At 65.4% G+C, this 228,464-nt stretch carries 192 protein-coding genes, 3 tRNA genes, 1 pseudogene and 2 riboswitches (2 of these 198 cut by a window edge); of the genes and pseudogenes, 92 read left to right on the forward strand and 104 right to left on the reverse strand.

Annotated elements, in window-relative coordinates:
- A protein-coding gene (locus tag C7R54_RS12815) for a 3-oxoacid CoA-transferase subunit A (protein WP_129150813.1) crosses the window boundary here: on the reverse strand, positions 1–146 show its beginning. The gene continues 544 nt to the left of window position 1, outside the view; the window shows 146 of its 690 coding nt (coding positions 1–146); its start codon is at positions 144–146; its stop codon lies off the left edge, out of view.
- Positions 147–383: 237 nt separating this feature from the next.
- Here C7R54_RS12815 and C7R54_RS12820 point away from each other — a divergent pair, with 237 nt between their 5' ends.
- Both C7R54_RS12820 and queC read left to right on the forward strand, forming a co-directional pair.
- On the forward strand, positions 384–1,169 hold the full coding sequence (locus C7R54_RS12820; protein ID WP_192903658.1) for an IclR family transcriptional regulator: 786 nt from the start codon (positions 384–386) through the stop codon (positions 1,167–1,169).
- 89 nt (positions 1,170–1,258) lie between these two features.
- The gene (queC, locus tag C7R54_RS12825; RefSeq protein WP_129150815.1) at positions 1,259–1,987 is read left to right on the forward strand and encodes a 7-cyano-7-deazaguanine synthase QueC; all 729 of its coding nucleotides are present in this window, start codon (positions 1,259–1,261) and stop codon (positions 1,985–1,987) included.
- Between the two features lie 82 nt (positions 1,988–2,069).
- On the opposite strand, the gene C7R54_RS12830 is transcribed toward queC, so the two are convergent.
- Positions 2,070–2,642, reverse strand: a complete 573-nt coding sequence (locus C7R54_RS12830; protein ID WP_129150816.1) for a GNAT family N-acetyltransferase — start codon at positions 2,640–2,642, stop codon at positions 2,070–2,072.
- 376 nt (positions 2,643–3,018) lie between these two features.
- Between C7R54_RS12830 and ilvD the strand changes: the two genes are divergently transcribed.
- Positions 3,019–4,881 (forward strand): dihydroxy-acid dehydratase, encoded by a 1,863-nt coding sequence (gene ilvD / locus C7R54_RS12835; protein ID WP_129150817.1) that lies wholly within the window; start codon positions 3,019–3,021, stop codon positions 4,879–4,881.
- A 118-nt stretch (positions 4,882–4,999) separates the two neighbouring features.
- On the opposite strand, the gene C7R54_RS12840 is transcribed toward ilvD, so the two are convergent.
- The 9 genes from C7R54_RS12840 to C7R54_RS12880 form a co-directional block, all read right to left on the reverse strand.
- Positions 5,000–7,402 carry a TonB-dependent siderophore receptor gene (locus C7R54_RS12840; protein WP_204524329.1) on the reverse strand — a complete coding sequence of 801 codons (2,403 nt, stop codon included), beginning with the start codon at positions 7,400–7,402 and terminating at the stop codon, positions 5,000–5,002.
- Between the two features lie 210 nt (positions 7,403–7,612).
- The gene (locus tag C7R54_RS12845) at positions 7,613–8,614 is read right to left on the reverse strand and encodes a FecR family protein (protein ID WP_240039501.1); all 1,002 of its coding nucleotides are present in this window, start codon (positions 8,612–8,614) and stop codon (positions 7,613–7,615) included.
- A 16-nt stretch (positions 8,615–8,630) separates the two neighbouring features.
- The gene (locus C7R54_RS12850; RefSeq protein ID WP_129151060.1) at positions 8,631–9,170 is read right to left on the reverse strand and encodes a sigma-70 family RNA polymerase sigma factor; all 540 of its coding nucleotides are present in this window, start codon (positions 9,168–9,170) and stop codon (positions 8,631–8,633) included.
- A 125-nt stretch (positions 9,171–9,295) separates the two neighbouring features.
- A complete protein-coding gene (locus C7R54_RS12855) occupies positions 9,296–10,633 on the reverse strand; it encodes an NAD(P)H-dependent oxidoreductase (RefSeq protein ID WP_129150819.1) in 1,338 nt (445 codons plus the stop codon).
- A 107-nt stretch (positions 10,634–10,740) separates the two neighbouring features.
- Positions 10,741–11,301 (reverse strand): 5'-3'-deoxyribonucleotidase, encoded by a 561-nt coding sequence (locus C7R54_RS12860; protein ID WP_129150820.1) that lies wholly within the window; start codon positions 11,299–11,301, stop codon positions 10,741–10,743.
- A gap of 74 nt (positions 11,302–11,375) precedes the next feature.
- Positions 11,376–12,002 (reverse strand): RNA 2',3'-cyclic phosphodiesterase, encoded by a 627-nt coding sequence (gene thpR / locus C7R54_RS12865; RefSeq protein WP_129150821.1) that lies wholly within the window; start codon positions 12,000–12,002, stop codon positions 11,376–11,378.
- 216 nt (positions 12,003–12,218) lie between these two features.
- A complete protein-coding gene (locus tag C7R54_RS12870; protein WP_129150822.1) occupies positions 12,219–13,772 on the reverse strand; it encodes an efflux transporter outer membrane subunit in 1,554 nt (517 codons plus the stop codon).
- Between the two features lie 17 nt (positions 13,773–13,789).
- Entirely contained in the window at positions 13,790–17,032 is a 3,243-nt protein-coding gene (locus tag C7R54_RS12875; protein ID WP_129150823.1) for an efflux RND transporter permease subunit, read from the reverse strand.
- Between the two features lie 182 nt (positions 17,033–17,214).
- Entirely contained in the window at positions 17,215–18,528 is a 1,314-nt protein-coding gene (locus C7R54_RS12880; protein WP_129150824.1) for an efflux RND transporter periplasmic adaptor subunit, read from the reverse strand.
- Between the two features lie 407 nt (positions 18,529–18,935).
- Between C7R54_RS12880 and C7R54_RS12885 the strand changes: the two genes are divergently transcribed.
- From C7R54_RS12885 to C7R54_RS12905, 5 genes are all read left to right on the forward strand, one after another.
- Positions 18,936–20,015: a LysR family transcriptional regulator gene (locus C7R54_RS12885; protein ID WP_129150825.1), complete on the forward strand. Its 1,080-nt coding sequence runs from the start codon at positions 18,936–18,938 to the stop codon at positions 20,013–20,015.
- 66 nt (positions 20,016–20,081) lie between these two features.
- The gene (locus tag C7R54_RS12890; protein WP_129150826.1) at positions 20,082–20,999 is read left to right on the forward strand and encodes a LysR substrate-binding domain-containing protein; all 918 of its coding nucleotides are present in this window, start codon (positions 20,082–20,084) and stop codon (positions 20,997–20,999) included.
- A 209-nt stretch (positions 21,000–21,208) separates the two neighbouring features.
- Positions 21,209–22,201 (forward strand): tripartite tricarboxylate transporter substrate binding protein, encoded by a 993-nt coding sequence (locus C7R54_RS12895; protein WP_129150827.1) that lies wholly within the window; start codon positions 21,209–21,211, stop codon positions 22,199–22,201.
- 101 nt (positions 22,202–22,302) lie between these two features.
- The gene (locus tag C7R54_RS12900) at positions 22,303–23,601 is read left to right on the forward strand and encodes a M28 family peptidase (RefSeq protein ID WP_192903646.1); all 1,299 of its coding nucleotides are present in this window, start codon (positions 22,303–22,305) and stop codon (positions 23,599–23,601) included.
- Positions 23,602–23,863: 262 nt separating this feature from the next.
- Positions 23,864–24,214 carry a hypothetical protein gene (locus C7R54_RS12905; RefSeq protein ID WP_129150829.1) on the forward strand — a complete coding sequence of 117 codons (351 nt, stop codon included), beginning with the start codon at positions 23,864–23,866 and terminating at the stop codon, positions 24,212–24,214.
- 116 nt (positions 24,215–24,330) lie between these two features.
- Here C7R54_RS12905 and C7R54_RS12910 read toward each other — a convergent pair whose 3' ends face one another.
- On the reverse strand, positions 24,331–24,906 hold the full coding sequence (locus C7R54_RS12910; RefSeq protein WP_275669691.1) for a BPSL1445 family SYLF domain-containing lipoprotein: 576 nt from the start codon (positions 24,904–24,906) through the stop codon (positions 24,331–24,333).
- Positions 24,907–25,073: 167 nt separating this feature from the next.
- Positions 25,074–27,584, reverse strand: coding sequence for a glycogen/starch/alpha-glucan phosphorylase (locus C7R54_RS12915; protein ID WP_377814558.1), 2,511 nt, complete (start codon positions 27,582–27,584; stop codon positions 25,074–25,076).
- Positions 27,585–28,021: 437 nt separating this feature from the next.
- Between C7R54_RS12915 and C7R54_RS12920 the strand changes: the two genes are divergently transcribed.
- From C7R54_RS12920 to C7R54_RS12930, 3 genes are all read left to right on the forward strand, one after another.
- On the forward strand, positions 28,022–28,942 hold the full coding sequence (locus C7R54_RS12920) for a hypothetical protein (protein ID WP_129150831.1): 921 nt from the start codon (positions 28,022–28,024) through the stop codon (positions 28,940–28,942).
- A gap of 39 nt (positions 28,943–28,981) precedes the next feature.
- A complete protein-coding gene (locus tag C7R54_RS12925) occupies positions 28,982–30,130 on the forward strand; it encodes a hypothetical protein (protein WP_129150832.1) in 1,149 nt (382 codons plus the stop codon).
- A gap of 137 nt (positions 30,131–30,267) precedes the next feature.
- Positions 30,268–32,031, forward strand: a complete 1,764-nt coding sequence (locus C7R54_RS12930) for a hypothetical protein (RefSeq protein WP_129150833.1) — start codon at positions 30,268–30,270, stop codon at positions 32,029–32,031.
- Between the two features lie 2 nt (positions 32,032–32,033).
- On the opposite strand, the gene C7R54_RS12935 is transcribed toward C7R54_RS12930, so the two are convergent.
- Positions 32,034–33,104 carry a DUF481 domain-containing protein gene (locus C7R54_RS12935; RefSeq protein WP_129150834.1) on the reverse strand — a complete coding sequence of 357 codons (1,071 nt, stop codon included), beginning with the start codon at positions 33,102–33,104 and terminating at the stop codon, positions 32,034–32,036.
- Positions 33,105–33,371: 267 nt separating this feature from the next.
- On the opposite strand from C7R54_RS12935, the gene C7R54_RS12940 reads away from it, so the two are divergent.
- Complete coding sequence (locus C7R54_RS12940) at positions 33,372–34,580, forward strand: metallophosphoesterase family protein (protein ID WP_129150835.1); 1,209 nt, start codon at positions 33,372–33,374, stop codon at positions 34,578–34,580.
- Positions 34,577–37,246, forward strand: a complete 2,670-nt coding sequence (locus C7R54_RS12945) for an AAA family ATPase (RefSeq protein ID WP_129150836.1) — start codon at positions 34,577–34,579, stop codon at positions 37,244–37,246. Before C7R54_RS12940 ends, C7R54_RS12945 begins: the two co-directional genes overlap by 4 nt.
- A 7-nt stretch (positions 37,247–37,253) precedes the next feature.
- Here C7R54_RS12945 and C7R54_RS12950 read toward each other — a convergent pair whose 3' ends face one another.
- Complete coding sequence (locus tag C7R54_RS12950; protein ID WP_129150837.1) at positions 37,254–39,527, reverse strand: 3'-5' exonuclease; 2,274 nt, start codon at positions 39,525–39,527, stop codon at positions 37,254–37,256.
- Positions 39,528–39,573: 46 nt separating this feature from the next.
- Positions 39,574–40,401, reverse strand: coding sequence for a S24 family peptidase (locus C7R54_RS29225; protein WP_240039502.1), 828 nt, complete (start codon positions 40,399–40,401; stop codon positions 39,574–39,576).
- 177 nt (positions 40,402–40,578) lie between these two features.
- On the opposite strand from C7R54_RS29225, the gene C7R54_RS12960 reads away from it, so the two are divergent.
- Complete coding sequence (locus C7R54_RS12960) at positions 40,579–40,950, forward strand: hypothetical protein (RefSeq protein WP_129150838.1); 372 nt, start codon at positions 40,579–40,581, stop codon at positions 40,948–40,950.
- Between the two features lie 24 nt (positions 40,951–40,974).
- On the opposite strand, the gene C7R54_RS12965 is transcribed toward C7R54_RS12960, so the two are convergent.
- On the reverse strand, positions 40,975–41,256 hold the full coding sequence (locus tag C7R54_RS12965; RefSeq protein ID WP_129150839.1) for a peptidylprolyl isomerase: 282 nt from the start codon (positions 41,254–41,256) through the stop codon (positions 40,975–40,977).
- A 225-nt stretch (positions 41,257–41,481) separates the two neighbouring features.
- Between C7R54_RS12965 and C7R54_RS29230 the strand changes: the two genes are divergently transcribed.
- Together C7R54_RS29230 and C7R54_RS12975 are read left to right on the forward strand one after the other, a co-directional pair.
- The gene (locus C7R54_RS29230) at positions 41,482–44,370 is read left to right on the forward strand and encodes an RHS repeat-associated core domain-containing protein (RefSeq protein ID WP_129150840.1); all 2,889 of its coding nucleotides are present in this window, start codon (positions 41,482–41,484) and stop codon (positions 44,368–44,370) included.
- Between the two features lie 73 nt (positions 44,371–44,443).
- Complete coding sequence (locus C7R54_RS12975; RefSeq protein ID WP_129150841.1) at positions 44,444–45,802, forward strand: deoxyguanosinetriphosphate triphosphohydrolase; 1,359 nt, start codon at positions 44,444–44,446, stop codon at positions 45,800–45,802.
- A 40-nt stretch (positions 45,803–45,842) separates the two neighbouring features.
- Here C7R54_RS12975 and C7R54_RS12980 read toward each other — a convergent pair whose 3' ends face one another.
- From C7R54_RS12980 to C7R54_RS12995, 4 genes are all read right to left on the reverse strand, one after another.
- On the reverse strand, positions 45,843–48,266 hold the full coding sequence (locus C7R54_RS12980; protein WP_129150842.1) for a TonB-dependent siderophore receptor: 2,424 nt from the start codon (positions 48,264–48,266) through the stop codon (positions 45,843–45,845).
- Between the two features lie 289 nt (positions 48,267–48,555).
- Positions 48,556–49,602 carry a FecR domain-containing protein gene (locus tag C7R54_RS12985; protein ID WP_129150843.1) on the reverse strand — a complete coding sequence of 349 codons (1,047 nt, stop codon included), beginning with the start codon at positions 49,600–49,602 and terminating at the stop codon, positions 48,556–48,558.
- 14 nt (positions 49,603–49,616) lie between these two features.
- Positions 49,617–50,129, reverse strand: coding sequence for a sigma-70 family RNA polymerase sigma factor (locus C7R54_RS12990; protein ID WP_129150844.1), 513 nt, complete (start codon positions 50,127–50,129; stop codon positions 49,617–49,619).
- A complete protein-coding gene (locus C7R54_RS12995; RefSeq protein WP_192903647.1) occupies positions 50,029–51,117 on the reverse strand; it encodes a hypothetical protein in 1,089 nt (362 codons plus the stop codon). The genes C7R54_RS12990 and C7R54_RS12995 overlap by 101 nt, the downstream gene beginning before the upstream one ends.
- Positions 51,118–51,219: 102 nt before the next feature.
- Between C7R54_RS12995 and C7R54_RS13000 the strand changes: the two genes are divergently transcribed.
- The 5 genes from C7R54_RS13000 to C7R54_RS13020 all read left to right on the forward strand — a co-directional run bounded on the left by C7R54_RS13000 (position 51,220) and on the right by C7R54_RS13020 (position 59,124).
- The gene (locus tag C7R54_RS13000; protein ID WP_129150846.1) at positions 51,220–52,488 is read left to right on the forward strand and encodes a carboxylesterase/lipase family protein; all 1,269 of its coding nucleotides are present in this window, start codon (positions 51,220–51,222) and stop codon (positions 52,486–52,488) included.
- Between the two features lie 72 nt (positions 52,489–52,560).
- Complete coding sequence (locus C7R54_RS13005; protein ID WP_240039503.1) at positions 52,561–53,556, forward strand: Bug family tripartite tricarboxylate transporter substrate binding protein; 996 nt, start codon at positions 52,561–52,563, stop codon at positions 53,554–53,556.
- A gap of 234 nt (positions 53,557–53,790) precedes the next feature.
- Positions 53,791–55,902 (forward strand): hydantoinase/oxoprolinase family protein, encoded by a 2,112-nt coding sequence (locus C7R54_RS13010; RefSeq protein ID WP_129150847.1) that lies wholly within the window; start codon positions 53,791–53,793, stop codon positions 55,900–55,902.
- Positions 55,902–57,572 carry a hydantoinase B/oxoprolinase family protein gene (locus C7R54_RS13015; RefSeq protein WP_129150848.1) on the forward strand — a complete coding sequence of 557 codons (1,671 nt, stop codon included), beginning with the start codon at positions 55,902–55,904 and terminating at the stop codon, positions 57,570–57,572. Before C7R54_RS13010 ends, C7R54_RS13015 begins: the two co-directional genes overlap by 1 nt.
- Positions 57,573–57,735: 163 nt before the next feature.
- Complete coding sequence (locus tag C7R54_RS13020) at positions 57,736–59,124, forward strand: MFS transporter (protein ID WP_158021198.1); 1,389 nt, start codon at positions 57,736–57,738, stop codon at positions 59,122–59,124.
- A gap of 3 nt (positions 59,125–59,127) precedes the next feature.
- On the opposite strand, the gene C7R54_RS13025 is transcribed toward C7R54_RS13020, so the two are convergent.
- Positions 59,128–60,084: a LysR substrate-binding domain-containing protein gene (locus C7R54_RS13025; protein WP_129150850.1), complete on the reverse strand. Its 957-nt coding sequence runs from the start codon at positions 60,082–60,084 to the stop codon at positions 59,128–59,130.
- A 248-nt stretch (positions 60,085–60,332) separates the two neighbouring features.
- On the opposite strand from C7R54_RS13025, the gene C7R54_RS13030 reads away from it, so the two are divergent.
- Entirely contained in the window at positions 60,333–60,833 is a 501-nt protein-coding gene (locus C7R54_RS13030; RefSeq protein WP_129150851.1) for a hypothetical protein, read from the forward strand.
- A gap of 55 nt (positions 60,834–60,888) precedes the next feature.
- On the opposite strand, the gene C7R54_RS13035 is transcribed toward C7R54_RS13030, so the two are convergent.
- The 5 genes from C7R54_RS13035 to C7R54_RS13055 form a co-directional block, all read right to left on the reverse strand.
- The gene (locus tag C7R54_RS13035) at positions 60,889–61,704 is read right to left on the reverse strand and encodes a transporter substrate-binding domain-containing protein (RefSeq protein WP_158021199.1); all 816 of its coding nucleotides are present in this window, start codon (positions 61,702–61,704) and stop codon (positions 60,889–60,891) included.
- A gap of 232 nt (positions 61,705–61,936) precedes the next feature.
- Positions 61,937–62,923, reverse strand: a complete 987-nt coding sequence (locus C7R54_RS13040) for a Bug family tripartite tricarboxylate transporter substrate binding protein (protein WP_240039504.1) — start codon at positions 62,921–62,923, stop codon at positions 61,937–61,939.
- Between the two features lie 25 nt (positions 62,924–62,948).
- On the reverse strand, positions 62,949–64,052 hold the full coding sequence (locus C7R54_RS13045) for an amidohydrolase family protein (RefSeq protein ID WP_129150853.1): 1,104 nt from the start codon (positions 64,050–64,052) through the stop codon (positions 62,949–62,951).
- Positions 64,053–64,203: 151 nt separating this feature from the next.
- The gene (locus C7R54_RS13050; protein ID WP_129150854.1) at positions 64,204–65,289 is read right to left on the reverse strand and encodes an Ldh family oxidoreductase; all 1,086 of its coding nucleotides are present in this window, start codon (positions 65,287–65,289) and stop codon (positions 64,204–64,206) included.
- Between the two features lie 247 nt (positions 65,290–65,536).
- Complete coding sequence (locus C7R54_RS13055; RefSeq protein WP_192903648.1) at positions 65,537–66,463, reverse strand: LysR family transcriptional regulator; 927 nt, start codon at positions 66,461–66,463, stop codon at positions 65,537–65,539.
- 216 nt (positions 66,464–66,679) lie between these two features.
- On the opposite strand from C7R54_RS13055, the gene C7R54_RS13060 reads away from it, so the two are divergent.
- Positions 66,680–67,120 (forward strand): cupin domain-containing protein, encoded by a 441-nt coding sequence (locus C7R54_RS13060; protein WP_129150856.1) that lies wholly within the window; start codon positions 66,680–66,682, stop codon positions 67,118–67,120.
- A 58-nt stretch (positions 67,121–67,178) separates the two neighbouring features.
- Here C7R54_RS13060 and C7R54_RS13065 read toward each other — a convergent pair whose 3' ends face one another.
- Positions 67,179–67,505 carry a hypothetical protein gene (locus C7R54_RS13065; protein WP_129150857.1) on the reverse strand — a complete coding sequence of 109 codons (327 nt, stop codon included), beginning with the start codon at positions 67,503–67,505 and terminating at the stop codon, positions 67,179–67,181.
- 255 nt (positions 67,506–67,760) lie between these two features.
- Here C7R54_RS13065 and C7R54_RS13070 point away from each other — a divergent pair, with 255 nt between their 5' ends.
- Both C7R54_RS13070 and C7R54_RS13075 read left to right on the forward strand, forming a co-directional pair.
- Entirely contained in the window at positions 67,761–68,123 is a 363-nt protein-coding gene (locus C7R54_RS13070; RefSeq protein ID WP_129150858.1) for a hypothetical protein, read from the forward strand.
- Positions 68,124–68,407: 284 nt separating this feature from the next.
- Positions 68,408–68,896, forward strand: coding sequence for a CinA family protein (locus tag C7R54_RS13075; RefSeq protein WP_129151065.1), 489 nt, complete (start codon positions 68,408–68,410; stop codon positions 68,894–68,896).
- 38 nt (positions 68,897–68,934) lie between these two features.
- On the opposite strand, the gene hmuQ is transcribed toward C7R54_RS13075, so the two are convergent.
- The gene (hmuQ, locus tag C7R54_RS13080) at positions 68,935–69,249 is read right to left on the reverse strand and encodes a heme-degrading protein HmuQ (protein WP_129150859.1); all 315 of its coding nucleotides are present in this window, start codon (positions 69,247–69,249) and stop codon (positions 68,935–68,937) included.
- 199 nt (positions 69,250–69,448) lie between these two features.
- On the opposite strand from hmuQ, the gene C7R54_RS13085 reads away from it, so the two are divergent.
- Positions 69,449–70,468: a Bug family tripartite tricarboxylate transporter substrate binding protein gene (locus tag C7R54_RS13085; protein ID WP_129150860.1), complete on the forward strand. Its 1,020-nt coding sequence runs from the start codon at positions 69,449–69,451 to the stop codon at positions 70,466–70,468.
- A gap of 453 nt (positions 70,469–70,921) precedes the next feature.
- Here the strand turns inward: C7R54_RS13085 and C7R54_RS13090 are convergent, their stop codons facing one another.
- From C7R54_RS13090 to C7R54_RS13155, 14 genes are all read right to left on the reverse strand, one after another.
- Positions 70,922–71,593 (reverse strand): hypothetical protein, encoded by a 672-nt coding sequence (locus C7R54_RS13090; protein WP_129150861.1) that lies wholly within the window; start codon positions 71,591–71,593, stop codon positions 70,922–70,924.
- Between the two features lie 41 nt (positions 71,594–71,634).
- Complete coding sequence (locus C7R54_RS13095) at positions 71,635–72,864, reverse strand: hypothetical protein (RefSeq protein ID WP_129150862.1); 1,230 nt, start codon at positions 72,862–72,864, stop codon at positions 71,635–71,637.
- Positions 72,818–74,746: a hypothetical protein gene (locus C7R54_RS13100; protein WP_129150863.1), complete on the reverse strand. Its 1,929-nt coding sequence runs from the start codon at positions 74,744–74,746 to the stop codon at positions 72,818–72,820. Before C7R54_RS13100 ends, C7R54_RS13095 begins: the two co-directional genes overlap by 47 nt.
- Complete coding sequence (locus tag C7R54_RS13105; RefSeq protein WP_129150864.1) at positions 74,743–75,396, reverse strand: hypothetical protein; 654 nt, start codon at positions 75,394–75,396, stop codon at positions 74,743–74,745. The genes C7R54_RS13100 and C7R54_RS13105 overlap by 4 nt, the downstream gene beginning before the upstream one ends.
- 132 nt (positions 75,397–75,528) lie before the next feature.
- A complete protein-coding gene (locus C7R54_RS13110) occupies positions 75,529–75,762 on the reverse strand; it encodes an antitoxin VbhA family protein (RefSeq protein ID WP_129150865.1) in 234 nt (77 codons plus the stop codon).
- 660 nt (positions 75,763–76,422) lie between these two features.
- Positions 76,423–77,475 (reverse strand): TrbL/VirB6 family protein, encoded by a 1,053-nt coding sequence (locus C7R54_RS13115; RefSeq protein ID WP_129150866.1) that lies wholly within the window; start codon positions 77,473–77,475, stop codon positions 76,423–76,425.
- Between the two features lies 1 nt (position 77,476).
- Positions 77,477–77,737, reverse strand: a complete 261-nt coding sequence (locus C7R54_RS13120) for an EexN family lipoprotein (RefSeq protein ID WP_006385711.1) — start codon at positions 77,735–77,737, stop codon at positions 77,477–77,479.
- Complete coding sequence (locus C7R54_RS13125) at positions 77,734–78,180, reverse strand: hypothetical protein (RefSeq protein ID WP_129150867.1); 447 nt, start codon at positions 78,178–78,180, stop codon at positions 77,734–77,736. Before C7R54_RS13125 ends, C7R54_RS13120 begins: the two co-directional genes overlap by 4 nt.
- 10 nt (positions 78,181–78,190) lie before the next feature.
- Positions 78,191–78,916, reverse strand: a complete 726-nt coding sequence (virB5, locus tag C7R54_RS13130) for a P-type DNA transfer protein VirB5 (protein ID WP_129150868.1) — start codon at positions 78,914–78,916, stop codon at positions 78,191–78,193.
- A 257-nt stretch (positions 78,917–79,173) separates the two neighbouring features.
- Entirely contained in the window at positions 79,174–79,431 is a 258-nt protein-coding gene (locus C7R54_RS13135) for a hypothetical protein (RefSeq protein WP_240039505.1), read from the reverse strand.
- 25 nt (positions 79,432–79,456) lie between these two features.
- A complete protein-coding gene (locus C7R54_RS13140; RefSeq protein WP_129150870.1) occupies positions 79,457–80,452 on the reverse strand; it encodes a relaxase/mobilization nuclease domain-containing protein in 996 nt (331 codons plus the stop codon).
- Entirely contained in the window at positions 80,449–80,988 is a 540-nt protein-coding gene (locus tag C7R54_RS13145) for a plasmid mobilization protein (RefSeq protein ID WP_129150871.1), read from the reverse strand. The genes C7R54_RS13140 and C7R54_RS13145 overlap by 4 nt, the downstream gene beginning before the upstream one ends.
- Positions 80,985–81,995, reverse strand: coding sequence for a hypothetical protein (locus C7R54_RS13150; RefSeq protein WP_129150872.1), 1,011 nt, complete (start codon positions 81,993–81,995; stop codon positions 80,985–80,987). The genes C7R54_RS13145 and C7R54_RS13150 overlap by 4 nt, the downstream gene beginning before the upstream one ends.
- Entirely contained in the window at positions 81,992–82,261 is a 270-nt protein-coding gene (locus C7R54_RS13155) for a hypothetical protein (protein WP_054439150.1), read from the reverse strand. Before C7R54_RS13155 ends, C7R54_RS13150 begins: the two co-directional genes overlap by 4 nt.
- Positions 82,262–82,672: 411 nt before the next feature.
- On the opposite strand from C7R54_RS13155, the gene C7R54_RS13160 reads away from it, so the two are divergent.
- Positions 82,673–83,362, forward strand: a complete 690-nt coding sequence (locus tag C7R54_RS13160; protein WP_129150873.1) for a metallophosphoesterase — start codon at positions 82,673–82,675, stop codon at positions 83,360–83,362.
- 382 nt (positions 83,363–83,744) lie between these two features.
- Here the strand turns inward: C7R54_RS13160 and C7R54_RS13165 are convergent, their stop codons facing one another.
- Positions 83,745–84,191, reverse strand: a complete 447-nt coding sequence (locus C7R54_RS13165) for a carboxymuconolactone decarboxylase family protein (protein ID WP_029580638.1) — start codon at positions 84,189–84,191, stop codon at positions 83,745–83,747.
- A gap of 156 nt (positions 84,192–84,347) precedes the next feature.
- Between C7R54_RS13165 and pdxR (C7R54_RS13170) the strand changes: the two genes are divergently transcribed.
- Positions 84,348–85,766 (forward strand): MocR-like pyridoxine biosynthesis transcription factor PdxR, encoded by a 1,419-nt coding sequence (pdxR, locus tag C7R54_RS13170; RefSeq protein WP_129150874.1) that lies wholly within the window; start codon positions 84,348–84,350, stop codon positions 85,764–85,766.
- A 639-nt stretch (positions 85,767–86,405) separates the two neighbouring features.
- Here pdxR (C7R54_RS13170) and C7R54_RS13175 read toward each other — a convergent pair.
- The 6 genes from C7R54_RS13175 to C7R54_RS13200 all read right to left on the reverse strand — a co-directional run bounded on the left by C7R54_RS13175 (position 86,406) and on the right by C7R54_RS13200 (position 93,162).
- Entirely contained in the window at positions 86,406–88,154 is a 1,749-nt protein-coding gene (locus tag C7R54_RS13175; protein WP_129150875.1) for a hypothetical protein, read from the reverse strand.
- 32 nt (positions 88,155–88,186) lie between these two features.
- Positions 88,187–89,812 (reverse strand): hypothetical protein, encoded by a 1,626-nt coding sequence (locus tag C7R54_RS13180; RefSeq protein WP_210815900.1) that lies wholly within the window; start codon positions 89,810–89,812, stop codon positions 88,187–88,189.
- 543 nt (positions 89,813–90,355) lie between these two features.
- The gene (locus C7R54_RS28960; RefSeq protein ID WP_192903649.1) at positions 90,356–90,982 is read right to left on the reverse strand and encodes a hypothetical protein; all 627 of its coding nucleotides are present in this window, start codon (positions 90,980–90,982) and stop codon (positions 90,356–90,358) included.
- Positions 90,983–91,043: 61 nt separating this feature from the next.
- On the reverse strand, positions 91,044–92,171 hold the full coding sequence (locus tag C7R54_RS13190) for a site-specific integrase (protein ID WP_129150877.1): 1,128 nt from the start codon (positions 92,169–92,171) through the stop codon (positions 91,044–91,046).
- A gap of 135 nt (positions 92,172–92,306) precedes the next feature.
- A tRNA-Leu gene (locus C7R54_RS13195) sits at positions 92,307–92,391 on the reverse strand.
- Between the two features lie 234 nt (positions 92,392–92,625).
- Entirely contained in the window at positions 92,626–93,162 is a 537-nt protein-coding gene (locus C7R54_RS13200) for a GNAT family N-acetyltransferase (protein WP_129150878.1), read from the reverse strand.
- 280 nt (positions 93,163–93,442) lie between these two features.
- On the opposite strand from C7R54_RS13200, the gene htpG reads away from it, so the two are divergent.
- The 3 genes from htpG to C7R54_RS13215 all read left to right on the forward strand — a co-directional run bounded on the left by htpG (position 93,443) and on the right by C7R54_RS13215 (position 97,195).
- Entirely contained in the window at positions 93,443–95,353 is a 1,911-nt protein-coding gene (htpG, locus tag C7R54_RS13205) for a molecular chaperone HtpG (protein ID WP_129150879.1), read from the forward strand.
- Between the two features lie 224 nt (positions 95,354–95,577).
- On the forward strand, positions 95,578–96,207 hold the full coding sequence (locus C7R54_RS13210; RefSeq protein ID WP_129150880.1) for a DUF6088 family protein: 630 nt from the start codon (positions 95,578–95,580) through the stop codon (positions 96,205–96,207).
- Positions 96,161–97,195: a nucleotidyl transferase AbiEii/AbiGii toxin family protein gene (locus C7R54_RS13215; protein ID WP_129150881.1), complete on the forward strand. Its 1,035-nt coding sequence runs from the start codon at positions 96,161–96,163 to the stop codon at positions 97,193–97,195. The genes C7R54_RS13210 and C7R54_RS13215 overlap by 47 nt, the downstream gene beginning before the upstream one ends.
- Positions 97,196–97,219: 24 nt before the next feature.
- On the opposite strand, the gene ampD is transcribed toward C7R54_RS13215, so the two are convergent.
- The 3 genes from ampD to C7R54_RS13230 all read right to left on the reverse strand — a co-directional run bounded on the left by ampD (position 97,220) and on the right by C7R54_RS13230 (position 99,112).
- A complete protein-coding gene (gene ampD, locus C7R54_RS13220; RefSeq protein WP_129150882.1) occupies positions 97,220–97,798 on the reverse strand; it encodes a 1,6-anhydro-N-acetylmuramyl-L-alanine amidase AmpD in 579 nt (192 codons plus the stop codon).
- 107 nt (positions 97,799–97,905) lie between these two features.
- Entirely contained in the window at positions 97,906–98,268 is a 363-nt protein-coding gene (locus C7R54_RS13225; protein ID WP_129150883.1) for a PP0621 family protein, read from the reverse strand.
- Between the two features lies 1 nt (position 98,269).
- Positions 98,270–99,112, reverse strand: coding sequence for a cytochrome C assembly family protein (locus tag C7R54_RS13230; RefSeq protein WP_129150884.1), 843 nt, complete (start codon positions 99,110–99,112; stop codon positions 98,270–98,272).
- A gap of 107 nt (positions 99,113–99,219) precedes the next feature.
- On the opposite strand from C7R54_RS13230, the gene ffh reads away from it, so the two are divergent.
- Positions 99,220–100,629, forward strand: coding sequence for a signal recognition particle protein (gene ffh, locus C7R54_RS13235; protein ID WP_129150885.1), 1,410 nt, complete (start codon positions 99,220–99,222; stop codon positions 100,627–100,629).
- 345 nt (positions 100,630–100,974) lie between these two features.
- Here the strand turns inward: ffh and thiS are convergent, their stop codons facing one another.
- The 5 genes from thiS to C7R54_RS13260 form a co-directional block, all read right to left on the reverse strand.
- Entirely contained in the window at positions 100,975–101,175 is a 201-nt protein-coding gene (thiS, locus tag C7R54_RS13240; protein WP_129151066.1) for a sulfur carrier protein ThiS, read from the reverse strand.
- A 74-nt stretch (positions 101,176–101,249) separates the two neighbouring features.
- Positions 101,250–102,188 (reverse strand): prolyl aminopeptidase, encoded by a 939-nt coding sequence (gene pip, locus C7R54_RS13245; protein WP_129150886.1) that lies wholly within the window; start codon positions 102,186–102,188, stop codon positions 101,250–101,252.
- On the reverse strand, positions 102,189–102,968 hold the full coding sequence (gene trmB, locus C7R54_RS13250) for a tRNA (guanosine(46)-N7)-methyltransferase TrmB (protein WP_129150887.1): 780 nt from the start codon (positions 102,966–102,968) through the stop codon (positions 102,189–102,191). It abuts the gene before it with no gap.
- A gap of 96 nt (positions 102,969–103,064) precedes the next feature.
- Positions 103,065–103,469: a RidA family protein gene (locus C7R54_RS13255; RefSeq protein ID WP_129150888.1), complete on the reverse strand. Its 405-nt coding sequence runs from the start codon at positions 103,467–103,469 to the stop codon at positions 103,065–103,067.
- 15 nt (positions 103,470–103,484) lie between these two features.
- Complete coding sequence (locus C7R54_RS13260; RefSeq protein WP_129150889.1) at positions 103,485–104,711, reverse strand: pyridoxal phosphate-dependent aminotransferase; 1,227 nt, start codon at positions 104,709–104,711, stop codon at positions 103,485–103,487.
- Between the two features lie 164 nt (positions 104,712–104,875).
- On the opposite strand from C7R54_RS13260, the gene C7R54_RS13265 reads away from it, so the two are divergent.
- Positions 104,876–105,766 (forward strand): LysR family transcriptional regulator, encoded by an 891-nt coding sequence (locus tag C7R54_RS13265; protein WP_129150890.1) that lies wholly within the window; start codon positions 104,876–104,878, stop codon positions 105,764–105,766.
- Positions 105,767–105,860: 94 nt separating this feature from the next.
- Here C7R54_RS13265 and C7R54_RS13270 read toward each other — a convergent pair whose 3' ends face one another.
- Both C7R54_RS13270 and C7R54_RS13275 read right to left on the reverse strand, forming a co-directional pair.
- Positions 105,861–107,372, reverse strand: coding sequence for a hypothetical protein (locus tag C7R54_RS13270; protein ID WP_129150891.1), 1,512 nt, complete (start codon positions 107,370–107,372; stop codon positions 105,861–105,863).
- 583 nt (positions 107,373–107,955) lie between these two features.
- Positions 107,956–108,672 carry a hypothetical protein gene (locus tag C7R54_RS13275; RefSeq protein WP_192903650.1) on the reverse strand — a complete coding sequence of 239 codons (717 nt, stop codon included), beginning with the start codon at positions 108,670–108,672 and terminating at the stop codon, positions 107,956–107,958.
- A gap of 233 nt (positions 108,673–108,905) precedes the next feature.
- On the opposite strand from C7R54_RS13275, the gene C7R54_RS13280 reads away from it, so the two are divergent.
- Positions 108,906–108,979: transfer RNA gene (locus C7R54_RS13280), tRNA-Gly, on the forward strand.
- 451 nt (positions 108,980–109,430) lie between these two features.
- Here C7R54_RS13280 and C7R54_RS13285 read toward each other — a convergent pair.
- From C7R54_RS13285 to C7R54_RS13295, 3 genes are all read right to left on the reverse strand, one after another.
- Positions 109,431–109,901 (reverse strand): type II toxin-antitoxin system YhaV family toxin, encoded by a 471-nt coding sequence (locus C7R54_RS13285; RefSeq protein ID WP_129150892.1) that lies wholly within the window; start codon positions 109,899–109,901, stop codon positions 109,431–109,433.
- Positions 109,898–110,230, reverse strand: coding sequence for a type II toxin-antitoxin system PrlF family antitoxin (locus tag C7R54_RS13290; protein WP_129150893.1), 333 nt, complete (start codon positions 110,228–110,230; stop codon positions 109,898–109,900). Before C7R54_RS13290 ends, C7R54_RS13285 begins: the two co-directional genes overlap by 4 nt.
- Before the next feature lie 87 nt (positions 110,231–110,317).
- The gene (locus C7R54_RS13295) at positions 110,318–110,533 is read right to left on the reverse strand and encodes a DNA-binding protein (RefSeq protein ID WP_338026163.1); all 216 of its coding nucleotides are present in this window, start codon (positions 110,531–110,533) and stop codon (positions 110,318–110,320) included.
- A gap of 315 nt (positions 110,534–110,848) precedes the next feature.
- Between C7R54_RS13295 and C7R54_RS13300 the strand changes: the two genes are divergently transcribed.
- Together C7R54_RS13300 and C7R54_RS13305 are read left to right on the forward strand one after the other, a co-directional pair.
- Positions 110,849–111,904 (forward strand): DUF72 domain-containing protein, encoded by a 1,056-nt coding sequence (locus C7R54_RS13300; RefSeq protein ID WP_377814523.1) that lies wholly within the window; start codon positions 110,849–110,851, stop codon positions 111,902–111,904.
- Positions 111,905–112,077: 173 nt separating this feature from the next.
- Positions 112,078–112,746, forward strand: a complete 669-nt coding sequence (locus C7R54_RS13305) for a TetR/AcrR family transcriptional regulator (RefSeq protein ID WP_129150895.1) — start codon at positions 112,078–112,080, stop codon at positions 112,744–112,746.
- Between the two features lie 42 nt (positions 112,747–112,788).
- Here C7R54_RS13305 and C7R54_RS13310 read toward each other — a convergent pair whose 3' ends face one another.
- From C7R54_RS13310 to C7R54_RS13360, 11 genes are all read right to left on the reverse strand, one after another.
- Entirely contained in the window at positions 112,789–113,406 is a 618-nt protein-coding gene (locus tag C7R54_RS13310) for an isochorismatase family protein (RefSeq protein ID WP_129150896.1), read from the reverse strand.
- Positions 113,399–114,493, reverse strand: a complete 1,095-nt coding sequence (locus tag C7R54_RS13315; RefSeq protein WP_129150897.1) for a 2,5-dihydroxypyridine 5,6-dioxygenase NicX family protein — start codon at positions 114,491–114,493, stop codon at positions 113,399–113,401. Before C7R54_RS13315 ends, C7R54_RS13310 begins: the two co-directional genes overlap by 8 nt.
- Before the next feature lie 39 nt (positions 114,494–114,532).
- A complete protein-coding gene (locus tag C7R54_RS13320; protein WP_129150898.1) occupies positions 114,533–115,372 on the reverse strand; it encodes an alpha/beta fold hydrolase in 840 nt (279 codons plus the stop codon).
- Positions 115,369–116,157: a maleate cis-trans isomerase family protein gene (locus C7R54_RS13325; RefSeq protein WP_129150899.1), complete on the reverse strand. Its 789-nt coding sequence runs from the start codon at positions 116,155–116,157 to the stop codon at positions 115,369–115,371. The genes C7R54_RS13320 and C7R54_RS13325 overlap by 4 nt, the downstream gene beginning before the upstream one ends.
- Before the next feature lie 14 nt (positions 116,158–116,171).
- The gene (locus C7R54_RS13330) at positions 116,172–117,404 is read right to left on the reverse strand and encodes an FAD-dependent monooxygenase (protein ID WP_129150900.1); all 1,233 of its coding nucleotides are present in this window, start codon (positions 117,402–117,404) and stop codon (positions 116,172–116,174) included.
- A gap of 131 nt (positions 117,405–117,535) precedes the next feature.
- Positions 117,536–118,273, reverse strand: a complete 738-nt coding sequence (locus tag C7R54_RS13335) for an ABC transporter ATP-binding protein (protein WP_192903661.1) — start codon at positions 118,271–118,273, stop codon at positions 117,536–117,538.
- A 26-nt stretch (positions 118,274–118,299) separates the two neighbouring features.
- Positions 118,300–119,097: an ABC transporter ATP-binding protein gene (locus C7R54_RS13340; RefSeq protein WP_129150902.1), complete on the reverse strand. Its 798-nt coding sequence runs from the start codon at positions 119,095–119,097 to the stop codon at positions 118,300–118,302.
- Entirely contained in the window at positions 119,094–120,080 is a 987-nt protein-coding gene (locus C7R54_RS13345) for a branched-chain amino acid ABC transporter permease (protein ID WP_129150903.1), read from the reverse strand. Before C7R54_RS13345 ends, C7R54_RS13340 begins: the two co-directional genes overlap by 4 nt.
- Positions 120,077–120,949, reverse strand: a complete 873-nt coding sequence (locus C7R54_RS13350; protein ID WP_129150904.1) for a branched-chain amino acid ABC transporter permease — start codon at positions 120,947–120,949, stop codon at positions 120,077–120,079. The genes C7R54_RS13345 and C7R54_RS13350 overlap by 4 nt, the downstream gene beginning before the upstream one ends.
- A gap of 19 nt (positions 120,950–120,968) precedes the next feature.
- Positions 120,969–122,057: an ABC transporter substrate-binding protein gene (locus C7R54_RS13355; RefSeq protein ID WP_240039506.1), complete on the reverse strand. Its 1,089-nt coding sequence runs from the start codon at positions 122,055–122,057 to the stop codon at positions 120,969–120,971.
- 228 nt (positions 122,058–122,285) lie between these two features.
- Positions 122,286–122,642, reverse strand: a complete 357-nt coding sequence (locus tag C7R54_RS13360) for a hypothetical protein (protein WP_129150906.1) — start codon at positions 122,640–122,642, stop codon at positions 122,286–122,288.
- A gap of 777 nt (positions 122,643–123,419) precedes the next feature.
- On the opposite strand from C7R54_RS13360, the gene C7R54_RS13370 reads away from it, so the two are divergent.
- The 4 genes from C7R54_RS13370 (at position 123,420) to yghU (ending at position 127,773) form a co-directional block, all read left to right on the forward strand.
- A complete protein-coding gene (locus tag C7R54_RS13370) occupies positions 123,420–123,770 on the forward strand; it encodes a nucleotide pyrophosphohydrolase (RefSeq protein WP_129150908.1) in 351 nt (116 codons plus the stop codon).
- Positions 123,771–123,795: 25 nt separating this feature from the next.
- Entirely contained in the window at positions 123,796–125,709 is a 1,914-nt protein-coding gene (locus C7R54_RS13375; RefSeq protein WP_129150909.1) for a DUF2075 domain-containing protein, read from the forward strand.
- A 103-nt stretch (positions 125,710–125,812) separates the two neighbouring features.
- A complete protein-coding gene (locus C7R54_RS13380; protein ID WP_129151068.1) occupies positions 125,813–126,691 on the forward strand; it encodes an EamA family transporter in 879 nt (292 codons plus the stop codon).
- Positions 126,692–126,885: 194 nt separating this feature from the next.
- Positions 126,886–127,773: a glutathione-dependent disulfide-bond oxidoreductase gene (yghU, locus tag C7R54_RS13385; RefSeq protein ID WP_129150910.1), complete on the forward strand. Its 888-nt coding sequence runs from the start codon at positions 126,886–126,888 to the stop codon at positions 127,771–127,773.
- Positions 127,774–127,865: 92 nt separating this feature from the next.
- Here the strand turns inward: yghU and C7R54_RS13390 are convergent, their stop codons facing one another.
- Positions 127,866–129,128 (reverse strand): citrate/2-methylcitrate synthase, encoded by a 1,263-nt coding sequence (locus C7R54_RS13390; RefSeq protein ID WP_129150911.1) that lies wholly within the window; start codon positions 129,126–129,128, stop codon positions 127,866–127,868.
- Between the two features lie 197 nt (positions 129,129–129,325).
- Between C7R54_RS13390 and C7R54_RS13395 the strand changes: the two genes are divergently transcribed.
- From C7R54_RS13395 to C7R54_RS13410, 4 genes are all read left to right on the forward strand, one after another.
- Positions 129,326–130,279, forward strand: a complete 954-nt coding sequence (locus C7R54_RS13395) for a 2-hydroxyacid dehydrogenase (protein ID WP_129150912.1) — start codon at positions 129,326–129,328, stop codon at positions 130,277–130,279.
- Positions 130,280–130,321: 42 nt separating this feature from the next.
- Positions 130,322–131,086 (forward strand): SDR family oxidoreductase, encoded by a 765-nt coding sequence (locus C7R54_RS13400; RefSeq protein WP_129150913.1) that lies wholly within the window; start codon positions 130,322–130,324, stop codon positions 131,084–131,086.
- A gap of 84 nt (positions 131,087–131,170) precedes the next feature.
- Complete coding sequence (locus C7R54_RS13405) at positions 131,171–132,214, forward strand: Bug family tripartite tricarboxylate transporter substrate binding protein (protein ID WP_129150914.1); 1,044 nt, start codon at positions 131,171–131,173, stop codon at positions 132,212–132,214.
- A 342-nt stretch (positions 132,215–132,556) separates the two neighbouring features.
- Positions 132,557–132,994, forward strand: a complete 438-nt coding sequence (locus tag C7R54_RS13410) for an ATP-binding protein (RefSeq protein ID WP_129150915.1) — start codon at positions 132,557–132,559, stop codon at positions 132,992–132,994.
- A 54-nt stretch (positions 132,995–133,048) separates the two neighbouring features.
- On the opposite strand, the gene C7R54_RS13415 is transcribed toward C7R54_RS13410, so the two are convergent.
- Positions 133,049–134,500 carry a glutamate-cysteine ligase family protein gene (locus C7R54_RS13415; RefSeq protein WP_240039524.1) on the reverse strand — a complete coding sequence of 484 codons (1,452 nt, stop codon included), beginning with the start codon at positions 134,498–134,500 and terminating at the stop codon, positions 133,049–133,051.
- A gap of 280 nt (positions 134,501–134,780) precedes the next feature.
- Here C7R54_RS13415 and mnmH point away from each other — a divergent pair, with 280 nt between their 5' ends.
- Together mnmH and C7R54_RS13425 are read left to right on the forward strand one after the other, a co-directional pair.
- Entirely contained in the window at positions 134,781–135,911 is a 1,131-nt protein-coding gene (gene mnmH, locus C7R54_RS13420; protein ID WP_129151069.1) for a tRNA 2-selenouridine(34) synthase MnmH, read from the forward strand.
- Between the two features lie 136 nt (positions 135,912–136,047).
- Positions 136,048–136,659, forward strand: a complete 612-nt coding sequence (locus tag C7R54_RS13425) for an NAD(P)-dependent oxidoreductase (RefSeq protein ID WP_129150917.1) — start codon at positions 136,048–136,050, stop codon at positions 136,657–136,659.
- 78 nt (positions 136,660–136,737) lie between these two features.
- On the opposite strand, the gene C7R54_RS13430 is transcribed toward C7R54_RS13425, so the two are convergent.
- On the reverse strand, positions 136,738–137,223 hold the full coding sequence (locus C7R54_RS13430) for a GlcG/HbpS family heme-binding protein (RefSeq protein WP_129150918.1): 486 nt from the start codon (positions 137,221–137,223) through the stop codon (positions 136,738–136,740).
- 101 nt (positions 137,224–137,324) lie between these two features.
- On the opposite strand from C7R54_RS13430, the gene C7R54_RS13435 reads away from it, so the two are divergent.
- Positions 137,325–138,212 (forward strand): LysR substrate-binding domain-containing protein, encoded by an 888-nt coding sequence (locus C7R54_RS13435; RefSeq protein ID WP_129150919.1) that lies wholly within the window; start codon positions 137,325–137,327, stop codon positions 138,210–138,212.
- A gap of 117 nt (positions 138,213–138,329) precedes the next feature.
- On the opposite strand, the gene C7R54_RS13440 is transcribed toward C7R54_RS13435, so the two are convergent.
- The 8 genes from C7R54_RS13440 to C7R54_RS13475 form a co-directional block, all read right to left on the reverse strand.
- Positions 138,330–138,890, reverse strand: a complete 561-nt coding sequence (locus tag C7R54_RS13440) for a hypothetical protein (protein ID WP_129150920.1) — start codon at positions 138,888–138,890, stop codon at positions 138,330–138,332.
- Between the two features lie 135 nt (positions 138,891–139,025).
- Positions 139,026–140,471 (reverse strand): MmgE/PrpD family protein, encoded by a 1,446-nt coding sequence (locus tag C7R54_RS13445; protein WP_129150921.1) that lies wholly within the window; start codon positions 140,469–140,471, stop codon positions 139,026–139,028.
- A gap of 48 nt (positions 140,472–140,519) precedes the next feature.
- On the reverse strand, positions 140,520–141,608 hold the full coding sequence (locus tag C7R54_RS13450) for a tripartite tricarboxylate transporter substrate binding protein (protein WP_129150922.1): 1,089 nt from the start codon (positions 141,606–141,608) through the stop codon (positions 140,520–140,522).
- 49 nt (positions 141,609–141,657) lie between these two features.
- Positions 141,658–143,073, reverse strand: coding sequence for an MmgE/PrpD family protein (locus C7R54_RS13455; protein ID WP_129150923.1), 1,416 nt, complete (start codon positions 143,071–143,073; stop codon positions 141,658–141,660).
- A 260-nt stretch (positions 143,074–143,333) separates the two neighbouring features.
- Positions 143,334–144,797, reverse strand: coding sequence for an efflux transporter outer membrane subunit (locus tag C7R54_RS13460; RefSeq protein ID WP_129150924.1), 1,464 nt, complete (start codon positions 144,795–144,797; stop codon positions 143,334–143,336).
- A 26-nt stretch (positions 144,798–144,823) separates the two neighbouring features.
- Positions 144,824–148,135: an efflux RND transporter permease subunit gene (locus C7R54_RS13465; protein WP_129150925.1), complete on the reverse strand. Its 3,312-nt coding sequence runs from the start codon at positions 148,133–148,135 to the stop codon at positions 144,824–144,826.
- A complete protein-coding gene (locus C7R54_RS13470; protein WP_129150926.1) occupies positions 148,132–151,290 on the reverse strand; it encodes an efflux RND transporter permease subunit in 3,159 nt (1,052 codons plus the stop codon). The genes C7R54_RS13465 and C7R54_RS13470 overlap by 4 nt, the downstream gene beginning before the upstream one ends.
- Positions 151,287–152,588, reverse strand: coding sequence for an MdtA/MuxA family multidrug efflux RND transporter periplasmic adaptor subunit (locus C7R54_RS13475; RefSeq protein WP_129150927.1), 1,302 nt, complete (start codon positions 152,586–152,588; stop codon positions 151,287–151,289). Before C7R54_RS13475 ends, C7R54_RS13470 begins: the two co-directional genes overlap by 4 nt.
- Positions 152,589–152,863: 275 nt before the next feature.
- Between C7R54_RS13475 and C7R54_RS13480 the strand changes: the two genes are divergently transcribed.
- From C7R54_RS13480 to C7R54_RS13500, 5 genes are all read left to right on the forward strand, one after another.
- On the forward strand, positions 152,864–153,604 hold the full coding sequence (locus C7R54_RS13480; protein WP_129150928.1) for a response regulator transcription factor: 741 nt from the start codon (positions 152,864–152,866) through the stop codon (positions 153,602–153,604).
- Between the two features lie 16 nt (positions 153,605–153,620).
- Entirely contained in the window at positions 153,621–154,955 is a 1,335-nt protein-coding gene (locus C7R54_RS13485; RefSeq protein ID WP_129150929.1) for an ATP-binding protein, read from the forward strand.
- A 112-nt stretch (positions 154,956–155,067) separates the two neighbouring features.
- Positions 155,068–156,366 (forward strand): ArgE/DapE family deacylase, encoded by a 1,299-nt coding sequence (locus tag C7R54_RS13490; protein ID WP_129150930.1) that lies wholly within the window; start codon positions 155,068–155,070, stop codon positions 156,364–156,366.
- The gene (locus tag C7R54_RS13495; RefSeq protein WP_129150931.1) at positions 156,363–157,481 is read left to right on the forward strand and encodes a phosphotransferase; all 1,119 of its coding nucleotides are present in this window, start codon (positions 156,363–156,365) and stop codon (positions 157,479–157,481) included. Before C7R54_RS13490 ends, C7R54_RS13495 begins: the two co-directional genes overlap by 4 nt.
- 102 nt (positions 157,482–157,583) lie before the next feature.
- Positions 157,584–158,912 (forward strand): aspartate aminotransferase family protein, encoded by a 1,329-nt coding sequence (locus tag C7R54_RS13500; RefSeq protein WP_129150932.1) that lies wholly within the window; start codon positions 157,584–157,586, stop codon positions 158,910–158,912.
- A 4-nt stretch (positions 158,913–158,916) separates the two neighbouring features.
- On the opposite strand, the gene pdxR (C7R54_RS13505) is transcribed toward C7R54_RS13500, so the two are convergent.
- Positions 158,917–160,416 (reverse strand): MocR-like pyridoxine biosynthesis transcription factor PdxR, encoded by a 1,500-nt coding sequence (gene pdxR, locus C7R54_RS13505; protein WP_129150933.1) that lies wholly within the window; start codon positions 160,414–160,416, stop codon positions 158,917–158,919.
- A gap of 163 nt (positions 160,417–160,579) precedes the next feature.
- Here pdxR (C7R54_RS13505) and C7R54_RS13510 point away from each other — a divergent pair, with 163 nt between their 5' ends.
- A complete protein-coding gene (locus tag C7R54_RS13510) occupies positions 160,580–161,932 on the forward strand; it encodes an MFS transporter (protein WP_129150934.1) in 1,353 nt (450 codons plus the stop codon).
- 86 nt (positions 161,933–162,018) lie between these two features.
- On the opposite strand, the gene C7R54_RS13515 is transcribed toward C7R54_RS13510, so the two are convergent.
- Positions 162,019–162,816, reverse strand: a complete 798-nt coding sequence (locus C7R54_RS13515) for a hypothetical protein (RefSeq protein ID WP_129150935.1) — start codon at positions 162,814–162,816, stop codon at positions 162,019–162,021.
- Positions 162,817–163,050: 234 nt separating this feature from the next.
- On the opposite strand from C7R54_RS13515, the gene C7R54_RS13520 reads away from it, so the two are divergent.
- Positions 163,051–163,545 carry a GNAT family N-acetyltransferase gene (locus tag C7R54_RS13520; RefSeq protein WP_129150936.1) on the forward strand — a complete coding sequence of 165 codons (495 nt, stop codon included), beginning with the start codon at positions 163,051–163,053 and terminating at the stop codon, positions 163,543–163,545.
- Between the two features lie 111 nt (positions 163,546–163,656).
- On the opposite strand, the gene C7R54_RS13525 is transcribed toward C7R54_RS13520, so the two are convergent.
- Positions 163,657–163,953, reverse strand: coding sequence for an antibiotic biosynthesis monooxygenase family protein (locus C7R54_RS13525; RefSeq protein WP_129150937.1), 297 nt, complete (start codon positions 163,951–163,953; stop codon positions 163,657–163,659).
- Positions 163,954–164,339: 386 nt separating this feature from the next.
- On the opposite strand from C7R54_RS13525, the gene C7R54_RS13530 reads away from it, so the two are divergent.
- The 4 genes from C7R54_RS13530 (at position 164,340) to C7R54_RS13545 (ending at position 167,409) form a co-directional block, all read left to right on the forward strand.
- Entirely contained in the window at positions 164,340–164,879 is a 540-nt protein-coding gene (locus C7R54_RS13530; protein WP_129150938.1) for an META domain-containing protein, read from the forward strand.
- Between the two features lie 171 nt (positions 164,880–165,050).
- Positions 165,051–165,860, forward strand: a complete 810-nt coding sequence (locus C7R54_RS13535; protein ID WP_129150939.1) for an META and DUF4377 domain-containing protein — start codon at positions 165,051–165,053, stop codon at positions 165,858–165,860.
- A 17-nt stretch (positions 165,861–165,877) separates the two neighbouring features.
- Complete coding sequence (locus C7R54_RS13540) at positions 165,878–166,651, forward strand: sulfurtransferase (protein WP_451988835.1); 774 nt, start codon at positions 165,878–165,880, stop codon at positions 166,649–166,651.
- Positions 166,648–167,409 (forward strand): 5'-methylthioadenosine/adenosylhomocysteine nucleosidase, encoded by a 762-nt coding sequence (locus tag C7R54_RS13545; protein ID WP_129150941.1) that lies wholly within the window; start codon positions 166,648–166,650, stop codon positions 167,407–167,409. Before C7R54_RS13540 ends, C7R54_RS13545 begins: the two co-directional genes overlap by 4 nt.
- Positions 167,410–167,412: 3 nt before the next feature.
- On the opposite strand, the gene metG is transcribed toward C7R54_RS13545, so the two are convergent.
- Both metG and C7R54_RS13555 read right to left on the reverse strand, forming a co-directional pair.
- Entirely contained in the window at positions 167,413–169,479 is a 2,067-nt protein-coding gene (gene metG, locus C7R54_RS13550) for a methionine--tRNA ligase (RefSeq protein ID WP_129150942.1), read from the reverse strand.
- Positions 169,480–169,850: 371 nt separating this feature from the next.
- A complete protein-coding gene (locus C7R54_RS13555) occupies positions 169,851–170,117 on the reverse strand; it encodes a hypothetical protein (RefSeq protein WP_129150943.1) in 267 nt (88 codons plus the stop codon).
- A gap of 171 nt (positions 170,118–170,288) precedes the next feature.
- On the opposite strand from C7R54_RS13555, the gene apbC reads away from it, so the two are divergent.
- From apbC to dcd, 4 genes are read left to right on the forward strand one after another with little or no spacing between them, the layout of a single operon-like run.
- On the forward strand, positions 170,289–171,374 hold the full coding sequence (gene apbC / locus C7R54_RS13560) for an iron-sulfur cluster carrier protein ApbC (RefSeq protein WP_129150944.1): 1,086 nt from the start codon (positions 170,289–170,291) through the stop codon (positions 171,372–171,374).
- A gap of 3 nt (positions 171,375–171,377) precedes the next feature.
- A complete protein-coding gene (locus C7R54_RS13565) occupies positions 171,378–173,255 on the forward strand; it encodes an autotransporter assembly complex protein TamA (protein ID WP_129150945.1) in 1,878 nt (625 codons plus the stop codon).
- On the forward strand, positions 173,252–177,055 hold the full coding sequence (locus tag C7R54_RS13570) for a translocation/assembly module TamB domain-containing protein (RefSeq protein ID WP_129150946.1): 3,804 nt from the start codon (positions 173,252–173,254) through the stop codon (positions 177,053–177,055). The genes C7R54_RS13565 and C7R54_RS13570 overlap by 4 nt, the downstream gene beginning before the upstream one ends.
- A gap of 48 nt (positions 177,056–177,103) precedes the next feature.
- Positions 177,104–177,667, forward strand: a complete 564-nt coding sequence (gene dcd / locus C7R54_RS13575; RefSeq protein ID WP_094851384.1) for a dCTP deaminase — start codon at positions 177,104–177,106, stop codon at positions 177,665–177,667.
- Between the two features lie 30 nt (positions 177,668–177,697).
- Here dcd and C7R54_RS13580 read toward each other — a convergent pair whose 3' ends face one another.
- Both C7R54_RS13580 and C7R54_RS13585 read right to left on the reverse strand, forming a co-directional pair.
- Entirely contained in the window at positions 177,698–178,180 is a 483-nt protein-coding gene (locus tag C7R54_RS13580; protein WP_129150947.1) for a GNAT family N-acetyltransferase, read from the reverse strand.
- Between the two features lie 34 nt (positions 178,181–178,214).
- On the reverse strand, positions 178,215–179,222 hold the full coding sequence (locus C7R54_RS13585; RefSeq protein ID WP_377814494.1) for a TRAP transporter substrate-binding protein: 1,008 nt from the start codon (positions 179,220–179,222) through the stop codon (positions 178,215–178,217).
- 275 nt (positions 179,223–179,497) lie between these two features.
- Here C7R54_RS13585 and C7R54_RS13590 point away from each other — a divergent pair, with 275 nt between their 5' ends.
- The 6 genes from C7R54_RS13590 to gcvP all read left to right on the forward strand — a co-directional run bounded on the left by C7R54_RS13590 (position 179,498) and on the right by gcvP (position 190,596).
- On the forward strand, positions 179,498–181,774 hold the full coding sequence (locus tag C7R54_RS13590; RefSeq protein WP_129150948.1) for a cysteine peptidase family C39 domain-containing protein: 2,277 nt from the start codon (positions 179,498–179,500) through the stop codon (positions 181,772–181,774).
- A 263-nt stretch (positions 181,775–182,037) separates the two neighbouring features.
- Positions 182,038–184,299, forward strand: coding sequence for an arginine/lysine/ornithine decarboxylase (locus tag C7R54_RS13595; RefSeq protein ID WP_129150949.1), 2,262 nt, complete (start codon positions 182,038–182,040; stop codon positions 184,297–184,299).
- Between the two features lie 49 nt (positions 184,300–184,348).
- Positions 184,349–185,578 (forward strand): BaiN/RdsA family NAD(P)/FAD-dependent oxidoreductase, encoded by a 1,230-nt coding sequence (locus tag C7R54_RS13600; RefSeq protein WP_129150950.1) that lies wholly within the window; start codon positions 184,349–184,351, stop codon positions 185,576–185,578.
- A 107-nt stretch (positions 185,579–185,685) separates the two neighbouring features.
- Positions 185,686–185,793, forward strand: a riboswitch (glycine riboswitch).
- 28 nt (positions 185,794–185,821) lie between these two features.
- Positions 185,822–185,953, forward strand: a riboswitch (glycine riboswitch).
- 95 nt (positions 185,954–186,048) lie between these two features.
- The gene (gene gcvT, locus C7R54_RS13605; RefSeq protein ID WP_129150951.1) at positions 186,049–187,149 is read left to right on the forward strand and encodes a glycine cleavage system aminomethyltransferase GcvT; all 1,101 of its coding nucleotides are present in this window, start codon (positions 186,049–186,051) and stop codon (positions 187,147–187,149) included.
- A 98-nt stretch (positions 187,150–187,247) separates the two neighbouring features.
- Positions 187,248–187,616 carry a glycine cleavage system protein GcvH gene (gene gcvH, locus C7R54_RS13610; RefSeq protein WP_129150952.1) on the forward strand — a complete coding sequence of 123 codons (369 nt, stop codon included), beginning with the start codon at positions 187,248–187,250 and terminating at the stop codon, positions 187,614–187,616.
- A 106-nt stretch (positions 187,617–187,722) separates the two neighbouring features.
- On the forward strand, positions 187,723–190,596 hold the full coding sequence (gcvP, locus tag C7R54_RS13615; protein ID WP_129150953.1) for an aminomethyl-transferring glycine dehydrogenase: 2,874 nt from the start codon (positions 187,723–187,725) through the stop codon (positions 190,594–190,596).
- Between the two features lie 27 nt (positions 190,597–190,623).
- On the opposite strand, the gene C7R54_RS13620 is transcribed toward gcvP, so the two are convergent.
- Both C7R54_RS13620 and aptA read right to left on the reverse strand, forming a co-directional pair.
- Positions 190,624–192,099: a CoA-acylating methylmalonate-semialdehyde dehydrogenase gene (locus tag C7R54_RS13620; RefSeq protein WP_129151071.1), complete on the reverse strand. Its 1,476-nt coding sequence runs from the start codon at positions 192,097–192,099 to the stop codon at positions 190,624–190,626.
- Positions 192,100–192,439: 340 nt separating this feature from the next.
- The gene (aptA, locus tag C7R54_RS13625) at positions 192,440–193,762 is read right to left on the reverse strand and encodes an omega-aminotransferase AptA (RefSeq protein WP_192903651.1); all 1,323 of its coding nucleotides are present in this window, start codon (positions 193,760–193,762) and stop codon (positions 192,440–192,442) included.
- 158 nt (positions 193,763–193,920) lie between these two features.
- On the opposite strand from aptA, the gene C7R54_RS13630 reads away from it, so the two are divergent.
- Positions 193,921–195,363, forward strand: a complete 1,443-nt coding sequence (locus C7R54_RS13630) for an aminotransferase-like domain-containing protein (protein ID WP_240039509.1) — start codon at positions 193,921–193,923, stop codon at positions 195,361–195,363.
- Between the two features lie 18 nt (positions 195,364–195,381).
- On the opposite strand, the gene C7R54_RS13635 is transcribed toward C7R54_RS13630, so the two are convergent.
- The 3 genes from C7R54_RS13635 to C7R54_RS13645 are packed head-to-tail and all read right to left on the reverse strand — an operon-like array spanning position 195,382 to position 197,176.
- The gene (locus C7R54_RS13635) at positions 195,382–195,933 is read right to left on the reverse strand and encodes a dihydrofolate reductase (RefSeq protein WP_129150954.1); all 552 of its coding nucleotides are present in this window, start codon (positions 195,931–195,933) and stop codon (positions 195,382–195,384) included.
- Positions 195,930–196,724 (reverse strand): thymidylate synthase, encoded by a 795-nt coding sequence (locus tag C7R54_RS13640; RefSeq protein ID WP_129150955.1) that lies wholly within the window; start codon positions 196,722–196,724, stop codon positions 195,930–195,932. Before C7R54_RS13640 ends, C7R54_RS13635 begins: the two co-directional genes overlap by 4 nt.
- Positions 196,725–196,729: 5 nt before the next feature.
- On the reverse strand, positions 196,730–197,176 hold the full coding sequence (locus tag C7R54_RS13645; RefSeq protein WP_129150956.1) for an OsmC family protein: 447 nt from the start codon (positions 197,174–197,176) through the stop codon (positions 196,730–196,732).
- A gap of 190 nt (positions 197,177–197,366) precedes the next feature.
- Between C7R54_RS13645 and coq7 the strand changes: the two genes are divergently transcribed.
- From coq7 to C7R54_RS13660, 3 genes are all read left to right on the forward strand, one after another.
- Positions 197,367–198,062, forward strand: coding sequence for a 2-polyprenyl-3-methyl-6-methoxy-1,4-benzoquinone monooxygenase (coq7, locus tag C7R54_RS13650; protein WP_129150957.1), 696 nt, complete (start codon positions 197,367–197,369; stop codon positions 198,060–198,062).
- Between the two features lie 906 nt (positions 198,063–198,968).
- The gene (gene tviB / locus C7R54_RS13655) at positions 198,969–200,246 is read left to right on the forward strand and encodes a Vi polysaccharide biosynthesis UDP-N-acetylglucosamine C-6 dehydrogenase TviB (protein ID WP_129150958.1); all 1,278 of its coding nucleotides are present in this window, start codon (positions 198,969–198,971) and stop codon (positions 200,244–200,246) included.
- Between the two features lie 31 nt (positions 200,247–200,277).
- Positions 200,278–201,303 (forward strand): SDR family oxidoreductase, encoded by a 1,026-nt coding sequence (locus C7R54_RS13660; protein WP_129150959.1) that lies wholly within the window; start codon positions 200,278–200,280, stop codon positions 201,301–201,303.
- Between the two features lie 129 nt (positions 201,304–201,432).
- Here C7R54_RS13660 and C7R54_RS13665 read toward each other — a convergent pair whose 3' ends face one another.
- Positions 201,433–202,830: a phosphomannomutase/phosphoglucomutase gene (locus C7R54_RS13665; RefSeq protein WP_192903652.1), complete on the reverse strand. Its 1,398-nt coding sequence runs from the start codon at positions 202,828–202,830 to the stop codon at positions 201,433–201,435.
- Positions 202,831–203,203: 373 nt separating this feature from the next.
- On the opposite strand from C7R54_RS13665, the gene C7R54_RS13670 reads away from it, so the two are divergent.
- The 4 genes from C7R54_RS13670 (at position 203,204) to C7R54_RS13685 (ending at position 207,585) form a co-directional block, all read left to right on the forward strand.
- Positions 203,204–204,619 carry an FAD-binding oxidoreductase gene (locus C7R54_RS13670; RefSeq protein WP_129150960.1) on the forward strand — a complete coding sequence of 472 codons (1,416 nt, stop codon included), beginning with the start codon at positions 203,204–203,206 and terminating at the stop codon, positions 204,617–204,619.
- A 99-nt stretch (positions 204,620–204,718) separates the two neighbouring features.
- Positions 204,719–205,420, forward strand: coding sequence for a response regulator transcription factor (locus C7R54_RS13675; protein WP_377814705.1), 702 nt, complete (start codon positions 204,719–204,721; stop codon positions 205,418–205,420).
- Positions 205,417–206,727 carry a sensor histidine kinase gene (locus C7R54_RS13680; RefSeq protein ID WP_129150962.1) on the forward strand — a complete coding sequence of 437 codons (1,311 nt, stop codon included), beginning with the start codon at positions 205,417–205,419 and terminating at the stop codon, positions 206,725–206,727. Before C7R54_RS13675 ends, C7R54_RS13680 begins: the two co-directional genes overlap by 4 nt.
- 69 nt (positions 206,728–206,796) lie before the next feature.
- Positions 206,797–207,585 carry a phosphatase PAP2 family protein gene (locus tag C7R54_RS13685; RefSeq protein ID WP_129150963.1) on the forward strand — a complete coding sequence of 263 codons (789 nt, stop codon included), beginning with the start codon at positions 206,797–206,799 and terminating at the stop codon, positions 207,583–207,585.
- 8 nt (positions 207,586–207,593) lie between these two features.
- Here the strand turns inward: C7R54_RS13685 and C7R54_RS13690 are convergent, their stop codons facing one another.
- Positions 207,594–208,445, reverse strand: a complete 852-nt coding sequence (locus C7R54_RS13690) for an NAD-dependent epimerase/dehydratase family protein (RefSeq protein WP_377814704.1) — start codon at positions 208,443–208,445, stop codon at positions 207,594–207,596.
- A 166-nt stretch (positions 208,446–208,611) separates the two neighbouring features.
- Between C7R54_RS13690 and C7R54_RS13695 the strand changes: the two genes are divergently transcribed.
- Positions 208,612–209,346 (forward strand): FadR/GntR family transcriptional regulator, encoded by a 735-nt coding sequence (locus C7R54_RS13695; RefSeq protein WP_129150964.1) that lies wholly within the window; start codon positions 208,612–208,614, stop codon positions 209,344–209,346.
- Positions 209,347–209,382: 36 nt separating this feature from the next.
- Here C7R54_RS13695 and fahA read toward each other — a convergent pair whose 3' ends face one another.
- The 3 genes from fahA to mutM form a co-directional block, all read right to left on the reverse strand.
- The gene (gene fahA / locus C7R54_RS13700; RefSeq protein WP_129150965.1) at positions 209,383–210,717 is read right to left on the reverse strand and encodes a fumarylacetoacetase; all 1,335 of its coding nucleotides are present in this window, start codon (positions 210,715–210,717) and stop codon (positions 209,383–209,385) included.
- 66 nt (positions 210,718–210,783) lie between these two features.
- Complete coding sequence (gene hmgA, locus C7R54_RS13705) at positions 210,784–212,082, reverse strand: homogentisate 1,2-dioxygenase (protein WP_129150966.1); 1,299 nt, start codon at positions 212,080–212,082, stop codon at positions 210,784–210,786.
- Positions 212,083–212,154: 72 nt separating this feature from the next.
- Entirely contained in the window at positions 212,155–212,982 is an 828-nt protein-coding gene (gene mutM / locus C7R54_RS13710) for a bifunctional DNA-formamidopyrimidine glycosylase/DNA-(apurinic or apyrimidinic site) lyase (protein ID WP_129150967.1), read from the reverse strand.
- 40 nt (positions 212,983–213,022) lie between these two features.
- On the opposite strand from mutM, the pseudogene C7R54_RS13715 reads away from it, so the two are divergent.
- The 12 genes and pseudogenes from C7R54_RS13715 to C7R54_RS13770 all read left to right on the forward strand — a co-directional run bounded on the left by C7R54_RS13715 (position 213,023) and on the right by C7R54_RS13770 (position 224,719).
- A pseudogene (locus C7R54_RS13715) lies at positions 213,023–214,892 on the forward strand (tetratricopeptide repeat protein).
- A 14-nt stretch (positions 214,893–214,906) separates the two neighbouring features.
- Complete coding sequence (lolB, locus tag C7R54_RS13720) at positions 214,907–215,521, forward strand: lipoprotein insertase outer membrane protein LolB (protein WP_377814483.1); 615 nt, start codon at positions 214,907–214,909, stop codon at positions 215,519–215,521.
- Between the two features lie 31 nt (positions 215,522–215,552).
- The gene (gene ispE / locus C7R54_RS13725; RefSeq protein WP_129150969.1) at positions 215,553–216,524 is read left to right on the forward strand and encodes a 4-(cytidine 5'-diphospho)-2-C-methyl-D-erythritol kinase; all 972 of its coding nucleotides are present in this window, start codon (positions 215,553–215,555) and stop codon (positions 216,522–216,524) included.
- Positions 216,525–216,598: transfer RNA gene (locus C7R54_RS13730), tRNA-Gln, on the forward strand.
- A gap of 117 nt (positions 216,599–216,715) precedes the next feature.
- A complete protein-coding gene (locus tag C7R54_RS13735) occupies positions 216,716–217,666 on the forward strand; it encodes a ribose-phosphate pyrophosphokinase (protein ID WP_192903653.1) in 951 nt (316 codons plus the stop codon).
- A gap of 161 nt (positions 217,667–217,827) precedes the next feature.
- Positions 217,828–218,451 (forward strand): 50S ribosomal protein L25/general stress protein Ctc, encoded by a 624-nt coding sequence (locus C7R54_RS13740; protein ID WP_129150970.1) that lies wholly within the window; start codon positions 217,828–217,830, stop codon positions 218,449–218,451.
- 170 nt (positions 218,452–218,621) lie between these two features.
- On the forward strand, positions 218,622–219,218 hold the full coding sequence (gene pth, locus C7R54_RS13745; RefSeq protein ID WP_129150971.1) for an aminoacyl-tRNA hydrolase: 597 nt from the start codon (positions 218,622–218,624) through the stop codon (positions 219,216–219,218).
- A 113-nt stretch (positions 219,219–219,331) separates the two neighbouring features.
- Positions 219,332–220,075, forward strand: coding sequence for a CPBP family glutamic-type intramembrane protease (locus tag C7R54_RS13750; RefSeq protein WP_129151078.1), 744 nt, complete (start codon positions 219,332–219,334; stop codon positions 220,073–220,075).
- A gap of 114 nt (positions 220,076–220,189) precedes the next feature.
- On the forward strand, positions 220,190–221,446 hold the full coding sequence (locus C7R54_RS13755) for an AAA family ATPase (RefSeq protein WP_240039511.1): 1,257 nt from the start codon (positions 220,190–220,192) through the stop codon (positions 221,444–221,446).
- Positions 221,427–222,041, forward strand: a complete 615-nt coding sequence (locus C7R54_RS13760) for a DUF4276 family protein (protein WP_204524330.1) — start codon at positions 221,427–221,429, stop codon at positions 222,039–222,041. The genes C7R54_RS13755 and C7R54_RS13760 overlap by 20 nt, the downstream gene beginning before the upstream one ends.
- Positions 222,042–222,224: 183 nt before the next feature.
- Positions 222,225–223,424: an ammonium transporter gene (locus C7R54_RS13765; RefSeq protein WP_129150973.1), complete on the forward strand. Its 1,200-nt coding sequence runs from the start codon at positions 222,225–222,227 to the stop codon at positions 223,422–223,424.
- Positions 223,425–223,627: 203 nt separating this feature from the next.
- Positions 223,628–224,719: a peptidyl-alpha-hydroxyglycine alpha-amidating lyase family protein gene (locus C7R54_RS13770; protein WP_129150974.1), complete on the forward strand. Its 1,092-nt coding sequence runs from the start codon at positions 223,628–223,630 to the stop codon at positions 224,717–224,719.
- Between the two features lie 117 nt (positions 224,720–224,836).
- On the opposite strand, the gene C7R54_RS13775 is transcribed toward C7R54_RS13770, so the two are convergent.
- Positions 224,837–225,289, reverse strand: coding sequence for a hypothetical protein (locus C7R54_RS13775; RefSeq protein WP_129150975.1), 453 nt, complete (start codon positions 225,287–225,289; stop codon positions 224,837–224,839).
- 261 nt (positions 225,290–225,550) lie between these two features.
- Here C7R54_RS13775 and ychF point away from each other — a divergent pair, with 261 nt between their 5' ends.
- The 3 genes from ychF to C7R54_RS13790 all read left to right on the forward strand — a co-directional run bounded on the left by ychF (position 225,551) and on the right by C7R54_RS13790 (position 227,963).
- A complete protein-coding gene (gene ychF, locus C7R54_RS13780; protein WP_129150976.1) occupies positions 225,551–226,642 on the forward strand; it encodes a redox-regulated ATPase YchF in 1,092 nt (363 codons plus the stop codon).
- A 145-nt stretch (positions 226,643–226,787) separates the two neighbouring features.
- The gene (locus C7R54_RS29490) at positions 226,788–227,039 is read left to right on the forward strand and encodes a DUF1016 N-terminal domain-containing protein (protein WP_377814477.1); all 252 of its coding nucleotides are present in this window, start codon (positions 226,788–226,790) and stop codon (positions 227,037–227,039) included.
- Between the two features lie 129 nt (positions 227,040–227,168).
- A complete protein-coding gene (locus tag C7R54_RS13790) occupies positions 227,169–227,963 on the forward strand; it encodes an intradiol ring-cleavage dioxygenase (RefSeq protein WP_275669692.1) in 795 nt (264 codons plus the stop codon).
- Positions 227,964–228,042: 79 nt separating this feature from the next.
- Here C7R54_RS13790 and C7R54_RS13795 read toward each other — a convergent pair whose 3' ends face one another.
- Positions 228,043–228,464, reverse strand: partial view of a pyridoxamine 5'-phosphate oxidase family protein gene (locus tag C7R54_RS13795; protein ID WP_129150978.1) — the 3' portion only. Its footprint extends 22 nt past the window's final position; 422 of the gene's 444 nt are visible here — the last part of the coding sequence; the start codon falls outside the window, past its right edge; it ends in the stop codon at positions 228,043–228,045.

The following is a 228,464-nucleotide window of genomic DNA, read 5'->3' on the forward strand; positions in this document are numbered from 1 at the left end:
ACGAGGTCCTTGGCGCCTTGCGCCAGGAGGGCATCGATCAGTTCCATGGGCTGGCCGGCCGGCCCGAAGCCGCCGATCATGATGGTCGCGCCGTCCGGCACGTCGGCCACGGCGGCTGCCGCGCTATCAACGATTTTCGAGATCATCGCTATCCTGCTTGTCCAAGAGGAGAAATAAAGCTGTCGATCCGCAAGCCGCCATCAGCGCGCCCGGCCCGCGCAATGACGTCGGCCAGGCAGGAGAGGGATGTCTCCATTTATTTGTTCTAATAGCGAACTTTGGTTCTATAATCGAACATATTCCATGACTGTCCACCCTGTGTCAAGGTCGAGTGTCCTCAGGGTGAACACATGGCGCTTCTCCTCCCCCTCCCGCCATCGTCCATGACCGAGCCCGACGTCCCCCAGCAGCCCAGCGATTCCTACGTGCAGTCCTTTGCCCGCGGGTTGGCCGTCATACGCGCGTTCGGACCTGAAACGCCGCAAATGACCCTGAGCGAAGTGGCGGCCCGCACCGGGCTGACGCGGGCGGGCGCGCGGCGCATCCTGCTGACGCTGGAGCACCTGGGCTACGTGCGGGCGGACGACCGCCGTTTCGCATTGACGCCGCGCATCCTGGACCTGGGCTATGCCTATCTGTCGGCCACGCCGCTGTGGAATCTTGCGTTGCCCTATATGGAGACCGTGGCGCAAAGCACGCGCGAATCCTGTTCGGTGGCGGTGCTCGACGGCGCGGATATCGTCTATATCCTGCGGCTGGCGGCGCACAAGGTGATGAGCATCAACCTATCGGTGGGCAGCCGGCTGCCGGCATGGGTGACCTCCATGGGGCGGGTGCTCCTGGCAGGCCTTGATGACGAGACGCTGGACCACTTGCTGGCGAACACGCCGCGCGCGGCGTATACCAGTGAAACCATCACGGATGGCGCCGCGCTCAAGCGCGTGATCGCCCAGGTGCGCGAGCAGGGCTACGCCTGTGTCGAGCGCGAACTTGAGCCTGGTCTGCAATCGGTGGCCGTGCCCGTGATCGATCGTTCCGGCAAGGTCATCGCCGCGATGAACGTCAGCGGCCATGCCAGCCGCTACACGCGGGACGAGATGCTGGCAGCCTTCTTGCCGCCGCTGCGCGCGGCCGCCGACCAGATCAACCAGGCGCTGCGACGGCGCTGAGGCGCAGTCGGGAACGCGCGCGCCCTGGCGCCGATCCGTGCCCAGGCGGTAAAGTGCCTGCTTGTCCCGTATTTCATGGCCGTATTCCCATGCTCAACCACCAACGTCGCGCCCTCGTCCTTTTCTCCGGCGGCCAGGATTCCACCACCTGCCTGGCCTGGGCCCTGGACCGTTATGCGCATGTGGAGACGGTGGCTTTCGACTACGGCCAACGCCATCGCATCGAACTGGACGCGCGCCTGCGGGTGCTGGAGGAATTCCGCGCCCGCTTGCCCGGGCCGGCCGCACGCCTGGGCGAGGATCACCTGCTGGACCTGTCCGTATTGGGCCAGGTGGCCGATACCGCGCTGACCAGCGACCGTGCCATAGAGATGCAGGCCAATGGCCTGCCCAACACCTTTGTTCCGGGCCGCAACCTGCTGTTCCTGACCCTGGCGGCGGCGCTGGGCTATCGGCGCGAACTGGATGTCCTGGTGGGCGGGATGTGCGAGACCGACTTCTCCGGCTATCCCGATTGCCGCGACGACACCATCAAGGCGCAGCAGGTCGCCTTGGGCCTGGGGCTGGGCAGCCGCCTCACCATCGAAACCCCCTTGATGTGGCTGGACAAGGCGCAGACCTGGGAGCTGGCGCAACGCCTGGGCGGCGATGACCTGGTCGACATCATCGTGGAGCAGAGCCACACCTGCTACCTGGGCGAGCGCGGCGCGCGCCATGGCTGGGGCTACGGTTGCGGGAAATGCCCGGCCTGCGTGCTGCGCAAGGCCGGCTGGGAACGCTGGCAAGCGGGCCTGGCTGCCGCGGACAAGAGCGCGTAGTGACAGCTGACCAAGCCTGGCCGGCGCCTGGTCAGGCCGGCTCGGGAGGCCTGGTCCGCTGGCGCGGCCGCGATTCCGGCGATCAGGCCGGCTTCCTGGGCGCCGGCTCCTCCGTATCGCCCGGCCCCAACGCCCGCTGCATCAATACCGTATCGCGCCACTGGCCCAGCTTGTAGCCCACCGACCGCAGCGTGCCCACCGGATGGAAGCCGCAACGCGCATGCAGGGCCAGCGATGCGGCATTGGCGCTGTCGCCGACCACCGCCAGCATCTGGCGCCACCCTTGTTCGGTGCAGCGCTTGATCAGTGTTTTGAGCAATGTCGCGCCGATGCCGCGCCCGGCCATGCCAGGCTTCACATAGACCGAATCTTCGCAAGTATTGCCGTAGGCGGGGCGAGGCCGGTACAGCGTGGCATACGCATATCCGACCACCACGCCATCGAGCTCCGCCACCAGGTAGGGCAGGCCGGCGGCCAATACCCCGGCGTGGCGCTGCAGAAGCTCATCCACCGTGGGCGCCGTCAGCTCGAAGGAAGCCGTGCCGTGCAGCACGTGGTGTTCGTAGATGGCCTGGATGGCGATGAAGTCGGCGCGAACCGCGTCGCGGACGGCAAGCGAGGACGAAGGGGCGGAGGCTGAAGGGGCGGAGGACATGATGCGGCGGCTCGGGAGGCAAAGGGCCGTACACGGATTTCGACGGCCTCGGTAACGGTAGCGGCCGCTAGTGTGCACCGAGCACGCACGGCTGACCAGCGCAGCCATGGCGCCGATCCGGGCGTGTCCCGGTCCTGGCAAAACGTGTTCCAATACCCCGCGCTGGATGAAGCATAGGGGCAGCCCGGGGTAATAACCGGCCAGCTTCTAGGATTCAAAGGCTCGTCACGCAGGTAGCGTAGTTAGAATTGTTAACGTCGCGTTGTTGGCAATTTCATAACAAAATGTAAATATCGCCCGGACGGCGATGGCGAGGAGACCTCGGCCTAGCCGTTATCATGTAGACATTTCCCCCCTGGCAAGACCGAGAAAAATCATGCCGCACTATCGTTCCCGCACTTCCACCCACGGCCGTAACATGGCCGGCGCGCGCGCCTTGTGGCGCGCCACCGGCATGAAGGACGGCGATTTTGGTAAACCCATCGTCGCGGTGGTCAATTCCTTTACCCAGTTCGTACCCGGCCACGTGCACCTGCGCGACCTGGGCGCGCTGGTGGCGCGCCAGATCGAGGAATCCGGCGCGGTCGCCAAGGAGTTCAACACCATCGCCGTCGACGACGGCATCGCCATGGGGCATGGCGGCATGCTGTATTCGCTGCCGTCGCGCGAACTGATCGCCGACTCGGTCGAATACATGGTCAATGCGCACTGCGCCGACGCCATGGTCTGCATCTCGAATTGCGACAAGATCACGCCGGGGATGCTGATGGCCGCCATGCGGTTGAACATTCCCGTGGTGTTCGTTTCGGGCGGTCCGATGGAAGCGGGCAAGGTGAAGGCCCCGACCCAGGCCAAGATCGCCGCCAAGATCGACCTGATCGACGCCATGATCAAGGCCGCCGACCCCACGGTGTCGGACGCCGACGTGGCCGAGGTCGAGCGTAGCGCCTGCCCGACGTGCGGCTCCTGTTCCGGCATGTTCACCGCCAATTCGATGAACTGCCTGACCGAAGCCCTGGGTCTGGCCCTGCCGGGCAACGGCACCATCGTGGCCACGCACGCCTGGCGCAAGGGCCTGTTCGAAGAAGCGGGCCGCCTGGTGGTCGACCTGTGCCGCCGCTACTACGAACAGGACGACGCGTCGGTCCTGCCGCGCAACATCGCCACCCGCGCCGCCTTCGAGAACGCCATGACGCTGGACGTCGCCATGGGCGGTTCGACCAATACCGTGCTGCACCTGCTGGCGGCCGTGCAGGAGGCCGGCGTCGATTTCACGATGGCCGACATCGACCGCATTTCGCGCAAGGCGCCGTGCCTGTGCAAGGCGGCGCCGGCGACGGACAAGTACCACATCGAGGACATCCATCGCGCCGGCGGCGTGATCGGCATCCTGGCCGAACTGGGGCGCGGCGGCCTGCTCGACCTGTCGGCGGGCAACGTGCACAGCGGCACGCTGGGCAATGCCATCGCCAAGTGGGACATTCAGGTCGAAGGCAACGAGGAAGCCAGGAAGTTCTTCCGCGCAGCCCCCGGCGGCGTGCCCACGCAAGTGGCCTTCAGCCAGGACGCGACGTACCTGACGCTGGACACCGACCGCAAGACCGGCGGCATCCGCGACATCGAGCACGCCTACTCCAAGGACGGCGGCCTGGCCGTGCTGTATGGCAACCTGGCCGAAAAGGGTTGCATCGTGAAGACCGCCGGCGTCGATGAAAGCCAGCTGGTGTTCAACGGCCGCGCCCGCGTGTTCCAGAGCCAGGACGAAGCCGTCGACGGCATCCTGGGCGACAAGGTGCAGCCGGGCGACGTGGTGGTGATCCGCTACGAAGGGCCCAAGGGCGGTCCCGGCATGCAGGAAATGCTGTATCCCACGTCCTACCTGAAGTCCAAGGGCCTGGGCAAGGTGTGCGCGTTGTTCACCGACGGCCGCTTCTCCGGCGGCTCATCGGGCCTGGTGATCGGCCACGCTTCTCCCGAAGCGGCCGAGGGCGGCAACATCGCCCTGGTCAAGGATGGCGATCCGATCAATATCGACATCCCGAAGCGCCTGATCCACCTGGACATCAGCGACGCCGAACTGGCCAAGCGCCGCGCCGAAATGGAAGCCCTGGGCCACGACGCCTGGCAGCCGCTGGGCCGCGAGCGCGAGGTGTCGCAGGCCTTGCAGGCCTACGCCGCCCTGGCGACGTCGGCCGACCGCGGCGCCGTGCGCGACGTCAGCCAGCTGCGCCGCAAGTAACCGTGGGTGCGGCGCTTGGCGCCGCATCCATAGGCGCAATGAAAAACCACGTCCTTCAGGGCGTGGTTTTTTCTTTACCGTGGTCGCGGGCTGATGTGCCCGCACCCGCTCCATGCGGCTACATGCGATAGCGCAGGGTCGCGTAAACGGCGCGCGGATCGCCGTAGTAGCAACTCACCGTATCGCAGGACGCCTTGTATTTCCGGTCGAAGAGGTTGGTCGCGTTGATCTGCAGGCTGATACGCTTGTTGATGTCGTACTTCGCCGACGCATCGAAGACGGCATGGCCGCCCACCGAGACTTCGTTGGCGCTGTCGCCGAACGTCTGCCCGACATAGCGCACGCCGGCGCCGACGGTCAGGTTGCCGCGCCAGCCGTCGCCGGGAATGGTGTAGTCCAGCCACGCTGACGCCAGATGGTTGGGCACATGGTCGGGACGATTGCCGGTATTGCCCTCGATGCCGTCGCTGAGAATGCGGCCGTGCCAGTACGAATAGGCCAGCGACGCGTTCAGGCGCTCGGCCAGCGCGAACTTGCCTTCCAATTCGAGCCCGCGCACGCCTACCTTGCCGATCTGGCGCTGCTCGGTTTCGGAAATGGCGTCCGGGACATTCGTCTGCTTCAGGTCGAACACGGACGCGGTGAACAGCGCATCCGTGCCGGCCGGCCGGTACTTGATCCCCGCCTCGTACTGCGTCCCGTCCTGCGGCTTGAGCGAACCGCCCACCGTGTAGCCGTTGGCGGTGGGCGCCACCAGGGGCTGGAACGATTCCGAGTAGTTCACATAGGTCGCCAGCCCCTCCGTCCACTTGTAGGTCAGACCGATGCGTTTGGTGAAGGCGGACGCCGTGTCGTTGTCCTGTGTTCCGGTGTCGTAGTAGATGGCCTTGGTGTTCACATGGTCCTGGCGCACGCCCAGCGTGAGTATCCAGGGGCCGTATGTCAGCTGCTCCTGGCCATAGAGGCCCAGGGCCTGCTGCTTGACGCGCCAGTTCACATAGGGGTCGAGGCTGATGCTCGAACGGCCGGTGTAGACGGGATGGTAGATGTCTATTCCCGGCGCGCTTCCCAGCAGGATATTCTCGTGCGTGTTGTCGTCGGTGTAGTCGAAGCCGGCCAGCGTCTTGCTCTCGATCGACTTCCACCGCGCGTCGTACTGGACCTGGTTGTCGATCGTGTAGCGGTCGCTCTTGCCCGCCACCGAAAACGCCGTGCGGTCCACGGTCGGATCTATCGTCGCGCCGTAGACATCCGCATAGTCCAGGTCGATGTGCGTATAGCGCGCGTTGGACCGGACCGTCCACCCGTTGCCGAACTTGTGTTCGAACAGCCAGCCAACGTCACTCTGGCGCGTATTGAAATGGTGAAAGCTGGGTTCGCCCAGGAATTTGTTCAGGCTGAGGTCCACGTCGGCCGGAAAAGACCGTGCCGTCGAGCTTTCCCGCTTGCTGTAGTCGGCCAGCAGCGTCAACGTGGTGTTGGCGTCAGGGCTGTAGGTCAGCGCGGGCGCGATGTACAGGCGGTTGTCCTTGGTGTAGTCGTAGCCGTAGTCGGCGTTCTGCCACATGCCGGTGAGACGGTATTTCCACTTGCCTGCCTCATCGACCGGGCCGCCCACATCGAAGCCGGCTTCATGGTGGCCCGCGCCCTGCGTGGTGTATAGCTCGGCCAGGGGTTCGTCCGTGGGCCGCTTGGTGATGGCGTTGACCAGCCCGCCGGGGGCGTTCAGGCCGAACAGGCTGGACGTCGAACCCTTCAGCACGTCCACGCGCTCCAGCCCGTAGGGTTCGACGCGGCTGGCGGTAAACCATGCCGGAACGCGCGCAGGCAGGCCGTCCCGATAGGTTCCCAGGGTGGTTTCGTCAAAACCGCGGATGCGGAAGTAGTCGTAGCGATCATCGGCGCCATATTCATCGACGGCGACGCTGGACGTGTACGCGATGGCCTGTTGAAGGTTCTGCACGCCGCGGGTGTCCATTTCCTGGCGCGTCACCACCGACACGGCGGCAGGGATGTCGACGATGGGCGTATCGGTCTTGGTGCCCACCGCGGTGTCCGTCGCCACGAAGCCCGCGGTGTCGGCGGCGCTGCCGGTGACCGACACGGTCGGCAGCGTGGTCTCGCCCGCGACGGGTGGCCGCGGGGCGGCACGCAGTACATAGCCGCCGCCCGCCTGCGGCGCGGCTTCGACGCCGCTGCCCATCAGCAGGCGGTCCAGGCCATTCGCCGCGGAATACCTGCCTTGCAGCCCTTGCGTCGTTGCGGCCTTGACCAGGGCGGCGTCATAGGAAAGATTGAGCCGCGCAATGCCGGCATATTGGGTCAGCGCGGTGTCCAATGGTCCCGCCGGGATATCGAAAGACAGCAGCGCGGCGGAAGGAGCAGCCTGGGCATGAACGGCCGGCATGGCGGCGACGGTGGCCAGCGCCAGGCTAGCCGTCCGCAGTGCGAAGGCGAGGGGCAGGCGGCCAGGCCGGGCCGGGCCGCGGACGGCGCGGGGCGATGGAACGGTAAGGGTCATGGTTCTCTTCTCGGGGGCATGGAGTCCAAGGAGTGGGAGAGCGTCGAAAGCAGCGCTCTTTCCTCCTATGCCGGACGAGTATCGGGATCCCCTCATTTTTTTATTCGGTGCTGCGCCGGGCCCAAGGACGTGGGGTTGCCCTGCGAGGGCGGCGGCAGTCGCGCCGAGCCGCGGGTTTCTTGCCGTGGCGGCGGCGCTGCCGGCCTTGCGTCATGCCGTGGACGGCTCCACGCTCACCCAGAAGCGGGTCCGGCTGACCACCCGCAAGGCATGCGTCCGCGCCAGGAAACGCAGGGCTTCGTCGGTGTCGCGCACCTGGTAGATGCCCGACACCCGGGTGGCGGCGATGCGCGGGTCGCAGGCGATGCGGCCCGCGCGGTAGCGGGCCAGTTCGGCCAGCAGGTCGTCCAGGCGCGCGTCCTCGGCGACGATGACGCCCTGCGCCCAGCTGTCTTCGCGCAGGCCGGTGGCCATGGCGGGCAAGGCGCGCGCACGGTCGAACCACCAGCGCTGCCCGGCCTGCGCGAGCAGGCCGTCGCCATTCGCCAGATGCAGCCGAACCGCGCCTTCCTGGACGCTCAGCCGTGCGCCTCCATGCGCCAGCCGCACGTCGAAGCGCGTCCCGAATGCCTGGAGGGACCCATAGGGTGTCCGCACCCAGAACGGGCGGTGAGCGGGGCTGTCCTGTCCGGTCGTGACCAGGATCTCGCCTCGCCGCAATATCAGCTGGCGCCGATCGCGTTCGAACTCGGCACTGATGGCGCTATCGGTGTTGAGGGCGACGCTCGTGCCGTCGTCCAGGGTCCATGCCCGCTGGTCGCCGATGCCGGTGCTGTAGTCGGCGAACAGGCGCTGCCACGGGGCCCTGTCATAGGTGGCCTTGCCGGCCAGCGCGCTGGCGCCGCCCACGGCCAGCCATGCCAGCACGCGGCGCCGGCCGGAGGCCCTGGCCGCCGCGGCGGCGTCGGCGCGACGCAAGGTGTCGGCCACGAGCGCGGCGGGACCGTGGCCTCCGTCTGTCGACAGCGATTGCACGCGCAGCCAGGCGGCGGCATGCGCGGGCGCGGCCTGGCGCCAGGCCTCGAATGCGCGCCGCGTCTCTTCGCCGGGCGCATTGAAGTGCAGCTTGACCGCCCAGCGGATCGCCGCGTCGATGGCGCTTTCAGGGATGCCGGAGTCAGCGCGGCCGGGTCCGCTTGCAGCCGGATTCACGCTCGTGCATGCCCGCTCATGACTCGTACCGCGCCGCATAGCACAGCCGCAGCGCGGCCGCGAGGTCTCGCTCCACGGTCGCCAGCGATACGCCCAGGCGCGCGCCGATGGCCGGGCAGGATATTCCTTCCAACCGGGCCCACATAAAGACCTGGCGCGCGCGACGCGGCAACCGGGCGAGCGCGTAGTCGATCGCCGCCAGGGTCTGGAACAGGCCCAGCCGCTCTTCCGGCGACGGCGCCACGGGCTCGGGCAGGCTGGCCAGGGCCTCGACCCAGGCGCGTTCCAGTTCGCGGCGGCGCCACAGGTCGACCAGCAGCCCTTTCGCGATGGTGGTCAGGAAGGCGCGCGGCTGGCGCATGGATACCGGTTCCGACTTGGCCAGCAAGCGGACGAAGGTGTCCTGCGCAAGATCGGCGGCGTCGCAAGCGTTGTTATCCAGCCGCCGCTGCAGCCAGCCTTGCAGCCAGCCGTGATGCTGGCGATATAGCGTCTGCAAGGCATGCTGCACCCGCAGCTCGGTGGCGGAAAGGGCACCGGGCCCGGCCTCTCGCATGGACATGGAAACAGCGCATATATAAATAGGAACGATTCCCATTTATATATCAATCTGTCCCTATCCTGCAATGCCGCGCGGCCTGGGAGGCTAATTTCTCCTTATTTCCGGCGAAGCAGCGGGCATCAGCGATGCCCGCCTTCCATTTCCCGGCGGAACTGCACCACCGGGGAGTCGGCGTCGTATTCCACGTCGGACCAGCGCAGGGCCTGGGTGGCGCGGACGTTGGTCTTCAGCTTGACGTTGTGCGCCAGGCCCAGGGGCAGGTAGCCGCCCTCGACGGAGTCGCGCGCCGGCATCAGGCGGCCGTAGACCGTATAGCCGCCTTCGCCATCGAGCACCGTGCCGGCCGCGAGCTCGCGCTTGGCGGTGGCGACGACATCGCCGTGCCAGCCGGCCGGCGCGCCGGTGGGTTCGCGCCGCAGGGCGGCGCTGGCCACGCTGATGCCCAGTTCCATGCCCATCAGGTGGTAGGGCTTGTACATGGCGGAGTAGTTGCCGCTGGGATCGGTGACCACCCCGTATTCCCGGAAGCAGCGGCGGACGTAGTCGCTGTCGGCCGCCAGGGTGATATAGACGCCCCAGCGCAGGTCGCGATAGACGGGCCGGCCGTCGCGTTCCAGCGAGGAGACCGTTTCCACCTGTCCGCGATGGTGCAGCATGCCGCCGTCCTCGCGCGGCCGCAGGACACGCGCCAGGTCGTCGACGCCGCAGGGCGGGAAGTGCAGGCCGGACGGCGCCGGCAGCAGGCCCGTCGCATTGGATACGGCGGCCATCTCGATGGCGCTCTTGGTGCCGTCGAGGAAGCTGTTGAACATCTGCGCGTTGAAATCGCCAGCCGCCACCATTTCCGGCGTGAAGCCGTAATAGGGCCAGACAGTGTCGGGGGTGGAGGTATGGAAAGCCGGCAGGTACTTGGTGCCCTTGCCGGCGGCGATGACCTCGAAGCCGCTGGCGCGCGCCCAGTCGACCATTTCACAGATCAGGGCTGGCTGGTCGCCGTAGGCGAGGGAGTAGACGATGCCGGCTTCGCGGGCCTTGCGAGCCAGCAAGGGTCCCGCCAGCGCGTCGGCTTCGACATTCACCATGATGATGTGCTTGCCATGCTCGCAGCACGCCAGCACGTGGCGGATGCCGGCGGCGGCGTTGCCGGTGGCGTCGATCACCACGTCCACGTCGCCATGGGCGATCACGCGGTCGGTCTCGTCGGTACAGAAGACGCCGCCCCCGCGTCGCGCGTCGCCAATGGACTTGGCCTGCAAGGCGGCCGCTGGCCAGCCTACCTTGGTCAGTGCCGCGCGGGCGGCATCGGGCCTGAGGTCCGCCACCGCCACCAGGCGCATGCCCGGCGTGCGATGCGCCTGGCTGAGAAACATGGAACCGAACTTGCCCGCCCCGATCAGGGCCACCCCGACCGGTTTTTCTTCCGACTCGCGCTGCTTGAGCATGCGATAAAGGTTCATGATCTTTGTCTTCCCCCTGCGGATGGCGCGGCCGGCTCCGGACCGGCGCCAGCACGCTTGCCATGAAAGGATAGCCCTTCTGGCTTGTCGTTCATATGGCAATAACGCTACCGGTCCGAACGGTAAAGTTCGCCGCCCAGGACATTGCGCCAGTTGGCCCACGTCATGCGCGGCTGGTCCGTTACCTGACGGTTGTACGGCGCGTCATAGATGATGTGGCGCCAGTGGGGGCGGACGGCGCCGGCAATGGCGGCCCGGTCATCGACCAGGATATCGCCGTGCACCAGGGTCTTGTCCCGCGTAAGGATGAGGCGCTCGGTCCAGGGCCGCCCCAGATGGCGCTCGACCCAGTGGTATTTCTCCGCCACGTTGTTCTCGTACTGGCGCAGCGGGGAACTGCAGATGCGCACGTCCAGGCCCAGCTCCAGCAGCTCCCGGGCCGCCTCGACTGCCCCGGGCACCGGCGGCAGGTTGCGGATGAACCCCGGCTCCGTATAGATGGCCTCGGCGCGGTCGCGCAGCTCCGGCGGATAGTCCTCCAGGATATGGAAGGACTTGCGATCGTCGTATTCGACGGGCGGAATGTCCGGATGACGCTGGCGCCAGGCGTCCAGGAACGCATGTTCGAAATCGGCCAGCACGCCGTCTTGGTCGAGCAGGATCAACATACTATGCAGGGCGTTCCGGGGAAGTCGGCCGGCCGGGGATACGGGACGGCGGGAATGGGATGATAACCCTGCCGTCACCGGCTGGCGGCCTTGACGATATAGCGCGACTGGCCGTCCTGCGCCGACTGCACCAGCACGCAGCGCTCATAGTGCCAGTCCAGCGCTGGCGGGGAAGGGGGCGGCGGCGCCGCCGTGTCCGCATTGCGGAGCAGGGTGACATGCGGACGAAAAGGATGATCGGGCCGCAGGTCGCCCAGTGCGCCGAGGTCCCGCCACAGGGCTGCCACTTCGGCGGCGAGCGCCGGCGCGCCATCGCCGGGCCCGGCCCAGACGATGCGCTGGCGGGGAAAGACGCCGTAGCGGTCCAGGCGCAGGGTGCCGGGCGCGAAGGGCCGTTGCAGCGTTAGCCGTATCAGCGGCTCGACCAGTTCTGCCGGCACCTGGCCGAGGAAGGCCAGGGTGAGGTGCAAGGTCTCGGCCCGCATTGCGCGGCCGCCGCAGGTCGCCTGTGCCTGCGCGGACCATGCCGCCAGCGCGCGCACCGTGGCGGCGTCCGGCCACAATGCGAAGAACAGGCGCACCGGCCTCGCCGCGGCTGCCGTGTCCGACGCTGCCGATGCGGCTGTTGCACCTGAAGCGCCGCGCGCCGTGTCCGGGACGACGGGCGCCGCCGGCGTGTCATCGCGGGGGGCATTGTTCATGGCTGTGTTCCTTTCAGGAAACGAGGCGCCATGGCGGTGCCTTTCCTGGGGCGTGGCGATGGCGCCTCATATGATGCCCGAAACCGAGACCCCAAAGCCGAAACCCGAGACCCACTGCCCGGAAACACCTGTGCCGCATCCCATGGCCTGAAACACGCCGCAGGCCCAGGGGAATGCCGGGGCCCAGCTGCGGCCCCGGGGCGACGCCGCAGCCGATCAGCGCGCGGCCACCGGGACGGCCGGCGCCGTGCCAGCCTGCCCGGCCGGAGCAGCCGTCGCCTTGGCGGACGGCTGCTCGATCTTGCCGGTGTCGCCGACCTGCGGCGTGGGCAGGCTCCAGCCGCCGCCCAGCGCGCGGATCAGGTTGACCGTGGACAGCGCCCGCGCGCCATCCAGCTGCACGGAGATGCGCTGCTGCGCCAGCACCGTCCGGTCGGAGTCGATCACGTCCAGATAGCTGATCGATCCTTCCTTGTACTGCGTGTGCGACAGCTGGGCGGCCCGCGACGACGCCTGCACCGCGCGATCCTGCGCGCCGATCTGGTCGTCCAGGATGCGCAGGCTGGCCAGGTTGTCCTCCACTTCGCGGAAGGCGCCCAGCACGCTCTGGCGATAGTTGGCGACGTCCTCTTCGTAGACCGCGCGGGCGCGGTCCAGGCCGGCCTGCCGGCGTCCCGCGTCGAAGATCGGCAGGCTGAGCATCGCACCCGTCAGCGGACCCAGCAGGAAAGTGCGGCTGGACCATTGGAACAGGTGTCCCAGTTCCGACGATTCGTAGCCGGCATAGCCGGTGATGTTCAGTTGCGGGAAGAAGGCCGCGCGCGCCGCGCCGATACGGTCGTTGGCGGCGGCCATCGCGCGTTCGGCGGCCGCGATGTCCGGACGGCGTTCGAGCAGGCCCGACGGCAGCCCGGCGGGAACGCGCAGGTCGATGCGCGCCAGCGGCGTGGCCGGCAGCGAGAATTCCGACGGCGCCAGGCCCAGCAGCACGGCCAGCGCGTGTTCGGCGGCGGCCCGGTTGCGGTCGATGCCCAAGGCTTCGGATTGCGCGGATGCCAGTTCGGAACGGGCTCGCGCCACGTCCAGCTCGCTGATGTCGCCTTCCTTGTAGCGGCGCTCGACCAGCTTCAGGGTCTGCTCGCGCAGGTCCAGCGTCTGCACGTAGACCTGGCGTTCGGCGTCGAGCTGCCGCACCTGGAAGTAGTTCTGCGCCACATCGGCCTGCAAGGCCAGCTGTACCGAACGCAGCAGGGCTTCGCTCTGTTGCGCGTCGGCGGTGGCGGCGTCGACGGTGGACGATACGCGGCCGAACAGGTCCGCCTCGTACGAGACACCCGCCTGCGCACGCCACAGCGTGCTGGACGTGGCCGGACCGTCGTCGGCCAGGCCTTGCGAGGCCGGCGAAGCACGTTGGCGCGTCGGCCCGAAGTTGGCGGTGACTTCCGGGAACAGGCTGGAGCGGGCCTGCCGTTGCAGGGCGCGCGCCTGCGCCAGGCGCGCGGCCGCCGCCTTGAGGCTCTGGTTGGCGGCCTGCGCCTGGACTTCCAGGCGGTTCAGTTGTTCGTCCTTGAACAATTCCCACCAGGCGCCGCGCAATTGGTCTTCGGCGGGTTGGGCGGTCTTCCACTGCCCGGCCTGGTCGGCCGGCAGGGCTTCCTTGAAGGCCGCCGAGGCGGGGGCGGCTGGACGCTCATAGGTGGGCGTTACCGAGCAGCCCGCCAGGACCAGCGTCGTCAGCAAGGACATGGAAAAGCGTTGCAGGTGCTTCATGTCGATTCATCCAGATATCAATGTTCGGCGGCGATGGCCGGCGTGGCGGACGTGGCAGGCGCGTGCGCCTTCCCGCTGTCGTCTTCGCCGTGCCCCGTCACCGGCGCCTCGTGCTTGGCGGCCGAATGCAGCGGACGTGGGTTGATGCTGCGCAGGACCACGTAGAACACCGGCGTCAGGAACAACCCGAACAGCGTTACGCCCAGCATGCCGAAGAACACCGCCACGCCCATCGCATGACGCATTTCCGAACCGGCGCCCGACGAGAACACCAGCGGCACCACGCCCATGATGAAGGCGATGGACGTCATCAGGATGGGGCGCAGGCGCAGGCGGCTGGCCTCGATCGCGGCTTGCAGCGGCTTGTGGCCTTGCAGTTCGAGTTCGCGGGCGAACTCCACGATCAGGATGGCGTTCTTCGCCGACAGCCCCACCAGCACCATCAGGCCGATCTGCGTGAAGATGTTGTTGTCGCCCTGGGTCAGGTAGACGCCGGTCAGGGCCGCCAGGATGCTCATGGGCACGATCAGGATCACCGCCAGGGGCAGGGTGAGGCTCTCGTACATGGCGGCCAGCACCAGGAACACCAGCAGCACGCTGATCGGGAAGACCCAGATGCCGGCGTTGCCCGCCAGGATCTGCTGGTACGTCAGGTCGGTCCACTCGAACTTGATGCCGCGCGGCAGCGTGGCCGCGGCGACGCGCTCGGCTGCCTCCTTGGCCTGGTCGGACGAGTAGCCCGGGGCCGGGCCGCCGTTGATGTCGGCGGCGGTATAGCCGTTGTAGCGCACCACCATTTCCGGTCCGTAGGTCTCCGACACGCGCACCAGCGAGGACAGCGGCACCATCTCGCCGGCGGCGTTGCGCGTCTTCAGCAGGCCGATGTCCTCGGCGTGGGCGCGGAAGGGCGCGTCAGCCTGGGCCCGGACCTGGAAGACGCGGCCGAAGCGGTTGAAGTCGTTCACGTAGAGCGAGCCCAGGTAGACCTGCATGGTGTCGAAAACGTCGGTCACCTGCACGCCCAGCTGCTTGGCCTTGACGCGGTCCAGCTTGACGTCCAGCTGCGGCACGTTGATCTGGTAGTTCGAGAAGGAACGTCCCAGTTCGGGTTGCTTGGCTGCCTCTGCCGTGAACGCCTGGACGGCGCGGTCCAGGGCTTCGTAGCCCAGCGCGGCGCGATCCTCGATTTGCAGCTTGAAACCGCCCAGCGTGCCCAGGCCCATCACGGGTGGCGGCGGGAACACGGCGATGAAGGCATCCTTCAGGCCGCCGAATTTCTGGTTCAGCGACGCCGCGATCTTGTCCGCGCTCAGGCCTTCGCGGTTGCGTTCCTCGAAGGACTTCAACGTGACGAACACGATGCCGGCGCTGGAGCTGTTGGTGAAGCCGTTGATCGACAGGCCGGGGAAGGACACCGCGTGATCGACGCCGGGTTCCTTCAGGGCGATGTCGCCCATGCGCCGTATGACGTCCTCGGTGCGGTCCAGCGCGGCGCCGTTGGGCAGTTGCGCGAAGCCCACCAGGTACTGCTTGTCCTGGGCCGGCACGAAGCCGCCGGGAACCAGGTAGGAAATTCCCACCGTGCCGCCCAGCAGCAGGGCATAGACCAGCAGGCTGGCCGACTTGCGCTTGATCACGCCGCCCACGCCCACCGAATAGCGGTCCGAGGCTCGGTTGAAGACATGGTTGAAGCGGCGGAAGAAACCGCCCAGCACCTTGTTCATGGCGCGCGTCAACGCATCCGGCTTGGCGTGGTGGTCCTTCAGCAGCAGCGCGGACAGGGCCGGCGACAGGGTCAGCGAGTTGAAGGCCGAGATCACGGTGGAGATCGTGATCGTCATGGCGAACTGCTTGTAGAACTGGCCGGTCAGGCCGGTCATGAAGGCCAGCGGCACGAACACGGCGGCCAGGGTCAGCGCGATGGCGATGATGGGACCGCTCACTTCCCGCATGGCGCGGTAGGTGGCCTCGCGCGGCGACAGCCCCGCGGAGATGTTCCGCTCGACGTTCTCCACCACCACGATGGCGTCGTCCACCACGATGCCGATGGCCAGCACCATGCCGAACAGCGACAGCGCGTTGATCGAGTAGCCGAACAGCAGCAGCAGGGAGAAGGTGCCTATGATGGACACCGGCACCGCCAGCAGGGGGATCAGCGAGGCGCGCCAGGTCTGCAGGAAGACGATCACCACGATCACCACCAGCGCGATCGCCTCCAGCAGGGTGTGGATCACCGCCTCGATACTGGCGCGGACGAACTGGGTGGGGTCATAGACCACGTCGAACTTCACCGAGGGCGGGAAGTCCTTGGACAGGTCGGCCATGGCTTCGCGCACCTGCTTGGACACGTCCAGCGCGTTGGCGCCCGGTGCCTGCATGATGCCCAGCGCCACGGCCGGCTTGTTGTCCAGCAGCGACCGCAGGCCATACTCGGCGGCGTCCAGTTCCACGCGGGCGACGTCGCCCAGGCGGGTCACGCCGCCATTGGGCGAGGTCTTCAGCACGATGTCGCGGAATTCGTCCTCGCTTTGCAGGCGGCCCTGGGTATTGACGTTCAACTGCAGCGGCACGTCGGGCAGGGACGGCGACGAACCGATCACGCCGGCGGCCACCTGGACGTTCTGTTCACGGATCGCGCGCACCACGTCGGTGGCGGTCATGCCGTGCTCGGCCACTTTCTGCGGATCCAGCCAGATGCGCATCGAGTAGTCGCCCGAGCCCCACAGCTGCACGTCGCCCACGCCGTTGATGCGCGACAGCCTGTCCTTGACGTTGAGCACCGCGTAATTGCGCAGGTAGGTCATGTCATAGCGGTTGTCCGGCGAAATCAGGTGCACCACCAGGGTCAGGGTGGGCGAGCTCTTGGCGGTCGTCACGCCCAGGCGCTGCACGTCGTCGGGCAGGCGCGGCAGCGCCTGCGAGACACGGTTCTGCACCAGCTGCTGGGCCTTGTCCGGATCCACGCCCAGGCGGAAATAGACCGTCAGGGTCATGTTGCCGTCGCTATTGGCCTGGGCCTGCATGTACAGCATGTTCTCGACGCCGTTGATCTGCTCTTCCAGTGGCGCGGCCACGGTTTCGGCGATCACCTTGGGGTTGGCGCCCGGATACTGCGCGTGCACCACCACCGACGGCGGCACCACTTCCGGGTATTCCGAGATCGGCAGCTGGAACATGGCCAGCAGGCCGCCCAGCAGGATGAGCACCGACAGCACGCCCGCGAAGATCGGGCGGTCGATGAAGAATTTGGAGATATTCATGATTCGGCTCTTGGTTCGATTCGACGCTATCGGCGCGCGGCGTCCGCCCCCCGGCTGGCCGGAGCGCTGTACGCGCGGTCGATTCGAAGCGCTGCTTGAACGGGTCTTGGAGACGCGGCTCCGTCGCTTATCCGTTGGCGGCGGGGGTGGCTCTCATGGGCGAAGGTGGCATCGGCGGGGCTTCATGCGGGATTGACGGCGGCGGCCCGGCTATTAGCCTGGGCATTCGGCTGGCTATTAGCGTGGCTATTGGCCTGGCTATTGGCTCGGGTATTGGCCTTGATGTCGGCCTTCGCCTCCGCCGCATTCCCTTCAGGCGCCTGGCGCTGCCCCACGGTGGGCCAGTTCCCCGCCATCTGCACGACATGCGGATCGACCTGGTCGCCCGGCCGGATGCGTTGCAAGCCATTGACGACGATGCGCTCGCCGGCCTTCAACCCGCTGTCCACCACGCGCAGCCCGCCCTGGTTGGCGCCCAGGCGCACCTCGCGGTACTGGGCATGGTTGCTGTCGTCCAGCACCATCACGAAGCGCTTGTTCTGGTCCGTGCCCAGTGCCTTTTCGTCGATCAGCAAGGCCTCGCGCGGCACGCCCCCGCCCAGGCGGATGCGGGCGTACAGCCCCGGCACCAGGCTGCCGTCGCGGTTATCGAAGGTGGCGCGCACGCGTATCGTGCCGGACGTCGTGTCCAGGCGGTTGTCGACGTACTGCACCGTGCCCTGGCGCGAGTAGCCGTCTTCATTGGCCAGGCCCAGGTCCACCGGCACCGGCGCGCCCTTGCCGGTGCGCGCGGGATTCACGTACTTCAGGAAAGTCTGTTCATCCACGTCGAAGGATGCGTACATGCGGTCGACCGAGACCAATGTGGTCAGCGGCACGGACCCCGCGCCGGCTGCCACCAGGTTGCCCTCGGTCACCTCGGCCTTGGACACCTGGCCGGACACCGGCGCCAGGATGTGGGTGTAGCCCAGGTTCAGGCGGGCGATTTCCAGGGCCGCCTGGGCCGCCTTCAGGTTGGCGGCGGCTTCGCGGGCGTCGTTCTGCTTCTGTTCGAGGTCGCGGCGGGCGATGGCGTTGTCCGCGATCAGGCGGTTGGCGCGCGCCAGGTCGGACGTCGTGTAGGCCACGCGCGCCTGCGCGCCGGCCAGGTTGGCTTCGGCGCGCGCGACTTCGGCCTGGTAGGGCAGGGGGTCGATGGTGAAAAGTTCATCACCCTTGCGCACCAGCGCGCCGTCCTTGAAGCGCACGGCGACCAGGGTGCCGGAGACGCGCGGGCGGATTTCCACGCGGTCGACGGCCTCCAGGCGTCCCGAATAGCTTTGCCAGTCGGTGATCTGGCGCTGCACCACCACGGCGACGTCGACGGGGGTGGCTTGCGGGGCGGCCGCGGCCGTTGCGGGGGTGCCGCCGTGGCCGCGCAGCACGGCGACGCCGCCGGCCACGAGGATGATGGCCAGCGTGCCGGCCAGGGCAAAGCGATTGCGCGATTTGGTCATTACGGTTCCTTGAGCGGAATGCGTACGGCTACCGACCAGTCTTTCCGCTGGGGCGCGAGTGGCGCCGGATCACGTGCGACGGACGCGGAGCGGCATCCGGGCCGGGCTGAGAGCCTGGCCTGCGCGGGGTTATTGTGTTTCTGTCCACGCCGGGGCATGGCGGCCGGCGGGCCGGTCCTTGACGAAAACCGGCGTCGCGCGGGGGTGATTCGTGATCGAGATGTGAGCGGAGCGGCTCGCCGTGGCTGCGGGGGCCGCCTGGTCCGTAACCGTTCGGTTGTCGGAATGGCGGCATTCTGGCTGTTTTGTTCCCCTGAATAAATATCTCTGCACAAACAACACTATTCGATGCGGGCGAACAATAATTTGTTCATAATCTCGACACACCCCCCAACCCGAGGTACGCCATGGACCGCTTCCAGGCCATGCAGGTGTTCACCAGGGTCGTCGACGCCAACAGCTTCACCCGGGCCGCCGACCATCTGGGCCTGCCCCGAACCACCGTCACCACCATTATCCAGAACCTGGAGAAGCTGCTCAACGTGCGGCTGCTCAACCGTACCACGCGGCGCCTGAGCCTGACGCCGGACGGCGCGGCTTACTACGAGCGGTGCATACGCATCCTCGCCGACGTGGACGAGGCCGAGGCGGCATTCCAGGATGCCTCGCGCCGGCCGCGCGGCAAATTGCGCATCGACACGCCCGCCGCCATTGGGCGTTTGATACTGATACCGTCGTTGTGCGAATTTCACGACAAATACCCGGACATCGAACTGTACATCGGCATGGGTGACCGCCCGGTCGACCTGGTGCAGGAGGCGGTCGACTGTGTCATCCGTGTCGGCGAACTGCAGGATTCCAGCCTGGTCGCGCGCCGCATCGGCATGTTCGAGGGCATCAGCTGCGCCGCGCCCAGCTACATCGAGCGTCACGGCGCGCCCACCACGCTGGAAGAGCTGGCCGACCACAAGGCGGTCAATTATTTCTCCAGCCGCACCGGCCGTCCCTTCGATTGGGACTTCATGGTCGATGGCGCCACCGTGGAAGTGAAGATGAACGGCGTCGTGTCGGTCAACGATGCCGATGCCTACATGGCGTGCGGATTGCAGGGCTTCGGCCTGATCCAGCCGCCGCGCTACATGGCCTTGCCTTATCTGCAAAGCGGCGAACTGGTGGAAATCCTGTCCGACTGGAAGCCCAAGTCCATGCCGATTTCGGTGGTCTATCCCCACAACCGGCATTTGTCGCCCAAGGTGCGGGCGTTCACCGATTGGGCGGCGGAGATCTTCAGCCGCTGCCCCTTGCTGAGCGGGCGCGGCGACGCCGTGGACAGCGTCTGCACGTGGGCCGGCGAGCAATTGCACCGTGGCGGCGCGGCGAAGGTCGCCGAGAAGGTCGCGGCCAAGGCGCAGGCCAACGCCGGCGTCCTGTCGCTGGCGGCGCACCTGGGCGACGTGGGCGACCGCGTAGAGACCGCCCGCATCTGATGGGGCGCCCCGATGAACGCGACCCCGCGGCCGGCGGCATGAAGTCGGCATGAAAGTGAAGTTGGCATGAAGGGCTCGCGCCAGTCGCTCACGTCGCTGCGCATTTTCCTTGCGTCGGCCCGGCACCTGAATTTCAGCCGGGCCGCCGAAGAGCTCAGCCTGACCCAGAGCGCCGTCAGCAAGCATATCCAGGCGCTGGAGTCGCGCCTGGGCGTGAGCCTGTTCAAACGCCTGCCGGCGGGGTTGCGACTGACCTATGCGGGTGCGCTCTATCTGGAGCGCGTCGGCGCCGCCATGCGCCTGCTCGACGAAGCCGATGCCCTGGTGGCGCGGCCGGACGCCCGCGTGGCGCTGAATATCGCGGTGTCGCCTTCCTTTGCCCAGTTCTGCCTGATACCGGGCTTGCGCGAATTCTTCGACGCGCATCCCGACATCCGCATCAACGTGCGGCCGCGCCTGGTGCATGGGCGCGACAGGACCGAGCGCTTCGATGCGGAGATCCAGCTGCATACCGGCCATATGTCGGGCATGTCCGCGCAGTACCTGTGCGGCCGGGAAATGGCCCTGGTGGGCGCCGCGTCCCTGTTCGCGCGCAACCCGGTCCGGGACATCGCGGACCTGGCGGCCGTGCCGCTGCTCAAGCGCGCCCAGCGCGGCTATGGCTGGGACGAATGGAAAAGCCAGGTCGCGCCCATGTGGCCCGGGCCGGCCGCCAGCGCGCCCGAATACGAAGGCTTTTCCGTGCTGATGCCGGCGGTGCTCAACGGCCTGGGCGTGGCCATCGCGCCTTTGTGCATGGTCCTGGATCCCTTGTGCGCAGGCCTGCTGGAGCGTCCGTTGGGCGAGACGGTGGACGGCCGCTACGGCTATTACCTGATGCGTCCGCGCCCGGATGTGGGCGGCCCTTACCTGGACGCGTTCTGCGACTGGATCCTGGCGCGCGCCGCCAGTCTCAACCAAGCGGTCGAAGCCCTGCGCGGTTGAGGCGCGCGCGTCGCGCCACGAACCGGCCCGATGGACGCCGGCCGACCCGCCGGCCCTCTCGCAGCCGCTGGACCATGGTCAATTATTGCATCGTTATTCCAATATGGAATACCGCATGCCGATATATCGCTTCCGACGCCCTCGCCGTGGGAGCAGAATGCAAGACTGTTTCCATTAGTTTCTGAGTCTTGCTCTCCACGCCTCCTGCCATGCTTATCCTTCAGCCTCTCAAGTCCATCAAGGCCCTCCTTGCCACCGCCTCGGTCGCGCTGGCCTGCGCCGCGCCCGCGGCCATGGCGGCCTATCCTGAACAGCCTGTCCGCATCATCGTGCCGTACACCGCCGGCGGCAGCTCGGACGTGATCGCCCGTGCCATCAGCGACGAATTGACCGCCGAACTGGGCCAATCGGTGATCGTGGAAAACCGGGCGGGCGCCGGTTCCATGATCGGCACCGCCTACGTGGCGTCGGAGAAGCCGGACGGCTATACGCTGTTGTTGGCGGACGTGCCTTTCACCATCGTCCCGGCGCTCTATGGCGACCGCGTCAAGTACGACGCCGCCAAGGATTTCGCGCCGGTCTCCCTGCTGGGCCTGTCGCCCATGTACCTGTTCGTCACGCCCAGCTTCAAGGCGCAGTCGGTGGCGGAAATGATAGAGATGGCGAAGGCCAAGCCGGGCACGATATCGATAGGCTCGGGCGGCAATGGGTCGCTGACGCACCTGATGGCGGAACTGCTGATGCTGAACACCGGCGCCAAGCTGGTCCACATCCCCTACAAGGGAGCATCGGCGGCAGCCAACGACCTGGCCGGCGGCCAGATCGAAACCAGCTTCACCACCATGCCCACGGCCAGCGCCTTGTACCAGGGCGGCAAGATCCGCCCCCTGGCCGTGTCCAGCCCGCGGCGCCAACCCGACACGCCCAACGTGCCTACTTTCGATGAAGCGGGCGTGCCCAATATGACGGTGCAAAGCTGGTGGGGCCTGGTGGCCCCCGCCAAGACGCCCGCCCCCGTGCTGGCGCGCCTGAATGCCGCCATGGAAAAGGTCATGCAGTCGCCCAAGATCAAGAGCCGCTTGAACAGCGTGGGCGTCAACCTGCCGGCCGACACCAGCGCCCAGGCCTTGCAGACCCTGCTGACCGCGGACTTCGCCCGCTGGCAGGACGTCGTCAAGCGCGCCGACGTCAAGTTCGAATAGGACCAGGACGAAGCCGCAAGGCGAAGCACAAGACGCGTGCGCACGACTGCGCACGCATATGCACGCATATGCGACCCCGCATAAGAAGAGAGGAGATCAGGATGGACGCCTGGTTGTCGACGGCCGGCGCCGATGTGGCGCTGATGGATGATTTCAACGCGATTTGCGCCTTTGGCGGCCGCCTGTCCGGTTCCGGCCAGGACACGGCGGCGATCGCCTGGGCCCTGGAGCGGATGCGTGCCACCGGCGGGACGGTGCGCAAGGTGCAAGTGCCTTACGACGGCTGGCGCGCCGGCCGCGCCGCCTTGCACCTGCTGTGCGGCGAACCGCGCGCCTTGGCCTGTCGCGCGCTGTTGCGGTCGGCCTCGACGCCGGCCGACGGGCTGGTGGGCGAGGTCCTGGACCTGGGCCAGGGACGGGTGGAGGACTTCGAGCGCGCCGGCGACGCGGTGCGCGGCAAGATCGTCCTTGTTCGCCATGAATATCCCTTCTCGCCGACGCACCTGCACCGGCGTCGCAAGTACGACCAGGCGGTGGCGCGCGGCGCGATCGGTTTCCTGATCGCCAATCCCTTGCCCGGCCGCGGCGTGCTTTCGGGCTCGTCGGGGCGCCCGCGCGGCGCCGCCGGCATCCCGGCCGCCTATATCGACTTCGAGGCCGGCCAGGCCCTGGCGGCGGCCGCCGCTTCGGGTCGCTGCGAAGTGCGCTTGCTGCTCACCGGCGAGGAACTGGAGAACTCCCTGGCCGACCTGGCGATACTCGATATCCCGGGCGGCACGGACAGCCGCATCGTCATCAGCGCCCATATGGATGGTCACGACCTGGGCACCAGCGCGCTGGACAATGCCACGGGTGTTGCCGTCGCCCTTGCCGCCGCGCGCGCGCTTGCGCCCCGCATTTCCGCGCGGACGCATGGCTTGCGCGTGTGCTTCTTCACGGCGGAGGAATGGGCCCTGGCCGGCTCGGCCCGTTATCTGGACGATATGGATCCCGCCGAGCGAGCCACGCTGAAGCTGAATATCAACCTGGACACGGTGGCCGGCGACAGCGTCCTGACCGCCCTGATCAGCGAGTATCCCGCGCTGGCGCCTTTCGTCTCGGCGGCCGCCGTGGACGCGGAGATGTCCGTCGGTACGTACTTGCCGTTCATGTCCAATTCGGACCACGCCAATTTCGCGCGCCACGGTATTCCGGCGTTGCGGCTGACGGCAGGCTTCGACCGCCCGGATTCCAACGTGAACAACATCCTGGCAGCCGGCGATGTGCCCGGCGTCATCGACGCCGCGGACTTGCGCAATGCCCTGCGCGCCACGTGCGCCATGGCCTGGCGCGGCCTGACCTTGCCGCAAGGGGAACTGGACGCGCTGGCGGCCGGCAGCAGGTGGACCACGTCGGCGTGAATCCCGCCGGGGGACCGCGGGATCAACCACACGCGGGGGGGATGGTTAGCAAGCTCGCGCAATATCCGGTCATTTTCAGAACTTTCCGACAGTGGAAGTAATGAAAAAGATCGTTCCGGTGGAAATGATTCGAGCTAGAATTTTTTACTTCCCTTCCCCCCAAGGCTCCACATTTCCACCGGCATCGTCATCGCATCGGCACGATAGCCGTGCGGGTCGTGGGCGTGTGCGCGCCGTAACGGCTACGCGCCAAGAGTTCCTCATGATCCATATTTCATATTCCGAAGGTTGCCGTCCCAGCCTGGGTTGCAGCGACGACGATATGGATGATGGCGAGCATGGAGAAGATCCCGGACGCGGGAAGCGTTCGGATTCCTCCGCGCTGACGACGCTGGCATCGTGCCGCGCCGGCTTGCATCCCTACGATCCCGGAGGCAGGTCATCCGATGTCGCGGGCTGCGTTTCCGACATCGATCGCGCCCTGGGCAGGGGGCAAGTCGCGGAGGCCGGGGGGCGGGTTTCCGTGCGCGCTGCCGTGCGGCTGTCCGTGCGAGCGTCCGTGCGCACCACGTCCGTGCAGGCCGGCCGGTCGCATGGCGTCTCGTACGCCTGAACTCCTGTCCGGGCACGGCAGCCAGAAAAATGCCCGCACGGCAATGCCGGCGGGCGTTTTTCAATGCGCTGTGGCAGGAGGCGGGAGGGTGTCCCGCGACGGCGCCACGGGCGGGATCAAAGATCCAGCTTGCTGATCTTCGTGCCTTCGATGGACAGGTTGGCCATCAGACCGGCGTTGGTCAACACGAAAGCCACCACCGCCTGGCGCGCCGTCGTGGTGTCGACCGCACCGTTCGCGCCGATCTTGGCCAGGGCCACGGAAGCGTCCGCGCCGGCCGTCCAGCCGTTGCTGTTGCGGAATTTATCCAGTTCCGGCTGGGTCATGAACATGATAATGACCGCCTTGGACTGGGCACCGGCCTGCAAGCCGAACGAGCCTGTCGTGGTGCTGTAGTAGCCGGAGGGGGCGCCTCCTACCTTGAGCACGCCTTGGCCGTATTCGGCACCGAACAGGAAGCCTGCAGCCAGCACGTTCGGGAAGACCAGGATGCCCTTGGCCTTGTTGCCCATTTCACGCGAACCCGGCACGGAGCTATAGAGACGGTTCAAGGTGGCATCCGCACCGCTGTTCAATTCCTGGCGTTTGTTGGCGCTGGTTCCACCGGAATTACTGCCTGTGGTGGTGCAGGCGGCCAGGGCGGCGGACATGAGCAGGGCTGCGGGCAGGGTGACGAATTTGCGGCGGTTGATCATTGTTATCTCCGGCTGGGTGGAAGGCGACGGCTGTCGCCCTGTTGAGACATTATTCGCTGTTCAAGGGTTTAGATAGCGACATTGCTCTACGAGATGCAACTACCGTGCCCGAGCTTCGCCGGATCGTCTTGCGCCTGCGAAAACCTGCCAGGCTGCCGGGCTTTTCAGCGTTTTTCCACGGGCACCGCACGCGCTTTCCAGATACGGTCGCAGTACTCCCCGATGGCGCGATCCGACGAAAACTTTCCCGATCGCGCCGTATTCAGGATCGACATGCGGGTCCAGGCCTGCGTATCCCGATAAGCCTGGTCCACCCTGCTGTGGCAAGCGGCATAAGAATCATAGTCCGCCAACAGCATATAGGGGTCATGATTTAGCAGGTCGTCGATCAGCGGAGCGAACAGTGCGCTGTCGCCGCGCGAGAAGAAGCCCGACCGGATCAACTCGATCACGGCATGCAGTTCACCGTCGCGCCGCAGGAAGTCCATTGGGCGGTAGCCTTCCCGCCGCAGCGCATAGACTTCCTCCGCGGTCAGGCCGAACAGGAAGAACACATCCTCGCCGACCTCGTCGCGGATTTCGATATTCGCGCCGTCCATGGTGCCTATGGTCAAGGCGCCGTTCATGGCGAATTTCATGTTTCCCGTGCCCGAGGCCTCCTTGCCGGCCAGGGAAATCTGCTCCGACAACTCGGCCGCCGGATAGACGCATTGGCCCACCGTCACGCTGAAGTTGGGAATGAAAACTACTTTGATCCGGTCGCGCACGTCCGGATCATGGTTGATGACGTCGCCGATGGCGGTGATCAGCTTGATCATCAGCTTGGCGCGCATATAGCCGGGCGCGGCCTTGCCGCCGAAGATGAACGTGCGCGGCGTGATATCCAGATTGCGCTGCGACTTCACGCGATGATAAAGGGCCGCGATGTGCAGCGCCGACAAGTGCTGGCGCTTGTACTCGTGGATGCGCTTGACCTGGACATCGAACATCGAATCCGGATCGACCTTGATGCCGGTCTTGCGCAGCAGCAGCGAGGCCAGGTCTATCTTGTTGGCGCGCTTGATCGCGCGCCATTCCGCCGCGAAGGCGGCATCGTCGGCATAGGGTTCTATTTCACGTATGCGAGACCAGTCCTTGATCCAGCCGTCGCCGATGCACCGGGTGACCAGCTTGCCCATGCGCGGATTGCTGAGGGCGACCCAGCGGCGCGGGGTGACGCCATTGGTCATGCTGGTGAACTTGTCCGGCCACATGGCGTAGAAGTCCTTCAGCAAGTCGCGCTTGAGCAATTCGGAATGGAGGTCCGCCACGCCGTTGATGGCATGGCTGCCGACGCAGGCGAGATGCGCCATGCGCACATAGCGTTCGCCGGACTCGTCGATCAGGGACAGGCGCGCAATGCGGGTTTCGTCGCCAAAGAAGTGGATGCGGGCTTCGTTGAGGAAGCGGGCGTTGATTTCGAAGATGATTTCCAGGTGCCGTGGCAGCACGCGGCGGAATAACTCCAGGGGCCAGCGCTCCAGCGCTTCCGGCAGCAGGGTGTGATTGGTATAGGAGAAGGTCTGGCGGGTAATGTCCCAGGCGCGATCCCAGGGCACCAGGTGCTCGTCGATCAGCAGGCGCATCAGCTCGGCCACGCCGATGGAGGGATGCGTGTCATTGAGCTGGATGGCGAAGGATTTATGAAAGGAAGTGACCGGCTGTCCCCGGTGCTGCTGCAGGCGCAGCATGTCCTGCAGGGAGCAGGAGACGAAGAAGTACTGCTGCTCCAGCCGCAGTTCCTTGCCCTGCACACTTTCGTCATTGGGATACAGCACCTTGGTGAGGTTTTCCGAGGTCACCTTCTTGTTGACCGCGCCCAGGTAGTCGCCACGGTTGAAGGTATGGAAATCGAAAGCCTCCGTCGCTTCGGCCCGCCATAGCCGCAGGGTATTGGTGGTGTCTACGCGGTAGCCGGGTATGGGCGAATCGAAAGGCACGCCCGCCACCGTCTTCTCCGGCACCCAGCGCACGCGGAAGCGGCCGCTGTCGTCGGTATATTGCTCGGTGTGGCCGCCCAGCTTGACCTGCACCGCCCATTCGGCGTGCTGAATCTCCCAGGGATTGCCATAGCGCAGCCAGGCGTCGGTATTCTCCACCTGCCAGCCATCCATGATGGTCTGGTAGAAGATGCCGTATTCGTAGCGGATGCCATAACCGATGGCGGGGACCTCCAGCGTCGCCAGCGAGTCGATGAAGCAGGCGGCCAGCCGGCCCAGGCCGCCGTTGCCCAGGCCCGGCTCCTCCTCCTGGCGCAGCAATTCATCCAGGTCCAGGCCCAGCTCGCTCATGGCCAGGCGGATTTCATGGGAGATTCCCAGGCTTAGCAGGTTGTTGCCCAGGTAGGGACCCATCAGGAATTCGGCCGACAGGTAGGCCACCGTGCGGGCGTTGCGCTTCTGGTGGGTGGCGGACGTGTCGAACCAGGACCGCACCAGCCGGTCGCGCACGGTATGGGCGAGCGACTGGTACAAGTCGTTTTTCGAGGCGATTTCCAGCGATTTCCCCTGCGTATACAGCAGATGGTCGAGGAAAGCCCGTTTCAGCGACTCGCGGGAGAGCGAGGATCGATCATGTTCGGGATGCGCCACGGAGGAATCGGCGGCGGACACGGCAGCGTTTGCAGGATCGTTCAAGACTAGTCCTCATGCTTAGGCGGCTGTCCCTCAAAGTGGGCGCTTATAGCTTGGGGCGGCCCGTTGGCAGAAGTATGCCCCACCCCGCGCGGCTATCGTCGCTTGCTGCTCCTGCTCCCATCGGGAGCTTTTTACCTTGGGAACGGCCCGTAAAAAAAATCCTAATCCAAAAGAGTGGCCGTTTGAAGGCACGGCGTCAACCAAAGCGCAACAAAGATGCGCGCCGCTCGATGCCAAGGCTCGCGGGCCGCCACCGGGTCATTCGGCGGGCGAGGGCGTTAACCGGACCGCATGAGGCGGGGGCCTGCGCGGGGATCGATCGCTGGAGCCCGGTTACTGACCAGGACCGGAACGGCGCCTGTTCCCTGCGCGGGGGGGGCGTTTTTCCATATGTATGCATCTGTAATGCAATTGCGTTGTTTTCGCGAGTCTGAACCATGGCCATCGACCCCGTCTCTCCCGTAAGTGCTCCGCTCGCGCCGGTGAATGTCGACCGGTCGCGTGACGCGGGCGCCCGTGCCGACGCCTATGTGGCGTCACCCGCCGACCGCCGTGCGACCCTGTTCAAGGGCACGAAGTTGTGGCGTTCGTACGCCAAGGGCGCCAAGAAGCGATACGTCCAGCCGCAACGGAAGAAAACCGCCAGGGAGGAGGTGGACGCGCTTCTTCATAACGCCAATGGCGTGCAGCTCATCGCCGATTCGAAGATCAACGACGCGCGGTCGCGCGAGCGCAAGGAGCGCCGCGAGCGCGTGGAAGCGGCGGCAGGCGCGCCCGGCGCCCCGCGCCTGGTCGACATACGGGAGAACCCGGCCAGGAAGGCCGATGAACATCGCCTGAGGCTGGAGCGCAAGGGCGATGTCGCGACCCGCCACGAAAACCGCCGATCCGCGGCCCTCCGCGCGGCGGGCGCACGGGACGTGGCGGACCACCGCGCCAAGCTGGCCGAGGCTCGCGTGTCCATCGAGGATGCGTCCATCGCGGTGCTGAAGCAGGCGGCGAATTCGCCGCTGGGCCGCATGTCGGAAATTACCGGCATCCACGGCCTACCGGCCGAGGATATCTACCTCCTGTGCGCCAGCGTGCTGGAAGCGCAACGCGGGGCCCCGCTGGGCATGGCGTATGCCATCGCCCGGCCGCACCCGGACCAGCGTGATGTCCATGGGGCGTTCGAGAACCTCGTCGGCTATGCCGTCCGCCAGAATGACCGCGGCGTGCAGCCCCGGGAAGCGATCGCCATCGGCATGGAACGGGCGGACACGCGCACGGTGATCGCAACGGCCATCGGTCTCGTAACGCCGTGGTCCGGGCAAGGCCGTGGCGGGGCGTCGCCTGCCGCGTTGTTGCCTGCCTTTTGATTGACGTCCCGATCGACATTCCGATCGACGCCCTGATCGATGACCACGTTCCGTGCCCTCGTCTGCGACATTCCCGGTTCCGACGCCAAGCGTACCGCCTATCGTGTGGTGCACGATGCATTTTGCGCCGAAGTGCTGCGGGAACTTGGGCAGCGCCTGGAAGGCTGGCCGCCGGCCAGCGCAAGCCGGCTACTGGCTGCGGAGCCGTCGGCGCAGGCCGCGCACTTGCCGGCCTGGCTGAATGACCTGCCCGCGGCCTGGCGCCACGCGCGTGGACAGCTATGCCAGCTAGCCACGAATGCGCCGCGGGCTCGCCGGCATGCCGGCCACCTGGCCTGGGTGCTGTGCGCTACCGTTTTCGACAGCCTGAGCCCGCCGGTCTTGCAGGCCGCGCTGCGCGAGATGCCGGAGGTGCGCCTGGCGGCGCTTTTCGCGTATGGCACGTCCCATCTGCCACTGTTCCAGTACGTCGCCAACCACGAACTGCAACGCCGCCTGGCGAGTGCCAACGCCGAGTCGCAGGCCGTGACCGGCGAAATCCAGGCCTGCGCGGAAGTGGGGCGGTTGCCGGATGCGGAGACGCTAAGGGATTTGTCCATGAGCTTGCGCCGCCGCGCGGTCTTGACCCAGGCGCTGGACGGCGGTTCGAGCACGGCGCTCGCTGCCGCCGCCGCGGCGGTGATATCGACGGCGCAGGACGGCACCGGGCTGGCGCCGGAGCTTCAGGTCCTGCTCGATACCCTGCTCTCGCATGCCGGTGGGCAGGGGGACAACCAGAACGATGGCGATGAAGATACGACGTCGATGGCGTCCATCCTGACGCTGGCTGACAACCATGTGGCCGTGCATGCGTCCGCATGCCTGCAGGCCGTGCGGGCCGTACATCGATTCGTCGCCTTTGCGCGCAGGGGGATGGCGCCCGTCTTCTTCGGCGTCGATGGCAGGCCCTTGCGCCTGGCTCGGCTGCTGGCCGTGCGTGCGGCGCTGGTCGATGACGGTGGCGACAGGCCGGCGCCGCGGATGCAGCTGGTGGCGTCGATAGGCGTGCGGGGCAATCATCCGCCGGTCACGTTGATCATCGTCGCGCACGTGGGCGCTGCCGGCACGGTCACCGGACTGGCGGATTATGCGCAACTGCGCAACGCCAGGCCCGAGAGGAATTCAGGAAAATTCGCGGCTGTCGTGTAATGACCGCCGATTACGGCGGTACCGCAAGCGCTCTAGGATGTCGCTACGGATGGTCGCGTCGGACGTGAGTGGACGGCGTCGCCGCCCCGTTCCTATGCAACGGCCCATCCAGTCGAAATCTGCCATGGAGAGCAAAGATGTTCGGTCCTTCCGCTGTGGGTTCTTCGCTTGCGCTAAACGTGCCAAAGGTGCCGGATCTCCGTTCTGCCGCCATGCCTGATCAACCGGGCTTGCTGCGTCATTGCACGGGGACCAGGCGTCCCGGCTTGGTGATGCAACTCAGGTTCAGGATGGGGTTGGTGTCGGCGGACCAGAGAAGGGCCTATAACCGCGCGAGACTGGCGCGCAACGAGTGCAAGCTGCAACGGGACGCCAGCCGCATCATCAAGGTGACCAAGCAAGCCTTGGAAGGCCGCGCGAGCGGAAAAGGGATGGTCAGGGCCGTGGCGCCCGCGATCGGCAAGTTCGGTCGTCGCGTGGAGAAACTCCAGCGGTTCGCCGATTCGTCGGTGGCGGATGGCATGGCGGGCGTCGTGGTCGAGAAATATGGCAGGACGGGCATATCCGTCGAGCCGATCGTCTATCAGGCGATATTCGACAGCTTGCGCGGACACGATGAAGCGACCAGGAACCGCGTCGTGGACTATATGGCTGGGGCCAGCGGCAATGCCGCGGATCAGGTCAAGGCCCGGTTTCGCGCAAACAACCTCGTGGCGTTCAGTGCCGGAGCCGGAAATCTGGACCGCCAGGCGATTTCCCAGGCGGTGGTTGATGCGTTCGCGGGCGTGCGGGAGGCCGAGGCGCTGCGGCAAGCGCTGACGGGTGGATACCTGGATGTGAAAAAACTGGTATTGGTGGGTGAACACATCAGCGCGGATATTTGCGACGCCGCTCGCTTGAGCGACAAACTCGCGCTGGCGGAGGCGCCCGGCCCGAAAGGTCCGGATGCTGATATCGTGGGCACGCCCGCGTCCCGCACGGCAACGGTACGCGCAATCGAGCGAGTCGTGGACCGGCTGCCGGCCCGTCGGCGCAGCCAGCTTGTCCGCGATGTCGAGGCGCACGAGGACGATGTTGCCGCATTGATGCGGGCGCGGAATCTGCAAGGGGCCTTGCACGCGGCTATGGCCGTGGAGAGCATCCATGGCGCGCTGTCGGCGCGGCGGTCGGACGCGCTGGCTGCTCTGGACCGGTACACGGCAAGGCAGCTGGACGCGGACTGCAAGCGCCTGGAGGCCACCTTCGGAAAGAAAATGCCGTTCATCACACGCTCCTTCGGCCGCGGCTTCGGCGGCAGCAAGGCTAACGTCGAGCGCGCGTGGACGAAGGATGTCGGGAAAGTAGCGCGGGGTTGCCTCGCGGCGTGTGGCTACTATCATGACGAAACCCGCGCGGGCCGGGTGGATGACTTGGGCCGGCGGGAGACGGGCCGGCAGGATTATTACCTCGTCCTCGCCAAGCACGTCGCCGTCAGTTACCAGGCCGCTGTGAACCGGCGCGTGCGCTTGGCGGACCGCTTCGATATCCAGCAACAGGTGTATGAGCAGTTGCTGGCGGCCGATGCGGCGTTGGCACCCGATAAGACGCAGCCGCCCGTCGGGGCGGCCGGGGGGCGCGAGCGCGGCTCGACGGTTGCGTCGGCTGCGCCGCTGGCGCTACCGGCGACGGCCGTTCCCCATATCTACGACAGAGTCGCTCCCACCATTGCCGACGTCGTGCACGACGAAGCCCTCTATGACGTGCCGAGCGGAATTCGGATCGATGAGAACACCGCCAGCAACAGCGTCAGGAACGAAATCGTCAGGAACGGCTCCGATAGCGGTCATGACTCAGGCCTGGATGGCGACGACGAGCACCATGCGCCTGCTATCCTGGGCGCGGGCTACGGCAAGGACCGCTGACGTCACCACGACAGGCCTATGCCCGTGCTGTAGATCGATTCGTTCATGGTCTGGCGCGTGCCGCTGACCTGGTCCCGCGCATATTTGACGTAGAGCGACAGGAAGTTATTGATGTTGTAGCGCAGCCCCGCCTCGCCGTTGATGCTGAATTGCGCGTTGGCGTCGAAGGGGCGCAGCAGTTCGCCCTTGGTGTAGATTTCGAACTTCTTGCCGCTCAGGTAGCGCGAATAGTCCCACCGCAGCGCGCCCGCGTAGGAGGACTCGCCCGTGCCGTCGTCGTAACGGTAATTGACCCGGCCAACGAGCGCCGACATGGAGAACGCGCCCAGTTCATTGTCCCAGAACTGATAGCCCGGGCCCGTGCCGTAGGCGATCTGGCGTCGCACCTCCTCCACCGTGTCGCCGCGGTAAAGGCCGCGAAATTGCCAGAAGGCCTTGTCAGTGAAGAAGCGGTCCAGCGTGTAGTTGCCGCCGTAATTGTTGACGCTGAGGGTATGGTCGTCCTTGTCGCGGTTGTAGTTGAAACTCAGGCGATTTCGCCACAGGCCCTGGCGCGCCTCGGCGTTTAGCGCCACCGCGTAGACCTGGCTGGTGGTGGCGGACTGCGTCTGTACGACGGAGGCGTCCAGCCGGCCCTTGAAGGAGGTGTCGCCGAATGGCGTGTTTTGACGGTTGATGCTGTCCAGCGTATTCAGCGGTACGCTGGCCTGGACAGCGCGCGCGTCATCGGCCTCGATGATCGTGCCGGCCAGGGTGACCTTGCCGGGATCGCCGCGCACCAGCTTGGCCTTGTATTCACGCGCCTCGTCCTTGTCGCGGATGGTCAATGGGCCAGCGCTCTGCAACGTGGTGACATGCTTGAAGTCGATACGCACGTCGCCGGCGTAGGGGGTGGAAACCAGGAGAAACCCGCCGTCCAGGGATTTGATCGTGCCGGTCAGATGGTCGCCATTGTCCATCCAGACCGTGTCGGCCAGCGCCGCGGCGGTCCGCAGCATGGCCATGAAAAAGACGAGTAGCAGCAGGAGTTTGTCGTGACGTTTTGCTCGTTGCGCCATGGCGAGGGCCGGCATGTCGGGTTCCTTGTTCAACGTTGTATCGCGTAACACTTACCGGCGTATCGCGCGCGCCGTGCGCGCGGGACACCAGGAGGGAGCGTTTCGGACGTCCGCGTATCGGCTTGCCGATGCCCCCGGGCTGCGGCAAGGCAATGCCGACACGCTGGCGTGCGTTACCGCACCAGCCGCTGCGGGCCGCCCCGGGGCCGCTGCTACACTCGCAGGCAAACCACGGCACGCGATAGCGCGCGCCGGCTTGCGGACTGCCTGTGGGGCTTCCCTGTGCTAAAGATATTGCATACCTCCGATTGGCAAATCGGTAAGCTTTTTGGTCAATTCGATTCCGATGATGCCGCGCTGTTGGCCGATGCGCGCTTCCTCGCGGTCGAAGCATTGGCGCAGCTTGCCCAGATGGAGCAGGTCGACGCCGTTCTCGTCGCCGGCGACGTTTTCGATGCGCAGACCGTGGCGGACAAGACCATCCACCGGTTGTTCAAGGCCTTGGGCGGCTATGCCGGCCCATGGATCATGATTCCCGGCAATCACGATGCGGGCCTGGTCGAGTCGGTATGGACGCGGGCGCGGCGCTTGGGGGCGGTGCCGGAAAATGTCACGATCTGCCTGCGGCCCGAACCCTTGATACTGGCCCGGCCCGCCGTGGCCATTCTGCCGGCGCCGATGACCCAGCGCAATACTTACGCCGACTTGACCGAATGGTTCGCCGGCGCCGAGACGCCGGCCGGCTTGCCGCGTATCGGCATGGCCCATGGCAGCGTGCAGGGCATCCTGGCCGAGGCGATCGATTCCACCAACCCCATCGCCGCCGGACGCGCCGCGCAGGCACGCCTGGATTATCTGGCCCTGGGCGATTGGCATGGGGCACGCCAGATCGATGATCGCACCTGGTATAGCGGCACGCCGGAGACCGATCGTTTTCGCGCGAATGCGTCGGGCTGCGCGCTATTGGTCACGCTGGATTCCGGCGGTCCGCCACGCGTGGATGTCCGGCCCACCGGCCGCTACCGCTGGCAAAGCACGGCGGCGACGCTGCGCGTGCCCGGCGATGCCGACGGCGTCATCGCCACGCTGGCCGGGCTGGCCGCGCACGATGTGGTGCAGCTGGACATCGACGGCCAAATCGACCTGGACGGCCATCGCCGCCTGCTGGCCGCGATCGAGCAGGCGCGCGGCACGGCGCGTGGCGTGTTGGCGGACCTTGGCGGCCTGCGCCTGGCGCCGACCCAGGAGGATATCGATGCCTTGCAGGCCGACGGCTATGTAGGCGAAGTCATCGCCGAGCTGCGCGCCGCGCAGGAGGATCCCGCCAGCGGCGAGCAAGATGCGCGCATCGCCCGGGATGCGCTGGCGCTGCTTGCGGGCATGCTGGATACCCGTGCGGGGAGCGGCCTTGAGCCCCCACAGCCCCCACAGCCCCCACAGCCCCCACAGTCTTCACCGTCGCAACCACCGGGACAGGGCCAGCCGGCATGAAGCTCACCCATATTCGCATCGCGCAGTTTCGCCAGTTCCGCGAGGCCATCGACATCGACGGCCTGGCACCCGGCCTGAACCTGTTCACCGGACCCAACGAAACCGGCAAGAGCACGATAGTGGCCGCGATACGCGCCGCCTTCTTCGAACGTTACCGGTCCAACAGCGCCGAGGATTTCCGGCCGTGGGGCGACGGATCGGCGGCGCCGTCGGTCATGCTGGATTTCGAGCACGACGGCGAGCAGTACCAGTTGTTGAAAAGCTTTCTAGGCAAGAAACGCTGTGAACTGCGGATCGGCGCGCGGCGGCTCGACGGCGCCGAAGCGGAGGATCATCTTGCCGTCCTGCTGGGTTTCCAGCACGCCAACAAGGGCGCCAGCAAGGCCGAGCACTGGGGCATCCCGGGCTTGTTGTGGATGGCGCAAGGCACGGCGCAGGAAGTACGTGAGCCCTTGGCGCACGCCACGGGGCATCTGCGCTCCGTCCTGAACAGCGCGGTGAGCGAAGTGGCCAGCAGCCATGGCGACGAGGTCATCGCCCGTGTCGAGAGCGCGCGCAACGAATTGCTGACCGCGCGTACCGGCAAGCCTACGGGAACCTACCTGGACGCGCTGCAAAAGCGCGATACGCTGGAGGCATCGGCGGCCCAGGTCGCCGCCGAGATCGAGGAGTACCGCCACAAGGTGGACGCGCTGTCGCGTTTGCGCCTGGCGCACGAGGCCGACGAAGCGCAGCCGCCTTGGCTGGAGGCGCGTGAGCAGGAGCGGTTGGCGGCGCGGCGCCTGGAGGAGATCCAGGGGATAGAGCAGGCCCTGGGCGAACAGCGCATCCGCGTGACGCAGGTCGAGGAGCGCGCGGCCCTGTTGCGCGCACGGCTGGATGCCTACGCCGGCGAGGCGCGCACGGCCGATGCCCGCCGGACGGCGTTGGCGCAGGCGCGCCAGGCGCATGAGGCCGCCGCCGCATCGGTGGCGCCATGGCGCGCGCGCCTGGATGACGCGACGCGCCAGCATGAGGCCGCCCGCCTCGATGCACAGGGCGCGCGCTTGCGGGAACGGCGTGCCGCGCTGGACCGCGAGCACGCTGCCCTGCAGGCGGGCGTGCATGCGGCCACGCAGGCCCTGGCGTCCGCGCAGGCTGAACAGGCGCGCCAGCAGGAGCACGCGCGCCGCGCCGCCGCCTTGCGCATCACCGATCGGGACCTGACTGCCTTGCGCGAGCAGACGCGGCAGCAACGCGAACTGCAATTGCGGCTATCGGCGGTGGCTACCCGGCTTGAGTTTGCCTTGGAGGCCGGCCAGGCCATCGAGATCGACGGGCAGGCGGTCCAGGGCAGTGGCGAACGCCAGCTCTCGACAGCAACCGCCTTGACGCTGCCGGGGGTGGGGCGCCTGACGATTACGCCCGGCGGGTCCGATCTGGCGGCTTTGCGGCGCCAGGCCGGCGAAGCCGCCGAGCGTCTCGCTTCCATGCTGCAGGGCCTGGACCTGGCCTCGATGGACGCCGCCGAAACGCGCGCGCGAGAGTACGACGCGGCCTTGAAACAGGCCGACGTCGCGGCCGCCACGCTCAAGGGGCTGGCGCCCCACGGCATCGATGCCTTGCGCGCGCAATTGGCCAACGACGAAGCGCGCTTGCGCGAGGTGGAGCAGGCGCTGGCGCAAGTGGAGCGGGAGGGGCAGCAAAACGGCAGCGCGGCGGACGCTCCTCGTGTTTCCGTGCAGGAGGCCGAAAGCCGACTGGTCGCGCTGGAGCGCTCGCTCAAGCAGATCGGCGCGGACCTGCACAAGGCCCAGCTGGCCGAAAGCGACAGCCAGGCGCGGGTCGATGCGGCACGGCGGGAGCATGACGCCGCCATGGCCTTGCTGTCCGTCCCGGGCCGCGCGGACAAGGAGGCGGCCGCGCAACGCGCCCTGGACGAGGCGATGGCCGAGGCGGCCTCCGCGCGTGCGCGCGTGGAGGCGCTGCTGGCCCAGGTGGAGCAGGCACGGCCCGACATTCTCAAGCAGGATCTGGAACGCTATCGCCGTAGCGCCGAACAGCTGGAGCAGGCGTTTCATCAGCGCCGCGATGCCTTGATGCGCCTGGACGTGGAATTGCAGGCCGCGGGCGCGCGCGGCCTGGAAGAGCGGCAGGCGGAGATCGCGCGCGACCTGGCGCAGGCACGACGGCATGCGCTGGAGTTGACGCATCGCGCGGAGGCGCTGGATCGCCTGTTGGCCTTGCTGCGCGACAAGCGGGCGACATTGACGGCGCAGTTGCAGGCGCCGCTCAGGCTGCATCTGCAACGCTATGTGCAATTGCTGTTTCCGCAAGGCGATGTGGGCCTGGATGCCGACCTGATGCCGGGCACCCTGGCACGCGCCGGCGCGACGGGCCTGGAGTCGGCGGCGTTCCACGAACTGAGTTTCGGAGCGCGCGAGCAACTGGGCGTGATCAGCCGCCTTGCCTATGCCGACCTGTTGCTGGAGGCGGGGCGGCCGACGCTGGTCATCCTGGATGACGCCCTGGTGCATAGCGATGCGCAGCGCCTGGCGCAGATGAAGCGCATCCTGTTCGACGCGGCGACGCGCCACCAGGTATTGCTGTTCACCTGCCATCCCGCGAATTGGCGCGACATGGGCGTGGCGCCGCGCGCGCTGGAAGGATTGCGGCTGCACGGCTAGCGCCGGCTCAGTCCCGCCCCGTGGGCAGCCACGGGCGCAGCGGCTCGATATCCACGCCATCGGGCGCGTACCAGACCTTGCGCGTGGGATCCCAGCGCGCGCCCAGTTTCTTGACGTGCTCCTTGTCGGCGTAGGAAACCTTGAGTTCACGCCTGCCGGCTTGGGGCGCGCCATGGGCCGCACGCGCGGCGCCCGTTCCCGCGCCTGTCATGCTGCTGGCCGCTGCCTGCGCTTGGCGTACTGCCTGGTTGGTCTGCACCGCCGCGTCGGAGCGGGCCCGCGTCGCGGCGATATCCATGCGCGCGATATAGGGGCTGCGCCAGTGCTCGTCGGCGGGCGTGATCAGGGTCAGCCGCAGGCGCGCGCGCGTCGCCGCCACGTAGAACAGGTTTTCCTCTTCCCGCGCGGCACGCAAGGGATGCGGGAATTCGCCGGCGGAGAGGAAGGGCAGGACGACATGGTCGAACTCCTTGCCCTTGGCTGATTCCACGCATTCGAGCAGCACCAGGTTCTTGCCGCGGCGCGCGGCGACGAAGGCGTCGGCGGCGCCGATCCAGGCGGCGAAGTCCCTTAGCGAGCGGCCGGAAACCCGTGCGGCTTCGACGAAACCCTGGACCGAGCGCGTGACCACTTCGGTGTCGTAGGGATGGACATACAGCCGCTGGGCCAGGCTTTCCACCGCCACGTCGGCGCAAATGCGCAATAGCGCTTCGTGCGCGGGCGCATCGTCGGGCAGGCCGCGCACATGCTCGATCGCGGCGGCCATGCGGCGGCGCGCGGCCTCGGCGCCGACCCGTTGGACCTGGTATTGGAAAAACATCTTCAGCAGTTCAGGCTGCCGGGCGATGTCGCGCTGGGCCTGGGCCAATTCCTCGGGCGTCATCGGCACTTCGCCAAACAGCGCCAGCGCGGCGACGATGGCCTCGCGCACCGGCATGGCCTCGACCGTGTGCAGATTGTCCAGCGCGACCGCCAGCATGCCGCGCAGGAAAAGGATTTCCTCGCGCCGCAGGTAGCTGGACATTGTCTGCGTGCGATAGCCGATGTCGGCCTGCATCAAGGCGTTTTCGACGGCGATGGACTGATGGCGGTCGCGCAGCAGGATGGCGCAGCCATCGAGCGGATGCTTGTCCGCCTTCCAGCGGCGCAGCGCCGCCACGACCTGCTGGGCGCAGGCGTCGGCGCCAGCTTCTTCCCGTGGGCTGTCCCGCCTTTCGTCCTGTGTTCCCGCCCGCGGGGCGACATAGGGATAGGGCATCACGTGCAGGTCGGTCTTGACCGGAAGCCCCGAGCGCACGGGCTTGCGCTTGAAGGCTTCCATGGCATGGGCCAGGTGGGGGCCATGGCGCCATGTCACCGTCAGGGGGTAGTTGACCGTGGCCGGGAAGCGGGCGGCGAAGCGGTGGTCCAGGTATTGCTCGTCCGCGCCCAGGCGCGAATGGATCACCTGGTCGCGGTCGCCCGCGCCGACGAAGTACACCCCGTCGCGCGCCAGCAGTGTTTCCAGCACGGTGTAGGCGGCCTCGTTCAGGTCGTGCAGTTCGTCGGCCACCACCAGGCGGCACGCGGGCAGGGCGTCGGCGGACTCGGGAAAATCGCGCAGCAAACGGGCGAGGTCGTACGTGGCGTCCCACGGACCGCGAAACTGCGGCGTCTCGCCGCCGCCCAGGCGCAATCTTTCGAATTCCTGTGCCCATAGCAGGTCGGTCAGCGAGATGCCCAGGTCTTCCGCCACGTGCGACAACGGCTGTTCCTCGTCCTGTTCGCCGATGTCCAGCGCCAGGCGGGCCTTCAGGTTCAGCAGGCTGTCCAGGAACTGGCTGATCGCGCTGTCGTGGGTCCGTATCTCCAGTTGGTCGGCATAGGCCGGGTATGCATCGGCCAGGCCTTCCAGGGCATCGAGCGCCGGCGCCTTGAGTTCGCGCGCCGACAGCAGCGGCAGCGGCGCATCGTCTTCCAGGCGGGCCAGCACCCGTTGCGCGAGCTCGTCCAGGGTCAGCACCGGCAATTGCGCCACCGTCGCGGCAGGCAGGCCCACTTCCTGCAAACGCGCGCGCATTACCTGGCGTGCCTCGGGCGTGAAGGTCAGGGCCAGGACGGCTTGTGGCGCCAGGCCGCGCGCCAGGGCTTCGCCCACCCGCAGCGCCAGGGTGGTGGTCTTGGCGGCGCCGGCGTTCGCGTGGACCAGGCAGACGCGTTGGCGCGCCAACTGGATATCGCGTTGCTCGGGCGTGGGGACCAGGCCGGCGGGGATGAATTGAGGGCTGGGGCTGTCGGTCATCGGATCATGGGGAAATACGGGTGGGGACGGCGGGGCCTGGCAGGGGTCAGCATTCCACGAACTTGCCGATGACCACGCCGCATATGGTGGCCGACGCATCGATTTCGATCAGGCGGGGACCGGGCCAGTCCGGGTTGAGCGCGCGCAGGTACTGGTGGCCGCCCTCGATGAGCAATTGCTTGAACGTCGCTTCCTTGGAGTCCTCGAAGCGGACCACGACATTGCGGCCGTGTTCCGCGGCGACGTCGGGATCGACGAAGATGATGTCGCCGTCCTGGAACTTGGGTTCCATGCTGATCCCGCGCACGCGCAACGCGAAGGTGTGTGGACCGTGACGACGCGGGCAGGCGTGCCAGGCGTCGCCGTCGCCGGGCGCGAAGTTGTCGATGACTTCCGTCAACGCGCCGGCCTGGACCCAGGAAATCAAGGGCACCTGGCCCTGCATCGGGCGCGCCCGGCCGAGATCGTAGGGAGACGCGGCGGGTTCGACGCTGGCCGATTCTTCGGTGGCCGATTCAGCAGCGGTGTTCGAGGGCATGGCGGCGTGCACGGCCGGCCCGGCAGCGCCGGAGCGCGACGCTACGGCGGCCACGGCAGGGGTTGCGGTCGGCTTCGCGCGCGGCCTGGCCGGCGCGGCTACGGTGGACCGTTGGCCGGCATGATCCGTGTCCAGCCAGTACAGGCCCAGGCCGAAGGCCTGTTCCACCTTGCGGGCCGTGCCGTCGCCAATGTCCTTGGCGCCTGACGTGTAGCGGCTTACCAGCGAGGGCGTGGAGTAGCCGAGCGCGTCGGCGGCTTTCGTCTGGCTGCCGCCGCACAGGCGCGCGACGACATCGACGAAGTTAAGGCGGCGGATTTCTTTGGCGGATCGCATTGCGCGATTTGACCTCAAATTACCGAAAAGGTAAATAACCACACGGGTAATTTTTCAGCAATTTTTAGCTTGTTTTATGACCATTTAGGTAATAGCATTTTTCCCTTGCCGTCGATGAGGGATGTGCCTCGCGGGCGGAGGAGCGGACAAGGACTGAATGGACAAAAGGGGTCGGCGATGGATGGATCACTCAACGACGGCGTGCAGGTCGCTGTCTGGGTCAAATGGGTTTTCGGTAGCGGGGCGACGGGGGCGCTGGTCTCGGGCTTCGTCCTGCTGGCCCGGCGCCTGTGGCGCAGTGACCGGATCGCCGCGGTGGATACCCTGGAGAGCACGCGCTCGACCAAGGCGCTGGGCGATCTGACCGTCTCGCTCTTCGAGGAAAACCGCAAGCTGCGCGCGGAGCTGGATCACAAGAATGCGATGCTGATCGCCGCGTACCGGGATTTGCTGGGACAGGAGCATGCAGCCGCGCCGGCGGCAGCGGGGGCACTCGACGCGGCGGATGCGGCGGGCAGCGAGACCGGGGCGCGTCATGCGCACCCGTGACGCGAGCGCTGCCCGCACGGGCGGTCAGTCCTGGCGGCTGGTGACTTCGACCAGGTGATAGCCGAACTGGGTCTTCACGGGGCCCTGGACCTCGTTGACGGGGGCGCTGAACACGACCTGGTCGAATTCCGGGACCATTTGGCCGCGGCCGAACGTACCCAGGTTGCCGCCGTCGCGCTTGGACGGGCAGCTGGAGTGTTCCTTCGCGAGCTGGGCGAAATCGGCGCCGTTTTCGATGGCGGTCTTCAGTTCCTTGGCTTTTTCCTCGGTCGAGACGAGGATGTGGCGGGCAGAGGCGAAAGGCATGGTGTACTCCTTCAATATGGAACCTGGGAGAGTAACAAAAATGGTGGGGGGAAAGGCACAGCATAGGTCGCCGCGCCCTTTGGCATGTGGAGCCAGGTATCGCTCAGTGAGTGGTTGCGTACACGAAATCAAAATCGATCTGGAAAAACGCAAAGGTTGTGCGCAAATCATGGACGTATGATCCGCATTATCAATGCCTCGCTTCCGAGCTGGTGATGGTGACAGATGACAAAGCTGTGTGCCGGTACACCCAAGATCACTGTTCGCGATAACCGCGGCCTGACGGTTCGCACGCTGCGCTATAACCGCGGCCAGGTCAGTGACGTGACGACGCAGTACGTGGACGTACAGGTTTACAACGCTCTTGGTCAGGTCACATCCGGCCAGGACCCGCGCTTCTTCGGCACTGCCACCAAGAACTTCGAGTACACCCCGGCACTGTCCGGCCAGGTGATACAGACGGTCAGCGCCGACGCAGGCACGACCAAGTCGTTCACTAATATCGAGGGGCACCCGGTATGGGAGCAAAGCCGGGGACGCGATTGCCTGAATCAGGCGGATGACCAGTTCACCACGACGCGAGAATACGACGCGCTGGGTCGACCCACCGTACGTTGGGTCAATATCTGTCCCCTGGAGGGTGGGCTTGCGTCTGCTCACCGGACCGACGTCTGGGTGTATGGTGAATCGCGGGCGTTACCGACAGGTGTCTACGACTCGGCGAGCACGGCCGACCCGCGCAATCTGAACCAGCGCGGACGGTTGTTAAAGCACTACGACACGGGTGGTGTGCTGGACAGGAGCGCCCGAGGCTATCACGTAGCGGGCAAAGTACTGCGGCAGGATCGCCAGTTACTCAGTCTGGATGGTGGGGCATTCAATGGCGTGACTCACGGTTGGAATGGGACTTTGCCCGACGTCGATACTGCCGGGCTCGATCCCCACGCTTACGGCACGACCTGGACCTACAACGCGATGGCGCAGGTGCTCACACAGACGGACGCAAAGGGCCATCAACAGCAGACAACATACGATATGGTCGGACGCAGGGCTGCCAACGCCGTGACGCCCAACGGGGGCAAGAGTATGCCCATCACTGCCGCAGTGTCCTACACGGCAGGCGGCCAGATCGAGACCCAGATCGACGCCAACGGCGTACAGACGGTCTACACCTACGAGCCACAGACCACGCAACGTGTGCTGACCATCACGATCACGCGTAGTTCCGCCAGTGCCAGCGCGGCTAAGAGGCGCCGGTCCACGGAGAAGGGAGGTGGCTCCGGACGGGAAGGCACGCTACAGGACCTGGCCTACACCTATGACGGCGTAGGCAACGTCATTGCCTTGAACGATGCGAGTACGCCGGTGACGTATTTCCACAATGGGACGGTAGACGGTAGCCGGAGCTACAGCTACGACGCGTTATATCAGCTCGTCTCGGCGACGGGACGCGAGAACTCGGTGAGCAGTACGCCGCGGGGCACCGACTCACCCGACGCCTTTTCGCCGTTGGATCAGGCCAATTACCGTAGCTATCGCCGCAACTACCGTTATGACTTCGGGGGAAATCTCTGCCAGGTTGCGGCAAGCAACGCATCGGGCACGGGAGCAGCCGTCCCCACGCGCAACGTGATTGTGGCGGCTGACAGCAATCGGGCCCTGAGCAATGTCAACCACCCGGGGCTGACTCCCACAGACCTTTCGTCCTTCTTCGACAGTGCGGGCCAGAGTACGTGTCTGGACGGTAATGCGAACCAGCCGATGTATTGGACGCCGTACAAGCAACTCTACTGCCTGGTCACCTTGTACCGCGAAGATACGCCACGGCAGTCCAGCCTGCACGGAGACTGGTACGCCAGCGATTGTGAGTTGTACGCCTACGGCGGCGATGGGCAGCGCGTACGCAAGGTAGCGCAGACAAACTCGGCAGGAACCGTTTGGACCCATGATGCGATCTATTTGCCTGGACTGGAGTTGCGCCAAAACCACCAGACCGGTGAACAACTGGAAGTGATCGTGCTCGATGGTGGTGCACGGCTGCTGAACTGGATAAGCACGCCTCCCGAAGGCATCGCGCAACAGCAGATTCGCTATCGGTACAGCGATCGGCAGAACTCTTGCCAGATCGAGACCGACGAGAACGCCCGGATCATTACGCAGGAGGAGTACTACCCTTACGGGGGCACGGCGGTGTGGGCTGCTGCCTCAACGGGCGAAGCGAAGTGCAAGACCATTCACTACTCGGCTAAAGAGCGCGATTCGACTGGGCTGTACTACTACGGTTTCCGGTATTACCAGCCCTGGATCGCGAGGTGGGTCAACCCAGATCCGGCGGGGACCTTGGACGGAAGGAACCGCTATTGCATGGTGGGCAACAACCCCGCGACGTTCGCCGATCCGACAGGGCTATGGAGGGAAGGCGACGAAGAAGGAAGGCCGAGACAAGTAGCGAAGTTGCCTGAAATCGATGTGGAAGAGTGGATAGAGGGCGCGGAAGGACTGGAAGCAGTGGAAGGGCTGGATGTGGTGGAGGGGATCGAGGAAGGAGTCGAGATGCTGGCGGAGGTCCCGATCGAGATACCGGCTGATGTCGCGGCCGGACTCAGTGCAAAGGAAAGGCCATACCCATATGGGCACGAGCTGTTCGGCTTCCAGAGAAAAGATACGCACAAATGGCTACGCTATGACCCGATTCCGCTGGAAATGAGGGGGGAAAGACAGGTTGCCCTGGATGTCGGGGACCTGCATGTCATCAACAGAGCCTCGTCAGGTGAGTATTTTCTGAGTGGCGTCGATGACAAAAATGAGGTAATTAATGAAACCCGTATTCCGATTGCCTCTTCAACATATGATTTCGTAATTACCGTAGAACAATCGGATCGAGTGCTAGCCAGGGAATCCGACTTTTCAGGCAAGGGGCACTCAAGCCTTGCAGCAGAGAAGGACGTGCTTTATGCCGGAGAAATAGGCTTTGACGAGGACGGCAAGCTCATGTATTGGAGCAACGCTAGCGGGCATTATCGGCCCGATCCGAATAGGCATAGAACAAACATCCCCCCGCGACTTCGAGGAATGTTTGAAATAGAGAAGTTCGAGTTTCATCAGCACTCATGATGATTATTACTGTGATGGCTCCTGGTAAACGCCTCATCACAGGTTCGCGTGGGCGCGGCGTTGGAGGGTAGTCATGCAGTGGGAGCGTCTATTAACGCCGCAGCGACTGGGCAAACGGGCTGCGCCGGAGGAAACGGATCCGCGCAGCGAGTTCACTCGCGATAACGATCGCATCGTGTTTTCATCGGCCTTTCGCCGCATGCAGGACAAGACGCAGGTCTTCCCCCTCGCCAAGAGCGACTATGTGCGTACGCGGCTGACCCACAGCCTGGAAGTGGCGTCGGTGGGCCGGTCGCTGGGCATGCGCGCGGCCGAGCGCATTCGCCGCGTCTGCCCGGAAGCCGCCGCGGTGGCGCAGCCGGACGAGGTGGGCATGATCGTCGCCAGCGCCTGCCTGGCGCACGATATCGGCAACCCGCCGTTCGGCCACGCGGGCGAGTCGGCGATCCAGGAATGGTTCAGCCGCTCCCCCGAAGGCCGCGAGTTCCTGTCTTGCAGCGGGATGAGCGCGGCCGAACGGGCCGATTTGCAGGCGTTCGAGGGCAACGCCCAGGGCTTTCGCATCCTTACCCGCCTGCAGTATCCACAGCAGCGCGGCGGCATGCACCTGACGGCGGCGATGCTGGCCACATTCGCCAAGTACCCCGGTGCGTCGACCGCCGCCGATCCGGCGAGCGGGGCCACCAGCCGCCACAAGTTCGGCTACATGCAGTCCGAGGCCGACCTGTTCGAGGAAGTGGCGTCGATGACGGGCCTGTCGCGCCGGTCCGGCCGCGGCGCCGGCGCGGCCTGGTACCGGCATCCGCTGGCCTTCCTGGTCGAGGCGGCCGACGACATCTGCTACCACGTCATGGACATCGAGGATGGCTACAAGGCCGGCGTGGTGAGCCATGAGCAGTTGCTGGACCTGCACCAGCCCTGGCGCAGCGCGCATATCGACAGCCGTGCGCGCGAGATGGGCACGGATGCGCAAAAGGCGGAGTTCTACCGCGCCAAGACCATAGGCAAGCTGATCGACGATGTCGTGGATCAGTTCGAAGCGTGCCTGCCCGGCATGCTCGACGGCAGCTTCGATCGCGAGTTGACCGTCGGCATTCCCCGGTCCACCGAATTCAAGCGCTTCAAGGAAGTCGCGCGTGACCGCGTCTATCGCCACCAGGCCGTGCTGGAGATCGAGGCCTGCGGCTTCGAGGTCATCAGCGGCCTGCTGTCGGCCTTTCTCGGCGCGGTGGAGGACAACGCGGCGCGCGGCGAGCAGGGCCAGAGCGTGCGGACCCGCACGCTGCTGCACCTGATGCCGGGCGCCCACCGCGAATTCGCGGCGTTCTCGCCCTACCAGCGCGCCCTGTGCGTGACCGACTTCGTATCAGGCATGACGGACACGTACGCGGTCGAGTTCTACCAGCGCATCCGGGGAATATCCCTGCCGTGAGGCACGCCGCCGGCGGCGCCTGACGGTCCCTACCCGGCCCCTACCAGCGATACGTGGCGTTGGCCATCACCGTGCGGCGGGTGCCGTAGGCGCATTGCGTGGCCGTCACGCAGACCGCGTAGATCTTGTCGAACAGGTTGTTGGCGTTGAGCGCGAAGCGCCAGTGCTTGTCCAGTTCGTAACGCACCCCCAGGTCGACTAGGGTGCGCGGCGGCGTCTTGCCCAGGGTGTTGTCGGCATCGATGAAGGTCGTGCCCACGTAGCGCACACCCGCACCCGCGCCCAGGCCGCGCAGCGGTCCGCCCTTGATGGCGTAGTCCAGCCACAGGCTGGCCATGTGGGCCGGCTGCTGGGTGGGATGCTTGCCCTCGGTGCCGTCGTTGGCCTTGGTGATCTTGGCGTCGACGTAGGAGTAGGACCCCAGTACGCGCCACGCATCGGACAATACCGCCGTGCCCTCCAGCTCCACGCCGCGCGAACGCTGCTCGCCGGCCGCCGTGCTGTAGGTGCTGTCCACCGGGTCCGTGGTCAGCACATTGGTCATGCGCAGGTCGAACAGCGATAGCGTGACGAAGCTTTCCGCCTGCCTGGGCTGGAACTTCAGCCCGACCTCGTATTGCTTGCCGCGGCTGGGGTCGAACTGGTTGCCGTTGCGGTCGCTGCCGATATTCGGCTGGAAGGACTCCGAATAGCTGAAGTAGGGCGCAAGGCCCAGATCGGAGCGGTACATCAGTGCGCCGCGGAAGCTGTTGGCCGCGTCGCCCTGGTCGGTGCGGGCCGAGGTCAGCTGGTTCTTGACCTTTTGCGTGGCCCAGTCCCGGCGCGCGCCCAGCGTCATGATCCAGTGGTCGCGCCAGGTGATCTGGTCCTGTACGTAGGTCCCGGTCTGGCGCATGTGCGTGCGTTGTTGCGAGGCGATTCGGGTGATGGCCGCCGAACCGTCATAGTCGGGCTGGTAGAGATCCAGCACGCTGTTCGTGCCCCGTCCCTGGGTGCGCAGTTGGTTGTAGTCGTAGTAGTCCAGGCCGGCGAGCACGTCGTGCTTGAAATCCCCCAGCGTCCAGCGGCCTTCGACCTGGTTGTCGAGACCGAAGACGTCGACGTTGCGGTAGTCGCTGAAGGGCAGGCGGTTCAGGTACCGGTAGTTCGCGGCGGCGTCGGAATCGGTCTTGTCGACCGTGGCATAACCCAGGCCGTATCCCGCCGTGTTGACCCGGTAGCTCATGTGCGCGTAGCGGAAGTTCTGGCGGAATTGCAGGTGCGAGTTGAAGTCGTGCGACAGCTGGTAGCCGAACATGGTTTGCTCGCGCTTGATGCTGTCCACGTCCGGGTCGCCGACGAAGCGGCGCACGGGGATCTTGCCGTTGGGATTGTCCAGGACGGTGCCGTAGGCGGGCAGGAACTGGCCGAAGCCCACGTTGTCCTTTTGATAGCTGGCCAGCAGTGTCAGCGAGGTGTCGTCGCCGGGACGCAGCGTGACGCTGGGCGCGATATAGGTACGGTCATCGGGCGTGTACTGGACCTGCGTGTCGCTGTTGCGCACCAGCCCGGTAAGCCGGTAGAGCACCTTGTTGTTGCCGTCGACCGGGCCGCTGAAGTCGAAGCTTGCCTGGCGATTGTTGAAGGAACCGTAGGACAGCGTGATCTCGTGCAGGGGATCGTCGGTAGGCCGCTTTGTGACCATGTTGATCAGGCCGCCGGGCGCGTTCTGCCCGTATAGCACCGAGGACGGGCCGCGCAGTACGTCAAGTTGCTGCAAGCCGTAGGGCTCGATGCGGAATTCGGTGTTCGATTGCAGCCGCAGGCCGTCCAGGTACAGGCCCAGGGTCGACTCGCTGACGCCCCGGATATTGATCCAGTCATAGCGGGTTTCGGCGCCGGCATTGTCCGGCAGCACGCCCGCGCTGTAGCGCAGCGCCTGGCTGACCGACTGCGCGCCCAGGTTGTCCATGGCGGCTCGCGTGACGACGGACACCGATTGCGGCGTTTCCAGCAGCGGGGTCAGCGTCTTGGTGGCGGTGACGGTCTGTGTCGCCACGTAGCCGGGGTTTTGCATGGCGTCGGCGCTGGCGGTGACGGAGACCGTGGGAAGTTGCGTGGCGGCGTTGTTCGGCATGGGGGGCGCCGGCCGCAGCACATACGTGCCGGCGGCCGTGCCCGGCACGGCCTGCAGGCCATGTTGCGCCAGCAGAGCGCGGAAGCCGCCATCGATGTCGTAGGTGCCGTGCAGGCCGTCGCTATGGCGGCCGGCCGTCAGGTTGCCGTCGGCGGACAGGACGACCCCTGACTGGCGGGCATAGGCATTGAGTGCCTGGTCCAGGCTGCCGGACGCGACGTCATAACGGATGGCGGGTGGCGCGCTGGCGGGCGCGGCACCCGCGTCGGTGGCCGGGATCCCCAGGCCCAGGCAGGCCGCCAGCAAGGCGCAGCGGATCCGGCCGATGGGGAGTGAACGGGAGGGCATGTCGGTTCCTTGTACGGGATGAAGGGGCTGTCCTTATCTATCCCGGACGAGATCGGGAAATCGACAATGGGTGTGGCTGGTGCCCCCACGCCGCGCGGCTGCGCCGCTTGCTGCCCCCCGAGGGGGCCCTCTCGCCTTGGGGCGGCCCGGCGGCGAGAGGTGCCCCCACGCCGCGCGGCTGCGCCGCTTGCTGCCCCCCGAGGGGGCCCTCTCGCCTTGGGGCGGCCCGGCGGCGAGAGGTGCCCCCACGCCGCGCGGCTGCCGCCGCTTGCCGCCCCCACGCCGAGGGCTATCGCCGCATGCCTTCCACGGGGCCTCTTTTGCCTTGGGCCGGCCCATCGGCAAGGCGCACGATGGTCCAGTAGCGGGTGTAGCGCTGGATGCGCAGCGGCAAGGCTTCGGCCAGCGCATGCAGGGTCAGGTCGGTGTCGCGCAGCGAGTACACGCCGCTTACCGGCAACTGGGCGATGGCGCCGTCGTAGCGAAGCACGCCCGGACGGTAGCGGGCCAATTCGTCGAGGAAGCGCCCCAGCGGCATGCCCTCGACGGCGATCAGGCCTTCGGCCCAGGCCGGCGCGGCGGGCGGGTTGGGGCCGGGCGGACCGGCGCGGTAGGCGTCGTAGTGTGCCTGTTGTCCGGCACGGATCCACTGGCGCTCGCCGCTGTCGGCCGGCCGCAACTCCACCACGCCTTCCAGGACCTGGACGTCGGTGCCGGTGTCGGCCAGCGCCACGGTATAGCGGGTGCCGTGCGCCACCGCCGCGCCGTCGCGGGTAGCCACCCGGAAGGGGCGCGCCGGGCTGGCGGGGTCCGGGTGCGTCTGGACCAGGACGCGGCCTTGCACGAGTTCGATGACGCGCTGGCGGTCCGTATAAGCCACGTTGATCGCCGTGTCGGTATCGAGCAGGATGCGAACGCCATCGGCCAGTGTCACGCTGCGGATTTCACCCACGCCGGTGCGATGGTCTGCACGCGCCAACCGCCAGGCCGACCGCGGCCGGCTCTGCCAGACGCCCAGGCTCGCGACGGCGAAGGCGCCCGCGCCCAGCAGCAGGCCGCGCCGGCGCGATGAATGCGCGCCGTGGCGCTTGAGGACCGGTCGGGACAGGGCCGAAGGCACGGCCTGGAAGCGTGCGGCCAGGCCGCTGATGCGCTGCCAGGCCAGTTCATGCTCGGGCCGCTGCGCGCGCCAGGCGCTGCAGGCCTGCAGGTCGGCCGGGGTGGCATCGCCCGACCACACCCGCACGCTCCAGGCCGCGGCCTGGCGGACGATGGCGGGATCGATCGGGTGATCGTCGTTCAACGGGGGCGGGGCGTCGTCGCCGGGGCGGGCCATGTGGGGTGCGCGGCTCAATACGCCTGGCCGTACTCGGCCGCGTAGCAGATGCCGATCGCCGTCAACATGTATTTCTGCACGGAACTCACGGTGACGCCGAGTTGCCGCGCGATTTCCTTGTAGCCCAGCCCGTCCAGCCGCGACAGCAGGAAGGCATGCCTGACCCTGGCCGGCATGCGGTCCAGCATCGCATCGAGCGCTTGCAGGGTCTCCAGGATCAACAAGCGCCGCTCGGGCGAGGGGGCATGGTCCGGCGGCATGGCGGCCAGCGCGTCCAGATACGCCTGCTCGATGGTCTTGCGCCGGTGCAGGTCAATGACCAAGCCCTTGGCGACCTGCGCCAGGAAGGCGCGCGATTGTTCCGGCAGGGGCAGGCGGCCGGATTTCAGGACGCGCAAGTAGGTGTCATGCGCCAAGTCCGCGGCGTCACCGTGGTTGTTCAACCGGCGCAGCAGCCAGGTATGCAGCCAGCGGTGATGCTGGGAATAGAGCAGACCGAAATCGGCCGATAGCGCTTCTGCCGTCATGACCCGTCGAGTATTGATCGAAATGGGAATGATTATCGATCAAAGAGACGCGCGCTGGCAACCGCGCTGCGCGGTAGGCCCCGTACTGGTCCAGGGCCACCAGCACGACCAGGCCCGAGGCCCAGGCCGCGAGGACGCCGCGCGGGGGCAGCCGGCCGGGCAGCCGGGGCGGCCCGCCGGCGCCTGGGGGCGGGTCGCCGCCGTCGGGTCTTGTGGACGGCAGGCCCCGCAGGTAGGCGCGATAGGCCGTGCGCTGCCACAGCCAGATGACTTGCGGGATGACGAAAAGGAAGTTCAGGGCGTTGAGCGGCATGCCCATCGCGCCGGCAAACAGGACGACGAGCATGGTTTGGGGCAGGTTGGCGGCGTCCTGCCACGAGCCGGCGATCGTCATGCCCGCGGTCACCAGCAGACCGATGGCGATGCAGAACGCGAAATAGCCCACCAGGCCTTGCCATACGGCGACGGGATAGATGAAGTCGTCCAGCGCGGCTATCTGGTCCGCGTTGGCCTGTCGTGGCAGGCGGCGCAACCGGCGGCGCCATGAGCGCCGCCACACCAGGCCAGCGCCCAGCAGGCCGCCCAGGCTCAGGAGCATCGTCAGGATGTGGGGCCCCAGGTTCTCGGCCGTCGCCGGCGATCGCAGGCTCTCCACCAGCCCGCCCAGCGGCCGGCCGTCCCAGGCATTCAGCAACACGCCGAAGGCCAGCGCGACCGCGCAGGCGCCCAGCAGCCAGATCAGGGCCAGCTTCGGCAGCAGCCGGCTGCGGGCCGGCGCGGGGGAGGGGATCGACATGGGACCGTACTTTACCTCGGGGGGCAGCAAGCGGCGCAGCCGCGCGGCGTGGGGGTCTATTTTTGCCGCCGGGCCGCCCCAAGGCAAAAAAGCCCCCTCGGGGGGCAGCAAGCGGCGCAGCCGCGCGGCGTGGGGGTCTATTTTTGCCGCCGGGCCGCCCCAAGGCAAAAAAGCCCCCTTGGGGGGCAGCAAGCGGCGTAGCCGCGCGGCGTGGGGGTCTATTTTTGTCTACGATATGCCGCTTGAACAAAATTACTGCGCCCATCGCGGGCAGGCCTAAGGAGCAGGAGCGACATGAAGGACATCGTCCAGGCCAGCTTGCCGCAAGGCACGTTGAGCGGAATACGCGACCAGGGCGTCTGCCGCTTTTCCGCCATCCCCTACGCCGAAGCGCCCGTCGGCCCGCTGCGTTTCGCGCCGCCGCGTCCGGCGCAATGGCGCGGCGAGCGGGACGCCACGCAACCCGGCCCGGTCTGCCCGCAACTGACGTCGCGCCTCGCGCGCGTGATGGGCGACTTCGAGGCGCCGCAGTCCGAGGACTGCCTGCACCTCACTGTCTGGACGCCCGGCGTCGACGCACAACGCCGCCCCGTGGTCGTGTGGCTGCATGGCGGCGCCTGGCAAAGCGGCGCCGGCGCGCTGGATTGGTATGACGGCGCACGCCTGGCCCGGCGTGGCGATATCGTGGTGGTCGCTGTCAATTACCGGTTGGCCGGGCTGGGTTGGCTCTGCCTGCCCGGCGAAACCGCCAACGTCGGCCTGCTCGACGAGGAGGCGGCCATCGCCTGGGTGCACGCGCACGTGGAAGCCTTCGGCGGCGATCCGCAACGCATCACGGTGATGGGGCAATCCGCCGGCGCCTCCAACATCGCGCTGATGCTGACCCGCAAGCCCTTGTTCCAGCGTGCCATCATGCAGAGCGCCGGACTGGGCCGGGGTTTCCGCGACGCCGAGCAGGCTGCGCACCTGAGCCGCGTGTTCCTGCGCGCGGCGGGCGCGGACAGCCTGGCGGCGGCGCGCGAGCTGCCTGTGCAAGCCTTGCTGGACGCCCAGCTTGCTCCGGACGTGGTCGCGGCCCTGCAAGCCGAGGGCGCGAACCGCAGCCTGTTCTATCCCGCGATCGATGGCGACGTGGTGACGCGGGATATCGACGCCGCCATGACCGCGGCCGCGGGCCGCGCCGATGTCATGATCGGCTATACCCGCGACGAGTTCGCGGCGTTTCCGGGCGGCGGCCTGGATGAGGATAGCCGGCGCAAGGGCGACCGCACCTTCGCGCTGCGTTCGCGGCAATGGGCGCGCGATGCCGTGGACCGCGGCCGACAGGCCTGGGAGTATCGCTTCGACGCCGGCTATAGCCGCGAGTTCGGCGCCTGCCACTGCGTCGATCTGCCCTTTGTCTTCGATACCTTTGATGCTTTCCAGGGCGCCCCGATGCTGGAGGGGCTGGCGCCCGCGCAGGCGCGGCGGATCTCGGGCGACGTGCAAACCGCATGGATAGCGTTCATCCGGGGCGGGTCTCCGGGCTGGGACGTGGCGCCGGCGCAGCATCTTTTCGCGTGAGGCGCGCGCCGCCCTCGCATCTCGACCATGCATGCCAACCGGCGCCCGGCAACCGACGCATGCCAAGCAGGCATGGCGACCGCACATACCAACATCATCAAGGGGAATTTCGTGATCCATCTCAAGCGCCTTGCGCTAATGCTGGCCCTGTGCCTGCCCTGCGTGGTCCAGGCGGCCTTTCCGGACAGGCCTTTCCGCATCATCGTGTCGAACCCGCCTGGCGGGCCCGTGGACGTCATGCTGCGCGTCCTCGCCAACAAGCTTGCCGAGGCATGGAACCAACCGGTGGTGGTGGAAAACCGGCCGGGGGCTTCCGGCATCATCAGCACGGGGGCGCTCGTCAAGTCGCCCGCCGACGGCTATAACCTGGGCATGGTGGTGGCATCCGCGCTGACCATCGTGCCCTTTGCCGTCGATCACCTGCCCTATGACCCGCGCAAGGACCTGCAGCCGGTGTCGCTGGTGGCGCGCACGCCTTTCCTGTTCATCGTGCGCAGCGACAGTCCCTTCAAGACCTGGGACGATTTCGTGCAGGCCAGCAAGCAGCGCGAACTGGCCGTGGGTTCGTTCACGCGCGGCACGGCCTTCCACCTGATCTGGGAGCAGACCGCGCGCCGCGCCGGCATCAAGGCCCTGTACGTGCCATCTTCGTCTTCGGGCAAGACCCAGAACGACCTCATCGGAGGACAACTGGATATTGCGCTGGACGCGCCATCCAGTTCGCAGGCATTGATCCAGGCCGGTCGCCTGCGCCCCTTGGCGATTACCAGTCCGGCGCGCTTTGCCGGGCTGCCAGACACGCCCACGCTGGAGGAATCCGGCATGGCGGGCTACGCGCCCCAGCCCTGGATCGGCCTTATGGCGCCGGCCGGCGTGCCGGCGGACCGTATCGCCTTCATCCAGCAATCTGTCGCCAAGATCCTGCAAGATCCCGCGATGAAGGCGCAAATGGCCGCCCTGGGGATGATCCCCATAGGCGGCACGCCGGGCGAATTGGACGCCACCATCGAGCATGATCGCGCCGAGATGGAGCCCTTGATCAAGGAGCTGGGCATCCGCCTGGAATAGGCGCCATCGCCGAAGCGCCTAGGCTCCCGGGCGGTCTCGCCGGCGCTTGGGTTAACCCTATAAGGGTATTTGCTGGCACAGCCAGACTTGTTCTTGCCGCACTAATTACTTGTTTGCCAAGCCTGCGCCGCCGGGCCGATGATGATTCGGTACGGCGGCGCATTTATTTCCCGGTCCAGCGGATGACGTCCCTGGGCAGGCCGCCGGTTCCACGTCTTCAAAACACGGCAGAACATGGCAAACACGCAGGCAGCATGCAGGGCGGGCGTAGACATCGGTGGCACGTTCACCGACGTCGCGTTGGAATACGAAGGGCGACTGTCCACCGCCAAGGTCCTCACGGACTACGAGAAACCGGAAAGGGCCATCGTCCAGGGCCTGAAACTGGCCGCCCAGGAAGCCGGCATTTCCCCATCGCTGATCCGTTCCATCGTGCACGGCACCACGCTGGCGACCAATGCGCTGATCGAGCGCCGCGGCGCCCGCACGGCCTTCATCACCAGCGACGGCTTCCGCGATGTCATTGAAATGCGTAACGAGGGCCGTTTCGAGCAATACGACCTGGCCATTCAACTGCCTGCCCCGCTGATCCCGCGCCGCGATCGCTACGCGCTCAAGGGCCGCCTGGATGCCAGCGGCCGCGAGCTGGTGCCGCTTGACCTCGACGGCCTGGACCGCATCATCGACGAGATCCGCGCCGGCGGCTTCACCAGCGTGGCCGTGGGCCTGATGCACAGCTATCGCAATAGCGCGCACGAACGCAAGGTGCGCGAACACCTGTTGCGCGCGCTGCCCGGCGTGGCCGTCTCGATCTCCAGCGAAGTGTCGCCGCAGATACGCGAGTTCGAGCGCTTCAATACCGTTTGCGCCAACGCTTACGTCAAGCCACTGATGTCCTCCTACCTGAACCGACTGGCCAGCGCGCTGGCGGCGGAGGACATGCGCTGCCCGCTGTATCTCATTCACTCCGGCGGCGGCCTGATGTCGCTGGCCAGCGCCGCGGAGTTTCCCGTGCGCCTGCTCGAATCCGGGCCGGCCGGCGGCGCCATCTATGCCAGCCACGTCGCCGCGCGCTATGGGCTCGACCGCGTGCTGTCCTTCGACATGGGCGGCACCACGGCGAAGATCTGCCTGATCGAGGACCTGAGCCCCAAGACGGCCCGCACGTTCGAAGTTGCCCGTACCTATCGCTACAAGAAAGGCAGCGGCATGCCCATCTCCATCCCGGTCATCGAGATGGTGGAAATCGGCGCCGGCGGCGGTTCGATCGCGCACGTCGACGACCTGAAGCAGGTCCGCGTGGGCCCGGAAAGCGCCGGCTCCGAGCCGGGACCCGCCTGCTATGGGCGCGGCGGCGAGCGGCCCACCGTCACCGACGCCGACCTGGTGCTGGCCAAGCTGGACGCCAAGCGATTCGCCGGCGGCTCGATCACCCTGGACATCGACGCCTCGCGCAAGGCGATCGACGCGCACGTGGCCCGGCCCTTGAATGGAGAGACCGTGCAGGCCGCGTACGCCGTGGCCGAAATGGTGGACGAGAACATGTCCAACGCCGCGCGCATGCACGCCGTCGAAAGCGGCCGCGATCTCAGCGAGTACGCCATGATCGCGTATGGCGGCGCGGCGCCGCTGCACGCCGCCCGCCTGTGCGAAAAGCTGGGCATGGACCGCCTGCTGGTGCCGCCCGGCGCCGGGGTGGGGTCGGCCATCGGCTTCCTGCGTGCGCCGTTCGGCTACGAGTCGCTGCGCAGCGCCGTGATGCGCCTGAGCCGCTTCGACACCGGCGTGGTCAACGGCATGATCGAGGAAATGAATGAAGAGGTCTCCAGCTTCCTGCGCGAGACCGGACATGCGGGCGCCACGGTGCGCGAGTTGCGCGCCTATATGCGCTACGCGGGCCAGGGTTGGGAAATTCCGGTGGCCGCGCCCATGACGACGGTCGACAAGGCGGGGCTGGAGGTCTTGCGCGCCAACTTCGTGCAGGCCTATACCCAGTTGTTCGGACACGAGGTCGACGGCCTGGACGTGGAGGTGGTGAGCTGGTCGCTGTCCCTGCGCAGCGAAGTGCCGCCCCCCGAGCGCGTCAAGGCCAGCATGGGCGAGGCAGCGGCCTCGCGCAAGGAATATCCGCCGATCGACAGCCGTCCCGTCTTCGACGCCAAGACCGGCGAATTCCTGGATTGCGCCATCTACGACCGCGCCAGCCTGCCCGTCGGCCTGCGCCTGGATGGCCCGCTGATCGTCACGGAGAAGGAAACCTCGTCGTATGTCAGCCCGGGCTATGGCCTGATCCTTCAAGAGGATGGTTGCCTGCTGATTCAACGTGTACAGAAGGAAGCAGCATAATGAGCGCGAGCAAAAAAGGCGCAACCATACGCGTGCGCGAACAAATCATGTGGAACCGGCTGATCGCGGTCGTCGAGGAGCAGGCGGTCACGCTGGTGCGCACCGCTTTCTGCACCAGCGTGCGAGAGGCGGGTGACCTGTCGGCGGGCGTCTTCGACGCACAAGGCCGCATGATCGCCCAGGCCGTTACCGGCACGCCGGGCCACGTCAACTCCATGGCGGAGTCGGTGGGGCACTTCGTCGCCAAGTTCGGCGGCAAGCTGGTGCCCGGCGATGTGCTGGTGACCAACGACCCCTGGATGGGAACGGGCCACCTGCACGACATCACGATGGTCACGCCGGTGTTCCGCGGCGCCACGCCGCGCCTGATCGGCTTCTTCGCGTCGACGGCGCACGTCGTGGACATCGGCGGGCGCGGCTTCGGTCCGGATGCCGGCGAAGTCTACGAAGAAGGCCTGTGCGTGCCGTTGATGAAGTTCCACAAGGGCGGCGAGCTGAATGAAGACCTGATCGAGATCCTGCGCAGCAATGTGCGCGAACGCGACCAGGTCATCGGCGACTTCCATTCGCTGGTGGCGTGCAACGACACCGGGCGTCGCCGCCTGGAGGCCATGATGGACGAATTCGGCCTGGACGACCTGCAGGAACTGGCCGACTTCATCTTCGAGCATAGCGAACGCGCCACGCGCGAGCGTCTGGCGGCCTTGCCGGCCGGCAAGCATGCGTACGAGATGCGCGTGGACGGCTATGAGCAGCCGATCGACCTGCGCGTCAGCGTGCACGCGGAGGATGGCGCCATGTATGCCGACTTCACCGGCACGTCCGGCCCCAGCCGTTATGGCATCAACGTGCCGCTGACCTATACCAAGGCCTATGCCTGCTACGCCTTGAAGTGCGCGCTGGCGCCGGACATTCCCAACAACTGGGCGTCGCTCAAGCCGTTCGAGATCTCCGCCCCGGAAGGATGCATCCTCAATGCGCCGCGGCCCGCGCCGGTGGCCGTGCGCCACGTGCTCGGCCACCTGATTCCCGACGTGGTGCTGGGCGCGCTGCAGTCCTATCGTCCCGACCTCATCCCGGCCGAGGGCGCCAGCGCCTTGTGGAACCTGCAGATGCGCTTCACGGGCGTGCGGGCCGACAACAGCCAGTCGCGCCATGAAATGCTCATCTTCAATACGGGTGGCACGGGCGCGCGTCCCGCCAGCGATGGCCTGAGCGCGACGGCTTTCCCCAGCGGCGTGCATACCATGTCGTCCGAGGTCACGGAAAGCATCGGCCCCATCGTCGTCTGGCGCAAGGAGTTGCGCCCCGATTCGGGCGGCGCCGGCACGTGGCGCGGCGGCCTGGGACAACGCATAGAGATCGGCGCGCACGACGGCTATCACTTCACGTTGAACGCCATGTTCGATCGCGTGGCGTATCCGGCGCGCGGGCACGAAGGCGGCGGCAAGGGCGCCGCCGGCAAGGTGGGCATGGACGACGGCACCGTCATGCAGGCCAAGGGTACGCAGCTGATTCCGGAAGGCCGGCGCCTGGTGCTGGACCTGCCCGGCGGCGGCGGCTACGGCCCGCCGACCGCGCGTCCGGCCGCGCTGGTGCAGCGCGATATCCGCGATGGCTATATCAGCGAAGCGCAGGCGCGGCGGGATTATCCGCATGCGTTCGAGTGAGCCGACTCGTTGAGGACTAGGAACTCGGGCCAAGGACCGGCCCGTTCATATGAATGCGGGCCAAAGACCGGCCCGCGTGATGAGCGCGGGCCGGCAGGCCCGCTTGGTGTGTATTGCGTCCAGGATCCCGGCACGGAAGGTGCCGGACCATAAGGGGAATACGATGGCTATCAATGCAGCGCAGGCATCCAACGATCTGCGGTTGAATGGCGGGCGGGGCGACTCGGGCTTGGATGCCCGCCCCGCCGCGCCACGCAAGGTCGGCAAGAGTGAACTGAACCGCGTCGTCCTTGCGTCGGTGGTGGGCAGCTTCGTCGAGTGGTTCGAGTTCTCGGTCTATGGCTACCTGGCGAGCGTGCTGGGCAAGGTCTTCTTTCCCGCCAGCGCGCCGGGCACGCAGTTGATCGCCTCGCTGGCGGCCTTCGCCATCGCGTTTTTCGCGCGGCCATTCGGCGGCATCATCTTCGGTCCCATCGGCGATCGCCTGGGCCGCAAGCAGGTACTCACCGTCACCATCCTGATGATGGCGGTGGCCACTTTCGCCATCGGCCTGATTCCGTCGCATGACGCGATAGGCATGGCCGCGCCCGTGCTGCTGGTGCTGCTGCGCCTGCTGCAAGGCATATCGGCCGGCGGCGAAGGTAGCGGCGCGGCCATCTACGTGGCGGAGTACTGCTCCGACAAGCGCCGCACCGCCATCACCAGCTGGATCGAGGTCGGCTGCATCAGCGGCTTCGCGTTCGGCGCGACCATCACCACCGTCCTCACGGCCTTCTTCAGCGCGGAACAGATCTACGCCTGGGCCTGGCGCGTGCCCTTCCTGCTGGCCCTGCCGCTGGGCGGCATCGGCTTGTACATCCGCAAGCGCCTGGAGGAATCGCCCGCCTTCGAAGCGGTGAGCCAGAACAAGAAAGCCCATGCCAACGCCGGCTGGAACTACCTGTTTTCCCAGTGCATGCGCCTGGTGCTGATCTCTTGCGGCATCATCATCGTGACCAATGTCACGTTGTACACGGTGACGACCTATATCCCGACCTACCTGATCAGCACGCTGACGATAGACGCGAAGTCCGGCTTCCTGATGTCGCTGGGCCCGCAGTTGTTCCTGATCGCCATGATTCCCGTCATGGGCGCGCTGGCGGACCGCGTCACCCGCAAGCGCATGATGCTGGTGGGCAGTTTCGGCGTCCTGGTGCTGGCCATCCCTTGCTTCAACATGCTGGTCTCGGGAGACACCGCCATCAAGGTGGTGGCCCTGCTGATCCTCAACCTGTGCCTGGCGTCGCTGCTGGGGTGCATCTACTCGATCATCCCGGCGCTCTTCCCCACGCAAGTGCGCTTCACGGGGATGGCTGTCAGCTACAACGTGGCGGTGGCCCTGTTCGCCGGTACCGCGCCCATGCTGAACGCCTGGCTGATCCAGCAGACCGGGAACAAGATGATGCCCGCCTACTACCTGATGTTCGGCGCGGTGCTGGGCATAGTCGCCCTCGTCTGCAGCCGCGACAACACCGGCCATCCCATGCCCGGTGACGAGCCACGGCCGGAATAGGCGTCAGGCGTCGGCGTACTGGTCGGGGCGGCATTTCGACGCGTAGCCGGCCACGCCTTCGGTGCAGACCTCGTCCAGCAGCCAGCGGGTGAACTGCATGAGAATGGGGGAATGGCGGCGGTCCGGCCGCACGAGCAGGCTGAAGCGCGGGATGCGGCCGGCAGGCAGTTGCTTCAAGAGGTCCATGCCGAAGGGCGCCACCAGGCGCCCGGCATCGACGCCGCGCACGGCGTCCGCATAGGAAATGAAACCCACGCCCAGGTCGGCGAGCACCGCTTCCATCATCGCGGCGTGGGTATGCAGCATCATGATGGGTTGGGAAGCGCGCTGCGTCACCCCCAGCAGCTTGAGCGTGTCTTCCCACAGCGAATTGGCCACCAGCGGCACGACCACCGAGTGCTTGAGCAGGTCCTCGGGAGTCTGCACCGGCAGGCGCTCCAGCAGGCGGGGCGTGGCCACCAGCACTTTCAGGTCGTCGACCAGGGGCGTCTCCACGAAGTCCGGCGTGGCGCCGTAGCTCCAGTGGATGGCGGCTTCCAGGCCCTTGTGGTTGAACTCGTCCAGCTCCACGCCGATGGCCATGCGCACGTCGATGTCCGGCACGGACGACGTGAAGCGCCCCAGGCGCGGCACCAGGAATTCGGTGGCGAAATAGGGGCTGACGTAAAGATAAAGTCGCTGCTTGGCGGGCGCCGGCTGGATGGCATCCACGCCGTCCGCGAAACGATCCAGGCCATCGCGCACATGCTTGTAGAACTGGGTGGCGGCGGCGGTCGGCGTCAGGCTGCGAGCGGTGCGCTGGAATAGCTGCTGGTCGAGGTGCGATTCCAGCTGCTTGAGCTGCAGGCTGACTGCCTGCGGCGTCAAGCAGAGCTCCCCAGCTGCCTGGCGTATCGAGCCGTGGCGCATCACCGCTTCGAAAATACGCAGGGTGTTCAGGGGAGGCAGTCGGTAACGCATGGTGGCAGGTGAACCTCGCCCGGCGGGCGGTGGTGCTGGGACGGAAATCACGGATTACGGTTTTCGATCATAGTCGGAAAATGTCACGGGTCGCGGCGGAATAATCGCGCCGATTGTCAGTGCGCGGGTGGGAGATTTCTCCTTCCGGGCGGATACGCAAGGAACAGGGCGCCGGGTAAATTGCATGATCCAGGGGCTTGTTGAGGGGACCTATCTTGAATGCGATCGGTGGTTTTCGAGCGGCAGGGATGGCCCTGGATGCAACCGGCGCCGGCGGTCTCGTGGAGACGACGTCCGCCGCGGGTGCGCCGGCGCCCAGGCTGGCGCGTGCCCAGCCCAGTCGCCTGGGGCGCGCCTGCCTCAAGCTCGCGGGTGCTACCGGCTGCCGTGGCCTGGCGTCGGGCCGGCTGGTCTTCAGCGTGGCCGAGGGCAAGGGGCGCTCGCGCGGCGAGGACCGGGACATATCCGACCGCCTGAGGCAGGACGCCCGGGAGGTGCTGTGGGATCTCAGCACCGAGGCCTTCGATTGCGTGCTCAAGGCCTTGGAGATGGGAGCCAGCGGCGCGCGGCCGGCGGACAGGGCCACGCTGCTGGCCGCGCTGGATATCTGGTGCGAATTGAATCCCTTGCCAGCGTATCGCCAGGAAGCCGATCACACCGGCACGCGCGTCAAGCGCCACGCGATGCGGGCGAGGTTGCAGGCGCCGCGAGCGCCCTGGCCGGCGCCGCGACCGGACCGGCTGTCCTGACCCGGTCGGGGCGCCTGCTACTACTATTGCTACTGCTCGCTGTTGCTACGTCTTGTTACTGCGCGGCGACCGTCCCGCGCAAGTTGGCGCGCTCCACCGCCTTCTGCACCGTGCCATTGGCGACGGAAGCCTGGACGAAATCCTTCACGAATTCCTGGCCGGCTTCGCGTCCCTTGGGCACGCCGATCGCGAAATGTTCCATGCCCCAGTGGTCGGGCAGAACGCGCGAACCGGGCAGCTTGTCGCTCAGCTCGTACAGGATGGCGTTATTGGTGGCGAAGGCGTCGATCTTGCGTTGGCGCAGCATCTGCACGGCCTGTGCCAGCGTCGGCACCGGCACCAGCCTGGCCTTGGGATAGAGCGGCTTGAGCTCCTCGCCGGTCGAACTGCCCTTGCTGACACCGATGCGCAGGCCGCGGCGGTTCAGGTCATCCAGCTTCTTCAGCCGCGAATTCTTCACCACCAGCGCGCTCTTCTCCACGTCCAGCACCGTAGGCGAAAAGTCCATGACCTTCGCGCGTTCCTCGGTGGCGTTGGTGAAAGTGAAATCGGCGTCGCCGTTGGCCACGGCCTTCAGCGCTTCGGCGTTGTTCGGGAAGACCTTGGGCTCGAAGGGCACGCCAAGCTTTTGCGCGAAGGCCTGGCCTACGTCATAGCCGACGCCACGCGGATCATCGCCGTCCTTGCCGGCCACATAGGACGTCGGGCTGCCCTGGTACATCGCTACCCGCAGGGAGCCGGTGGGGGCCAGCGCGTGCTGGACGACGGCCAGGTTTTGCTTGGCGGTGTCTTCCGGCGTCGTGTGGGCGCAGCCTTGCAGCAGCGCGGTCAAGGTCAGGGCAATGGCGGCCAGGGCATTTCTTTTAAACATGGTTTCTCCTAACGGCGTAAGCAGCATTCATCGATGGCGCTTCGGGCTGTCCGGCGTGCCTGGAAGGAGGCTTGCAGACCGGTCGGCGCCGGCGCGGGTGACGCGCCGGGCGGGATGATACTGTTGTCTTGAAACAAGTTGCTTATTTCAGCTTGTCCAAGAATAACGGCATGGATACTAGTTGTATCCATGCCGTAGATGGCCCTGGCCGCGATTCCCCTGGTACGCCGGGTCAGTCGACCTTGATGTGGTTGTCGTCGATCAGCTTCTTGTAGACCTGGAGTTGCGACTTCGTGAGATCACCCAGTTCCTTGGGCGAGGAACCGCGCGGCACCGCGCCCTGGGCGGCCAGCTTCTGCCGCACGTCGGGGTTGGCGAGCGCCTTCTTGATGGAGGCGTTCAAGCGGTCGACGATGGCCGCGGGGGTTTTCTTGGGCGCCACCACCACGAACCACGATTCGAAGGTGAAGGGCACCGAGCCGGATGCTGATATGGTCTTCACGCCGGGCAACTGCGCCAGCTCTTTCTCCGAACAGACGCCGACCAGGTCCAGCTTCTTGCCGTCGACCAGGCTCTTGACGGTGGGGATGGCCTCGAAGGCGGCCTGCACCTCACCCGCCGCCACGCCCACCGCTGCTTGCGACGCGCCCTTGTACGGCACGTGCACGACGTCCAGGCCGTTGCGCGCGGCGAACAGGGCCATGGCGATGTGCTGTGGGCTGCCGATCCCGCCGGTGCCATAGTGCAGCTTGCCCGGCGCCGCCTTGGCCGCGGCGATGAAGTCCCCGGCGCTCTTGTAGTTCAGGCTGGGCGTCGTCACCAGCCCCCATTCGAAGGTCGTCGCCAGCGACACGGGCGTGAAGTCGCGCACGGGGTCCCATGGCATGTTGGCTTGCATATTGGGCACCATGGTCAGGATGCTGTCGTTGTAGCCCCCCAGGGTGTAGCCGTCCGGCGCCGCCTTGGAAACGCGATCCGCGCCGATGATGCCCGCGGCGCCCGGCTGGTTCTCGACGACCACCGCCACGCCCAGGTCCTTGGACATTTCCTGCGCCACGAGCCGCGCGGCGTTGTCCACCGCGCTGCCGGCCGCGAGCGGCACGATCATGGTGATGGCATGGTCGGGGTAGGCGGCCTGGGCGCCGGCCGCATAACCGCCGGCCAGCGCGCAGGCGGCGAGCAGGGCGGCGCGCAGCGAGCCCGTCATGGCGTTTTTCATGTTGTGTCTCCTCATGTTGTCTCCCCTAGAGCTTGATATTGAGTAGTTTCCTGGCATTGCCGCTGAGGATCGCGGCGCGATGCTCGTTCGACATGGGCGTCGCCAATACCTGGTCGACGGGATGTTGTTCCCAGGGAATGGGATGGTCGGTGCCGACCACCACCTGGCCGATTCCCACTTGCGAGATCAGGAAGTTCAAGGCCTCGGGCGTGAACACCATGGCGTCGACGTGGATCTGGCGGACGTATTCCGACGGCTTTTTCTTCAGGACGATGGCGGGATCGCAGTTCGACGGCGAGACGTAGCAGGAACGGTCCGATCGCGCGGCATACGATCCCAGGTAGCCGCCGCCGTGCGCGGCGAGTATCTTCAACCGGGGGAACCTGTCGAGCGTGCCTTCGAAGATCAGATGCTCCAGCGCGATCGTGGTGTCCAGCGGATTGCCGATCACGTTGGACAGCCAGCCGTTGCCCTGGAAGCGCTTGGCCAGTTCCGGCGTGCTTTGCGGATGGATGAAGAGCGTGGCGTCCAGTTCCTGGGCCTTGGCCCATACCGGATGAAAACGGGGATCGGAGAACGAGACGCCGCCCACGCTGCCGCCGATGGCGGCGCCGCGCAAGCCCAGGTCCTTGATGGCGTGTTCCAGCTGCTGGACCGCCAGGTCGGGAAACTGCAAGGACAGCGACGCGAAGGCGGCGAAGCGTTCGGGATAGGCGCGGGCCAGCTCGGCGAACCGCTCGTTGTGGATCTTGCAGATCGCATCGGACGTATCCCGGTCCTTGCCATACCAGAAGGGATTGATGGACAGGACTTCCATGTCCACGCCCATCGCGTCCATCGCCGCCAGGCGGTTGGCGACGGCCGTCTTGTCGTCGGCGGGGATGAAGTGCTCCTGCACGCCGCGCACCGGCGGCAGTACCTTCTTGGCGTCATCGCCCATCAGGGCGATCGCGTCGTGGAAGTAGCAGTGCGCGTGGGTGTCGATGACCTTTACCCGCTTGCCGTTCATTACCAAAGCGGGCGGCTTCCCAGCCGGCTTGGCGGCGCGGGCGGCATCCAGCATGCCGCACCCGCAAAACATGATTCCGGCGCCCGTGGCGCCTGCCAGGAATCCTCTGCGCGTCACCATCGCTGTCTCCTTTTCTTGTTCAATCCGTCGCCGGTCTGTGCGCCGGCGTTTCGGGGGGCGTTTCGGGGGGCGTTTCCTTCGGTGCTTCGGTACAGCGACCAGCGGGACGCGACGTCGCGCCGGCCATCGATGGACGGGCGCGCCGCCGGCGTTACAGCAGCGCGTGGACGCCGACGTCAAGCGCCAGCGCGTCCAGCGCCGCGATCAACTCGGGATGCAGGGGCACGCCGTTGGCGACACGGTCCTCGTACGTAATGGCGGATTGCTCTCCAGGCAGGCGTATTTCCTCTACGCCGGGCAACAGCTCCGAGGATTTCATCTGCGTCCAGATATCGTCGATGCAGGCTTCGAACTGCGCCATCGGCATGAAGGCGGTGACGTCGATGGCGGCCACGGCCTGGCCCGTATTGGTCACGCTCTTGTAGTCCTTGTTGAAATCGACCACGTCGCGGCCGAAGGCGGCGCCGTTCAGCGCGCCGGCCAGGATGCCGAACATCAGGGCCAGGCCGTAGCCCTTGGGACCGCCGATGGGCAGCAGAAAACCCTCGTCCGAGCGCTTGGGGTCCAGCAGGGGCTTGCCATCGCGGCCGACCATCCAGCCCTCGGGCATGGCCTGGCCGCGCTGGGCCAGTGCCTTGACCTTGCCATAGGCGGCGGTGGTGGTGGCCATGTCCAGCACGATGGGGGGCCGGTTGGCCGCCGGCACGGCGATGGCGATGGGATTGGTCGACAACAGCATGTCGATGCCGCCCCAGGGGGGCATGTGGTTGGCGCTGCCGACCGCCATGTAGATGCCGATCATGCCGTGTTCCAGCGGCATGCGGGCGTACAGGCCGGCCGGGCCCGCGTGATTGCTGTGACGGGTGCCGACCCACCCTATGCCCGCGCGGCGCGCCTTGCCGATGGCGAGATCGGCGGCCCGCTTCATGACCAGGTGGCCCATGGCGTTGTCGCCGTCGAGCAGGGCGGTCGCCGCGCGTTCCTCGACGAGGCGCATGTCGGGATGCAGGTTGATGCCGCCGGCGCGTATGCGCTTCACATACGCCGGCAGCCGGAACACCCCATGGGCGTCGGCCCCGCGGGCATCGGCCTGCGCCATGATGCCGCCGACGGTCGCGGCATCCTCGCCGGGCATGCCGACGGCGGTCAGGACACGTGAAATGAAGCGCTGGAGATCGGCGATGGGTACGGAAGGCTTGCTGTCGGCGTGCGGGCGTGCGGTGTTCGGCGTGGTCATCTTTGTAGCGTTTTCTTTGTAGCGTGTTCGTGGCGGCGGGGCGCGCGCCCTTGCGCCGCGCGGCATTCCGCCTCACGGCGGCGGGCGCGATCGCATCCCGGGCGGGACCGTCCGGGCGTGCGGTGGGGGGGCGAGCAGATGCGCGGACAGTATAGGAATGGCGGGCGCGGAGAACTAATACCGTTTCCAGGCGGAGCCATATCATTTTGATCTGGCTACTTGATGGCCGCGCTGATGGCCGCGCGGTCTATCGCTTGACGGGTTTCTTGCCGAAATTGAAGACGCGGAGGCGGTTGAGCCGGGCCAGTTCGGCCAGCACGATCTCTCGCAGCGCCGCCACGGCAGTGCTGGGGACTGCCTCGATGCGGGTCGCCATCATCAGTTGGCGGTTCAGCTGGACGCCGGACACTTCGGTCAGCGTGATGCCGGCGTCGCTGCGCGCCTCCTTGAAAACGGACACCGGCATCAGCGTGCACCAGTCGCCGTCATGCACCAGTTCCCGGATGGCGTCGACGGAGTCGATTTCGGAATGGATGTTCAGGTGCACGCCCATCGGTCGCAATTGGCGTTCGACCACGGTGCGGTGCAGCGTGGTCATCAGCAGCGGGATGCGCGACAGCGCCGCCAGGGAAATGATGGGATCCATTTTCATGGACCTGGGCGTCGCCAGTGCGAAGGGTTCGCCCACCAGCGGATGCAGGGCAAGGGGTCGGTCGGCGCTGGCGCCCATGCTGGTAATGATGGCCATGTCCACCATGCCTTTTTCCAGCATGTCCAGCAGCTCGGGCGTGAAGGCCTCGCGCACGGTCAGCCGCATCTGGTCCATCGTGCGGTGGCAGCGTTCGAACAGGCCGGGAACCAGCACGCGCGACAGGGTGGGCGAAACGCCCAGCACCACGCGGCTTTCGCCGGCTTCCGACGGGCCGGCCAGTTGGCGTTTCACGCGCTGGGCCTCGTCCAGCATCCTCTGGGCGGCTTCATAGAGCGTCACGCCGGCCTGCGTCAGGCGCACTCCGCGGGCGGTGCGTTGCAGCAGGGGCACGCCCATCTCTTCCTCCAGGGCGTGCATCTGCCGGCTGAGCGCGGGCTGCGCGATCGCGATGGCCTCGGCGGCCGCCGTCAGGCTGCCGGCGTCGGCGATCGCCACGAAGTATTTCAAGGTACGGAGATTCACGGCCGGTCGCCCTTCACGCCCTTCACGCTCTTTAGGTCCATCGCAGAATGATATACCTGCTTGCCTATTTGGCATTGGACGCCGGGACGTGGGTGTATCTAGACTTTCGTGCTTTGTCTTTGTATTTTTTGCCCTTCACGTCTTGCGGCCGGTGCCGGTGCGCGAATATGCCTTTTCCAGGCCGCATATGGTGAAGATCGTCCAGGAGCGTAGCGCATGACCACCACCGAGCAGACCGAGGCCCCGGAACAGGCTGGCCTCAAACCCCTGATCTTTCATCCGGACGAGATGAAGGCCTACGAGCGCGGCGGCGGCGCCCGCACCATTCCCCTAGCCACGGCGGCCAAGGGCGCGACGGCCTTTATCAACGGCATCACTGAATTCGGGCCCGGCGCGAAGATTCCCTTCCATTTTCATAACTGTGAAGAGAGCGTGATGTTGCTGGAAGGCGATGCCATGTTCGACATCGACGGACAGGAATTCCGCCTCAAGCCCATGGATACGACATGGATTCCGGCGGGCATTCCTCATCGCTTCCGCAACCTGTCGGAGACCGAGGGGATGAAGATACTGTGGATATACGGCAGGCTCAACGCCAGCCGCACGCTGGTGGAGACGGGGGAAACCCGGGAGATTTCGGCGGAGCACAAGGGGTAGGGCGGAGCACGAGGGGTAGTTATTCCCCAGCTCCACGTTCCTGCTTACCGCCGCTGGCTTACTTGTTGCCGCGGTTCGGATACGGCGCGCCGCCGCCTTGGGTCGGCGTAACGTTGGTATTGCCCGGGTCGGACGGCTTGCGCGGCATGCCGTTCTCGTTCTTCAAGTCGCTGTTCGACGTATCCCGATTCACCGGTTGAGTAATGGTGGGCGCGCCCGAGTTAGGAGCCGGAGCGGGCGTACCCTCTGGCACCTTGGTATTGTTGGGCGGGGTGGCCGTCGAGTCGTTCGGCGTGGTCGACGGCGTGGTGGGCTGAGCCATGGCGGCACCCGAAGCGCAGGCGGTGGCCAGGAGCAAAACGGCATAGAGACGGCTCGATTTCATGGTGACTCTCCTAGTGGGTTGACCTGAAAGAAATGGTTGGTCCGTCTGGGTCCGAACGCATGGCCGCATGGACATTTCCGGAGGGCCGGACGAACCGGGGCAGCAAGTACTTGATGAGCGATTCATCAGGTACAGGCCCTACAGCAAAGTGCGTACCCGCCATTTCCGTGCCTCGGTTGCCATCGCAATCGGGCATGGAGGTTGCTATGCGTTCGCACCGTGATCCGCCACGGCATAGGAAAAGGAGAAAAAGCCATGAAAATCACCGTGTCCACGCTCGCCGGCGCGCTGCTCGGCCTGTCGACGCTCTCGTTTGCCGTGCACGCGCAAACCGTGTTGACGCCGAAGGAAATCGACGCGCAATACCAGTCCGACCAGAAGCGCTGCGACGCGCTCAAGGGCAACGACAGGGACGTGTGCCAGAAGGAAGCCAAGGCGCGGCGGGACAACGCCAAGGTCGACGCCAAGCAGGCCAAGGAGCAAGCCGAGTCGCGCCACGATGCGACCAAGGAAAAACGCGCTAACGACTACGCCGTCGCGAAAGAAAAATGCGACGCGATGTCGGGCAATGCCAAGGATGCCTGTATCGCCGACGCCAAGACGCGCTACGGCAAGTAGTTTCCATGGGTTGCGGCGTACTTTCCCTTACCCGGCTCCCATACGGAAGGCTGAGCAGTTAAAAAGCTACGCGGGCAAGGCCTGGGTCCAATTCCGCAGTGGACTCAGGCCTTGAGCCGAGACCGTATCTGGACTGGCGCTGGGTGCATCCCCGGCTGGTCCTAGCAAATCCGCATCCGACCTTGTGCGTGGGGTGGGCACTGGAACGTCGCTTTGCCGTAGCGACGATTCTTCTGCAATGGGTTTACAGTATGTCCACCTCCAACGGACAGAACGGGACCCTGATGAAACAGCTGCAATCGCACGCGCAGGCTATTGCCGGCAAACTCAAGCAGCGTGGACATACGCTGGGTACGGTCGAAAGTTCGGCGGGCGGTCTGATCGCGGCCAGCCTGCTGTCCGTGCCGGGCGCTTCGGCTTACTTCATTGGTGGCGCCGTCGTCTATACGGCCCAGTCGCGGAATGCGCTGCTCGATCTGCCCTTGGTGTTGCCCGACGGTATGCGATCGGCGACAGAAGACTACGCCGCCTTATTGGCCGATGCGCTGCAAAGAAAACTGAAAACGACCTGGGTGCTGGCCGAAACCGGCGCCAGCGGACCGAGCGGGAATCGTTATGGCGATGCCGCCGGGCACGCCTGCCTGGCGGTGCGAGGGCCGCATGGCGCAACGATCACCGTTGAAACCGATGACGCGGATCGCGGACGCAATATGCAGGCGTTCGCCGCCGCGGCTTTGGATCTGCTGGATCAAATGCTTGATCGTGAAGCTTAGGCGGCATCGGTCGTCGGGAATTGGCTTTCCGGCCTTCCTTATTTGACGGTCTGTATGACCTCGAAGCCCTCGAACTCGGGGTGCCCGAGGTACAGCGACCGCGTGCCGCCGCCGGCGTTGCGGTGCGCGGCCCGAAAGGCTTCGGACCGTGTCCAGCCTTCGAACGACGCATGGTCGGCCCAGATCGTATGACTCGAATAAAGCACGTGACCGTCTTTCTTCGGCCCGCGCAGCAAATGGAACTCGACAAACCCGGGAACGTCCTTCAAATGGGTGTCCCGACTGGTCCACAACCGTTCGAACTCGGCTTCGGATCCGAGGGCAACCTTGAAGCGGTTCATGGCGATGTACATGGTGAAAGTCCTTGGTTGATCGTATAGGGCGTGGTTGAGCGCACTGCACGCTCGCGCACTTCAGGAGAACGCTTGTTCGCGTCGTTCTTGCTTGTGGCTCACATTCTCTCAAGAGTTGGAGTGCACCGGGTCAACCACATCTCGCCATGGCGGAGAGCCGCGTATATGATCCGAGGACAAAAACGAGGAGACAGGCGCCATGAACCATGCCACCCAGCATTCGAGCGTAACCCCATCCGCTGTTTCCCGCGCCCGCCGCCGGTTATTGGCCGCGGGCCTCGGCGTTGCCGGGGCGGCCGCCCTGTCCTGCCCGGCTCTGGCCTCCTACCCGGACAAGACGGTTCGCATCATCGTCCCATACGCGCCCGGCGGCGGTGGTGATGTCTTCGCACGCCTTCTGGCCGAACGGCTCACCATACGACTGGGCCAGAGCTTTATCGTCGAGAATCGCCCAGGCGCCACCGGCACCATAGGATCGCGCTACGTCGCCAACGAGACGCCCGACGGCAGTGTGCTGCTGCTGGGTCAGACCGGCGAAATCGCGGTCATGCAATACCTGTCGAAGCAGCTGTCCTACGACCCGGACGCCCTGCTGCCGGTCGCCCTTGCGGGCGACTTTCCGCTGGTGCTCGTAGCGCACCCATCCGCCCCGTTCAACACCGTCCAGGAAATGGTGGCCGAAAGCAAGAAGCGGCCCCAGGGGTTCAGCTATGCGTCAGCGGGCACTGGTTCGCCGGGCCATCTCGCCGCGGCCGCGTTGGCGCTGAAGACAGGTGCCAAGCTAACCCATGTCCCGTACAAGGGCGGCGGCGCTGCCCTATCGGACTTGATGGGCAATCACGTCGACATGTTCTTCTCGCCAATCTCCGGCGTACTCGCACACGTCAAGAGCCATACACTCAAGCCCATCGCTGCCGCTTCCCTGGAACGCGCGCCGGCGCTACCCGACGTCCCCACCGTGGCGGAGTCAGGCTTGCCCGGGTATTCCTTCAGCGTATGGGGCGGCATATTCGCGCCGCCGCGCACGCCTCAGGCCGTCGTTACCGAGTTGAACAAGCAGATCAACGAGATCCTGGCTGAGAAGGAATCGAAGGAAAAGCTGGAAGCGGTGGGGGCGATCATAAAGCCGAACAGCCAGGCCGACTTCCGCAAGTTCATCGAGAACGAACGGCATAAGTATGCGGAGATCGTGGCGCGGACGGGAGCGACGGTCGACTGACGGGGACTTTCGTCGCGTGGCTGGAAAATCCCCGGTGCGGGCTTGGGGCTGCTGCATCTTCCAAGTTGCTAAGTACGAGGAAGATTTAGAGATGGTGCCCGGGGCCGGAATCGAACCGGCACGCCTTGCGGCGGGGGATTTTGAGTTGCGGGTTTACTGTGTTTCTACAGCGAAATGCAGCGAAGTTGAACGACGTTTTAATAAGGTAAAAGTAACTTTAAATCAGTAGCTTAGGCAATTTTAACGGAATTGATAAAAGCTGGTTGGTGTACCGGTACTGTACCGAAATAGAATTGCTGTCCGTAAAGCGGCGAAGGTTGAAATTCGATGGCCGCCGTTGTATCAGAGCCGTGCTTGGACTAGACAACATGATTGTTCACCGAGCGGTGATTTTGCCGGGTAGCCCATATCGGTAAGCGGCTGACCGATCAAAGCTACGGCCACATTCGACGTCTACCGTGATAGAGATGAAGGAGGCAATCTATTTCCCGGAACGCGCATGAAAATTACAGACCTTTCATCGGTTAGCGAATGCTTGCGCTTGAGGACGCCGAAACAGTCTGAGACGTGGGGGACGCCGGGCTCTCGGATCGATAGGTCCAATGTGGCGAGCACCCCTAGACGCACATCTGTTGAACTGTAAGAAGCGGCTTGCTTGGAATGCGGGCGCACGCTAAAGCACGACCAAGTGCGCGAGGTCGTTCTTTTCACTTCGATGATGAAGCGGAAGCCGTTCAGGGGCAGATATATATCCGTCCGTCCGCTTGCCACATTGGAGACTTCGAGAAGGACGGACGGCATTGCACTCAATAGATAGTTATAGAGGTCGAATTGAAGTTCCGATTCATGAGGAAGTTGCTTTCTGTCATTGACCCGTGACAGGTACGCCATGTGGCCGTGAAAAGCATTGGCGTCTGCTCGCGATGTCAAAAACTTGCAAAGGCGGACTATTAGCAAGTCAAACCAGCCCTTTACCTCGCCTCTATAGTCCGGATTCCCCACCAATTTCTTCCGGACCTTCTCCACCATACCTTGCTCAATGATGGACAGTGGTACACGTGTCACAGCACAGCCATCGGCGAACTTGATGACGGCTTCCCTGTCCGCTGCGTTTAGACTGGCCATTAAGTTCTCGAGAAGGTCGGATGGCCACTGAGCCGCCTTCTCTAGCGTTTTCCCGGCGGTGCTCCAAGTTGTACAAGGTTTGCCTCGAGCTGGGTTCGCCCTTGCGGCGAGACGTTGGCAGTGCTGCTTTGTAGCCAGGTTTGCATCATTCCTATCAGTCGCCCCTGCTGCGCGATCTTGCTGATGCCTTGAGGAGGTCGGTACTCCACCCCTCCCTTAACTCGGATGGGAATCGAGCGGACTTTCTCAAAAAGCTGGATTGCGCCGGCAAGTAGAGAAAAGAAGGCTTGAGGCTCTGATGTGTTCAACGGTGCAAGCAGGGGGATCCATTCCAGTTCAGCTTCAGGCGGTGGGTGCAACCAACCAGCCCCGGCTCTGGGGGGGTTGTATTGCACTACCCATTGTGCGTCTTCTCTGAGAGTGGAGATATTTGTGGCCCCGGCTCCATCGGAAGTAAGGGCGCCCGCGAGGGCTCCTGCGATAACACCATACATCCTGGCTCTCGGCGCGTCTTCCGCGAGTCGTGCGCTCTCATTGAACCAAGTTGCAGATTTGGCTAGATATGCCTTCATCGAGACGATATCTTCGCTTCGAAAGGCGTTGGCCATCTCAATGAATCCCAACTCTTGCCTGGCCTCGACAGCACAGGCCTGGCTTTTGGAGAGAGTAACAAGTGATTCAGCTGCATCGGTCCAGTTCAAATGCTCATGGAGCACGGACGTGATGCGGCAGAGCTTAGCCTTCACCCACTCATCGTCGACATCGATTAAACGAAGTACTCCGGCAATTGCGAATGGGCCGTACTTTGTCGATTGAAGTGCAAGGCGGACGACTCCTGCTACGGCTTCAATTCGGATGAACAGCGGGGAGTCGTCGTCTCCGGCTCGTGCGTCTAGCGCTTTGACAAACGGCGCCAAATCTTCCATGCCACTGTCCGCAATAGCGTCTATGGCGTGAATAAGAGGGTCACGTAGCTGATTGCGCTTTAGCCCAGCGCAAATGGTACGAATGGCCGAGACAGGATCGTCTAAGTCCGGCCATTGCGCTATTAATAACTCTACAAAATCACCGAAGAGCGGAGAGGTGACAAGGACTTCCCCCTCGCCCATGAGTTCCGCTTCCGGAAAATCTTGAGCCGACGGATGAGCACCTTCGGCTAAGATCGCCAGAAGGCGCTCCTGTAGTGGTGATTGTGCTGTCCACATAATGCCTATAGCGCTGTGCTTACCACAGTGTATCGGCACCAGTTGCCAAAAGGCAACGGTCCTCATCGAAGTGCTGCAAGGCACGGGCTGCGCCACGGAATGCCACGAAAAGTTGAAGGTCCACGGTAGCAGCAAGCTCCGACAGCGCGGTAAGCATTTCCTCCACGTTGGCATCCGCCATTTCCTCTTTGGCTGGAGAATCAACGACTAGAAGGCCTGGATGCCTGCCCGCACCAAACTGTTGAGATGCCTGAAGTAGGGCGATGACGGTTGCGATACGCACACGCAAGCGTTCACCCGGAGAGAGTCCACCAAAACTGGATTGGCTACCGCCCTTGTGCAACTCCACGCTTGCGTTGCGCTTTAAAACCACTCGTTCGACGTCTCGCATGCCAAGGCGTACCACTAGCTGGCGGATAAGGTCACCGCTACGGGCAAGAATTTCCGTGGCTGCAAGCTCAACTTCGGCCTTTGCGACTTCTGTGGCCTGCGTCAGGATTGCTAAATCCCCCTCTTCGCCGCTGTCGGCGTCCACTAGTTTCCTGATAGCTTCCAGCGTTCCCTCCAGACGGGCTGCCTCTAATCGGAGCTTTTGCTCTTCCTGTGCGGTGCCACTGGCTGACAGTTCGGCAAGCTCGTCCGCGGTAGCTTCAAGCAGTGTCCGACTCTTCTCAAATTCTTCCGTAAGTTCGTCGGCTTTCAGTCTGGCGGTTTTGAGTTCTCGCTCAAGTTTTGCAATGGCCTTTTGGGCGGCCGCTTTCAGCGCTTCATGATCGACTTCTGCTCCGTCTTCCACCTTGGTAAGGCATACAGCGCACTCGCCTGTGGTTAGCTCATTTTTCTGACGGCTCGATGAAAAGGCCCGGGTGCACCTAGGGCAGCAGGTGGGAGAAAGTCGACTCAGAAAGTGGGACGCAGCAGCTTCTTCTTCGAGCTCCAAAAGTTCGCGCTTCTTGGCAAGCAATTCCGCCGCACCGGCGGCGACTTCGGCGTTGACAGCAGTAGTGGTTGCTTTGAGCGTTGTTACCCGAGTCTCCAGCGCCGAGAAACGCTCGCGAACTGTCTGAAGTTCTCCCAGCGCGGCTTCGCGGGCCACTCCGCTAGAAATTAGATTCTCGATTTCTGAAATCCTCGCTTCCATCTGGGCTATCGATTGATTGCCAAATTGGGATAGCTTCCGTTTTCGAGCTGACACTAGAGCTTCGGTGACGCGCTTGGCTGCCCGTGCCTGAAACAAGGTCGTGGCCCAAGGTATTCCGAGAAAAACTTGTAGCAGCCGTTGTGCGAGGTCTGTCCCAGTCGCGTCTCCTATGAGAGCATTGCTATCGCTATCGAAAAGAAGGGCTCCCGTGTAGGAAGTCCAGCCATCAGCGTACATTACCGTGGTTTCTCGAGAGGCGACCTCGCGTGAGGTAGCGATAGGCTCCAAATCCAAGGCGTCCAGCATGACGCTGTTCATATGGGCCTTGAAGGACTCAGGCGTGGTAAAGGGGAGCGAGTGAATCTTGCTACCATCTCTGTTGATCAAGTCAATGTTGCCATCAGGCTTGCCGTCGGCTACATCAAACTTCACGCGAATGTGACGATCACCCGCCTGAAACTCTGCGTGTACATGCTGAGTCCAATCGCGAACAGTGGTCGTTAATGACTTAGGCTCGCCGCGCAATGCCCAAAGCATCACTTGGAGAGCACTAGACTTTCCTGCCAAGTTGGCGTCGGTGGCAATGACGTTGACCCCCTTCGATTGGGGTGTCCAATCGAAGGAGAATGGGTGGGCTTCGCCGTGGATCAACTTCACGCCGGAGAACGCTAACTTCTTGAGGCGCAAAGACCGTGAAATAGGAGGTGTAGGCGAATCAACAATATTGTGGCGTGCAAGAACTGCAAGCACGTCATCCAGCTCGCGCCCGACACGCATCGCTATTTTTTCTGCATATGTGTCGCTCACCCCAGGCTCCCTTCTTTGAGTTCGTTCAACCGTTGCAATACTCGCTGATTGATGGGCCCGATGACTTTGCCCCAACGAGCCTCTTGATATTCAGCTTGGGCGTACTGACGTTTCTTCAGTTCTTCACCGCTGGCGCTGCCTGCGACCCTTGCGACCAGGGCTGCTCTGTCACGGTACCAAGCCAGATGCGAAGAGAGCGATGCAAGGTCTTGCCCCACCGTCCTGCCAGACTCGAGGAGAAAGAAATCGGTGCGTCCAATGGTCCCGTCGGGCTTTATGGTGCGCTTGATAGCGGCGAGCCCTAATGAGACAAGTAGCGACATCGAGTCGTCAATCTGTTCCCAGGCGCCAAACAGGAAACGCATCATATGCATGCGCCGTACATCAGGCTCGTCACCTTGCATAACTTTGAAGGCCTCGTCCAGATAACCGTCTTCTGGCCACTTCTCGTGCATAGCGACGAGCTCTGCCGCTAGGTAATCGGGGCAACGAACCCAAAAATCCAGGGCCTGAAGGCGCTTCTCAGCTTTCAGAACAGAAACTGCATTTTCTGGAGCGCCAGCTCCAGGCCTGGTGCCGGCTTTGTCTAGGATGAAGAGAATTCGGACCGCGTCGCGTTTGCGGGCGGTATGCTCAAGTGCACGTTCCAAGCTGCCCCCTAGAAGTAATGACCCTTTCCTTAGCTATTAACAGCCGCAAATGGGTCAAGGAGATTGCCTTGCGTATTACAAAAACCGGCGACAGCCTATCCTGCACTAGTCCCCAAATCCTAAATTTCTTCGTCATGACGAAGACTTTGGGATCGTTAACGCGTCAGCGCGCGGCTGCACAAACTCTTGCAGGCTGATCTGACCATCGATGAAACGCTGGGCGTGGGCCTCATCTGCTTCACTGAGCGAGAAACCTTCTAGACTGACGGAGGCCCGCGCGTAGTTAACAGCCGATTGGCGTCGACCGCGTTCGGCATCTGATATGGTTTTGTGGGGCTGTAACCCGCATTTATCTTCGCCAGCCATGGTGTCCCCTTGCTGTAGGTAACTCGATTTTACAAGAGGTACGAGTATTTTGGTTTAGGTACACGCACCCTCCAGGGCGCTGCGCTGAAATTGTCTTGTTTTACTTGCTATGGATCGCCTGTATTGGCCGCGTACTAGCCTGCGTCGTAGCTTCCAAAGAGGCTTTGCCTCTCTGGACTCTCCACCCTCGCCGGCGGGAGCCTCGGGAGCAGGGGTTGCGGGCCCTTGGCCCGGAACTCCTGCCCCCGGGCATAGCGTGGGGCGCTCCTGCCGCGTCAAGGGGCCGTGTCCTCGCCCCGTGGGCTGCGGGCCGCACCAACCCCTTGACCCGTCATCCGCTTGATAGCACCGCTACTAACGCCGTTTGGCCGGAAGAGGCGTCAAGGGCGGGATCAGAAGCCGCAGCCCGAAGCGCAGCGCAGGGAACGGGTGAGGATCCCGGGCGAAGCCTTCACCCTTGATGCCTCTGGAAGCCATGCAGCCTGTCGGCCGGGGGGAGGAACAAGGCGAAGCCGCTGGGCCTGCCCCCGCGGCCAGTCCGGCAAGAACGGACGCGGGATGCAACCGAAGGGGTTGCCCAAGCGTAGCGCGGAGATATGTGCGGCCATAAATGAAAAAGGCCTCGCTGATGGCGAGGCCGATGCGGACGCAACATGCACATCACTTACCGTTGACGGAGCCGCCCTTTGTCGGTCCCCAGTTCTTGCCCATATTCTGCAAGACGTGTTGCCGATAGGCTGGGTTCCATATGGTGTTGCCTGCAATCATGTGGTTGGTTCGGCCAGCAGTAACCATCATGCCCGACTGCATATCGCGGCGAGTCGTCTTAGGATTCACCACGTTGCCAATACCCTGGGCCATGCTCCTGAATGTCACAGCGTCAAAGGCGATGCCGCCAGCCAGTCTCGCCCCTAAGCCACTCGATTTTCTCTGCGCGAAGAAGATGATCAAGGCAAGAACGATGATCTGCACAAACGAATTGATGGGATTGTCCGTGGTCGTGCTTATTACCCTGTCGAACAGCGCCTTGAAGAGCGCCACACCGATAGATACGACAACCATTGTGATGGCAATTTCAAGGATGTAGGCCAGCGCCTGCTCAAACCATTTGTCGAACCATTTCGCGGTGACTGGAAACATTAGCGCCGCGATAAATAGTGGTCCGAGACCAAGCATTATTCCGAGACCGAGCTTTGCCATGATGATGGTCGCGGCCGCAGGCAAATGAATAAGAAACACGGCAATGGCCATCATGAGTGCATTCAGGGCATCCCAGAACATATGACCTAGTTCGTAGAACTGGCGCTTTGCGACTTTGCCTAGCATGTCGTAAGCCACGTTAAGCCCTTTGTCCGCCGAGTTATCCAGCACCTGATAGATGCTTGTCGCTTGAGCGTTAGACGTGGACATGATGTCGGCGAGACCTGTCTCCAGGCCTTGAATGGCCGACACAACAGTGGCGGTGTAAGAATCAGCTGTCATGCAGAATGCCGTGATGATGAGGATCTTCATGCACTGCTTGATGAAGGTCTGAAACGGAGCTTCAACCGCGCCCGCGCTGATGGCGTAGCCAGTCAAGGTGATGTACAGCGTGACGCCGGTCAGCATCAGCATTTGAAAGCCGAGGATGACGTTCGAAGCGGTTTCCGATACGAAGGTGTTCAGCATCGCATCGACGCTGCTGCCTATCCACTGGAATAAGGCGAATCCCATGTTATTGACCTCCCTTGAGCGGATTGATCGGTGTCAGGTCGACATAGCCTCGCTTGTCGACGGCCAGATGGTTTGCCGCTGTCTTGGCGTTGATGCAGTTGGCGGACGCGGCGAGCTCGCCAGGACTGGCTTCGCATTTCGCGATCATCGCGTTGCGTTCGGGGGCATGCGCCTTGTACCAATCGACGGTTTGAACGGCGGTGTTGTCGCCGCAAGCTGCGAGCGTGAGTGTGATGAAGAAAGGGAAGAGGATGCTTTTCATTTGTGTGCCTCGCGTGCCTTGATGATGTCGAGTGCGTGGGCCACTTCGGTGGCCTCAATGATCCGTAACGCTGCGAGGGTTCGCACGACACTTTCGCGCATGCCGCCCCATGTCGGCTGTGTGAAGCGATTCGGCGCATTTGTCCAAACGATGCCGATGCACGCAATGGATGTGACGGCAGACAGGATGATGTTCATCCAAGGCGGCAACGGTTCTTCATCAATGAACGGCAGTGTGAATCCAAACCAGCCCATGGCCGCGTAGTAGGCCGTGAAAGCAGCCATACCGATAGCCACGACATCAAGAGTTCTCATCAGCGGCGCACGCCGCAAAAGCTCTCGGTAATACTCGGGACTCAGGCGGCGAGCGCAAGCCCAGAAGCGATAGATGGCAAGGCATAGCGTTACCACTGGAACCAGGGTGATTGCGTAGAACGGAGCCATGATGTTCTCCTTAGCGTGCAAGCGGGTTGAAGACTTGAAGAGTGGGGTAGCCCCGTTGATCCACAATCTTTGCGTTGATCTCCTTCCGCCGTTGCTGCTGTAGGCGGTCTTCGGCTGCCGCGACCATCTGGTACATCTGTAGCTTGGTCTGCTCGTTCTGAATCATGGCCTGCTCGGCCGCGATGCGGCCTTGCAGTTCAGCAATGGCTTTCGGGTCCTGGGTCTGGTTGATCTGCTGCATCAACTGGTCGATCTGGCTAAGGCGGTTTTTCGCGGCGTCGTAGGCATCGAGTGCAAAGGCTTTGTCTTGCGCACCTTTGACGGCTTGCGCTTCGCAGCTCGTGCGTTGCTCCGTCGAGGCAAAGCCGGCGCAGGCGTCATACACCTTGTTGTCGTTGTAGATGGACTCAGCGCGCCCGCTCAGGCCAGCATAGCCGCCTGATTTGACGGAGTCGTAGACGCTTTGCCAATCGCGCGGCAGGTAGTCCCGCAACTGCGGGCTGTTGAACAGTTCGCCCATGCCGCGCGCGCCGGTGACCGCAGCGTATTGCTGCTTCATCTGGTCGATCTGGCTGACCATCTGGTCGTACTGCATCTTCCACTTCGCCATCGTTTCGATCTGGTTTTCCACGCTCTTGGCGATGGAAGCGCCATCCGTCACGGGGATTTGTGCGAAGGCGGCCGACGATGCGGCAATGCCGACGGTCAGAATGCAAGAGGCTGATAGTTTGTTCATGTTCGCCACTCCTGAGAGGTTGAGGGCGAACGTAGGACCGTGCTGTCCGGTCTGTCGGTCTGTTCAGGGACCGCGCCCAGTACGACAAAGCGTTCTTGGGGCGACTAAGCGGCCGATCTGCTCTCGGCGGTCGGAACCCTTCTTCTCGGGTCGGCACCCGGTACGCTAGGCGTCCTTGGGGCGGTGCAACGTTCGTTGTGGTTAAAGGTAAAACCGAAGTTGATTGTACTTTCGGTTAATGAAAAGTAGTTTCCCGATTACGGCCACCACATGCGACGGTCAATGATGATGCGGTCCGACAGGTACGAGATGTTCGCCAATTCCGCCAAGGCCATTTCTACTGTTCGGAATCGGTACGGTCGGCCTTTGTCGTCCATGACAGGTTGCTCTGTAGTGCCGTCCTGCACGGCCAAGGAAAAGCCCTTCCAGTAGTGTGCATACAGAATGACCTGTACGTCACCAGTGCGCGCTGGATCATCGCAGTAGTCTTGCAGGGCGTCGTAGCGTAAAGCCATCTTATGGTCCTTCTTGCGCAATCAATCAACGGCTCAGGTCGCCAGTGTCTGGATGGTTGGTCCCGTCCAGTCGATGGGCGTCCTTGGTCACTTCTGTGCTGCGCTGACTACGCTGTGGGACCTGTAGCGTTCTGTCCTGCGAGGGATCAAGGAACTGGACAATTTCCAGGGCGAGCGATTTGTCCTCTATGTCACCAGCGGACAAGGCTTTCGCAATGTGCCCGTAGCCATTCCTGATGGCACGTGAAACGCCGGAAAGCCTGCGTTGTTCCGGCTCAGCCGCTTTGGTGCTCTTGCCACGCTTGACGGCATGTCGCGTCGCCTGCTTGACCGTAGTGTGCGTGTTAGACCGTGCCCTACGTGGTGTGGCATTGGCCTCGATGCCTTGTTCGCGTAGTGCCTCGGCGAAGCGCTCCCGCCAGCGTTGCAGATCAGCTTTTCTCGGATTGAGCCGGCTTCCATCGAGGCCTAGCGTCTTGACGCAGAGGTGGCCGTGGGGATGAGCTTCGTCGTCATGGATGGCGAATACATACGCGTGGTTGTCGCCGAACTCGGCTTTTGCGAATGCGCGGATGGCGTCGCTGACTGCGCGTCGGTCAATTCCGGGTGGCATGGACAGCACGATATTGAACGTTTCGCGGCGCGAGCCGTTATCGGGCAACCCGTACTGGCCGCTTTTCCATTCGTCGCGCACGTCCTGCACGGCCTCACGGCCAAGGATAATTTCACCGTCTTCGTTCTCCAACGCTACCAGGCCGTTGCGCGATATGTAGTCGAGGTGTGCTTTCACCTGCACGATGCCTTTGCCACCGCCGGAGATTTTCACCATGACTTCGGGCGCTTTGCGAGTGGTCAGCATTAACTTGTCACGGACCCGAGCGCTGCCGGTCAGCAGTAGAGGCTTAGAGGGTGGCGAAGTGCGGGATCGCGTCACCGTGCGCTTTACGCCTTGGCTGGTGACGGGCTTGGTATAGATGCGTTCGCCCCAGTCCTTCAAAATTCCATCAATGACCAGACTCATTCCAGCCTCCAGCGGTCAATGTTGGCGCGCATGATGTCTGCCACCCGCGCGGTGTGGGTTTTGATATGACGGGTCAGTGTGTCGATACGCTCAGCGGTCACCACCGTCTCCAGCGCGCGTCCCGCGTTCATATGCCGGGCGATCTGGTTCAGGTTGCGGCCGATGGCAAGCAATCTCGAATTCGATTCGCCCAGCGTTCGTAGCTCCGTCATGCCGAACTGCGGTTCGCCGCTGAGATTGGCCCGTATCAGATGGATGACCCAGCGATTGGCTGACATGCCCTGCTGCAAGGCCAGTGCTTCGATACGGGCATATTCCGTCTCAGTCAGGCGGAGTTCCAAGCGGCGCCGCGAAGTATCGGGCTGCTCATATGTTGATGGAGTGGGCGCAGTGTCCGTTGCCGAACCGTTGAGAAGGCGGACAATGACCTGCCGCAGGCCGTCGCTGGGCGTGCTGCCTTGTCGAAGACAAAGTGCCTGCCAACGCCGCTTCAGATCACCATCCAGGCGGATGCTGAGTGTGGTCTTGCGCGTCATTTCGGCATCCTCGTATGCAGCTCCAGTTGGGCTTTGATTTCTTGAAGCCGGGCTTGGGATTCAGCTTTGCTGAGTGGTGCTGATTCCGAAGCACGCGACATATCTTGGGTCGCTGCCATGCGTTCCCTTCTGGTTGTTATCGGGATGCCAGCAGACGGCACGAATCCCCCTGTGCGGTGGCGTTCAAGGATTCCTTTGAAATAGGCGACCTTTGTCTTTCTGATGGTTCCGGGCGTCTTGATGGCTCCGTCCAGCTCGTCAAGCAATGCTTGCGCATCAACTGATTGGACGTCGGTCAGCAAGTTTTGGATCGACAGTTTCTCAGCGGGGACCAGCGCGGTAGGGTACTGAAGACCGTCGTCGGTTCTCGTTGTAGTAGTAGGGTTATAGATAGGGTTAGTGTTAGTAGTAGTGTTACCCGGCCCCCTGTCCATACCCTGGAGATAGGCTGTCGCTGGGGTATGCCCGTTGCTAATTGATTGATTTCTATGGATGTCTTTTGGTTCGGCCGGAATGGACGTCCGGCCGTCGTCGGGTCCCGCATAGGGTGTCGATAGCCTATAAGGACCGTATCCAAGGGCTTTGGCTACCGTATTGCGCAGCGGATCCTCGGTAGGCAGTCGATCGATAAAGTCATTCACGTAAGCGTCACGCCAGCCTCGGGGCAGTGCCGCTATTTGCTCGAGTGTCTTTTTCCTAAGGGTCGTTGCCACTGCCATCTTGGCGGAGTTGTGGTCCCACCAATCTTTGATCCAGATGTAATTCGCCTGCGCGTCAAAATCCAAGATGCCAGCCTCGATGAGACGACGCATCACTGGCATCAGTTGTGAATCGGGGTCCCAGCCCATTTCGGAGGCCGCAACGCGAATGACGATTTCATACGCGCCGATGACATTGCTGAATGGCGAGGTCAGGAAGTAGAACAGCGCATAGCGGTCTTCGACCGTGCAGCCTGACAGGCGATTTGAGCGCCATATCTGGTCGTTGATGGTTCTTTGTCGACTCATGCGCGAGGCCCTCGCGTAGCGGCCTCTGCGGGCGTGATTTCATCGTCTGCCGGCTGTTCCAGATTCAGGGCTTCCGTGACCTGCAACGTCCGAAAATAAACACGGCGGCCGACCCGCAGCATGGCTGGTTTCAGCTTGCGCGAAAAATCGGTATCGGTATAAAGCGCCACGCGGACGCCATCGGGAGACCGGCCTAGCAAGGTGGCGACGTCAACGATGCTCATCAACGGCCCAAACCGTCCCAACAAATATTCTCCAGTAGTCATTCATATGCCTCACAAGTTCACCGTAGGTAATGCCAGTCTTTACCGTTATGGCATGAATGTCAAACTTAAGTCATTGATTTTAAAGACCAAAATAGGGCATCAATGAAAACCAAGAATGGGCATAGCCAAATGCCAAGATATGGCGCATTGGTTTTCTTGTGATGAAGCGATCAAGTAAATTGAATCTGGAAATCAATGGCTTAGGCTCGATCAGAGAGGAGCCCTGATTTCGACGTTTGAAACGTCGGTGGGCAAGGAAAAATTTTGTGGAAAATTACCAACGATGTGAGCATGCTCACGCTGTTGGCTCGCATCCGAAGTACCGGCATTAGGATCAGCACGCTACTGTGGAGAGCCAAGTATCATGAGGCATGCATGACAAGTCGTTAGGGAGCTATATGGAATCTTGGAATGACACCCGGTAATGTCCGAGTCCGGCGCTTTCAATTGAATGTCAACGGCCGTGATTTTGCGGTGGGTGACATTCATGGTCATTTTGGTCGGCTTGAGGTCGCGTTGGCTGCCGCAAAGTTTTCGCCAGAAAAGGACCGATTGTTTTCAGTAGGGGACCTTGTGGACCGAGGACCTGAATCGGCCGATGTGCTGAAATGGCTGGAGCGGCCATGGTTTCATGCGATCTGTGGGAATCACGACCTGATGACGTGGCGACGGGCGATGGGTAATCCGATTCCGGACGTCGATCATCGCGTCCACGGCGGTGGATGGTTGGATGCCTGCGTTGGTGATATTCGTGAACGCATTGCTGCCTGCTTGAGCGCCTTGCCGCTGGCTATCGAGGTGGAAACGCCGACTGGTGTAGTCGGTATGGTTCACGCCGACTTTCCCTATGACGATTGGCAGGCCATTCATGACGCTACTTTCAGCCCGGAGGATGAAGAGGCCTGCTTATGGTCCGTAGACCGCTATCAAATGCAGTATTCCCAGCCAGTTCGCAATGTACGTGCGGTGGTCCATGGACATATGACGCTGCGCAAGCCTGCCCAGCTTGGCAACGTTTACTACATCGATACAGGTGGATGGCAGGATGCGGGGAGGTTTACGTTGCTGGACTTGCATACGCTTAAGTCGTGGCCGCGCTAACTCCATTCTGCCACCTCTGAAATACATGGTGCGGCCTTCAAGGGCCCGACAACCGGGCAGATCACTGAAGTGATCTGATAGGGCAAAAGAAAAGGTTCATCGCCGATTGCCGGGGAAGGCTTCTCGCCTGACGTTTTCGAGATTGCGCAGTAGCGGCCAGCGCGAGGACCTAGTGATCTTGCGCGCCACTCGGTCGCCGCGTAGGTGGGAATGATTCGCTCAGGAAGACATACGGCCGAGTTCGGCCAGATGCGGACGCTCGTAAGCGGTTTTCCAAAGCGGCCCTTCGCGCAGCTCAGACTGAAATGCATCATCGACGCCTAGGGTTCTGCACTCTTCGAGCCCGTGAAGCATCACTTCCAATCTGCGTGTGGAAACCAGATCACGACTGAGCAGCGACAGGAACTCGAAATGGCGCTCCCAGCCGATTGAACGCGTTCATCGCGGCGATCGTGATCGTGAGGTCAACCAGATCCTTGGGCGCGAATTGTGCCGAGGCGGCGGCATACGCCTCATCAGACGCGTGCGTCTCGCTGACACGGGTCACCTCCTCAGCCCAGGCCAGCGCGGCGCGCTCCTGCTCAGAGAACAAATGGTGCACCTCGTCCCATACCGGTACCAAACTGATCTTGTCGATCGACATGGTTTTTCTTAGATCGCGACTGTGCATATCGATGCAGTGTGCGCACCCATTGATTTGCGAAACGCGGAGGAACACGAGGTGCACGAGTTCCTCCGGAAGGTTCGTCCTTCTCGTGACGTAGTGGTGGATACCGAAAAGTGCCTTTGCGCCTTCAGGTGCGATCTCTTGCCAGTTCAAACGGGTCATCACTGTCCTCTGCTGTTGTTTATGATTGTCGAATCGCGGCCAGCGCGCCCCGAAGGCCGCCGATCAACTTCGACCGCGATCCATGTCATAAGCAGACGTTACTACACCGGCTGTTGGAGAAACAGGCCCAAAAACTGCCGAAACGACTGACCCAAGATGACTGACTTAAGTAAGTTCGATGCACTGTCGATTCAGGTGGACCGAGCCGCCGTCGCGGCAATCGGCGACCAGATCCATGCGAGCCTGCGACAGGCGATCCTCGACGGCCGGCTTGCGCCAGGACAGCGTTTGCCTTCCGGTCGAGACCTCGCCGCGCAGCTTGGTGTCGCGCGCGGCACCATCCGCGTGGCATACGATCGGCTAATCGCCGAGAACCTGGTATTCGGCGCCGGACCCGCTGGAACGCGCGTAAGCGCTCGGCCGCCTACCATCGAAGCGGTCGACGCCTTGCCAATCGACAGACCTTTGGCGGCTTTCAACCGTCCATTTTCGAGCGCCCCACGGCCGTTCCAAATGGGCGTACCCGCTCACGACGCGTTTCCGGCCAAGCTCTGGGCCCGCATGCGAGCGCGAGCCCTACGCGACGACGCGATCACTGACACGGCCTACGCTGACCCGCGAGGCGAACCCGTGCTGCGGGCCCAGATCGCGAGCCACCTTGCCATCAGCCGGCAAATGCAATGCCATCCCGATCAAATCATCGTCACCGGTGGATACCGGCAGGGCCTGCTGCTTGCCCTCACGGCGCTACGCGCTCAGGGGCGCAAGGCGTGGATCGAAGAGCCAGGTTATCCGCTGGGTAGGCGCGGGCTCGAGCTGATCGGCGCCACCCTCGAACCTGTGGCCGTTGACGCCAAGGGGCTGCGCGTGGACGATGGCATCGCCCGGGCCCCAGACGCCCTGCTGGCACTGGTCACCCCAGGCCAGCACGCACCGCTAGGCGTGACCCTATCGCGCGCACGAAGACACGCCTTGCTCGACTGGGCGGCGTCAAGTGGCGCCTGGATCATCGAAGATGACTATCTCGGAGAACTTCAGCTCGACGGTCGGGCGGCACCGGCCCTCGCCTCAGGCGCAGGCGCCGAGCGTGTGATTCACATCGGGTCGTTCAGCAAAACGCTCAGTCCGGCGCTCGGCCTCGGTTTCGTCGTCGCCCCACGTTCGCTGGCGGAGCGTCTGGTCGAGGTCGCCGCCGTGTTGGCCCCGGCTCCGAACCGGATCGCCCAGTTGGCTGTTTCGGAGTTTCTATCCAATGGGCACTTCCTGCGGCACCTGCGGCAGATGAAGGCTCTCTATACCGAGCGCCGCAACCTCGCGCTAACGCATGTAAACAGGCTTCTGCCGGGCACGCTAGCGGCTGGCCTGGGCGTGATCGCACCGCTGCCACAGATTGCCGACGACATCGCCGTGGTGCGTGCCGCCCGCGCACATGGCCTCGCGCCCTCGGCGCTCTCCGCTTGGCACCTTAGCCGCGGGCACGCGCAACGTGGCTTGCTACTCAGCGTGACCAACCTACACCCCGACAACATAGAAACCGCATGCGTGACGCTTGCAAGAATCGTTGCATCTAATTGAATCGTAGACCGCATATGCCCGTGGATCTTGCACGCGGCGTCGGAGCGTCCGGTTCTCGTGGAAACTGACGTCCGCGGTCGGCGGCGAAGTTCCGCCGACGGCCATGAGCAGTCCTTGGAGTTGTTCCAGAAGCCGAAGTACTAAGTTCGCCCCTGGCGACATCTGACCGGCCCAGACCGTTGCCGGCCAGGAGCGGTCAACCACGAGCGGCAGCTTAGTAGCGAGCCGATTCTTACCGAGATAAGCCCTTTCGTCGGCGAATGGGCATGGCGGAGACCCCGAGCAAAGCAAGCGGGATGAACACTATCCAGGGTTCGCTAAGCAACAGGGCGAGGTTTACGGCGGCTCCGCCGCTCGGCACTCCAAGAAAGGCTGCCAGCCTGTCCATGCAATGCTGTTCACCGGAGACTGGGTCGACAATCCACGCAGGAGACTGAAGCTCTGCGTGAGCTCTGCCCACTGGTCTGATGATTTCCAAATGGACATTTTGGTTGAGGTGCCCGCACGGAGTGGGCGTGTGTGGATCTGGCTTGCGGAAGCCGGCACTGGTTAAAACGAATTTCTGAGATGGAACACGACATGGGTTCGGATTCCACGCCCACATCCGAACATCAAGAAGATAGGAGGGCGATGTTGGGACTAGCGGTCCAGTGCGCCTCTCAGCGTCGTGTTGAGTGCCTCGAACGCGCGGATGACGGAGTCGAACACGAAGTCAAGCGCCTTTCCGTAACCCTGGCCGAGGCCACCCGTGTCGAACCCCATGGCTTGCAGCGGACCGACGTTTCCACCGAGCTCGTGCGCGTCGGCGATGCGCAGATCGTTGTTCAGAAATAGCGGCGCGAGCCGCTCGTTCTTGTCTTTCCAGCCCGTGGGCTCCTCGGCGCTCCGAAGGGCCGTGACATCCTTTTGCTCGCCCTCGAGGCGCTCGAGGAGATTGAGCACTCCCTGAAGAAGCTTGGCGCTTGCCAGGCCGTCTACCTCCTTCGCAGGGCAACCGGCTGCTTTCAGCAGGCGCTTCAGATGCGCGGCGGAGATGCTTTGCCAGGTCTCGTGCAGAACCTTGCACCTGCTCAGAAAGGCCTGCTGCGACATCTCCAATGGGGCGACTTGCGCGAGGCGGCTCAGCTGGGGATATCGATGCCACCAGTTGGCCGTGATCTCGCCGCGAGAGAACTTCAGCACATCGTCGACATTCGCCTCCACCCCGACCGCCGCTCCGAGTTGTACGAGGTTGTCGGCGAGGTCAAGCAATTGCTCGACGAGACGCGCAGTCTTGGACGCGATGTGCTCCTCTGCGTGGTCCACTGCCTCGACTCGCCAAGGTGCCACTGCATGCTGGTGAGCGTGCAGGATTTCCCGGTCGGGCTTGGGTTTGTAGAGCTCGCGGATTGGAACTCGAATCAGGTTGCGTCCGATGCGCTCGCACCCAGAGAATGCCCACTGGCCACCGTAGGACGGGTTGCACGAGCCTCGCCGACCCGGCATGGAGTCGAAGTGCTCGTTCTGCTCGTATCTCTCAAGGAACCGGTCGTCCAGGTAGACAATGCTTCCATGCAGCTGAGCGTTCGCCCAAGCATGCGTCACCGGATTTTCGATTCCGGGCCAGGCGAGCCCGTCAGCCCCTCGCTCGGGAGTTTGCTCACAGCTTAGGGCGACAACTGTCGCCCAGACCTGGAGGAGGAGACGCCCCTCGTTCTCACGCAGATCAACCTGATACCAACCGCCTTCTGGCTCCGCGAGGAAATGGTCCTGGCCGTTCATGAGCTCGCGCAGCTCGGGGCCGTCGGCAAGGCTCGCCTGATAGTAGAACGCGCGCGCGCCTACGGCACCGCGCATCCAGAGGTACCTTCTGAGGTACTCGTTGCGCATGCTCCAGTTGACGTTTCTCGATGACTCGAAGTGGTACTGGGCCGAGATCTCACCCTGCGCGACTTCGAAAACCGGCAGGCTGAGATCGTCGTAGACAAGGTGCTGCTGTTCGTTGCCCACGCACCGAGCGCTGAGTCCGAGCGCCATCCAGACCTTTTCGGCCAAGTTGAAACTGAATCTGGAGCCGTCACCCCAGGCGGCCACAATGTAGTCGTAGCTTGAAACGGAAGGGTCGAACTTGTTCGAGGAACCCTTGGCACCCACGACCGGCACGGAGCTAGCCACGAGCCCTTCGCCGGCTTCATCCAGCACGCCGAGCCCTTCGGCCTCATCCTCCGGCACCACGGCGGTGAGCATGTGCACGCATTCCAGACCAAGCCCCGGAGTTTCCTCCTCGAACATCGATGCCACCTCGACGGGTTGATCTGGGTCGAGGCCGATTGGACGTAGAAGGGCCCGAAGCTTGGCCGGAAGTAGGCGCGCAGGGATCGGAAATTCGGCGAGATAGTTGATTGGCATTCGAGATGTCGCTAGAGGGTCGGCGTCCGCGACTAGGAATTGGAGTTGTCGACGACGTCGTCGAGCGCGTCATCGTCTGCCGTCGGTGCGCCGAGCAACGGCGTCGTGATTTCGAAATCCTGCGGGTTGCGGGTCGAGAGCCGGGACGGGGGCGGAATGGCCAGACGCCGAGGTGGCCGCTTGGCGACGCGTTCGATCTCACTCAGGGGGTGTGCCTGGAAATGCTGGCGGAACGTCTTCTTGAGGGCGGTACTGTTAGTGCCAGCAACCAAGCGCCCCAGTTCGTCACCTTCGACAACCCGAAGGTCGTAGCGCTTCACGCGCGCCGCTTCGTCCGCGATTAGCCCGCGGGCCCGCACCGACAGTACGCCGCTGGTCCAGTACTCGAAGACTTGCCGGCACTCGCGCCACTGCCAAGTGGCCTGAGGTGAACGTCGCATCACTGGGATGCGCTCTTTTAGCCAGACCTCGACCATCTCGTCAGGGACGGTGCCGCCGGGCTTGTAGCCCTTGCACTCGATGAATCGGACGGACTGGTTGGCGTGATAGACCAGAACGTCGACCTCGGCCTGGCCGCCGGCGTCATCCTTGAGAATCTCGTTGAGGTCGATCGACGTGTGCGGGTCACGCTGACGCACGAGATCGGCGACGATGTACTCGAATAGAGCGCCTCGCAGGTTGGTGGCAGCGCCCTCGATGTGGCTGAGCTTGTCGAAGACAGCCGCGACCCTATCGAACGAGTCCGGACGCAGGTATGCGTCCTTGAGGATGTCGGTCAGCTCTCGAAGAGCCTTGGCGACCTCGAGCCCGAACAGGCTAGTCGTGGTCGCGGGAACGACACCGTTCTCCCTCGCAAGCGCGAAGGCCTCCGGCGTGTAGCCATCCGCTACAAAGACCTGCATGCAGCGGCCCACCTTCGCAAGCGCCCGCAGAGAGGTGCATTTATTGATGAACGGCTGGAGCTCGTGTGCGGCGACGTTGACCCCGAGCAGCACGTCGCAGACGAGATAACCAGGCTTTTTCTTGTTGGCGGCCTTGTCCCACTGCGTGAGCGGACCAAGGTAGGAGGCGCCGGTCAGATCCCAGTTGAAGGTGCCCACCCGCGGCTGACCATCGTCCGTGTCGCGGAGTGCCACTGTGTTGTAGCTCACGAGCGCCAGGTTCCGGGCCCAGTCCTTGACGGCGCTGAGTAGCACAGCCTCTGTGTTCAGGCGTGCGCGCAGACGGTTGAGCTCCCACGGCGTTGCCTCTACAGTCTGAGCAAGCTCGATGCATTCACCGATCCCCGGGGCGTCGAAGCACGTCACCAATTGAGCACTCTTGAGGCGGTCAAGGACGCCTTGGGCCGGGATGTGGCCCTTCTGGGCGATGGGGGCGCCACACGCGATAAGGAAGTGCCTGACCGGCATGACGCCGCCGCGGGCCATGAGGGCGGCAAGACCGCCGCCGTACGACGCGCTGTGCTGTAGAAGGCGCTTGACGAGCTCGTGCCAGAACTCCGGCGAGGCGTAGTCGCTCTGCAGGTAGACGAAGCGCGCCCCTCGAGGGAATACAAGGTGGGCGAGCTTCTTGATCTCCGTCGAGCGCGAGACGCGCTGCCGGGCCGTCGCGGGCGCCACACCTTCCTTGACCAAAGCGGCGACAAGCTCCGTGCTCAAGCATGGTCGGAGGGTCTGGAGCAGGCGAGTAAGCGAGTCAGCCATGGGATGCGGGTGCCCACAATGTCACACTGCGCTATTTATAACACGTAACTACGTGGTCGGTCCTAAAACGCGAGTCCCAGCGAGCCCGTGGAAAAATGGGGTCTGACGGGCTGGTCAAACGGCCCGCTCCGCCAATGATGTCACAGTGGTGGCTTTGTGGGTCGGCCGGGAAGGCCCGGGAATGCGCCAGGTCGATCTCGGCAGGACGGATCACGTAATACGCATGCGAGCCTGAGCCTACGGGCCTGCCGCCGCTTGGAGCGCAGAGTCCTTTTCGATGCAGAGTGCCGCCAGTGCGCGCACAGAAGGGTTGGCGCCAACCGTTAAATTCCCAAATTCCCTCCGTTTCGAAAGTCCGGTTTTGGGCGTCGAGATCGATCATGCAAATTTCGCCTTTGGGTCGTTCCGCGACCCTCAACCACGCCGCAGATCGGCGCAGAACCAAAGAAATGGCCCTTCACTCATTGGTGAAAGGCCTTTCGTTTTGGAGCTGGGTTGTTATCCGCGCTTGAACAGGCGCTCGTGCATCCATCCATCGTTGGTCAGGATGACAGCCGCCTTACCCTGGATATCTCCCTGCGTCTGTTCCGCAAAGTTCTTGTAATTGGCACGCATGCCTTCCGATTTGGCCCAGTCATCTGCACCTTCTACCTTGTAGCGGTAGTTCACCTGCGACAGCTTTACGCCCATCATGTCGCTGGGTTCGGTGAAGTTGCTCACTTCCACAACGGTGTACTTGCCGGTGCAGAAGGCATCTTGACCAGCCATCGTATTGGCACCATTGGCGACGAGGAATTTCTTGCCGGTGTCAGTGATTTGGTACTCGGTGGCCGGCTCCATCTTGTTGCCAAACATGGCTTTGACTTCGGTGTCTCGCTTCGTCAGCAGCCCGGCATCGACCAGCGCGTCGGCGCGCTTCTTGCTCTGACCGCCCAGCATGTCTTGATTCGCTAGGGTGAACGGCAAGCCCTTTGCAGGAATCGGAGCGCACAGGCCCTTCTGAGTGTCCAGGTATGCCTGTATGGCCTTGCTGAAGTTGCTCTTGTTGGCGTCTTTGGCGCTGCCGCACGCGGCAAGGGTAAGGGCAAGGCTGCTGATAGCGACGATCTTGATAGCGGTATGCAAAACTAGCTTCCTCCGTAGGTTAAGACAATCGGTTATTCATTATGGCAACGCGATGGAGCGATTATGCGTTGTTCTCTGTTTGGGAGTCGGCCTCACTCCGTTGTTTAGAAGTGGACGGCGCGCGACGCGCGAGGCGGTCCAGCTTCTGCACCAGGTCTTCGGCCCGCAGATGCGTATAGCGCTTGAGCATCTGCATCGACTTGTGGCCGCTGATGGCCGACACCTCCTGATCGCTCAAGCCGGCTTCCACGAACCGGCTGACAGCCTCGTGTCGCAGGTCGTGAAAGCGGAAGTCTTCAAGGCCCGCTGCTCGCTTGGCATCGGTCCATGCTTTGTCGAACAGGTAGGGGCGTCGTATGCCATCCCGGCCGGGTTCGCCGAAGAACACCAGTTCGGTTTCGGCTGGGCGCAAGGGGTTGGCCAGTGCCTCGGTGAACACTCGCGTTGCCTCGGCAGTCAGAGGAACGGTGCGGGGAGAAGAGTTCTTGGTGTGGTCCAGCCGCACGACGCGCCGCTCGATGTCTACTTGCCGAATACGCAGCGTCGCAATCTCGGACAGTCGCATGCCGGTCTGAACGGCAATGCGGACGATCCAGCCGAACATCGGGTTGGAGTGCCTGTCCACGGCTTGCAGCAGGCGGGTCTGTTCTTCGGGAGTCAATCGCCGGTTGCGGCCCGAGCCGGGGGCAGGGCGGCGAATGTTGGACACTGGATTGAAGGGCAGGCCGATGCCCCATTCCTTGATCGCGACGGTGAACAGGTGGCCCAGCAGCGCTAGTTCCAAGCGTACCGTGTTGTTGCTGCGGGGTCGTAGCTTGCCATGCTTGTCCGGGTCGCCGGCCAGTCGCATGTCACGGAACTGCGCCACGATCTCGGCGTTCAGAGCGGCCAGCGAGTACTTGCCAAGATACCGGATGATGACTTGAGCTTTCTTGTGTTCGCCGGCTTGGGTCGAGGCCCGCTTGGTGGGCGTGACTTCCTTGAGGTAGCGGGTCAGCGCCGCTTCGACGGTCATGCGCTCGGCGGGTGCGCGCTGGATATATACGCCGCGCACCATTTCGTCTTCGGTACGGCGCGCCCAGTCTTCGGCGTCCCGCTTGGTGCGGAACGTCTTGGCCGTGGCCGGCCAGCCGGTCTTGCGAATGAGGGCTTTCCAAGTGCCCGAGGAAGTCTTAACAATCGTAGCCATACGTACTCCGGTATGAGGCTAGCGCCGCATCACTGTACCGAAACTGTACCTGACCACAATTTTAGGAAAATCCCCCGGTGCGGGGCTTGTACTGCGAAATCTTCTAACGGCTTGAATTAGCACAAGATTTAGAGATGGTGCCCGGGGCCGGAATCGAACCGGCACGCCTTGCGGCGGGGGATTTTGAGTCCCCTGCGTCTACCAATTTCACCACCCGGGCGGATCGTGCGCGGTGGCCCCTGATGGGGTACGCGTTGGTGCAGAGAGCGGCATTATAGCGGTTTCGGAGAAATTTGCCCGGCGCGACCGTCCGTCGCCCAAGGGTGCCTTGCTTCGCCGTCGCCGGTGGGGGACCTCGCTTCGCCGTCGCCGGTGGCCTCACTCCGCCCTCGACGGCGGGCGGCGTCGCACCCGGCTTCAACCGCGGCCCCCTCCTAAGCCGCCGCCCTGCTCCCTACCCCAGCTCAAGCACATAAAACTTCGTATCCACCACCATCCGCGGAAAACTCGCCGGCAGGGCATCCGGCGTTACCTCCGTGAACCCGTGCTTTTCGTAGAACCGGTGCGCCGCCAGGAACTTGGCCGTGGTCCCCAGGTAGATCCGCCGCAACCCCCGCTGTCGCCCCGCCGCCAGCAAGGTTGCCAGCAAACGGGCGGCGACGCCGAGATCGCGCCCCCGGTACGGCGCCGCGACGAACATCTTGCGCAAGGCAGCCTGATGGTCGCCGATATCCTTCAGCGCGATGGTGCCGATGACCTTGCCCTCGGCGGCAGGCGTATCCGCATCCCCGCTCACCGCCACCCAGAAATCGCCCTTGCCCGTCTGGTAGAAGGCCTCGATCGTGGCCAGGTCCGGCTGGTCACGCTCCGTGATCGGGATCCCGAACTCCTCGCGCTGGATGGACAGGATGGTGTCCAGCACCCCCTGCTTGTCGGCCGGCCGGTAGCGGCGGATGTCGACCCGGGTCCCATTACTGCTCGTGCTGCTCAAGTGACTTTCCCAATGGAGTTGCACCGCCGCGGGCCGGGCAGGTCGTACCCGCCCAGGGCCATCCTGCCGTCTTCATTGCCAAACGTCGGTTTAGTTTTGATTATTGCGCCGCAATCGCGCTATGGGGCGGCCATCGGCGGTTGGTTATCATAGCCCCTCTTGAAATATCGGCCGCCAACCCTATCCTTACGGCTGCTGGCGCTACCCGCCGGAAGCCGGTAGCGTATCCGGCAGCCTTCGGCACCGCCTCCCATCCCCAGACCTTGAAGATTTCGACACCATGAACGAAACCGTGTCCTCTACCCCTTCCGAAACCCTGGGCTTCCAGGCCGAGGTGAAGCAGTTGCTGCACCTCATGATCCATTCGCTCTACAGCAACAAGGAAATCTTCCTGCGCGAGCTGGTGTCGAATGCGTCGGACGCCTGCGATAAGCTGCGCTTCGAAGCCATCGACAACGCCGCCCTGCTGGAAGGCGACGGCGAACTGGCCATCCGGGTGGATTACGACAAGGCCGCGCGCACGATCACGATTTCCGACAACGGCATCGGCCTGACCCGCGACGAAGCCATCGCCAACCTGGGCACCATCGCCCGGTCCGGCACCAAGGAGTTCTTCTCCAAGCTGACCGGCGACAAGCAAAAGGACGCCCAGTTGATCGGCCAGTTCGGCGTCGGTTTCTATTCCTCCTTCATCGTCGCCGACAAGGTGACCGTGATCACCCGCCGCGCCGGCACGCCCGCCGAAGACGCGGTGCGCTGGGAGTCGGACGGCCAGGGCGAATTCACCATCGCCGCCGCCGACAAGGCGACGCGAGGCACCGACGTCATCCTGCACCTGCGCGCCGACGAAGACGAGTTGCTCAGCGGCTGGAAGCTGCGCGAGATCCTGCGCCGCTACTCCGACCACATTTCCCTGCCCATCCGCATGGCCAAGGAGGAATGGGACGCCGAGAAGAACGAGCAGGTCAAGAAGGAAGAGCTGGAGACCGTCAACCAGGCCAATGCGCTCTGGACGCGTGCCAAGGGCGATATCACCGACGAGCAGTACAAGGAGTTCTACAAGCACGTCGCCCACGATTACGACGATCCCCTGGCCTGGACGCACAACCGCGTCGAAGGCCGCAGCGAGTACACGCAGCTGCTGTACGTCCCCAAGCACGCCCCCATGGACATGTGGGACCGCGATGGCCGCCGCGGCGTGAAGCTGTACGTGAAGCGCGTCTTCATCATGGACGACGCGGAACAGCTGCTGCCGTCCTACCTGCGCTTCGTGCGCGGCGTGATCGATTCGGCCGACCTGCCGTTGAACGTCTCGCGCGAAATCCTGCAGGAAAGCCGCGATGTGCGCGCCATCCGCGAAGGCTCGGCCAAGCGCATCCTGTCGCTGCTGGAGGACATGGCGGAAAACCGCAAGGACGACTACGTCACCTTCTGGAACGAATTCGGCCAGGTGCTGAAGGAAGGCACGGGCGAGGACTCGTCCAACCTGGAGCGCATCGCCAAGCTGCTGCGCTTCGCGTCCACCAACGCGGGCGACGACACGCAATCCGTCTCGCTGGCCGACTACGTGTCGCGCATGAAGGAAGGCCAGGACAAGATCTACTACGTCACCGGCGAAAGCTACGCCGCCGCCAGCAACAGTCCGCACCTGGAAATCTTCCGCAAGAAGGGCATCGAGGTGCTGCTGCTGTGGGAGCGCGTGGACGAGTGGATGCTGTCCTACCTGCGCGAGTTCGAAGGCAAGTCGCTGGTGTCGGTCGCCAAGGGCGGCCTGGACCTGGACGCGCTGGCGGACGAGGAAGAAAAGAAGCGCCAGGCCGACGTGCAGGAAGAATTCAAGCCGCTGGTCGAGCGCCTGAAGACCGCCCTGGGCGACAAGGTGGCCGACGTGCGCGTGACCTTGCGGCTGGTCGATTCGCCGGCCTGCGTGGTGGTCGGGCAGAACGACCTGAGCCCCAACCTGCTGCGCATGCTCAAGGCCGCCGGCCAGCAGGCGCCGGACGTCAAGCCGACGCTGGAGATCAATCCGGAGCACGCCCTGGTCCAACGCATCCGCGACGCGGGCGACGGCGACTTCAGCCAGTGGGCCGAACTGCTGCTGGACCAGGCCATGCTGGCCGAAGGCGGCCAGTTGTCCGATCCGGCCGGTTTCGTCAAGCGCTTGAACGCGCTGCTGCTGAAGGCGGCTTGATGGTGACTTGAGGTTCGCGTGCAGGCCGATATCGCGTTTCCTTTCGGGACGATGCGGTATCCGGAAGTGAGCGCTGAACGGGGCCAGGCTTTTCCAGGAAAGCCTGGCCTTTTCTATTCCCGGGACGCAGGAGCCAGGCCCCTGACCTGTCAAGTGTGAGCGAGGCACATCGCGATTGAGTCTGTTAGAATTTAACATTAAAAATCTAACAGATTAGGTGGTCTATGAGTGCATCTCAAGCCATTCGAGAGCGTATTGCCGCCCATGCGCCCGGGGAGCCGTTTACGCCCGCGATGTTTGCAGGGTTGGGATCGCGCGCGGCCATCGATCAGACGTTGATGCGCCTCGCGAAGGCAGGAGCGATTGAACGTATTGGCCATGGCCTCTACGTCGTCCCCGCCGCTGGCCGATTCGGAGTCAAGGCGGCGCCCTCGGCGGAGAAGGTGGCGCAGGTAGTCGCTGATGCCAAAGGGGAGTCGCTTGAGATCCATGGCGCCGAAGCGGCGCGGCGCCTGGGATTGACGACGCAGATGCCGGCGCAGGCAGCCTTCTACACGACGGGGCCTTCACGAGAAATTCGCCTGGGCAAGATGACCTTGAAGTTGCAGCATGCAGCTTCGCGCAAGTTGGTCCTGGCCGGCCGGCCAGCGGGGCAGGCGTTATCAGCTCTATGGTATCTGGGGCGTGAACAGGTTACGGAAAATACTTTTAGAACGATTGCAGAAAAGCTGCCACGAAGCGAGTTTCAAGCTTTGCGCGCCGTCAAGGCTTCAATGCCGGCCTGGATGGTGCATGCCCTGAGCAGCTATGAGCGCACCCAAATCTCGCCCTCCCCAACGGACCCGTTACTTTGACCTACCCTTGCGTGAGCAGGCGGATTTGCTGCACGGGTTGGCTCCTGTGCTCGGGCGCCGTGCTGAAATCCTGGAGAAGGATATTTGGCTGTGTCAGGTCCTGGGTAGTCTGTTCTCGCTACCTTGTCGTAAGCCGATGGCTTTCAAGGGCGGGACATCGCTATCGAAGGTATATCGGGCGATCGAACGTTTCTCCGAAGATATAGACGTTACGATCGACTATCGTAGTCTGGTCTCCGATGCTCCGGACCTGGAAGGTCTGTCAGGTCATCAATGCAAGAAGCTGTCGGACTTGCTCAAGGCATCGTTGAGTCGCCACGTCAATCAAGAATTGGTTCCTGCATTGCAGATGTCTCTGGCACGGGCGATGCCTGTTTGCGAGCTCGGCGTAAAGGTCAGCGAGGACGCAGAGAAGCTCTGGCTTTATTACCCGAGCGCGGTGGAAAACAATGACGGGTACGTGCGTCCCAGCATCCTGATCGAGTTCGGAGGTCGAAACGCCGCATTGCCTCGCGACACGTTGACCATCGTGCCGGACGTCGCAGCCCATGTGCCTCGTCTGGTATTTCCCACGGCTCAGGTAGCAGTACTTTCCGCGCACCGTACCTTTTGGGAAAAAGTCACGTTGATACACGTCGAATGCCATCGCCCGGAGTTGAGGGCGGGGGTGGAGCGATTGTCACGCCACTGGTATGACCTGGCCAGATTGGCCAATCACGAAGTCGGACGCCAAGCAGTTGGCGACCTGAGGCTGCGGCGGGATGTCCTGAGCATCAAGACGACTTTTTTCCGCAGCGGTTTCAGTCACTATGAGAGATGCCTGGCCGGTGGCATGAGGCTTATTCCACCACCAGCGCTGCTGGGCGCATTGCGACGAGATTATCAATCGATGTTGGATGCGCGGATGTTTTACGGTGATACCCTGACCTTCGATCAGGTCATCGACCGTCTGGCCATGCTGGAACAGCGCATCAACCAGACGGAATAGGCCAAACGCCACATAGCAACAGCATCAGCCCGGCGGCAATGCCCGGCGCAGGAAGCCGCACGTCGCGCCGAATCGCGGCCAGTCGAAGGCGGGGCCGGGGTCGGTCTTGCGGCCCGGCGCGATGTGCTCATGGCCCCAGGCGTGGACCAGCGGGTAGCGTGCCTTCAGGGCGGACGCCAGCCGCGCCAGCGTCGCATACTGTTCGTCGGTGTAGGGCAGCACATCGGTGCCTTCCAGTTCGACGCCCAGCGAAAAATCGTTGCATCCCTCGCGGTCGCCCAGGCGCGATACGCCCGCGTGCCAGGCGCGCTTGTCGGCCGAGACGAACTGCTGGACGGCGCCATCGCGACGGACAAGGAAGTGCGCCGCCACGCGCAAGCCCCGCAGGTTCTCGAACCAGGGGTGGGCCTGGTAATCCAGGCGGTTGCAAAACAGGTCTTCGATATAAGGACCGCCAAACACACCCGGCGGCAGGCTGATGTTGTGGATGACGAGCAGGCTGACTTCCGTCCCTGGCGGACGCTCATTGAAATTCGGCGAGGGCGTCAGCGTGACGCCGCGCCCGGGTTTGAGCCAGCCGTATCGGTCCAATTGCAAAGACATGCGATCTCCCTTTGTTGCCGTTATCACTTGCGTGGCGGTTGAGCCGCGCGAGGAGCCGGGGAGTCCGCGGGCTTTCTGTTATTGCCGTCATCCCTTCGAGACAGGAATCAACGCTGTCGCGCCACGCCCAGACGGGCATGTTCCTGCCCGCAATATGTTTCCCCGGCGCTGAGCACCGCTTCCGACCGCGGCAGATGGATGCCGCAATGCGCGCAGCGCACCATCTGCTCGGCCTGTTGCACCGCCGCCGGCCGACCGGGCCGGCTGGCGCCGCCGTGGGTGCCCCCATTGGCGCCCCCATTGGCGCCCCCATTGGCGCCCCCATTGGCCCCCGGACCTCGGCCAGCCTGCTGCTGCCGGGCCTGTTCGCGCGCCTGTTGTTGCGCGCCGCGTGCGCCGGCCCGCGCGGCGATGCGCGCGACCGTCAGGATAACCAGTCCGATGACGAACCAGAAGATCAGCTTACCCACTTCAACCTCGATGCAAAATCACTTCCAGCACGAATCGGCTGCCGGTGTAGGCCAGAATAAGGAGGGCGAATCCGGCCAGCGTCCAGCGCAGTGCCACCCGTCCGCGCCACCCCTTCAGGTACCGGCCCAGCAGCAGTACGCCGAATGTCAACCAGGACAGTAGCGTGAAAACCGTCTTGTGATCGAAGGGGAGGGGCTTGCCGGTCAGCTCGTACGATGCGATGGCGCCCGTGCAGACCGTCAGCGTCAGGACGCTGAAGCCCACGGAAATCAGCCGGAACAACAGATATTCCTGCATCAGCAGCGGCGGTTGGACGTCCAGCACGCGACCGACGATGCCGGCCTGCCCGGCGGGACTGGGCGGGCGGTGCAGGTGTCGGTCCAGCAAGGCCATCAGGCCTGCGTGCAGCGCCGCTACCGTCATCAGGCCGTAGGCGGCCAGGGCGATGACCAGATGGGTGCGCAGCCAGGCGTTATTGGCGTGCGGGACGACCTGGCCCTGGGGAAACAGGGCGGCCAACGCGGTGGTCAGGGTGGCGGCGGGCAGCAGCAGCAATTGCAGGCCGTCGATCCGCACCAGCAGGCTCTCCAGCCAGAAGATCACCATGCCCAGCCAGACGGCGGCCGACAGCGCCAGGGCCCAGCCCACGAACAGGGCTTCGCCGCCCAGGATGCCCTGGTAGAGCCCGATGCCCTGCAGCAGCAGGGCGCCCAGCAGGCACAGGCGGTTGGCGCGGCCCGCCTTCTGTACGTCCTGGGTCTTGCCCAGCCGGCGCCATAGCGACCCCGCCAGCACCGCATAAGCGACGGCAGCGGCCGCGTGAAATACAATGCCTGTTGACATAGAACCCGTATCTTGGATGTGGCCCGGGCGCGACTGGCGCTCCACGGCGCGAAACCGCGCCTTCCTGGCCACGAGTTAGCCGACTAGTTTAAGCGGAAACGCATCTCATGCTCGATAACCTTACCCAGCGCCTGTCGCGCGTCGTCAAGACGTTGCGCGGCGAAGCCCGTCTGACCGAGGCCAATACACAGGAAATGCTGCGTGAAGTTCGCATGGCCCTGTTGGAAGCCGACGTGTCGCTGCCGGTGGTCCGGGACTTCGTGGCCCGCGTCAAGGAAAAGGCGCTGGGTGAGGAAGTCGCCACCAGCCTGAGCCCCGGCCAGGCCCTGGTCGGCCTGGTCCACAAGGAATTGACCGCCCTCATGGGGGGCGACCTGGGACCGGACGCAGGGGAACTGTCCCTGGCCACCCAGCCACCGGCCATCATCCTGATGGCGGGCCTGCAAGGCGCCGGCAAGACGACCACCACCGGCAAGCTGGCGCGCTGGCTGTCCGAAGGCAACCATGTACAGAACGGCCGCAAAACCGGCAAGAAGAAGGTGCTGGTGGTCAGCGCCGACGTCTACCGTCCGGCCGCTATCGACCAGCTGAAAACCGTCGCCGCCCAGGTCGGCGTGGACTTCCTGCCGTCCGACCCCAGCCAGAAGCCGGAAGATATCGCACGCAACGCCGTCGACCATGCCCGCCGCTTCCACTATGACGTCCTGATACTGGATACTGCCGGCCGCCTGGGCATCGACGAGGCCATGATGCGCGAAATCCGCGCGTTGTATGACCTGGTCAAGCCGATCGAGACCCTCTTCGTCGTCGACGCCATGCAGGGCCAGGACGCGGTCAATACCGCCAAGGCCTTCGCCGACGCCCTGCCCCTGACGGGCGTGGTGCTGACCAAGCTGGACGGCGACGCGCGCGGCGGCGCGGCCCTGTCGGTGCGCCATGTCACCGGCAAGCCGTTGAAGTTCGTCGGCGTTTCCGAAAAGCTGGACGGCCTGGAAGCCTTCTATCCCGATCGCATGGCGCAGCGCGTGCTGGGCATGGGCGATATCGTCTCCCTGGTCGAGCAGGCGCAGAAGAATATCGACATCGCCGAGGCGCAGAAGCTGGCGTCCAAGCTGAAGTCGGGTAACAAGTTCGATCTCAACGACTTCCGTGAACAACTGGGGCAGGTGAAGAAGCTGGGCGATATGGGGTCGCTGCTGGAAAAGCTGCCGGCCCAGTTTCAGCAAGCCGCCGGGCAGTTGCAGAACGGCCAGGCCGACAAGCAGTTGCGCCGCACGGAGGGCATACTCAACTCCATGACGCCGGCGGAGCGCGCCAAGCCGGAACTGATCAAGGCCTCGCGCAAGCGGCGCATCGCCACGGGCGCCGGGGTGCCTGTGCAGGAAGTCAATCGCCTGCTGTCCCAGTTCGAGCAGATGCAGGGGATGATGAAGCAGATGAAAAAGGGCGGTATGGCCAAGATGATGCGGGCCATGGGCGGCTTGAAGGGCCTGGGAAAGCTGGGCGGGATGCGCTAGGGGCGCCATGGCCCTGTCGGCAGACGGCGTCCTGCGGGACGCCGTTTTGCTTTTACGGCGGGCGCCGCGCAAAAAAGAAGGCCAGGCTTGGAGGCCTGGCCCATTCCACCAGCACGGAAGGGGAAAGATCCGTGCCGGCTTAGCCCATCGAAAACGCTGCGGAAGTCCGACGGGCGGTAAGAATGATTATCGGTAGTCTCGGCGAAAACCGGCGCAATGATGTGTAACGATGTGCGTAGCATTCATGCGCAATAAATTGCTCTACAGTCGAAATGGAAGGCAGGGTTTGTATGCTTTGCATTGCAATCCAATGGCGAAATTACGCCATTCCCGGGATATGGCGGGCTAACCGCCCCCTACCGCGACGACGATCTCCAATTTGTCATCTACGTTCAAAGATGTAATCCCGTGCTGACTTTTCGGAACAATTTCGCCATTTCGCTCCACCGCGATGCGCTTGCCGGCGTAACCCAGCAGTTCAATGAGTTGCGTAACGGTGGCGCCGTCGGGGATGTCGCGTGGGTGACCGTTGAGTTGGATATTCATGGTGCGGCGGAAGGTATTGGGTTGGTACGGGCGCAGGGGCGGCTGGCGCCCCGCGCGGCCGGCCGCTGCGTGGTTCAAGCGGCGTAGCGATTCAGCGATTGCACCAGCAAGGCCAGGATGCCGGGTTCGTCGAAGGCATGGCCGGCGTCGGGCACGATATGGAAATCCGCTCGTGGCCAGGCGCGGTGCAAATCCCAGGCCGTGCGGGCGGGTGTGCATACATCGTAGCGCCCTTGCACGATGACGCCGGGGATGCCGTCCAGCTTATGGGCGTCGCGGATCAACTGGCCTTCTTCCATGAAGCCGGCGTGGGTGAAGTAGTGGTTCTCGATCCGCGCGAAGGCCAACGCCGCCAGGTCGGCCGCGTGGCCCTGCTGGTGGCGGGGGCTCGGCATCATGGTGATGGTGCTGTCTTCCCACTTGCTCCAGGCCTTGGCGGCGCGCAGGCGCTGGGCCTCGTCCGGCCCGGTCAGGCGGCGGTGGTAGGCGGCGACCAGGTCGTCACGCTCCTCGGGAGGGATGACGGAAAGATAGTCTTCCCACAGGTCTGGAAACAGGTGGGACGCGCCTTCCTGGTAGAACCAGTCGATCTCGCTCTTGCGGATCGTGAAAATGCCGCGAAGTATCATCGCCGAGACGTGCGAGGCATGCGTTTGCCCATAGGCCAATGCCAGCGTCGAGCCCCAGGACCCGCCGAATACCAGCCATTGGTCGACCCCCATCACGTCCTCGCGCAGGCGTTCGATATCCTCGACCAGGTGCCAGGTGGTGTTGTTCTCCAGGCTGGCATGAGGGAGCGAACGGCCGCAGCCGCGTTGATCGAACAGCAATACGTTATAGCGGCTGGGGTCGAACAGTTGGCGGTGCACCGGCGAGCAGCCGCTGCCCGGGCCGCCGTGCAGGAAAACCGCCGGCTTGCCGCGCGGATTGCCGCATTTTTCCCAATAAACCTGGTGGCCGTCGCCGGTTTCCAGGTAGCCGTGGGCGTAGGGTTCGATCGCGGGGAAGAGCATTCAGGCGACTCGCTTGAAAATCAGGTCCCAGACGCCGTGCCCCAGGCGCAGGCCGCGCGTCTCGAATTTGGTTTGCGGACGGTAGTCCGGGCGGGGCGCATAGTCCTTCGCCGTATTGGCGAGCAAAGGCTCCGCGCTAAGCACTTCCAGCATTTGCTGGGCGTAGTTTTCCCAGTCCGTGGCGCAATGCAGGTAGCCGCCGGGCGCCAGGCGGCTGGCCAGCAGCTTGATGAACGGCGGCTGGACCAGGCGGCGCTTGTGGTGGCGCTTCTTGGGCCAGGGGTCGGGGAAATAGATATGGACGCCGGCCAGGGAGTCGGGAGCGATCATGTCGCGCACCACTTCGACGGCGTCGTGCTGGATGATGCGGATATTGGGCACCGCGGAGGCCTCGATGCGCTTGAGCAGGGACCCCACGCCAGCGTTGAAGACCTCCACCCCCAGGAAATTGTCGCCGGGGCGGGACAACGCGATTTTCTCCGTTGTTTCGCCCATGCCGAAGCCGATTTCCAGGATCGTGGGCGCGGCGCGGCCGGCGAAGGCGGCGGTAACGTCCAGCAGGCGCGGGGTATAGGCGATGGACCACTGTTCCAGCAGGCGCTCCAGGGCGTCGCGCTGGCCTTGGGTGATGTGGCCGCGGCGATGCACGAAGGAACGGATGTGGGACGGATGGGCCGGATCGGCCGTCGCTTCGCCATGCGCCTCGGGCGCCTGGCTGGAAGTCGTGTCGTCGGCGGGCGGCTGGTCCGCGGCGCCTGCAGAGGGAGGTTGCGTATTCATAGGCCGCCATTGTAGTAGGGCGCGGCCGGGACGCGGGACCGTGGAAGACGAGGTTACAGGCGGAGAGGGACGGCATCCCCCTCCGTCCCGGCCGGCTCATCCTTCGGCATGACGGGCAGGCGGCGGGGTATCGCCCGCGTCCAGGATGGCGTCCACCTCGATGTCGAAGCCCAGCAGGCCCGACTGCACCAACGTCCTGGCGGGCAGCGGGTCGCCCACGTATTCCCGGTAGATCGCGTCGAACGCCTTGGCATCCGACGGGTTTTTCAGGAATACATGTACCTTGACGGCCGACCGCAAGGAAAGGCCGGCGGCCCTTGCCGCCGCCTCCAGGTTGTCCAGCGCCATGCGCGCCTGGACGTCGAAGGGCGCGTCGCCGTGCCGTACGCCGGCCTCGTCGCGCGGCGTCTGGCCTGCGAGGAATACCAGTCCGCCTGCCCGCGCCCAAGGCCGGTATGTGCCGGCGGGCGGCGGAGGCGTCCTGTCCTGGGAATGTGCCATGGCGTTTGCCCTCCGTCAGTCCATGCGATGGCGTTCGACGATCTGTATCGTCCGCCGGATGGCGTCGACCGCGGCTTCGTGGTTCTGGGAGAAATTCAGGCGGATGCTGTCCGTCGCGTCCTTGCTGAACTCCGTCCCGGGCGTGACGGTGACGCCTGCCTGCAATCTCAGCGTGCGTACGAATTGCGCCAGGTCCAGCCGCATCTTGGGCAGGCGCGGGAAGATATAGCTGCCCGCCTCCGGCGTGCGCACTTCGATGCCGCGCGCATCCGTGAGCAGGCTCAGCAAATCGTCCCGAATGGCTTGGTGCTTGCGGATCCGGTCCGTCATCCACCCTTCGGGCTCCTCGAACCACGTTCGCAGCACGGCTTGGCAGTAGCCCGGCGCGCGCAGGGATACGATGGCCTGCAGCTTTTCCATCCGGTCGATAAGGTGCTCGGCGCCGAAGGCCACGCCCAGGCGAAAACCGCTTAACGATTCCGTCTTCGACGGCCCCATGATGGTTACTACCTGCCGGGGGTCGATGTGCGTGGCCCGCAGGTGGGTGTATTCGCGGCCGGGATACAGCAGTCTGGAATAGAGCTGGTCGACGATCACGGTCACGCCGTAGCGGTTCGCCAGGTCGGCGATCGCGTCGATCTCCTGTTTGGCGTAGATGACGCCGGCGGGATTGTTGGGATTCGAGAAGAGGAAGGTCTTCACGCCCTGCTTGAACGCGGTTTCCAGCTGGCCGAGGTCCAGGCCGGCCTTGTCGCGCGATCCCAGGTAATCCATCGGAATGGGGACGACCTGCGCGCCGATGAACTCGACCAGTTTGCGGTTGGCGAAATAATCGGGCGTCACGATCGCCACCTTGTCGCCGGGGACGATGGTGGCGCCGATCGCCAGGAAAAGCGCGCCCTGGGTGCCGGGCGTGACGATGAGCTGGTCGTCGGCGGATACGGCGGCGCCGGTGAACTCGGCCAGGTGCCCGGCGACGCGTTCGCGTATCTCGGCGTGGCCGCGATATTCGGTATAGGCCTGGGCGCCGCCCTGCTCGAAGCCGTGCACGAACGCATCGAGGGAACCCGGCGTGGGCGCGAAGGCCGATTCGTTGACATCGCCGTGGGAGAAGTCGACGGGTGTACCGGGGATAACCGCCCCAGCCGTGGAGGCCGCCGGGCCATCGACACGCTGGCGGACTTCCTGGCCAGGTGCGTTGTCGGTGCCGAGTTTCTTGAACTTTTCTTCGATGGTCGTCATGGTTCTCTCTCAGTCAATATAAGCACGCGAGCCGGTCCGTCATCGAACCGACCCTGTTCCCGCCAGGGCCCGCGACAAAAATACTAGCGCCAAAATGCATAACAAAAACCGCGATAATTGATGGTTTAGAACAAACAATTTACGGGGATTGGCCAGGAGGCGGCATGGACACGGAGTTTCTCGAAAGCCTGTTGCTGGTCGTCGACCACGGCTCGGTGGCCGAGGCTGCCCGCAGGCTGGGGATTTCTGCCACCGCGGTCGCGCAACGCATCGGCGTGCTGGAAGAGCAGGTGGGAACGCGGCTGGTGGCTCGCGTCGGTCGCACGGTCAAGCCCACCGTGGCGGGCACCGCTGTCGTCGAACGTGCCCGTGACATCGTCAGGGACGTGGAGGCCTTGAGGGCGGTGGCCAGCGCCGGGCGAGTCGAGGGCGAGTTCAAGCTGGGCGCGACGTCCTCGGCGATTACCGGACTGCTGCCGCCAGTCCTGAAGCAGCTGGCGCGCAGGCATCCGGGCCTGGAGCTGCACGTCACGCCAGGCGGGTCCGCCGCGCTCTACGAGAAATTGCTGGCGGACGAGATCGACGCCGCCCTGCTGGTGGAGCCTCCCTTTCCGCTGGGCAAGGCTTTTTCATGGGCCACGATCCGCATCGATTCCTACGTTTTCCTGGCCTCCGCCAAGCTGAAGGGTGTGCCGCCCCGGGAACTGGTCCGCGGCCAGCCCTTCATCCGCTATGACCGCAAGGTGTGGGGAGGGCGGTTGGCCGACATGTGGCTGCGATCGCATCGCTACCGGCCGACCGAGCGGTTCGAGCTGGATGCGCTCGATGCCATCGCGGTGCTGGTCGATCAGGGGCTGGGAGTTTCCTTGGTGCCCGATTGGCATGGGCCGTGGCCGGAAGGCGTCCGGTTGGAGAAAATTCCAGTCCCGGTCGACCCGATTTATCGGAAGACCGGGTTCCTGTGGCCGCGCAACAGCTTGCACTTGCGGCAGATAGAGACCTTGGTCGCCGAGGCGAGGAGGACGTTTCCGGTGTCGGCGGCCGGTGCGGCGTAGGATCATGGCGACGTCCATGCCCGTCCCATGCCGGCGCATGGCTTCCGGCGCTTCCGGCGCTTCCGTCGCTTCCGTCGTTACGCAGCGAGGGTGGTCATGGCCCGTAGAGGCATTGGCCGTCAAAGTCATCGCCGCGCCAGACGGGTTGCCTGACCTGGTAAGGCGACTTGCAGGAAATCGAGTGCAGCGTCTGGAAGCCGGCGACCTGCAATGACTGCTTTTCGCCGGGCTGCAGCTCATACATGCCCGCGTATTGCCGGCTGCATTCCGCGGTGAGGTTGCTGGCTGCCTTTGTTCCGTCATGCGCGCCCACCACACACCAGGACACGCGGATGGGGAAGGCGCATTGATTCACGATGGCCACTTCCGGGCCGGCATACATGTTCCTGGTGACGATGGCTTGCCCGACACAGCCTTGCACTGGCGCGGACGTTTTCGCGGCGCTTGCCATTGCGGCGGGTTGGGCGGCGGCATAAGCCCCCCGCTGGCTCGCATTATTCCTGGTCGCGGCGCCAGCCAGCACCTGCTGCGTGGCCTGCATGGACATGGCGTCCGCCGTTGCCTGGCTACTCGACGCGGTGGTGATTTGCCGTCCCAGGTTCTGCATCGAGGCGGCGGAGCTTCCACGGCCCGCGGTCCCCGCGACCTGCATGGCCGCGCCTATTGCGCCGAGGATGGGGTTGTATCCGTCGTCGCTGGCGGGAGCGGGAGGAGGGGCGTTAAGCCGGGCCAGTTTTTCCGACAAGAATTGGTCTTGCTTGGCTGCCATGGACTGGACCAGGGCAATCATCGGGGCAGGGAAACCGTTCTTGGCGAGCAGGGCGGCATAGGCCCTGTACCAATCGCGGTAGTTCCGTGAAAAAGCAATAAATTCGGGATCGCCCTCCCCGTAGCCGCCCTTGCACAGGCCGCCGTCATGACACCGGCCCTCGGTGGCGGCGTCGGCGCGTTTGGCCAGTTCGGTAGTCAGGGCGACACGGGCCTCGATGGCCTGCATGGTCCCCTCATCGAGCTTGACGCTGCTGTTTCGCAGGCCCGCGGCGATGGATGCGGAACGGGGCTGCCAGGACGAGCGCTCCAACCAAAGCTTGGCGGCGCGCTGCTGCATCGCCGCGTCCGAAGTTTCATTCGCCCATCCAAGCACGTGGGATACCCCGTATTCGTGCTCGAACATGACGGCGGGATTACGCTCGGCGAAAACCAGGAACGAATAGGCCATATCCGTCGCTTCGGCCTTGTATTTTTCCTTGGACACACGGCTGTTGAGCCTTGTGGCTGTCAATGTGTTGATCAAGGCGCCGACGCTATTGATGGGGTAGTCATCACGCGCCATGCAGGTGGACGATAACTGCTTGATTTTCCCCAGGGTGCTGCGCAGCGTCCCGGAATCCTCGTCCCGTGGCGGGTCCTCACTGGGCACCGCCCGCTCGACGGCATGTACGTAGGAATCGATGGCTTTATCGCAGCGCCCATTTTGCAGTTCCTCGTCGCCTTTGCTGACCCACGGCCCGGCCGAGCTGAAGTCGGCGCAGCCCGCTATCGTGGCGAGGAGCATGACGAAAAACGGAAGCAGTGCTCTGGGAATGGAAGGGGAGGGCATCTTCATACTTGCTACTGGAATGACGCTTGCAAAAGTGACGCGCTTGCGACGTGCGAGGGCGTTGCTTTCAAATTCAATGGGTGGATTTCGGATTGAATCAGGCTGACTATCGGGGCTGATTCAATCAGGCACGGACATGTCCGTCATCACCCAGTTGGGTGATGCAGCCGGAGGCTGCCGGCCCGCCCGGCGGGTGTTCGGCATGCGCGGGGGCGTCCTGGCGGCGCCGCCCGCGCGATGGGGCGGTCCCGCGGTCGCGCAGACGGGGCTCGACAAGGTATAACTCCGCTTCCTGTCGGCGGAGGTAGTGCGCCGATACGGCATCCATGCGGGGTAGGAAATTACCCGCCCAGTTCTGCGCCCAGTCCTGAAAAATTCATTCTCGTCATGGTAGGCTGAGCTGTCGAAATTCCCAAAGGGCGGTTTCTTATGGCGATGCGTGGTAGATTTTCCGTGTTTGAGGAAATCGAACAAAGCTAGCCTAGCTTTGTATCCCCTTGGTGGCCTGCTTGGGCGACGGTTTCGCCGCCCAAGCAGTAGTGTGTCTCGCGTGTGGAAGACCTGCCGTGAGCGGCAGGCCTCAGGCGCCTCAATAGGTTATCGGCTGCGGACTGCCATAAGGACGCCGGTTCTTAGCGGAAGCCGGGGCCGGCGCCTGGACGGCCGTTTGCGCGGGTGCCTGCGCTGATGGTTGCACGCTTTCCGGTGCCGCCGCATGTGCCGCTACCGTTGCGTCAGGCAGCTTACCTTTGGCCCAGAGGACGAAGGCATTGAGCATCGGCCGGAACAAGGGCACATCCAGGCCGTCCCAGTTGAAGGCCTGCTGCTCCGACTTAAAGACGGTCTTGCCGGTGCTCGCATCGATGGCCTGGATAGTGCCCTCGAAGTTGTAGCCGCCCTTCCAGCGCGCGTCCGCTTCAACTATCAGGAACGTGCCGATTTGCTTGCTTAGGAGATTCAGCCCGAGCAGGTCCGACACACTGCTGACCTTGTCCTGCCATTGATGTTCGATGACCATGGTTTCCAGGTCGCTCTTGGTCAGCACTTTTTCGAAGATGCCGGTGTCCTTGATGGAGGTCTGGAAATACGTCACGAATTCGGGATTCGGCCGCTCCGCATTGATTTTTAGCAGCATCATTCGTTGATAAGCTGGATCGAAGCGCTCGGCTACCTTGATATCGGCGGCCTTGACCGCGACCGTGGTGGTAAACAAACCCGTCGTGCTATCGGGTTTGATGGGCTTCAGGGTGGTACCGCAACCAGCGAGGCCAGTCAGCAACGCGATGGCTAGCAATCGGCGAATCATGGTTATGTGTCGGGAGGATAAAGGGGATGCATATAGTAATGCTTAGTAGTATAAATACCCTGTCTGTTACTTATTACGCCTTTTGTTTTGTGTTGTGCCTTTTTAGGCGGGCTGCCTAACAGCGCTCTGATTGCGTCTTGGCAGCTGACGGTGGCGCGGTCGCGCACAAAGGGCTCGACAAGGTATAATCCCGCTTCCTGTCGGCGGAGTCAGTGCGCCGATACGGCATCCATGCGGGTGTAGTTCAATGGTAGAACGGCAGCTTCCCAAGCTTCATACGAGGGTTCGATTCCCTTCACCCGCTCCACAGCATCGATCCACGGAAATCTGCGGACGTCCAGCGAAGTCTGCAAGCTGTTGACTTCATGGGATGTTTTTCCAACCGCTGATCCGGCGGCGTCCGACAACATTCCCGCATTCACGGTTTTTGAGGCCACAAGCAAGTCTTTTTTGCGGTTTGTGCGGCTCCGGATTGTTGCTGGAGGACCGGTCTTGATCGGATAAGTATCTGGTTCCTGACTCATGTCCAGGAGCTCGAACGACGCCTCTCTCTGACATGGCCGCACGGCAGGCCATAGCCACCGGCAAGAAATTTCGCTGGATCAGTTGACCAAGGCCTCATGTAGTGCATACGCTACGGTCGCCGCACGGTGCTGCTGCCCGTGCGGAGGTCTCGTGTCGGCAAGACAGTGGACCAGCACCGATGCTGACTAAGTGACGCAAACAGGTAGACAGCGGCCATTCTTGGTTTAGGCCGATCATCGTCTGAGTTTTGCTGCAAGCACAAGCGCGTCCCAGTCATCCGGCGGATTCCCTCTGTCTAGCAGCTTTCTGAATACACGGTAAGCATCATCGTCGCTTTCATAAGCTCGCTTCGTGTCCTCATCATTGACCCATGCGAACACGATGATCTTGCTGGCTGCATGGTATCGAAAGAACAGGCGGTACTGCTGGAAGAACTTGGCTCGAAACCAGTGCTTGTGCTGGTCTCCTAGCGTTCCGCCTTGTCGATATTCCGTTCGCGTCGGATCTTGAGGGATAACTTCGAACGCCAATCGCGCAATAGCGGCCAAGCGCTTCGTGGCATTGCGCCGATGGTATCCGTCCGGATCCTTGCGCTTCAATGCTTCAACCTGCTGCCGAAGACTTTCTAGTTGTGCACGAAAGAGCGGATGCAGATAGATAGTCCAGCCGTTGACCGTAGCGGGGCCATTCGATTCAGCCGTCATTCGTCATCCGAGGACAGCGGTGAATCGAGGTCAATATCTCCAGCCTCGTGCGCGGTCTTTTTCATGGAAGCAAGCAAGTCGTCCGATAAGGGGACAAGTCGCTCCGGATGCGACGCGATGTCGTGGGCGAGAAAGGTTAGGAACGCCCCGAGCGCGGGGTCTTCTTCATCCCCATCTTCGGCACGCGAGAGCACCACTTCGCCGTTGGCGCGGATGCTGTAGTGGATCTTGTCACGTTTCTTCAGACCGAGGGCACGCCTTACCGTTTCAGGAACAGTGGTCTGGTAGCGTTCGGTGAGGGTGGATTCGACGTCCAGGGTTGCGGGCATGGTGATCTCCCAGAGGCAGATGGCACATGGTAATGCAATTGCATTGCCATGTCTAGGCCGAGATAATGCCCAGGGCCACGGCGGCTATCACAACGCTCCCGAAGGCGTCTCACGCTTACTGGGTATCCGCTTGGGCAACTGTTCGTCCATCAGCATCAGCCCGATCTCGTCGTTCGGGGTATCCAGCAACCGTTCCAGGGCCTTGATCTCGCCGAAGACGTGCAGCACCCGGGCGAAAAAGTGGATGGGCACGCGGACGTCGCCTTTCTCCATGCGGCGTACCGTGGAGAGGGATGCGCCCATGCGTTCGGCAAGCGAAGCCTGGGAGATATGGCGACGCCTGCCGCCAAGCTTTCGGATCGCTCGTGCGACGGGGAGGGGTATGGGGAATCCATCTAAGTGCTCCCAAAGGAGCTTGAATCCTAGATAATCGTTCCCAATGGAGCAATTATTTGAAGGATAGGGGTCTGATGCCAGACTCTTCCACTTCTTCCGATGCCGTTTGGACCGGGAAAGCCCACTACCCGCACCTAAAGTCCGGTACATTTTTCGGCCCATCAGCGTGATGCGCCGCATGCCCGCTGCCTGCAAGCCTACTTCCGTGCCAGCATGACAAGTATGCAAGACGATCTTTTCGGAGAGGCGCTTCCCGAGCCTCCGGTCAACTCCTCGGACCATACGGCCTCTCGCGCAAAGGCGGAGGTTTCCGCCCTCCGGGGCATGGCCAAGGTGCTTCCCGCTCCCGCGGCGCAAGGGTGGAGCGCGCTCGCGCGGCAGCTTCCGGAGCAACTGCGCTTTGGCGTCTCTACTTGGTCATATCCAGGCTGGGATGGGCTGGTCTGGGATGGCGAATACGATTCGAGCACGCTGTCGAAGCATGGTCTTGGCGCCTACCACCAGCATCCGCTTCTGCGCACGGTTTGTGTGGACCGCACTTTCTGGCGCCCGTTGACGGCAAGGCAGTATGCCGTTTACGCGGGGCAGGTCGATGACGACTTCCGTTTCGTCGTCAAATGTCCCGCCAGCATTACCGACGCACAGGCGCATGGCGAAGAAGGCAGGACGCGCGAGGTCAACCCGGTTTTTCTCGATCCTGCGCTGGCCATCCAGGACTTTGTGCGGCCGACGCTCGAAGGCCTGGGCGCCAAGCTCGGTGTCCTGGTGTTTCAGTTGAGCCCTCTGTCCTGGGGGTGGCTGAGCCGCCCCGCAACGCTGTTTGAGAAGCTGGGCCGCATGCTGGCGGCTGTCCGGGAGGCTTTGTCCGCGCATGGCGCCGTGATTGTCGCGGTGGAAGTGCGGGACCCTGAACTACTGGGCCAGGCGCTGGTTGATACGCTCAAGGCGCATGGAGCTACTTTCTGCCTGGGCTTGCACGGCAAGATGCCGCCGATCGAAGCGCAACTGCCGATGCTGCGCGCGCTGTGGCCGGGGCCGCTGGTCTGCCGGTGGAACCTGAACCGCATATTCGGCGCGTATGGTTATGCCGACGCGCAGAAAAAGCACGATCCGTTCAATGCCATTGTCAGCGAGGATCTGTCTACTCGCATGGTGCTGGCGCGCACGATCCGCGGGATCACGGGCGCGGGCCAGCCGGCCTACGTGACGGTCAGCAACGATGCCGAGGGCTGCGCCCCGCTGTCGATCCAGAAGCTGGCCCAGGCCATTGCGACGTAGGTCCCTTCCAAACGCGCGATTGCATGTGGTTCAAGGTGGTCGCCATGATCTGGCGTCCGTTCATGCGGCAGGACTGGCCGCCCTCGGTCAACCGGCGAACCGGGAGGTTCCTCAAAGTCGCGCGTTGCCCTTATACTAGAATAATTAGTCGGCTGATTAATTATGAGAAAGCAATGACGGAGAAGAGCACAGCACGGGTCAAGCAAAGAAAGCCCGGCCGGCCTGAAGGAACCAGTGCCGTTCGCGACGAGATCATGGACACTGCCGAAGCGCAGTTTGCCGAATTGGGCTATGCCGGTACCAAAATGCGCGAGATCGCAGCGGCCACGAACGTGACGCAGGCCATGATCAGCTATTACTTCGGCTCGAAGTACGGTTTGTTCGAGGAAACTTTCCTGCGCCGCGGTCAAGTCATATCCAAGCAGCGCGTCGATTCGCTGGAAGCCCTGCTCGATAAAGGGACGCCCACGGTGCGCGAGATTGTGCATGCTTTCCTTTCGCCCACGCTCGCACTGCGCGCTACATCGCAGGGCCGCTCCTTCCTGCGCTTGCAGGCGCGGCTGCACACTGAACCGCCGGAGATCTCGTACAAGCTGCGAACGCATGCCTACGGTTCCTCGACACAACGCTATGTGGAGGCGCTGAGGCTGGCATTGCCTGGGTTGGGCGAACTGGACGCCTATTGGCGTATGACACTGATGGTTGGCACCTACCTCTATGCCTTCTCGGACACGCACCGCATGGAAGAGATGACGCCCAAGGGCCTGTACGACCCCGAGGATACCGAAGCGCTTATCGACCAGGTCACGCGCTTCGTGGTGGGCGGCTTTCAGGCGCCCTGAAGGCGCTCTGAAGGCGCCTGCGCCACCCACCCTGCGCAACGGCTAGGCCAACTGTTCGCGCAACGCCTGTAAGGTCAACACGTCAGCGTACTTCTGCCGCATATCGAAAAGGCTGGCCTCGTGCGGGCCGATCGCGCGGTCGCCTACGCAATCTTCCAGCACGACAGGGCGAAATCCCCAACACATGGCATCCACCACGCTGGCGCGCACGCAGCCGCTGGTTACGCAGCCGGCCACCAGCAGCGTGCGTACGCCATGCTGCGTCAGCCAGGGCGCGAGCGTGGTGCCGAAAAAGGCCGAGGGCACATTCTTGCGCACTACCAGCTCGCCAGCACGCGGGGCGAGTTCGTTCACGATGGCGCTGGCGGGGGAGTGCTCCTTTAGCGTCAGCATGCCGGGCACCTTGGTACTGAAAACGTTGGCGTCGCTGTCGTCGTCGGCGTAGACGATGCGGCTGTGCGCGACCGGCCATTTGCGAGCGCGTGCCTCGGCCAACAGGTCAACGGTGCGCGCGATAGCCGGCGGGATGTTGCCGCCGCCGAAGACTGCCGGGTCGGCAAAGCCGTTGACGAAATCGACGATCAGCAGGCCGACCGGCGCTTGCACGCCCAGGCCGCTGCCGAAGCCCTGGCGTTCGTAGACTTCCGATTCCTCATGCATGGACGCGCTCCTTCGGGCTGGCCTGGGGAGCCGCCGCGGTACCGCTCTGCATCAAGGACTCGACCACCTTGCCGTCGGCCACGACCTGAAGACCGTCGACGAAGACATTGCAACGGCGCATGGGAATGTCGATGTGGCAGGCCGTGGTACGGCTGCCGCCGGCTTCGTTGTTGGGGCCGAGCGAGAACAGGAAATTGCCGCTGACCGCGCGTGCGTCCATGCCCAGGGTGGCCTCGCGATCGTACAGGCCCAGTGTGGACCAGTAGGCGCGCTTTTGCAGCCCCCAGCCCACGTGCGAGATAGCGTAGGCTTCCGGGTCCTCGAAGGACTCGATGTACTCGCGCAGAAGCTCGGCTTCCGCGTCGCCGTCGATGGCGGTGACAAAGCCGTTTTGCACAGTCAGGGAGATCCGTTCGCCGACATAGCTCTTTTGCGGCAGTAGTACGTCGCCCTTGGCCAGCACGATACGGCCGTGCGCGCCGCCCTCGTTGGGCCAGGTGAAGGCGAAGCCGCTCGGCCAGTGATCCCAGCGGCCGGGCTGATCCACGAAGCCATACTCGGCCGTAATCGGGTACTCGCCCAGCGGCAGGTGCAGGTCGGTGCCGGCGGCGGAGGTGACATGCATCTCGCGCTTCCCCTTGAGCAGGGCCACCGCGGCCTGTACGCGATGGTAATCCTCCATGGTGGGCACCAGGCGCGTCAGTACTTCGGGTGGTTCGACCGCCAGCAGGATCCTGGTCCCGGTGCTCAGGATCTCATGCTGCTCGGGAGAGAAGAGCAGCGTCATGAGGTCCAGCACCAGGTCGCTGGCCTTGAGCGCGGCGATGGCCGCGCGGTTACCGGTGAGCGGGGTGGTGCCCAGGTAGGCGAGCGTGTCGCGGCTGAGCGCCTTCTCGCCGTTGATCGGCGGCAGGTCGAGTCGGCTCACGCAGGCCCCCATCATGGTGGCGGCGGTGATAGCGCATCGCAGGGTCTGCGGATGGGTGTGGTCGCTGGTGAGCACGGTGACCGCGTCTCCGGCCTTGAGCTTCGACAGGGTTAGCACCTGGGTCCACGCACGGATCAGCTCGGTGTCGCAGATAGCCATGGGAATTTCTCCGATATCGGGTGGGTGGATGGAAGCGGCTCAGTCCAGGGCCGCACCGAGGAAGTCGCCGAAGGCGCGATGGAAGCCTTCCTCGTTATCCCAGGGAATCATGTGGCCGGCACCGGCCACGCGATGCTCGCGCAGGCCTGGGACCAGGGCGCGAATCTCGGCCACGTCCTCCTCGCGGATGACGTCTCCGCGCTCGGCGCTCAGGAGCAGGAAGGGCACGTCGATAAGCGGCAGGTCGGCATGGATGTCATCGGTCTGGAAGCCCTCGAAGCTGGTGACGATGGCGCGCTCGTCGCAGGTGTGTAGCCACTGCGCGCGCAGGCGTAACTGCTCTTCGCTCCAGGTAGGGCAGAACTCGCGCATCTGCTCCAGGCTGATGCCGTGACGCGCCAGGCGGATCGAGTCCACGTACCAAGGCAGTTTGGCCGGATAGGGGCGGCGGCCCGGACCGGAGACCGGCGGGTCGACCGCGACCAGGCGGGCCAGGCCAGTGGGGTGCTTGGCGGCGGCGCGGATGGCGATGCGCCCGCCCATCGAGTGGCCGACGAAGGCATGGCGAGACAGGCCCAGGGCCGCGGTGAAGGCGTTGAGGTCGGCAGCCTGTGCGTCCAGGCTGTAGTCGAGCGAATCGGAGGCTTCGCTCAGGCCGCGTCCGCGCACGTCGAGCACGTAGGTGTCGAAATGGCGGCCGAAACGCTCGGCTACGAAACCCCAGGTGACAGCGGGGCTGGTGATGCCGGGGATGAGAACGACGGCGTCGCGGCTGGCGCGCGCGCCTTCCGCGCCGCCGTAGCGCAGGTAATGCTGGCGAATGCCATTGGCGTGCACGTGTGCGCCATAGAGGAATGTGCTGCGAGATGTGCCGCTCATTTTGCTGCCTCCCGGGTGTGGTGGCTGTACGCGCCCGAGAGCAGCGCCCCGGCGCCGGGCACCACCTGTTCCAGCCCCAGCGCGCCGAGCATGGCATACGTGGTGGCGACGGCGGCGGTGATCACCGGCTTGCCGGTGGCGGCCTCGACCCGCGCGATGGCTGGCAGCGAGGGCATCTGCACGCATGCCGAAAGCACGATGGCGTCGACGTCATCGGTCTTCATTCCAGCAACGATGGCTGGCAGCTTCGCCGGATCATGGCGGCCCACCTCAAGGTTGTCAGCGATCTCCAGGGCGCGCCAGTCGGCCACCTCGAAGCCTTCGTGCTCGATGTAGTCGATCACCAACTTGGTGAGCGGCTTCATGTAAGGCGCCACGAGCGCGATGCGTTTGACGCCCATCACCTTCAGGGCGTCCACCAGCGCGCCGGCGCTGGTGACCACTTGTGCGGCACCAGCGTTGGAGGCAGTGACCTCGCCCAGGCGCGACTGCGACTGGCGGTGATAGCCCCGGCCCATGGCCATGATCGCGACCAGGCAGGCATACCCGAGCACGTCCACGCGGGCGTCGCTCAACTCGAGCGCGCAGCGGTCGGATTCGGCGTCCATGGCGGCGAGTTCTTCCTTGTTCACATGTTTCATCCTCATGCGCGCCGAGTGGAAGGTGAAGCGTTCCGGGCGCACCTGTTCGCGCAAGCGCAGCATGGCGGGGATCTCGGTCTCCATGGTGGTGTTGGAACTGGGCACGATTTGCCCGATGCGAAACTGGGTCTTGGTGGTGGTCATGGGGGTGTCTTCCTTCAGGCGATGGCGGTCTCGGATGAGTCAAAGCGCTCAATGCAACGCGTGGCGTCGTAGGCGTAGACCCATTCGGCCTTGATGCCGACCGCGTTCGGGTCCTTGGACTGAGCCTTCTGGAATTCCTCGTCGCGTTGTTTCTGCTCTTCCGGCGTGGAAAGGTGGTAGGTGCGGCCGCGCTCGCGGGCCTCCAGTTGCACGCGAGCGGTGCGCGGGCGACGCTCGGCTTCGTAGGCGCGCAACGCACCGTCGATATCGCCGTCGAAGTGCGACAGCGCGGCGGCCAACACGTAGGCATCCTCGATGGCCATGGCCGCGCCCTGCGACAGGAACGGCAGCATGGGGTGCGCGGCGTCGCCCAGCAGGGTGACGTGACCCTGCGACCACTGCGCCATCGGGTCGCGGTCGAACAGGCCCCATTTGAAGATCTGCTGGGTATCCGTCTTTTCGAACAGGCGGATGATGTTCTCGTGCCAGCCAGCGTAAGCACCCAACAGCTCATCACGGGTGCTGGGCTCGGTCCAGGACTCGGCGACCCAGTCGGTGCTCTCATTGACCGCCACAATGTTCACCGCCGCGCCGCCCTTGACGTAGTAGGTGACGATGTGCGCCTTCGGGCCCATCCAGAAGGACGCATCAGGGCTGACGAAGGACAGTGGGTGCTGCGCTACCGGCACCAGCGCGCGCCAGCACATGTGACCGGTGAACTGCGCGGCAGTCTTGCCCCAGAGGGTGTCCCGTACGACGGAGTGGATGCCGTCGGCGCCTACGATCAGGTCGGCTTCGAAACGGCTGCCGTCGCTGAAATGGGCGATGGCTCCCCCACCCTCCTGGCTGACGCCCGTGCATGCCACGTTGAATCGCACCCGGTCGGCTGGTATGCCTTCGCAGAGGACGGCGTGCAGGTCGGCCCTGTGCACGTGCCAGAAGTCGGCGCCGAACAGGCGCGGGCAGACTTCGCGCAATGGCGTGCGAAAGAGCTCCCGCGCATCGTTCCAGTTGCGTCCGACCATGGCGTTGGGCAGAAAACCGATGCGAGCCAGGCCGTCGCCCACGCCCAGGGCCTGCAGCACCTTGGCGGCGTTGGGGGTCATCTGCACGCCCGCGCCTATCTCACCGAAAGCCGAGGCACGCTCAAAGACATGCGCGTCGATGCCACGCAGCCGCAGCGCGCGCGCCAGGGCGACGCCACCGATGCCGCCGCCGACGATGCCTACTCGCATGGGTTTGCTCATATTGTTTCTCTCCTTATGGGGGCCGATCCTGTGAGGAACGATTATGAAATAAATAAACGATTAATTAATTAAGCGCGCCAGAAGCGCAAAGCGGGGAGCCAAGGATGAAGTGGCCCGCGCCGACGCGCTACTCAGGCACCCAGGTAGGCGCTGAGCAGTTCCGGGTCTTGCAGCAGACCGGCCGCATCGCGCTCGGCGACCACGCGGCCGGTCTCGTAGACATAGGCGCGCTGTGCGACCGACAGCGCGTTGTGTACGTTCTGTTCCACCAACACCACGGTCACGCCGTGCGCATTGATCTCACGCACGAACTCGAACATCTCCTCGGCCATGCGCGGGCTCAGGCCCAGGCTGGGCTCGTCGAGCAGCAACAGTTCCGGTTCGGACATGAGCGCGCGGCCGATGGCCAGCATCTGCTGTTCGCCGCCGCTCAGGGTGCCGGCCAGCTGGCGATGGCGTTCCTTCAGGCGTGGGAAGCGGTGGTAGACCACACCCACGCGCTTGTCGATCTCGGCGTTGGACTTGCACAGGTAGCCACCCATCGCGAGGTTCTCGTACACGGTCATGGCTGGCCACACGTGCCGCTCTTCCGGCGACTGTGCGATGCCCTGCCGGACCACGCGGTCGGCTGGCATGCCAGTGATCTGCCGGCCTTGGTACCGGATCTCGCCGCGTGTGGGCTTGAGCAAGCCGGAGATCGTGCGCAAGGTGGTGCTTTTGCCGGCGCCGTTGGCGCCGATCAGCGCCACCACCTCGCCGACGCGTACGTTCAGGTTCACGCCGTGCAGCGCGGCGGTCTTGCCGTAGCTCACATGCAGGTCGCGCAGCTCCAGCAGTATGCCGGGATCGGTGTCGGCCGCGGCGCGCATCGGGGCCTCGGGTTGCAACACGGCGTTCATGCTTTTTTTCCTCCGCCCAGGTAGGCTTCGATGACGCGCGGATTGGCCTGGATCTCGGCCGGCGTGCCCTCGGCCAGCTTTTGTCCGAAGTGCATCACGACGATGCGGTCGGACACACCCATCACCAAGCCCATGTTGTGCTCGACGATGAGGACCGAGCGCACCATGCCGTCGAGCAGGGTCCTCAGGATCTCGCCGAATTGACGCGCCTCCAGGCTGTTGAGGCCGGCGGCCGGTTCGTCGAGCATCAGGATCTCCGGCTTGGCAGCCAGGGCAAGCGCGACTTCCAGCAGCCGCAACTCGCCACAAGACAGCACCGACGCCGGCGTGTCCATGCGGTGCGCAAGTCCCATCACCTCCACGATCTTCTCGGCGCTCTCGCGCACGGTCCGCTCGGTTTCCCGCACTGCACGGCCAGGAAAAAAGGTGCGCCACAGCGGCTGGCGCGCCTCCATGTAGTGGCCAGTGAGCACGTTCTCGAACACGGTCAGCGACTTCAGGATGTTGGTCTTCTGGAAGCTGCGCACGATCCCCAGGCGGGCCATGTGGAAGGGCTTGCGCGCGGTGACGTCATCGCCGCCGAAGCGCACTTGGCCCGCGCTGGGTGTATAGAAGCCGGTGATCAGATTGAAGCAGGTGGTCTTGCCCGCGCCGTTGGGTCCGATCAGCCCGACGATCTCGCCGGGGCGCACATCGAAGCTGATGTCCTTGACCGCCTGGATGCCGCCGAAAGACTTGCCCAATCCGCGTATTTCCAGCGTACGCGGCGCATTCATCGCCAAGATCCCGCTCATGCCGTCCTCCTCTGCGCCTTCGGGGCGGCGATGTTGGGTGCGGCCGCCTTGCGAGACGCACGCCATTGCTGCAGAAAACCCGTCAGGCCGCGCGGCAGGAAGAGCACGATCGCGATGACGACCAGGCCGAAGATCGATAGTCGCAACTCCTTGGCCTCGCGCAGGTATTCTTCCAGGAAGGTCACCAGCAGCGCGCCGACCAGCGGTCCCACCAGCGTACCCTTTCCACCGATGAGCACCATGATGATCATGCTCACCATGAAGGCGAACTTGAACATCTCAGGGCCGACGAAGGAGATGTAGTGGGCATAGAAGCCGCCCGCCATGCCGGAGAGCAGCGCGCCCAGCACCAGCGCCAGCATCGAATAGCTTAGCGGCCGGATGCCGATGGACTGTGCCACGTAGCGGTTCTCACGCACCGCCACAGCCGCGCGGCCGGCGTTCGAATGCACGAAGCGGAAGCTAAGGTAGAGCGTTACCGCCAGCAGAACCCAGGCGATGGCGTAGTAGAGCTGTTTGGCCCCCAGGTTTCCCGCGTCGCCCGGCAATGTGGGCTGCGGGATGCCGGCGATGCCCATGGGGCCGTTGGTCAGTCCGATCCAGTTGTCGGCCACCAGGCGCAGCACTTCGGCGAAGGACAACGTCACGATCACGAAGAACGGCCCCTGGAGCCGCAGCGTGATGCCACCGATGACCACGCCCACCACGGCTGCCAGCAAGCCGGCCATCGGCACGGTGGCCCACATCGGCCAACCGTACCGGGTGGAGAGGATGGCCGCGGCATAGGCGCCGGTGCCCAGGAAAGCCGTGTGTCCGAGCGAAAACTCGCCCACATAGCCGACCACCAGGTTCAGGCTGCTGGCCAGCACGGCATAAAACAGCACCATGATGGCGATGTGCAGTAGATACTGGTCGCGCACCGCTAGCGGCAGCAGCGCGGCCAGGGCCATCAGCACCACAAGGCAATGCTTCTCGAATTTCATGCTCGCTCCGCCCGTTTGGAAAAGAGGCCGTAAGGCCGAAAGACGAGCGTGAGGATCACCAGTGCGAATCCGATGATGTCCACCCAGCCGGTGGCGACATAGCCGCCCCATAGCGCCTCGACCACGCCCAGTAGCAGTCCGCCCGCGATGGCGCCCGCGAAGCTGCCCATGCCGCCCAGGATCACCACCACGAAGGCCTTCATGCTCACCAGCCCACCGATGGCCACCTGTGCCGAGTAGATGGAACCCAGCAGCATGCCTGCGGTGGATGCGATCACGGTGCCCATGGCGAAGGTAGCTGCATAGACGTTGGCAGTGCGAACGCCGACCAGTTGCGCAGCCATCGGGTCCTGGAAAGTGGCGCGCATGGCGCGCCCAAGGCGCGTCTTGTGAATGACGAGCCACGCGACGGCAATGAGCAGCGCACAGACGATCACGGCGAATACGCGAAGCTTGGTCAGTACCACGGTGCCAAGAAAGATCGGGGCGGCGGATATGGGCGCCTCGACCTTGAGCGGCGCGGTGCCTACGACCAGCAATGCCGTGTTCGCCAGGAAGATGGACAGACCTATGGTGAGCAGGATGCCCGGCTCCTCGCCCTGATTCCGGATGCGTTCGATCAGGAGGCGGTCAACCAGCCATCCGAAGGCGCCCATGGCCACTGCCACCAGCACCAAGCCGCTGAAGAAGTCGAGTCCCAGGCGCGTGGTTGCCCACCAGCCCATTACGCCACCCAGCATGTACAGCTCGCCGTGCGCAAAGTTCACCACCCGCATAAGGCCCAGGATCAAGGTCAGTCCCAGCGCCGAGAGCGCGTAGAACGATCCCGTCACCAGACCGTTGGCGAGGTATTGAGGAAGCAATTCCATCGTGGAGCTCCCCCGTCACTCAGGGTTTCTCTGTGGCTGACTGGGCCACGACGTTCGGCTCGCGATTGCTGATCCGCACCAGCGCCACGTCGAAGCCGTAGCCTTCGCCCTTGTCGGTGAAGCGGTAGCGGCCATTGGGCGCAGCGTAGTCAGTCTGGCGCAGGGCGTCGCGGATGGCTTCGGGCTCGGCCTTGCCGGCGCGTTGCACCGCGTCGAGCAGGATATTCATCGCGTTGTAGCCGGCGGCGCTGTATTTGCCGGGCTTCTCGTTGTAGGCCTTGGCGTACTGCTCGACAAAAGCCTTGTTGCGGTCGTTGGAGAGGCTCGATGCATAGGGCACCGCGGCGTAGATGCCCTCGGACGCATCGCCGGTCAGCCCGATGAAGTCGGCGGTGGCCCATGAACCCACACCGAAGATCTTCGTAGTGAGGCCCAACTCCTTGAATTGCTTGACCAGGGTGGAGCCGTCTTGCGTTTCCGCCGCCACGAATACGCCATCGGCCTTGCTTGCGCGCAGCTTGGTCAGCAGCGTGTAGAAGTCGGTCGCGCCGTGATCAAAGTATTCCTTCATCACGGTTTTCACGCCCAGCGCTTCGAGATCCTTGGAGAAGTCCTCCACGCCGCCGCGCCCCCAGTCGTCGTTGACGCCGATATAGGCCACGGTCTTGAGTTCCAGTTTGTCGGCGAGGATCTTGCTGAAGGTCTTCGACATCAGGCGATCGGTCTCCGCCGAGCGAAAGAAGTACTGCATGCCTTTCTCTGTCAAGTCGGCTTTCGACGAAACGCCGGTGAGGAAGGGTATCTTGTACTTTTCCGCCACCGGCATGACGGCCGCCGTGGCGGAACTGCAGAAGGCGCCTTGCAGTGCCACGACTTTGTCGCGCTGCACCAGTTTTTCAGCGGCGTTGACGGAGTTGGCTGGGCGACACTGGCCGTCCTCGATGACGAGTTCGATTTTGCGGCCCAACACGCCCCCGGCCGCATTGCGCAGCGAGACGGCCAGTTTGGCGCCGTTGACCGAGGCCAGGCCGTTGTAGGCGACCGAGCCCGTGAGCGGCTCGATGACGCCGATCCTCACCGTTTCCTGCGCACTCGCCAGCGCTGACATAGCGACAAGGCCCGCGAGGGATATCACTTGAGACCACTTCCGCATTTAATTCTCCAGTTGTGACTAGCCAGTCTGGTGAACCTGGGCCCGCCAGGCTACGCTCACGCGCAATAATCAATTAAACGACCGATTAATTGTTGGACGACAGGATAATGCTTCCTTTCTGGATTTAGTCCTGGGGATAACCCGCGATCCAGATCGGCGCAGCGCGATCTGTTTCCTCGGCCGTTAGGCTCCTTCCCACAACGCCGCTGTCACGCCCACAAGCAGCAGCATCGCCGACGCGATGAACCATCGCACGGTTTTGCGGTATTCAGCCTCGGCCTCGTCTTCCAGACGCAAGGCGCGGTACAAGGTGAGTATCTGCAGCAGGGTGGCGAGAAACAGGGACACGCCCGGTATCACCGACAACGCGCTCCAATCGCCCGGCGCGTCGAGGCCCCAGTAGCGCAGGAAGCCCAGCGAAAAACCCAGCAGCACCGTGATGGCCGTAATCAGGCCGGCCCGGAAGCCTTGGGGCAGATCGCGGGGCCGTTGGCTGCGGGCCCGTACCAAGTCGTCGCCAGGCGTTTCAGGTGTCACCATCGAGATATTCCGCGCAGGGTACGAGACGAGGGCCCGCCGACCCCTGGTCTACGAGGACGCGAGCGCTGACCTGCCGCCGCCGCTCGGCGTCAGGTCGAAGTGATTATGGCTGATAGCGCGCTGCACTGGAGTGATCTCAACCCTAAGACCTGGCCTGGGTTAATACGGCGAATTTGACGAAAATTCCGCAAATATCCGTACAATCAACAGCTTATGGGCCGTCAGGCCTACGCCTCGTGCATGCGTGGCGTTCCTTTTGCCAGGCCATCGATTCATGGCCGACGGCAGTCCACTCCAATGACCATGGCGTTCCCTTCCAGGACGCCAGGGAGATAGTTCGTCCCATGTTGAGTCCTCGTGTTGCAGGCCTGTGCCTTGTCGCCTTGCTTGCCGGCTGCGCGTCGAGCGGTTCCAGGAACGATGCCGGACCGGACGGTGCGGCATCGTTGTCTTCCTCCTCCTCTTCTTCCTTGCCGGCCGCGAAAAGCGGGGACTCGTGCAGGTCGAATCGCAGCAGCTGCCTTTACAACGGCGCCTATGAGTCGGGGGAACGCAACTACGCGCAGCAAGCGGCTGCCAAGTTGAACCTCGCGGAGCTGCAAAGGTTGAAAAGCGCCTTCGGGCAGTAATCCGCGCCTCCGCGGGCACACCGCGGGCACACCGCGGGCACAGCGTGATAGTGATTTGCGTCCAGCCTTAACATACCGTATAAGTTGCAACCTACTGGACGGATTCCCTGTGACACATCCCCAAGACGCGCGCCCTGTCGAGTCGCTCATGAACGTCAGGCCCTTGGCCACGGCGTTGGAACAGTTCGCCGCGGATCGCGACTGGACCCAGTTCCATTCGCCCAAGAATCTGGTGATGGCGTTGACCGGGGAAGTCGGCGAACTTACCGAGATTTTCCAGTGGCTGACGGAAGCGCAGTCGCGAGACGCCGGCAAGGACCCGCGCACCGCCCAGGCGGTCAAGGACGAACTGGCCGACGTGCAGCTATATCTCGTCCGGCTTGCGTCCGTACTGGGCGTCGACCTGAACGAGGCCGTCCAGCAGAAGCTTCAGAAGAACGCCCAGAAATACCCGGTCGATAAAGCCAGGGGTTCAAACAAGAAATACACCGACCTCTAGTTCCTTGTGGTCAGGGACAAGCCCGATGATCGTTTACGAAGCGGACAAGAAGCAGTTTCTCCATCACATAGACTTCGACGATATCGAGAATGTCGTACATGCCAATTTCAAGGCGGCCACCGGCCGGCGCGTGAACGCCGCCGAAATTCGCGCATGGCGGGAGTCCCTGGGCCACGTCGCCATGGTGCTGCGCGATGACGAGATTCCGGCCGACATGGGCGTCGCCGTCGAATTGCACATTCCGCAATCGTCAAAACGTATCGACGTCACGCTGACGGGCAGGGACGAGGCGGGCAACAAGAACGCCATCGTTATCGAACTGAAGCAATGGGAAAAGGCCTCGGTGACCGGGAAGGACGCCATCGTGGTCACCTATGTGGGGAAGGGCCACAGGGAGACTGTCCATCCGTCTTACCAGGCCTGGTCGTACGCAGCGCTGCTGGAAGGCTTTAATGAAGCCGTGTACGACGGCGATATTGCCATCCGGCCCTGCGCTTATCTGCACAACTACGCGCGCGACGGCGTGCTCGATTCGCATCAATATTCCGGGTACACGGTGAAGGCGCCGCTGTTCTTGAAGGGCGCGAAGGAGCGCCAGCAGCTGCGGGACTTCATCAAGAAGCATGTCAGGTACGGCGATTCCAAGGAAATTCTCTACGAGCTGGTCAATGGCCGGATCCGACCGTCCAAGGCGCTCGCCGATGCCCTGAAGGGGCTGCTGGCGGACAAGCCCGAGTTCGTGCTGATCGATGACCAGAAAGAGGTTTTTGAAGCGGTCCTCGCGGCAGTTCGTACGGCTACGCCGGAAGCGCCCCGCGTGTTGATCATCGAAGGTGGCCCGGGGACAGGAAAGACCGTGGTAGCCATCAATCTTCTCGTTCGACTGACCGGCGCGGGCCTGTTCGGGCAGTATGTATCGAAGAACGCCGCGCCCCGCGAGGTTTACCAAGCAAGGCTGACCGGAACCATCACCAAGACAAGGTTCTCGAACCTGTTTTCGGGGTCGGGGCGTTTTATCGATGTCGCGGCGAATACGTATGATTTCCTGATCGTCGACGAAGCGCATCGGCTCAATGAGAAAAGCGGCCTTTACGCAAACCTCGGAGAAAACCAGGTCAAGGAACTGATAGGCGCGTCGGCTTGTACGGCGTTCTTTATCGACGAAGACCAGCGCGTGGCCTTGAGCGACATAGGAACCAAACAGCGAATCCGTGCTTACGCCCAGGACAAGGGGGCCCGGGTGGAGGAGTATGAACTGGCGTCGCAGTTTCGATGCGGCGGATCGGACGGTTACCTCGCGTGGCTGGACGATGTGCTCGGGATACGGGACACCGCCAATCCACAGCTGGATACGGCGGAATATGACTTCCGCGTATTCGATACGCCCCAGGCGCTTCATGATGCGATCTGTGCCCGGAACAACGGCAACCGGGCGCGCGTGGTCGCCGGATATTGCTGGCCATGGCGCAGCAAGAAGGATCCCCATGCGGACGATATCGTTATCGGTGAGTACCGCAGGCAGTGGAATCTGAGCAAGGATGGCAGTCTCTGGATCATCGCGCCGGAGTCGGTGGAACAGGTCGGCTGCATCCATACCTGCCAAGGCCTGGAGGTGGACTATATCGGGGTTATCATCGGTCCCGATTTCATCGTCCGTGACGGCAAGATCGAGACGCGGCCCGAGGAAAGGGACCACCGCGACAAGACGATACGCGGATACAAGCGCTGGCTGAAGACCGATCCCGTCCTGGCGCGTGCCGAGGTGGACCGTATCATCAAGAACACGTACAAGACGCTGATGAGCCGGGGAATGAAAGGCTGCTATGTGTACTGCACGGACGAGGAGACCGCGGAGTATCTGCGCTCGAACATGCTGGACATGAACCAGGCCGCTTCCTCGCACGTCGCCGTGACGTCCACGATCTCGGCGGATACGTAGGCGATCGGGCAGGCCGAACCCAGCCCGGACCCAGCCCGGACCCAGCCCAAACCCGGCATCATGAATACAAAGAGGAGCCCAGCCCATGGCCACCACCACCCGCATGTCCGGCGGGGATTACCTGTGCGTCGCGGCGGTGGTTGTCATCTGGGGCACGAACTTCGTCGTCATGAAACTGGGGCTGAAGGGCCTCGGCCCTATGCTGCTTGGCGCGCTGCGCTTTGCGGTCGCGTCCCTGCCGTTCCTGATCTTCGTGAAACGCCCGGCGCTGCCGTGGCGGTATATCGCCTTGAACGGCATCGTCCAGGGGCTGGGCCAATTTGGCCTGCTGTTCACCGCGCTCAAGTTCGGCATGCCCGCCGGCATGGCTTCGGTGGTCATGCAGATGCAGGCCATGTTCACCATATTGCTGGCCGGGCCCTTGCTCCACGAGCGCGCCGGCATGCGCCAATGGGCGGGATTGTTCGTCGCCGCCACCGGCCTGGCCGCCATCGCGATCGCGCGGGGCGAAGGGCCGGGGCAGATGACACTCATCGGTTTCGTGCTGACGCTGGGCGCGGCGTTCATGTGGGCCGCCTCGAACATGGTGGTGCGCTACGCCAAGCGGGCCAATCCGTCCTACGACCCGTTCGCGTTCGTCGTCTGGAGCAGCATGGTGCCCATCGTGCCCTTTTTCGCGCTGGCCGTCATGACGGAGGGCGACGACACGACGTGGCGGATGCTGGAGGCGTTCGGCATCCGGGAGGGACTGGCCGTGTTGTACCTGGGCCTGTTCGCGACCTTGCTGGCCTATTCGCTCTGGACGCGCCTGCTGCAGCGTCATGACGCGGGACGGGTATCGCCCTACTCGCTGCTGGTGCCCATCGTCGGCCTGTGGGCCGGCGCGGTCGCGTTCGACGAAGCGTTGTCGGCCCTGCAGTGGCTGGGTGTCGGTACCATCATGGGCGGCCTGTTGATCAACCAGTTCAAGCTGCGCGGATAAGCCGGGCTTCCCGCGAGCGCCGTACCGCAGGGCCCCCGCGCCTGGCCTGCCTTTTCCCTTGCTCCGAATGCGGGATATCCGGGCCGCCCGCCGCTTTGCCGGTTATGGTACGAGATCGCGGGCATGGCCGATGCCAGGTCCGCCATCGATCAACCGCCGGCCGCCAGGGCCGGCACCGAGAGAGGTAGGTGACAGTGACCGACGCTCATCCATACACGCCCCCGAAGGTCTGGACCTGGGTCCAACCCAACGGTGGCAAGTTCGCCAACATCAACCGGCCCATCGCCGGCCCGACGCACGAGCAGGCCCTGCCGGTCGGACGCCATCCCTTGCAGCTATATTCCCTGGCCACGCCGAATGGGCAGAAGGTCACCATCCTGTTGGAGGAATTGCTGGCCCTGGGCCACAAGGGCGCGGAATACGATGCCTGGCTGATCAGGATAGGCGAGGGCGAGCAATTCGGCAGCGGCTTCGTCGACGTCAATCCGAACTCCAAGATTCCCGCCTTGATGGACCGCTCTGGCGCGCAACCGGTGCGGGTGTTCGAATCCGGCTCCATCCTGCTGTACCTCGCCGAGAAATTCGGCGCCTTCGTGCCGACGACCCAGCCGGACCGCGCGGAAGTGCTGTCATGGTTGTTCTGGCAGATGGGCAGCGCCCCCTACCTGGGCGGCGGATTCGGGCATTTCTACGCCTATGCGCCCACCAAGATCGAGTACGCGATCGACCGTTTCGCCATGGAGACCAAGCGCCAGCTGGATGTGCTCGATCGCCGCCTGGCGCAAAGCGAGTACCTGGGCGGGTCGGAATACAGCATTGCGGATATGGCGGTGTTCCCTTGGTACGGCGGCCTGGTGAAGGGATGGCTGTATGGCGACTCGGCTGAGTTCCTGTCGGCACACGAGTACAGGAACGTGCTGCGCTGGGCGGACGCCATCGCCGCGCGGCCGGCCGTGATCCGCGGCCGCATGGTCAACCGCACCAGCGGCGATCCCGCCGGCCAACTGCGCGAACGCCACGACGCCGGCGACTTCGAGACGAAGACGCAGGACAAGATCGACGGCCAGCCGCCTGCCCGCTAGCCGGTCCGCTTCTCCGCCGGCTCAGTTGCCGGCGCAGTCTCCAGCGCAGTTGCCAGCATAGTTGCCAGCGCAGTTGCCGGCTCACCCGTCAACTAGCGCACGCCCGGCCCTGCCTCCGGCATGGGGCCGATGTACCGCCCGCGAGGCCGGATCACCTGCGCCTCGCCCAGCTGCTCCAGGCTGTGCGCCAGCAAGCCCACGCTGCGCGCGGTGGCGAACAGGCCGAACGCCGCATCGACCGGCAGGCGCAGGTGCGCGACCAGCGCCGCCAGCGCGGCATCGATGTTGGGTTGCAGGCCGGTGAGGTCGGCCACCTTGCGGATGAACCGGACGATCACTTCCGGGGGCTCGAACAGGGCCAGCAAGGCCTGCGCGCGCGGGTCGCCGTCGGGATAGAGATGGTGGCCGAAGCCCGCCAGGGACAGGCCCGTGGAAAGGTAGTGCGCGATGACATGATCTTCGCCCAGGCGTTCCACCTCATCGAACAAGGCCTGTACGCGGCCGGAGGCATCGCCGTGCAACGGCGCGGCCAGGGTGGTCAGGCCCGTCAGCAGGCAGGCCGGCAGCGATGCCGCATTGGAAGCGGCGATGCGCGCCGCGAACGCGGAGCTGGTCAATTCGTGGTCGACCAGCAGGACCATGGCCGTGCGCAGGAGTTCGGCCACCGCGGGGGGCTGCTCCCACCCTTGCGCGAAGCGCTGGTGCAAGGGCGCCTTGCCTGGCCTGGCGCCGAAGGCATCCGCGAGCTGGCCGACGAGACCCTGGCATTCGTTGTGCAGTACCCGGGTCAGCCGCCCGCGCGTGGAGTGCCCCGTGGCGGCGAGCATCGCCAACTTCGTGAATGCGGTGACGCGGGCGGGTACGTCCTTGGGTTGTGCCATGCCCGTGACGGCGGTCGCGGCACGCGGCGACTTGCTCGCCCGTTCGCCGCCCGCGCTGGCCGTGGGGTGCACTGCGCCTGCCGCGCCTCTTGCCTCGGACATGACCGAGGAAAAATCGATGTCCTGCTCCGCGTTCCACAACAACCGGGCCACGTCTTCCACGGTCGCCGTGCGTGACAGCGTCACCGCGTCTTGTCCGCGGTAGTACAGGCGCTGCCGGATGAAGGTCGACACCGCGGTCGGGATGCTGGGTTCGGAGCCGAACAAGGTATTGGTCGCCAGCGTTTCGTGCTTGCGTCCGGCCTGCTTGCGCCGGGCCAGGGTGGCGACATCTTCCGCGCGATAGAGACTGCGCCGGGTGTCTTCCGGGTCGGTCATTACCTCCAGCTTGCCGCGGCTGACGTAGGCGTAGATCGTCTGCGGCCGCACGCCCAGGCGGCTGCATGCCTCGGCCATCGATATCCAGGAAGCCATGCCAGTCCTAATGACCTAATGAGGGAAAAAGCAGCCCCCTGCGGGGACGGCCGCTACAAAGTCTTATATATTGATTTTGTACGTCAATATTGCCATAAGAATCAATCCTTAAATACCATGAATGCATTCTTCCCAAAACGATTCCGAGACTGACGTTGCGGCTCCTGTCCGCGACCCCGATGCAAAGGCGTACCGATATGAAGCCGCAGGTCCTGCAACTGAACCCCATCCTGATTCCCGCGATCAATGAAGAGCTGGCATCGCTGTACCAAATGCACAAGCTGTTCGAGATGAGCGACCCAGCCGCGTTCCTGCGCGAGCACGGAGCGGCCGTGGGCGCGGTAATCACCGGCGGCCATACGGGGATTTCGCGGGAGATGCTGGCGCAACTGCCGAACCTCAAGGTGGTGGCGGTGAACGGGGTGGGTACCGACGCGGTGGATCTCGCGTATTGCCGCGCGCGCGGCCTGCCCGTGACGGCGACCATCGGCGCATTGACGGAAGACGTGGCGGACCTTGCCATCGGCCTGCTGATCGCTGCCTGCCGCAACCTGTGCGCCGTGGACCGCTTCGTGCGCGACGGCCAGTGGGAACGACAGCCATCGCCTGCCGCGATTCCGCTGGCCCGCCGCTTCAGCGGGATGCGCGTCGGCATCGTCGGCATGGGCCGCGTGGGCCGCGCCGTCGCCGTGCGCGCGGCAGCCTTCGGGTGTCGGATCCTTTATACCGACCTGCGCCGCATGGACGATATCGAGCATGCGTTCGTGCCGGACCTGGTCGACCTGGCGCGGCAGTCGGACGCGCTGGTGCTGTGCGCCGCCGCCGACAAGGCGGAAGGCATTGTGAACGCCGCCGTGCTGGATGCCCTGGGGCCGCGCGGCTACCTGGTCAACGTGGCCCGCGGCCGCCTGGTGAATGAGACGGACCTGGCCGCGGCCATCGAAGCGGGCCGCATCGCCGGCGCGGGCCTGGATGTCTTTGTCGACGAGCCGCGCGTGCCTGCCGCGCTGCGCCAGTCCGACCGCACGACGCTGCAGGCGCACCGCGCCAGCGCGACGTGGGAGACCCGCGAGGCCATGGCCCGCATGGTCCTGGACAGCGTGGCGCAGGGCCTGGCCGGGCAGCGTCCCGCCCTCAGCCTGACGACTTGAACATCCCTCTTCGAACCAACAACGTATTCCAGGAGTGTTGCCTTGAACGCCCCCACTTCCAAGAAAATCGCTCTCGTCACCGGCGCCGGCAGCGGCGTGGGCCGCCTTACGGCGATCGCGCTATTGAACGACGGCTGGACCGTCGTGCTGGCCGGCCGGCGTCCTGAGCCTTTGCAGGCGCTGGCGGACGAAGCCGCATCGCGCGGCCAGGCGGCCCTGGCGGTGCCGACCGACGTGACGAGCCCGGACAGCGTGCAGGCGTTGTTCGACCGCATCGAAAACGAATACGGCCGCCTGGACATGCTGTTCAACAACGCCGGCGTGAACGCGCCGGCGGTGCCGATGGACGAGTTGCCGCTGGAGAAATGGTTCGCCGCGATCAACACCAACGTCACGGGCGTGTTCCTGTGTGCCCGTGCGGCCTTCGGCCTGATGCGCCGCCAGTCGCCGCAGGGAGGGCGCATCATCAACAACGGCTCGATTTCTGCGCACACGCCGCGTCCCTTCACGGCGCCCTATACCGCCAGCAAGCACGCGGTTACCGGCCTGACCAAGGCCTTGTCGCTGGATGGCCGTGCCTTCAACATCGTGGCCGGCCAGATCGACATCGGCAATGCGCTGACGGAATTGTCCGAACGCATGAAGCGCGGCGTGTTGCAAGCCAATGGCACGACGGCGCCCGAGCCCATGATGGACGCGCAGCACGTGGCCAACGCCGTCAAGCACATGGCTTCGCTGCCGCTGGACGCGAACGTGCTGAGCATGACGGTCATGGCGAGCAACATGCCCTTTGTCGGGCGCGGTTGACCGTCGAACCGCGGTGCGGGCTGGATAGTCCCGCCGACGATTCCCATGAGAGTTGAATATCAACCGAGAGGAAGGAGACAAGACATGACGACCCGTTCCCTGCAGTTCCGTAGCCCGCGGTCCCGTACCTCGCAGTTTCGTAGTCCCGCATTCCATGCCTTTTCCAAGGCCTTGGCCGCCGCCACGATAGCCGCCACGCTGGCCGTGGCGCACGGTGCGGCATCGGCCCAAGGCTATCCCGATCATCCCATCCGCGTCATCGTTCCCGCTCCGCCTGGCGGCGGCATCGACATCATTGCCCGCGTGGTGGGCGAGAAGCTGTCGACCTCGCTGGGACAAGCCGTGATCGTGGACAACCGCCCCGGCGCGTCGAACAACCTTGGCACGGAGCTGCTGGCCCATGCCAAGCCCGACGGCTACACGATAGGCATCGTCGGCGGCAGCCACAACATCAACAAGTTCCTGTTCAAGAACCTCGGCTGGGATCCGGAGAAAAGCTTCGAGCCCATCATCTACACCCACGAAATCCCCCTGGTCTTCGCCATCTATCCCAAGATTCCCGCCAAGACCCTGCCGGAACTGGTGGCCTACATGAAGGCCCATCCGGAGGAGGACAAGGTGGCGACCTCGGGACGCGGAAGCGCCCAGGAGATGGCTGCCGAGATGTTCAAGATGGCCAGCGGCGTGCCGATGCTGATGATTCCCTACAAGGGATCGTCGGCTGCGCATCCCGACCTGCTGGCGGGTCGCACCATGCTCTACATCGATACGATCAGCGCGATCCAGGAGCAGGTGAAGTCCGGCAATGTCCGCGCCGTCGCCGTGTCGTCCCTCAAGCGCGCCAAGGCCTTGCCGGACGTGCCGACCGCCGACGAGCAGGGCTACAAGGGCTATGACGCCAACACCAACGGCGGCTTCCTCGCGCCGGCCGGCACGCCCAAGGCCATCGTCGACAAGCTCAATGCCGAGATCAACAAGGCCTTGAAGGAGCCCGACGTGCGCGCCAAGCTGGAAGCCGCCGGCATCGTCATCCAGGGCGGGTCGCCGCAGGACTATGCCAGGCTGATCCACTCGGACCTGGAGAAGTGGGGCAAGGTGGTCAAGCAGGCGGGCATCCAGCCCGAGTAGCGCAACGCGGTGGTCGAGAATCAGGCGTTCGGCGCCGCCTGCGTGGCGGCGTCGTCGCTTGCATCCACGTCGTTTTCCTGTCGCGCTATTGCGTTATTGCGCGGGCGGTTCAGCCGAGGTGCGCCGATGCCGGAAAAGAATACGTATACGAACCGTTGGACGTGTGCATTGGCGCCTGGCATCGTATCCACGGCCGGCGTGAGTGGAGCAATAAGGCGATAAATTGCACGCATGATAGGCGATTGGCGCCGCCGTCGATATGTCGCCATCACGAAAGCGCCCGGGTGGTGCATACTTGCGCCTGTGGATCGTTTCTCATCCTGTTTATCAGCCCTGGTCATCATGCCCGAAGACACGCTGTCCTTGCGACCTGAAGACGACCCGATCGGGCGCGCCATGCAATGGCTGGAAGCCATTGCCGACCGTGAAGACTGGGCGCCGAAGGCGCGTTTCGGCCTGACGTTGAGCATGGACGAGGCGCTGACCAATATCCTGGCCTATGCGTTCACCCCGATCGGCGGCACGCAGGGCGCACCGTCCATCGAGCTGACCTATGCGAATGATGGTTGCGAACTGCGGGTGGAGATTGCGGACAACGGTCATGCATTCGATCCCACCAGCCTCGACATTGGCGATGCCGCACTGACGCTCGACGAAGCGGAAGTGGGCGGGCATGGGCTGCGCTTGATGCGTCATTACCTGAAATCCTTCCATTATCGGCGCGAGGGCGCGTGGAATCGGTTGACGCTGGTGCTGGACAGTCCGGCGGGGCTTGCCTGATTTCCCGCGGCCGACAGGACGCCAGCCTCAGGACGCCAGCTCAGTACGCTAGACTCAGGACGCTAGACTCAGGACGCGCTCGGGGTAGATGGCCGCGAGGCGGCTCTTGGCATCGCCGTGCGCGTCCTGCCATAGCGCCAGCAGGCGGTCGGCGCCGGTGCGCCGAGTGTCCAGCACGTGGCGCGCATAGGCCAGCCAGCGGCGGTCGGCGTCGTCCTCCAGCCCCGCTTGGGCCACGGCCAGCGTGTCGGCGGCAAGCTGGCGCGCCAGGTCTTCGTCCAGCGCCGCGTCGATGGCGGTGGCGCGCAAGCCGCGCAGGGTCATCCAGCCGTATTCCCGTACCAGGTCTTCGGCCTGCGCCAGGTTGCGCAGCAAGCCCAGCTGCATGGCGGACGGCGCCAGCGGCGCCGTTGACGCGATATCGTCGCCGGCCTCGCGGCGCAGTTGCCGGTCCGGGAAAACCGCTGACGGGGCGCGCCCCTCGATATAGCCATTCACGCCCAGGCGTTCGTACAGCGCCTCGATGCCGCCCGGTTGCCGCCAATGCGCCAGCAGTTCTTCCACGGTGCAGTGGCTGTCCAGCCGGTAGCGCCAGCGCGCATCCAGAAAATTGGAGAACTGGGCATATTCGAAGTGAGCGGCCCGCGGGGTCAGCATGACGGGCTGGCCATTGTCGGCGCGCCGGCCAGGCCACGACGGCGCGCGCAGGAATTGACCCAATGAGGGATCGCCCGCGAGGGTAGCCGTGGTGTCGTGCTTGTAGTCGACCGCGCTCATCAGCGGCAGCGCGTGGCTGTGCGTATCGCCTTCGAACATCCAGCGGAAATAATCGCCCAGGTCCTCGAAGGGCCGGTCCGGCATGTGGTGCAGCCGCAGGTCGCTGGCAAAGCGGGCATGGCGGAACATGCGGTCCCACATGGTCAGGCGATTGTCCTTGCGGCCGGTCGGCCGTCCGCATTCCAGCGGGCTGTTGGCGAACAGCGCGATGAATGCCGGCGCCAGGGCCATGAGGATATTGAGCGCTCGCGCCGCCTCGTGAACGGGCACCGACGTGCAAGGGCTGTTCTGCGCCTTGGCGTCTATGCCCACGCGATGCAGCCAGCCGCGGTGGCCGACGATGTCGTCGTAGATGGGGCGCGGCACCCGCAGCGCGGCGTAGCGGTCCGGGTCCAGGGACGCGGCGGGGTGTTCGCCGGCATTCAGGATGGCCGCATCCTCCGCGGCCAACGCCTGTTGCACGTCGCGCAGTTCGGCATAGACCGCCGTGCCCAGCCTGTCCAGGCCGCCGCGGCCGCCGGCGACGGGGTGCAGGGCGCTTTCAAGCAGGTTGTAGCCGTTGTCCAGGCCGCTCTCGGCCAAGGCGCCGCATGCGCTGACCACCCGGCCCGCCAGGTTGCCAAGCGTTATCGCTTCGCCGCGGGCCGACCGCAGGCGCCCCAGCGACGCGGGATAGTCCTGGACGGCATGGCTGGCGCCGCTGCCGCGGCGGACCACCACCATTTCCATTTCGAGTCCAAGTTTCTGTCCTGCCTGCTGTTCAGTCTGCTGTTCAGTCCGCTGTTCAGTCTTTCGGCCGGGCTTGTCCCGTAACTTCATGCATCGCCCCCTGAAAGCCGTTCCCGCTTCCCGCGCGCCGGATGTCGCGCGATCCCAGGGCTTGCGTATGTCCATGGCTGGGTTCAGTTCCCTTCCGCGTTAGAATGTGGCCCACACTACTTCCAGCGCAGGTTGTCGCGCGTGCCACGCGCCTGCTCGTCTGTTTTCCGGGCTTTTTTACCGCATGAGCATGCGTGGCGATACCAGCAATTACCGCGATCTTTTTCTCGGCGACGTCCCCATGATGGACGCGCGCGCGCCCATCGAGTTTCGCAAGGGTGCGTTTCCGCACACGGTGAACCTGCCGCTGATGACGGACAGCGAGCGGCAGAAGGTCGGTACCTGCTACACACAGCAGGGCGAGGCCGCGGCCATCGCGCTGGGCCATCGGCTGGTCAGCGGGCAGGTCAAGGCGGAGCGCCTGGCCGCCTGGGCCGACTTCGCGCGCGCGCATCCGGATGGCTATCTCTACTGCTTTCGCGGCGGCTTGCGCTCGCAGATCGTGCAGACCTGGTTGCGCGAGGAGGCCGGCATCGCCTATCCGCGCGTGATCGGCGGCTACAAGGCCCTGCGCGGCTTTCTCCTGGACACGCTGGACCGCGCGTTGGCCGAATGCGGCTTCGTGGTGCTCGGCGGCATGACGGGCACGGGCAAGACGGACGTCCTCGCGCAGCTGGCGCACGGACTGGACCTGGAAGGCCACGCCCATCACCGGGGTTCCAGCTTCGGCAAGCGCGTCACCGGCCAGCCGGCGCAGATCGACTTCGAGAACGGCCTGGCCGTCGACATCCTGAAGAAGCGTCACGCTGGCCATGCGCATTTCGTGGTGGAAGACGAGGGCCAGGCCATCGGGGCCTGCAGCGTTCCGGTGGGCCTGCATCAGGGCATGCAACGCTATCCGCTGGTGTGGCTGGAGGACAGCTTCGAGAACCGGGTGCGGCGCATCCTGCGCGACTATGTCGTGAACCTGGGCGCGGAGTTCGTCGCCGAGCACGGCCACGAGCAGGGGCAGCTACTGTTCGCGCAACGGCTGCGCCAGAGCCTGGACAAGATCCAGAAACGGTTGGGCGGCCTGCGGCACCAGCAGTTGGCGGCCATCATGGATGCCGCGCTGGCGGAGCAGGCGCGCGGCGGCGGCGTGGAGGGACACCGGGCATGGATCGAGGCGCTGCTGACAAGCTACTACGATCCCATGTACCGCCATCAGCGGGAAAGCAAGGCGGGGCGTATCGTCTTTTCCGGCGACGAGGCCGCCGTGCTGGAGTACTTGCGCCGCGCCAGCACGATGGCACGCCGGCCTGACCCGGGCACTTCGGCGTGACGTCTTGTGGGGCCGGAGCGTCTTGCATAAGATGCCATCAGGGTGGCAGGCCCGAGATGCAACACTTAAGATGCAGGATGTTGGCACGGTCTGCATAGCAGGCCGTGTCCCATACCGAACTCTTGGAGATTTGCTCATGGCTGACGTCGCACTCATCGGCGCATCCGGCAATGCCGGCGCGCGCATCCTCAAGGAACTGTCCGACCGCGGCCACCACGTGACCGCGATCGCCCGCAATGCCGAGAAAATCGCCAAGCTGCCCAACGTCACGGCCAGGCACGGCGACGTTTATGACAAGGATGGCCTGGTTGCGTTGCTGCGCGGCCACGACGCCGTGATCAGCGCGGTGCATTTCACCGCCAGCGATCCCCATGTGCTGATCGACGCCGTGCGCGCGGCCGGGGTCAGGCGCTACCTGGTGGTCGGCGGCGCCGGCAGCCTGGAGATCGCGCCGGGCCAGCGCCTGGTGGACCAGCCGGACTTCCCGCAGGCCTACAAGGTCGAAGCGACCAAGGGCGCGGAATTCCTCGACCTGCTCAAGGGCGTGCAGGACCTCGACTGGACCTTCCTGTCGCCGTCGGCCATGTTCATTCCGGGCGAGCGCACCGGCAAGTTCCGCCTGGGCACCGACCAGTTACTGGCCGGCGAGCATGGTTCGAGCATCAGTTTCGAGGACTATGCGATTGCATTGGTCGACGAATTGGAAACGCCGGCGCACGTGCGCCGGCGTTTTACGGTCGGATATTGAGCAGGACAGGCTGAGAAGGTCAGGCGCTCAGTTACTCCAACCGTTACTCCAACCGTTACTCCGACGCTACCGCAATCGTTATTGCAACGCCGCCACGCCCGCCTGCGCGATTTCCTCGTCATGCTGCGGCGTGTCGGCCGAGACGCCGATGGCGCCCACTACCTGGCCGTGGACGGTAAGCGGTAGTCCGCCCCGCATCAGGACGAAGCCGCGCGCGGTCGCCGCGGCGGGCCGGTTGCCGTTGATGGCGTCTTCCAGCGCGCCGCTCGGCCGACGGAACAGCGCGGCGGTGCGCGCCTTGCCGGGCGCCAGTTCGACGCCGGCTGGAACCGCGGCGTTATCCATGCGCAGCAGCAGCAAGGGCTGCCCGGCGGCGTCGACCACCGAGATGACGCAGGGCCAGCCGGCCGCCTGCGCCTTGGCCTGCGCGGCGGCCAGCACATGTTGCGCGGCGGCCAGATTGAGCACGGGTTGGGTGGGCAATTGGGGCGGGGCGGCGTGGGCCGAGGCGGCGATACCCAGTCCAAATGCGAGGGCGGCCGTATAGCGGGTGAGGCGTTTCATTTCAGACTCCTGATGCTGCGGAAAAACGAGTCTCTATTTCAGCATCGAGTAAATTCGTGTTCAATAAAGAAGACTGGCTTCTTTATTTAAGAAAACTGAATATGGAAATTCGCCACCTGCGCGCCTTCGCGGTCGTCGCGCGTGAACTCCACTTTGGCCGCGCCGCCGAGTTGCTGGGCATTTCCGCGCCTACGCTGACCGTGCAGATCCAGGAACTGGAACGCGCCGTCCAGGCGCGCCTGCTGCAACGGACCAAGCGGTCCGTGGCCTTGACCCCCGCCGGCGCGACCTTCCTCGCCGAAAGCGAAATGGCGTTGGCCCAGTTCGACCATGCGGTGGACGTGGGCCGCCGGGCCGGACGTGGCGAGGTGGGGGCGATCGCGCTGGGATATGTGGGATCCGCTGCTTACTCCGGCGTCCTGCAGGACCAGACGCGGCGTTTCCTGTCGCGTTGGCCGGACGTGGAGATCCGCGCGCGCGAGCTGCCGATGGATGAACTGCCCAGCCTGCTGGAGGACGGCAAGGTCGACGTCGCATTCGTGCGCACGCCGGTCAACCTGCCTGCCAGCCTGTCCGGCCGCGTGCTGGCCAGGGACCGCTTCTGCCTGGCATTGCCGCGGGACCATGCCTTGGCGCGTGGCGACGCGCCCGTGCCCGCGCGGGCCCTGGCGGGCGAGTCCTTCGTGGTGCCGGAACAGCACTCCGGCTTGCAGGAGGTGGCCCGGCGCGGGCGCTTCACGCCGCATATCAGCGCGGTGCCGGGTTCCCTGCTGGCGGTATTGACGCAGGTATCGGTCGGCGCCAGCGTGGCGGTGGTGCCCAGCGTGCTGCGGCGGGTGATCGCGCTGCCGCATGTGGTGTATCGGGATATCGCCGGCGCCGTCATTCCCTCGCAGGTCGCGGCCATCTATCGCCGGCACGAGGCCGCCCCCGGCGTGCGGCGCTTCGTCACGCAGATTCTGCAAACGCCGGAGCCCAAGGTGCAGTAAGGCGCGGCAGTAAGGCGCGGCAAGGCACACCAAGGCACACCGAGGCACAGCGAGGCACGCTAGGCGCGTGCCATGGCGCCGCCGCGTGGCAGGCCGCGCGCCAGGTCCGGACGGGGCCTAGAGCCGCGGGAGCAGGCTGATCTCCAGCTTGTCCTTGCCCGACGACAGCTTCCCGGCGATCTGTCTCATCTTAGCTTCCGTCATGCCGTGCTCATCCATGCCGGGCGTCACGAGCAGGTTGCCGCTCTCGATGGGACCGCGGATGACCACGGTGGTGAGCACTTCGCCAGCGGCGCGCAGGACCACGCTTCTTCCGACGTTTTCGCTGGTCAACTGGGCCAGGGCCTGGCGCGACTCGGGCGCCAGGCGGATTTCCAGCGTGGACTGCTCGCCGGGCTGGCCTTCGCGGATCGCGGCATGGGCGACGGTCAATACCAGCGGCGCGGAAGACAGCTGGGCCAGGAGCCGGTTCCTCGCGCCGGATTTCGCTCCGGCGGGGGGCTTTGCCGTCCACGATGGCGGCAGGCCAGCAAGGGACTCAGGGATAAGGGGTTCGGGCACTGCCTGGAATGCCTGGGCCGCCGGCAGCGCACCCATCCCCGCCGCGAACAGCGCCGCCAGGACGGAATACCTGGTCGCGCGCGGCATGCCTTGCCTGCCCTTGCTGGTTGCACGCATGGGTAAGGACCTCGTAAATAATGAACCTGGCGCATTCTACGGGGCCGCGTGTCCATGCCAGGTAACGATAGGCAATGGTTTTTTCCCAAATCGTTGCGGGGAGGCTCGCCGGCCCAGGGTTTTTTTCGCCTTCCGCTATTTCATATACAGCTTGCGCAAGGCACGTGCGTCCTTTATCTCGTCGATATGCCATAGCGCATCGAGCAGCTCCAGGCTGCGCTTCCTGCCCAGCACCGGCGCCAGCAGGTCGATGGCTTTCTCGTTCTCCTCCGGCGGCGTCAGCGGGTTCTCGAAACTCCCCTTGGCCGCCATGGTCTGGCCGTGCAGGACACGGCCATCCTTGAGATGCACGGCCATGACGCAACGCCAGCGCCGCTGCACGTCCGTCAGCGACGGATCGCCCACGGCGTGCACCCGCGCGCGCATTTTCAGGACGCGCGGGTCCTTCATGCGATCAAAATCGTGGGCGGACTTGAACGTCAGCTTGCGGTCCAGCAGCATGACGGCCAGCAGGTGCTGCACCGAGATGTCGGGCATGGGGCGGTTGTCGACGATCTCCAGTTCCTTGTCCGGCATGTTGGCGATGACCTTCTCCACGTCGTCCGCGCCGAAGCCGTGTTCGGCCATCAGGTCGTTCAGCACGTGCATGGGACCCTGGATAGGACCGCCTATGGGCCAGCGCTTGATGGACGCGCGCAGCATCTCATAGTCCTTGCCCAGCCCGCGCGCCAGGTCCTCGCGGTCGTATGCCTCGGGCGCGAAGGTGTGGAAGAAATCGCGCTCGCCGGAAAAGATATCCTCCACGCCGGTCCAGCCGCAGGCCGCCATCATGGCTGCCTGCAAGCCGTTGTGGGCGGGCATCCCACCCATCGCGTAGGCTTTCTCTATGTGCTCGGGATCGCGGAACATGGTGTAGAGTCCCGCCGTCTGCTGGCCGGTATAGGACAGCATGTAGCGCACCTGCAAGGGCGTGAGGGCCAGCAGCGAACCCGCCGCGGCGGCCGCGCCGAACAATTGCCCGGTCGCTCCGGCGTGATGGCCGGAGCGCAGGTAGGGCATGGGCTTGAGCGTGAGCAGCATGCGGGCGCACACGTCGTAGCCCAGCACGACGGCGCGCAGGAATTGCGCGCCGTTCAAGCGCTTGCGCTCCGCAATCGCCAGCGCCGCCGGGATCACGCTGGTGCCCGGGTGGGTCAGGGATGGCGGATGCGTATCGTCGGTTTCGTCGGCATGGCCGAACATGCCATTGGCCAGCGCCGCATTCTGCACCGTGGTGACGATGCGCGTGCCGATCACCCCGGCTTCCTCGCGTCCGCCCAGGGGTTTCACATATTCGATGGCTTTTTTTCCCGGCAGCAGGCGCGACCCGGAAATCATCGCCGCGAAGGTATCGACCAGGTGCAGGCGGGCGCGCTCGGCAACCCTGCGTGGTAATGGGCGTTCGGCGGCCTGGGCGATGTAGCGGCTCAGCTTCCGCATGACCGGGGAGATGCCGGCGACCGCGTCTCCCGGCGCTTTTTCGACGGTTTCTCCTGCCGCTTTCTTCGCAACGCGCTTGTCGGTGTTCTGGTGTTTTTTCATGTGCGTCTTCTACGTTCCTGCTGGGGGTTGCATGGCCAACGCGCGGCATCAATCCGCGTGGATATTCATTTTCTGGATAAGTCCGGCCCAGGTGGCCGACTCCGTCTTGATCAGCGCGGCGAACTCGCGCGGCGTGTCGATGGTCAGCTCAAGGCCCTGCTTGGCCATGGCGTCGCGGACGTCGGGCTGCTGCACGACCTGCTGCGCGGCCGCCGCCAGTTTTTCGACAATGGCATCGGGCGTTCCCTTGGGCAGCAGCAAGCCATACCAGGACGTCACGTCGAAGCCCGGCAGCCCGGTCTGGTCCAGGGTGGGCAGGTCGGGCGCCACGTCGGAGCGCTTCAGGCCGGTGACCGCCAGGGCGCGCAGCTTGCCGTCCTTCACATGCGGCATCACGGCCGACACGCTGCCGAACATCAGCTGGGCCTGCCCGCTGAGCAGGCCTATCGTCGCCGGGCCGCCTCCCTTGTAGGGGATGTGAGTGATATTGGTCCCGGTGCGCGCCTTGAACAGTTCGCCGGCCAGGTGCAGCGGGCTGCCGGTCCCGCTGGACGAGTAGTTGAGTTGACCGGGCCTGGACTTGGCCAGGTTGACCAGGTCCTGCACGCTGTGCACGGGCAGGCTGGGGTTCACCACCAGCACATACTGCGCCGCGGCCAGCAGCGTGACCGGCTTGAAGTCTCGCTGCACGTCGAAGGGTAGGTTGCGGTAGAGCGAGGGATTCATGGTCAGCGCCGTGTTGAATCCCATCAGCACCGTGTAGCCGTCAGGTTCGGACTTGGCCACGATATCGGTGGCGATGTTGCCCGCGGCGCCGCCCCGGTTGTCGACGACGATAGGCTGGCCCAGCAGCGCGCCCAGCTTCGGCGCCATGATGCGGGCCAGCGTGTCGGTACCGCCACCCGGCGGGAAGGGCAGCACCAGGCGGATGGGATGGACGGGCCACTTGGAGGCGTCTTCCGCGGCGCTTGCCGGCGCCGCGGCCAGCATGGCGATGGCGGCGGCCGCGGCCGCGGCCGAGGTTACGGCGACAGTGGCGATGGCGGCAAGCCGCCGTGGCAGCGCGGCAGCGGCCCGGGCCAGCCGCGTGGCTGCGCGACGCGCCGGATGGCGCCTCGCTGTGGGGAGGAATGGCATGATGGTCTCCAGGTCTTTTTCTCGTCTGTTCGTGAGACTGCGGCAGCGCTCAGTCGCCAGCCGCCGTCAGTTCCCGGGTGATGTCGCGTATGTCGGCGACGTCCTCCAGGCGGCGGACGAGGGCGATGGCGCGCTCGGCCTTGTCCATGGGCCAGCGGCTGAATTCCGCGCACTCCCGGAACTTGTCGGCCACCTCGTCCTCGGACATGGGATGGGCCTTGTTGCCCTTGCCGGCGTCGATGCGTCCGCCGTGGCGGCGGCCGTCCTTGAGCTCTATTTCCACGTGCGAAGTGACGATGGTGTGCTGTTCGCGCACGGCCTCGTCCGGCGTGTATGTCGTGTATTCGACCTTGGCGATGGTCTCCTGCACGTCGGGGCGCATGACGTATTCATCATGGAACTGGTTCAAGCCGCACTTGCGCTCCAGCAGCAGCGCCGCCAGGCAGAATTCGAGGCTGAACTTGGCCTGCAATTCGGTCTTGGGCTGGTGGTGCAGCAGGGTGTGGTGGATGTTCTGGCTGGTCTTGACCCGTATCCGCGCGACGTCCCCGGGATGGATGTCATGCCGCAGGACCAGTTCCTGCATCTTGGTCATGGCCGGATGGCCCAGGCTGCCGGTGGGAAAGGCCTTGAGCCAGATGCCCCGGTCGACGAAGGACCACGGGCGTCCAAGCTTGTCGACCAGGCGCGCGGCGTCGTAGCCGCCGCCCAGGGCCTGGAAGAAGCCGCGCCTGGCTTCGAGGATGATGGGGGAAGCGGTGAAGCCCCGCTGTTGCAGGTCGGCGGCGACGATGCCGACCTCGGCCGAACGGCCGGCATGGAAAGGCTTGACCGATGTGCCGAAATTCTCCTGCAGGCCGCCGGCCTGGCTGGCGGCGATTCCCAGGGTGGTCGCGACGCCGTCGGCGTCCATGCCGTACAGGCGGGCCACGGCGGCGGCGGCCCCCAGCATGCCGCACGTGGCGGTGGCATGGAAGCCGTGCAGGATGTGATTGACGTGCGTGGCGTCGAACAGCCGGCACGCCACTTCGACGCCTACCTGGTAGGCCAGGAGCAGTTCGCGTCCGCTGGCGCCGCGGGCTTCGCCGGCCGCGAGCACGGCGGACAGGACGGGCGCGGTGGGATGCACGCCCTGGTAGCGGCCGGTTTCGGCCTGCAGGGTATCGTCGTAGTCGTCGGCGTGCATCGCGGTGCCGTTGGCCAGGGCGGCGAAACGCGGCGCCAGGCGCAGCGAGGTGCCGAGGACGCCAGCCGGTCCAGTGCAGCCCAGGTCCCGCAGGTAGCCCGCCAGTACCCGGCCCGGCGCGGAGATGGCGCCGGGCAGCGCCACGCCCAAGGCGTCCAGGATGGCTTTCTTGCCCAGTTGCCCTACCTCCGCGGGAATATCGCTATCCTGCGTGGCGACGACGAATGTCGCGACATGGCGGGTCAATGGGGGAACGTCGGCGGCGCCGGTCGTCTTCATGCTCGGTCTCCTTGTCTTCTTGTACGCGCCGGGGGGGACGCGGCGCGTTGCGCTTTGATATGCGCGAAGAATGAAGAACGGCGACAACCGTGTAAAGTGCAAAAATTCGGTGGATTGATGTGTTGTGAACATCAATCCACGGAGGCGGGAATCATGCGGTGCAATAGCATGCTTGTCCCCAAAATAAGACAAAGGCCGGGAGGCCGCGCAAACCCTGCTCGCAAGGCACTCGCGGCCGATTGCCGCATTGCGGCGCGCCGTCAGCGTGGCTTGACCGTCTTGCCCCTTTCGTCCGCCATACGGTCTAGCGCCAGCCGGTCGCTGCTCCAACCGCCGCCCAAGGCCTTGATCAGGGCGGCGCTGGCGGCCAGGCGGCTTTGCTGGATCTGCAAGACAGTCTCCTCGTTGGACAAGGCGGTAGCCTGCGCGGTGACCACGGTGGTGTAGGGCTGCGTGCCGGCCTGGTATTCGTTCAGCGCGATGGTGACCGCCTGGCGCGCGAGCGCCAACGCCTCGTCCTGCGCTGTCGACTGGTTGGCCAGCACGCGCAGGTTGGACAGCTCGTCCTCCACGTCCTGGAAGGCCGCCAGCACGGTTTGCCGATAGGTGGCGACGCTCTGGTCGTAGGCCGCCCTGGCGGCATCGGTCGTCGCGGACCGCGCGCCGCCATCGAACAGGGTCTCGCTGCCGCTGGCGACCAGGGACCAGAGCGCGTTGGCGGCGGAGAACAGCGGCGACGCGCCGGAATAGCCGGCCGCGGCCGAGAGCGTCACGGACGGGTACCAGGCGGCCTCGGCTACGCCGATCAGCGCGTTCTGTTGCTGCATGGTGCGTTCGGCCTGCGCGATGTCGGGACGTCGTTCCAGCAAGTCGGACGGCAGGCCGGCGGGAATCTGGGGAATGCGCCGGGGCAATTCGCCGGCTCCGATGGCGAGGTCGGCCGGCGGCTTGCCGATCAGCAGGGCGATCGCATGCTCGTACTGGTCCCGCAGTTGTTCGCTGGCGATGGCCGACGCGCGTGCCGAGGCCAGCTGCGTTTGCGCGGTGATCACGTCGGAGCGTGCGGCCACGCCGGCGCCGTATTGGTTGCGCGTGATGGCGAGGCTGCGCTCGTAGGCCTGGACCGTGTCGCGCAGCAGCTTCCCCAGCGCGTCCTGGTAGCGCAGCCCGAAGTAGTCGGTCACCAGTTCCGCCTGGGCCGACAGCGTCAGGTCGGCCAGTTCGGCGGCGCTGGCCTGGGCGCCGGCCTGGTCGCTTTCGATCTGGCGTCGCACTTTGCCCCACAGGTCCAGGTCCCAGCTGGCGCTGGCTTCGAGCTCGCTGGTGGTTCCGGTGCTGCCCTTGGTGCGCGCGCGTGTGAGCGACGGCCCCACGGCCACGGTCGGCATCAGATTCGCGCGCGCTTCGCGCACGACGGCCAGCGCCTGGCGATAGGCCGCTTCGTACGCCTTCAGGTTCTGGTTGCCCACGGACACCTGGGCAGCCAGTCCGTCGAGCACGGGATCCTGGTAAACCTCCCACCAGGCACCGCGCGGCGCCGCGCCCGGATCGGCCAGCTTCCATCCGGCGGGCGCGGGCGGCGCCTCCTTGAAGGCCCTGGAGGTGGGCGCGTCGGGCCGCTGATAGTCAGGGCCCACGGCGCAGGCCTGCAGCGTAAGCAGGAGGGGCAGGGCAAGGCCGGCGGCCAGCCGTTTGAGCAGGGGCTTGGTGATAAGGGACTTCATGAATAATGGCTTCATGACGGGAGGCTTCATGGCGCGGGATCGGTATGGGGTTGCGCCGGCATGCCGCGGCGACGGCGCCAGGCGCCGAGCGCGCGCTGGCGCCAGCGGTCCAGGTAGAGGTAGACCACGGGCGTCGTATAGAGCGTCAGCACCTGGCTGACGATAAGGCCGCCGATGATGGAGATGCCCAGCGGGCGGCGCAGCTCCGACCCCATGCCATGGTCCAGCACCAGCGGCACGGCGCCCAGCAGCGCGGCGCATGTGGTCATCATGATGGGCCGGAAGCGCAGCAGGCAGGCGCGGTGGATGGCCTGCTCCGGCGACAGGCCTTCGTTGCGTTCGGCATCGATGGCGAAGTCGACCATCATGATGGCGTTCTTCTTGACGATGCCGATCAGCAGGAAGACGCCGATCAGCGCGATGACGGTGAATTCGGTATCGGTCAGCAGAAGCGCCAGCACCGCGCCCACGCCGGCGGAGGGCAGCGTGGAGAGGATGGTCAGGGGATGAACGTAGCTCTCGTACAGGATGCCCAGCACGGCGTAGACGGCCAGCAGGGCGGCGGCGATCAGCCACGGCATGGTGGACACCACCGCCATCGCGCTGCCCGCCGTGCCGGCGAAGCCACCATGCACCGTCACCGGCATGCGCAGGTCGTCGACGGTCTGCTGGATGGCGCGCGTGGCGTCGTCCAGCGTATGCCCGGGCGCCAGGTTGAACGAAATGGTGACCGCCACGGCCTGGCCCTGGTGATTGACCGAGACCGGCGTGGTCGCCGGCGCCAGCCGCGCGAAGGCGGCCAGCGGCACCATGGTCGAACCGCTGGTGCTGACGGCCGTGCCGCTGGAGGCCTTGCCGGCGCTGGTGGCGATGGCATTGGTGGCCGCATTGGCAGCGGAGGACGAGGCGGACGCTGTCGATGATGTCGAACCGGACGCGGCGGCGCTGACCAGGCCGGAGGACGCATTGGTCGACGACGTGCCGCTGGCCGCCGCGCCGGTGGTGCTGACATATATCTGCTTCAGCGATCCGGGGTCCTGCAGGTAGCGCGGCGCCAGCTCCATCACCACGTGATATTGGTTTTGCTGCTTGTAGATGGTGGAGACCTGGCGCTCCCCGAAGGCGTCGTAGAGCGTGGCGTCGATGGCGTCGGGCGTGATGCCGTAGCGCGCCGCGGTGGGCCGATCGACCACGACTCGGGTTTCCAGCCCGCCGTTCTGCTGGTCGGAGGACACGTCGGCCAGCGCGGGATTGGCCTTCAGCGCCTCCGCCAGCCTGGCGGCCCACGTGCTGACCGTGGCCGAGTCGTCGCCTTGCAGGGTGTATTGGAATTGGGCGAAGCTCATGCGGCCGCCGATGAACAGGTCCTGGCGCGGGAACATCATCAGCCGCGCGCCCGGGATGTCCGACAGCCGGGCGCGCAGCCGCGCCATGACGTCGAACGCGGAGGCGTTGCGCTGGTCCAGCGGCTTGAGCGTGATGTCGTTCATGGCCTGGTTGGTGCCGCGCCCGCCGGTGAAGCCCACCACCGTCTGCACGGCGGGGTCGGCCTGCACGATGGCCATGGCCTGGTGCATCTTCTGGCTCATGGCCTGGAAGGAAATGCTCTGGTCCGCCTGGATGCCGCCGCCCATCAGGCCGCTGTCCTGCTGCGGGAAGAGACTCTTGGGGACGGCCGTGAACAGCACGATGTTCAGCACGATCGTCAATAGCAAGGAAAGCAGGACCGGCAAGGGGTGGCGCAAGGCCAGCGACAGGCTGCGCTCGTAGAGCCGCTGCATGCCGGCGACGATGGCGTCCGCGCGGCGGGCCATGCGCGCGGCCAGGTTGTCGGAGCGCGGCCAGCGTGCCGGCGCCGCGCGTGGACGCAGCAGGAGGGCGCACAGCATGGGCGTGGTGGTGAGCGACAGCACCAACGAGATGCCGATGGCGATCGAAAGGACGATGGCGAACTCGTGGAACAGCCGGCCGACCAGGCCGCCCAGCAGCAGAATGGGCAGGAACACCGCCACCAGCGACACGCTCATGGAGATCACGGTAAAGCTGACCTCGCGTGCGCCGTCCATCGCCGCGCGCACGCGCGGGGCGCCGGCTTCCCGGTGGCGGGCGATATTCTCCAGCACGACGATGGCATCGTCGACCACGAAGCCGGTGGCGATGGTTAGGGCCATCAGCGAAAGATTGTCCAGGGTGTAGCCGAACAACTGCATGGCGCCGAAGGTGCCCAGGATGGAAACGGGCACCGTCACGGCCGGTATCAGGGTGGCGCGCGCGTCCCGGAGGAAGGCGAGGACCACCAGCACCACCAGCACCACCGCGATGATCAGCGTCTGTTCGGTATGGGCCAGCGAGGCGCGGATGGTGCTGCTGCGGTCGCTGGAGATCGTCATCTCCACGCCGCTGGGCAAGGCGGCGCGCAACTGGGGCAGCAGCGCGTCGACGCGGTCCACGGTCTCGACGATATTGGCGGCGGGCTGCTTGTACAACCACAGCAGCACGGCCCGCTTGCCGTTGACGTAGCCGGCGTTGCGCAGGCTTTCCACCGAATCGTCCACCTCGGCGACATCGCGCAGGTAGACCGGCCGGTCATTGCGCCAGGCGATGACCAGGTCGCGATAGGCGGCGGCGTTCAAGGCCTGGTCGTTGGCATAGAGCTGGTAGCGGTTCGCGCCATCCTCGATGACGCCCTTGGCGCTGTTGGCATTGGCGGCGGACAGGGCGGCGCGGACGTCCTCCAGGCCGATGCCGTACTTGTTCAGGGCGCCCGGGTTCAACTCCACGCGGACCGCGGGCAGGGAACTGCCGTTGACGTCGACGTTGCCGATGCCCGGGACCTGCATCAGGCGCTGTTGCAGGATGGTGGCGGCGCTGTCGTAGAGCTGCTCGGGACGCAACAGGTCGGAGGTCAGGGCCAGCACCAGGATGGGTGCGTCGGCGGGGTTGAACTTGCGATAGGTGGGATTGGACTTCAGCGACGACGGCAGGTCGGCGCGCGCGGCGTTGATGGCCGCCTGCACGTCGCGCGAGGCGCCTTCGATGTCGCGGTCCAGGCCGAACTGAAGGATGATGCTGGTCGACCCGACGCTGCTCTGCGACGTCATCTCGGTGACGTCGGCGATCTGGCCCAGGTGCTTTTCCAGGGGCGCGGCGACGGTGGTCGCCATGGTTTCAGGGCTGGCGCCGGCCATCTGCGCCTGCACGCGCAGGGTGGGAAAGTCCACCGCGGGCAGGGGAGCCACGGGCAGCAGCCCGAAGGCCAGGGCGCCCGCGGCGGCGATCGCCAGCGTCATCAGCAAGGTGGCGACGGGACGGCGTATGAACAGCGCGCTGATATTCATGGCTGCGCGCCTTCGGCCTTCTCGTCCGGCGCGCGCAAGGCGAACCCGCGGCGGCGCAGCCGCGACGCCACGCTGTCCATCGCCAGGTAGACGGCGGGCGTGGTGAACAGCGTCAGCAATTGACTTACCGCCAGGCCGCCTATCATTGCGTAGCCCAGGGGCTGGCGCAGTTCGGAGCCGGTGCCTCCACCCAGGGCCAGAGGCACCGCCGAGATCAGCGCCGCCATGGTGGTCATGAGGATGGGGCGCAGGCGCAACAGGCAGGCGCGATGGATGGCCTCGCGCGGCGACAGGCCATCCTCGCGTTCCGCGGCCAGCGCGAAATCGATCATCATGATGGCGTTCTTCTTCACGATGCCGATCAGCAGCACGATGCCGATGATGCCGATGATGTCCAGGTCGGCGCCGGTGCACAGCATGGCCAGCAGGGCGCCCAGCCCCGCCGAGGGCAGGGTGGACAGGATGGTGAGAGGATGGATGAAGCTCTCGTACAGAACGCCCAGCACCACATACATGACCAGCACGGCGGCCAGCACCAGGTAGAGCTCGTTGGACAGCGACGTCTGGAAGGCGTCCGTGGCGCCCTGGAAGCGGGTCTCGAAGCCTTGCGGCAGGCCGATGGCCTGCTCAGCGCGCTTGACCGCGTCCACGCCAGCGCCCAGCGACGCGCCGGGCGCCAGGTTGAAGGAGATGGTCGTTGCCGGGAACTGCGCCAGGTGTGAGATCTGGATGGGCTTGCGGCTGACGACCACGCGCGCCACGGCGCTCAGGGGTACTTGCCCGTTGGTGGCGGTGGCCGAAGGCAGGTAGATGGAATCGAGCGTCTTCAGGCCCTGGTTCAGCTTCGGGTCGATTTCCATGATTACGCGCATCTGGTTGGATTGCGTGAAGATGGTGCTGATGATGCGCTGGCCGAAATTGTCGTAGAGCGCGTTGTCGATGGTCGCCAGGGTAATGCCGAAGCGCGCGGCGGTGGCGCGGTCGACCTCGATGGTGGCGGCCTGGCCGCTGGCCTGCAGGTCGCTGGTGACGTCGACCAGCTCGGGTTGCTTGCGCAGCTCGGCCACCAGCCTGGGCGTCCACTGGCTCAGCGTGTCCAGCGACGGGTGGTCCAGCATGAATTGGTACTGGGTGGCGCTGATTTGCGTATCCACCGTCAGGTCCTGTACCGGCTGCATATGCAAGGTGATGCCGGTGACATCGGCAGTTTCCTGTTGCAGGCGGCGGATGATTTCGCTGGCGGTGGCATCGCGGTCGTCGCGGGGACGCAGGTTGATCTGCATGCGGCCGACGTTCAGGGTGGTGTTGCTGCCGTCCACGCCGATGTAGGAGGACAGGCTGGCCACGTCCGGGTCCCTGAGCACGGCGGTGGCCAGTGCGTTCTGGCGCCTGGCCATCTCCGGATAGGAGATCGATTGCGATGCCTCGGTGATGCCCTGGATGACGCCGGTGTCCTGGACCGGGAAGAATCCCTTGGGGACGATGAAGTAAAGCAGAACCGTCAGCGCCACCGTGCTGGCGGCGACCAGCAGGGTGGTGCGTTGGTGGTCCAGCGCGATTTTCAACAGGCGGTCGTACCCGCGCGTGATACGGGCGAACCAGCCATCGCCGGTCGCCACTTCCATCCCGCCGTGGGCAGCCGCGTTGGTCCGCGCCCGTGCCAGTTCCTCCGTCGGGCGCATGCGCAGCAGCTGCGCGCACGACATGGGGACCAGGGTCAACGAGACCACGGCCGACAGCACGATGGTGACCGCCAGCGTCACCGCGAATTCGTAGAACAGGCGGCCGATGACGTCGCTCATGAATAGCAGCGGGATCAACACGGCCAGCAGGGAGACGGTCAGCGAAATAATGGTGAAGCCGATTTCGCGCGATCCCTGCAACGCCGCCTGCAAGGGCGTCTTGCCGGCCTCGATGTGGCGGCTGATGTTCTCGATGACCACGATGGCGTCGTCGACGACGAAACCCGTCGCGATGGTCAGCGCCATCAGCGACAGGTTGTCCAGGCTGAAGCCCCACAGGTACATGGCGGCGAAGGTGCCCACCAGCGACAGCGGCACCGACAGGCTGGGAATGAAGGTGGCCGGCAGGTTGCGCAGGAACAGGAAAATGACCAGCACCACCAGGCCGACGGCCAGCGCCAGCTCGAACTGCACGTCGCGGACCGACGCCCGGATGGTGGTCATGCGATCGGTCAGTACCTCGACGTGGACGCTGGCGGGCAGGCCCGCCGTCCAATCCGGCAGCTTGGCCTTGATGCCGTCGACCACCGAGATCACGTTGGCGCCGGGCTGGCGCTGGACGTTGAGCAGGATGGCCGGCGTGGTGCCGGACCAGGCGCCCAGCTGCGTGTTCTCCGGTCCCGTCACGACGTCGGCCACGTCCGACAGTTTCACGGGCCGGCCGTTGCGGTAGGCGACGACGGTGTCTAGGTAGGCGGCGGGGTCCTGGATCTGGTCGTTGGCGTCTATCGTATAGGCGCGACGCGGCCCATCCAGCGTGCCCTTGGGCGCGTTGACGTTGATGTTGGCGAGCGTGGTGCGCAGGTCGTCGGGGTTTATGCCGTAGGCCGCCATGGCGCGGATGTTCCCGCGCACCCGGATGGCGGGCTTGTTGCCGCCGCTCAGGCTGACCAGCCCGACGCCGGCCAGCTGGGAGATCTTTTGTCCGAGCCGGGTGTCGGCGATGGTTTGCAGGGTGGTCAGGGGCAGGGTGGCCGACGTCACCGCCAGCGTCAGCACCGGCGCATCGGCTGGATTGACCTTGGCGTAGATGGGCGGCGCGGGCAGGTCCGACGGCAGCAGGTTGTTGGCGGCGTTGATGGCGGCCTGTACTTCCTGTTCGGCCACGTCCAGGTTGATCGTTTCGTCGAACTGCAAGGTGATGACCGAGGCGCCGCCCGAGGAACGCGAGGACATCTGGCGCAGGCCGGCCATCTGGCCCAACTGGCCTTCCAGCGGCGCGGTGACGGCCGAGGTCATGACGTCCGGGCTGGCGCCGGGATAGAAGGTCTGCACCTGTATGGTGGCGTACTCGACCGAGGGCAGGGCCGACAGCGGCAGGTGGCGCCAGGCCACCAGCCCGACCACCAGCAGCGCCGCCATCAGCAGCGTCGTGGCGACCGGCCGCAGGATGAACAGGCGGGACGGGTTCATGATGCGGAGGCCTGCGTGGCGGTCGTCCCGGCGGGTTTGCCTTCGGCCGGCTTGTCGCCTGGCTTGTCGCCGGGGATGGGCACCCTGGCCCCGTCGGTGAGATGATCGGCCCCGTCGACCACCACCCGGTCTCCCGCTTGCAGGCCCGACAGGATGGCGGTGCGTCCATCCGCCGATGCGCCGGTAGTGACCTTGACCAGGCTGACCGTGCCGTCATCCTTGACGCGATAGACATAGTCGCCGGGGGCGCCGTTCTGCACCGCTTCGTTGGGCACGACGACAGCGCCGGTCAGCGTGTCCAGGTGCAGCACGATGTTGACGAACTGATTGGGAAACAATTCGCCAGCGGGGTTGTGGAACATTGCGCGCAGCTTGACGGTGCCGGTGCTGGTGTCGATCTGGTTGTCCACCGTCGCCAGCTCGCCTTGCGCCAGGACCTCACTGCCGGCACGGTCGTAGGCCGTGACGGCCAGCTTCGCGCCGGCGGCCAGCCGCTTGTTCAGCTTGCGCAAATCGTCCTCGGGCAAGGTGAACACCACCGAGATCGGATCCATCTGCGTCACCACGACGATACCGTCGGTGTCGGACGGCGTGACGTAGTTGCCGACGTCCACCTGCCGAAGGCCGACGCGGCCGTCGACCAACGAAACGATGCGGCAGTACGCCAGGTTCAGCTTCTGCGCGTCGACCTGGGCCTGGTCGGTGCGCACGGTGCCTTCGTATTGATGCACCGTCGCCAAGGCGGTATCCACGGTCTGCTGGGAGATCGAGTCCTGCTTGCCCAGCTGCTGGTAGCGCTTCAGGTCGCGCCGCGCGTTGTCCAGCAAGGCCTGGTCCCTTTCCAGCTGGCCTTGGTACTGTGCCAGCTGCACCTCATAGGGGCGCGGGTCGACCTGCGCCAGCAGGTCGCCTTTCTTCACCACCTGGCCTTCCTGGAAGGGCAGCGCCGTTAGATAGCCGCTGATTTGGGACTTGACGGTGACGGTAGCCAGCGACGTCACCGTGCCCAGCGCGCTCAGGGTGATGGGGATGTCGCCCTGCGTCGCGGCGGCCACGCCGACCGCCAGTTCGTTGCCCGCGCCGGGCGGGCCGCCGAAGGGATTGAAACCGCCGCCGCGCGCCCGCTGGTGGGTGGAGGCGCTTGGACCGGCATTGCCACCGCCATGATGGCGCGCGAGGAAGACGGCGCCGGCCGCGACCAGGGCGATCGCCACGGCCAGCACCGCCCAGCGATGACGATGCGTCGACCGTACGGTGGTGGCGTCGGGGCTTCGGGATAACTCGGATTTTTTTTTCATGGAAAACCAGGCACGGCTCAGGAACGCTGGCATTGTTGGCGTCCTGGTCTTCGGAAGTCAAATAAGTGGTTGATTCATAAGGGGATTTATATAATTTGTCGAAATTGACATAAACCGTTTTTAGCGGTTCCGGGGGCGTAGAATCGCGGAAATTGAACGTCGCTGTACCGTGCGTAGCCGCACCGTTCGTCGCTGCTCCGTCCATAGCTGCGCCGTTCCCACCTGCACCGTTGCGACGGGCAGCAACATCGCGTCCTTGACCCCCGCTATTTCCCGTGACCACCAGCCCCATCCTCCTCGTCGAAGACGACATCGAAATCCGCGAGGCGCTCGCCGACTTCCTCGCCGGCAAGGGTTACGCCGTCCACCAGGCAGGCAGCGTCGAGGATGCCCTGGCCTGCCTGGCGCGCGAGGCCGTGGACCTGGTGCTGCTGGATATCATGTTGCCGGGCCAGGATGGCCTGGACCTGTGTCGCCGCCTGCGCGCCGCCGGCCCGGCCCAGGGGCCGCGCATCATCATGCTGACGGCGCTGATCGAACCCACCGATAAAGTGGTGGGACTGGAATTGGGCGCCGACGACTATGTCTCCAAGCCCTTCGACCTGCGGGAACTGCTGGCTCGCATCCGCGCGGTGCTGCGCCGGCCGGGCGAGGGCTCGCCCGCGGCGGGGCGTTCGCTGCAGGCGGCCATGGCGTACAAGTTCGCCGGCTTCGTGTTCTATCCGCAGCACCGCTATATGCGTTCGCGCGCCGGGGTGCGCATTCCCCTGACCGGCGCCGAAACCGATCTGCTGCTGGTCTTCTGCCAACATCCGCGCCGGGTGCTGGCGCGCGAGGAGTTGCTGAGCCTGACCCGTGGCGAAGGCGCGCCGGTGGCCGTGCGCTCGGTCGACCTGCTGGTCAGCCGCTTGCGCCGCAAGCTGGCGGGCGACGATCCGCTGGAAGATCCTATTCGCACCGTGCGCGCCGACGGCTACGCACTGCATTACGAAGTCACGGTTGCCTCAGCGGCATAGACAGGAGAGCCTCGCGATGCTGCGCCGCTTTTTCACCACTACCCTGGGCCAGATCGTGGCCATCATCGCCTGTTCGTCCGTGGCGACCTTCGCGTTCTTCGCGGGCGTCTTCCTGTACGTGGGCGCGCCGCCGACGCCGCCCTGGCCGTGGCCCGAAGCCTATCGCATCGCCAGCGTGGCCAATGTGCTGCGCCAGGCGCAGCCGGCCGACAGGCCGGCGATCATGGCGGCGGCGCAGGCACCGAACCTGTCCCTGCGGTTTTCGGACTTTCCCCAGCCCTGCGACGCGACCAACCTGGATACGCGAGAAATGGAGACCATCTTGCGCGCCCATGTCCAGGACGCCGATACCTTGATGGTGCTGGGCTGCGACACCGCGTCGCCGCCCGCCCGGTTCCAGGTGCTGATGCCTTTCGACGGCCGGGTGCTGGAGATACGCGCCGACCGCGTCAGCCGCGCTCCCCGGCGGTTCACGTTTCCCTTCTTCACCGCCGTGGCCTTCCTGTGCGTGGGCGTGGTGGCGATGTCGGCCTGGGCGGTGTGGCGCGTCGTCCGTCCCTTGCGCCGTCTTTCGGAGAAGGCCGACGCCTTTGGACGCGACGTCGCCGTGGCGCCGCTGGAGGCGCAGGGACCCTTGGAGATCCGCCGGGCGGCGCACGCGTTCAATCGCATGCAGGAACGCATCGCCGGCTTCGTGCAAAGCCGCACGCGCATGCTGGCCGCCATCAGCCACGACCTGCGCACGCCCTTGACGCGGATGCGCCTGCAGGTGGAGACCGGGCGCGAAGAGACCATGCGGCCGCGCCTGCTGCGCGACATCACGTTGATGCAGACCATGGTGGATTCGGCGTTGTCCTTCCTGAGCAGCGGCCTGGACAAGGAGGCCTCGGAGTGGCTGGACGTGGGCGCCTTGCTGTCCACGCTCTGCGACGAGTACGAAGAGGGCGGTGCGCGCATCCGCTATGACGGCCAGGCGGACATCCGCCTATATTGCCGCCCCAACGCCATGCAGCGCGCCTGCGCCAACCTCATCGAGAACGCCCTGGCCTATGGCGATAACACCGTGGTGGACGCGGTGCGCGAACGCGGCGAGGTGGTGATCACCGTCAGCGACGACGGTCCGGGCATTCCGCCGCAGCGCCTGCAGGATGTCACCGAACCCTTTGTGCGCCTGGATCCCGCCCGGGCGCAACGTCCCGGCAGCGTGGGCCTGGGGCTGTCCATCGTGTCCGAAATCGTGCGGGCGCATGGCGGTTCCCTGACGCTGGAAAACCGCCGCCCGTCGGGATTGTGCGCCCGCATACGCTTGCCCGACGAAATTGGCGCGCCGGGGGACACGGCATCGGCCTAGCGGCATTGATCGGCATCCAGCCGAAGTGGCCATAATAAAAACATAAAACTGGCTATCCCCATTAGGGCCATGGGAAATTATGATTCGTCGTCCAGACTCGAATCGTGCACCCATGCCTACCCTTACCGACGATCTCAAGACCCGCATCCTCCAGGCCGTGGACCAGGGCTACGCCGCGCAGACCGAGCTGCTCGCGCAGCTGGTCCGCATCCCATCGCAGCGTGGCGAGGAGGCGCGGGCGCAGGACTTCATGGCGGCGCAGTACGCCAGGCGCGGCTACGACGTGGACCGCTGGCGCATCGACGTGGACGCGATACGCGGCATGCCGGGTTTTTCGCCGGTGGCGGTGTCCTACGACGACGCCTGGAACGTGGTCGGCGTCCACCGGTCGCGCACGCAGAAAGGCCGGTCGCTGATCCTCAACGGCCATATCGATGTGGTGCCCATCGGACCGCGCAGCCAGTGGAGCCGCGATCCCTACGATCCCGCCATCGTCGACGGCTGGATGTACGGCCGCGGCGCAGGCGACATGAAATCCGGCCTGGTCGCCTGCATGGCGGCCCTGGACGCCCTGCGCGGGCTGGGCCTGCAACCGGCCGCCGACGTCTTCCTGCAATCGGTGGTGGAAGAGGAGTGCACCGGCAACGGCGCCCTGGCCTGCCTGCAACGCGGGTATCGCGCCGACGCCGCGTTCATTCCGGAACCCTTGCTGCCGATGCTGATGCGCGCGCAGGTAGGCCCGATGTGGTTCCAGGTGCAGGTGGAGGGCGACCCCCAGCATGCGTCGGCGGCCTTCTCCGGCGCGGGCGCCAACGCCATCCACAAAGCCATCTTCCTGATCCAGGCGATGGACGAGCTGGAGACCCGCTGGAACGGCCGCAAGCACGAGCACACGCATTTCTGCAACCATCCGCATCCGATACGCTTCAACCTGGGCAAGATCGCCGGCGGCGACTGGCCGTCCAGCGTGCCGGCCTGGTGCACCTTCGATATGCGGGTGGCGGTCTACCCGGGCCAGAGCCTGGAGGCCGCCCGCGCGGAGATCGAAGCCTTCGTGGCCGAGGCTGCCGCGCGCGATCCCTTCCTGGCCCAGCATCCGCCCAAGGTGATCTATCACGGCTTCATGGCGGAAGGCTACGAGCTGAAGGACGCCGACGAGGTCGAAGGCGTCCTGCGCGCCAGCCACGAGCGCGTGTTCGGCGAGCCCTTGCGGGAACACGCCACGTCGGCGGCCACCGATGCGCGCTTCTACGGCCTGTACGCGGATACGCCCGCCATCGTGTATGGCCCGGAATGCCGCATGCCGCACGGCTATGATGAGGCGGTCAACCTCGAATCCGTGCGCAAGGTCACGCAGACCATTGCGCTGTTCATCGCCGACTGGTGCGGCCTGGAAGCGTACGCAGCATGAGTTTTCCCTTTAAGCGGTCCGCCGAACCGGACCGCGTCGTTCCCGCTTGCAATCCCGGGGCCTCCCCTGGACAGGCGGTGTTCGCCGCCGAGCCGCCGCGCCTGGCCCTGGCCGATGCCGAGTCCATCGCCTGGCAAGCCTATGGATTGCGCGCCACCGCGCGGTTGCTGAGCAGTGAACGCGACCAGAACTTCCTCTTGCGCCTGGATGATGGCCGCGCCTATGTGCTGAAGGCCACGCATCCGGCCGAGGATCCGGCGGTCACGGACTTCCAGACGCAGGCGCAACTGCACCTGATGCAGGCCGACGCCGCGCTGCCCATTCCCCACCTTCATCGCACGCGCGATGGCGGCTGGGTGTACTGGTACGAAGGGCCCGTGGGGGTGCGGCGGGCGATACGCCTGATCTCCTTCGTCAACGGCATGCCGTTGTGGCAGGCCGAGCGCGGCCCCGCCCAGCGCGCGGCCCTGGGACAGGCGCTGGCCGCCTTCGACCTGGCCTTGCAGGGCTTCGATCATCCCATGGCCGGCCACGAGCTGCTTTGGGACCTGCAGCGCGCCGAAAGCGTGGCCGACCTGCTGCCGTTGATCGAAGAGCCCGGGCGCCGTGCGCTCGCCGAAAGCCATATGGCGCGCTTCGTCGAGAACGTGCGTCCCGCGCTGCGCCGCCTGCCGCGTCGCCAGGTCATCCATAACGACTTGAACGCCTACAACATCATGGTGTTCCAGGACGATCCCGCGCGCATCGCCGCCTTGCTCGACTTCGGCGACATGGTGCGCGCGCCGCTGGTGCAGGACCTGGGCGTGGCCGCCGCCTACCAATTGGAAGACGCGGCCGATCCCATCACCCCGGCGGCCACCACGCTCATCGCCGCCTATCATCGGGCGCTGCCATTGGACGAGGACGAACTCGTCCTGCTGCCGGACCTTATCGCCGCGCGACTGCTGATCACGGTCGCGATCACCGGCTGGCGCGCCCACCAGCATCCGGAAAACAGCAAGTACATCCTGCGCAACAACGGCCTGGCCTGGACCGGCCTGGCGCGGCTGGCCGCGCTGGCGCCGGGGCAGGCCAGCGATATCGTGCTGGAGGCATGCCGTGGTACGCCCGCCTGAGTCCGCTCGACCCGCTCGGCCCGCGCCGCGGCCCGTGACGGCCCGGCACACCGCCTTGGAACATTTATCCCGGCCGTGGCCGGAAACACGTGGAGAATCCGCATGAGCAAAGACAAAGCCATGCTCAACGCCTTCGATCCGGCCGCCGCCGACGCGCTGCCGGCATCCGAAAGGGCCATGATCGAGCGGCGCCAGCGCCTGCTGGGGCCGGCCTACCGGCTTTTCTACGACAAGCCGCTGCATATCGTGCGCGGCGAGGGCGTGTGGCTGTACGGTCCGGGTGGCGAGCGCTACCTGGATGCCTACAACAATGTCGCATCGGTCGGCCACAGCCACCCGCGCGTGGTGCAGGCCATCGCCGCGCAGGCCGCCACGCTCAATACGCACACGCGCTACCTGCATGACGGCGTGCTGGACTACGCGGAGCGCCTATTGGCGACCTTCCCCGCGCCCTTGTCGCAAGTGATCTTCACCTGCACGGGCAGCGAGGCCAACGATCTGGCCTTGCGGGTGGCGCGCGCACACACCGGCGGCACCGGCGTCATCGTCACGCAGCTGGCCTACCACGGCGTCACGGCGGCGGTTTCGGCGGTCTCGCCTTCGCTGGGCCCAGCGGTGCCGTTGGGCCTGGATACGCGCACGGTGGCGGCGCCCGACAGTTATCGGCAAGATCCCGCCACGCTGGGGACCTGGTTCGCCGCGCAGGTGCAGGCGGCCATCGACGATATGCGCCGCCACGGCATCCAGCCGGCGGCCCTTCTGGTCGACACGATATTCTCCAGCGACGGCGTCTATGCCGAGCCCGCCGGTTTCCTGGCGCCCGCGGTCGCGGCCATACGCGCCGCCGGCGGCGTCTTCATCGCCGACGAAGTGCAGGCCGGGTTTGCGCGCACCGGCAGCGCGATGTGGGGCTTCCAACGCCACGGCCTCGAACCCGACCTCGTCACCATGGGCAAGCCCATGGGCAACGGCCATCCCGTAGCGGCCATGGTGGCGCGGCCCGAAGTCCTCGAACGTTTTGGCCGGCAGGCGCGCTACTTCAACACCTTCGGCGGCAATCCCGTGTCGTGCGCCGCCGCCATGGCGGTGCTGGACGTCATCCGCGACGAAGGCTTGCAGGCCAATGCGGCCCGTAGCGGCGAGTACCTGAGAAACGGCTTGCGCAAGCTTGCGCAAAGGCATTCCTGGATCGGCGACATGCGCGGCGACGGCCTGTTCATCGGAGTCGAGCTGGTGTCGGACCGCGATGCCAGGACGCCCGCGAAAGAAGCGACCCATCGCTTCGTCAACCTCATGCGCGAGCAAGGCGTGCTCCTCAGTGCCACCGGCCTGCATGGCAACGTGTTGAAGCTGCGCCCGCAACTGCCCTTCGGCATCGAGCACGCGGACATCCTGCTGGACACCGCGGACAAGGTGCTGGCGCGACTTTGAGCGGTCAGCCGCGCGCGGCGCGCGTACGCGCCGTCGCCACGGCCTTGTCCAGTGCCCGCGCGAAACGCGCCACGCCATCGTCGATGCGCGCGGCCGGCACGCCGCCGTAGCCCAACACCACCGCATTCCTGTCCCTGGCCGCATGTTCCGGCAGGAAATGGGGAACGCCCAGCACCAGGGCCTCCTCGTCCGCGGCCGCCGTCAGCCGCGCGACGGAGACGGCCCGGTCCAGGCGGGCGTAGACGTGCAGGCCGGCACGCGCTTCCGAAAGGGTGACCAGGCCGCCGGCGCGCGCCTGCAGCGCTATACGCAGCAGGCGCTGGCGCTCTCCGTATTCCACCCGCATGCGCTTGATGTTCTGCGCGAAATGGCCATCGTTCATGAAATCGGCCAGCGCCGCCTGCAAGTGCAGGTGGCCCGGCCGGTACAAGCGCGCGCAGGCCTGGGCGCAGGCATCGGCGATATGCGGCGGCACCACGATGTAGCTGAAGCGCAGGCCGGCGAACATGGTCTTGCTGAACGTGCCCATGTAGATGACGCGGCCGTCGGTATCCAGGCCCTGTAGCGACGGGATAGGCGCGCCGTCGTAGCGGAACTCGCTGTCGTAGTCGTCCTCGATGACCCACAGGCCGGCCGCGCGCGCCGCTTGCAGCAGCTCCAGGCGGCGCGCCAGCGGCATCACCACGCCGGTGGGATATTGATGCGACGGGCTGGTGATGGCCAGGCGCGCGCGGCGCGGCAGGGTGGTGTCCGCCAGCGCGATGCCGTGTTCGTCCAGCGTGGCCGCGTGCACGCGCAGGCCGGCGGCGTCGAGCACCAGCGGGAACGCCCAATGGCAGGGGCTTTCCACCAGGGCCGCGTCGCCGGGGTCGGCCAGCAGGCGCGCGCACAGGTCCACCGACTGATGGGTGCCGGCGGTCAGGATGACTTGCGCCGGTTCGCACACCACCGAGCGCGAAATCCGCAAGTAGTTGGAGATGGCCTGGCGCAAGGGCATGAAGCCCGCGCCGTCCTTGGCATAGCCGGCCAGGGACAGGTCGGATTTGTTGAGATGGCGGGCCACCAGCCTGCGCCACAGATGGAAGGGGAAAAGCCCGGCGTCGGCGATGCCCGGCACGAAGGCGCCGGTGTGTTGGGCCAGTCCGCCGCGCCGGCTGCCGTTGGCGGCGCCGCGCGTCGACAGCGCCGGCCGGTGGCGTTGCAGCGCGGCGGGCGACGCCGCCGTCAATGGGCGCTCCACCGTATGTTCGACGAAGGTGCCGCTGCCGCCGCGCGAGCTGAGATAGTTCTCCGCGATCAGCCTGTCGTAGGCCAGCGTGATGGTGATGCGCGACACGCCGATGTCCGCGGCCAGGGCGCGCGAAGACGGCAGTCGCTGGCCCGGCAGCAGCGTATGGTCCAGGACGCAGCGCCGCACGATATCGTAGATCTGCCGTTGCAGTGGTTGCTCGGCGTCGCGGTGCAGGGCGCCGGCCAGCAGGTCGGATAGCAAAACTTCTTTCATCTTGGTGACGCAGTGGCCCGCAGTGGCCGGCAGTGGACTTATGGATCAGTCGCTTGTGGCTATACAAGATATAGCCAGCGATTGCTATCGTCAACGCCGTTCGCTGCCTGTGCGGCAAAGTGCGGCACAAGGCCTTCATCAAGAACCGACAAGGGGAGTATCCATGCATGCCAATACCGGCCAGGCAGGCGTCGCCACGCCTGTACGCCACCAACCCGTGCGGGCCGCGGCCGCGGCCTTCTTCGGCACGATGATCGAATGGTACGACTTCTATTGCTACGCCACTGCCGCGGCACTGGTGTTCGGCGACGTCTTCTTCGCCACCCGCGATCCCTTCATGGGAACGCTGGCATCGCTCGGCACGTTCGCCATCGGCTTCTTTGCCCGTCCGGTGGGCGCGCTGGTCTTCGGCCACCTGGGTGACAAGGTGGGCCGCAAGCGCAGCCTGATCATCACGCTCATGCTGATGGGCGTGGCGACGACGCTGATCGGCCTGCTGCCTTCCTACCATTCCGTCGGCGTGGTGGCCGCGGTGCTGCTGGTGGTGTTGCGTCTGCTGCAAGGCGTGGCCGTGGGCGGCGAGTGGGGTGGCGCGGTGCTGATCGCGGCGGAGCACGCACCGCCGAAATGGCGCACGTTCCTGGCATCGGCGCCGCAGTATGGCAGCCCCATCGGCCTGATCCTGGCCACGGGCGTGTTCCGCATGGTGTCGGACCTGCCCAAGGAAGACTTCCTGTCCTGGGGCTGGCGCCTGCCTTTCCTGGTCAGCGGCGTCCTGGTGCTGATCGCCTTCCTGATCCGTCGCGGCGTCGACGAAAGCCCTGAAATGGAAGCGCGCCTGCGCGATACCCGCCGCACCCAGGTCGCGCCGCTGGGCCTGGTGCTGCGCGAGCGCAAGCGCGCCCTGTTGCTGGGAATCGGCTTGTGCCTGCTGGGAATTTCGGGTTTCTACTTCGTGACCACGCTGATGATCACGTACACGACCACGTACCTCAAGATTACGCGCAGCCAGATCCTGGACGTGATCACCTGGGCCGGCGTGGTGGAGCTGATCAGCTTCCCGATCGCGTCGTGGCTGGCGACCCGCTTCGGCGAACGCCGCTTCCTGGTGTGGGTGACGGCGCTCGCCACGCTGTGGTCGGTGCCGATGATGATGCTGATCCTCACCGGCGACATCGGCAATATCGCCATCGGCATCCTCGGCGCCATCTTCCTGATCGGCGCGTACTATGCCGTGCTGGCGCCCTATCTGCCGCGCGCCTTCCCGGTCGAGATGCGCTATACGGGCATCTCGCTGAGCTTCCAGTTGTGCGGGGCGATCTTCGGCGGGACCACGCCGCTGGTCGGCCTGTGGGTTGCCAACCACTATGGCTTGAACTGGCCGCCCATGGCGCTGATGTTCGCGATCATCGGCGGCGTCAACTTCCTGTGCGCGGTCTACCTGCCCACCGAGGAGCGTGACGCCGCGCTGGGACGCCAGGCTGCGCCGATGGCCACGCAACCCGCCGGCCGCTGACCTCCGTGCCGGATGCGCGGGGCAGGCTGCCCGGTGCAGCCTGCCCGGTGCAGCCTGCCCATTGCAGCCCGCTCAGTGCAGCCCGCTCAGTGCAAGTTAAACACCCAGCACCGCAAGCTTTTCCGCGAGATGCGGCTGTTTACCACCCGCACGCCCAGGAAATTCGGATAGCGGCTGCGCTTGAGTTCGCTGCGCAACTCGGGCGTTAGCTGCACCGACTTTTCCTCGTCACCCAGCACGTTGCGCAGGTGGCGGAAATTCAAGGCCAGGAAGCGGTCCGAGCGGCGCGCGTGGTTGATCTCCGCGCCGCTCATCAAGCGCGAGAACACCAGGCGCCAGAACTGGTCCAGCGCGGGCGACTGCGTATTGCGCGGACCGACGGGGAAGGCGCATAGCTGGCTCAGCTGGGCACGGATGATTTCCCGCTCGATGAACGATTCCGCTTGCCGCATGGAGACGTCCATCGCATCGATCTGGGCCTGCATGCGCTTGAACTGGCGCTTCAGCGTAACGACATTGTCGTCCGGCGTATTGCCCTGCAACAGCTTGCTCCATTGTTCCAGCAAGGTGCCGAAGCCTTCCTGCTGCAGGACGGCCAGGCGATGGCGTTGTTCGGTATCGGTGGCTTGCTGGGACAGGCGGTGCAGCCAGAGCGCGACCGCTCCCATGGGCAAGGCATTCGCGCTGGCCATCGGGGGGGCATAAGGGAGGGGCTTCAAGTGGCTACCCAGGTCCTCGTCTTGCGCAATGCGCCGCAGCTCCAGTTCGCTGTCGAGACGCATGGCCGCGCATAGCGGCGCCACTGCGACCTGGATGGTCTTGCCGTCGTGCGCGCAAGGCAGGCGGATATCCGCGAACTGGGTATCGACGATTTCGGTGATCATGGTTGAATAGTCCTCCGACGCTGGCCGTGAGTGATGCGCGCCTGGGGCTGCGGGATCGCCGGCAGCCCGCGGCAACCGTGCATGGTCATGCTCAAATGGCCGACGACGTTCACTACGTTTTGTGCCATCGGTTGTAGGTCATCCTAAAGACCGGCGCCGAAAGGCTGCACTTACTTTGCGCACGAGCGTTTTGATTTCACGCCTTCCGTTAGATGATGTGAGGGATAGACACAGATGGACAAGACGTATAAGGACCGCGACGGTGTCGCGGATGCGGCAGCGGTGACGCTGCGCCAGGCGACGCGCGACGACGTACCGGCCCTGATGGCCTTGCGGCGCGCGACGATGCTGGAGCACCTGCGCAGCGCTGGCGCGCCGGACGATGAGGCCAGTCTATTGGCGCGGGTCGAGTACCGCCTGGAGGACGCGCAACTGGCGTATCTGGGCGACGAGCTTATCGGCCTGTTCAAGGCCCATGAGATGGGCGATGCGTGGATGTTGGTGCAGGTACAGATCGCGCCGGCGCGGCAAGGCCAGGGCTGGGGAGCGGCGCTGATCGGCCGGCTGCTTGAACGCGCTGCGTCCGAGGGCCGTTCGGTGGTCCTGCATGTGCTGAAGACCAATCCCGCGCGTCGGCTCTACGAGCGCCTGGGCTTCGTGATCGAAGGCGCCAGCGAGGATGGGCTGGAATATGTCATGCGTTGGAGAGCGGCGCCCAAGGCGGCGTGAGACTGCACGGGTCGGGGCCGGTCCGGGCGGCGGGGCACCGCCCTGTCCGCCGGCCTGCGTCCGCGCAAGGCGCTCGCGCGCGGATGCCGTGCATTCCCGCGCGGGCGGCAATCAGCCGAGATCGATGCCGACGGTGTGCTCAACCTGTGGCGGCTGGGCGAAATGGCTGCTCACCAAGGCGCGCCAGCCCTGGAAATCCTCCGATTCGCGGAAATCGACCATGTGGTTTTCCACCGTTTCCCACAGCACATACAGGCGATAACGGGTCGGATGCTCCACCGACTTCTGCAGCGTGACGCCCTTGCAGCCCTTGGCGCGCAGGAACAGCGGCTTCGCCTTGGCCACGCCGGCTTCGAACGCGGCGTTGCTGCCTTCCTTTATCTCGATCTGAGCGATTTCCGTAAACATGCGGTTTTCCTTCTTTTGATGGTAAGGGAGCGGCCAAGACGCCGGCCGGCGCAAGGCGGGGCGCGCACAGGGCCGCTCCGGCGCGGGACCGCGCCGGAGCATATTACGCGAGCCGGGCCGGGTGCGGCTCTTGCGGAGGGCACGATAGTCGCCGCGGGCCGGCCCGGGTCGGCCCGGCATGGCACGCGCTCCAGGCACCGCGCGTACGCGGTCCGCGCCGTCGAAGGCACGGCGCCCGTGGGCCGGCCGCCGGCTTGCCTACAATGGGGCTGTCTTTGCCTTCGGCTCTGAAGGCGGAAGGCTCCCCAGGGGGGCAATCCACGATAGCCGCAACGCCCTGGAGGCATTTTTCGCTTCATCGCTACATCGCTATAGGAGAAACCGTGATGTCGTTCCCCTTCCCGCCGCGCTGCCTGGCCGCCGTCGTCACCGCCGCTGCCTTTGCCGCCGTCCTGTCCGGTTGCTCCACCACCACCGGCCACGCCCAGGCGAAGGGCGCGGCAGCGGCGCAGGCCGCCACGACATCGGACTCCCTGGCCGAAACCACCTGGGACCTGGTGAGCTGGACCAACGCGGACGGCGGGGCCGTGGCCGTGCCCGGCGGCAATGGCAATCCCCCGGTAGGCCTGGCTTTCCTGACGCAGGGCCATGCATACCGGGTCGCCGGGTTCTCTGGCTGCAACCGCTATATGGGCACCTATCGCCTGGAAGGCGGAAAGCTGTCCATTACCGTTCCCGCCTCCACCTTCATGGGGTGCCCGTCGGATCAATTGGCCGGCTTCGAGACGGCCTACCTGAAAGCGCTGGCCCGTATCGCCTCCTTTACGCTGGACAGCGGCGGCGCGCCGCGCAAGATGACGCTGAACCTGCGCGATGGCGCGGTCATGACCTTCAAGCGGGGCGAGGACGTACCGACGCGGCTTTGACGCCAGGATCTCCAGGATTTCCCCGCAACCGACAATAACGGTGTCGCTTTGTTAGCCACCTGATCCCCCCGGCCCGACGTGCCTAAAATAGCGCCTTGCGGACGGGGTGGCCCGTTCGTTCTTTCCGGCGCGGTCGGCCCGCCGGCGATTTCCGGATCAGGAGTACTGTCCATGCCTACCTTCAACCGCGCGCGCGGCCTGCTCGGGGTCGCCCTGCTGGCCTGCGTGGCCCTCGCTGGCTGCGTCAGCCAGTCGGCCTGGCGTAACAGTGCGGGCTCCCCCGCCTTCCAGCCCGCCAACGCCAACGATTTCCTGGCCCAGACCAGCTGGACCCTGGTGCGTTGGACGCGCCCCGGCGGCGCGCTGCGTTCGGTGCCGACCAACGATCCGCGCAACCGGCCCATCACCATCACCTTTACGCGTGAAGGCGCGGAGCCGCGCGTGACGGGCTACGCGGGCTGCAACACCTTCACCAGCAGCTATACGGTGGGCGGCGGCCAGAATCTGATCCTGACGTCCGATCCGGTATCCACCCGCATGGCGTGCGCCCCGGCGGACCGTAGCCAGGTCGAGCGTGATTTCCTGGCGGGGCTGACCCGCATCACCGCGACGTCGGCCGACAACTACGGCGACCCGCGCCACTTGACCCTGTCGCTCGCCAATGGCGACATCCTGGATTTCTCGCGCCGGATCGATCCCGTGATGGGCGGCGCCACCGGCGCGACCAAGCTGGTGTACGTCAATTCGCAGCGCGTGCCTTGCGATGCCGGCGTACGGCGCACCACCTGCTACCAGGTCCGCGACAGCGACAACCAGCCGTGGCAGTTCTGGTATGGCGACATCGCGGGCTTCCAATACCACCCCGGCATCATCTATCGCCTGCGCGTGGTGGAAACGCCGGTATTGAATCCGCCGCCGGATATGCCGGCGGTGCAATGGACGTTGGATAGCGTGGTCGAGCAGCGCGTGGTTGGGCATTGAGCATGTCGGTGGTTGAATTGAATCAGGAAAATGGGGTGGCCGCGGCGGCCGCGGCGACGGTCGTCAATATCGCCGCCTATAAGTTCGTCACCCTCGACGACAGGGACGAACTGCGTCCCCGCGTGCGGGCCTGGGCCGAGGAGGCCGGGCTCAAGGGCACCGTGCTGCTGGCGCCCGAGGGCATCAACCTGTTCCTGGCGGGAGCATCGGCGGGTGTCGAGGACTTTCTGGGCCGCCTGCGCGCCGATCCCCGTTTCGCCGACCTGGAAGTGAAGGTCAGCCACAGCGACGCCGTGCCTTTCGGCAAGCTGCTGGTCAAGCTCAAGCGGGAAATCATCCGCATGGATCATCCGGCCATCCGTCCCGAGGACAGGCGCGCGCCCAGCGTGGACGCGCACACCTTGGCGCGTTGGCTGGCTGCCGGGGTGGACGACGCCGGCAGGCCGGTGGTCATGCTGGACACCCGCAACGATTTCGAAGTCGACGCGGGCACGTTCGAAGGCGCCATCGACTGGCGCATCCAGCGGTTCACGCAGTTTCCGGATGCGGTGCTACGGCACCGCGAGCAGCTGGCGGGCAAAACCGTGGTCAGCTTCTGCACCGGCGGCATCCGTTGCGAGAAGGCGGCCTTGTTCATGCAGGACGTGGGCGTGGAGCATGTCTACCAGCTCGAAGGCGGCATACTCAAGTATTTCGAGGAAACGGGCGGTCCGGGGTTCAAGGGCCGCTGCTTCGTGTTCGACGGCCGGGATACCCTGGGTCCGGACCTGGCGCCGGAGGCGGGCGCATGACCGCGCCTATCGGCATCCTGGCGGCATTGCACGATGAAATCGCCGACTTGCTGACCCGCATGGGGCCCAGCGCGGAGCGGCACACCATCGGCATGCGCGACTACTACGTGGGCAAGCTGTCCGGCCGTCCTTGCGTCCTCGTCCTGGCGCGCGTGGGCAAGGTGGCGGCGGCCGCCACGGCGGTCACCCTCATACGTGAGTTCGGCGTGTCTTGCGTGCTGTTCGCCGGCCTTGCCGGCGGCATCGCGCCGGGGGTGCGCGTGGGCGACGTGGTGCTCGCCGAGACCCTGGTCCAGCATGACCTGGATGCGCGGCCGCTGTTTCCCCGTTTCGAGGTGCCCTTGCTGGGGCGGGCGAAATTCGCCACGGACGCGGGATTGAACGAGGTCCTGGCGCGCTGTGTGGCGGATTTCCTGGCGCTGGACCTGCCCCGGCAGGTGGACGCCGCCACGCAAGAGCGCTTCGGCATCGCGGCGCCCGCGCTGCATCGTGGCGAGATCGCCAGCGGCGACCAGTTCATCGGCGCCGCCGAGGTCTCGCGACGCCTGGCGGCCGACCTTCCCGCCACGCTGTGCGTCGAGATGGAAGGCGCCGCAGTGGCGCAGGTCTGCCACGAATATGGCGTGCCCTGCGCCGTGCTGCGCACCGTGTCCGACCGGGCGGATGCCGCCGCGCCGGTGGACTTCAAGGCCTTCCTGCACGAAGTGGCGAGTTTTTATTCGGCCGGCATCATCGGCCGCTTCATCGCCGCGCTTTGAAAATCAGCGCACCCGCATGCCGGGCTGCGCGCCTTCCCACGGTTCCAGCACGTAGATGCCGGCGTCGGTTTTGTCGTCGGCGTGGCTGGCGGCCAGCACCATGCCCTCGGACACTCCGAATTTCATCTTGCGCGGGGCCAGGTTCGCCACGACGACGGTGAGCTTGCCCACCAGGTCTTCCGGCTTGTAGGCGGACTTGATGCCGGAAAACACGTTGCGGTGGCGACCTTCGCCGACATCCAGGGTCAGGCGCAGCAGCTTGGTCGAGCCTTCCACTTCCTCGCAATTGACGATGCGTGCGATACGCAGGTCGATCTTGGCGAAGTCGTCGATGCCGATGGTGGCCGCGATGGGCTCGCCGCCCGGCACGTGCGCGTCGGCGGCGGGCGCCGCGAGCGCTGCCGGCGCGGGCGCATCGAAAAGCTGTTCGAGCAGCTTGGGATCGACCCGCTGCATGAGGTGCTGGTAAGGCGCGATGGCGTGGCCGGCCGGCAGCAGCGCGGCCGCGTCGGCCGATTGCAGCGGCGCGATGGACAGGAAGGCCTCGACGCGCGCGGCCAGCGCCGGCAGGACGGGCTTCAGGTAGATGGTCAGCAACCGGAAGGCCTGGATGCACGTGCTGCATACGGCTTGCAGGCGCTCATCCATGCCTTGCTGCTTGGCCAGGTCCCACGGCTTGTTCTGGTCGACGTACTCGTTGACCTTGTCGGCCAGGGCCATGACGTCGCGCAAGGCGCGCGACGTGTCGCGGCCGTCATAGAGCGCGGCGATGGCGGGCGCCGCGGCCTGCAGGGATTGCAGCAGGGCCGCGCCTTCCGCGTCGGGCGCGGCCAGCTGGCCGCCGAAGCGCTTGGACAGGAAGCCCGCGGCGCGGCTGGCGATGTTGATGTACTTGCCCACCAGGTCGCTGTTGACGCGGGCGGCGAAGTCTTCCGAATTGAAGTCGATGTCCTCGTTGCGGCCGGAGAGCTTGGCGGCGAGGTAGTAGCGCAGGTGCTCGGGATTCAGGCCCAGCGAAAGGTAGCGCAGCGGGTCGATGCCGGTGCCGCGGCTCTTGCTCATTTTCTCGCCGTTGACGGTGAGGTGGCCGTGCACGTAGACCGCGTCCGGCGCCTTGCGGCCGCTGAAATGCAGCATGGCCGGCCAGAAGAGGGTGTGGAAGGTGATGATGTCCTTGCCGATGAAGTGCACCTGCTCCAGGCCCGGGCGGGCCATGTAGGCGGCATAGTCCTCGCCGCGCCGGTCGAGCAGGTTCTTCAGCGAGGCCAGGTAGCCGACCGGCGCGTCCAGCCAGACATAGAAGTACTTGCCCGGCGCGTCCGGGATCTCGATGCCGAAGTAGGGCGCGTCGCGGCTGATGTCCCAGTCGCCCAGGCCGCCCTTGCCCTCGGCATCCTTGTAGAGCCATTCGCGTATCTTGTTCTGGACCTCGGGCTGCACGTGGCCCGGCGCGGTGGTCCACTCCTGCAGATAGGCCTCGCAGCGCGGGTCGGAGAGCTTGAAGAAAAAGTGGTCGGAACTGCGCAGCTCGGGCTTGGCGCCGGACAGTGCCGAGTAGGGCTCGATCAGCGCGGTGGGCGCGTAGACCGCGCCGCAGACCTCGCAGTTGTCGCCATACTGGTCCTTGGCGTGGCAATTGGGACACTCGCCCTTGATGAAGCGGTCAGCCAGGAACATCCGCTTCTCGGGGTCGTAGAACTGCTCCACGCTGCGCGTTTCGATGAGGCCGGCGGTGCGCAGGTCGCGGTAGATCTCCTGGGCCAGCTGGTGGTTCTCCGGGCCGTCGGTGGAGTGCCAGTTGTCGAAGGCGATATGGAAGCCATCGAGGTACTGGGCCCGGCTTGCCGCGATCTTGGCCACGAAGGCCTGCGGCGTGATGCCTTCCTTGTCCGCAGCGATGGTGATGGCCGCGCCGTGCGCGTCGTCGGCGCAAACGAAATTCACCTCCGCGCCCTGCATGCGCTGGAACCGTACCCAGATGTCGGCCTGGATGTACTCCATGATGTGGCCGATGTGAAACAGTCCGTTGGCGTAGGGGAGGGCGGTGGTGACAAAGAGGGTGCGTGACATGACCGGGGGGACGTTAGGGTGAGCCGGAAGAGAACCAGGGTCGCGGTTCCGCGATTTTGGAACCCGCGATTTTAGAGCCAGTTTACCGGCTCGCCGGAGGACGCCGGGCCGGCGAGGGGCCTGGGACGCCGGGCAAGGGCGCCGGGGAGGGGAAGGGAACGCGCCAGGGAGCCGCCGGGAGGCGCCGGTACGTGCGGACACGTGCCGGTGAAAAGCGGACTGAAGAACGGAAGGGGGGATCCGCGCGAAGCGCGGGGGCTGCGGCGTGGTCTTGATGAACGGCCGGTGTTGACCGGCACGGCCGGGACCGCTGAACGGCCGAAATGCACGGCCGGAATCAGCAGACGGTGTGGATCAGCGAACCGCCCGGATCAACGAACTTCGCGGGCTTCGACGTCGATCACGTCCGGACGGACGGGCGGGAAGGGCGCGCCGGCGCCGACCGGGCCGTGGCTGCCCTGCCGCTGGTGCCAGTAGGCGCGCACGCCGAACGGTTTGCCGCGCACCTTGGCGACCAGGTACAAAATACCCACCGCGATTCCGGTGGAAGCCATGAACAGCAGCGCCATGGCCGCGCCCACGAGGGCTAGCAGCGTGACGGCAAGCGCGCGAAAGAGACGGGTGAGAGCGTTATCCATGATGTTATAGACGCCTGCTACGGCAAAATGTTCCTGCGGATTCCGCTATCCTTGCAAGACAATGTGTAGCCATGAAACCCGGCAATTCGCTGGAGATCCAGGGCCTGAAACCGAGGGCGGGAGCCGAAAGGCTGCGGGAAAGACCGCGCCGACGGTTGGGAATATAGTGACATGAGTTTGACAAACGAACAAATTAAAGCCGCCCTCGCAGGTGTAACCGACCCCCTGACGGGTGCGAAGATCGTCGATTTTGTAAAAGATCGCGACATCCGCGTGGAAGAGGGGCGCGTCAGCGTGGCCGTGCAACTGGGCTATCCCGCGCGGACGCAGCAGCAGGAATTGCGCGCCGCCGTGGGACAGGCGCTGGCCGCCGCCGGTGCGCCCGGGGCGCAGGTCTCCGTAACCTGGAAGATCGTGCCGCACGCGGTCCAACGGGGACTCAAGCCGCTGCCCAATGTGGCCAATATCATTGCCGTTGCCTCCGGCAAGGGGGGCGTCGGCAAGAGCACCACCGCGGTCAACCTGGCGCTTGCGCTGGCGGCGGAAGGGGCCCAGGTGGGCATCCTCGACGCCGATATCTATGGCCCCAGCCTGCCGACGATGCTGGGCATTACCGGCAAGCCGGTCAGCCTGGACAATAAATCCATGGAGCCGCTGCAAGGCCACGGCCTGCAGGCCAACTCCATCGGCTTCCTGATCGCCGAGGACTCACCCGCCATCTGGCGCGGCCCCATGGTGACCCAGGCCCTGGAGCAGTTGTTGCGGCAGACCAACTGGCGCAGCCTGGATTACCTGATTGTCGACATGCCGCCGGGCACCGGCGATATCGCCCTGACGCTGGCGCAGAAGGTGCCCGTGGTGGGCGCCGTCATCGTCACCACGCCCCAGGACGTGGCGCTGCTGGACGCGCGCAAGGGTTTGCGCATGTTCCAGAAGGTCGAGGTGCCGATCCTGGGCGTGGTGGAGAATATGTCTATTCATATTTGCTCCCAGTGCGGCCATGCCGAGCACATCTTCGGCGAGGGCGGCGGCCAGCGCATGGCCCAGCAGTACGACGTGCAGTGGCTGGGCGGCCTGCCGCTGGCCTTGCGCATCCGCGAGCAGACGGACTCCGGCCGGCCCACCGTGGTGGCGGAGCCGGACGGCGAGGCCGCCGGCCTGTATCGCGCCATCGCGCGCCGCGTCGCGGCCGCCGTGGCCGCGCTGCCGCGCGACATGGCCGGCAGGATTCCGAACGTCGTCGTACAGCCCAGCTGACGCATGCGGCGGTCCGCGCGTCTTCTTTTGCTCTGGTCGTCGCTGCTGCTCGCCGCGTCGGCCGACGCCAAGCCCCAGGTCGTCATCGACGCCGGCAAGACGGACGCCGCCACCGTCAAGGCGGTCAACGACGCGGTCGACGCCATTGCCCGCCAGTCCGAGGACCAGGACGGCGGCGAAATCACGCGGCTGCGCCGGCGCGCGCGCGATGCGGCGCTGGCGGCCCTGTCGACCCAGGGCTATTTCGCCGCCAAGGTGGAACTGGACCCCGGCCGCAACGCCGCGGGCGACGATACGTGGAACATCCGGATCGAACCGGGCCAGCAGGCGCGGGTCGTCTCCGTCGACATCGAGTTCCGGGGGCGCATTACGCGGCCGGCCTACGCCAAGCGCGTGGCGGACCTGCGCAAGCGCTGGTCCCTGGCGGCCGGCGAGCCGTTCACCAACAGCGAGTGGAACAAGGCCAAGTCGGCGGTGCTGAACGATGTCAGCACCCACGATTTCATGTTGGCGCGCATGGTGGACTCCGCCGCCGACGTCAATGTCGAGGCCGGCACGGTGGCGCTCAGGGTCGTGGTGGACAGCGGTCCGCTGGTGCGGCTGGGCGACCTGCGCGTGGAAGGGTTGAAGCGGGTACCGGAGACGCTGGTGCGCCGTTATGTGCGCTACAAGCGGGGCGACCCCTATGAGCAGGACCAGCTGAATTCATGGCAGCAGGCGCTGCAACGGACCGCTTTTTTCCGTGGCGCCTTCGTGTCCTTGCAGGAGCCGGGCGGCACCCAGCCGGACACCAGCAACCAGACCTCGACGGCGCGCGACGTCACGGCCGCCACGCCGGCCGGCGACGCACGCGTGACAGCGGCCCAGCGGCCCGCCGCGCCCGTGGATCGCAATGGCGAGGTCACCCTGCCGGTCGTGGTGCGGCTGACCGAGGCGCAGCCCAAGCGGTTCTCCTCCTCGATCGGGGTGGACAGCGATGTCGGCCCGCGCCTGGAGATGACATATCAACAACAGGTGGTGTTCGGGCAACCGCTCACCATGGAGTCCGGCCTTGGCCTGGACCGGTTGCGCCAGCGGGCCTATACGGATTTTCACTTGCCTCCGGACGCCCGCGGCAATCAAGACAGTATCGGCGTGCTGGCGGATCATTCGGACATCCAGGGCCTGGATGTCATGCGTTTCGCGGTGGGCGCCACCCGCTTGAAGGAAAGCAGCGCCGGCGACGGCAGCCGTGTCAATTATGAAACGCGCTATGGCCTGCTGGCGGCCCATGACCACGTCAAGATCGACGGTGGCGACACCTATAACCTGCCCACCCTGACCGCCACGGCGGAATGGCTGCGGCGCGATGTCGACAGCAAGTACAACCCGCGCGAGGGCAATTTGCTGGTGCTGGGCACGGGCGCGGGCGTGACGCTCAATGGCGGCGATCCTTATACCCGGCTGCGCTTGCGTGGGCAGCAATGGTGGCCCGTGGGGCAGCGCGACCTGGTGACGGTGCGGGGCGAAGTCGGCAAGGTCTGGGCCAGCCGCGATACCCAGGTGCCGGATGATTTCGGGTTTCGCACCGGCGGCGCGCGCAGTATCCGCGGCTATAGCTACCTGAGCATCGGGGCCGATCGCGGCAACGCCGTGGTCGGCGCGCCGACGCTGCTGGTGGGCAGCGTGGAGTACGACCATTATTTCGATGACCGCTGGGGCATGGCCGTTTTCGTGGATGCCGGCGATGCCGCGCAGTCCTTCGGCGACATGAACATGGCGGTGGGATATGGCGTCGGGGCCCGGGTGCGCACGCCGGCCGGCCCCCTGTTCCTGGACGTGGCCTACGGGCAGCGCGATCATTCGCTGAAGTTGAGTTTCTCCCTGGGGATAGCGTTTTGAGGCGCCTCGGCCGTTTCCTGCGCCATATCCTGGTCTGGTGGGTGCCCGGCCTGCTGGTGCTGCTGGTTATCGCCGTGAGTGCCCTGGCGTGGCTGGTGGCTTCGCCCACGGGCACGCGCGTGCTGATGGAACGGGCAGCCGAGCAGTTCGACGCGCGCATCGACAATGTGCAGGGATCCTTGTGGCGCGGGGTGCGTGTCGGCCATTTGGCCTTGCGGCTGCCTGGCGTCGATATCCAGGCCGACGATTTCGCGTTGACGGTGGCGTGGCCGGCGTTGTGGCATCGTCGCCTGCTCGTGCCCACGCTGTCCGCCGGCAGCCTGCGCGTGGGCCTGGGCACGCAGCCCGGCGAGGCGCAGGCGGAGAGCGAAGCGGCGGATGGCGGGGTGCCCGCTTTGCCCGTGGAAATCGAGGTGCGGCAGTTGGCCGTGGGGGAGTTTCGCCTGGAGCGTGACGGGCAGCCCCTGTTGCCGGTGACGCTGGGCAAGCTGGCCGCCAGCCTGACGGCAGGCGCGCAGGGCGCGCGCCTGCGCCTGGACAGCCTGCATGTCGGTCACGACATCGCCCAGGTCGACGTGCAAGGCGACGCCAGCGTGAGCCGTCTTGCCGCACCTTGGCCGATGGATGTCAACCTGCGCATGGCGGCAACCGGCCAGGGCGCGGATTCGCCCTTGTGCCTGAAGCAACTGGACGCCCTGCGCGCGCCCGTGCCGGTCGCGGGGGCTAAGGATGCCAAGAACGCCAAGGACGCCAAGGATGCCAAGGATGCTGCGCACGCGTCGGCGCGTGCCGGGGATGTTTCCACGGCAGGTGCGGAGGTCCGCGTCGGCAACAACGCGGCTGCCGAGCCTGCCGCTTGTGTCGTCAACGTCGACGCGCATGCGGCCGGGGATCTCGATGATTTGAACGTGACGCTGGCCGGGCGCGGCGCCGACACCAGCGTGGACCTGCGCGCGGCGCTGTCCCCGCTGGCCGCTTTCCCGGCTCGCAGCGTGGACCTGTCCCTGGTGCTGCCTGACCGTTCCGGCGCGACGCTCGCCCTGCAGGCGCAGCGTACCGAGGATGGCGCGGCCCAGCGCCTCACCGGCACGCTGGCGGCCGACCGGCTGGACGTGGGCCGCCTGGTGGGCGGCAGCGTGCCTCCGGCCCTCCTTACCACGCATGCCGATGTCGATGTCGAATTGACCGACGCCTACGTACTGCGCCACGCCCGCGTTGGGCTGGATATCGCCGATGCCAGCCGCTGGAATCGCCAGGCGCTGGCGGGCACCGCGCGTATCGAGATGACCACCGGCGCCCGCAAGGATGCGGCGGCGGACTGGCCGGATGCCCTGGCCGGCATCGAGGTGGACCGTTTCGATATCGATGTGAAGCTGGGGCGCAACCGCGTGCGCACGGCGGGCAGGATCGGTCCGTCCGACGGCGCCATCACGCTGGACGCGCAAGCCCCCGAACTGGCCGCCTTCTGGCCGGGCCTGCCCGGCGGCGCCAGGGCGCAAGGCAAGCTGTCCGGCACGCCGGCGCGTCATCGCCTGGAACTCAGCGCCGGCTACACCCCCGCCCGCGTACGGCCCGGTTTGCTGGGGCAGGACAAGGCGGATGCGTCCTTCGTCGTCGAAGGGGGATGGGGGACGCCAGCCGCCGGTCCGCACGGTGCCATGGCGACGCCCGCCGCCGCAGCCGCGGGCGGGGCAGCGACAGGCACGACAGGCACCACAGGGACGACAGGGACGACAGCCCCGCCCGCCGCCCCGGCACCGAACCCCCGAACCGGTTGGCGCGGCACCATCGTCCGCCTTCAAGCCTCGCATGCCGGCTTCCAGGTCAACATCGCTCAGCCGGTCACGGTGGCCTACCTGCCCCATGCGATCGCGCCCGCCTGGCAGTGGCAGGTCGGTGCGGCCAACATCGGCGTGGGACTGCCCAGCGGCGACCGCCTGACGCTCGCGCATGGCGGATCGCGCGGCGGCGCGGGCCGGTGGGAGACCGCCGGCCGCATGGACAACTTCGTGTTGACGCCCAGGCTGGTGGGCAGCGTCATCCGCGCCACCGACCCGTCCGCGCTCGACAAGAAGGCGACCCAGACGCGCCAATCGAAAGTCAACGCAAGCATCCCCGGCGGGCAGCGCAGCATTGCCCTGGACGCCAGCTGGGACCTGAAGTTCGCCGGCACGCTGTCAGGCCGCGTCCGCCTCGCCCGCCGTGACGGCGATTTGCGCATTCCCGGCGATCCGCCCATCCCGCTGGGCCTGAAGACCCTGGTACTCGAAGCCAGCGCCACGGCCGTGTCGGCATCCAGCAGCCGCCTGGACGCGACGCTGGATCTCGCCACCGAAAAGATGGGCGTGGTGACGGGCAAGGGCAGCGCCATGCTGGTCACCGGCAAGGATGGCGCGCCGGGCCTGGCGGCCAACCAGGCCATGCGCGCGAACCTGCACGCCGATATCGCGGACCTGGCCTGGTTGAGCCTGTTCACCGGCGACGCCACCGAACTGGGCGGTTCGCTCAAGGCCGACATCGACGCGCAGGGCACGGTGGGCGGCGCCTGGCGTGCCAATGGCGCCATCAGCGGCCAGAAACTGCGCGTGGTGCGGATCGACGACGGCGTGCGCCTGCTCGACGGCACGCTGTCCGCCCGCCTGAACGACGACCTGCTGACACTGGACAGCCTGCGCTTCCCCGCCACGCTGCGCGTGCTTCCCAAGGACACGCGCACACGCGACTGGATCACCAAGAGTCCCGATGCCAGGAATGGCTACATCGAGGCCAAGGGGGCATGGAACCTGTCCAGGTCCGAGGGCAAGGTGCGCGTGACCTTGTCCCGCTACGCCGTCATGCAGCGCACCGACCGCTTCGCCATGATGTCCGGCCACATCGATATCGACGCCGCCTTGCCGCGCCTGGACATCACCGGCGATGTCCAGGCCGACGCCGGCTGGGCCAGCATCGACCTGCTCAGCGAGGTGCCGTCGCTGGACGACGACGTGCGCGTCCACCGCGTCGGCGACCAACCGCCCGGGGACGCCGCCGCGTCGTCGCCGCTGGCCCTGACCCTGGACCTGAACGTCGACATGGGACCGCGCTTCTTCCTGACGGGCATGGGGTTGGACACGGGCCTGCGGGGCAGCCTGCGCATCCGCTACGTCGATCGCAAGCTCAGCGGGACCGGTCGCCTGACCACCCAGGGCGGTCGCATCGATGCCTATGGACAGCGCCTGCAGCTGCGGCGCGGCACGGTCACGTTCCAGGGCGCCATCGACAACCCGCTGCTGGACATCGAAGCCTTGCGCACCGGCGAGCAGGTCGAGGCTGGCGTGCGGGTATCCGGAACGGCGCAAAGACCGCGCATCGACCTGGTGTCCTATCCCGACGTCAGCGACGTCGACAAGCTGTCGTGGCTGGTCCTGGGGCGGGCGGCGGACGCCAGCGGCAGCGATACGGCCCTGCTGGTGTCCATCGGCACGGCCCTGCTTGGCGGCGGCGAGCCGTTCTACAAGCAATTCGGGCTGGATGATGTGGGCATACGCAACGGCTCCATCGGGTCCTCCGGCAGCCTGTTGCCCGAATACACGGTGGCGAGCAAGGTGAACGCCGACTCCGACAGCACCTTGGCCACCCAGTTCCTGGTGGCGAGCAAGAACCTGGCCAACGGCATCACCCTGAGCATCGAACAAGCCATGTCGGGCGCCGGCACGGTGGGGCGCGCCAGCTACCGCCTGTCGCGGCGCTGGTCGGTGGACGCGAAGGGCGGGACGGTCAACGGCCTGGCCCTGGTCTACCGGACGTTCTGGGGCGATTGAGGCGCGCGGTAAAATACGCGCCCGATACCCCTTTGAACGGTTTTTTCTATGAGCATCAAGAGCGACCTGTGGATACGCCGCGCCGCCGCGGCCGGCATGATCGAGCCCTTCGAGCCGGGCCAGGTCCGCGCTCACAACGGCGAACGCATCGTCAGCTACGGCACCAGCAGCTACGGCTACGACGTGCGCTGCGCGAACGAATTCAAGATCTTCACCAACATCAACTCGACCATCGTCGACCCGAAGAATTTCGATGAAGGCTCGTTCGTCGACTTTTCCGGCGACGTGTGCATCATTCCTCCCAACTCCTTCGCGTTGGCGCGCACCGTGGAATATTTCCGCATTCCGCGCAGCGTGCTGACCATCTGCCTGGGCAAGAGCACGTACGCGCGCTGCGGCATCATCGTCAACGTGACGCCGCTGGAGCCGGAGTGGGAAGGCCACGTAACGCTGGAATTCTCCAACACCACGCCGCTGCCGGCCAAGATCTATGCGGGCGAAGGTTGCGCCCAGATGCTGTTCCTGGAAAGCGACGAAGTCTGCGAAACCTCCTACCGCGATCGCGGCGGGAAGTACCAGGGCCAGCGCGGCGTTACGTTGCCGCGCACTTGAGTTGCCCCTTGCCTGATCGCGCCGGCCGTGTCAGGCCGGCGGGCGATGCGCGGGGCGGACGTAATAGATGTCCCACTCATCTTCCCCCGTCTTGACGTAGCCCTGGCGCTGGTAGAAGGCGTTGGACGGGCTGTCGCGCAGGGCGCCAAGGTGGACGGCCGCGCCCGCCGCGTCGGCCTGCGCGGCAATCCGCCGCATGACGCGGGTGCCCAGGCCCAGGTCCTGGAATGCCGGCAGGATGTACAGGTGGTCCAGTTTCAGGCCGTCCTCGATCGGACGCAGGGTATAGAAACCGGCCCGGCGCCCGTCGATCTCCATGATCCAGGTATGCGCGGGCGCCCAGCTGCCGCGCAGCCGCTGGCGGGCGCGCTCGGGATCGTAGCGGCCCACGCGCTCCAGGCTTGCGCGCATGGCCTCGGCGCGCAGGTCGGCCAGTGCTTCCAGATCGGCCGCCGCGGCCGGCTTGAAAATAATGACCCCGGGGTGGGCGGGATGGGGAGAGGCTGGCCGCATGAACAAAGGTCCTGGTGTCCGCGCACGCGCGGGTCTACTTGCCCTGGTAGCGTTTGAGTATGGCTGCGCCGTCCGCGCCGGTCTGCTGCTTCCAGGTCGCTACCGAATCGGCGGCGGCGTCCTTGAGCGCCTTCTTCACGCTGGGCGCGACCTGCGTGTTGATGGCCACGCCATTCTTGCGCATATTGTCATAGTTGGCCTTCAGGCGGCCCTGGATGCGTTTCCATTGTTCGGCTTCGGTTTCGGCGGCGGCCTGGTCGACAGCCTTGCGCTCGGCCGGGCTCAGCGCCTTGTAGGCGTCCAGGTTCATGGTGGCCACGGAAATCGGCATGGCGTAATTGATTTCGGCGAAGGCCGGCAGGTGTTCCCAGAGCTTGCGGCCCGCGCCGCCGTCGCCCGATGACAGCACGGCGTTGACGTCACCCGCGGCGATGCGCGGCATGGCATCGGCGAAGGAAATGTTCGAGGCCTTGGCGCCCGCCTTGGTCATGGTGGCCTGCGACATGTCGTCGTAGGTGCGGATGGACAGCGCCTTCAGGTCGGCCACGCTCTTGATGGGGGCCTTGGACCAGATGCCGGAGGCCGGCCAGGGCGTGGTGTACAGCAGCTTCTGGTTGTGCTCGGCCAGCAGCTTCTCGTAGGCGGGGCGCGAGGCCTTGGTCAGCGCGCGGGCCTTCTGCAGGGAGTCGGCCAGGAAGGGCAGGGAGGACACCCCGAAGATGGGATAGGTGTTGGACAGGCCGCCAGCGAAGGCGTCGCCCGCGTCGACCTTGCGCGCCTGCACGGCGTCGATCATGCCGGCGGACTTGATGCCCTTGGCGGCGTCGAAGGACGTTTCGATGATGACTTCGCCATGGCTTTTCTGCTTCACCAGCTCGGCGAAGGTGCTCACGCCCAAGCCGGGCATCGCGGTGGCGGGATATTCCGTCGTCATCGTCAGCGTCGTGGCGGCTTGCGCCGCGGTGACCAAGGCGGCGCCTGCCGCCACCCCTACGAACATCGATACCGCCTGCGAAATACGAATCCGGGACAACATAGCCATTCGGCCTCCAAATAGGAAACACCCGCGAGGAAACACCCGCGCCGCGCGCGGACAAGGTGACAAATATATACAGCCGCGCTCCCTGGTGGACCGCCTCCTAGGGAAAGTCTCTACAGCAGAGCGCACCGCCGACGCCCCGCAACGCCGACTTCCCGAGCGGGGCCGGCTTGCCTGGTCCCGCGAGCACCCGGTAAATCGAAGTTGGGTTACATCTTGTATTGATCTACTATACGCCCCTAAGTTTTGGAAAATCCCCAAGCTTTGGCGACCCCCGCATGTTCTTTGCTTCCCGCTATGCCCCGCCGCTGGTTTCCGAGGAATTGCAGCCTGGCGCCGACGCCCTGGCGCAGGGACGCTACGCCGACGCCTGGCGGCTGCTGGAGCATGCCAGCCGCGGCCGGCTTTCCGTCCTGCCCTGCAACGCCTTGCTGGCGGCCGAAGCGGCGCGTGCATTGGGGCTGGAGCGCCGGTACCGGGCCGTCGTGCGCTGGGCCCACAAGCGGTGGCCGGACAACCCCTACGTCCTGCTGGAATGGCTGCGCCAGGCCGTGCGCCGCGACATCGCCGCCGGCGTGTCCCAGCTGACCAGCCTCCTGGACGCGCGCCGGGTGCCCGAGGCCGTGCGCGCCCTGGCCGAAGCAGTCATGCTGTCGGCCCGGTTGCGCGGCGCCGCGCCTGCCCAGGCGGCGCAGCTGCCCAGTCCTCATCTGCTGATGTTCGAACGCGATCCGCGCGTGGCCTATACCCTGGGCCACGCCTGGGCCAGCCAGCGCGAGTGGGAGCGGGCGGCGGCGGCCTTGCGGCGCGCCGTCGACCTGGCGCCGCGCTGGCACCGGGCGCGCGCCAGCCTGGCGCACGTGCTGATGTCCGCGGCCTTGTATGAGCAGGCGCGCGAGTCGGTCAAGGCCGATGGCGGGGACGAGCCCTACGACTACCTGCGCCTGTGCCTGGAACTGAGCCTGAACAACCTGCACGCGGCCAGCCGCGTCGGCACGGCGTACCTGGCGCGGTGGCCGGACGGCGACACCCGCGAGAAGGTGCGGGACTGGCTGCTCTTCACGGCCAGCCTGCTGCGCGACGCCCATTTGCTGACCACCTTGTTGGCGGCGACCCTGGGCCCGGACCAGGCGAGGGCCGAGTGCGAGCGCCTGCTGGCGTGCCCGCGCGTGCTGCTGGCGCTGCCGCCGCTGAGCCAGGTGCGCCACCAGTGCGTGCCCACCGCCGCCGCGATGGTGTCGGCCTGGCACGGCGATCCCCTTGACCCGCAGGCCCTGTATGCCGCCCTGGGCGGGCAGGGGGGCGTCGAAATGGGGCGCCTGCGCGACTATTTCGTGGCGCGCGCCTACCGCGTGGAATTCGTGAGGATGCAGCCCGCCGTGCTGCGAGCCCTGCTGTCCGCGGGCCTGCCGGTGATCGGCCTGGTCGACGGGCCGTTTTTCTCGCACGTGGACGTGGTCTGCGGCTATGACGCCGGGCATGGCGTGTTTTTCCGGCGCGACCCGGAGCGATGGTCGCTGCAATGGACCAGCGAAGCCGGCCTGGCGCGTCGCTACGGGCCTGGCGGCGAGGTCGGCATGGTGCTGGTGCCGCCGGGCCATGCCGGATTCGAGTTCGACCCCGCCTGGCGCCATGCGGACGCCGCCGTCCTGGATGGGCTGCGGCGCGCCTGCGCGCGCGGCGACGTGGCCAGCGCCACCGCCTGGCATGCGCGTATCGGCGATGATTCGCCCCTGGTCCTGCATCGCGCCCAGATCGCCCAGGGCATCGTCGAGTCGCCGCGCGATTTCGGCCGCACGCTGCTGCGCATCGTCGGCAATGCCAACCTGCCCGCGCTGGTGCGTTGGCGCGCGTTGGTCATGATCGACGACCCGGCCATCCTGCGCCGGCACAAGCGCGAAGTGCTGGCCGGGATGCATGGCCGCGATGCCGCGCGCTACGTGGAGGGGGTCGAAATGCTGGCGCGGCGATGCTGGTCGCTGGCCTGCGCCATCCTGGAGCCCCTGGCACAGCGTTATCGTTCGCATGCGCCCCTGTGGTTGCGCCTGGCCCAGGCACAGGCCCAGCTGGGCCTGGCGGAGGCGTCGTGGCAAAGCGCCGCTTGCGCATTGGCCGGCAGTCCCCATGCCCCGGCCGTGGTCGAGCGCGTGGCCGCCCTGTTTCCGGGCCTGTACGGCCGCGCCGAGCGCCTGCGCCGCTGGCGCGCGCTGCGGCGCCATTCCCTGGACAGCTATGAAACGGTGCTGGCCGAGGCCGACGCGCGCGAATGCGGCCGCCAGGGGCCCGGCTACGAACGGGCGCTCCTGCGCTGCATCGCCTGGGAGCCCATGCAGATGCGTCATTACGAGCGGCTGGCGCAGTGGTATCTGGCCCAGGGGCGGGCCGAGCAGGCGCGCGGCGTGCTGGAGTGCGCGCGGCGCCGGCTCGCGCCGCCTGCCGACGCGCTGTTCCCGCTGGGGGAGAGGAACATGGAGGCATTGAGCCGAGCCCGGCTGGATGCCCTGGTTCGCGGCATGAGAGGCCCGTCCCGATTGCCGCGCCGAAGCTGGTGCTGAGGCAAGGGCGGGGCTTCCGCGCGGCGCTGCTTGCGGGACGAGCCCCCCGGTGACGACGCCATGGGGCCCGGGTGGGACTGCCGGCATGGGATGCCGATACGGGGCCGTACCGATACGGGGCTAAAATCCCCGCCGGCACCGTCCGCGTCCGACCTTGCCCCTTTTCCGCGCGCCCCGCGGCGCCGGGTCCATCGTCATGCGCCTGTCCCGCGCACGCAGTACACTCGCCCCGCTTTCGCCTTACGCCCCGCAGGAGTGCCCGCATGAAATTCCGGTTTCCCATAGTCATCATTGACGAAGATTACCGCTCCGAGAACGCCTCGGGGCTGGGCATACGCGCGCTGGCCGCCGCCATAGAGGCCGAGGGCGTGGAGGTGCTGGGGGTCACCAGCTACGGCGACCTCAGTTCCTTCGCCCAGCAGCAAAGCCGCGCCAGCGCCTTCATCCTGTCCATCGATGACGAGGAGTTCGACGTCGATTCGCCGGAGGACGTGGCCAGCGCCATCAAGAACCTGCGCGCCTTCATCGGCGAACTGCGCTTCCGCAACGCCGACATCCCCATTTACCTGTATGGTGAAACGCGCACGTCGGAACACATTCCGAACGACATCCTGCGCGAGCTGCACGGGTTCATCCACATGTTCGAGGACACGCCGGAGTTCGTCGGGCGCCACATCATCCGCGAGGCGCGCAGCTACGTCGACAGCCTGGCGCCGCCGTTCTTCCGCGAACTGGTCAAGTATGCCCAGGACGGTTCGTACTCCTGGCACTGCCCCGGCCACTCCGGCGGCGTGGCTTTCCTGAAGAGCCCGGTGGGCCAGATGTTCCACCAGTTCTTCGGCGAGAACATGCTGCGCGCCGACGTCTGCAACGCGGTGGACGAACTGGGCCAGCTGCTCGACCACACCGGACCGGTGGCGGAGTCGGAGCTGAACGCCGCCCGCATCTTCCACGCCGACCACTGCTACTTCGTCACCAACGGCACGTCGACGTCGAACAAGGTCGTGTGGCACGCCAACGTCGCCGCCGGCGACGTGGTGGTGGTGGACCGCAATTGCCACAAGTCCATCCTGCATGCCATCACCATGACGGGCGCGATCCCGGTGTTCCTGCGCCCCACGCGCAACCACCTGGGCATCATCGGACCGATACCCATCGAGGAATTCGATCCCGAGAACATCCGCAAGAAGATAGAGGCCAACCCGTTCGCGCGCGAAGCCGTGAACAAGACGCCCCGCATCCTGACGCTGACGCAGAGCACGTACGACGGCGTCATCTACAACGTGGAAATGATCAAGGAGAAGCTGGGCAGCTACGTCGATACCCTGCATTTCGACGAAGCCTGGCTGCCGCATGCGGCTTTCCACGAGTACTACACGAACATGCACGCCATCGGCCAGGACCGGCCGCGCAGCGAGGACGCCATCGTGTTCGCCACCCACTCCACGCACAAGCTGCTGGCGGGCATTTCGCAGGCGTCGCAGATCATCGTGCAGGAGTCCAAGACCCGCAAGCTGGACCGCAACATCTTCAATGAAGCCTACCTGATGCACACGTCCACCTCGCCGCAGTACGCGATCATCGCGTCCTGCGACGTGGCCGCGGCCATGATGGAAGCGCCTGGCGGCACGGCGCTGGTGGAGGAAAGCATCCGCGAAGCGCTGGATTTCCGCCGCGCCATGCGCAAGGTGGAGTCGGAATACGGCCGCAACGACTGGTGGTTCAAGGTCTGGGGCCCCAACCGCCTCGTTTCCGAAGGCATCGGCAACCGCGACGAATGGCTGCTGGAATCGAACGACCACTGGCATGGCTTCGGCGACCTGGCCGACGGCTTCAATATGCTGGATCCGATCAAGGCCACCATCATTACCCCGGGGCTGGACATCTCCGGCAGTTTCGGCGAGACCGGCATTCCGGCGGCGCTGGTGTCCAAGTACCTGGCCGAGCACGGCGTGGTGGTGGAGAAGACGGGCCTTTACTCGTTCTTCATCCTGTTCACCATCGGCATCACCAAGGGCCGCTGGAACACGCTGCTGACCGCCTTGCAGCAATTCAAGGACGACTACGACCGCAACCAGCCGATGTGGCGCATCCTGCCCGAGTTCTGCCGCGACCACCGGCAGTACGAGCGCATGGGCCTGCGCGACCTCTGCCAGCAGATCCACGAGGCCTATCGCGAAAGCGACGTGGCGCGCCTGACCACCGAGGTGTATCTGAGCGACATGGTGCCGGCCCTCAAGCCATCCGACGCCTTTGCCCGAATGGCCCACCGCGAAGTCGAGCGGGTGAGCGTCGAGGACCTGGAAGGCCGCGTCACCGGCGTGCTGCTGACGCCTTACCCGCCGGGCATCCCGCTATTGATCCCGGGCGAGCGCTTCAATCGCACCATCGTCCAGTACCTGCAGTTCGCCCGCGCGTTCAACGCGCGCTTCCCCGGTTTCGAGACCGACATCCACGGCCTGGCCGAGGATACGGACGAGAACGGCGAAGTGCGGTATTACGTCGATTGCCTGAAGGAACTGTGATCGTGGCAAGCGTGCGGACCGTCGCGCCGCCGCGCGATGGTCGAATCGCATGACGCACATTTACGACGTAGCGGTGATCGGCGCGGGCGCGGCGGGCATGATGTGCGCCGCCGTCGCCGGCCAGCGCGGCCTGCGCGTGGTGTTGATCGACCACGCGGACAAGCTGGCGGAGAAGATACGCATCTCCGGCGGCGGCCGCTGCAACTTCACCAACCTCGGCGCGGGGCCGGCCAACTTCCTGTCGGAGAACCCGCATTTCTGCCGGTCCGCGCTGGCGGGATACGGCCCGCGCGATTTTCTCGAACTGCTGCGCCGGCATGGCGTGGCCTGGCACGAGAAGCATCGCGGCCAGCTCTTTTGCGACGATACGAGCGAATCCATCATCGACGTGCTGCGCGCGGAATGCGGCGCCGGCCAGGTGCAATGGCGCATGGGCTGCGGCGTGGCGGAGATCGCGCGCGAGGCGGCCGGGGCTGACGGCGATGCGGCGGCGCGCGCTGGCGCCCCGGACGGCGTCTTTGTCCTGCGCACCACGACGGCCGGCACCTTGCGCGCCGCCAAGCTGGTGATCGCCACCGGCGGCATGGCCATACCGCAGCTGGGCGCCACCGATTATGGCTTGAAGGTGGCGCGCCAGTTCGGCCTGAAGGTGGTCGAGCCCCGTCCCGCGCTGGTGCCGCTGACCTTCGATCCGGCCTTGTGGCAGCCCTTCGCCGCCTTGTCCGGCGTGGCGCTGGAGGCCGGCGTGCGCAGCGGGCAAGGCGAATTCCTGGAAGACCTGCTGTTCACCCACCGCGGCCTGTCCGGCCCCGCGATCCTGCAGATTTCCAGCTACTGGAACCCCGGCGAGCCGCTCAGCCTGGACCTGGCGCCGGGACTGGACCTGGGCCAGGACCTGGTGGCCGCCAAGCCGGGTAATCGGCAGCAGCTGGGCACCGTGCTGGCCGGCCTGTGGCCGCGCCGCCTGGCCGAAGCGTGGCTGGAAGGCGACGGCCTGGCCACGCAGCGCCTGGCCGACATCCCCGACAAGACCCTGCGCGCCCTGGCGGCACGCATCCACGACTGGACCCTGGTTCCCACCGGCACGGCCGGCTACAAGAAGGCAGAGGTCATGCGCGGCGGCGTCGACACCCGCGGCCTGGACCAGAAGAGCATGCAGGCCCGTGCCGTCTCCGGCCTGCACTTCATCGGCGAGGCCGTCGATGTCACGGGCTGGCTGGGCGGATACAACTTCCAGTGGGCCTGGGCTTCCGCCGTCGCTTGCGGCAAGGCGTTGTAAGTCTCGCGCGGCCGCGTTGTCGCGCTGGTGCAACGGGTCGGGCCCGGCGCCGCCGGGACGCCGCGTAGCGCGGGAGGGGGCGGGCATGATATTCTTCGCCGGCTGTCACGCATCGTGCGGGAGAGAGCGGATCCGGTCCTGAACAGGACCAGGCACCGCCGCCGAAGGCGCAATTCGCCCAGAATCGCTCAGGTAACCGATACCGCAACATGCCTGTCCACCCGTCTCGCGGCGGGCCGGGCAACACAGCGCTCTGGAGAGATCCGGCGGCCCCATTTCCCCGCGCGCAAGGCGCGGGCGGCGGCAGGCCCGGACGCCGAAGGTGCAAACCCGCCATGCGGGGCAACTCTCAGGCAAAAGGACAGAGGGGCGGAAACACCACCAGCCGGCAGGCGGACCCGTCGTTTCCCGACCCCGTTTTCGCATCCGGCAGGTATTCCGTATCCCTGACCCGTCCTACCGGAGCCTCCATGTCCGCCTCCTTGAAGCAAACCCCCCTGGCCCCCGAGCATGTCGCCGCCGGCGCGCGCATGGTCGATTTCGGCGGCTGGGACATGCCGCTGGCCTATGGTTCGCAACTGGAAGAGCATCATGCCGTGCGCACCGACGCCGGCATGTTCGACGTTTCGCACATGCTCAACGTCGATGTGCTGGGCGCCGGCGCCACCGCCTACCTGCGCCGCCTGATCGCCAACGATGTCGCCAAGCTGACCGTGCCGGGCAAGGCCTTGTACAGCTGCATGCTCAACCCGGAAGGCGGCGTCATCGACGACCTGATCGTCTACTTCTTCGCCCCCGACCGCTGGCGCGTGGTGGTCAATGCCGGCACCGCCGACAAGGATGTCGCCTGGATGCAGCGCGTGGCCGCCGCCGGCCAGTTCGATGTCGTCGTCACCCCGCGCCGCGACCTTGCCATGGTCGCGGTGCAAGGCCCCAATGCCCGCGCCAAGGTCTGGGCCGCGCGCCCCGCGTGGCGCGCCGTGTCCGAGCCGCTGACGCCTTTCGTCGGCGCCGTCGTCGATGCCGACACCCTCGTGGCCCGCACGGGCTATACGGGCGAGGACGGCTTCGAGATCGTGCTGCCCGCCGCGCAGGTCGTCGGCCTGTGGCGCGACCTGGCGGCCCAGGGCGTGCGTCCCTGCGGGCTGGGCGCGCGCGACACGCTGCGCCTGGAAGCCGGCATGAACCTGTACGGCCAGGACATGGATGAACTGACCCAGCCCGCGCAAGCCGGCCTGACGTGGACCGTGTCGCTGAAGGATGCCGGGCGCCAGTTCATCGGCCGCGCCGCCATCGAGCAATTCCCCACGCCCAACGATTTCGTCGGCCTGAAGCTGGGCGAGCGCGGCGTCATGCGTCCGCACATGAAGGTGCGCGGCGCCGCCGGCACAGGCGAAATCACCAGCGGCACCATGTCGCCCACGCTGGGCGTGTCGGTGGCGTTCGCCCGGATGCCGGCCGGCACCCGCCCCGGCGAACAGGTTGAAGTGGAGATCCGTGGCAAATGGGTCCCGGCCCTGGTGACCAAATTGCCCTTCGTGCGTAACGGCAAAGCCGTCGAACACTCGTAAACTCGTAGCTTCCCGTTCCAGGGCCCGCGCGCCGCGCGGTTTGGAACGGGTGGGCGCGCAACCCTACATCGTCATACAACGTCTACCCAGGAGCCTCCATGAGCCTGCCTACCGATCGCAAGTACACCGAATCCCATGAGTGGATCAAAGCCGAGGGCGACGTGTTTGTCGTCGGCATCACCGACAGCGCCCAGGAGCAATTGGGCGATCTCGTCTTCGTCGGCGAAGTCAAGGTCGGCGCCAAGCTGGCCGCCGGCGATCCCGCCGGCGTGGTCGAGTCGGTCAAGGCCGCTTCGGACATCTACGCGCCGGTCGCCGGCGAAGTCGTCGCCTTCAACGAGGCGCTGGAAGGCACGCCCGGCCTGATCAACGAAGCCGCGTTCGATACCTGGATCTACAAGTTCAAGCCCAACAACCCCGCCGACGTCGAGGGTCTGCTCGACGCCGCCGGCTACGAGCAACTCTAAGTCGCGGTGCGGCGCCCCGCGGCCGCGCCGGCCCTGCCGGCGCGCTGCGCGGCGCCCCGCCGCCCGTCCGCCTGGATGCGGACACCGTCGTCCCACCGAGATATCCATGTCGCGCGCCCTAGACACCCACTCCGATTTCATCCCCCGCCACATCGGTCCGTCCGATGCCGACCAGGCCGCCATGCTGGCGGTGCTGGGACTCTCCAGCCTGGACGAGCTCATCGGCCAGGTGGTGCCGCCCGCCATACGCAACCGCGCCCCGCTGGCCTTGCCCGCCGCGCGCAGCGAACCCGACGTGCTGGCCGAGCTCAAGCAGATCGCTGGCCGCAACCAGGTTTTCCGCAACTACATCGGACAGGGTTACTACGGCACGCATACCCCTAACGTCATCCTGCGCAACATCCTGGAAAATCCCGCCTGGTACACGGCCTATACCCCGTACCAGCCGGAAATCTCCCAGGGACGCCTGGAGGCCTTGCTGAATTACCAGACCATGGTCATGGACCTGACCGGCCTGGATATCGCCAATGCTTCGCTGCTGGACGAGGGCACGGCCGCCGCCGAGGCCATGACGCTGGCGCGTCGCGGCGCCAAGTCGTCCAGCAATGTCTTCTTCGTCTCGCGGCACTGCCATCCCCAGACCATCGAAGTCGTGCGCACGCGCGCCGAGGGCCTGGACATCACGGTGACGGTGGGCGACGAAGCCGGCGGCCTGCCGGACTGCTTCGGCGTGCTGCTGCAATATCCCCACAGCCTGGGCGCCATCGGCGACTACCGCGCGCTGGCCGCGCGCGCCCATGAGCAGGGCGCCGTGGTGGCCTGCGCCACCGACCTGCTGGCCCTGGCGCTGCTGGCGCCGCCCGGGGAGTGGGGCGCGGACATCGCCATCGGTTCGGCCCAGCGCTTCGGCGTGCCGTTCGGCTTCGGCGGCCCGCACGCCGGCTTCATGGCCTGCAAGGATGCCTACAAGCGCAACATGCCCGGCCGCCTGGTCGGCGTCTCCAAGGACGCCCAGGGCAATACGGCACTGCGCCTGGCCCTGCAAACCCGGGAACAGCACATCCGCCGCGAGAAGGCCACGTCCAACATCTGCACGGCGCAGGTCTTGCTGGCCGTGATGGCCGGCATGTATGCCGTCTGGCACGGGCCGGCCGGCATCCGTCGCATCGCCCAGCGCGTGCAGACCGCCACCGCCATCCTGCGCGGTGTCCTACAGTCGTTCGGGGCCACCGTCGTCAACGACACCTTCTTCGATACGCTGCTGGTGCGCACGGGCGCGGCGACCCAGGCGGTGATCGACGCCGCCGTGGGCGAACGCATCAACCTGCGCCTGGTCGATGGCGACCAGGTGTCCGTGTCCCTGGACGAGACCGTCACCGTCGAGGACCTGCGGCAACTGGCCGCCGTGTTCGCGCGCGGCCTGGGCAAGACGGCGCCGGCGCTGGACGCCGACGCATTGGAAGCGCGCGCCGTCACCGGCATCCCGGCCGCCGTGGCGCGCCAGGGCGACATCCTGACCCATCCGGTTTTCTCCAGCGTGCAGTCCGAGACCGACATGCTGCGCTACCTGCGCAAGCTGTCCGACAAGGACCTGGCGCTGGACCGCAGCATGATCCCGCTGGGTTCGTGCACCATGAAGCTGAACGCCACGGCCGAGATGATACCCATCACCTGGCCCGAGTTCGCCATGATCCATCCCTACGCGCCGGCCGCCCAGTCGGCGGGCTACGCGGAACTGATCGAGCGCCTGTCGTCCGCCCTGTGCGAAATAACCGGCTACGACGCTGTCAGCCTGCAGCCCAATTCGGGGGCGCAGGGCGAATACGCCGGCCTGCTGGCCATCCGCGGCTATCACGAAGCCAATGGGCAGCATCAACGCAATGTGTGCCTGATCCCATCGTCGGCGCATGGCACCAACCCTGCTTCGGCGCAGTTGGCCGGCATGCAGGTCGTGGTGGTGGCCTCGGACGCGAACGGCAACGTCGATGTCGCCGACCTGCGGGCCAAGGTGGCAGACGTGGGCGACCGGCTGTCCGCGCTGATGATCACCTACCCGTCCACCCATGGCGTGTTCGAGGAAGCCGTTACCGAGATCTGCGAAATCGTGCATGCGGCCGGCGGCCAGGTGTACATGGATGGCGCCAACATGAACGCCATGGTGGGCGTGGCGAAGCCGGGCAAGTTCGGCTCCGACGTGTCGCACCTGAACCTGCACAAGACCTTCTGCATCCCCCACGGCGGCGGCGGCCCGGGCGTCGGCCCCGTTGCGGTGCGCGGCCACCTGGCACCCTATCTTCCCGGCGTGCTCGATGCGGGCGGGAAGCTTCCGGCCGATGCCAAGGTTGGCCCGGTCTCGGCCGCGCCTTTCGGTTCGGCCGGCATCCTGCCCATCCCCTACATCTATATCGCGCTGATGGGCGCGGAAGGCCTGCTGCGCGCTACCGAAGTCGCCATCCTCAGCGCCAACTACATCGCCGAGCGCCTGCGCCCGCACTATCCGGTGCTCTACTCGGGACGCAACGGCCGTGTCGCGCACGAGTGCATCCTGGACGTGCGCCAATTGAAGGAAAGCAGCGGCATTTCCAACGAGGACATCGCCAAGCGCCTGATCGACTACGGCTTCCACGCCCCCACCATGAGTTTCCCCGTGGCCGGTACGCTGATGGTCGAACCCACCGAATCGGAAAGCCGTGCCGAGCTGGACCGCTTCATCGATGCGATGATCGCCATCCGCGCGGAAATCGCCCAGGTGGAGCGTGGCGAACGCGACCGCGACGACAACGTGTTGAAGAACGCGCCCCATACCGCCGCCACCCTGCTGGCGGACGAATGGCACCACGACTACCCGCGCAGCCAGGCCGCCTACCCGGTGGCCAGCCTGCGCGAGGGCAAGTACTGGCCGCCGGTGGCGCGCGTCGACAACGCCTACGGCGACCGCAACCTGGTGTGCAGCTGCCTGCCCATCGAGGCCTACGCCTGACGAAGGCGCGGCCGCGCCGCGGTATTTCTACCGCGGCGCATTTTCCGCGCCGGGGGCCGGCCAGCGCTGCATCACGCTCTTGTAGCGCGTATGGAAACGCAGGCCTTCCTCGCCTTGCAGATGGAAGCCGCCGAATAGCGACTGCTTGCGTCCCCCGATGGAATGCCATGCGGCGGGCGCGGGAATGGGCACGTTGATGCCCACCATGCCGGTGCGCACGCCACGCGCAAAGGCGCGCGCGGTGGCGCCGTCGCGCGTATAGCAGGACGCGCCGTTGGCGTATTCGTGCTGGTTCACCAGCGCCACGGCCGTCTTCAGGTCCGGCACGCGCAAGACGCACAGCACCGGACCGAGGATTTCCTCGCGATAGATGTTCATGGTCGGCCGCACGTGGTCGAACAGGGTGCCTCCCACGAAGAAACCCTTCTCATGGCCGGGCACCTGCAAGCCCCGGCCGTCGACGACGATGGTGGCGCCCGCCTCGACGCCGTCCTCGATATAACCCAGCACCTTGCCGCGATGCTGGGCGCTGACCAGCGGTCCCATCGCCGTGGCGGGATCCATGCCGTTGCCGACTTTCAGGGCCCGCACGCGCGGCGCCAGGCGGTCGACCAGCGGGTCGGCGGCGCTGCCCACCGCGACGGCCACCGACACCGCCATGCCGCGCTCGCCGGCCGTCCCATAGGCCGCCCCCAGCAGGGCATCGGCCACCAGGTCCAGGTCCGCGTCGGGCATGGCCACCAGGTGATTCTTGGCGCCGCCCAGGGCCTGCACGCGCTTGCCGCGCGCGGATGCCTGGACGTGGACGTATTGGGCGGTAGGGGACGAACCGACGAAGGACACCGCCTGCACGCCATCGTGCGCGATCAGGGCGTCGACGGCCAGCTTGTCGCCGTGCAGGACATTGAGCACGCCCGCCGGCAGTCCCGCGTCCCGCAGCAGTTCGCCCAGTCGTACGGCGATCGACGGCGTGCGTTCCGAAGGCTTGAGCACGAAGGTATTCCCGCAGGCCAGCGCCAGCGGAAACATCCAGCAAGGCGCCAGCATGGGCAAGTTGAACGGCGTGATGCCGACCACCACGCCCAGCGGTTCACGCAGGCTCCAGTTGTCGACACCGTCCTCGACCTGCTCGGTGTATTGGCCCTTGAGCAGTTGGGGAACGCCGCAGGCGAACGCCACCATATCGATGGCACGCATGACCTCGCCGCGCGCTTCGGACAAGACCTTGCCGTGTTCGCGGGTGATGATGGCGGCCAGTTCGTCCTGGTGCTTCTCCAGCAGGCCCTTGAAATTGAACAGGATGCGCGCGCGCCGCTGTGGCGGCATTTCCGACCAGGCGGGAAAGGCGGCGCAGGCCGCCGCGACGGCCAGGTCGACCTCGTCGGGGCCGGCCAGCGGCACGTTCGAAATGATCTCGCCGCGCGCCGGATCGAAGCCGTCGGCGTAGCGGGGACTGCGGCCATCGTACGGCTGGCCGTTGATGAAATGCGGAATCTTCAGCATGACGTTGGAAAAGGCGGATAGGGACCAAGGGATTACTGAAGCCGCCATGACGGCACCTGCGACGTACCGTAGCGGTTCGGACAGGTTTCCAGTATTACCCAGAGGCCTTCGTCTATTCGGATCATAGGGGATATTCGATGACAGGCCGACTTCGACCGACCCGCCTTTCCCGCTTCCGCAACGCCCTCCGCAACGCTCTATGGCTCCCCAGCGCCCAAGGCAATTCGCCCCGTACCTGGCGGGGGGCCGCGAGGCACGGGGCGAAGCAGGGCGTTGCAAGGCAGCGTGACAGCCCATCAATACCGCAGAGGGCCCGTCAGGCTGCCGGGATCCATCAGGATCAGGCGACTTCTTTCAGCACCTTGCCGATGGTGTCGAAGATCTCCGCGATCTGCGCTTCGTTGATGATCAGCGGCGGCGAAATCGCAAGGATGTCGCCGGTGTAGCGCACCATCACCCCGGCGTCGAAGCACTTCTTGAACACCTCGGCCGCGCGTGCACCCGGCGCGCCGTCGCGCGGCGACAGCTCGACGCCGGCGACCAGGCCGATGTTGCGCACATCGATGACGTGGCGCGCGCCTTGCAACCCGTGGACGGCCTTCTCGAACACCGGCGCCAGTTCGCGGGCGCGGGCGAACAGGTTGTCGCGGCGGTAGATATCCAGGGTGGCGAGGATCGCGGCCGCGGCCAGCGGGTGCGCCGAGTAGGTATAGCCGTGGAAGAACTCGATGCCGCCGTTCACCGCGTTGATGATGGCATCATGCACGTCGCGCTTGACCGCCACCGCACCGGCCGGCACGGCCGCGTTGCTGACGCCCTTGGCCATGGTGATCAGGTCCGGCGTCACGCCGAAGTATTCACTGGCGGTGGCGGCGCCCAGGCGGCCGTAGGCGGTGATGACCTCGTCGAAGATCAGCAGGATGCCATGCTTGGCCGTGATTTCGCGCAAGCGTTCCAGATAGCCTTGCGGCGGAATCAGCACGCCGGTCGAGCCGGCCATGGGTTCGACGATGACCGCCGCCACCGTGGAGGGATCGTGCAGGGCCAGGATGCGCTCCAGCTCGTCGGCCAGGTGCGCGCCCCAGGCGGGCTGGCCCTTGCTGAAGGCGTTCTTTTCCAGGTTGTGGGTGTGCGGCAGGTGATCCACCGACGGCAGCAGGGCGCCGGAGAACGTTTTGCGGTTGCCCGAGATGCCGCCCACCGAAATGCCGCCGAAACCCACGCCGTGGTAGCCGCGCTCGCGGCCGATCAGGCGGGTGCGCTGCCCCTCGCCGCGGGCGCGGTGATAGGCCAGGGCGATCTTCAGCGCCGTGTCGACCGACTCGGAGCCGGAATTGGTGAAGAAAATGCGATCCATGCCAGCCGGCATCAGGCCGGCCACGGCGGTAGCGGCCTCGAATGCCAGCGGGTGGCCCAGCTGGAAGCCCGGCGCGTAGTCCAGGTGCGCGGCCTGGCTGGCGATGGCCTCGGCGATTTCCTTGCGGCAATGTCCGGCGTTGACGCACCACAGGCCTGCCGTGCCGTCGAGGATCTGCTTGCCGTCCAGCGCCGTGTAATACATGTCCTTGGCGCCGGCCAGCATGCGCGGATCGGCCTTGAACTGGCGGTTGGCGGTGAAGGGCATCCAGAGATGCGACAGGTCGGGCATGGCGGGGGCGTTCATGGGGAGCTCCAGGAGTAGGGCGCGGGATAGCCGGGGAAACCAACTGAGTGGCAGTAGCGGCGATTGTGGCTCCGCCGGATAGGCATGAACATATACAATTTGCGCAAATATCCCTTACCGTACAGGGATATCCTGGACAACTGTACAGAAATCTAGGCGTGGCCGACTATCCTCTCATCGAATTCCAGCCCGTGCGCGACCGTGCCCGCGCGCCCAGCCTGGTGCAGCAGGTCATCGATGCCATCGCGCGCGCCATCGACACCCAGGCGCTGCGGCCGGGCATGGCGCTGCCGTCGGTGCGCGACTTCGCGCGCCTGCACGGCGTCAGCACGTTCACCGTGGCCGCCGCCTATGCGCGACTGGCGGCGGCGGGGCGCGTCACGTCCCGTCCCGGCGCCGGCTATCGCGTGGCTTCCCGGTCCAGCGCGTCGCCGGGCGATGCCGCCGGCGCGCCGCCGCGGCCATGGTCGCCGCCCACCCTGGGCGCGGAATGGCTGCTGTCGGATGTCTTCGCCGATCACTCCATTCCCGTCAAGTCGGGTTGCGGATGGCTGCCCGGCGAATGGCTCAACGAGGACGGCCTGCACCTGGGCCTGCGCCACGTCGCGCGCGTGCCCGGCGCCCGTATCGCGGGCTACGGCCATCCGTATGGCTATGCGCCGCTGAGGGCGACCATCGCCGGGCATCTCGCGGGCCTGGGCTTGCCGGTGCAAGCGGACCAGGTCCTGCTGACGCAAGGCGTGACGCACGGGTTGGACCTGGCCATCCGCACGCTCTTGCGGCCGGGCGACACGGTGGTCGTGGAGCGTCCCTGCTATGCCAACCTGCTGCCGCTGCTGCGGCTGGCCGGCTTGCGCATCGTGTCGGTGGACCGCGGGCCCGCCGGCCTGGACTGCCAGGCCCTGGAGCAATTGGCCGCGCTGCACCGGCCGCGCGCGCTGTTCATCAATCCGGTGCTGCAGAATCCCACGGGCGCCACCCTGAGCATGGCCAATGCGTTCCAGCTGCTGCGCGTGGCCGAGCAGCACGATATGTGGATCATCGAGGACGATATCTCGCGCGAGCTGGCCGTGGGCGTGGCCCCCATGCTCGCGGCCCTGGACGGCGCGCGCCGCGTGGTCTATCTCAGCGGTTATTCCAAGGTGGTCAGCCCGTCGGTGCGGGTCGGCTATCTGGTCGCCCACGCCGAGGTGGTGCGCGACATGGCGCGCACCAAGATGGCGGTGGGCCTGACGTCGCCGGAAATCCTCGAACGCGTCGTGCACCATGCCTTGCACGAAGGACGCTACCAGGCCCATGTCGCGCGCGTGCGGGAGCGGCTGGCGCTGGCGCACGGCAAGGTGGCGCAGGCGCTGGCCGAACTGGGCATGGCCCTGCATTCGGAACCGCGCGCGGGCCTGTTCCTGTGGGCCGGGCTGCCGCACGGGTGGCACGGCGGGGCCAATGCGCTGGCCAGCCGTGCGCTGGGCGATGGCATCTGGCTGGCGCCGGGCTCCTATTTCGATGCGGAGCAGGAGGATATCGCCTGGCTGCGGTTGAACGTGGCCTATTCCGACGATGCGTCGTTGTGGCGCTTCCTGCGCCAGGCGATGGGGGGATGAACGGGGGGCGGGCCTGGTTCAGCCAGCCTGCCGCTGCCCGGCCTGATTTCGTTCATACTCGACGAAATCGTACGCGTAGCCATTTTCCCCGGGCTGCGCCTGGCGGGAAATCTCGCGCCATTCATCCGCGGGCAAGGGCGGGAACCAGGCGTCGCCCTCCACGTCCGCCTGGACTTCCGTGGCGACGATCCGCTGCGCCAGCGGCAACGCGGCCGCATAGATCTGCGCGCCGCCGATCACGCATACCTGCGCCACGTCGGCGCAGGCGGCCAGCGCGGCCGGCAGGCTGCCGACCACTTCGGCCCCGGCCGCTGCATACGCAGGGTCGCGGCTGATCACGATATTGCGGCGTCCCGGCAGCGGCCGTCCCAGCGATTCCCACGTCTTGCGTCCCATGACGATGGGATGGCCCAGCGTGGTGCGCTTGAAATGCGCCAGGTCGCCCGGCAGCTTCCAGGGCAGGGCATTGTCGCGGCCGATCACGCGGTTGCGCGCGTAGGCCACCACCAGCGTCAATACGGGGGAGGGCGCCGCGCCGCCGTCCTTGCCGGACGGATTGACCTTCTTCATACCGCGACCTGCCCCTTGATATGCGGATGCGACTGATAGTCGAGGATCTCGAAATCCTCGTATTCGTAGTCGAACAGGGTCGGCGGCTTGCGCTTGATGCGTAGCTTGGGATAGGGATAGGGCTCGCGCGACAATTGCAGCTCCACCTGCTCGAAGTGATTGCTGTAGATGTGGCAATCCCCGCCGGTCCAGATGAAATCGCCCGGCTCCAGGTCGCATTGCTGCGCCACCATGTGGGTCAGCAGGGCATAGCTGGCGATGTTGAAGGGCACGCCCAGGAAGATGTCCGCGCTGCGCTGGTACAGCTGGCAAGACAACTTGCCCTCGGCCACGTAGAACTGCATGAAGGCGTGGCAAGGCGGCAAGGCCATGTTGGGGATCTCCCCCACGTTCCATGCCGACACGATCAGGCGCCGCGAATCGGGCGTGCGGCGGATCTGGTCCACCAGCTGGCTGATCTGGTCGATGTGCCCGCCGTCCGGCGTCGGCCAGGAGCGCCATTGGACACCGTAGACCGGGCCCAGGTCGCCGTTGGCGTCGGCCCATTCGTCCCAGATGGTCACCCCGCGCTCCTGCAGCCAGCGGACATTGGCGTCGCCGCGCAGGAACCACAACAGCTCGATGAAGATGCTCTTGGTATGCAGCTTCTTGGTCGTGATCAGGGGGAAGCCCTGCGCCAGGTCGAAGCGCATCTGGTAGCCGAAGGTCGAGCGCGTGCCGGTGCCGGTGCGGTCGGTCTTGGTGACGCCATGTTCGTAGACATGGCGCATGAAGTCTTCGTATTGGGCCATGGGCTCTAGGCCGCCTGGGCGGCGTCTTCGCTGGTGTCGACCACGTCGACCGAGAAAGTCAGCTCGGCGGTCTTGGCCAGCATGGCCGAGGCCGAGCAATATTTCTCGTGCGACAGCTGAACCGCGCGCTCGACCGCCGCGCGCGGCAGCTTGTTGCCGGTGACGGTGAAGGCGAAGTGGATCTTCGTGAAGACCTTGGGGTCGGTGTCGGCGCGGTCGGCCTGCAGCTTGACGCTGCACCCGGTGACCGCATGGCGGCCACGCTTGAGGATGAGCACCACGTCGTACGCCGTGCAGCCGCCGGTGCCGGCCAGCACCATTTCCATGGGCCGGAAGGCCAGGTCATGCCCGCCGCCTTCCACGGCGCCGTCCATGGCGGCGATGTGGCCGCTGCCGGAGGTCGCTACGAACAGCATGCCCGAGGGGCCGCCCCAATCGATCGTGCATTCCATGTCGAAATCCCGTAATTGCGTAGAGTTGCGCGAGGGCGCCCGCGGGGCGCAGCCTCAAAGCGGAGATCATAGCCGGTCTGTCCTTGCCCATGCCGGATGCCCCCTGTGGCGACGGGGCAAGCCTTAAATACAATAGGCGTTCGCCGTCACGCGCCGCGTCCGGGCCGCGCGTTGTTACCTGGAGTCCGTCATGTCGCCGTCCACCCCCGCCACTACGTCCGCCGCTTCCCCTTCCGCCCCGGGTTTCCTGCGGCGCCGCGGCCCGCTGGATGTCCTGCTGGGGGAGGTCGACCGCGCCTTGCAGGTGCTTTCCAACAACGCCAACGCCAGCCGGGCCTATCCGGCCGGGGCCGAGGTGGGGGACGAACCGCTGACGGCGCAGGAAAAGCGCCATGCGGCGGGCCTGATGCGCGTCAACCACGTTGGCGAGATCTGCGCCCAGGCCCTGTACCGGGGCCAGGCGGTGGCCTGCGCCGAGCCCACCGCCCGCGCCCTGCTGCGCGAGGCTGCCGCGGAGGAAGTCGACCACCTGGCCTGGTGCGCACGCCGCCTGGAAGAGCTGGGCAGCCACGTCAGCCTGTTCAACCCCCTTTGGTATGCCGGTTCGTTCACGCTGGGCCTGATGGCCGGCCGCGCCGGCGTGCCGCGCAACCTCGGGTTCATGGCGGAGACCGAGCGCCAGGTGGAAGCACACCTGGACAGCCACCTGAAGGTGCTGCCCGCCCAGGACCAGCGCTCCCGCAACGTGGTCGAGCAAATGAAGCAGGACGAGATCAACCATAGGGTGAGCGCCGAACGGGCGGGCGCCACGCCCCTGCCGCTGCCCGTGCGCGGCGCGATGCGGGCGCTGTCGCGGGTGATGACCACTACCGCCTATTGGATTTGACCGGGGAATACGGCCAAGGACCGGTGCTGCGGACAGGTGCAGGGTTAACCCCTTACGTGTCCCCGATATTTCTCTCAGGGGGGCCTTGGGGGCGCAGGAAGCTTCCCCCCTGGTAGCGGCCTATAATGCGATGCACCAAAGCAACATCTGTGCTGGGCTGTAAGTCTGCTAAAAATTTTTCTTGCATCGCACAAAAGTTCTGGTTAATATTCACCCATCGGATGTCGAAACGCAGTCGGCGCGGTGCAAAACCCCGACAGCCTCCGGTAGACCCCACAGGGTTAACCCTTTCGACATGCCACGGTTGTCTCCTCCACCCTCCTCCTTTGGTGGATTTAGCCCAAGATCGCAAGATCTTGGGCTTTTTTTTATCCTTTTTCTGTCCTCGTCCTCTACGGCGTTATTCCTCTACGGCGTTATTTATCCCAAGCGCCAGTTGCAGATCGGAGTCTTCAGCCGCGCGGAGACCGCTTCGTGCCGTCGCGGCCCACCATCCAAGCCGGTTGAGCGAACTTGCCCCGCCGGGAGATCTCCGCGGCGCAAAAGTAGGCGGGGGCCCCGGGCAAAGGCGGCGGCGCCACGCGGCGGTGCCCCAATGAAAAAGTGGTGACTGGATGATGCAGCCGCCGCGCAAGCCGCGCGCTGGTGCGCCACGCTCTGGCCCCCTTCCGCCGCGCCCGCACTGAGTGATGGCGTCGCCGGCCCTGCATGATGTTGATACGTTTCGGCGGGCCAATCGAGGGTGAGACCAGGCCGAGGGGATGTACCTTCTGTACCTCATGAAATTTCCATCGAAGGCGTTGAGCGGGTTGAGTGTGTGCAAGGGCAAGGACGTCCCGTCCGCGGGGATCGCGTGGTCGCGTTTCCACTAAAATCCCCGGCATCGCTCTCGCTGTGGAAAACCTTATGTTGCGTATTCAGGACGTCAAACTTGCCGTCGTCGGATTGGGCTATGTCGGCTTGCCGCTGGCGGTGGAGTTTGGCAAGCGGCGAACGGTCATCGGCTTCGACATCAATCGGCGCCGGATCGACGAGTTGCAGCGCGGGCATGACCACACCCTGGAAGTCGACGACCAGGAGCTGGCCAGCGCGGCCGGCCTGGCCTACACCGACGATCGCGCCCGGCTGGCCGAGGCCAATGTCTTCATCGTCACGGTGCCGACGCCGATCGACGCGTACAAGCAACCCGACCTGACGCCCCTGGTCCGCGCCAGCGAGACCATAGGCGCGGTGCTCAAGCGGGGCGACATCGTCATCTATGAATCGACCGTCTATCCCGGCGCCACCGAGGAAGACTGCGTGCCCGTGCTGGAACGCGTGTCGGGCCTGAAATTCAATGTGGATTTCTACGCCGGCTACAGCCCCGAGCGCATCAACCCGGGCGACAAGGCGCATCGGGTCAGCACGATACGCAAGGTCACGTCGGGATCGACGCCGGAAGTGGCGGAGCTGGTCGACCAGCTCTATCGCGAGATCATCACCGCCGGCACGCACAAGGCGGCGTCCATCCGCGTGGCGGAGGCAGCCAAGGTCATCGAGAATACGCAGCGCGATGTCAACATCGCCCTGATCAACGAACTGGCGCTGATCTTCAACAAGATGGGCATCGATACCGAGGCAGTGCTCCAGGCCGCCGGCACGAAGTGGAATTTCCTGCCATTCCGTCCCGGCCTGGTGGGCGGGCACTGCATAGGCGTGGATCCTTACTACCTGACGCACAAGGCGCAGTCTATCGGCTATCACCCGGAAATCATCCTGGCGGGCCGCAGGCTCAATGACGCGATGGGCAGCTACGTCGTATCGCAGCTGGTCAAGGCCATGATGCGGCGGCGGATCCATGTGCAGGGCGCGCGCGTACTGGTAATGGGCTTGACGTTCAAGGAGAACTGCCCGGACCTGCGCAATACCCGTATTGTCGACATCGTGCGCGAGCTAGGCGAATACAACGTCGCCGTCGACGTCTACGATCCCTGGGTCGAACCCGAGGAGGCCGTGCATGAATACGGTATAACGCCTGTAAGCCAGCCGCAGGCCGGCGCCTACGACGGCATCGTCCTGGCCGTTGCCCATCGGCAGTTCATGGAAATGGGCTCGGCGGAGATTCGCGCCTTTGGCAAACCTGAACATGTTTTGTACGACCTGAAGTACGTCCTGGGGCCGGACGAATCCGACCTGCGGCTTTGAGTCGGGGGTCATCATCGAAGAAGGTAGAAGCATGACGAATCGCTATCAACAGATTACCGAGGATCTGCGCAAGTCGCCCCGCAAGTGGCTGGTTACCGGCTGCGCCGGTTTTATCGGCTCGAACTTGCTGGAAACTTTGCTCAAGCTGGACCAGACCGTGGTGGGCTTGGATAATTTCGCCACCGGTTTCCAGCACAATCTCGATGAAGTGATGGAGTTGGTCACGGCCGAGCAATGGGCCCGGTTCACCTTTATCGAAGGCGATATCCGCAATATCGACACCTGCCGCCGTGCCTGCACCGGCGTGGACTTCGTGTTGCACCAGGCGGCGCTGGGCTCCGTGCCCCGTTCGCTGGAAGATCCGCTGACCACCAACGCGGTGAATATCGACGGCTTCCTGAACATGCTGGTGGCGGCGCGCGATGCTCGCGTGCATGGCTACGTGTACGCGGCGTCGAGTTCCACCTATGGCGACCATCCCGGCCTGCCCAAGGTCGAATCCGAGATCGGCAATCCGCTGTCGCCTTATGCCGTGACCAAGTACGTCAATGAGCTGTATGCCGACGTATTCGCACGCTCTTACGGGTTCGGCAGCGTCGGCCTGCGTTATTTCAACGTGTTCGGCAAGCGGCAGGATCCCGATGGCGCGTATGCCGCCGTTATTCCGAAGTGGATCGGCAAGATGATCCGCGGCGAGGACGTCGTGATCAACGGCGACGGCGAGACCAGCCGCGATTTCTGCTTCGTCGAGAACGCCGTGCAGGCCAATCTGCTGGCGGCCCTGTCGCAGCCGGAGAAGGCGGCGCAGGTCTACAACGTGGCCTATAACGCCCGCACCAGCCTGAACCAGTTGTTCGAGCACCTGCGCGCGCAACTGGCCAAGCATGGCGTGAATTACGACAAGGCGCCGATCTACGGCGATTTCCGCGCCGGCGACGTGCGCCATTCGCAGGCGGACATAGGCAAGGCCAACGAGCAACTGGGCTACAAGCCCATGCACGACATCCTGGAAGGGTTGGAGGTTGCCATGCCCTGGTACACGCAGTTCCTGCGTTGACCGCCGTGGGGGCCGGCCCCCGGGTACGCTCCGTACCTGGGATGGCCGGTGGCCCAAAACAAAAAGCCCCGCGCCAGCCTGCCTGGCGCGGGGCTTTTCACCGACCGGGGCGCGTGTTCGCGCTCGCGCTCAGAACGGCAGCTTCACGTCCGGCTTGAGCAGTTGCAGCTGCTTGCGGAAGTCATCCTGGATGCGCTTGAGGGCGGCGTCCGTGTCGGCCTCGAAACGCAGCACCACCACCGGCGTGGTGTTCGACGGTCGCGCCAGGCCGAAGCCGTCCGGATATTCGGCGCGCACGCCGTCGATGGTCACCACGTTGATGGCGCCGTCGAACTTGCCCTTTTCCTGCAGCGCCTTGACCAGGGCGAAGGGTTCGCCTTCGTTCATTTCCAGCTTGAGTTCGGGCGTGGAGATGGCTTGCGGCAGCGCCTCCAGCACGGCCGACGGGTTGGCGTCGCGGGAGACGATTTCCAGCAGCCGGGTGCCGGTGTACAAGCCGTCGTCGAAGCCGAACCAGCGTTCCTTGAAGAAGATGTGGCCGCTCATCTCGCCGGCCAGCGGCGCGCCGGTTTCGGCCAGCTTGGCCTTGACCAGCGAATGGCCCGTTTGCCACATCAGCGGCTTGCCGCCGGCCTCGCTCACGGCCAGGCCGACGTGGCGGCTGCACTTGACGTCATAGATGATGGTGGCGCCCGGATTGCGTTGCAGCACGTCGCGGGCGTACAGGATCAACTGGCGGTCGGGCCAGATGATCTGGCCGGACTTGGTGACCACGCCCAGGCGGTCGCCGTCGCCGTCGAAGGCCAGGCCGATTTCATTGTCGGTGGTCTGCACGCAGCGGATCAGGTCTTCCAGGTTGTGCGGATCGGCCGGATCGGGATGGTGGTTGGGGAAGTTGCCGTCGACTTCGCAGAACAGCTCGGTGACTTCGCAGCCCAGGGCGCGGAACAGCCGAGGCGCGATGGCGCCGGCCACGCCGTTGCCGCAATCGATGGCGATCTTCATCGGGCGCGCCAGCTTGACGTCGCCGACCACTCGCTGCAAATAGGTTTCGACCAGGTCCAGCGTGCGGCGCTTGCCGGGCGTGACGCCGGCGGGGGCCTTGCCGCCGGCGGCTTCCATGGCCTTGCGCAGTTCCTGGATGCCGTCGCCGTAGAGGGCTGCGCCGGCCAGCATCATCTTGAAGCCGTTGTATTTAGGGGGGTTGTGGCTGCCCGTGATGGCCACGCCGGAGCCTGTCTTCAGCGTGTACGCGCCGAAGTAGACCAGCGGCGTCGGCACTTCGCCGATGTCCACGGTATCCACGCCGCCGGCGTTCAACCCTTCTTGCAGGGCCAGCGCCAATTCCTCGCTGCTGAGGCGGCCGTCACGACCAATGACCATTTCGCCGACGCCCAGGGCGCGGGCGCGCGCAGCCAGGGCCAGGCCCAACTCGCGGGCGAAGCCGGCGTTCAACAGGTCCGGCACGGTGCCGCGGATGTCGTAGGCTTTGAAAATCGATGCGGGAATAGTCGACGCGGTAGCCACGTTGATTCCTTGTTCCAGGGTGCGATGAAAAGGGCATTATCCCCGATTGCCGGCGGCGCCATCCCGGATTGACCGCCGCGTGCGTCCTAGTCCTGACGGACGAGGGGAAGGGCTTGCGGGGTGATCCGTCGCGATCGCCTCGGGGGAAGCGGCGCCGCGCCAGCGGCAGGGGACACGGGGATTGTTACACGGAAGCGTGCGCTGTCGTTGTGTCCGAGTTCGACAATCCTGACGGGGCGTTGCTGGCGGCCGCCGCATGCTCAGCCATGGTGGGCGCGTCTCGTCCTACAATAGCGCCACATTTCCAGTCCGTCCCGGCCATGCGCCGTAAGCGCGGCGCGTCCGGGGGGGACCATAACCGTTGCGGTGGTCGATGACATTCCTGGATGAGTTGCGGGCCTTGCTGGGTCCCGAACATGTTTTGACGGGCGGGGATACCGATTCCTATACGCTCGACTGGCGCGGCCGCTACCAGGGCAAGGCCTTGGCCGTCGCCAGGCCTGGCGATACGGAGGCGGTGGCCGCCGTGGTGCGCCTGTGCGCCCGCCATCGCGTGCCGGTGCTGCCGCAAGGCGGCAATACCAGTCTTTGCGGCGGCGCCACGCCGGACCAGGAGGGCGGCACGCTGCTCCTGTCGCTGGGTCGGCTGAACCGGATCCGCTCCGTCGATACCGACAACGATACGATCACCGTCGAGGCAGGGTGCATACTGCAGGCCGTGCAGCAGGCGGCCGAGCAGGCCGGCCGTTTGTTTCCCCTGAGCCTGGCGGCCGAGGGTAGCTGCAGCATAGGCGGCAACCTCGCCACCAATGCCGGCGGGACCCAGGTGCTGCGCTATGGCAATACCCGGGACCTGACCCTTGGGCTGGAGGTGGTCACGCCCGACGGCCGCGTCTGGCATGGCCTGCGCGGCCTGCGCAAGGACAACACCGGCTACGACCTGCGCGATCTCTACATCGGCAGCGAAGGTACGCTGGGCATCATCACCGCGGCGACGCTGAAGCTCTATCCCCTGCCCGTGGCCCGCTGCACGGCCTTGCTGGCCTTGCCGGGCGTGGAAGAAGCCGTGCAGGTGCTGTCGCGCGCCCGCGCCGGTTTCGGCGCCATGCTTACGGGCTTCGAGCTGATGGCCGGCTACTGCCTGCAAGGCGTGGTGCGCCTGTATCCCCAGCAACGCCTGCCGTTCAGCGGCGCATCGGCGGAGTCCCCATGGTTCGCCCTGCTGGAATTGTCGGACAGCGAAAGCGAGGCCCATGCGCGCGAACGCTTCGAGCACGTGCTGGGCGAGGTGCTGGAGGCCGGCCTGGCCACCGATGCGGCCATCGCCGAGAACGTCGCGCAGACCCGCGCGTTGTGGCATCTGCGCGAAAGCATACCGCTGGCCGAGGCGGCTTTCGGCAAGGCGGTGAAGCATGACGTGTCGGTGCCGATTTCGCGCATCGCCGAATTCGTGCGCACGACCAACGGCCTGCTGCAGGCGAATTTTCCCGGGGTCACCCATGTGATTTTCGGCCACCTGGGCGACGGCAACCTGCATTACAACGTGGCGCCCGCCCCGGGCCAGGCCGAAGCCGACCTGCTGGCCCTGCAAGCGCGCATCTACCAGGTGGTGCACGACAGCGTGCATGCCCACCAGGGCTCCATCAGCGCCGAACATGGCGTGGGGCAGCTCAAGGTCGAGGAGCTGACCCGTTATAAGGACCCGCTGGAGCTGGACTTGATGCGCCGGATCAAGCAGGCGCTGGATCCGGACGGTATCATGAACCCCGGCAAGGTCGTCCGCGTATGATGCGTGGACGGCGCAACTCCGTTTCATGCCGCAAGCCGGCCGCGACGGTCGCATCGATCGCGGCGGCGCCCGGCTCAACGCGATAACGTCGACATGGCCCTGACCGATACTCCGCACCATCGCATCCTCATCGTCGAGGATGACGCGACCATCTCCGGCAATCTATACAGCTACCTGGAACAGCGCGGTTTCGTGCCGGACGCCGCCTATGACGGCCGCGCCGCGTTGGGCATGCTGACTTCGCAGCACTTCGACGCCGTCATCCTGGACGTCGGCCTGCCGGGCATGGACGGCTATTCCGTCCTGCGCGCGATGCGTACCGAGCACATGTTGCCCGTGCCGGTGCTGATGCTTACGGCGCGCGACGAGCTGGACGACAAGCTGGCCGGCTTTGGCCATGGCGCGGACGACTACCTGACCAAGCCGTTCGCACTGGCGGAGGTGGAGGCCAGGCTGAACGCGCTGATCCTGCGCGCCAGCGGCGCCGTGGCCAACCCCGTGCGCCGCTGCGGCGCGCTCAGCTACGACAGCCGCACCCGGGTGGTGGCGGTGCAGGGCAAGCCGGTGCACCTGACGCGCAAGTCCGTCATGATCATCGAGGCCTTGCTGCGCGATGCGGGCCGCGTGGTGTCGCGCAGCGAACTGGAAAGCCATTTGTGGGGTAGCGAGCCGCCGTCCTCGGACGCGCTGCGCAGCCAGATGCACCTGTTGCGCAAGGCCTTGAACGATGCCGGCTATGACGGCATCGAAACCGTCCATGGCACGGGCTGGCGCTTGCTGGTCGACGGTACGGGCGCATGAACGGCGGCAGTACCCTGACCCAGCGGGTGACCTGGGCCTTGACCGGCTTGGTGGCGATTTTCGTGTCCGCCCTGGTGGTGCTGGCCTACCTGACGTTCGACCAGATGGAAGACGACCTGGTCAACGACATCCTGACCACCGAGGCCCAGCGCCAGATCTCCCATTTGCAGGACGGCGCCGTGGTCATGCCCGAGCATGGGCCGCTGGATCTCGGCAGCACCATGCGCGCCTGGCTGGAGAAGCCGGGCACGGTCAACCCCGACATCCCGGAACCGATACATAACCTGGGTCCGGGGCTGCACCTGGTCGAACCCGGGGTGGAAACCTGGCATGTGGTGATCGCGAGCGCCCCGCAGGGCAAGTTCTTTGTCCTTTACGACGCCACCGATAACGAAGACCGGGTGTTCGATTTCGGTCTCATCCTGCTGGGCCTGGGCGTGATCAGTGTCATCGCGGCCTACGGCGTGGCGCGCAAGGTGGCGCAACTGGCGGTCGGCCCCATGCTGAACCTGACGGACCAGCTGGCCAAGTGGGCCCCGGGCTCGCCCGACCTGGCGGTGGAGCGCAATGACGAGGCCGGCCGCCTGGTCGAGGCGTTCAACCGCGTGCAGAACCAGGTGGACCGTTCGCTGGCGCGCGAACGTGAATTCGCGGCGAATCTCAGCCACGAGGTGCGCACGCCGCTGGCGGCCATCCGCAGCGACGGCGAGTTGATGCTGCTGGGCCAGGTCAGCGATGACCAGCGTACCCGGCTTACCCGCGTCGTCAAGAATGTCGACAGCGTGACCGCGGCGCTGGAAAGCGCGCGCGCCATGGCGCGCGACGAATTGCGCGCGCCCGAGGCGGTCGACCTGCGCGAGTGCATGCACGCCGCCTGGCAAGGCCTGGAGGCGCATGCCGAACAGGCGGGCCTGGTGCTGGATGACCAATTGGCGCCGGGCAATGTCCGCACGCTGGACCGTTATGCGTTGTTGACCGTGCTGCGCAATCTCATTCGCAACGCCATCGAGCATGCGGCGCCGGCGCGGCTCAGCGTCAGTGCGGTGGAGGACGGCCTGGAGTTGCGCGACAACGGCAAGGGCATCAACGCGGCCGACCTGCCCTTCGTGTTCGACCGTTACTACAGCGTGCGCCTGCGCGACATGCGCAATGGCGGCACCGACTCGCCCGAGGCGGCCGCCGCGCTTGAGCGGGGCCTGGGGCTGGCCATCGCCAAGCGGGTTTGCGACATGCAGGCCTGGCAACTGTCCGTGCATTCGACGACGGAAGGCGAGGACCGGGGCACCTGCTTCACGCTGCGTTTCTGACCGGTGATTTGACGATTATTCCATGGGGGACGGGTTACGTTGTCGGGTTGATTGTCGAGGCAACCCGATATGGTCACTTCCAACCCCCATTACCGGCAGCCGGGTGAGCGTCACCAGACCTACCTGATCGGCCAGGTGCTGGCCGTGACCCTGCTGCTGGTTTTTTGCGCGCAGGCTGTCAACCTGTCCGGCCTGGACCTGACCGTGGCGCGCTGGTTCTACGACGCCCAGGCCCATGCGTTTCCTTACCGCGCGTCGCGCGCCCTGGAAATACTCGGGCATCGGCTGGTGCTCGTGGCGCCCGTGGGCATGGCGGTGGCGGCGGCCGGCGCCGCGGTGGCCAGCCGCTGGTTGCCGGTGCTGCGGCCCTGGCGGGGCGTCCTGTGGGCCACGGCCCTGACCTGTGCCCTGGGGCAGGTGGTGATAGGTCAGCTGAAGCATTACACCGCGCTGCCGCGCCCCTATGAACTGAGCCTGTTCGGCGGCTATGCGCCGTACCCCGACCATTTCTGGGCGGCCAGCCGGCGCGAAGGCGGCGGCGCCTTGCCCAGCGGGCACGCGGGCGCCGGCTATGCGCTGTTGTCGCTGTACTTCGCGGGCTGGGCCGCCGGCCGCCCCGCGTGGCGCTGGGCGGGCCTGACCATCGGCATCGTGGCGGGCATCGGCTTTTCCCTGGTGCGCATCGCCCAGGGCGCGCACTTCCTCAGCCAGACGCTGTGGTCCGCCGCGGTCATGTGGTTCATCGCCAGCCTGCTGTTCTACCCCGTGCTGGTGCGGCCCCGTCGCCGGCGGGGCGGCCAGGGCGAGCCGGCCTGCCGCGGATACGCGACCCGGGCCGGCGCGACCCATGATTCATGACTCATGGTTCATGACTCGAAGGGCCCTGCCTTGACGAAGGCGCCGCCCTGGTAGCGTGCCGCCGGATCATCGGGCGCCAGGGGCGGTTGCGCCTCCGCCTTCGCGCGGAAGGGTTCGGAATTGTCCTGCGGCGCGTAGCCCAGGTGGGTCGCGCGCGAGTTGTCCCACCAGCTTTCCCTGTTGGCCGAGACCCCATAGACGATGGTGTGCCCCACGTTCGGCGTGAACAGCGACTGCGCGATCAACCGGGTGAGATCGTCGTAGCTTAGCCAGGTAATGAGCATGCGGCGGTCTTGCGCCTCCGGAAAGGACGAGCCGATGCGCAGGCAGACCGTTTCGATGCCGTAGCGGTCGTAATAGAAGCGGGAAAGATTTTCGCCGAACGCCTTGCTGATGCCGTAATAGCCGTCTGGCCGCACCGGCGCGTCGGCGTCTATGACCTGTCCCTGCCGGTAGAAGCCGGTCACGTGGTTCGAGCTGGCGAATACGACGCGCTTGACGCCGTGGCGGCGCGCGGATTCATAGAGGTTGTATACGCCCTGGATGTTGGCGGGCAGGATCTCCTCGAACGGCCGCTCCACCGACACGCCACCCATATGCACGATGGCGTCGACGCCATCGACCAGCGCATCCACCGCCCGGGCGTCCGCCAGGTCGCAGGGAATGACTTCCTCGCCCGGGCCGGCGGGGTCCAGGGGGCGGACGTCGGATAGCCGCAGCGTATCGGCATACGGTCGCAGGCGGGTGCGCAGCACCTTGCCCAGGTTGCCGCCGGCGCCGGTCAGCAACAGGCGCGCGCAGCGCGGCGCGGTAGAGGAGGTAGAGGGAGTAGGGCAGGTAGAGGGGGATGCCGTCGGGATCACGGAGCTTGCCTCGCTAGCGTTGGCCGCGGTGCGCGGCGGCACGGGTTTACACGGGCTGCGGCCAGGGTTCTGTGCAGGCGCTTATATGTCATCGTACAACGCTGGGCGATATAATGAGTGCTTCAGAACGCAGTCAAGCGCACCGCGACCGGGAAGATGCCTGATGACCAATAACGTACAAGCCGTCGTGCCCGCGCGTCGTCGACCCCGCAGCCTGGCCCAGGAGCTGGTGGACAGCCTGTCCAACCAGATCCGCAACGGCGAGATCGTGCCGGGAGAGAAACTGCCCACCGAATCCGAAATCATGCGCGCCTTCGGCGTCAGCCGCACGGTCGTGCGCGAGGCCCTGTCGCGCCTGCAGGCGTCCGGCATGGTAGAGACCCACCATGGGGTGGGAACCTATGCGCTGAAGCCCAGCGGTATGGGGGATTTCCGTGTCGACCCGGCGGACATCGCCACGGTGCGCGATATCGTCGTCATCCTGGAGTTGCGTATCTGCCTGGAAAGCGAGGCCGCCGGGCTGGCCGCCGCGCGCCGCACCGATGAACAGCTGGCGCACATGCGCGAAGCGCTGGACCAGTTCCGCGCCGCGCTGGTGCCGGGCGGCGATACCGTCACGCCCGACTTCCGTTTCCACCTGCTGGTGGCCGAGGCCACGCAGAACAAGTACTTCGCGGACCTCATGTCGCACCTTGGCGCGGCCATCATTCCGCGCACCCGCATCAATTCGGCCAAGCTGGCGCACGAGGACCGCGTGTCCTACCTGGCGCGCGTGAACCTGGAGCATGAGGATATCTACGAAGCAATCCGGCGCCAGGATGCCGAGTCGGCGCGTGCCGCCATGCGCACGCACCTGAGCAACAGCCGCGAACGCCTGCGCCGCGCGCAGGAACGTTGAGGCCGCCGGGCCGCGTTCGGTCGGGCCGCGCCCGGCCTACGCCCAGTCCGCCGGCAGCACGCGGCCGCACGCGCTGCCGAAGCCGATGCGGCGGCGGTCCGGCGCGACGCAATGGGCCGACAGCCGCACCTCGTCGCCATCTTGCAGGAAAGCCCGGGTCTCGCCCCACGGCAGCGCCAGCGGCGATTTGCCCCCTTCAGCCAGCTCCAGCAGCGAACCGGCTTCCTCCGGCCGCGGGCCGGACAGCGTGCCGGTGCCCAGCAAATCGCCGGCTTGCAGGTTGCAGCCATTGACCGTGTGGTGCGCCACGAGTTGCGCCACCGTCCAATAGGCATCGCGGAAATTGCTGCGCGACAGCGTGGCGGCGGGATGGCCGGCGCGGCGGGATTGCTCGGTGCTCAGGTCGACCTGCAACCGCACATCGAAAGCGCCGGCCGCGGCGTTGCGGTCCGAGGCCAGGTAAGGCAGCGGCGCGGGGTCGCCGGCGGGACGGTGCAGCGGCGCCCGGAAAGGCGCCAGCGCTTCCAGGGTGACGATCCAGGGGGAAATCGTGCTGGCGAAGCTCTTGCCCAGAAAGGGGCCGAGGGGCTGGTATTCCCAGGCCTGGATGTCGCGGGCCGACCAATCGTTCAGCAGGCCGAGGCCGAAGACATGGTTTTCGGCATCCTCGATCGGAATGCGACGGCCTTGGGGATTGCCTTGGCCGATGTAGATCGCCATTTCCAGCTCGTAGTCCAGGCGCTGGCTGGGGCCGAAGACGGGCGGCGCGTCTTCGCGCGGCGGCCGCGTCTGGCCCACCGGGCGGTGGAACGCGGGCAACACCCCCAGGCTGGAGGCGCGTCCGTGGTAGCCGATGGGCACCCATTTGTAGTTGGGCAGCAGCGGCTGCTCGGGCCGGAACTGGCGGCCGACCGCGGTCGCGTGGTGCAGCGAGATATAGAAATCCGTGTAGTCGCCGATACGTGCCGGCGTGGCGTGGCGGGCGCCGGCCATGGGGCGCAGGGCGGCTTCCAGCAGCGGGCGTCCCGCGGACTGTCCCGCGTCGGCGCGCAGGGCGCGCGACAACGCCAAGCGCAGCGCATGCCAGTGGTCCGCGCCCAGGGCCATCAATCCATTGAGCCGGCCGTCGTGCTCGGCGGCGGCGCAGGCGGCCAGCGCTTGCCCTGCCAGGCCGTCGAAGGGCGCGGAGGCCGCCAGGCGGCCCAGGTCGAGGATATGCCGGCCGATGGCGACGCCGGCGCGCCAGGGTTCGGCATCGGTGTGGCGGAAGGTGCCATAGGGCAGGTTTTGCAGCGGGAAATCGCTGTCGGCATCATCGGCGCCGGGGACCCAGCTGCGCAGGGTGGGGTCGTGGGTTTCGTTCAGTTGCATGGCGTTCGCTGTTGCGTTGCGTGTGTTGCGTGCGTTGCGGGTGCGTATCGGGGCGGAGCGACCGCCTCATGCCTGGTCGGGCGTGAAATGTTTGCGCAGCCCTTGCCAGCATGTGTAGTAATCGGCCTGGCGTTGCGGCGACGCGAGCGCCTGCGCCGTGGGGCGAATGATGCGGCGCGTTTCGAACATGAACGCCATGGTGTCGCGGATGTAGTGCGGTTGCGAAGTGTCGGCGCGCGAGGCCTTTTCGAAGGTGTCCGCGTCCGGTCCGTGGCCGCTCATGCAGTTGTGCAGGCTGGCGCCGCCGGGCAGGAAGCCTTCCGCCTTGGCGTCGTAGATGCCGTGGATCAGGCCCATGAACTCGCTGGCGACGTTGCGGTGGAACCAGGGCGGGCGGAAGGTGTCCTCCATGGCCAGGACACGCGGCGGAAAGATGGCGAAGTCCACGTTGGCCGTCCCGGGCGTATCCGAAGGCGAGGTCAGCACCGTGAAGATGGACGGGTCCGGATGGTCGAAGCTGATCGAGCCGATGACGTTGAAGCGGCGCAGGTCGTACTTGTAGGGGGCATGCGTGCCGTGCCATGCCACGACGTCCAGCGGCGAGTGGTCGATACGGGCCTGCCAGAAATCGCCGGCGAACTTGCCGACCAGCATGAAGTCGCCGGCGCGGTCTTCGTACCAGGCCGCCGGGGTCTGGAAGTCGCGCGCATTGGCCAGGCAGTTCGAACCGATGGGGCCAAGCTCCGGCAGGCGCAGCGGCGCGCCGAAGTTTTCCAGCAGATAGCCGCGCGCCTGGCCGTCGGGAAGTTCGACGCGAAAGCGTATGCCGCGCGGAATGACGGCGATCTCCTGCGGCGCGACCTCCAGCCTGCCGAGCTCGGTCGCCAGCAGCAGCCGGCCCGACTGCGGCACCAGGAGCAGCTCGCCATCGGCGTCGTAGAAAAAGCGGTCCGCCATCGACTTGTTGGCGGCGTAGAGGTGTATGCCCACGCCGCTTTGCTCGTCAGGGCCGCCATTGCCGCCCAGGGTGACGACCCCATCGACGAAATCGGTGGGATCGTCCGGCATGGGCGCCGGGCTCCAGCGCAGCTGATTGGGTGTGGCCGGGTAGGCGGCGGCGTCGCTGGTCCAGCGGGGCGGCCGCGCCAGCGGTTCGAACGGTTCGTGGCGTGCCGCCGGCTGGATGCGGTAGAGCCAGCTGCGCCGGTTTTCCGCCCGCGGCGCCGTGAAGGCCGTGCCGGAAATCTGCTCGGCGTAAAGCCCGTAGGGACAGCGGGTCGGCGAGTTGCGGCCTTGCGGCAGGGCGCCGGGCAGCGCTTCGGTGGCGAAGCTGCTGCCGAAGCCCGTCTGGTAGTGCAGGTCCATGTCCGTCTCGCGTAGAGGTGATGACGCGCCTGATTGTGCTTGACCTGCCCTTCCGGCGCCAGGGGCGGGGAGTCAGGCGCGCTGGCAGCGGACGCAATAGTAGGTGGCGCGTTGTCCTTGCACGATGCGGCGGATGGGCGTGGCGCAAGTCCGGCAGGGCTGGTTCTCGCGTTCGTAGACGGCGGCGTGGATGTCGAAATAGCTGCCGGGTTCGCCGCCCGCGCCGACATAGTCGCGCAAGGTGCTGCCGCCCGACGCCAGGGCGTCGCCCAGGGTGGCCTGGATGGCGGCGGCAAGCTTGTCACAGCGTGCCATGGAAAGCCGGCAAGCCGGCGTGCGGGGATGGATGCCAGCGCGAAACAGGCTTTCCGATGCGTAGATATTGCCCACGCCGACGACTGCCTCGCCCGCCAGCAGCACCTGCTTGATGGGCGCCGACCGGCCGCGGAACTGGTCACGCAGCCAGGCGCCGCCGAAGCGCGGATCGAAGGGCTCGATGCCCAGCTTGGCCAGCAAGGGGTGGAATTCGATGGGGCCGTCGCCGGCCGGGTGCCACAGCACTGCACCAAAACGGCGCGGATCGTGCAGGCGCAGCACCGCATGGTCGAAGACCCATTCGACGTGGTCATGGCGGCGTGGCGCTTCGGCCTCCGGCACGCGGCGCAGGGACCCGGACATCCCCAGGTGGACGATCTGGGTGCCATGCTCGAAGCGCAGCAGTAGATACTTCCCCCGGCGTCCGCATTCCAGGACGGTGCGGCCGGAAAGCGTGGCGGGCAGGTCGGCCGGGACAGGCCAGCGCAGGCGCGGTTCCCGGACGACCAGGCGGACCAGCGGCCGGCCTGTCATGACAGTGTCGATTCCGCGTCTTGTGGTCTCGACTTCAGGCAGTTCTGGCATAGGGCTAATCACACTGGCGGATGGCGGCCATTCCGTGAGAATGGGTCATAGCCAGTGTAAGATGAACAGTTGCGTGTACAGATTGTGCCATCAACCGGACGGGACGCGTGAAGTCGTCGCTTATGCAAATGAAATTCGGGTTAGCCGCGCTGGCGTTGGCGTTGGCGGGATTGCAGGCCGTGCCTGCCCAGGCCGCTGACCGGCCGAAGACGCCGCCGCGAGCTCGCCAGCCGGAAACCGATGTCATCCGATTGCGCGAAGGCCAGTTGCCTTACGTCAAACTGACCTCGGATATCTTTTACCGGATCGTGGCCGCCGAGATCGCGGCGCAGCGGGGCATGTACGGCACGGCAGCGTCGACGATGCTGGGCCTGGCGCGAGACACCAGCGATCCGCGCGTCGCGCGGCGCGCGCTGGAGTTCTACCTGGCTGGTGGCAACCTGAAGGGTGCGCTGGACGCCGCGCGCATCTGGGCGCGCCTGGCGCCCAACGATCCGGAAGCCGGCTCGACCGAGTTGGCGCTGGCCGCGGCCAACGGCCAGACCAAGGGCCTGGGGCCGGCGCTGCGCGCGCGCATCGACGAGGCCAAGGACAAGCAGGCCGCCATCGCGCAGACCATGGCGGTGCTGGGCCGTGTCAGCGACCGCAAGCTGGCGTTGCAGATCCTGGATGAAGCCTTGAGCCCCGCCACGCGCAAGCTGCCGGTGGCGCATCTGGCGCTGGCCGATGTGGCGCAGGCGGCGGGCGACAACGCCCGCGCGTTGGAAGAATCGCGCGCCGCGCTGGCCGCGGATCCCAAGTCCGAAGCCGCCGCGCAGCGCGTGCTGGAATATGGCATGAAGGTCGACCCGCAGCGCGCCGCGGCCGATGCCCGCGCTTTTCTTGCGCGCCATCCCGACGCGCGCAAGCTGCACCTGATGCTGGCCGCGCAACTGGCCGAACATAACGACTACGACGGCGCGCTCAACGAGCTGCAGGCGATGTCGCGCCGCTCCCCGGAAGATTTCGACCTGATGTTCATGCAAGGCCAGCTGGCCTACAAGGCCGGCCGCCTGGACCAGGCGCGCAGCTACCTGCGCCAGTACCTGGACGTGCAGAGCCAGCGCCAGCGCGCCATCGTGCCGGGCGCCACCGACGCCACCGCGGCGGCGGCCGATGCCCGCGTGCTGCTGGCCCGCATCGATGAGGACCAGGGCCGCTATGACGACGCCATCGCCGAGCTCGGCCGTATCGACGATCCGACGATGCGCTACCAGGCGCGCATGCGCCAGGCTTCGCTGCGCGCCAAGCAGGGCCGGATAGACGACGCCGTGGCGATGGTCGACCGCGCGCAGCCGCAGGACGAGGAAGAGCGGGTGCTGGGCGTGCTGACCAAGGCGCAGATCCTGCGCGACGCCGACCGCACCGACCAGGCCATTGCCCTGCTGTCGGGCGCCGACAAGGCCATGCCGGACACGGTGGAGATCAAGTACGAACTGGCCATGCTCTACGAGCGCAAGGACAAGCTGGCCGATCTCGAACGCCTGCTGCGCCAGGTGATCGCGCTCGATCCGGACCATGCCCACGCCTACAACGCCTTGGGCTACACCCTGGCCGATCGCAACGTGCGGCTGCCGGAGGCGCTGGACCTGATTACCCAGGCGCTGGACCTGTCGCCGGACGATCCATACATCATGGACAGCATGGGTTGGGTGAAATACCGGATGGGCGATAACGCCGCCGCGCTGAGCTATCTGCAACGGGCATATACGCAGCGACCCGAAGCGGAAATCGGCGCCCACCTGGGCGAGGTGCTGTGGGCCAGCGGCCGGCGCGACGAGGCCACGACGGTATTCCGCAACGCGTCGCGCAAGGAACCCGGCAACAAGGTCCTGCGCGAGGTGATCACGCGCCTGGGGGTCAAGTTGTGATTGCGGCGGGCTGTGTGAACGCCGCGGCCGCGCGCGTGGCGCGGCGGGCGCCTCGTTGGCTGCAATGGCGCGTCGCCGCCGCGACGCTGCTGTGCGGTGCGCTGGCGGGCTGCGTGACGCCCGACCGCATCGCCGGCACGGGCGCGCACGGCGAGTTTTCACGGGTGGGCCGTTTCGCGCTCACGGTCAACCAGGATGACGGGCGCCAGAACGCGCTGCAGGGCGGCTTCTCCTGGCTCGACGATGGCCGCCGCTATGTGCTGGACCTGACCACGCCCTTGGGATCGACGCAGGCGCGGGTGGAGGGCCGGCCGGGGATGGCCACGCTCGACAAGGCCGATGGCACGCATTTGCAGGCCAGCGATCCAGATGCCCTGGCGCAGGACGCCCTGGGCAGCCGCGTGCCGGTCTCCGGCTTGCGCGATTGGTTGCGCGGACGCCTTGCGCCGCAACCGCCGGCGCAGGACGTGCAGCGCGACGATCAGCAGCGGGTGGCGGCGTTCCAGCAGGGCGGCTGGTCGGCGCGCCTGTCGCGCTATGACGACCTGGGACCGCAGTTGCTGGTGCTGGAGCGGCGCGAAGCCGACCGCAACATCGTCCTGCGCCTGGTCGTCACGCCGGACTCCTGATGCGCGGCTTTCCAGCCGGCGGGGGCCATCCGTGAATCTCTACGACGTTCCCGCTCCCGCCAAGCTCAATCTCTTCCTGCACGTGGTGGGCCGTCGCGCCGACGGCTACCACCTGCTGCAAACGGTATTCCGCTTCATCGATCTCGCCGACACGCTGCATTTCACCGCGCGCGCCGACGGCCGCATCGAGCGCGACCAGCCGCTGGCCGGCGTCGATCCGGAACAGGACCTGACCGTGCGTGCCGCGCGCGCCTTGCAGGCGGCCACAGGGACGCGCCAGGGCGCCACCATCGCGCTGGAGAAGCGCATTCCCATGGGTGGCGGCCTGGGCGGCGGATCGAGCGATGCGGCATCCACGCTGATCGCCCTGAACCGGCTGTGGGGGACGGGGCTGAGCCGCGCGGAACTGATGCGGCTGGCCTTGCCCCTGGGCGCGGACGTGCCCGTGTTCGTCTTCGGTCAGTCGGCATTCGCCGAGGGCGTGGGCGAGGCGTTGTCGGCGGTGCCGCTGCCGTCGCGGGCCTACCTGGTCGCGCAGCCGGACGCCAGCGTGCCCACGCCTGTTGTTTTTTCCGATCCGGATTTGACAAGGGACACGAAACTGATCACAATAGCGGACTTTCTTGCTTCGCCTTATTTCCACCGGGGGCAACCCTCCCGAGGATACTTCGGCCGCAATGATCTGGAACCGGTGGTCTACCGGCGCTTTCCGGAAGTTTCCCGGGCTGCGCGGTGGTTGTCGGGAACGGGACGTGCGTCGGAGAATCAGGAAAAGGATCGCGGTTTGGATGTGCGTATGTCAGGGTCCGGCGCCTGCTTGTTTGCCGAATTCGACAGCATCGAAAAAGCGATTTTGGCGCAGCGTGAAATTGCCGCTACAATGCGCGTCGCTGGTTCAGCCAGTACGTCGCAAGCGACGCAAGAATCGCCTCCGCGGTTCCGGTTATTGCAGGCCTGCCCTGGTTTGACCGAACATCCGCTCAGGCACTGGATTGCTAGCTAGTGGGGAGTCGCCAAGTTGGTTAAGGCACCGGATTTTGATTCCGGCATGCGAAGGTTCGAATCCTTCCTCCCCAGCCCCTCACGAATTTATATAAAAAAGCTGTTGAACTCGCCCGTATAGCCAGAGGCCAAGGTTCAGCAGCTTTTTTGTTTTTCGACCAAAACGATCTTCGCGATCTTTGCACTCGCATCATGTCAAAAGACAGCTTCATGATTTTCACGGGGACGGCCAATACCCGTCTCGCCGTTGACGTCGCCAACCACCTGGACATGTCGCTGGGCAAGATGACGGTCGGCCGTTTCTCCGACGGCGAAGTGATGGTCGAGATCAATGAAAATGTGCGCGGCAAGGACGTTTTCGTTCTGCAGCCCACCTGTGCCCCGACCAATGACAATCTGATGGAAATCATGGTCATGGTCGACGCCCTGCGCCGTGCGTCGGCGGGCCGCATCACCGCCGCCATTCCGTATTTCGGCTATGCGCGCCAGGATCGCCGCCCGCGATCGGCGCGCGTGGCCATTTCGGCAAAGGTCGTGGCCAACATGCTGCAGGTCGCCGGTGTCGACCGCGTGCTGACGATGGACCTGCACGCGGACCAGATCCAGGGTTTCTTCGACATTCCCGTGGATAACATCTACGCCGGCCCCATCCTGCTGGGCGACATCTGGCGCCGCAACTTCTCCAACCTGGTCGTGGTTTCCCCCGACATCGGTGGCGTGGTGCGCGCGCGCGCGCTGGCCAAGCAGCTGGAAGCCGACCTGGCCATCATCGACAAGCGGCGTCCGCGCGCCAACGTGTCGGAAGTCATGAACATCATCGGCGAAATCGACGGCCGCACCTGCATCATCATGGATGACATGGTCGACACCGCCGGTACGCTGTGCAAGGCCGCGCAGGCGCTGAAAGAGCGCGGCGCCGGCGCCGTGTACGCCTATTGCACGCACGCCGTGCTGTCGGGCGGCGCGGTCGAGCGCATCGAAGGCTCGGAGCTGGATGAACTGGTCGTCACCGACACCATCCCGCTGTCGGAAGCGGCGCGCTCGGGCAAGAAGATCCGCCAACTGTCCTGCGCCGGCCTGCTGGGTGAAACCATCCTGCGCATTTCCAACGCGGAATCGGTCAGCTCGCTGTTCGCGGACTGAACCGGTACCCCCTGTCCCAGGCGCTCGATCAGGCCCGGACAGCAAGTTTTCCACCTCGCGCTGGTCGCGGCACGGGGTGATCCACTCGGACCGTCATGGATGGTCCGTGTTCACAACCGGACGTTTCGGCGTCCATTTACTTAGCCAGTCTGGAGTTTTCCATGAAATTCAATGCCACCACGCGTAGCGTCCAGGGATCGAGTGCGAGCCGCCGCCTGCGCCGCGCGGGCCGCGTTCCCGCCATCGTTTATGGCGTCGGCACCCAGCCCCTGAACATCGAGCTCGACCACAACGAGATCTACCATGCCCTGCGCAAGGAAGAGTTCCACTCCTCCATCCTGGACATGGAAGTCCAGGGCGGCAAGGCCGAGAAGGTGCTGCTGCGCGCCGTGCAATGGCACGCGTACAAGCCGCAAGTGATGCACGTCGACTTCCAACGCGTCGACGCCAGCAAGGCCCTGCACACCAAGGTGCCGCTGCACTTCGTCAACGCCGATGTGTCGCCTGCCGTGAAGCTGAGCAGCGCCATCATCACCCACGTGCTGACCGAAATCGAAGTCAGCTGCCTGCCGGCCGACCTGCCCCAGTTCATCGAGGCCGACCTGAGCAAGCTGGAAGCCGGCGCTTCGCTGCACCTGGCCGACGTGACCCTGCCCAAGGGCGTGACCTACGTGTCGCACGGCGGTGACGCCAACCCGGTGCTGGCCTCGGCCCTGACCAAGGGCGGCCCGGCTGAAGACGCCGATGCCGGCGAAGCCGCTGGCGACGCCGCGCCCCAGGCCTAAGCCCGACGCCGGCCAACGGCGCGGCCTTCGCGGGCCGCGCTGCCGAGTGCAAGGCGATACGCAGTACCCGACCCCGCGCGTGGATTTCCACCGCGGGGTTTTTCATGTTCTGATAGCGGCCATTGCATGCCGTCGCGGCGCAAGCGCGCGCGACGTCCAGGTCTTCTACCATGTCTACTCCCATACGTTTGATCGTCGGGCTGGGCAATCCCGGTCCCGAATACGAAACGACCCGGCATAACGCCGGGTTCTGGCTGGCCGACCATGTGGCCGACGACTTGCGCGCCACTTTCGCGATGGAAAAGGGCTTTTCCGGCTTCGTCGCCAAGGCGCGCCACGGCGGCGAGAATGTCGTGCTGCTCAAGCCCATGACCTATATGAACAAGTCTGGCCAGGCGGTCGGCGCGCTGGCGCGTTTCTTCAAGTTCACGCCGGAACAGGTCCTCGTGCTGCACGATGAGCTGGACCTGATGCCGGGAGAGGTCAAGCTCAAGCAGGGCGGCGGCCATGCGGGTCATAACGGCCTGCGTGACATCCAGTCCGCGCTAGGCAGCCCGAACTTCTGGCGCCTGCGCCTGGGCATAGGCCATCCCCGTACGCTGGGCCTGGCCCAGCAGGTGGCGGATTTCGTGCTCCATGCGCCCCGCCGCGAGGAGCTGACGGGCATCGAGTCGGTCATCGACCGCTGCCGCGCGGTCATGCCTCAACTGCTGGACGGCGAGTTCACCAAGGCAACCCAGCAGTTGCACCGGGAGAACAAGGCGTGAGCGCCGAACGGCCGCGGCGGCAGTCCGTGAGCGGCGAACCGCTGTCGACGCCAGGCCATGGCGGCCCGGCTGGCGGACCGGCGGGATCCGCGGCCAGCGGCGGGCGTGGCGGGATGCCTCGCCTGCGCGACGATTTCAAGGACTTCCTGCGCTTCGTGCGGCGGCCGACGCTGCGCCATCTGCCGCCCCATGCGCCGATTGTCGGCATAGGCGCGGACTGGGTGCCGCAGACCACCTTGCGCCGCGTGCTGGCCTGGGTGGTCATGCTGTGGGCCTTCAATCTGCTGGTGCTGGGGCCCTTGGCCTTGAAGGTCGCCACCATGGGCGGCGCGCATCATCGGCTGGAGTCGGGCAATATCCCCTGGATGGTCGCCATTTTCTGGGCGCCGCTGGTCGAGGAAATGGTGTTCCGGTATTTCTTGCGGCGGCCGGGGCAAGCCTTGTGGCTGGTTCCGCTGATGCTGGCGCCCATGCTCAAGGGACCGACCGCCTGGAGCCTGCCGCTGGCGGCCCTGGTGGTCGGCGCCAGCGTGTGGACCCGGCAGCGCGCCCGGCAGGCGGGGCAGGGGTGGTCCTGGGGATGGCGCCGCCGCTATGTGCGGTTTTTCCCCCTGGTCTTCCATGTGGCCTCGCTCACCTTCGCCGCCTTGCACCTGGGGAATTTCACGCTCAACCATACCCTGCTCTGGTTGATGCCCGTGCTGGTCCTGCCGCAATGGCTGACCGGACTGGTGCTGGGCTGGATGCGCGTGCGGCGCGGGATAGGCGCGTCGGTGCTGATGCATATGATGTTCAATGCGGGGCCGGTGCTGCTGGTGTTGGCGCTGGTGAGGTGGGCGCCGGAGCTGGCGAGCTGAGTACCGGCAGGCCTTTGAGCCGCGTCGGATCAGTCTGATATTTCAGCGATAGGGTCGTTGAGGATATAGCTCAGGGCAGAATGGTCTTTTCCCCTTCGTATGGCATCATCCCCGATGGCAAAAGACAACGTTGCGCGCGAGCTTGATGATATGGGAAACAAGGCAATGAAGGCACCCGTGTTTATTACGCGTGTGGTTCTGCGGAATTATCGAAGCATAGGCCTGTGCAATGTGGATCTCGGCGCGTTGACCTATTTGGTTGGCGCAAATGGCGCTGGGAAAAGCAATTTTGTAGATGCCTTGCATTTCGTATCCGAAGCGCTGACAAGCTCCCTTGACCAAGCACTCAACGTTCGCGGCGGTCTTGCCGAGGTGCGTCGACATTCGGGTGGTCACCCGACGCATTTCGGGATACGGCTCGATTTCCAGTTGAACGGTGTCGCCGGGCATTACGCATTTGAGATAGCTGCTGTGAAGAATCGCGGGTTTCAGGTGCAAGAGGAAGAATGCACCTGGGGGGAGTGGGGGAAAGGCCCCTACTATCGAGTCGAGCGTGGAGAGGTAAAGGAGAGCAGCGAGTCAGTATTGCCGGCGCTGGCCAATGATCGCCTCGCCTTGGTCGCCATTTCCGGTTTAACTGCATTTCGCCCGATCTTCGATGCGCTTAGCAGCATGGGTTTCTACAATTTGAACCCGAAGCTGATGCGAGAACTCCAAAAATCACAAGAAGGACGCCTCTTGAAGTCGGAAGGGGAAAATATCGTTTCCGTGATTGGCCATTTGGAAAAGGTACATCCCGCAGCGCTGCGGGTGATCGAGGAGTACCTGCAAACAGTCGTGCCGAGGGTTCACACGGTAAGACGGGTGCAGGTCGGACCGATGGAGACAATGGAGTTTCGGCAAGACGTGCGTGGAGCAAAAGACCCATGGCGCTTCCAGGCGCAAAATATGTCGGACGGAACATTGCGGGCACTGGGCGTATTAACCGCGCTGTTTCAGGGCAATCAGGATTTCTCGCCGACGCTGATCGGCATCGAAGAGCCTGAGACCGCACTGCACCCGGCTGCGAGCGCAGCATTGAGGGAAGCGCTGCAGCGGGCATCGGAGCATACCCAGATTATCGTGACCAGCCATAGTCCCGAATTACTGGACGATGCGTCTGTGCGGGATGACCAAATACTTGCCGTGGTCTCGGATGATGGTGAAACAAAAATTGCCTCGATCGATCCCGCTTCCCGCGATGCAATAAGAAGTCACCTTTTCTCCGCGGGCGAATTGCTCAAGTTGGGGCAGTTGCAGCCGGACCCGGAAGTCCTGGAAAAGCAGTCACCCCGCCAAGTGTCCCTTTTCGATGGAGGGCTCGTTGAATAGCGTGGTCAGCATCGTGGAAGGGCATGGAGAAACGACTGCTTTTCCGCAGCTATTGCGTCGAATTGCTGCCTGGCGTACGCCAGAAATTCATGTGGACGTGCAGCCTCCCATAAGGGTGAAGAAAGACCGCTTTCTCAACCGCGAAGAGGAGTTTGACCGCTATCTACGACTTGCCGGCGGGAAAAGCGGGTTGGACGGGTGGGTGGTCATTCTTCTGGACGCCGATGATGACTGCCCTGCAGCGCATGGCCCTGGTATCTTGGCTCGCGCTCGGACCGTCCTACCGCATAGGTCGGTGTCTGTCGTTCTGGCGAATAGGGAGTTTGAGGCGTGGTTCATAGGCGCAGCAGCGTCCCTTGAAGGCCACCGGGGACTTAGAATAGGCGCGCACGATTTACGTATGGATCCGGAGCAACCGCGTGACGCAAAAGGGTGGTTGCGGGAGCGCATGGCCAATCGCTCGTATGGTGAAACCACTGATCAGCCAGCTTTCGTTGCGAGAATGGATCTGCAGCAAGCCTATGACCGCTGTCGGTCGTTCAGAAAGTTGTGCGGGGATTGGGATCGACGGTTTGGCGCGTTACAAACTCAGTGATGTCCGGGGGTGTGGGATACGCGGACGTTCTGATCGCTGCGGCAACGCAACAGTTAGCCTTCATTCCCAAGTCGACTCAACATATTTTCAGGCGCTCTCGTGTATCGTCCGGAGCGCATTTTCTGGAGACAGGCAGGCCCGGAGCATGGACGCATCCGCGATCCGCCGGGCCGGATGGCATCTATGGATACGTTGAAATCGGCGGCCGATACGCTGTTCATTCTCATAGGCGCGGTGATGGTGCTCGCGATGCATGCGGGGTTCGCGTTTCTTGAGCTGGGCACGGTGCGCAAGAAGAACCAGGTCAATGCCCTGGTGAAGATCCTGGTGGATTTCGCGGTGTCGACCATCGCGTATTTCTTCATCGGCTACAAGATCGCGTACGGCGTGCAGTTCTTCACGGGCGCGGAAGCGCTGGCGGTGAAGAATGGCCATGAGCTGGTGCGTTTCTTTTTCCTGCTGACGTTCGCGGCGGCGATTCCGGCGATCATCTCCGGCGGCATCGCGGAACGGTCGCGCTTCAATCCGCAACTGGCGGCGACCTTCCTGCTGGTGGGGTTCGTCTATCCCTTTTTCGAAGGCATCGTGTGGAATGGTCATCTGGGCCTCCAGCAGTGGCTGACCGAAGTCGCGGGGGTGCCTTTCCATGATTTCGCGGGGTCGGTGGTGGTGCACGCGTTTGGCGGCTGGGTCGCGTTGATCGCCGTGGTGCTGCTGGGCGCGCGGCGCGGGCGTTACAAGGATGGCCGCATCGCCGCCCATCCGCCGTCGAACATTCCTTTCCTCGCGCTGGGGGCGTGGGTGCTGGCGGTGGGTTGGTTCGGGTTCAACGTCATGAGCGCGCAGACCCTGGACAAGATCAGCGGCCTGGTTGCCATCAATTCGCTCATGGCGATGGCGGGCGGCACGCTGTCGGCGTGGGCGGTGGGGCGCAATGACCCCGGCTTCACCTACAACGGTCCGCTGGCCGGCCTGGTGGCCGTGTGCGCGGGATCGGACGTCATGCATCCGCTGGGTGCGTTGGCGACCGGCGCTATCGCGGGCGTGTTGTTCGTCTACATGTTCACCAGGGTGCAGAACAAGTGGCGCATCGATGACGTGTTGGGGGTCTGGCCCTTGCATGGTTTGTGCGGCGCCTGGGGCGGCATTGCCGCCGGCATCTTCGGCCTGCAATCGTTGGGCGGCCTGGGCGGCGTATCGTTCGGCGCCCAGTTGGCAGGCACCGTCTTCGGCGTCGTCGTCGCGTCGCTGGGCGGCTTCATCGTCTATGGCGCCATCCGGGCCCTGGTCGGTCTGCGCGTCAGCCAGGAAGCCGAATTCAACGGCGCCGACCTGTCCATACACCGTATCTCGTCCACGCCGGAACGCGAGACGAATTGGTGAACGAATCGGTGAGCGAATTGGTGAACTAAGCCTAAGCCGCTCCGTCGGTCAAAAGGAGGGTGCACGTCGAGGCGTGCGCCTCCCGTCCTGCCGGGCCATACTCCCCATACAGGTTTTCGTCAGAACTCCGCTGATATACGACTCCGATGCCTGAAGAACGATAAGTGGTGCTTCATCACAACGCAGGTCCAGGAGGAGTAAGCATGAAACAGACGAAATCCTTGCTCATTGCCGCATTGACCTTGGGGCCGGTTCTGGCGCTTGCCGCGACGGAGCCACAGGCAATACCGTTCAAGGCGACCAACCCCATCAAGATGCCCGCCGGGCAGCACCTGGGCGAGGTATCGGGCGTCGCGGTCGACAAGGTTGGCCATATCTACGTCTATCAGCGCGGCAACACGAACGGGCCGGCCTATGGTGCGGCGGCGGCCCAGTTGCTGGAGTTCGACCAGAACGGCAAGTATGTGCGCGAGATAGGCGCGCATCTCTACGCCTGGTCCTTCGCCCACGATGTTCGCGTCGATCCCCAAGGCAATATCTGGGCGGCCGACAAGGGTTCGGACATGGTCATCAAGTTCAACAGGGAAGGCGAGGTGGTCTGGACCTTTGGCCGCAAGCCCGAGGCCAGCGACGAGGGCGCCCATCCGCTGGAGCACCCCAAGCCGCCCCTGCCCGCCGTCGACGGCGCTTTCCGCCAGGTTACCGACATGGCCTGGGATTCCAAGGGCAATACCTATATCTCCGATGGCTACATCAACTCGCGGGTGGCCAAGATCGGCCCCGACGGTCGCTGGCTGAAGTCCTGGGGCTCGTTCGGTTCGGAGCCGGGCCAGTTCAATACCTTGCACGCCATCGCCACCGACGCCGAGGACCATGTCTACGTGGCGGATCGCGGCAACCGGCGTATCCAGGTGTTCGACCCCGACGGCAAGTACCTGCGCTCGATCACCATCGACCTGCCGGCGCCAGCCGACGCCCAGCAGCTGTACGGCAACAAGCCCAACCCCGAGGCCGGCGGCGTCGCCACCATGTTTCCCGGTGCGCCGTGGACGTTGTGCATCACGCCCAAGGTGCCCGGCAAGCAGCAGGTACTCTATACCTCCGACGCCTATCCCGGCCGTATCTACAAGCTGAGCCTGGACGGCAAGCTGCTGGGCTATCTCGGCAGCTCGGGCCGCAATGCGGGCCAGTTCGGCTGGGTCCACGAGATCGCCTGCCCCAGCGAGAACACGCTATACGTGGGCGAACTGCTCAACTGGCGTGTGCAGAAGCTGACCTTGAGTCCGAAGCCGTAAGGTAGGCGCCGGCGCGCGGCCCGGGGCCGCCGCCGGCTGGCTTGCCGTGGGGAAGGTGAACGCGGCCTGACGGAGTAGGTACGCTACACGGAAGCGATGGATGGCGCTTCTTACCCTCTATGCCGCCTTGCGCTTTTGCAGCGTATCCCAGCCCAGCATAGCCAGACCTACCGTCTTGGGCACGGTTTTTTCGCCGCGGCGATAATAGGCGAGCATCCTGCGGCTGATACCCAGCGCTTGCGCGGCGGCGTCAAGCGTGAGGTTGTTATGGTGCATCCAGGCGATGACGGACTGGTGAGAATATTCGCCGGCTTGCTCCAGTGCAAGCGCGCGCAGGTTGTCGCTCGCCAGGGTTAGATCATCGTCATTTGCGAAGATGACGCCGAGCGCGCAGTCGTCCGGCGCAACCGTGGCGAACACTTTGCGGTCCATGAGACGCGCGAGGCTTGGGTATTTCTTGACAGTGCCGGCCAGATCGACGACTGCCGCATACCCGTCCTCGAAGGCCAAGGCCAATCGCTGCGGACCGCAGGCGGAGACCTGCGTGATGACGAATTTGGATTGCTTCATGGTCCAGTTCTTGGCGTTTGAACGAACTGGATGGGTGTCGTTGGGTTTGAGTGCGTTCCCCCACGGCGTGCCGGTATGGCTGGGGTATCCCGGCGCTCGGTTAAAATGCCCGGTTTACTGGACTGACGTCCGATCCGGCACCGATTTATAGATCCGCGTTTCGGTTTCCAGGCTGCTGCCTGGGGAAGCCGACGAACAGCGGACAGGCCGGCGGCGCGATCGTGCCGGGCTCGCCGGTGCGTTGATACTTATAGGATTTCCATGGCTCTGCAATGCGGCATCGTCGGCCTGCCCAACGTCGGCAAATCGACCCTCTTCAATGCCCTGACGAAGGCCGGCATCCCGGCGGAAAACTACCCTTTCTGCACCATCGAGCCCAATGTCGGCGTGGTGGAAGTGCCTGATCCGCGCTTGCAGAAGCTGGCGGAAATCGTCTCGCCGGAGCGCATCCTCTCCGCGACGGTGGAGTTCGTCGATATCGCCGGCCTGGTCGCTGGCGCCAGCCAGGGTGAAGGGCTGGGCAACCAGTTCCTGTCGCACATCCGCGAGACCGACGCCATCGTCAACGTTGTGCGCTGCTTCGAGGATCCCAACGTGATCCACGTTGCCGGCAAGGTCGACCCCATCGCCGACATCGAAGTCATCGAAACCGAGCTGGCCCTGGCCGACTTGCAGACTGCCGAAAAGGCCCTGCATCGTCACCAGAAGACGGCCCGTTCCGGCGACAAGGAAGCGCAGAAGCTGGTGGGCCTGCTGGAAAAGTGCATCGCCCAGCTGAACCAGGCCAAGCCCGTGCGCGCGCTGGATTTCTCGCCGGAAGACCGTGCGCTGCTGGCGCCGCTGTGCTTCATCACGTCCAAGCCGGCCATGTACGTGGGCAACGTGAGCGATGACGGCTTCAACGACAACCCCTTGCTGGATCGCCTGAAGGAATTCGCCGCCGCCCGCAATGCGCCGGTCGTGGCCATCTGCGCGGCCATCGAATCGGAGATCGTCGATCTCGACGACGCCGACCGGGCGGCATTCCTGGCCGACATGGGCATGGAAGAGCCCGGCCTGAACCGCCTGATCCGTGCGGCGTTCAAGCTGCTGGGCCTGCAAACCTACTTCACCGCCGGCGTGAAGGAAGTGCGCGCCTGGACCGTCCCCATCGGCGCCACCGCCCCGCAGGCGGCTGGCGTCATCCACACCGACTTCGAACGCGGCTTCATCCGCGCGCAGACGATTTCCTATAACGACTACATCGCCTACAAGGGCGAGCAGGGGGCCAAGGAAGCAGGCAAGATGCGGGCGGAAGGGAAGGAGTATGTGGTGCAGGATGGGGATGTGATGAACTTCCTGTTCAACGTCTGAGAGGACGCGCAGGCGCAACGGAAGCGTGCGGCGCTGGCGGCCAATCGGGGGTTGGTGGGACTGTACTGGCAGATTGGCCGCGACATCCTAGCCCGGCACCGAGCAGGGTTGTGGCGCCAAGGCGATAGACCGGCTGGCGCACGACTTGCGTGCCGCCTTCCCGGACATGAAGGGCTTTTCGCCGCGCAATATCAAGTACATGCGGGCGCTTGCCGAGGCCTGGCCGGACGAATCAATTGTGCAACGGTGCTTGCACAATTGCCGTGGTATCCCCGTCTGGCTCTGTTGGACAAAGTATCCAGCCCTGAAACCCTGCAAACCAGTCTGCCGACGATCGAGCAAATCGAGCGGGAGTTGGGCAATTCCACAAATGATGGCATCGAGGAATAAAGTGTAGGTCCTCACCAGGCCTTGAAGTGCATACACCGACGGCCCGGCAAGCACATCACCCAGCACCAGCCAGGGAAAGTGGGATATGCCGCAATACTTCTCTGAAACGGGCTCCGTTGAAGCCGTCAATGCGCGCATGGGGGAGGACGCGTCCCCGCGTCTGGCGCAGGTCATGGCGTCATTGGTCGGCCATCTGCATGCCTTCATCAAGGACGTCCAGCTCACCCAGGAAGAATGGGCATGTGCCATCGATTTCCTGACGCGGACCGGCCAGTTGTGCAGCGAGCAAAGACAGGAGTTCATCCTGCTGAGCGATACGCTGGGCGTGTCGATGCTGGTGGACGCAATAAATAATCGGCGGCCTTCCGGCGCCACCGAAAATACGGTGCTGGGCCCATTCCACGTCGCGGGAGCGCCACGTCGGGAGATGGGCGCGAATATCTCCGCCGATGGCAAGGGCGAAAGCTGCCTGTTCGAGGGCCGGGTGCTGGACCCCGACGGCAAGCCCATCCAGGGCGCCCGCCTGGATGTCTGGTCGGACAATGCGGACGGCTACTACGATGTCCAGCAACCCGGCGCACAGCCACGGTGGAACAACCGCGGCATTTTCGAGACCGGCGCGGACGGCTGCTACCGGTTTCGCGGCATCAAGCCGGTTTCCTATCCCATCCCGCACGACGGCCCCGTGGGCAAGATGCTGGCCGCACTGGGCCGCCATCCCTATCGTCCGGCCCATATGCACTTCATCGTCACGGCGCCGGGTTTCCAGACGGTGGTGACGCATACCTTCGTGGGCGACGACCCCTACATCGCATCCGACGCGGTCTTCGGCGTGAAGGATGCCCTGGTGGCGCCGTTCCAGAAAGTGAGCGACGGGGAAACCCTTTGGCGCTCTCCTTTCGACTTCGTTCTCGTTCCAGTCTCTCCTTGAGGCCATGACAAGCGAGCCATATTGGAGACGGAACACCGAATATTGAATTCGCGTGACGGGCGTTGCAGCCCGCCCGAGCTCAAGCTGAAGCCGGCGCGCGGCGCCAATGTGTCTTGGTGCCGAACTTCACCCGGTTGTCGGTGAGTTTCATTGCGTCGACCATGACCTTCCAGACCGGCGAGGCAATGCCGCGCGTTTCAGGAAAGCGTTCATGGTACAGGGCGAGCACGCGGGCTTTTTCCGTGCTGTCCTCCACCTGCGTCGCGACGCCCGAGAATTGCAGCCCCAGGATCTGGGAGATGTCCCGCGGCTGGCCCGCGACGCAGCCTGCCACCCGCGGATGCGCCTGGATGGCGCGCGCATGGCGGGTGTCCAGGCTGCCCAGGAAGACCAGCGCCACGGTTTGCGGATCGTAGGCAAAGAAGGCGTTGCAGGCCCACGGCCCCTGCGCGTCCTGGACAGCCAGGGACAGGACGTGATGGTCGGCGAGCAAAGCAGTGA

It is taken from the genome of Achromobacter aloeverae (assembly GCF_004121055.1).
Taxonomy (GTDB): Bacteria; Pseudomonadota; Gammaproteobacteria; order Burkholderiales; family Burkholderiaceae_B; genus Bordetella_C; species Bordetella_C aloeverae.

What these genes read in the sequence shown, in the direction of transcription:
- C7R54_RS12820 (WP_192903658.1), top strand. Translation starts at nt 384, where the DNA reads ATGACCGAGCCCGACGTCCCCCAGCAGCCCAGCGATTCCTACGTGCAG.
- queC (WP_129150815.1), top strand. Translation starts at nt 1,259, where the DNA reads ATGCTCAACCACCAACGTCGCGCCCTCGTCCTTTTCTCCGGCGGCCAG.
- C7R54_RS12830 (WP_129150816.1), bottom strand. Translation starts at nt 2,642, where the DNA reads ATGTCCTCCGCCCCTTCAGCCTCCGCCCCTTCGTCCTCGCTTGCCGTC.
- ilvD (WP_129150817.1), top strand. Translation starts at nt 3,019, where the DNA reads ATGCCGCACTATCGTTCCCGCACTTCCACCCACGGCCGTAACATGGCC.
- C7R54_RS12840 (WP_204524329.1), bottom strand. Translation starts at nt 7,402, where the DNA reads ATGACCCTTACCGTTCCATCGCCCCGCGCCGTCCGCGGCCCGGCCCGG.
- C7R54_RS12850 (WP_129151060.1), bottom strand. Translation starts at nt 9,170, where the DNA reads ATGCGAGAGGCCGGGCCCGGTGCCCTTTCCGCCACCGAGCTGCGGGTG.
- C7R54_RS12855 (WP_129150819.1), bottom strand. Translation starts at nt 10,633, where the DNA reads ATGAACCTTTATCGCATGCTCAAGCAGCGCGAGTCGGAAGAAAAACCG.
- C7R54_RS12860 (WP_129150820.1), bottom strand. Translation starts at nt 11,301, where the DNA reads ATGTTGATCCTGCTCGACCAAGACGGCGTGCTGGCCGATTTCGAACAT.
- thpR (WP_129150821.1), bottom strand. Translation starts at nt 12,002, where the DNA reads ATGAACAATGCCCCCCGCGATGACACGCCGGCGGCGCCCGTCGTCCCG.
- C7R54_RS12870 (WP_129150822.1), bottom strand. Translation starts at nt 13,772, where the DNA reads ATGAAGCACCTGCAACGCTTTTCCATGTCCTTGCTGACGACGCTGGTC.
- C7R54_RS12875 (WP_129150823.1), bottom strand. Translation starts at nt 17,032, where the DNA reads ATGAATATCTCCAAATTCTTCATCGACCGCCCGATCTTCGCGGGCGTG.
- C7R54_RS12880 (WP_129150824.1), bottom strand. Translation starts at nt 18,528, where the DNA reads ATGACCAAATCGCGCAATCGCTTTGCCCTGGCCGGCACGCTGGCCATC.
- C7R54_RS12885 (WP_129150825.1), top strand. Translation starts at nt 18,936, where the DNA reads ATGGACCGCTTCCAGGCCATGCAGGTGTTCACCAGGGTCGTCGACGCC.
- C7R54_RS12890 (WP_129150826.1), top strand. Translation starts at nt 20,082, where the DNA reads ATGAAGGGCTCGCGCCAGTCGCTCACGTCGCTGCGCATTTTCCTTGCG.
- C7R54_RS12895 (WP_129150827.1), top strand. Translation starts at nt 21,209, where the DNA reads ATGCTTATCCTTCAGCCTCTCAAGTCCATCAAGGCCCTCCTTGCCACC.
- C7R54_RS12900 (WP_192903646.1), top strand. Translation starts at nt 22,303, where the DNA reads ATGGACGCCTGGTTGTCGACGGCCGGCGCCGATGTGGCGCTGATGGAT.
- C7R54_RS12905 (WP_129150829.1), top strand. Translation starts at nt 23,864, where the DNA reads ATGATCCATATTTCATATTCCGAAGGTTGCCGTCCCAGCCTGGGTTGC.
- C7R54_RS12920 (WP_129150831.1), top strand. Translation starts at nt 28,022, where the DNA reads ATGGCCATCGACCCCGTCTCTCCCGTAAGTGCTCCGCTCGCGCCGGTG.
- C7R54_RS12925 (WP_129150832.1), top strand. Translation starts at nt 28,982, where the DNA reads ATGACCACGTTCCGTGCCCTCGTCTGCGACATTCCCGGTTCCGACGCC.
- C7R54_RS12930 (WP_129150833.1), top strand. Translation starts at nt 30,268, where the DNA reads ATGTTCGGTCCTTCCGCTGTGGGTTCTTCGCTTGCGCTAAACGTGCCA.
- C7R54_RS12935 (WP_129150834.1), bottom strand. Translation starts at nt 33,104, where the DNA reads ATGCCGGCCCTCGCCATGGCGCAACGAGCAAAACGTCACGACAAACTC.
- C7R54_RS12945 (WP_129150836.1), top strand. Translation starts at nt 34,577, where the DNA reads ATGAAGCTCACCCATATTCGCATCGCGCAGTTTCGCCAGTTCCGCGAG.
- C7R54_RS12950 (WP_129150837.1), bottom strand. Translation starts at nt 39,527, where the DNA reads ATGACCGACAGCCCCAGCCCTCAATTCATCCCCGCCGGCCTGGTCCCC.
- C7R54_RS29225 (WP_240039502.1), bottom strand. Translation starts at nt 40,401, where the DNA reads ATGCGATCCGCCAAAGAAATCCGCCGCCTTAACTTCGTCGATGTCGTC.
- C7R54_RS12960 (WP_129150838.1), top strand. Translation starts at nt 40,579, where the DNA reads ATGGATGGATCACTCAACGACGGCGTGCAGGTCGCTGTCTGGGTCAAA.
- C7R54_RS12965 (WP_129150839.1), bottom strand. Translation starts at nt 41,256, where the DNA reads ATGCCTTTCGCCTCTGCCCGCCACATCCTCGTCTCGACCGAGGAAAAA.
- C7R54_RS29230 (WP_129150840.1), top strand. Translation starts at nt 41,482, where the DNA reads ATGACAAAGCTGTGTGCCGGTACACCCAAGATCACTGTTCGCGATAAC.
- C7R54_RS12975 (WP_129150841.1), top strand. Translation starts at nt 44,444, where the DNA reads ATGCAGTGGGAGCGTCTATTAACGCCGCAGCGACTGGGCAAACGGGCT.
- C7R54_RS12980 (WP_129150842.1), bottom strand. Translation starts at nt 48,266, where the DNA reads ATGCCCTCCCGTTCACTCCCCATCGGCCGGATCCGCTGCGCCTTGCTG.
- C7R54_RS12985 (WP_129150843.1), bottom strand. Translation starts at nt 49,602, where the DNA reads ATGGCCCGCCCCGGCGACGACGCCCCGCCCCCGTTGAACGACGATCAC.
- C7R54_RS12990 (WP_129150844.1), bottom strand. Translation starts at nt 50,129, where the DNA reads ATGACGGCAGAAGCGCTATCGGCCGATTTCGGTCTGCTCTATTCCCAG.
- C7R54_RS13000 (WP_129150846.1), top strand. Translation starts at nt 51,220, where the DNA reads ATGAAGGACATCGTCCAGGCCAGCTTGCCGCAAGGCACGTTGAGCGGA.
- C7R54_RS13005 (WP_240039503.1), top strand. Translation starts at nt 52,561, where the DNA reads ATGGCGACCGCACATACCAACATCATCAAGGGGAATTTCGTGATCCAT.
- C7R54_RS13010 (WP_129150847.1), top strand. Translation starts at nt 53,791, where the DNA reads ATGGCAAACACGCAGGCAGCATGCAGGGCGGGCGTAGACATCGGTGGC.
- C7R54_RS13015 (WP_129150848.1), top strand. Translation starts at nt 55,902, where the DNA reads ATGAGCGCGAGCAAAAAAGGCGCAACCATACGCGTGCGCGAACAAATC.
- C7R54_RS13020 (WP_158021198.1), top strand. Translation starts at nt 57,736, where the DNA reads ATGGCTATCAATGCAGCGCAGGCATCCAACGATCTGCGGTTGAATGGC.
- C7R54_RS13025 (WP_129150850.1), bottom strand. Translation starts at nt 60,084, where the DNA reads ATGCGTTACCGACTGCCTCCCCTGAACACCCTGCGTATTTTCGAAGCG.
- C7R54_RS13030 (WP_129150851.1), top strand. Translation starts at nt 60,333, where the DNA reads ATGGCCCTGGATGCAACCGGCGCCGGCGGTCTCGTGGAGACGACGTCC.
- C7R54_RS13035 (WP_158021199.1), bottom strand. Translation starts at nt 61,704, where the DNA reads ATGTTTAAAAGAAATGCCCTGGCCGCCATTGCCCTGACCTTGACCGCG.
- C7R54_RS13040 (WP_240039504.1), bottom strand. Translation starts at nt 62,923, where the DNA reads ATGAAAAACGCCATGACGGGCTCGCTGCGCGCCGCCCTGCTCGCCGCC.
- C7R54_RS13045 (WP_129150853.1), bottom strand. Translation starts at nt 64,052, where the DNA reads ATGGTGACGCGCAGAGGATTCCTGGCAGGCGCCACGGGCGCCGGAATC.
- C7R54_RS13050 (WP_129150854.1), bottom strand. Translation starts at nt 65,289, where the DNA reads ATGACCACGCCGAACACCGCACGCCCGCACGCCGACAGCAAGCCTTCC.
- C7R54_RS13060 (WP_129150856.1), top strand. Translation starts at nt 66,680, where the DNA reads ATGACCACCACCGAGCAGACCGAGGCCCCGGAACAGGCTGGCCTCAAA.
- C7R54_RS13065 (WP_129150857.1), bottom strand. Translation starts at nt 67,505, where the DNA reads ATGAAATCGAGCCGTCTCTATGCCGTTTTGCTCCTGGCCACCGCCTGC.
- C7R54_RS13070 (WP_129150858.1), top strand. Translation starts at nt 67,761, where the DNA reads ATGAAAATCACCGTGTCCACGCTCGCCGGCGCGCTGCTCGGCCTGTCG.
- C7R54_RS13075 (WP_129151065.1), top strand. Translation starts at nt 68,408, where the DNA reads ATGAAACAGCTGCAATCGCACGCGCAGGCTATTGCCGGCAAACTCAAG.
- hmuQ (WP_129150859.1), bottom strand. Translation starts at nt 69,249, where the DNA reads ATGTACATCGCCATGAACCGCTTCAAGGTTGCCCTCGGATCCGAAGCC.
- C7R54_RS13085 (WP_129150860.1), top strand. Translation starts at nt 69,449, where the DNA reads ATGAACCATGCCACCCAGCATTCGAGCGTAACCCCATCCGCTGTTTCC.
- C7R54_RS13090 (WP_129150861.1), bottom strand. Translation starts at nt 71,593, where the DNA reads ATGGCCAGTCTAAACGCAGCGGACAGGGAAGCCGTCATCAAGTTCGCC.
- C7R54_RS13095 (WP_129150862.1), bottom strand. Translation starts at nt 72,864, where the DNA reads ATGAGGACCGTTGCCTTTTGGCAACTGGTGCCGATACACTGTGGTAAG.
- C7R54_RS13110 (WP_129150865.1), bottom strand. Translation starts at nt 75,762, where the DNA reads ATGGCTGGCGAAGATAAATGCGGGTTACAGCCCCACAAAACCATATCA.
- C7R54_RS13115 (WP_129150866.1), bottom strand. Translation starts at nt 77,475, where the DNA reads ATGGGATTCGCCTTATTCCAGTGGATAGGCAGCAGCGTCGATGCGATG.
- C7R54_RS13120 (WP_006385711.1), bottom strand. Translation starts at nt 77,737, where the DNA reads ATGAAAAGCATCCTCTTCCCTTTCTTCATCACACTCACGCTCGCAGCT.
- C7R54_RS13125 (WP_129150867.1), bottom strand. Translation starts at nt 78,180, where the DNA reads ATGGCTCCGTTCTACGCAATCACCCTGGTTCCAGTGGTAACGCTATGC.
- virB5 (WP_129150868.1), bottom strand. Translation starts at nt 78,916, where the DNA reads ATGAACAAACTATCAGCCTCTTGCATTCTGACCGTCGGCATTGCCGCA.
- C7R54_RS13135 (WP_240039505.1), bottom strand. Translation starts at nt 79,431, where the DNA reads ATGGCTTTACGCTACGACGCCCTGCAAGACTACTGCGATGATCCAGCG.
- C7R54_RS13140 (WP_129150870.1), bottom strand. Translation starts at nt 80,452, where the DNA reads ATGAGTCTGGTCATTGATGGAATTTTGAAGGACTGGGGCGAACGCATC.
- C7R54_RS13145 (WP_129150871.1), bottom strand. Translation starts at nt 80,988, where the DNA reads ATGACGCGCAAGACCACACTCAGCATCCGCCTGGATGGTGATCTGAAG.
- C7R54_RS13150 (WP_129150872.1), bottom strand. Translation starts at nt 81,995, where the DNA reads ATGAGTCGACAAAGAACCATCAACGACCAGATATGGCGCTCAAATCGC.
- C7R54_RS13155 (WP_054439150.1), bottom strand. Translation starts at nt 82,261, where the DNA reads ATGACTACTGGAGAATATTTGTTGGGACGGTTTGGGCCGTTGATGAGC.
- C7R54_RS13160 (WP_129150873.1), top strand. Translation starts at nt 82,673, where the DNA reads ATGACACCCGGTAATGTCCGAGTCCGGCGCTTTCAATTGAATGTCAAC.
- C7R54_RS13165 (WP_029580638.1), bottom strand. Translation starts at nt 84,191, where the DNA reads ATGACCCGTTTGAACTGGCAAGAGATCGCACCTGAAGGCGCAAAGGCA.
- pdxR (WP_129150874.1), top strand. Translation starts at nt 84,348, where the DNA reads ATGACTGACTTAAGTAAGTTCGATGCACTGTCGATTCAGGTGGACCGA.
- C7R54_RS13175 (WP_129150875.1), bottom strand. Translation starts at nt 88,154, where the DNA reads ATGCCAATCAACTATCTCGCCGAATTTCCGATCCCTGCGCGCCTACTT.
- C7R54_RS13190 (WP_129150877.1), bottom strand. Translation starts at nt 92,171, where the DNA reads ATGGCTACGATTGTTAAGACTTCCTCGGGCACTTGGAAAGCCCTCATT.
- htpG (WP_129150879.1), top strand. Translation starts at nt 93,443, where the DNA reads ATGAACGAAACCGTGTCCTCTACCCCTTCCGAAACCCTGGGCTTCCAG.
- C7R54_RS13210 (WP_129150880.1), top strand. Translation starts at nt 95,578, where the DNA reads ATGAGTGCATCTCAAGCCATTCGAGAGCGTATTGCCGCCCATGCGCCC.
- C7R54_RS13215 (WP_129150881.1), top strand. Translation starts at nt 96,161, where the DNA reads ATGAGCGCACCCAAATCTCGCCCTCCCCAACGGACCCGTTACTTTGAC.
- ampD (WP_129150882.1), bottom strand. Translation starts at nt 97,798, where the DNA reads ATGTCTTTGCAATTGGACCGATACGGCTGGCTCAAACCCGGGCGCGGC.
- C7R54_RS13230 (WP_129150884.1), bottom strand. Translation starts at nt 99,112, where the DNA reads ATGTCAACAGGCATTGTATTTCACGCGGCCGCTGCCGTCGCTTATGCG.
- ffh (WP_129150885.1), top strand. Translation starts at nt 99,220, where the DNA reads ATGCTCGATAACCTTACCCAGCGCCTGTCGCGCGTCGTCAAGACGTTG.
- thiS (WP_129151066.1), bottom strand. Translation starts at nt 101,175, where the DNA reads ATGAATATCCAACTCAACGGTCACCCACGCGACATCCCCGACGGCGCC.
- pip (WP_129150886.1), bottom strand. Translation starts at nt 102,188, where the DNA reads ATGCTCTTCCCCGCGATCGAACCCTACGCCCACGGCTACCTGGAAACC.
- trmB (WP_129150887.1), bottom strand. Translation starts at nt 102,968, where the DNA reads ATGAATACGCAACCTCCCTCTGCAGGCGCCGCGGACCAGCCGCCCGCC.
- C7R54_RS13255 (WP_129150888.1), bottom strand. Translation starts at nt 103,469, where the DNA reads ATGGCACATTCCCAGGACAGGACGCCTCCGCCGCCCGCCGGCACATAC.
- C7R54_RS13260 (WP_129150889.1), bottom strand. Translation starts at nt 104,711, where the DNA reads ATGACGACCATCGAAGAAAAGTTCAAGAAACTCGGCACCGACAACGCA.
- C7R54_RS13265 (WP_129150890.1), top strand. Translation starts at nt 104,876, where the DNA reads ATGGACACGGAGTTTCTCGAAAGCCTGTTGCTGGTCGTCGACCACGGC.
- C7R54_RS13270 (WP_129150891.1), bottom strand. Translation starts at nt 107,372, where the DNA reads ATGAAGATGCCCTCCCCTTCCATTCCCAGAGCACTGCTTCCGTTTTTC.
- C7R54_RS13275 (WP_192903650.1), bottom strand. Translation starts at nt 108,672, where the DNA reads ATGATTCGCCGATTGCTAGCCATCGCGTTGCTGACTGGCCTCGCTGGT.
- C7R54_RS13285 (WP_129150892.1), bottom strand. Translation starts at nt 109,901, where the DNA reads ATGACGGCTGAATCGAATGGCCCCGCTACGGTCAACGGCTGGACTATC.
- C7R54_RS13290 (WP_129150893.1), bottom strand. Translation starts at nt 110,230, where the DNA reads ATGCCCGCAACCCTGGACGTCGAATCCACCCTCACCGAACGCTACCAG.
- C7R54_RS13295 (WP_338026163.1), bottom strand. Translation starts at nt 110,533, where the DNA reads ATGGGCGCATCCCTCTCCACGGTACGCCGCATGGAGAAAGGCGACGTC.
- C7R54_RS13300 (WP_377814523.1), top strand. Translation starts at nt 110,849, where the DNA reads ATGCAAGACGATCTTTTCGGAGAGGCGCTTCCCGAGCCTCCGGTCAAC.
- C7R54_RS13305 (WP_129150895.1), top strand. Translation starts at nt 112,078, where the DNA reads ATGACGGAGAAGAGCACAGCACGGGTCAAGCAAAGAAAGCCCGGCCGG.
- C7R54_RS13310 (WP_129150896.1), bottom strand. Translation starts at nt 113,406, where the DNA reads ATGCATGAGGAATCGGAAGTCTACGAACGCCAGGGCTTCGGCAGCGGC.
- C7R54_RS13315 (WP_129150897.1), bottom strand. Translation starts at nt 114,493, where the DNA reads ATGGCTATCTGCGACACCGAGCTGATCCGTGCGTGGACCCAGGTGCTA.
- C7R54_RS13320 (WP_129150898.1), bottom strand. Translation starts at nt 115,372, where the DNA reads ATGAGCGGCACATCTCGCAGCACATTCCTCTATGGCGCACACGTGCAC.
- C7R54_RS13325 (WP_129150899.1), bottom strand. Translation starts at nt 116,157, where the DNA reads ATGACCACCACCAAGACCCAGTTTCGCATCGGGCAAATCGTGCCCAGT.
- C7R54_RS13330 (WP_129150900.1), bottom strand. Translation starts at nt 117,404, where the DNA reads ATGAGCAAACCCATGCGAGTAGGCATCGTCGGCGGCGGCATCGGTGGC.
- C7R54_RS13335 (WP_192903661.1), bottom strand. Translation starts at nt 118,273, where the DNA reads ATGCGCGCCGCGGCCGACACCGATCCCGGCATACTGCTGGAGCTGCGC.
- C7R54_RS13340 (WP_129150902.1), bottom strand. Translation starts at nt 119,097, where the DNA reads ATGAGCGGGATCTTGGCGATGAATGCGCCGCGTACGCTGGAAATACGC.
- C7R54_RS13345 (WP_129150903.1), bottom strand. Translation starts at nt 120,080, where the DNA reads ATGAAATTCGAGAAGCATTGCCTTGTGGTGCTGATGGCCCTGGCCGCG.
- C7R54_RS13350 (WP_129150904.1), bottom strand. Translation starts at nt 120,949, where the DNA reads ATGGAATTGCTTCCTCAATACCTCGCCAACGGTCTGGTGACGGGATCG.
- C7R54_RS13355 (WP_240039506.1), bottom strand. Translation starts at nt 122,057, where the DNA reads ATGTCAGCGCTGGCGAGTGCGCAGGAAACGGTGAGGATCGGCGTCATC.
- C7R54_RS13360 (WP_129150906.1), bottom strand. Translation starts at nt 122,642, where the DNA reads ATGGTGACACCTGAAACGCCTGGCGACGACTTGGTACGGGCCCGCAGC.
- C7R54_RS13370 (WP_129150908.1), top strand. Translation starts at nt 123,420, where the DNA reads ATGAACGTCAGGCCCTTGGCCACGGCGTTGGAACAGTTCGCCGCGGAT.
- C7R54_RS13375 (WP_129150909.1), top strand. Translation starts at nt 123,796, where the DNA reads ATGATCGTTTACGAAGCGGACAAGAAGCAGTTTCTCCATCACATAGAC.
- C7R54_RS13380 (WP_129151068.1), top strand. Translation starts at nt 125,813, where the DNA reads ATGTCCGGCGGGGATTACCTGTGCGTCGCGGCGGTGGTTGTCATCTGG.
- C7R54_RS13390 (WP_129150911.1), bottom strand. Translation starts at nt 129,128, where the DNA reads ATGGCTTCCTGGATATCGATGGCCGAGGCATGCAGCCGCCTGGGCGTG.
- C7R54_RS13395 (WP_129150912.1), top strand. Translation starts at nt 129,326, where the DNA reads ATGAAGCCGCAGGTCCTGCAACTGAACCCCATCCTGATTCCCGCGATC.
- C7R54_RS13405 (WP_129150914.1), top strand. Translation starts at nt 131,171, where the DNA reads ATGACGACCCGTTCCCTGCAGTTCCGTAGCCCGCGGTCCCGTACCTCG.
- C7R54_RS13410 (WP_129150915.1), top strand. Translation starts at nt 132,557, where the DNA reads ATGCCCGAAGACACGCTGTCCTTGCGACCTGAAGACGACCCGATCGGG.
- C7R54_RS13415 (WP_240039524.1), bottom strand. Translation starts at nt 134,500, where the DNA reads ATGGAAATGGTGGTGGTCCGCCGCGGCAGCGGCGCCAGCCATGCCGTC.
- mnmH (WP_129151069.1), top strand. Translation starts at nt 134,781, where the DNA reads ATGCGTGGCGATACCAGCAATTACCGCGATCTTTTTCTCGGCGACGTC.
- C7R54_RS13425 (WP_129150917.1), top strand. Translation starts at nt 136,048, where the DNA reads ATGGCTGACGTCGCACTCATCGGCGCATCCGGCAATGCCGGCGCGCGC.
- C7R54_RS13430 (WP_129150918.1), bottom strand. Translation starts at nt 137,223, where the DNA reads ATGAAACGCCTCACCCGCTATACGGCCGCCCTCGCATTTGGACTGGGT.
- C7R54_RS13435 (WP_129150919.1), top strand. Translation starts at nt 137,325, where the DNA reads ATGGAAATTCGCCACCTGCGCGCCTTCGCGGTCGTCGCGCGTGAACTC.
- C7R54_RS13440 (WP_129150920.1), bottom strand. Translation starts at nt 138,890, where the DNA reads ATGCGTGCAACCAGCAAGGGCAGGCAAGGCATGCCGCGCGCGACCAGG.
- C7R54_RS13445 (WP_129150921.1), bottom strand. Translation starts at nt 140,471, where the DNA reads ATGAAAAAACACCAGAACACCGACAAGCGCGTTGCGAAGAAAGCGGCA.
- C7R54_RS13450 (WP_129150922.1), bottom strand. Translation starts at nt 141,608, where the DNA reads ATGCCATTCCTCCCCACAGCGAGGCGCCATCCGGCGCGTCGCGCAGCC.
- C7R54_RS13455 (WP_129150923.1), bottom strand. Translation starts at nt 143,073, where the DNA reads ATGAAGACGACCGGCGCCGCCGACGTTCCCCCATTGACCCGCCATGTC.
- C7R54_RS13460 (WP_129150924.1), bottom strand. Translation starts at nt 144,797, where the DNA reads ATGAAGTCCCTTATCACCAAGCCCCTGCTCAAACGGCTGGCCGCCGGC.
- C7R54_RS13465 (WP_129150925.1), bottom strand. Translation starts at nt 148,135, where the DNA reads ATGAATATCAGCGCGCTGTTCATACGCCGTCCCGTCGCCACCTTGCTG.
- C7R54_RS13470 (WP_129150926.1), bottom strand. Translation starts at nt 151,290, where the DNA reads ATGAACCCGTCCCGCCTGTTCATCCTGCGGCCGGTCGCCACGACGCTG.
- C7R54_RS13475 (WP_129150927.1), bottom strand. Translation starts at nt 152,588, where the DNA reads ATGAAAAAAAAATCCGAGTTATCCCGAAGCCCCGACGCCACCACCGTA.
- C7R54_RS13485 (WP_129150929.1), top strand. Translation starts at nt 153,621, where the DNA reads ATGCTGCGCCGCTTTTTCACCACTACCCTGGGCCAGATCGTGGCCATC.
- C7R54_RS13490 (WP_129150930.1), top strand. Translation starts at nt 155,068, where the DNA reads ATGCCTACCCTTACCGACGATCTCAAGACCCGCATCCTCCAGGCCGTG.
- C7R54_RS13495 (WP_129150931.1), top strand. Translation starts at nt 156,363, where the DNA reads ATGAGTTTTCCCTTTAAGCGGTCCGCCGAACCGGACCGCGTCGTTCCC.
- C7R54_RS13500 (WP_129150932.1), top strand. Translation starts at nt 157,584, where the DNA reads ATGAGCAAAGACAAAGCCATGCTCAACGCCTTCGATCCGGCCGCCGCC.
- pdxR (WP_129150933.1), bottom strand. Translation starts at nt 160,416, where the DNA reads ATGAAAGAAGTTTTGCTATCCGACCTGCTGGCCGGCGCCCTGCACCGC.
- C7R54_RS13510 (WP_129150934.1), top strand. Translation starts at nt 160,580, where the DNA reads ATGCATGCCAATACCGGCCAGGCAGGCGTCGCCACGCCTGTACGCCAC.
- C7R54_RS13515 (WP_129150935.1), bottom strand. Translation starts at nt 162,816, where the DNA reads ATGATCACCGAAATCGTCGATACCCAGTTCGCGGATATCCGCCTGCCT.
- C7R54_RS13520 (WP_129150936.1), top strand. Translation starts at nt 163,051, where the DNA reads ATGGACAAGACGTATAAGGACCGCGACGGTGTCGCGGATGCGGCAGCG.
- C7R54_RS13525 (WP_129150937.1), bottom strand. Translation starts at nt 163,953, where the DNA reads ATGTTTACGGAAATCGCTCAGATCGAGATAAAGGAAGGCAGCAACGCC.
- C7R54_RS13530 (WP_129150938.1), top strand. Translation starts at nt 164,340, where the DNA reads ATGTCGTTCCCCTTCCCGCCGCGCTGCCTGGCCGCCGTCGTCACCGCC.
- C7R54_RS13535 (WP_129150939.1), top strand. Translation starts at nt 165,051, where the DNA reads ATGCCTACCTTCAACCGCGCGCGCGGCCTGCTCGGGGTCGCCCTGCTG.
- C7R54_RS13545 (WP_129150941.1), top strand. Translation starts at nt 166,648, where the DNA reads ATGACCGCGCCTATCGGCATCCTGGCGGCATTGCACGATGAAATCGCC.
- metG (WP_129150942.1), bottom strand. Translation starts at nt 169,479, where the DNA reads ATGTCACGCACCCTCTTTGTCACCACCGCCCTCCCCTACGCCAACGGA.
- C7R54_RS13555 (WP_129150943.1), bottom strand. Translation starts at nt 170,117, where the DNA reads ATGGATAACGCTCTCACCCGTCTCTTTCGCGCGCTTGCCGTCACGCTG.
- apbC (WP_129150944.1), top strand. Translation starts at nt 170,289, where the DNA reads ATGAGTTTGACAAACGAACAAATTAAAGCCGCCCTCGCAGGTGTAACC.
- C7R54_RS13565 (WP_129150945.1), top strand. Translation starts at nt 171,378, where the DNA reads ATGCGGCGGTCCGCGCGTCTTCTTTTGCTCTGGTCGTCGCTGCTGCTC.
- dcd (WP_094851384.1), top strand. Translation starts at nt 177,104, where the DNA reads ATGAGCATCAAGAGCGACCTGTGGATACGCCGCGCCGCCGCGGCCGGC.
- C7R54_RS13580 (WP_129150947.1), bottom strand. Translation starts at nt 178,180, where the DNA reads ATGCGGCCAGCCTCTCCCCATCCCGCCCACCCCGGGGTCATTATTTTC.
- C7R54_RS13585 (WP_377814494.1), bottom strand. Translation starts at nt 179,222, where the DNA reads ATGGCTATGTTGTCCCGGATTCGTATTTCGCAGGCGGTATCGATGTTC.
- C7R54_RS13590 (WP_129150948.1), top strand. Translation starts at nt 179,498, where the DNA reads ATGTTCTTTGCTTCCCGCTATGCCCCGCCGCTGGTTTCCGAGGAATTG.
- C7R54_RS13595 (WP_129150949.1), top strand. Translation starts at nt 182,038, where the DNA reads ATGAAATTCCGGTTTCCCATAGTCATCATTGACGAAGATTACCGCTCC.
- C7R54_RS13600 (WP_129150950.1), top strand. Translation starts at nt 184,349, where the DNA reads ATGACGCACATTTACGACGTAGCGGTGATCGGCGCGGGCGCGGCGGGC.
- gcvT (WP_129150951.1), top strand. Translation starts at nt 186,049, where the DNA reads ATGTCCGCCTCCTTGAAGCAAACCCCCCTGGCCCCCGAGCATGTCGCC.
- gcvH (WP_129150952.1), top strand. Translation starts at nt 187,248, where the DNA reads ATGAGCCTGCCTACCGATCGCAAGTACACCGAATCCCATGAGTGGATC.
- gcvP (WP_129150953.1), top strand. Translation starts at nt 187,723, where the DNA reads ATGTCGCGCGCCCTAGACACCCACTCCGATTTCATCCCCCGCCACATC.
- C7R54_RS13620 (WP_129151071.1), bottom strand. Translation starts at nt 192,099, where the DNA reads ATGCTGAAGATTCCGCATTTCATCAACGGCCAGCCGTACGATGGCCGC.
- aptA (WP_192903651.1), bottom strand. Translation starts at nt 193,762, where the DNA reads ATGAACGCCCCCGCCATGCCCGACCTGTCGCATCTCTGGATGCCCTTC.
- C7R54_RS13635 (WP_129150954.1), bottom strand. Translation starts at nt 195,933, where the DNA reads ATGAAGAAGGTCAATCCGTCCGGCAAGGACGGCGGCGCGGCGCCCTCC.
- C7R54_RS13640 (WP_129150955.1), bottom strand. Translation starts at nt 196,724, where the DNA reads ATGGCCCAATACGAAGACTTCATGCGCCATGTCTACGAACATGGCGTC.
- C7R54_RS13645 (WP_129150956.1), bottom strand. Translation starts at nt 197,176, where the DNA reads ATGGAATGCACGATCGATTGGGGCGGCCCCTCGGGCATGCTGTTCGTA.
- coq7 (WP_129150957.1), top strand. Translation starts at nt 197,367, where the DNA reads ATGTCGCCGTCCACCCCCGCCACTACGTCCGCCGCTTCCCCTTCCGCC.
- tviB (WP_129150958.1), top strand. Translation starts at nt 198,969, where the DNA reads ATGTTGCGTATTCAGGACGTCAAACTTGCCGTCGTCGGATTGGGCTAT.
- C7R54_RS13660 (WP_129150959.1), top strand. Translation starts at nt 200,278, where the DNA reads ATGACGAATCGCTATCAACAGATTACCGAGGATCTGCGCAAGTCGCCC.
- C7R54_RS13670 (WP_129150960.1), top strand. Translation starts at nt 203,204, where the DNA reads ATGACATTCCTGGATGAGTTGCGGGCCTTGCTGGGTCCCGAACATGTT.
- C7R54_RS13680 (WP_129150962.1), top strand. Translation starts at nt 205,417, where the DNA reads ATGAACGGCGGCAGTACCCTGACCCAGCGGGTGACCTGGGCCTTGACC.
- C7R54_RS13685 (WP_129150963.1), top strand. Translation starts at nt 206,797, where the DNA reads ATGGTCACTTCCAACCCCCATTACCGGCAGCCGGGTGAGCGTCACCAG.
- C7R54_RS13695 (WP_129150964.1), top strand. Translation starts at nt 208,612, where the DNA reads ATGACCAATAACGTACAAGCCGTCGTGCCCGCGCGTCGTCGACCCCGC.
- fahA (WP_129150965.1), bottom strand. Translation starts at nt 210,717, where the DNA reads ATGCAACTGAACGAAACCCACGACCCCACCCTGCGCAGCTGGGTCCCC.
- hmgA (WP_129150966.1), bottom strand. Translation starts at nt 212,082, where the DNA reads ATGGACCTGCACTACCAGACGGGCTTCGGCAGCAGCTTCGCCACCGAA.
- mutM (WP_129150967.1), bottom strand. Translation starts at nt 212,982, where the DNA reads ATGCCAGAACTGCCTGAAGTCGAGACCACAAGACGCGGAATCGACACT.
- C7R54_RS13735 (WP_192903653.1), top strand. Translation starts at nt 216,716, where the DNA reads ATGTCAAAAGACAGCTTCATGATTTTCACGGGGACGGCCAATACCCGT.
- C7R54_RS13740 (WP_129150970.1), top strand. Translation starts at nt 217,828, where the DNA reads ATGAAATTCAATGCCACCACGCGTAGCGTCCAGGGATCGAGTGCGAGC.
- pth (WP_129150971.1), top strand. Translation starts at nt 218,622, where the DNA reads ATGTCTACTCCCATACGTTTGATCGTCGGGCTGGGCAATCCCGGTCCC.
- C7R54_RS13750 (WP_129151078.1), top strand. Translation starts at nt 219,332, where the DNA reads ATGCCTCGCCTGCGCGACGATTTCAAGGACTTCCTGCGCTTCGTGCGG.
- C7R54_RS13755 (WP_240039511.1), top strand. Translation starts at nt 220,190, where the DNA reads ATGGCAAAAGACAACGTTGCGCGCGAGCTTGATGATATGGGAAACAAG.
- C7R54_RS13760 (WP_204524330.1), top strand. Translation starts at nt 221,427, where the DNA reads ATGGAGGGCTCGTTGAATAGCGTGGTCAGCATCGTGGAAGGGCATGGA.
- C7R54_RS13765 (WP_129150973.1), top strand. Translation starts at nt 222,225, where the DNA reads ATGGATACGTTGAAATCGGCGGCCGATACGCTGTTCATTCTCATAGGC.
- C7R54_RS13770 (WP_129150974.1), top strand. Translation starts at nt 223,628, where the DNA reads ATGAAACAGACGAAATCCTTGCTCATTGCCGCATTGACCTTGGGGCCG.
- C7R54_RS13775 (WP_129150975.1), bottom strand. Translation starts at nt 225,289, where the DNA reads ATGAAGCAATCCAAATTCGTCATCACGCAGGTCTCCGCCTGCGGTCCG.
- ychF (WP_129150976.1), top strand. Translation starts at nt 225,551, where the DNA reads ATGGCTCTGCAATGCGGCATCGTCGGCCTGCCCAACGTCGGCAAATCG.
- C7R54_RS13790 (WP_275669692.1), top strand. Translation starts at nt 227,169, where the DNA reads ATGGGGGAGGACGCGTCCCCGCGTCTGGCGCAGGTCATGGCGTCATTG.